The following is a 227,520-nucleotide window of genomic DNA, read 5'->3' as shown; positions in this document are numbered from 1 at the left end:
CGGAAGGTTGATCGCGGACATCACAGGGTTTCCTTGCGCATACTGAAGGACTTCTTCGGACACTTGTGCAGCGACATTCAGCTGGGCTTCTTTTGTTGAGGCGCCCAAGTGAGGAGTCGCGACTACAAGCGGATGATCGATCAGTTTTGAATCGACCGGAGGCTCGACTTCGAATACATCCAAGGCAGCGCCAGCGACATGTCCGCTTTCCAGAGCTTCCAAAAGCGCTGCTTCATCGATGATGCCGCCTCTTGCACAGTTAACGAGACGAACGCCTTTTTTCGTTTTTGCGATGGTTTCTTTGTTCAAAAGTCCCTTCGTTTCTTTCGTGAGCGGGGTATGAACCGTAATGATGTCGGCGCATGCCAGAACTTCTTCAAAGCTGTTCGCGTTAACGCCGAGCTTGCTTGCCCTTTCTTGGGTCAGGAACGGGTCAAATACATGAACGGTCATACCGAATGCTTTTGCGCGGCTCGCGATTTCGCTTCCGATGCGGCCCATTCCGATGATGCCGAGCGTTTTTCCGTAAAGCTCTGAACCGACGTAAGCCGAACGATTCCACTCCCTTGATTTCACGGAGATGTTTGCCTGCGGAATATGTCTCATTAACGCTGAAAACATTGCAAAGGTATGTTCAGCGGTTGAAATTGTATTCCCGTTTGGCGCGTTTACGACGATAACACCGTGTTTTGTCGCCTCGTCAATATCGATATTGTCGACGCCGACACCTGCTCTGGCGACGATTTTCAGCGAAGTCATCTTTTTAAACAGCTCTTCGGTTACCTTCGTGGCGCTCCGCACCAAGAGCGCGTCAAACGTATGAAGCTCGTCTTCCGCTTCCGCAACATTCTTTTCTACAATTTCAATAAAATCTGCTTCCATTAATGGTTTGAGGCCGTCGCTGGACATTTTATCTGAGACCAATACTCGAAACATGTAAGATTTCCTCCTAAATAAGCGTCATAAATATCTGATAATTTACCATATTCCATAAAGAGTGTCAATGAGTTTCACGCGGAAAGACGAAAATTAAAAATGAAATAACTGTGAATGTGCGGTTTTTAGTATGCGGAAAAAGTGAGTTTACCGAAATATCGTGCAGGATGTCCCAAAACAGCGCAATAAGCTTTGCACCTGTACATTTTTTCACAATTAATTTATAATAATATCAGTATTAAAAATAAATAAGATCAATCTTCGGGGCAGGGTGAAATTCCCTACCGGCGGTGATGAGCAAGCGCTCTAAGCCCGCGAGCCTTTTTATGGGCAGGATTCGGTGCGATTCCGAAGCCGACAGTATAGTCTGGATGGGAGAAGATGGAGGTTCCGCGCGTTTTGAAATGAACATTTTCAAACGTTTATTTGACCTGTCTGTAAAACAGCCCCGCTTTTTCAATAAAGCGGGTTTTTTGTTTAGGACAGGGGAAAGAACCATTCCTCTTTTCGTGAGATGTGATCGAAAAGGAGAGAGTGACAAAATGAAACACAACAAGGTGAGACGTCTCGTCTCTATCAGCATGCTGAGCAGCATCGCATTTATTTTAATGATGCTGAGCTTTCCGATCCTGGGGGCATTCCCGTATTTAAAAATCGATTTCAGTGATATCCCGGCATTGCTCGCTGTTATTTTGTACGGTCCGGGAGCCGGGATTGCCGTTGAAGCGATCAAAAACGTGCTGAATTACTTTATTGCAGGAAGCGCCTCGGGCGTTCCGATTGATCAGGCGGCTAACTTCATTGCCGGAACATTGTTTATCCTGCCGGCAGCTGTACTGCTGAAAAAATCAAGTTCTGCCAAAGGGTTTGTCACAGCTCTTTTCGCAGGGACGCTTGTGATGGCCGTTTCGATGAGCATTTTAAATTATCTGCTGTTTCTGCCTGCCTACACTTGGTTTTTAAATGCTCCAGCGCTGACTGGAGAGGCGCTCAAGACAACAGTTCTGGCCGGAATCCTGCCTTTTAATTTCATTAAAGGCATCGCTGTGGCCCTCGTGTCCACGCCGATTTTCCTTTCGCTGAAACCGCGGCTGAAGGAAAACGTCCGCATGGCCAAATAAATAAACATGACAATATCGGGTGCATGTTCCCGGATATTGTCAGCTGCAGAAGAAGCCGGATGTCTTTAGCCGGCTTCTTTTTGCTTGTTGGTAAAGCCGTGCTTATCTCATAAAAAAACATCCGGCACTTTGTGCACCGGATGTTTTTTGGCTTTATTCGTGTTTAAGCGGGTCGCCTTCGAACGGCTCATCCGCAACTTTGATCGAATCTGTAGGACAGCCTTCAAACGCGTCCATCATGTCTTCTTCTAAGACGTCAGGGACTTCGACGACACCCTGATTGTCGTCAAGGGTGACAAATGCGATTCCCTCATCGTCGTAATCATAAATATCAGGAGCCGCAGCACCACAAGCTCCGCATGCGATGCACGTATCTTTGTCTACAATTGTATATTTTGGCATGAATAAAAAACCTCCCAGATTGTTCTTCGTTGGAACAAATGGTTTAACCCTCTATCTATCCGATATGAAACCTATTCCCATTCCTTATTGTAATGGTGTTAATCTTACATTTCAACTCAAAAATATTGAGAATGCTTATCACACAAGGGTTCTACTGCTAACATACCCCTTTTATATGAGTTTAAACGTCGATTTCTCCGCAAAATCTGTTAAAATAAAAGGAAGAAATGATCGAATGTTGCCGGAAGATTGCAGGTGATGATATGCCGGTTCATTTTTTTGACGCGATTGTGCTTGACATTCTGTCATCCATGAAGGGTGAGCGTTCTCCAAGCGCGGTCTATCATTTATTAAAAGGAAAAAGGTCGTCACAGACGATACAGGACGCCGGTTTATTTGCCGTTTCAAAATACTTCGGCTTTTGTTCGGCTCTGTCGAGAGAGCAGGTGGCAGCCAGCGTTCAACGATTGAAGCAGGAGTCTTTGGTCAGAGAAAAAGCGGAAAGCGGCGCTTACACCGTCACCGAAAAAGGAGAAGCGGAACTTGCCGGCTTTTTTGCCCTTTATCCGTGGCCCCGCCATTTTCACGGCGGCTATTATCAGGCGGCAGCCAAAGTGATGTGGGCAAGGATGTCGCTTTTGATCCAAGTGCTCTCCAACAAGCTTTACCGCGAACGCGTGTATTTGCCGATCGTAAAAGATTATCAGATTCAGAACTGGGTTAAACAGTATTTAAGAAACCGGAATGCTGCTGAAACAGCGGCCCAGTTTCACCAAGAGCTGAAAGAGAAGCTGTCTGTTTTAAATCATGATGAACAGGCCGCTATTTTTGTTCACTCCCTGACATCCAGAACAAAAGCGGGCTATACATTCAGACAGCTTTCCGAAAAAATGAACCTTGATGAGTGGTACATATATGCACTGTTTTGGGATGTTCTGCACCATTTTATTCAATCCGCCCAAAATGGTGAAAGTCCGCTTTTTCAAACGCTCATTCATGACATTCCTTTGAATGATGGTCTGACACAATCGACGAGAAAAACGCTCTTTCTTATAAAAGAAGGGTATACAATAGACCGGATCGCAAAAATTAGAAAGCTGAAATTGGCGACGATCGAGGATCACATTGTGGAAATCGCCATTCATGATCCGTCTTTTTCCATCGATCAGTACGTGTCGAAAGAGGAACAGAAAATTATTGCCGATTATGCGATAGCGAACCAAACCAATAAAATCAGACAAATTAAAGAGGGACTCGGCGGCCGATACAGTTATTTTAAAATCCGCCTGGCCCTGTCGAAAACGGTGATCAGGAATGGATAAACTTCATCAGGCGCTCCGCAGGTATTTTGGTTATCATGCTTTTAAAAAAGGCCAGGAAACGATCATCAAAAGCGTGCTGGAGGGACGGGACACGGTGGCGATGCTTCCGACAGGAGGCGGGAAATCGCTGTGCTATCAGCTCCCAGGGCTTTTGTTAGACGGCACCGTCCTGATCGTCTCGCCGCTTTTGTCTTTAATGGAAGACCAGGTGCAGCAATTGAAGATGCGCGGAGAGAAGAGAGCTGCCGCCTTGAACAGCGCTTTGACACACCAAGAAAAAAATGACGTATTAAACCGGCTTCACCGCCTCAAATATCTGTACATTTCACCAGAAGCGCTTCAGTCCGGCCAAATGCTGAAAAAGCTTCAATTGCTCAATGTCAGCCTTTTTGTCGTTGATGAAGCCCACTGCATCTCACAATGGGGGCATGATTTCAGGCCTGATTATTCGAAGCTTGGAGACATCAAGGCGCTCCTCGGTCATCCCGTCACTCTGGCGCTTACAGCAACGGCAACCGAAGCGACATTAAAGGACATTTCGGAAATCCTGGGGCTTAAAGCCGCCAATTATTTGATTCATTCGGTCGACCGTCCGAACATTGCGCTTCATATTGAAAAGCTGAGGGATACTGCTGAGAAGACGGAGCGGCTGACAGGGCTGGTTCAAAAGCTGCAAGGTCCTGGCCTTGTTTATTGCCCGACGAGAAAATGGGCTGAAGAACTGGCTGACAAGCTCCGTAAAGAAGCAAACTTGAGAACGGGATTTTATCATGGCGGGATGGAGGCAAGCGACAGGATGCTGATCCAGCAGCAGTTTATCCGCAATCAGCTTGATGTGGTCTGCTGTACAAACGCCTTCGGTATGGGAGTGGACAAGCCGGATATCAGATATGTGATCCACTTTAGCCTCCCGCAGACGATTGAGGCGTATCTGCAGGAAATCGGACGTGCCGGCAGGGATGGAAAGCGGAGCGTCAGCATTTTGCTGAAGGCTCCGGGAGACGAGGAAATCCAGGAGCAGCTGATTCAAATGGAAGCCCTCTCCCAAAGCGATATCGGCTTTTTATACGAAAAGCTTGCAGGAGTGAAAGATGAACGCTGCCGGCGGGAAGCTCTGCAGCTGGCCGGTTTATCGGAAACGCAAGCCCGCCATTTTCTCCATCTTTATGAGAAGGTGCATCATCTGGGCGGCGATGGCCGGGCGGTCATTCAGAGGGAGATGGACAGCCGCAGGCAGCTCAAATTGAAAAAAGCGGCGGGATTCGCCGCCGTCACCGAAACAGAAGGGTGTTTCAGGGAAAGCTTGCTCGCTTATTTTAATGAACAAAAAAAGCCGCCGAAAACGGATGAAACAGCGTGCTGCACATCCTGCGGTTTAAGTCTTGAAGCATACGAAGTCAAAGGAGACCGTCCGTCTATGAACAAATTGACAGCGTGGGAAGAAGAATTGGATACCATATTTGCCGCCAGCTGTGATCGTGTATGCTGAAAAAACAGTCGGAAATCATACGTCGCCTGTCAGACGGGGAAATGCTGAAACAGCTCTATTTTTCCCAGACGCTGATGCTTTTTACCGCATTATTGATGGGCATCTTTTTATTTGATGATGCAGACGCTTTTCTATCGCTTTGGAATCCATCGGACTTGAGCATCCTGAAGTACGGGGCGCCGCTCGCGGCTCTCGTGATCATCGCCGACCTGATGGTGATGAAATGGGCTCCCAAGCATATGTATGACGATGAAGGGATAAATGAAAAGCTCTTTCGTGAACGCTCGTATCCGCATATCGTGATTCTTACCCTTTTCATTGCATTTGCAGAGGAAATATTGTTCAGGGGCGTTATCCAGACGCATTTCGGTCTCTGGGCGGCGAGCATTATTTTCGCGATATTGCATTTTCGTTATTTAAAAAAATGGCTGCTGTTTGTAATGGTGGTGTCCATCAGCTTTTTGCTCGGATTGAGCTTTGAACGGACAGGGAATTTATTTGTTCCTGTCACGGCACATTTTTTGATCGATGTTGTATTTGCGTGCCAGATTCGTTTTCAACACGTAAGGAGGAGTTCACATGACGGAGATGTCAAGAATAGAGAGGAAGAAGAGGGAACAGGAGAAGGCCAGCGCTGAAATGAACCGGGAGGCGGCCGCGGCTGTTGAACTGGAGACACTTGATGAGGAGATTCCTTCCAGACGGACTTATCATAAAAAAAAGAAGTCCAGCAAAAAAAAGAATAAAGACAGAAATCCACTATTCACGTCTCTTGCAGTCATGTTTGTTTTCATTCCGATCATCGTCTTCGTGGTGTTCATGTACATGCTGAATCAAGGAGGCGATACCGACCCTGATCAATATGATAATGTGTTTTATGAAAACAAAGGTGAAACGGGAATGACGAATGAAAATCAAAACGGTGAACAAGAAGCGGATCAAAAGGCGGCTTCGCAGCATACAGCCGCCGCCCTTCAAGAAGAAAAGCTGAAAGAGAGCAAACAGCCGGAAAATAAAGAGGATGAACCGTCAAAAAAAGACGAGCAAAAGCAAAAAGAGCGGCCTAAAGAGGCAAAAAAAGCAGATGAGCAGCCTGTCGCTGCAAAGAAGCCCGCCGCATCGAAGCAGCCTGCGGAACAAGAGAAGAAAACGGCAAACGCGCCTCAAACGCCGCCAGTTCAGCAAGCACCGCAGCCCAAAAAGGTGCTGAAGCACACGGTTGGCGAAAAAGAGACGCTTTTCCGGATTTCGATGAAATATTATAAGAACCGGTCAGGAGAGGAAAAAATCCGCAACTACAATCAATTATCAGGCAACAATGTCTACGCCGGCCAGGTCCTGGATATCCCGATTTATTAACAGTGGCATGATTTTGCCCGCGAATACATATACATTGTACTAACAAATAGGACAAGGTGTGAGGACTGTGGGAAGCGAGCTTGAAGAGCTGGACCGTTTTACGGACGAACCGACGAAACAAATGCTCCGCGCCTTAATTAAAAGGAAGAAAAAGTACGAAAACTATGCCAGACAGACATTCAGGTGGCAGGCGGTGGCGGCGATATGCGCGGTTTCGTTTTGTGTGTTTGCAGCGTCAAAGGGGATTGGGCAAAACGGCTTCCTTTCCGGCTTGCTGAATGACTCCGTCTATCTGCTGTGGATCTTGTCGGCCGCTTTTGCATACAGCACCGCTTACTATTTTAAAAAGAAGGAAGAAAAAGCAGAAGGGGAATATCATAAGCTGAGATGCGAGATTATTCAGAAAAGCACGGATCTATGGCCCCAGCCTGAAGAGTGGAAATCAAGGGAAACGGTTTTTAAGATCATGAAACAGCAGTATGACATTAATCTTTATTTCGAAAGCAAATAAAAGACGTTTTCTTGTTAAAAGAAACGTCTTTTTGCATCAAGCCGTCTTATCATAAACAAAACAGATTGGAGAATGCACATGATCTATTGGCTCAGTCTGGCTTCGGCCGCTTTCATCGGCCTTGCTGCTTTAGTGTGGAAAATGTCAGCCATCGCGCGCGAAAACCGGGTGTTGAAGGCTGAATTTTCACTCGGGCGCCTGAAAAAGGAATTGAATGTCTTTTTTATTTCAGATATTCATAGGCGGACAGTCAGCGAAGACATTATTTGTGAAGTGAAAGAACGCGGGGTTCAGCTCGTCATCATCGGCGGCGACTTAGCAGAGGGCGGCGTCCCTTATACGAGAATTGAAGAAAATATCAAAAGGCTTTCAAGTTTGGGAAAAACGTATTTTGTATGGGGAAATAACGATTATGAAGTTGATCAGGAAAGGCTGCTGGAAATATTCAAGACATACGGTGTAACGCCTTTGCGCAATGCTTCGGTATTGCATGACCATCAAGGACAAACTGTCAATATTTGCGGAGTGGATGACATCAGACTCGAATTGGATGATTACCCGGCAGCTCTCGGCGGCGTGCAGCCGGGTTTTCCGACTGTCCTTGTGTCACATAATCCGGAGATTCATCATCAAATACAGGAGGCGGACGGTATTGACCTGATATTGAGCGGTCATACCCACGGAGGACAGATTCGCTTCGGCAGATTCGGGCTCTGTGAAATCGGAGGAACCGGCACTGTTTTCAAGGCTCCGTACTTGATCAGCAACGGCTATGGAACGTCGAAGCTTCCTCTGCGGCTCGGAGCGAGGCCGGAAACCCATCTGATCAATCTGGTTCCGGGCCCCCGTATGGAAGGAAACTGATGCTTTTTCACTGAAAAAAAACGAAAAGGCGGCATTGTGCTTGTCTTCCTCTCAAACACAGTGTAAACTGGTATCAAAATTAAGAACCTATGACTCATCATCTCCATATAATAAGATATATGATGTGTGCAAGAAGAGGCAGGAGGGAACGTTATGCGGCTTGAGCGTCTAAATTATAATAAGATCAAAATCTTTCTGACACTTGACGATCTGACAGACCGGGGGCTGACGAAAGAAGACCTTTGGAAAGACTCATTTAAAGTTCAGCAGCTGTTTAAGGACATGATGAACGAAGCGAATACAGAGCTCGGGTTCGAAGCGAATGGCCCAATCGCTGTTGAAGTGTATTCTCTTCAAGCACAAGGAATGGTCATCATTGTCACAAAAAATCAGGAAACAGATGAAGACGATAATGAGTATGATGAGGACTATATTGAAATGCAAGTCAAACTTGGCGAAAGTGTTGACATTATATATGAATTTCAAACGTTTGAGCATCTGATTGAACTTTCCAAAAATCTGGACCGCATCGGTATTCAAGGCGGGACAGTCTACCACTATGAGGGCAGGTATTTCTTAAGTCTCGACGATTTTGACTCCCTTGAGGTTGACGGCGTGATTTCGATTTTAGCCGAATATGGGAATCCGACGACTTTAACGATTTACAGGCTTCAGGAATACGGAAAGAAAATCATGGAGAACAATGCCGTTCAGACCATTCAGACATACTTTAAATAGCCCGCATTCAAAAAAGATATTCTGCTGTGTTAAACAGCAGTTTTTTTCTGCCGAAAATAAGAATATAACAAAAATGATTTTTCTTGAATATTTTCACGAAAAATGGTTGATTGTTCTTTGCATGATTAGTGCAAGGGTGTATACTATTCTCTGAAAGGACAACATGCCAGAAAGACTTTAGGAGGTTAACTTATAATGGTAGCCGATCAAAACACCGGTCATACTGAAGAAAACACACATGACGTTTTGAAATCAACGCAAACGGTGATACATAAGGCGCTTGAAAAATTGGGATATCCTGAAGAGGTGTATGAATTACTAAAAGAACCGATTCGTTTTTTAACGGTGAAAATTCCGGTTCGCATGGACGATGGATCTGTTAAGATTTTCACGGGCTACCGAGCCCAGCACAATGATGCAGTAGGGCCGACAAAAGGCGGCATCCGTTTTCATCCGGGAGTTACAGAAAAAGAAGTTAAAGCGCTTTCTATTTGGATGAGTCTGAAATGCGGCATCATCGACCTTCCATATGGAGGCGGAAAGGGCGGGATCATCTGTGATCCGCGGGATATGTCCTTTCCTGAACTGGAACGTTTAAGCAGAGGGTACGTTCGGGCGATCAGCCAAATTGTCGGACCGACAAAAGACGTACCGGCTCCCGATGTATTTACCAATTCTCAAATCATGGCATGGATGATGGACGAATATTCAAGAATCGACGAATTCAACTCGCCGGGCTTCATTACCGGCAAACCGCTCGTTTTAGGTGGTTCTCACGGCAGAGAATCTGCGACAGCAAAAGGGGTTACAATCTGCATTAAAGAGGCGGCGAAAAAGAAAAACATCGACATTGAGGGAGCTTCTGTCGTCGTGCAGGGGTTCGGAAATGCGGGAAGCTACCTTGCGAAATTCATGTATGACGCAGGTGCAAAGGTTGTCGGCATTTCTGATGCATACGGCGGCCTGTACGATCCTGAAGGGCTTGACATCGATTACCTGCTTGACCGCCGAGACAGCTTCGGAACGGTCACAAAGCTGTTTAATGACACCATTACAAACAAAGAACTGCTGGAGCTGGAGTGCGACATTCTTGTGCCGGCTGCCATAGAAAATCAAATTACCGCGGAAAACGCCCATAACATCAAGGCGAAAATCGTTGTCGAAGCTGCCAACGGCCCGACGACGCTCGAAGCGACGAAAATTCTTTCCGACCGCGACATTCTTCTTGTACCGGACGTGCTGGCAAGCGCCGGCGGTGTAACGGTATCCTATTTTGAGTGGGTGCAAAACAACCAGGGATTCTACTGGACTGAAGAAGAAGTTGAAGAACGTTTGGAAAAAATGATGGTCAAATCGTTCAACAACATTTATGAAATGGCGCACAACCGCAGAATTGACATGAGGCTTGCAGCCTATATGGTGGGCGTCCGCAAGATGGCGGAAGCATCCCGCTTCAGAGGCTGGATATAGGCTCAAACATTTGCAACAACCCAAAAAATCTCCTATCATAAAATAGGAGATTTTTTGATTTGCCGGATATGACAGGAGATGAACGGAACATGAAAGAAGAAAAAGTGATCATTATCGGCGGCGGCCCCTGCGGGCTTTCAGCAGCTATTCACATGCAAGAGATCGGAATAGATGCACTCGTCATTGAGAAAGGAAACATCGTCAACAGCATTTATCAATATCCTACTCACCAAACCTTTTTCAGCTCAAGCGAAAAACTGGAGATTGGCGATGTGGCTTTTATTACTGAAAATCACAAGCCGGTCAGAAATCAGGCGCTTTCTTATTACAGGGAAGTCGCCAAACGAAAAAATCTACGGATCAACGCGTTTGAGAAAGTTCAATCCGTAACAAAAACAGAGAATAACCAATTTATCGTGGAAACATCAAAGGACACGTATTTGTCTTCTTTTTGCATTGTCGCAACGGGATATTATGACAATCCGAACTATATGAATGTACCGGGAGAAGACCTTCCAAAAGTATTTCATTATTTTAAAGAGGCTCATCCGTACTTTGATAAAGATGTTGCAGTTATCGGGGGCAAAAACTCAAGCGTCGACGCGGCAATGGAGCTCGTTAAGGCGGGCGCAAGAGTGACCGTATTGTACAGAGGGAACGAATATTCCTCCAGCATCAAACCGTGGATCCTTCCGGAATTCCTTTCGCTTGTCAAGCACGGAAAAATCAGAATGGAATTCCGGGCGGTCGTCAAAGAAATTACGGAAGACGAGCTGATTTTTTCTGTCGACGGAAAAGAAACCAGGATCAAAAATGATTTTGTATTTGCCATGACCGGCTATCATCCAGATCATAGCTTTCTTCAAAAAATGGGAGTCAAAATCGACGCAGAGTCGGGCCGTCCTTTCTTTAATGAAGAAACGATGGAGACGAACGAAGAAGGCATCTTTATCGCCGGCGTTATTGCGGCCGGGAACAACGCAAATGAAATCTTTATTGAAAACGGCCGTTTTCACGGCGGCTTAATCGCAGCTGAAATTGCTAAACGGATATAAAAACCGGATGTTTTATGATTTGTATCAGGCAAAAGAGAGCATATTCTATATATAGATGTGCTCTCTTTTTTATCGGCACACAGATCAACGCGAAAAGGGGCATCTTGACATGAATAAAAAAGTAGCTCTCATTACAACGGGAGGAACGATCGCCAGCCGGAAAACCGAAAGCGGCCGGCTTGCGGCAGGGGCGATCAGCGGCCCTGAATTAGCCGAAATGTGCAGCCTGCCGGAAGATGTACAGATCGATGTCTACCCGGCGTTTCAGCTTCCAAGTATGCATATAACATTTCAGCATTTATTAGAGCTCAAGCAAACCATCGAACGCGTGTTTCAGGACGGCGGCTATGACGGCGCGGTTGTAACGCATGGTACGGACACGCTTGAAGAAACCGCCTATTTTTTGGATTTAACAATAGAGGATGAGAGGCCGGTCGTTGTCACAGGTTCACAGCGAGCACCGGAACAGCAAGGCACAGATGCATATACAAATATCAGGCATGCCGTATATACAGCTTGCAGTCCGGATATAAAAGGAGCCGGCACGGTTGTTGTTTTTAACGAAAGGATCTTTAACGCGCGCTACGTTAAAAAAGTGCACGCTTCGAATCTGCAGGGTTTTGACGTATTCGGTTTCGGCTACTTAGGGATCATTGATAACGACAAAGTATACGTTTATCAAAAGCCGTTAAAGCGGGATGTTCACCAGCTGCAAAGGCCGCTTCCTGCAGTGGACATCGTCAAATGCTATCTTGATGGAGACGGCAAGTTTATCAGAGCCGCCGTCCGCGAGGGTGTCGAAGGGATCGTCCTTGAGGGAGTCGGAAGGGGGCAGGTGCCGCCGAATATGATGGCTGATATCGAACAAGCTTTAAATCAGGGCGTTTATATCGTCATCACGACGAGCGCAGAGGAAGGCGAAGTTTATACGACCTATGACTATGCAGGCAGCAGCTATGACCTCGCGAAAAAAGGGGTCATTTTAGGCAAGGATTATGACAGCAAAAAAGCGAGAATGAAACTCGCCGTCCTTCTTGCAAGCTATAAAGAAGGCATAAAAGACAAATTCTGCTATTAGGCGGCCTGTTCTTTTTCAATTTCAAAACAATCCGAATCATGGTAGGATAGAATGAGATGAAAAGGAAAGAGGTTTCCTCATGTTCGGAATTATCTCAGCAGGCCTAGCTCCCGGAATCGCACTGTTAATGTATTTTTACTTAAAGGAAAAATATGAATCCGAGCCCATTCATATGGTCATCCGCCTCTTTATACTGGGGGTTTTGCTCGTTTTTCCGACGATGTTCATCCAGTATGTATTGGAAAAAGAACACATTTCTGAGGGCAGTTTTGTCGTTTCGTTTTTAACTTCCGGCTTTTTGGAAGAATTTTTAAAATGGTTTTTGCTGATGGTCAGCACCTTTCAGCATATCGACTTTGATGAACACTATGACGGAATCGTATACGGGACAAGCCTTTCATTGGGGTTTGCGACGCTTGAAAATATATTGTACCTCATCGGAAACGGGGTGGAGTACGCCTTTATGCGCGCTTTGCTTCCGGTTTCCAGCCATGCTTTATTCGGAGTGATCATGGGCTTTTACATCGGCAAAGCCCGTTTTTCGGATAGCAAAACAAAGATGAAATGGCTGCTATGCTCGCTTTTTATTCCGGCTTTGCTTCACGGTCTATACGATTATATTCTGCTCGCCTTAAAAAACTGGATCTATTTTATGCTGCCCTTTATGGCGTTTCTTTGGTGGTTCGGCTTGCGCAAAGCAAAAAAAGCCCGTTCCGTCAAAACCGGCGGGCAGCCTCTTCAGCAATAGCCGCCTTGTAAAAGGGCGGTTTTTTTATTTTTCTTGTCAGGCATATTTGCCTAAAGATGAAACAGAAAGGAAAGCGTGTATAAAATCTGCCTCGCTACAAAAGATATGGTTACAAAAATGCTGGAGGAGGCTTAAAACATGAAGTCGAAAGGTTCTTTTTGTTTGAATGTCATTTTATGTACCATTATGGCAACCAGTCTTTCACTTCCATTCAGTCAAAAAAGCGCTGCCTTTTCTGAACAGGTAATACAGCGGGGGGCGACAGGGGATGATGTGATTGAACTGCAGGCAAGACTTCAATACAATGGCTATTACAATGGCAGAATTGACGGAGTATACGGGTGGGCGACATACTGGGCCGTCCGCAATTTCCAAAATCAGTTCGGCTTAAGGGATACAGACGGCCTGGTCGGGCCGAAAACAAAACGATTATTAATCAATCATACTAAATATTACAGCGACTACGTGCACAGACAGCTTCGAAAAGGAAACCAATTTACACATTACGGCGGGCTGCCGCTGAAGTATCAGACGAAGCCTTCAAAAGAAGTGCAGCAGCAGGCGAGAAAAAAGGCGGAAGCAAGACAGCGGCAGGGCGCACAACAGCGGGGTACCGCCCAAAAACAGCCGCAGCAAAAGCAGCAGGCCGCTCCTGCACAGCCGAAAAAACAAGCACAGCCAAAGGCTGCACCTAAACAAGCCGCGCCTAAAAAACAGGATGCCGTTGCAGCCAATATGCCGGGCGGATTCTCGAACAACGACATTAATCTGTTGGCCCAAGCGGTTTACGGTGAAGCGCGCGGAGAACCGTATGACGGCCAGGTTGCCGTTGCAGCTGTTATATTAAACAGGCTCGATAGCCCTACGTTCCCGAATACGGTGGCGGGCGTTATCTTTGAACCGCTTGCATTTACAGCTGTCGCGGACGGACAGATTTATATGACGCCGGATGAAACGGCGAAAAAAGCCGTTCTTGACGCCATCAACGGCTGGGATCCATCAGAAAATGCCACTTACTATTTTAACCCTGACACGGCCACTAGCTCATGGATTTGGGGCAGACCTCAAATTAAAAGGATCGGTAAACACATTTTCTGTGAATAAAAGCGAGGTGCTATAAATGATCAGAGGAATTTTAATCGCCCTTTTAGGTGTCGCCATCGTCGGAACAAGCTATTGGGGCTATAAAGAACATCAGGAGAAAGACGCCGTTTTGCTTCATGCCGAAAACAACTATCAAAGGGCATTTCACGACTTAACTTATCAGGTGGATCAGCTGCATGATAAAATCGGGAGCACGCTTGCGATGAACAGCAAAAAAACGCTGTCTCCCGCTTTGGCGGAAGTCTGGAAAACGACTTCTGAAGCGCATAACAATGTCAGCCAGCTGCCGCTGACCTTAATGCCGTTTAACAAGACCGAAGAGTTTTTGGCAAAGGTCGGAGATTTCAGCTACAAAGCAGCCGTGCGCGATCTTGACAAAGAGCCGCTCAATAAAAAAGAGTACGCTTCTTTAAATCAGCTATATGAAAATTCAAAGGATATACAAAATGAACTGCGTAATGTCCAGCATTTGATTATTGACAAAAATTTGAGATGGATGGATGTAGAACTTGCGCTCGCGTCCGGCCAAAAACAAAGCGACAATAAGATTATTAATGGCTTTAAAACCGTTGAAAAAAGCGCAAGTGCATTTTCGGATACGGATTTAGGCGCGACAGAGATGACGAACACGAAAAAAGAGCAGCAAGGGTACGACCATTTACAAGGCAAAAGAATAACCGAAAAAGAAGCGCGCAAGATTGCCCAAAAATTCGCCCAGGACAAAAATTACAATATCAAAGTATCGAAAAGCGGCAAGAAAACGAACAGGGATGTATACAGCATCAGTATGCAGGACCCTGATCAAAAAGCGGATATTTATATGGACATTACCGAAAAAGGCGGATATCCGGTTTATCTGATTCAAAACAAAAAAATTAAAGATGAAAAAATCAGCTTAAACGATGCGTCAAACAAAGCCCTTCAATTTTTGAAAAAAAACGGCTATAAAACGGAAGACCTGAAGATGGATGAAAGCTCGCAATACGACGGCGTCGGGGTGTTTTCATTTGTTCCGGTCCAGGACGATGTCTGGCTCTATCCGGACAGCATCCGCATCAAGGTCGCGCTTGACGACGGCGAGATTACCGGGTTTAATGCAAAGGATTTCTTAATCTCCCATAAAAAAAGAGACTTGCCGAAGCCCAAACTAACGCCTGAAAAAGCGAAAGCAAGCCTGAATCCCAACGTAAAAGTTCAGGAGACGCGCCTTGCTTTAGTCACGAACGAGCTTTCGCAAGAAGTGCTCTGCTACGAAATTCTCGGCACGATTGAAAACGATACATTCCGCATGTTCATCAATGCCAATGACGGCACGGAAGAGAAGGTTCAGAAAATGAAAAGCGCAGAACCGATATACAACGACTTGTAAAAACGATAGATCAAAGGGAAAAGGCGATAACATGCCTTTTCCTTTTTAGCATTCGGAATAATTCGCCCTAAACATTTCCATACTGAACATATGGGCGGAACGTCCGCCGGTAAATTGAAAATGCCCGGGGCCATAAATTTTCCGGGCAGCGGAGGAATAATATGAAAACAATCGAACGGTTATTATTTAAGATACTCGTCGTACAGACGGTCATTTTAATCAGCGTGCAGCTTCTTTTTCATTTCTCCAAGGCTGAGCCTTATCTGTCAAAGGTCGTGCAGTATGAAGGCGTGAACAACATGAAAATCGGCGAATGGATCGAGACATTTAAGCCGTAATTCACGCTAAAATCTCCCCTTTTTCGCCTAATACATGATACAATCCTATAAGGAGTACCAGATAGCAAGGAGAGGAATTATGGAAAAGAAATTATGCATTGCAATAGACGGCCCTGCGGCAGCCGGAAAAAGCACCGTGGCGAAAATCGTGGCCAGAAAAAAGTCGTATATTTATATTGATACGGGTGCCATGTACAGGGCGATTACGTATCTAGCGCTGGAAAAGGGCGTTGATTTAAACGACGAAGCGGCGCTGACGGCCTTGTTAAAAGAATCTGCCATCGATCTCACGGTTTCGCCTGAAGGAGAGCAGAAGGTTTATATCGCAGGCGAAGATGTAACAGAGGCGATCCGCACGGATAGCGTGAGCAACCAAGTCTCCATCGTCGCCAAATACGCCGGGATCCGCGAAGAAATGACGAAAAGGCAGCAGCAGCTGGCTGAAAAAGGCGGAGTCGTCATGGACGGCCGCGACATCGGAACCCACGTTCTCCCGAATGCGGAAGTGAAAATATTTCTCTTGGCGTCCGTCGAGGAGCGGGCAAAACGCCGCTTTGAAGAAAACGTCAAAAAAGGGTACAATGTAAATTATGAAACGCTTGCAGAAGAAATCAGGCGCCGTGACAAACTCGATTCAGAGCGCGAGATTTCCCCGTTGAAAAAAGCGGACGATGCGCTTGAAATCGACACGACTTCATTGACGATCGATGAAGTGGCCGAAAAAATTCTGCAGATTGTAGACAAAAAGGCTCAAAAATAAAAAATCCGGGCAAATTACTTATTGTCTGCATGTTTTGACTTGACAAACACAGGCTTTTATTAGAAGTTAGTAATAATAAATCATGTTTTAGAACATTCAAATATCCATTTTTGAATGGTTCTTTAATACATATCGGCTGTCCGGAGCGGATATCATTTCGTCCGGAATAACCGTTTTTACAAAAGCTGTGTAGGTTTGGACCAAGGAGGTTATTGAAATGACAGAGGAAATGAATCAAATTGATGTTCAAGTACCAGAGGTTGGAGATGTGGTGAAAGGTATTGTAACGAAAGTTGAGGACAAGCATGTCGATGTTGACATCCCCAACTGCAAGCAAACCGGAATTATCCCAATCAGTGAATTATCAAGTCTTCATGTTGAAAAAGCATCAGATGTCGTCAATGTTGACGATGAGCTTGAATTAAAAGTGACAAAAGTGGAAGACGATGCATTGATTTTATCAAAACGTGCTGTTGATGCAGACCGCGCTTGGGAAGACCTAGAGAAAAAGTTTGAGTCAAAAGAAGTGTTTGAAGCCGAAGTAAAAGACGTCGTTAAAGGCGGTCTGGTCGTCGATATCGGCGTGCGCGGATTCATTCCCGCATCGCTTGTAGAGGCGCATTTTGTCGAAGATTTTACAGATTATAAAGGAAAGACGCTTACTTTAATCGTCGTTGAACTTGACAGAGATAAAAACCGCGTGATTTTATCACACCGTGCGGTTGTAGAAAAAGAGCAGTCAGAAAGAAAACAAGAATTTCTTCAAACGCTGGAAGCCGGACAGGTGCTTGAAGGAAAAGTACAGCGCCTGACAGACTTCGGTGCTTTCGTTGACATCGGCGGCATTGACGGTCTTGTTCACATCTCCCAGCTCTCGCATTCACACGTTGAAAAACCGTCGGACGTCGTCGAAGAAGGCCAGGATGTCAAAGTCAAAGTGCTGTCCGTCGACCGCGACAATGAACGAATTTCGCTATCGATCAAAGAAACGCTTCCTGGACCTTGGTCCAACATCGGTGAAAAGGTGAAGCCTGGAGACGTATTGGACGGAAAAGTTCAGCGCTTGGTGAGCTTCGGTGCATTTGTCGAAGTGCTTCCTGGAGTTGAAGGCCTCGTCCACATTTCGCAAATCTCCAACAAACACATCGGAACGCCTCATGAAGTGCTTGAGGAAGGCCAGGACGTAAAAGTGAAAGTGCTTGATGTCAATGAAGAGGAAGAGCGCATTTCTTTAAGCATGAAAGAGCTTGAAGAAAACACCGATAAAGCAGAGCAGGAAGATTACCGTCAGTACCAGGCGAAGGAAGAGTCTTCAGGGTTCCAGCTCGGTGAAATGATCGGAGACAAACTGAATAAATTAAAGTAAAATTTGGTGATGATGGTGACGCGAGCAAAAAGAAAAAAAGAACACATTGATCATGCCCTGTCCACCGGACAGAAACGTCAGACCGGGCTTGATGATATCACATTTGTTCACGTCAGCCTTCCGGAAACGGAATTGTCACAAGTTGATACTTCAACCAAAATAGGCGAACTGTTTTTAAGTTCGCCTATTTTTATCAATGCGATGACAGGCGGAGGCGGGAAGGCGACGTTTGAGATCAACAGGGCTTTGGCGAGGGCGGCTGCACAAACAGGCATACCGGTCGCTGTCGGCTCGCAAATGTCCGCTTTGAAAGATCCCGATGAGCGACCTTCATACGAGATCGTCAGAAAAGAAAATATGAAGGGGCTTGTATTCGCCAATTTGGGGAGCGAAGCGACAGTGGAACAGGCCAAGCGGGCGGTCGACATGATTGAAGCCGATATGCTTCAAATTCACCTCAATGTGATTCAGGAAATCGTCATGCCTGAAGGCGACCGCAATTTTACAGGACGCCTGCGCCGGATTGAAGACATCTGCCGGAGTGTCAGCGTACCAGTCGCCGTAAAAGAGGTTGGCTTTGGGATGAGCAGGGATACCGCGGCCCGGCTTTTTAACGTCGGCGTTCAGGCGATCGATGTCGGCGGTTTCGGGGGAACGAATTTTTCGAAAATCGAAAATTTGCGCAGGGATAAAGCAGTTGAGTTTTTCGATCAATGGGGCATATCGACAGCAGCCAGCCTGGCCGAAGTCAGTTCGATATCCGGCGATCGGCCGATTATCGCATCCGGCGGCATACAAGATGCCCTTGATTTGGCCAAATCGATAGCGCTGGGCGCGTCTGCGGCTGGGATGGCAGGCTATTTTCTCAAGGTGCTGACAGCTTCGGGAGAAGAGGCGTTAGCCGCCGAAATCGAGAGCCTGATAGAAGATTTCAAAAGAATTATGACCGTCTTGGGTTGCAGGACGATTGAACAGTTGAAAAAAGCGCCGCTCGTCATCAAGGGCGATACATATCATTGGCTGAAAGCGAGGGGTGTTGACCCCTTTGTTTACAGCATGCGTTAAAAAAACCGGCTTCTCTTGAGCCGGTTTTTTTACGGGTTTCGCTTGCGCGCGTCCTCCGCACTTTCGAGAGAGGCGGCGCCATTGTAGCTGATCGACTGGTCACGGTCCGATTCGGTTCGCTTCTGCTGTTTCAGCTTCTTTTCCTGTCTGTCTTTTCCCAACGCTGTTCCCTCCTTATCGCACGTTTAAAAAATCTTAAGTCGCTCCATACTGAAAATGGAGGACGAAAACATATGGAAGAATTCTATTATTATTGGTCAATGTGGTTTTTATGGGTGCTGACGACTTTTATCCTCGAGAAAAACAGGTTTCGCTTTTATGCGTCAGCATTTATTTTGCTCAACATCATTTTAAGTATGTATCAGGTCAGGCTCTTTATGTATTTTAATGCCGCCTATTTGTCGTTTTATATCGGAGCCTTCATGCTGTGCGGTTTTTTGAGGCTTCATAAAAGTGTCAAGCGGCTGCTGCTTCATCTCTCGATGGTGTCCGCCTACGGTTTTTTGTTTCTGTTTGCATTATATGACCCTGTTTGGTTTATCCTAAAGCCTGAATGGCTGATCATCATCTTGTTTGTCATCATGACAGCAGCTTTTGAAAGAAGCTTCGCCGTCCGTCTCGGGGTGTTTGTGCTCGGGATGTGCCAGGGGGAGCTCTTGTATACATTCGTCATCAGAAAGCTCTATGGAGACATTGCAGCGGGCGGTTATTCATGGCTGTCAATGTGCGCTGCGGGGATCGTTCTCGTTTACGGAATATCCCAGTATGAACAGCTGATGCATCAAGTCTATCATAAATTGAAGCGATTGAATAAAGGAGCAGCAAAAATGTCATGAGCCAATATACTTATCCGATCATCTTGGGAATTGTCGCAGGTATTGTTGTCAGAGTATATATGCTCCGAACCGACTACCGCCAGTACCCCACTTATCTTCATGGGAAAACGATACATATTGCGCTGGCTTTGATCGCTGCCAGCATTGGCGCGATCATTATTCCGTCAATCTTGAAATCGGATTATACAGCGATTACGTTTTTAACGCTGGCTGCAACCCAATTCAGGGATGTCCGGAACATGGAACGGGAAACATTGACGCAGCTTGACGGCTATGAACTCGTTTCAAGAGGCAGCACGTATATCGAAGGAATCGCGATCGCCTTTGAAAGCAGGAATTACATTGTCATTTTTACATCGCTCCTGACGACCCTCGCATACATTCTGTTTTCATCGGTATGGGCAGGCCTTGCTGCTGCTTTGATCTGTTTTATCGCGGGCAGAATCTTAATGTCCGGAAGCTTTATTAAGGATATCGCCGATATAGAGTATAAAAAGCCTCATTTTGAAGGGGCCGGACTTTATGTCGACAATATTTACATTATGAATATCGGGCTTCCCGAAAAGCGGAAGCTGATTTTGGAACACGGCATGGGGTTTATTTTGAAGCCGAAAAATTTTAATTCCGCAGTAACGATTGCCAATCTCGGGCAAAGACAAGCGATTTTATTTGACGTTTCAAATGTGCTCGGCGTGTATCGAGATTCTGGAGAACCCTCTCTTTCGCCGCTTGCGAAAAGGGATTTGAATGACGGGCGGGTCGCGGTTTTTGTCCTTCCGGTCATCAAGGACAAAGAGACGGCGATCAGGGTCATCGGCGATGTTCCGACGCTGGAAAACGCCATCCGCGTACCGATGGAATTCATTAAAGAAAAGCACAGCAAGGTGATAAAATGAGCGAATCAATCGAAAAATTCATTCTCGCCGTCGTCACAACGAGGCGAGACAGAGTGATCGGCGGGACGGCTGCATTTTTCTGCGACACCCCCGAGGAAATGAACACGTACGCCAAAAACCTTGAAGCCATTCTCGACGGAATCGCCCACGGAATAGGAGATGACCTTTATTTGATTGTGAAACATTTTTAATTACAGTTGTGATCTCTTTAGAAATTGATATAATATATGAGTTAAGCCCTTCTGTATGGAATAAGAAGGGTTTCTTTCTTCAAACTGATTTTTTGAAAAGAGAAACAAATGATCATTCATTTAAAGATGGAAAAGCTTTACTGAATTGAAAGGAAGGGTACTATGGGAAAACCTGTCGTAGCCATAGTTGGAAGACCCAATGTGGGGAAGTCCACGATCTTTAACAGGATCGCGGGCGAAAGAATTTCGATTGTGGAAGATACACCTGGCGTGACGCGGGATCGGATATACAGCTCTGCCGAGTGGCTGAATCACGACTTCAACCTGATTGATACAGGCGGAATCGAAGTCGGCGATGAGCCGTTTTTGGCGCAGATTCGCCATCAGGCCGAGATCGCCATGGAAGAAGCAGATGTGATTATTTTCATGACGAACGGCCGCGAAGGCGTCACAGCCGCTGATGAAGAAGTGGCAAAAATTTTATACCGTACAAAAAAACCTGTCGTTCTGGCGGTTAATAAAGTGGATAATCCTGAAATGAGAGCAAACATTTACGATTTTTATGCCCTCGGCTTTGGCGAGCCGTTCCCGATTTCAGGGACGCATGGCCTTGGTCTCGGCGATCTGCTTGACGCGGTCAGCGAACATTTTAAAAACATACCCGAGACGAAGTATGAGGATGAAGTCGTTCAATTTTGCCTCATCGGCCGGCCGAACGTCGGAAAATCCTCCCTTGTAAACGCCATGATTGGAGAAGAGCGCGTTATCGTCAGCAATATTGCGGGAACGACGCGCGACGCCATTGACACGAGGTTTACATACAATCAAAGAGACTTTGTCATCGTGGATACAGCCGGGATGAGAAAAAAGGGGAAAGTGTATGAGGCAACTGAAAAATACAGCGTCCTCCGAGCTTTAAAGGCGATCGACCGTTCAGAAGTCGTCTGCGTCGTCTTGGACGGCGAAGAAGGCATTATTGAGCAGGACAAGCGGATTGCCGGCTATGCGCATGAAGCAGGAAAAGCTGTTGTCATCGTCGTAAACAAATGGGATGCAGTCGAAAAAGACGAGCGGACGATGAAAGAATTTGAAGAAAAGGTTAGAGACCACTTTCAATTTTTGGACTACGCGCCTGTTTTGTTTATGTCCGCTTTGACTAAAAAGCGCATCCATACGCTGATGCCTGCGGTCATGACGGCGAGCGAAAACCATTCGATGAGGGTGCAGACCAATATTCTTAATGATATCATTATGGATGCGGTGGCTATGAACCCGACGCCGACGCATAATGGAAACCGGTTAAAAATTTATTATGCGACACAAGTGGCTGTGAAGCCGCCGACATTTGTCGTATTTGTCAATGACCCTGAGCTGATGCATTTTTCTTACGAACGCTTTTTGGAAAACCGGATACGCGACGCCTTCGGATTTGAAGGAACACCAATCAGGATTTTCGCAAGAGCAAGAAAATAAAGAGGTGTAGTAAAAATGACAAAAGTATCGATTTTGGGAGCCGGAAGCTGGGGAACAGCCTTGGCGCTCGTTTTGGCGGACAACCAGTACGATGTGTGCATATGGGGCCATCGTGAAGAACTGATTCAGCAAATCAATGAACATCATGAAAACAAAGATTATCTGCCGGGTGTCAAACTTTCTGAAAACGTGCGTGCCACAACAGATCTTGAAGCTGCAGTGGCTGATGTCAAGACGATCATTGTCGCCGTTCCGACAAAAGCGATCCGCGAAGTTTTGGCACAGGCTGTTTCCTTCATCAACCAAAAGGCGATTTTTGTACATGTTTCAAAAGGAATTGAGCCTGACACACTGCTTCGAATTTCTGAAATGATGAAAGAAGAAATTCCGGCTGAATTAAGGGAGGACATCGTCGTTCTGTCCGGACCGAGCCATGCGGAAGAAGTCGGTTTAAGGCATCCGACGACAGTAACGGTATCTGCCGACAGCAGCATTGAATCGGCCCAGGTGATCCAGGATATGTTTATGAACCAGAATTTCCGCGTGTATACGAATCCGGATATGATCGGCGTAGAGATCGGCGGCGCGCTGAAAAACGTCATTGCGCTTGCCGCGGGCATTACAGACGGTTTGGGATACGGAGATAATGCGAAAGCCGCGCTGATTACAAGGGGCTTGGCAGAAATCGCCCGGCTCGGCACAAAAATGGGCGGAAATCCGCTGACATTCTCGGGTCTTACTGGAATCGGGGACTTGATCGTCACCTGCACAAGCGTCCATTCACGAAATTGGCGAGCCGGTAATATGCTGGGTAAAGGCTTCAAGCTGGATGAAGTTCTGGAAGAAATGGGGATGGTCGTCGAGGGGGTCCGCACGACAAAAGCCGCTTATCAGCTTTCAAAGAAATTTGATGTAAAAATGCCGATCACCGAAGCACTGCACAAAGTATTGTTTGACGGCGAAAAAGTTGAGACGGCAGTCGAATCATTGATGGCAAGAGTCAAAACACACGAGATGGAAGATCTTGTGAACACATTCGAAAATCAAATGAAATGACCGCCCCATCATCAACTGCTTTTATACTCTCCTCTAAGTTCGTTTTAAAAAAACCAAAACATTTTGGAGACTTAGGCAAGAGAGGATACATTTGTCCGAAGACTTGCATAAAATAGAATCGAAGTCTGGAAGAGCTGTATCTTACAAATTGGGTTATATAGTCACAATCATTATGCCTGAAGCAAAGCCCCCCTCTTTGCTTCAGGCTTTTTTTTGCGGCTTTTTCCGTTTCGAAATATTGGAAAAGCTGTTGAACTTCTGGTTTTTCTTATATAAAATGAAATATAACGCTTACATCACAAGAAAAGGTAGAAGGAGGGCTTCAATGTGAATGTCGGTCTGTTAAAAATGTGGTTTGCCTTGGGATCAATGGGCCTGATGTTCTTAGCGGTGATTGCCATATACATAAGCAGATATAAATTTAAAAACCGTTTTTTAAAAATTATCACGTCGTTTGTCGCCTACACATGTATGCTCATCTCCGGCGTGATCGTCTTTTTTGTCGTCTTCAGCGGCCCCGTCAACGAATAATGCATAAAAAAGGAAGATTCATATGAAAATCGTAAACGTTCTGCTCGCTATTTTATTGACCGCAATCATGTTAAGCGGTTGTTTGTACCCTGAAGAAAGAAAGGCGAAAAACAGCGCACCGCATCAGCACCAGCTCAAAGAAGTGCAGGCGGCCGTTGATGAATTCAGGGAGGCGACGGGAGGGCTTCTGCCGATTAAGACAAGGGATATGGGCGTGCCAATCTATCAAAAATACCCTATCGATTTTAACAGGCTGTCCCCCCGGTATATGGCTGAGCCGCCGGGCACATCCTATGAAAACGGCGGAGAGTACTTGTACGTTCTTGTCGATGTGGAAAAAAAGCCGACGGTCAAGCTCATTGATGTAAAAATGTCGGAAATGATCAGGGAGTTAAAGCTTCGGGTCGAAATGTATAAAGATCAGCACAAGTATCCGCCGTATAAAAAAGTCGTATCCAAGAACTTATTCATGCTTGACCATGAAAAGCTCGGACTGAAAGAGGCGCCTTCTGTCACGAGTCCGCTTTCGGGCACCTCGCTGCCGCTTCTCGTCGATGAAAAAGGCGACATTAAAGTGGATTACCGGATGGATTTGGCCAAGCTGATGAAGAAGTCGAAAAAAACGGTAAAGCCGGGCGAGGAAGTCCAAGATTTGATGTGGGAAGAGACGCCTTTCGTTCCGGCGTTTTCGGTAAAGTACACAGTGAATGACAAACAGGAACCTGTTTTTCTCGAATAGAATATCGGTCAAAATGCAAGTATCAGTCATGAACCTTTCTCCTCGGCATACAATGAGGAGAAAGGTTTTTTCATGTATGCCGAAAAAATTTCCCTAAGCTGTCATATTGAAATAGGACAACGTCATACACTATAGTGTCCTGTTTTTGATTGATGAAGAAGTAAAAAATTGAAAAGGATTGGAAGTCCGGGAGGGGATCACTTGGAAAAGGTCGATATTTTCAAGGATATCGCTGAACGAACAGGAGGCGATATATACTTAGGTGTCGTAGGAGCTGTACGTACAGGAAAATCTACGTTTATCAAAAAATTTATGGAGCTAGTGGTGCTCCCGAATATCAACAATGAAGCAGACCGGGCGCGCGCACAAGATGAGCTCCCCCAAAGTGCCGCTGGCAAAACCATTATGACAACTGAACCGAAGTTTGTTCCGAATCAGGCAATGTCAGTTCATGTCAGTGACGGACTCGATGTGAATATAAGGCTTGTCGACTGCGTCGGCTATACTGTACCCGGGGCAAAGGGATACGAGGATGAAAACGGGCCGAGAATGATCAATACTCCTTGGTATGAAGAGCCGATTCCGTTTCACGAAGCTGCCGAAATCGGCACGAGAAAAGTCATCCAAGAGCACTCCACAATCGGTGTTGTGATTACGACTGACGGCACGATTGGAGAAATCGCCAGACAGGATTATGTCGAGGCTGAAGAACGGGTGATCGACGAGTTGAAAGAGGTTGGAAAACCGTTTATCATGGTCATCAATTCCGTAAGGCCGTATCATCCGGAAACAGAAGCGCTCAGGCAAGAATTGATGGAAAAGTACGACATTCCGGTGCTGGCGATGAGCGTTGAAAGCATGAGGGAAGCGGACGTTCTGAGCGTTCTCAGAGAAGCGCTTTACGAATTCCCTGTGCTCGAAGTCAACGTCAATCTTCCAAGCTGGGTGATGGTATTAAAAGAGAATCATTGGCTCAGGGAAAACTATCAAGATTCCGTTAAAGAAACCGTCAAAGATATTAAAAGACTGAGAGATGTCGACCGCGTCGTCGGACACTTCAGCGAATTTGATTTCATCGAGCGCGCAAGCCTCGCCGGAATTGAAATGGGCCAGGGGATCGCGGAAATCGATTTATACGCGCCGGATTACCTGTACGATGAAATTTTGAGGGAAGTCGTCGGCGTTGAAATCAGAGGAAAAGATCACCTCCTTCAGCTCATGCAGGATTTTGCCCATGCCAAGACCGAATATGATCAAGTCTCAGATGCATTGAAAATGGTGAAACAAACCGGCTATGGAATCGCAGCTCCCGCATTAACCGATATGAGCCTGGATGAACCGGAAATCATCAGGCAGGGTTCAAGATTCGGAGTCCGGCTGAAGGCGGTGGCGCCGTCGATTCATATGATCAAAGTCGATGTGGAAAGCGAGTTTGCGCCGATCATCGGAACAGAGAAGCAGAGCGAAGAGCTTGTCCGCTATTTAATGCAGGACTTTGAGGACGATCCGCTGTCAATCTGGAATTCCGACATATTCGGAAGAAGCTTGAGCTCGATCGTCAGAGAAGGGATTCAGGCGAAGCTGTCACTCATGCCTGAAAATGCGAGATATAAGCTGAAGGAGACGCTGGAGCGCATTATCAATGAAGGCTCAGGCGGCTTGATTGCGATCATCTTATAAAAGGGAAGGCCTCTTATCATACGGGAGGTCTTTTTTTATGCCTGAAAACAGGCTGAACGGGCGCGGTGAAAGGGGGTTGGACGGCAAGGGCTTGCGGCTGGAAATATAGGAAAGATTATGATTAAAAAAGAAAAAACAGGAATATTTGTTCGTTTTATTCTGCTTAAACCTTGACGAATAAGGGATCATCGCTTTAAAATGCTTGATATGGCTATTCAGATGTGTTAATCTACAAACAGAAAATCTTCACTTTACTGGACAAACGTTCCTCTCAAAGTGAAATTTTCGCTGGAAGCCGTGAAATGCCTTTTCTATATTTATTTGAAATTTCTGTTCAAACAGGTATAGAAACAGGTTGAACTGTGAAGAAATGATGATAATCTATTGATTGATACCTTTTGGGAGGAGGTGAAAGGCATGAACAAGACAGAACTAATCAATGCGGTTGCAGAAGCAAGCGAACTATCTAAAAAAGACGCTACTAAAGCAGTTGATTCTGTTTTTGATACAATTTTAGATGCACTTAAAAACGGTGAAAAAATTCAATTGATCGGTTTTGGTAACTTTGAGGTTCGTGAGCGCTCAGCTCGTAAAGGACGCAATCCTCAAACAGGTGAAGAAATCGAAATCCCTGCAAGCAAAGTACCTGCTTTCAAACCAGGTAAAGCGCTTAAAGACGCTGTAGCAGGAAAATAATTGTATGTATATGCCGTTTTCGCGCGTAATACATACCATGTTGTTTCTTCACAGGAAAGCCCCTTTTCAAAGGGGCTTTTCATAATTTAAAGGCCTTTTTTAGACGGATAACATTTTGCCGGCAAAAAACCTTTCATTTTGCTTTTATAAGCTGAAGTGTGCTAGAATCTGAATTAAATGTATGCGTTTCTGGAGGATATAAAACAATGAGAGAAATCAACAAAGACCAAATTGAACAAGCCGTCCGGCAAATATTGGAGGCGATCGGAGAAGATCCGAACCGCGAGGGCCTTCTTGATACACCGAAAAGAGTCGCAAAGATGTACGCTGAAGTATTTGCGGGTTTAAACGAAGATCCGAAAGAGCATTTCAAAACGATTTTCGGCGAGGATCACGAAGAGCTTGTTCTTGTTAAAGATATTCCTTTTTATTCAATGTGTGAGCACCATTTAGTTCCTTTCTACGGGAAAGCCCATGTAGCCTATATCCCTAAAGGCGGAAAAGTGACAGGACTCAGCAAGTTGGCGAGAGCCGTTGAAGCGGTGGCAAAACGTCCGCAGCTTCAGGAGCGGATTACGTCAACAATTGCCGACAGCATTGTTGAAACGCTGACTCCGCACGGTGTAATGGTGGTTGTTGAAGCCGAGCATATGTGCATGACGATGCGCGGCGTGAAAAAGCCGGGTTCAAAAACTGTCACTTCAGCTGTAAGGGGAACGTTTAGACAGGATGTGGCTGCTCGCTCTGAGGTGTTGGAGCTTATCAAAACATCATGATTAAAAATGAGAAGGTGTGCGATGAACATGACCAATAATCAATCGAATGATTTTGTCGTTATCAAAGCCGTTGAAGACGGCGTCAATGTGATCGGACTGACAAGGGGGACGGACACGAGATTTCATCATTCAGAAAAGCTTGATAAAGGAGAAGTGATGATCTGCCAGTTTACCGAGCATACCTCCGCGATCAAGGTCCGGGGCGAGGCCCTTATTCAGACGGCAAACGGCGAGATGAAGAGCGAATCGAAAAAATAGCAGGCTGGCTTTTTATGCCCGTCCGCGTGGCATAAGACAATATCTTTCAACATATTATGGTATAATTAAACTTTCTCCGCTCAAAAAAGATACATAATCAATCAAAAGAAAAACTGCGAATTTTGGGACAAGGGTGATATCTTTGCAAGACATCTACGGACAATTATCTTATTTGAAAATCAAGCTGAATCAAAAGCTTTCACATCCATATTTGGCGAAGCATCTGACTGCGCCGAAAGTTGATGAGGATAAGCTGTTTCTTTTCTACGCTCTGTTTGAGGAAACGGATTTAAAAGAAGCTGACAAGGAAAGTTACATCTTAACGGCGATGCTTGTTCAAACAGCCCTTGATACCCATGATGAAGTCACGACCGCAGCTTCAATTAAACAGGACGATTATAAAAACCGCCAGCTGACCGTATTGGCCGGTGATTACTTCAGCGGCATGTACTACTCGCTGTTATCGGGTATGAAGGATATTTATATGATTCGGACGCTCGCTGCGGCCATCAAAGAAATAAACGAACACAAAATCAGGCTTTACGACCATTCCGCAAAAGATGCAGACAGCCTGAAAAAAAGCGTCAGCATAGTGGAAGCTGCACTTTTTCACCATCTCGCCGACCACTTTTACCTGCCTCACTGGAAAACAGCCGCCAATGACTTTCTTGTCTTTAAAAGGTTTGCGGCCGAAGAAAAAGCTTCAGATTCCCGGCTGCTGGAGACGATCATACAGAAAGAGTTTCCGGAAGGACAGGCTTCATGCGGACAGCTGGCTGCTGCGGCTTATAAAGAAGCCAAGCTTGCGATCAACCAGTCGCTTGCCAAAAAGCCCGCCGTCCAAAAATGGCTTCTGAAACGCCTGCAGGAAATTCGGCCTGAAAAACGAACTTATCATCAGAAAGTGGAAGAAGGGTAATCATGGTGCAGTCAAAAGAACAGCGCGTACATGGCGTGTTTGAAAAGATTTATAAAAATTATGACCAGATGAACTCCGTCATCAGCTTTAAACAGCATAAAAAATGGCGCGACAAAACGATGCAGCTCATGAACGTTCCAAAAGGAGCCACAGCGCTTGACGTCTGCTGCGGGACGGGAGACTGGACGATCGCGCTCGCTGATGCGGCAGGAGAGACAGGGGAAATCAAGGGCCTTGATTTCAGCAAAAACATGCTGAGCATCGCCGAACAAAAAACGGAAAGCTACAGCCAGATCGAATTGATCCACGGCAATGCGATGGAACTGCCCTTCCCGGATAATACATTCGACTATGTCACCATCGGCTTCGGGCTTCGCAATGTTCCCGACTATTTAACCGTATTAAAAGAGATGGCGCGCGTGGTAAAACCCGGCGGCCAGGTTGTATGCCTTGAGACGTCCCAGCCTGAAATGTTCGGGTTCAAACAGCTATACTTCCTGTACTTCCGCTTCATTATGCCTATGTTTGGAAAGCTCTTTGCCAAAAGCTTCAAGGAGTATTCATGGCTTCAGGAATCGGCCAGGGAATTTCCTGGTATGAAAGAGCTTGCCGCGTTGTTTGAAGAGGCTGGATTAAAAAATGTTCAATATCATCCGTTCACAGGCGGCGTAGCGGCAACACATGTCGGCTGGAAGCGATGATGACTACAGAAATACTCGGGTGAATCGATATGAAATTGACAACGTTTTATTCTTTTTTGAATGACGATATTGAATTAATAGAAAAAGAGCTTGAAAAGACCGTGCACTCCGACTATCCATTGCTCAGTGAAGCGAGCCTGCATTTGCTGCAGGCCGGAGGCAAGAGGATTCGTCCCGTGTTTGTCCTGCTTTCCGGCATGTTCGGCGAATACGACATCAGCAAAATTAAAAATGTTGCCGTTTCGTTGGAATTGATACATATGGCTTCGCTCGTACACGACGATGTCATCGATGATGCGGAGCTGAGAAGAGGACAGCCGACAATCAAAGCGAAGTGGGATAACCGGATTGCAATGTATACAGGTGATTATTTGTTCGCTCGCTCACTTGAAGCGATGACAAAAATAAACGAACCGAAAGCCCATGAAATCTTGTCCAAGGCGATTGTCGAAGTCTGTCTTGGAGAAATTGAACAAATTAAAGATAAATATAATATGGAGCAAAATCTCAGAACCTATTTGAGAAGAATCAGGCGCAAGACAGCACTTCTAATCGCGTCGAGCTGCCAGCTTGGAGCCATTGCTGCTGGTGCGGGTGAAAACATTCATAAAACGTTGTACTGGTTTGGCTATTATGTCGGCATGTCCTATCAAATTATTGATGACATCCTCGATTTCACCTCAAGCGAAAAAGAGCTTGGCAAGCCTGTGGGCAGCGATCTGCTTCAGGGGAATGTCACGCTTCCCGTATTATATGCACGGAAATCGCCTGAGCTAAAAGCGCGCCTGATGCTGGTCAACAGTGAAACCACTCCAGAACAGATCAAGCCAGTGATCGAAGAGCTGAAGAAAACGGATGCCATTGAACAATCGTTCAGGGTCAGTGAAATGTATTTAAACAAGGCTTTCGAACTGCTTGAAACGCTCCCGAAAAACCGGGCGCGGACGGCACTGGGCCAAATTGCGAAATACATCGGCAAGCGAAAGTTCTAAAAAACGTCAAATGAGTCGAAAGTATGAATATTCTCCACCCTTTATTGATTAATTGTTTGAAAAATGCTATATTTCTGTTGTAGTGTTGAAAGCCTATACATATTAGCGGGGTGGAGAATCGACTATGGAAAAAACCTTTGTGATGGTAAAACCTGACGGCGTTCAGCGTCAGCTGATCGGCGAAATTTTGTTAAGATTCGAACGTAAGGGCTTACAATTAATCGGAGCCAAGCTGATGAAGGTCTCAGAAGAGACGGCAGGCGAGCATTATAAAGAACATAACGGGAAACCGTTTTTCGGCGAACTTGTCGACTTTATTACTTCAGGCCCGGTATTCGCCATGGTATGGGAAGGCGAGGACGCAATCGCGGTCGCCAGACAGCTGATCGGGAAGACGAACCCTAAGGAAGCGCTTCCAGGTACAATCCGCGGAGACTTCGGCATGTTTGTCGGAAAAAATATCATTCACGGTTCAGATTCTCCTGAAAGTGCAGCACGCGAAATCAACTTGTTTTTTAAAGAGGACGAACTTGTTGAAGACGAGAAATTAATGAATCAATGGATTTACTAAAAATCAGCTGAAAAGCTGATTTTTTTATATGGAATAGAATGGCTGCCGGCGGGCGGGCTTTTTTCTTTTAAAGATACAAATTTAAAAGAAAACAAGCTATAATTGTACTCATATCAGCACGACGATTAGGAGAGAAAACATGGACAATTACAGTTTCTTTGTTGATAAATGGAAAAAAATGACTGGTGTGGATTTGGCATTGTACAAAGAGGCGCAAATGAAAAGAAGACTGACGTCTCTATATGAGAAAAAAGGATACGGCGATTTCCGCGAGTTTGCGCTCGCTTTAGAAAAGAATGAAGCTCTTCTGCAGGAAACATTGGACAGAATGACAATCAATGTTTCAGAATTTTACAGAAACTATAAGAGGTGGGAGGTTCTCGAAAAAACGATCCTGCCGCTTTTAAAGCCTGCGAAAACGCTGAAAGTTTGGAGCGCGGCTTGTTCAACCGGGGAAGAGCCTTATACATTATCAATGATTTTAAGCAGACAGAAAGGCCTCACAGACTATCAGATTATCGCAACAGATATCGATGACAAAGTCCTTCAGAAAGCGAAAGAAGGCGTATATCAGGAAAGGTCCCTGCAGGAAGTGCCGAAAGAGATGAAAGAACTTTATTTTACGCAAGACGGAAACCGCTTTAAAGTCAAAGACGAGATCAGGAAAAACATCCGCTTTCAAAAGCACAATTTACTGGCTGATCCGTATGAGAAAGATTTTGATATCATCGTATGCCGCAATGTGCTCATTTATTTTACGGAGGAAGCAAAAGAGAAGATCTATCATAAGTTCAGCGGCAGCCTGAAGAATAAGGGGATTTTGTTTGTCGGAAGCACGGAACAGATCTTCAATCCGGAAAAATACGGTTTTCAATCGACAGATACGTTTTTCTATCAAAAAAGTTAGCTGACTTTTTATAAAGGGTTATGTTATAGTTTTACTTAAAAGCGTTAATGTGATGAAGGGAGAACGAAAGCATGAGGTATTTAACAGCCGGTGAATCTCACGGTCCGCAGCTTACGACAATTATCGAAGGAGTCCCAGCGGGGCTTTATATCACAAAAGAAGACATCGATTACGAGCTTCAAAGACGTCAAAAAGGCCACGGCCGCGGACGCCGGATGCAAATCGAAAAAGACCAGGCGCGGATCACAAGCGGTGTAAGACACGGGCGTTCTCTTGGATCGCCGATCGCTCTCGTCGTCGAAAACAATGACTGGAAACACTGGACGAAAATCATGGGTTCAGAGCCGATCACGGCTGAAGAAGAAAGCGAAATGAAACGACAGATTTCAAGGCCGAGACCGGGGCACGCCGATTTGAACGGCGCGATCAAATACGGGCACAGAGACATGCGCAACGTGCTTGAACGTTCATCTGCCAGAGAAACGACCGTCCGTGTAGCGGCAGGAGCCGTCGCCAAAAAGATCCTTTCCCAGCTCGGCATTCAAGTGGCCGGCCACGTGCTGGAGATCGGCGGAGTAAAAGCTGAAAAAACAAATTACGAATCTATCGAAAACTTGAAAAAAGTAACCGAAGAGTCCCCTGTCAGATGCTATGACGAAGAAGCGGGCAGGAAAATGATGGACGCGATCGATGAAGCAAAAGCAAATGGGGATTCGATCGGCGGAATCGTCGAGGTGATAGTTGAAGGGGTGCCGGTAGGAGTCGGCAGCTATGTCCATTACGACCGAAAACTCGACAGCAAGCTTGCAGCCGCCGTACTGAGCATCAATGCTTTTAAAGGGGTTGAATTCGGCATCGGCTTTGAAGCCGCACGCAAAAACGGCAGTGAAGTCCATGACGAAATCATCTGGGACGAAGAAAAAGGCTATACGCGGGCAACAAACCGTCTCGGCGGTCTTGAAGGCGGAATGACAACGGGAATGCCGATTGTCGTCAGAGGTGTGATGAAGCCGATTCCAACGTTATACAAACCGCTTAAAAGCGTTGATATCGAGACAAAAGAGCCGTTTACAGCGAGCATCGAGCGTTCCGACTCCTGCGCTGTCCCTGCCGCAAGCGTGGTGGCTGAAGCGGTTGTTGCATGGGAAATCGCAAATGCGATCGTCGAGCAGTTTGGCGTTGACCAAATGGACCGGATCGCTGAAAATGTTGAGAAAATGAGAAAGCTTGCGAGGGAGTTTTAATGAAATCACTTCAAATCGAAACCGCTTCTTTGTCCTACCCGGTATTCATCGGGGGAGGCATTAGAAAAAACGCGGCAGAGCTTTTGTCATCCTTGAACCTTCCGATGACGAAACTGCTTTTGATCACCGACGAAGAAGTTGATAAACGCTATGGAGAAGAGCTGTTCAGTCTTCTCCGCAGCAAATGGCCCGTCAAAAAGGTTGCGGTGCCAAGCGGCGAGCAGGCCAAATCCATCGATATGTTTATGAAGCTCCAGACGGAAGCCATTCAATTTCACCTTGACCGCTCGTCATGCATTGTGGCGCTGGGCGGCGGTGTTGTCGGCGATCTTGCAGGATTCGTCGCTTCAACTTTTATGAGGGGCATCGATTATGTGCAATTCCCAACGACTCTGCTGTCTCATGACAGCGCAGTCGGAGGGAAAGTGGCCATTAATCACCCGCTCGGAAAAAACTTAATCGGCGCTTTTCATCAGCCGAAGGCGGTGGTATATGACACCGAATGCCTGAGCACGCTTCCGGAAAAAGAAATGCGTTCAGGTCTTGCGGAAGTCATTAAGCACGCATTTATCCGTGATGAATCTTTCTTGAACGAATTGCTTAAACTTGATTCAATAGAAGCGATTACGACCGGCCAGCTCAGTGAAATGGTTTACAAAGGCATTTCGATTAAAGCGGAAGTTGTCTCACAAGACGAACGCGAACAGGGAATCAGGGCCTATTTGAACTTCGGGCATACGCTTGGCCACGCCGTTGAAGCCGAATACGGCTACGGAGAGATCACCCATGGCGATGCCGTCGCTTTAGGCATGCAATTTGCTTTGTTTGTCAGCGAGAAGGTGCTGAATTGTCCTGTTGACCGTACGAAAATCGCCGCCTGGCTGAAAAATCTCGGCTATCCGGAAAGCGTGAAACGCGAAGTTTCAACAGAAGCCCTTATCTATCGAATGATGAACGATAAAAAAACACGCGGAGGCATCATTCAGTTTGTCCTTCTGGATAAGATCGGCAGTGTGCGGCTGCACTCCTTTAAAGCCGAAGAAATCGAACGATGGCTGAATATGTGGAGATTGGAGGGAGACAAATGATGATGCGCGGTATTCGGGGAGCGACGACCATTGACCGGGATACAGAAAAAGACATTACGGAGCGGACGAAGCAGCTGATCGGAAAAATGATCGATGAAAATCGACTCAAACCTGAACAAGTCGTACAGATCTTAATTTCTGCTACTTCCGATATACACGCTGCTTTTCCCGCGAAGGTCGTCAGAACGTTTGACGGCTGGCAGCATGTGCCCGTCATGTGCATGCAGGAAATGGATGTTGAACACGGCCTTAAAAAATGCATCAGAGTGATGATGACGGTACAGACGGATATGCGGCAGGATGAAGTCCGCCATGTTTATTTGGAAAATGCAGTAACGCTCAGACCTGATTTATCATTGACAAAAAATACTGAATTGTAATACGATTGTAGAAACCTTGAAATACACAGGAGTGTGTATGGGTTTTAGTTTAGAAAAGCTGAGTATGAGACTAGGGTAGATTGAGAATGAGTTGAGATGAGCTGAGTTGAGACAAAACGTTTATTCATTCTACCCAAAAGACGCTGTTCTTTTGGGTTTGTTTCGTTTTCCCCTCGTCAATTCAATCATTTGTCCTCTAAAGGCCTTCTTCTCATTCTCTCCGCCTGAAAGGGAGTGAGAGATAGTTGAGTCTGCAAACCGATTTTGCCTCTTTTTCAGAGGATTCTTCACACTTTAAAACGATACCGATTATTGAGAGTTTTTCCGTCGATACGCTGACGCCCGTTCAATTGGTCGAGAAGCTGCAGGAAGACATCGTCTATTTGCTGGAAAGCCAGGATGAAACCTCTGCATGGTCAAGATATTCTTTCATCGGCCTTGACCCCTTTTTGACGATCAAAGAAGAACGCGGCCGGTTTCACGCCTGCGATCAAAAGCAGAAGAAGCTTTATTCGGCTTCACAGTTAAAAGACGTTCTCGAATGGATGTCGGAGACGTATTCGATCAAAGCGCCTGAGCTCGACATCCCGTTTACAGGAGGAGCGGTCGGCTATTTAAGCTACGATTTAATGCCGCTCATTGAACCGTCCATCAAAGGGCACAGCAAAGAAACGGAAATGGCAAAATGCCTCCTGTTTGTCTGCCGGACGATGATCGCTTATGATCACGAACTGAAAAAGCTGCATTTCATCCACTATACAAGGCTTGAAGGCAGTGAAAATAGGGAGGAAAAGCGCCGCATTTTCAAAAAGGGGAAAGAAGAGCTCAAGCAGCTTACACAAAGGCTGTCAGACCGGAAAACGCCGAAAGAGCTGTTTCTTCCGCAAGGACGGCACACGGCCCCCAGCTTTGAAGGGATTCAATCAACATATGAGAAATCCCGGTTTTTGGCCGATGTCGATCGCTTGAAAGAATACATTAAAGCGGGAGACATTTTTCAAGGCGTCCTTTCGCAAAGGTTCGACATTCCGGTGAAGGTCGGTTCTTTTGAGTTATACAGAGTGCTGAGAATGATCAACCCGTCCCCGTACATGTACTACATGAGGCTTCCTGACCGCGATCTCGTCGGAAGCTCGCCCGAACGTCTGATCCATGTTCAAAACGGCCATCTTGAAATCCATCCGATCGCCGGCACAAGGAAAAGGGGCGGTGATCAGGCTGAGGATAAGCGGCTTGAAAGAGAACTATTGGCTGATGAGAAAGAAAAAGCGGAGCATTACATGCTTGTCGATTTGGCGAGAAATGATATCGGCAGAGTAGCTGAGTACGGGTCTGTCCAAGTGCCCGAGTTTACGAAAATCGTTTCCTTTTCGCACGTCATGCACATCATTTCGATCGTAACCGGCACTTTAAAAGCGGGTGTCCACCCGGTTGACGCTTTAATGAGCGCATTTCCGGCCGGAACTTTGACCGGCGCTCCGAAAATCCGCGCGATTCAGCTTTTAAATGAGCTTGAGCCCGAACCGAGGGAAACATACGGAGGATGCATTGCTTATATCGGATTTGACGGAAATATCGATTCGTGCATCACGATCCGGACGATGAGCGTGAAAAACGGAGTGGCGTCCATTCAGGCCGGGGCGGGCATCGTAGCCGACTCCGTGCCTGAAAAAGAATGGGAAGAGACCTGCAATAAAGCAGGGGCTCTGTTAAAAACGATTCAAATCGCAGAAGAAACGTTTCTCGAAAAGGGGGAGGACGGCAATGAACGAACTGCTGAAATCATGCGTTAACGGACGGACACTGAATGAAACCGAGGCACACAGCATCATGCGCGACATGATGACCGGCTCGCTGAGCGCTGCGGAAATCGGAGGCCTCCTGTCCGTTCTCGCCTACAGGGGAGAAACGGCTGAAGAGATTACGGGATTTGTCAGAGCCATGCGGGAGCAGGCGCATACAATAGACGGACCGGAACATGTTGTTGATACGTGCGGAACCGGAGGAGACGGAAGCTCCACCTTCAACATTTCCACAGCGGCTGCGATCATCGCTTCATCAGCCGGGGCAAAAATCGCAAAACACGGTAATCGATCCGTTTCTTCAAAAAGCGGGAGCGCTGACGTTCTCGAATATCTCGGCGTTTCTATTCAGACGTCGCCTGAAGAAACGATTAAGAGCATTGAACGCCGAAATATGGGATTCCTGTATGCGCCAAGCTATCACTCTTCCATGAAGCACGTGGCAGGCGCGAGGAAGGATCTGGCTTTTAGAACCGTATTCAATCTGCTCGGCCCGCTCAGCAACCCGATGAAGGCCAAACGCCAGGTGATCGGCGTCTACTCGATCGAAAAAGCAAAGCTTATGGCCCGCGCTCTTGAAGCGTTTGAACCGGAACACGTATTGTTTGTTTCGAGCCGGGACGGTCTTGATGAACTGTCGATCACATCGCCGACAGATGTAATTGAACTGAAAGGCGGCAAAACATACGAATACACCGTCGAGCCGGGCGATGTTGGACTGCCTCTCGGAAGGCTGAGAGACATTCAGGTGGCGACGCCTGAAGAAAGCGGCCGTCTGATCGTCGATATTTTGAAAAACCGCGGTCCGGACTCGGCTGTTCATATCGCAGCGTTTAATGCCGGAGCCGCTTTATACGTCGCAGAACAGGCAGCGGATTTAAAAGAGGGCGTTGCGCTCGCTTTAGAAGCTGTTGCTGGCGGTGAAGCGCTCAATCAGCTGGAGCGATTAAAACAGAAAGAGGAAGAGTTGTATGCTTAATCAAATTATTGATAGAAAACGAGAAGACATCCTAAAGATCAAGCTGCCGGAAGATTTAAAACTGCCAAAGCGGTCATTTAAAAAAGCGCTCCTTTCTCCGAACCGGTTTGTCGCTTTAATTGCGGAGGTGAAAAAAGCTTCTCCGTCAAAAGGCGTGATTCAGGAGGATTTTGAGCCCGTCAAGATCGCAAAACAATACGAACAGGCTAAAGCCGATTGTTTGTCTGTTCTGACAGATACACCTTTTTTTCAAGGGAAGAACAGTTATTTGTCAGATGTGAAACGCTCGGTTTCCCTGCCTGTGCTGCGCAAGGATTTTATCATTGATTCCATTCAGGTTGAAGAAGCGGACCGCATCGGAGCGGATGCGATCCTGCTGATCGGTGAAGCGCTTGAACCGCAAAAGCTGTTTGAACTCTATCAGCAAGCCGTTGAAAAAGGCATGGATGTGCTCGTCGAAGTACATGGCGAAGAGACGCTTGAGGGCATTTTAAATGTCTTTACACCCGAAATCATCGGCGTAAACAATCGAAATCTAAAAAACTTTGAAACGACCGTCGGACAAACGGAGCGAATGGCGAAGCTCGTTCCGCCGGGGACCGTTCTCATCAGCGAAAGCGGCATCGGAAAATCGGAAGACCTGACTTTTGTAAAAACGTGCGGAGCCCAAGCCGTGCTTGTCGGCGAATCGCTGATGAGAGAGACGTCACAGCTGAAGGCTGTCTATGCGTTATTCGGAGAGGACGGCTGATGAAGAAACCGAGTCTAAAATATTGCGGGATTCATTCATTGGAAGATTTAAAGGTGACAGCCCGCTCGAAAGCCGATTATCTCGGATTTATTTTCGCCGAAAGCAAACGGTCGGTAGACCCGGCGGATGTGAAACGGTGGTGCGGCGAAACGGATACGCCAGGTAAAAAGCTTGTCGGCGTTTTTGTTAATGAAAACATGAGCCGAATGGCTGAAATCGTAAAAGATGCAGGCTTGGACGTGATCCAGCTTCACGGAGATGAAACGGCGGCAGACATCAAGCGGCTTAAAAGCATGACAGACTGCGAGATATGGAAGGCGCTCCCTCACGGGAATGATACCGTACAGAGCATGGCTTCTTTCGCACCTTACATCGACGGGTATGTCATCGACTCGTCTGTCAAAGGGATGAGAGGGGGAACGGGTGTTTCGTTTTCGTGGGACAGCGTCCCGCTGTATATAGATGCAGCCCAAAGAGAAGGCAAGCGCCTGTTTATCGCCGGAGGCGTGAACCCGGACACAATCGCAGATCTTTTAAAGCGGCGTCCGCCGGGAATCGACTTGGCAAGCGGAATCGAAGAAAGAGGCAGAAAAAGCGAAAAGCTGATCAGCCTTTTAGAAGAAAGGATGTTCGAACATGTATTCATATCCGAATGAACAAGGCAGGTTTGGTGATTTTGGCGGGAAATTCGTCCCGGAAACACTCATGCAGCCTTTGGAAGAAATCGAAAAAGCGTTTCTTGAACTGAAAGACGACCCTTCATTTCAAAAGGATTATCAAAAGCTTTTAAATGACTACTCAGGCAGGCCGACGGCTTTGACGTTCGCAGACCAGCTCACTAAGCAGCTGGGCGGAGCGAAGATTTACTTAAAAAGAGAAGATTTAAACCATACAGGCGCCCACAAAATCAACAATGCCCTCGGCCAGGCGCTCCTGGCCAAGAAAATGGGAAAAACAAAGCTCATTGCTGAAACCGGTGCAGGCCAGCACGGTGTGGCGGCGGCGACTGTCGCCGCGAAGTTCGGCTTATCATGCATCGTCTTCATGGGGGAGGAAGATGTTGCCAGACAATCGCTGAACGTGTTCCGGATGAAGCTCTTGGGAGCGGAGGTCGTCCCGGTGTCAAGCGGAAACGGGACATTAAAAGATGCTACAAACGAAGCGATCCGCTACTGGGTTCAGCATTGCCAGGACCATTTTTACATGATCGGTTCCGTCGTCGGGCCGCATCCGTATCCTTATATCGTCCGCGAATTTCAACGGATGATCGGCGAAGAGGCGAAAGCGCAGTTTTATCAATTGGAGCAAAGCCTCCCCGATAAAGTTGTCGCCTGTGTCGGAGGCGGAAGCAATGCGATCGGGATGTTCAGCGCGTTCATTGAAGAAACTGTTGAACTGATCGGAGTCGAAGCTGCGGGAAAAGGTGTTGACACACCTCTTCATGCGGCCACGATCACAAAGGGTACAAAAGGCGTCATCCACGGTTCTTTGACCTACTTGATTCAAGACGAGTACGGACAGATCATCGAGCCTTATTCCATCTCAGCCGGACTTGATTATCCGGGAGTCGGCCCCGAGCACGCCCATCTTCATCAAACAGGGCGCGTCACGTATGAATCTGTCACAGATGATGAAGCGGTCTCGGCATTAAGGCTGCTGACAGAGACTGAGGGCATTTTGCCGGCTATTGAATCCGCCCATGCATTGGCAAAAGCATTTGAAATCGCTAAAGAACTGCCGAGAGAGAAAAGCGTTCTCGTCTGCCTTTCAGGCAGGGGAGACAAAGACGTCCATACCTTGATGAAGGTGTTGGAAGAAGAGGTGAATCAAGATGTTCAATCTGAAAAAACAGCCGTCCGATAAGCTATTTGTTCCGTTTATTACAGCGGGAGACCCGCTGCCAGAAATCTCGATCGAGCTGGCAAAATCTCTTCAAGAGGCGGGAGCGTCCGCCCTTGAACTCGGGGTTCCGTATTCTGATCCGCTCGCTGACGGCCCGGTGATTCAGCGCGCATCAAAAAGGGCGCTTGACAACGATATGAACATCGTAAAAGCGATCAGGCTTGGCGGTGAAATGAAAAAAAACGGCGTCCATATTCCGATTATTCTCTTTACGTATTATAATCCTGTGTTACAATTAGATACAGATCACTTTTTCGCTTTACTGCGACAAAATCAGCTAGACGGACTCCTTGTACCGGACCTTCCTTTTGAGGAAAGCGTATATTTGCAGCAGCAGTGTAAAAAACACGGGATTACCTATATTTCGCTGGTCGCGCCGACAAGCGAATCGCGCATTCAAAAAATAACGCAGCAGGCGGAAGGTTTTGTGTATTGCGTTTCTTCGCTCGGTGTCACAGGTGTGCGCAATGAATTCGAAGATTCTGTTTCTTCATTTATCAGGTCTGTTAAAGGAATGAGCTCCGTCCCGGTTGCCGTCGGGTTTGGGATTTCCAGCTCCAAACAAGTGGAGATGATGAATGAACTGGCGGACGGCGTTGTCGTGGGAAGCGCCCTTGTCAGAAAGATCGAGGAGCTGAAAGACGAACTCGTCGCCCCTGAGACAAGGGAACAAGCCTTAAAGGCGTTTGAGGCATACGCTAAGACATTTAGCGGATCGTACATGGTAAAATGAGGTGACAGAATGTTGCAAATTAAAGAACAGTTAAAACAATTAACGCCTTACCAGCCGGGCAAACCGATTGAAGAGGTCAAAAAAGAGTTCAACCTCGACCGGGTCGTCAAGCTCGCTTCAAATGAGAATCCTTACGGCTGTTCAGAAGCGGCAAAGGAAGCCCTCCAGATTGAGGTGCAGCAAATGGCTCTCTATCCTGACGGCTATAGTGCGGCATTGAGAACAAAGCTTGCCTCCCATCTCGGCGTAAATGAAACGAACATCATCCTGGGAAACGGAACGGACGAAGTCATTCAAATTATTTCCCGTTCTTTGTTGGACCCTGCCTCAAACACTGTAATGGCGAATCCGACATTTTCACAATACAAGCACAACGCTGTCATCGAAGGAGCGGAAGTCAGAGAAGTCGGCCTGCTCGAAAACGGCTGCCACGACCTTGATGCAATGCTGAAGGCGATCGATGAACAGACGAAGGTTGTCTGGGTTTGCAGCCCGAACAATCCGACCGGAACGTATGAATCCGGCCGCAACTTGATCCGTTTCCTTGAAAAAGTGCCGGAACATGTCCTTGCTGTCGTTGATGAAGCTTATTACGAATACGTAACGGCTGAAGACTACCCCGAGACCATCCCGCTTCTGGAGCGCTTTCCGAACCTGATGATTCTCAGGACGTTCTCAAAAGCCTACGGTTTGGCGTCTTTAAGGGTGGGCTACGGGATTGCTTCTGAACAGCTGATTCAGGCGATTGAGCCGGCGAGACAGCCGTTTAATACAAACCGGCTCGGCCAGGCGGCCGCGCTTGCCGCCCTCGGCGATCAGGCATTTATCCACGACTGTGTGAGAAAAAACAATGAAGGGCTCAAACAGTACTACGATTTCTGTGATGAGCACGGGCTAAATTACTATCCTTCACAAACGAACTTTGTGCTGATTGATTTTAAACGGGATGCAGACGAACTTTTCTCAGAGCTGCTGAAAAAAGGCTATATCGTCAGATCCGGGAATGCGCTCGGCTTTCCGACGTTCCTTAGAATATCGGTCGGTACGAAGGAACAGAACGAAGGCTTTTTGAAAACGTTAGCCGGCATGTTGTAAGAGGTGATGATTCAGTCACCTCTTTAGTCTATTGATGAACTAGGTGATAAAAAATGACTCAACCGAATGAAACGATTTTGTTGGCCGGTTTGGGCTTAATCGGCGGTTCGATCGCCCTGGCCATCAAAAAGGAACACCCGGGCAAACGGATTATCGGGTTTGACGTGTCAGAAGAGCAGGCAAGGGCTGCACAAAAGCTTGGCGTAATTGATGCTCCGGCCGCTTCTTTTTTAGAAGGGGTGAAAGAAGCGTCGACTGTTTTCTTAGCGGCGCCGGTCGAACAGACGCTTCACATGCTTGATGAGCTTGCCGCTTCAGGCATCAAGAAAAAGCTGCTCATTACAGATGTCGGCAGCACGAAACAAAAGGTCGTCAGCCATGCCGAAAAAGTGCTGCCGGATGACTACAGGTTTATCGGAGGCCATCCGATGGCAGGCTCGCATAAATCGGGCGTCGCTGCCGCCAAAGACTTCCTTTTCGAGAACGCGTTTTATATTTTGACGCCATCCGGCTCCGCCGGCAAAGAAGCGGTTGCTTCTTTAAAAGATCTGCTCAAAGGAACAAATGCAAAGTTTGTGGAAATGTCTCCTGCTGAACATGACGCTGTTACAAGCGTGATCAGCCATTTTCCGCATATCGTGGCGGCGAGTCTCGTCCACCAGACCGTCAAATTCGAAGATCAGTACCCGCTCGTCAAGCGTTTTGCCGCAGGAGGCTTCCGCGATATCACGAGGATTGCCTCAAGCAGCCCGGCGATGTGGCGCGATATTCTCTTGCACAATAAAGATAAAATATTGGAGCGGTTTGACGAATGGAAACAAGAGCTGGACAGAATCCAGTCTTTTGTCGAAAATGAAGATGCAGACGGGCTGTTTGAATTTTTTCGGCAAGCCAAGGAATACCGCGACGGTCTGCCTTTGCGGCAAAAAGGCGCGATTCCTTCCTTTTACGATCTTTATGTCGATGTCCCGGACCATCCGGGGGTCATCTCGGAAATTACGGTGATCCTCGCCGACGAGCAAATCAGCATTACGAACATCCGGATTATCGAAACAAGGGAAGACATAAACGGTGTTCTCAGAATCAGCTTTCAATCCGATGAAGATCGAAAACGCGCCGAAAAATGCATCCAAACCCGCGCAAAATACGAAACATTTTATGCTGATTGAGGTGGAACACATGAAAAGAGGAAAAATCAGTTCACTAAAGGGAGAGCTTCATATTCCGGGAGATAAATCCATCTCCCATCGTTCTGTTATGTTCGGAGCCATGGCAGAAGGGAAAACGGTCATCAAAAACTTTTTGCCAGGAGCCGACTGCTTGAGCACGATCGCCTGCTTTCGGAAAATGGGTGTCGAAATCGAACAGAATGGCAGTGATGTCACCGTCCGCGGCAAAGGGCTCGATCAGCTCGCTGAGCCTGCCGAGCTCCTCGATGTGGGGAATTCCGGAACGACGATCAGGCTGATGCTCGGCATTTTGGCGGGGCGTCCGTTTCACAGTACGGTTGCCGGCGATGAGAGCATCGCCAAAAGGCCGATGAAGCGTGTTACAGAACCGCTTCGAAAAATGGGGGCGAAAATCGACGGCCGCGCCGGAGGGGAATACACACCGCTTTCTGTCCGCGGCGGACATCTGAAGGCGATCGATTTTCAGTCGCCTGTTGCAAGTGCGCAGATCAAATCGGCCGTTCTGCTTGCGGGTCTGCAGGCCGAAGGCACCACAACGGTGACGGAGCCTCATAAATCAAGAGACCATACGGAACGGATGCTGTCTATGTTCGGCGTCAGCCTTCGGGAAGATGAAACGAGCGTGTCCATTGAGGGCGGGCAGCAGCTGAAAGCAGCAGAAGTCTTTGTGCCGGGTGATATTTCATCAGCTGCGTTTTTCCTGGCAGCAGCATCGCTTGTTCCTGGCAGTGAAGTCGTGCTTCGCAATGTCGGACTCAATCCGACCAGGACGGGAATCATCGATGTCTTGAAAGAAATGGGAGCCGATCTTGAAATCGAAGAAAAGGACACAGGAAATACCGAGCCGTACGGCGATCTGAGAATCAAAACGTCCTCTTTGAAGGCAGCCGAAATTTCGGGCGATTTGATCCCGCGCCTCATCGATGAAATACCGATCATCGCGCTTCTAGCAACACAGGCTGAAGGGACGACGGTCATTAAAGATGCGGCTGAACTCAAAGTAAAAGAAACGAACCGGATCGATACCGTCGCCTCAGAGCTGAAAAAAATCGGTGCGAACATCGAACCGACGGAAGACGGGATGAAGATTCACGGCAAGACGCCTCTTACAGGCGGCGCGAAGGTCTCAAGCCATGGGGACCACCGGATCGGAATGATGCTGGGGATCGCCGCCTGCATCTGCGAGCAGCCGATCGACATATTACAGCCCGAAGCTGTGAGCGTCTCATATCCTTCATTTTTTGAACATATCGAAAAGCTTGCAGAAAAAGCCTGAAGCATTGTGCTCAGGCTTTTTCTGCCCGGAAAATCATGAAAGCCGGGCATTTGCTCATAAAACGAATGTTTTCGGCATAGCTTGTCTTAACAGAATCAATCTGCTTCCATACAGCTGTGCGGGCAACATATTTGCCGGAAACCGCCGCGTGAATTATGATAGTAAGTAACTCACCGCGATATGCCGGCTGATACGGCCGGTGATGAATTGACGAAAGAAAGGGACGTTTAGATTTGAATACTTCTATTCAAGAAGCCATAAAATTAGTTGAAGCAGGCCACCCGGAAAGCGGATTGAAAAAACTTGCTGATATCGAGTCTGACCTTCATGATGAAGACAAAGCCATAGCAGCCCAGCTGTATTACGAATGGGGAATTGTCGATAAGGCTATCGCCATCGTGACTGACCTCCATGAACTGTATCCGGATGAAACAGAACTGACATGCTTTTATGCCGAACTCCTCATCGAAACCGATCAGGAAGAAAAAGCGCTCAGCGTGCTCGAAACGATTCCGGAAACAGACGAGGCGTACCCGCAGTGCCTGCTTTTAATGGCTGATCTCTATCAGATGCAGGGTCTGTTTGAAGTCAGCGAGCAAAAGCTGTTAAAGGCGCAAGCCATTTTGCCGGATGAGCCGGTTATCGATTTTGCTTTGGGAGAGCTGTATTTTACTCAGGGAGCTTACGGCAAAGCGGTCCGTCAATTCAAAAAAGCGGCCGAAGAAGAAGCCGTCATCGGCGGCGTCAATGTGTACCAAAGGCTGGCGGAATCATTAAGTTCATCCGGAGCGTTTGAAGAAGCGCTTGAATGGTATGAAAAAGCCGTCAAGGAGAACCCCGAGCCCAACACACTGTTCGGCTTTGGTTTTACGGCACTGAAAGCGGGGTATCCTAAAACTGCGATTAAACAGCTGACAGAGCTGAAGGAAATGGATCCCGCTTATTCTTCGCTTTACAAGCCTCTGGCCAACAGCTTTGAAACAGAAGGGCTTTATGAGGAAGCATTCGAAACGGCAAAAGAAGGAATCCGTGTCGATGAATTCAACAAAGAGCTTTATCTTTCTGCTGCAAAAGCAGCCTTAAAAACGAAAAGGCATTCGGAAGCGAAGGAGCTGCTTCGTGAAGCGCTGGCGCTGGATCCCGGATATCTGGAAGCCGTTCATACACTGCTTGCCCTGTTTCTTGAAGAAGAAGACGATGAGAGCATCATTGAACTCGTTCGGGAAGTGCGCAAATACGGAGAGGATGATCCGAAGTTCAGCTGGCATCTGGCATCGGCGTTCGCCCGGACCGAAGCGTACGACAAAGCCCGCGAGGAATATGAGAACGCATTTTTGCACTATCGGGATGACGCCGATTTCCTTTACGAATATTCCATGTTTCTGCTTGAAGAAGGACGGCGGAAAGAAGCGCTGCCTCTGCTGAAAAAACTGGCAGAGCTCGACCCGGCAAACGAGGAAGTCCAGGAGACGATTTTCAGAATCGAAGATGAAAATTCCTTTGAATAAGCAGGATATGATCGGTTTGTGTGGAATTTATAAAGTAATACACAAGATGCGATAGAGGAGGGAATAACATGCAGACCCCTGTTTCTGTCAATGAAAAAAAAGATTTTATCCGCTGGTTTCTCAACCATTATCAGCTGAAACGAAGAGAGTGTGTATGGATTCTGAATTATTTAATGAGCCATGACTCGCTGATGGAAAAAGTGCATTTTGTCGAGCAGGCCGAATTTTGTCCGAGGGGCATTATCATGTCTACCCACTGCGTTGAGGAAGTGCCTTTTCGTTTTTATAAAGAAAATGTCATGACGACCGATGCAGAAAAATCATTTCATGATATCAGGCTGAATAAGCAGCAGGATCTCTTTATCCAGCTGAACTTCCGCTCAGCCTATAATTCTCCGGAATATGCGGCTGTACTCGAAGCCAATCCGCATATTCCGAAAGACCTATATGAAAATGAAAAAGATAAAATTGTCGCTGAACAGATTTTGGAGCATTCCATTGCCACTTTTCAGAGACAAAAGCTGCTGCGGGAAATCGACGAAGCGCTTGACCGCCAGGATAAAGAAAGCTTCGAAAAACTAGCTAAACAACTGAGCCAGCTGCGATAATCCGCTGCCAATCAAGCCTTGCCGAAAGCAAGGCTTGTTCAGCTCTGAGAAAGCGCTGTCAAAACGGGGAGGACGAAAGCCGTGAAATGGAATACGCACGATGCGGATGTTTACTTGAACGCGAAAGAATACATCGATACAGCTGTCATCCCTTTAATATCGGTTGATCTTGGAGATCAGTTTAAATCGGCCGTATCAAAAGGGGAATTTACGTCTATACTTGCAGAAGAACTCGAAAGGCAGCTGAAGGGCAGAATCTACCTGTTTCCGCCCTGTACATATTTAGAAGCGGATGAAAAATCGGCGCAGCATATCGCCGATTTAAAAGAAATGGCCGAAAAACATTTTCGCCACATCGTTTTTTTAACGACGGATGAACGCTGGAAGCAGATGCTCGACAGCGAGCAAAAGCTGCTGTGGGTTCCGGCGATTCCTCTCGAACATATGAAGGATTCGTTAAAGCAGAAGCTGCTGGAAGATCAAATTGAGCAAATATTGAACATTTTGTTACAATATTGGAACTCTTGATAAAAACACTTACATTTCCTTTGTATAATGATTTTGGGAATGTTGACCTTCCTAAAATATTGATATATTATGAGGGTGTCCTAGTTTCATGAATTTTTTTCTATTTCAGTTATATTGTAGCTGGGGACTTGAGGGGGGATATGAAGATGAGCGAAAAAAGACATCGGGTATCCAGACGTCAGTTTTTAAACTATACGCTGACCGGAGTCGGCGGCTTTATGGCGGCGGGGATGCTCATGCCTATGGTTCGCTTCGCGCTCGATCCGGTTTTAAGGCCGACTGAAGATCAGGACATGGTTCAGGTTGTCAGCGTTGATGAATTGACAAATGAACCGCAGCGCTTCGATTTTAAAATCAAACAAGTGGATGCCTGGTACGAATCGGAAGAATCGAGATCGGCGTGGGTTTTCAAAAGTGGGGACGAAATTGTAGCTTTATCACCGGTTTGTAAACATTTGGGGTGTACGGTCAACTGGAACAGCGATCCTAAAAATCCGAATAAGTTCTTTTGTCCGTGCCATTACGGACTTTATGAAAAGGATGGTACCAACGTGCCCGGAACTCCGCCTCTTGCTCCTTTGGACCGCTATGAGCAAGAGGTTAAAGACGGCTACCTTTACTTAGGGAAAGCCAAGCCGAGGAAGGATGGGTGATCATGCTAAACAAAATTTATGACTGGGTGGATGAAAGACTTGATATTACGCCGCTCTGGCGGGACATCGCCGACCATGAAGTTCCTGAACACGTAAACCCGGCTCACCATTTTTCAGCTTTCGTGTACTGCTTCGGGGGATTGACGTTTTTCGTGACGGTGATTCAGGTGCTGTCCGGCATGTTTTTGACGATGTACTACGTTCCGGATATTAAAAATGCCTGGGAATCTGTTTATTATTTGCAAAATGAAGTGGCGTTCGGACAGATTGTAAGGGGAATGCACCACTGGGGTGCAAGCTTGGTCATCGTGATGATGTTTCTTCATACGCTCAGGGTTTTCTTCCAGGGGGCTTATAAGAAGCCGAGAGAGCTGAACTGGATTGTCGGCGTTTTAATCTTCTTTGTCATGCTTGGTTTAGGTTTTACAGGCTACCTTTTGCCTTGGGATATGAAAGCTCTGTTTGCGACAAAAGTAGGTTTGCAGATTGCTGAGGCGACGCCGCTGATCGGCTCGGAAATTAAAACATTGCTTGCCGGTCATCCGGATATTGTCGGGGCTCAGACGTTGACGCGCTTTTTTGCCATACACGTCTTTTTCCTGCCAGCCGCTCTGTTCGGACTGATGGCTGCACACTTTATCATGATTCGCAAACAAGGAATTTCTGGGCCGCTGTAAACGAGCGACTCAATTGAGAAGGAGGGGATGGCATGAAAAGGGGAAAAGGGATGAAGTTTGTCGGTGATTCACGGATCCCGGCGGAAAGAAAACCGAATATTCCAAAAGATTATTCCGAATTTCCAGGGAAAACGGAAGCGTTCTGGCCGAATTTCCTGCTGAAAGAATGGATGGTCGGAGCGGTTTTCCTTGTCGGTTTTCTCGTGCTGACCATCGTGCATGAGCCTCCGCTCGAGCGGATGGCAGATCCGACCGATACCGGCTACATACCTTTGCCAGACTGGTATTTTCTATTTCTTTACCAATTGCTGAAATACGAATATGCTGCCGGACCGTATACGGTTGTCGGCGCGATTATTATCCCGACAATTGCGTTCGGAGCGCTTTTATTGGCGCCGTTTCTTGACAGAGGCCCTGAAAGAAGGCCGTTTAAACGCCCGGTTGCCGTAGGGTTGATGCTTTTGGCGATTTCAGCGACGGTTTTCTTAACGTGGCAGTCCGTTGTCACTCACGACTGGGCCGCTGCAGAAGAGCAGGGTAAAATCAAGGAAGAGGCCGATATTGATACGAGTGCGGAAGGCTATAAGATTTATCAGGAGCAGGGCTGTATCTCGTGCCACGGAGACAACATGCAGGGAGGAGCGGCAGGCCCGTCTCTCGTTGACAACGGCTTGTCTCCTGAAGAGATTGCGAAAATCGCCAAGGAAGGAAAAGGCGAAATGCCTGCCGGCGTTTTTAAAGGATCTGACAAAGAGCTTAAAGAACTGTCTAAATTCATCTCCGAAACAACGGCGAAATAAAACGGTTGTCAAGTTGATGAAGGCAGGCTATACTCTTGATAGAGCTGAAGCTGACGGCAAGTCAGCCTCTCGGGCTGTCGACAATGTCGATGGCCTTTTCAATTTTGACCGCTGCTGACAGTGAACCGGCACGGAAGCTGGAAAGGCCGCCGCTTCTCGACAGGTGTTCTGCGGTCAATCTGTGAAGCTGACCCGGCGGCGGCTTTTTTTATTTAAAGAGACTGTGAGTTGATTGCTTTGAAACTGATTTCCTACATGCTCGCTCAAAAGCCGATGCTTCTGCTGCTTTTGATCATTAATTTCTTCGGTACGGTTTACGGGTATTATTGGTACCTTCCGCAGCTGACGAATACGCCAGCGAAGTTTCTGATCTTCGTTCCCGACAGCCCGACGGCGACCTTGTTCTTTTTATTCGTTCTCATCGGACTTTTATTGGGAAGGAATGCTCCGCTTTTTGAGGCGCTTGCGCTTGTTACGCTTGTCAAATACGGGCTGTGGGCGGTTGTAATGAATGTTCTCGTGCTTGTGGTGACCGGAAGCCTTCATTGGACGGGGTATATGCTGATCGCGTCGCACTTCGCAATGGCTGTGCAAGGCGTGCTGTACGCCCCGCATTTCCGGTTCAAAGGGTGGCATTTGGCGCTTGCGGCTGTTTGGACGCTGCATAACGATGCCATTGATTACTTGTTTGGAATGATGCCGAATTATTCTATGCTCGATCAATATATGCCGCAGATCGGCTATTTTACATTTTGGCTCAGCATCGCTTCGATCGGTTTGGCCTACTACCTTGTCTTGTCCCGAAAAGCTTTTAAGCTGTAACACTGCTTCACAATCTTGGTCTAACCTTGTCCCTCTCTTCATACGCTTTAATAGAAGGAGTGGGAGGGACCGTAATGATACGAAAGGTGATCCTTTGCATGATGCTTGCGCTTGTTTTTCCTGCGGCCGGTTTGAAAGCGAAAGAATCATCGGCTTTGCAGGAATTGACGGAACTGTCGGATACGGTATTCCAGCTAACAAGGCAGTCTCAATATGAGGAAGCGGTACAAATTCTTCAATACTTTGAAAAAAGGCTGAAAGCTGCGGAGAAAGACGGGACAGAGGATATGATGACAGGCTCGGAAATCCGCCAGGTCAGTCTGGCCTATCATGATACGCTGAAAAGTCTGGAAAGCGAAGAGGTCGCACACCAGGAGAAATTTAAAGCCGCCGCCCAGTTTAGAATGCTGATGGACGCCATTAAATCAGATCATGATCCGCTGTGGAGCAGTTTGAAAAAGCCGATCATGGATTCTTTCAGCGCTTTGAAAGCCGGGATTCAGAAAGAAGACAACTTGACATTCAGGGAAAAGTGGAATCATTTTTTATCCTTGTATGATACGATTTATCCAAGCTTAACGATCGATGTTTCGCCAAAGCAGTTAAAAAGCGTCTCCAACCATATTGCAGTCGTGGAAAACGGAGGCTTCCAGCAAATGACGGAAAGCAGCAAGCTGGAAAGGCTGACGCTTTTGGAAAAAGATTTGGAAGATGTGTTTGATCAAGTAGAAGAAGATGATGCAGACCCTTCCCTGCTATGGGTCATCCTGACGACGGGAAGCATTATCCTCTCGACGCTGACATACGTCGGTTTCAGAAAGTATAAAGCCGAAGAGGACAGGCGCAGAAAAAGAGAAAAAGATTGGCCGAAATAAGAAGCTCCGCTGATCGCGAGCTTCTTTTTTGCTGACCTTCAATCAGCGGGTGATGGGATTTTTGTTCTCATCAAGCGTAAAACCCTCTCCCAGCACGTCGTGTACGTCGCTTACGGCTACAAAAGCGTGCGGGTCGACCGAAGTAATCACATTTTTCAGCTGGAAAACCTCATTTTTCGGAACGACGCAGTATAAAATGTCCCGCTCCGTCTTCGTATAAGACCCTTGACCTTTTAAAACTGTGACGCCTCTTTCCATTTCTTCAATGATTTTGCGCTGAATCTGGTCGTTCTTTTCAGAGATGATGGTGGCGCCTTTTGCGGCATAACCGCCTTCCTGCATAAAGTCGATGACCTTTGAGGCGACAAATACGGCAACAAGCGTGTACATTGCTTCCTTATAGGAAAGGTAAAAAATAAGGGATAATGTAATGACGCAGGCGTCAAACACAAACATGGCTTTGCCCATCGGCACTTGAAAATATTTGTTGATCAGCCGCACGATAATATCAACGCCGCCCGTTGTTCCGCCGTATCTGAAAATAATGCCCAATCCGGTGCCGATAAACACGCCTGCAAAAAGTGCCGCGAGCGCAAGATCGTTTTGAAGCGGCATATGAATCTGGAAGCGCTGAAAAATCCATAAAAACACCGACAGGCTGACTGTGCCGAGAATGGTGTATGAGAAGACCGTTCTGCCGAGGAGTTTCCAGCCGATGAAGAAGACCGGGATGTTCAGCACCAGATTGGATATGGAAGGATCGATATTAAACAGGAAATAAAGCAGCAGGGTAATGCCGGTAAAACCGCCTTCCGACAAGTTGTTCTGCATATTAAAATGAACGAGTCCAAAGGAAAAAACAGCGGCGCCTGCTAAAATAAACAGGACGTTCTTCATTCTGATGTCTCCGAACATAAAAAAACTCCTTTCCTTCCATAAGCTGGCGTTAATATTATAGTGTATCCGTTTTAAAACAGCAAACTCGTCTTAAACATTTGTCAAACTTGTTTGAATTCGCTAACATGTAAGAGATGACAGGAGGTTTTGCCAGCATGACGAAAGAAAAAACGATGAAAGATATACAGCGTGAAGTCGACGAATATATCGGCCAGTTTAAAGAAGGCTATTTCAGTCCGCTTGCCATGATGGCCAGACTGACGGAAGAGCTTGGCGAACTGGCGAGGGAAATCAACCATCATTACGGAGAAAAACCAAAGAAAAAAACCGAATCGGAAAAAAAGATCGAAGAAGAAATCGGCGACGTATTGTTCGTTTTAGTTTGTCTTGCGAATTCGCTTCATATATCATTGGATGAAGCGCATGATATGGTCATGGAGAAGTTCAACACCCGTGATAAAGATCGCTGGACAAGAAAAGAAGAAGGAAAGTAGAGGAGAATCAAGATGCAAAAGGATACCATTAAAATCGCAATAGCAGGACCGCGCGGAAGAATGGGAAGCGAAGCGGTCAAACTTGTTGAAGATACCGCACATTTTGAACTTGTCGGTGCAATCGACCGTACATATAACCGTGAAAAGCTGTCAGATGTGATGACGTCAAGTTCAGATGCTGTCATTTACACCGATATCACGGAATGCTTTTCAGAAACGTCTCCGGATGTTCTGATTGATTTGACAACGCCGGAAATCGGCAAGCTACATACAAAAATCGCGTTGGAGCACGGCGTCCGTCCTGTTGTGGGAACGACAGGATTTTCTGAGAGCGACTTGAACGAGCTTATGGAACTGACCGATGAGAAGGGAATCGGAGCTATCATCGCGCCAAACTTCGCGCTCGGAGCCGTGCTGATGATGAAGTTTTCGCAAATGGCTGCCAACTATTTTACCGATGTTGAAATCATTGAACAGCACCATGATCAAAAACTTGACGCGCCAAGCGGAACGGCCTTGAAAACGGCGGAAATGATTTCGGCTGTTCGCGAAGCGAAAACGCAGGGGCACCCGGATGAAAAGGAAATTCTGCCGGGAGCAAGAGGCGCCGATCAAAACGGAATCCGTCTCCACAGCGTTCGTCTGCCGGGATTGATTGCCCATCAGGAAGTGATGTTCGGCGGAGACGGCCAAACCCTGAAAATCCGTCACGATTCATACAATCGCGCATCTTTTATGTCTGGTGTGAAACTGGCTGTTGAACAAGTGATGAAAATCGATCAGCTTGTCTACGGCCTTGAAAATATCATAGAGTAACAAGAAGGGGGAAATCGCTTTGAAAATCGCCTTAATTGCCCATGACCGAAAAAAACAGGATATGATTCAGCTGACGACCGCTTATAAAGACATTTTAAAAAAGCATGAGCTGTTTGCGACAGGAACGACCGGTTTAAAAATCACTGAAGCGACAGGGCTGCCCGTCGTGCGCTTTCAATCGGGGCCGCTTGGCGGTGACCAGCAGATCGGCGCTTTGATCGCGAAAAATGACATCGATCTTGTGATTTTTCTGAGAGACCCGCTGACGGCCCAGCCGCACGAACCTGACGTGTCAGCGCTTATCCGCTTGTCTGACGTTTATGCCATTCCGCTCGCCACCAACATGGGAACTGCGGAAATCTTGATCCGTTCTGTCGAGGAAGGCGCGTTTGAGTTCAGAAACATTGTCCACGGCAGGGATCGCGATGCTTGATATACTTGCTTTCGGTGCACACAGCGATGATGTAGAAATCGGCATGGGAGGAACCATTGCCAAATATACTAAAAAAGGCTTTCAAATTGGAATCTGCGATTTAACCCAGGCTGAACTGTCTTCAAACGGAACAGTCGAAACGAGAAAAAGCGAAGCGGCGCTGGCGGCCGAAATTCTCGGCGCCAGTCCGCGGATTTCCCTCACGCTGCCGGACAGGGGGCTGTTTCCCAGCCAGGCGGCGATCAGGGACGTTGTTGCCGTCATTCGGAAACATAAACCGAAGCTTGTCTTTGTCCCTTATCCAAAGGACCGGCATCCCGATCACGGGCACGCAGCGGAAATCGTCGAAGAAGCGGTCTTTTCCGCTGGTATACATAAATACGAAGATGCAGAAAAACAGCCGGCCCATAAAGTCCAAAACGTGTACTACTATATGATCAACGGTTTTCACAAACCTGAGTTTGTCATCGACATTTCTGAAACGATCAATCAAAAAAAGGATGGCCTTGCTGCTTATCAGAGCCAGTTCACCCGTTCCCGGCAGTCGGTTGAAACACCGCTGACAAACGGATATATTGAAACGGTCGAAGCCAGGGAAAAGCTTTTGGGAAAAGAGGTCGGCGTCGCATACGCGGAAGGGTTTTTTTCAAAGCGGACTCTTCTGTTAAACAACGATTTATTTGGGGGCGGATGATGAAACAGTTAAAAATCGGAATCACATGTTATCCGAGTGTCGGCGGATCAGGAATTATCGCCACCGAGCTCGGCAAGCTGCTTGCGGAAAAAGGACATGAAATTCATTTTATTACATCAAGTGTTCCGTACAGGCTCAATAAAGTGTATTCCAACATCTATTTTCACGAAGTCGAAGTCAATCAATATGCCGTTTTTAAGTACCCGCCGTATGATTTGGCTTTGGCCAGCAAAATGGCGGAGGTGGCAAAGCGGGAACAGCTTGATGTTCTGCATGCCCACTACGCGGTGCCTCACGCGATTTCCGCTTTTTTAGCGAAGCAAATGCTGAACGGAAACATTAAAACGGTCACAACGCTGCACGGCACAGATATAACCGTGCTCGGCTATGATCCGTCTTTAAAAGACCTGATCAAGTTTGCGATCGAATCGTCTGACCGCGTTACCGCGGTTTCTTCGGCTCTTGCCGCGCAAACGTATGATTTGATCAAACCGAACAAAAAAATTGAAACGATCTATAATTTTGTGGATGAGCGCGTGTATTTAAAAAAACAGGAGCATCATTCGCTGAAAGAGCAGTACGGCATTGCACCTGATGAAAAAGTGATCATCCACGTATCCAATTTCAGACAGGTGAAGCGCGTACAGGATGTCATCCATGTATTCAGCCGCATTGTCAAACAAATGAAATCGAAGCTGATTCTCGTCGGCGACGGGCCGGAAATGACCGTGATCTGCCAGCTTGTCAGACAGCTCGGATTAAAAGACGACGTTCTTTTCCTTGGCAAACAAGACAGCGTAGAAGAGCTTTACGCCATCAGCGATTTAAAGCTGCTTTTGTCCGAGAAGGAAAGCTTCGGTTTAGTGCTGCTTGAAGCGATGGCCTGCGGCGTTCCGTGCATCGGCACAAATATCGGGGGGATTCCCGAGGTGATCAAAAACGGAGTATCCGGTTACTTGGTCGATGTCGGAGATATTGAAGGTGCAGCTAGTAAGGCGCTTCATTTACTGACTGATGAAAGCCTGCAGCGCCAGTTTGCGGAAGCGGCGCTGCAAAGCATCAAGGAACGCTTTTCTTCCAACAAAATCATCGCGCAATATGAAGAAATTTATCAACAATTAACAGACTGGGAGTGTGACAATGGAGGATCTCTTTTTGAAGGCTCTTCCTCTCCTTCGTGAGCTGAAAAAACACGGCTGGCAGGCCTACTTTGTAGGCGGAGCCGTCAGGGATGCCCAAATGAACAGAGATGTCGGCGATATTGATATCGCTACAGATGCATCCCCGGAAGAAATCGAAGCCATTTTTCCGAAAACCGTTGATGTCGGAAAGGAACACGGAACCATCATCGTCCTCTTTGAGGGAGAATCCTACGAGGTGACGACCTTTCGCGCAGAGCTTGAATATGAGGATTACAGAAGGCCGAACGGCGTTCAGTTTATCAAATCGCTGAAGGAAGACCTGAAGAGGCGGGATCTGACGATTAATGCGATGGCGATGGATGAAGAAGGCAGACTGATCGACTATTTCGGCGGGCTCCGCGACATACGGGAAAGATTGATTCAAACGGTCGGCGACCCGGCGGAGCGTTTTCACGAAGATGCGCTTCGCATGCTGCGGGCGCTCCGTTTTATGAGTCAGCTCGAGTTTGAGCTTTCTCCAAATACAAAAAAAGCGATTTGCGAAAACCGTCCGCTCCTGGCCCATATTTCTACAGAGCGGAAAACGGTTGAATTCGAAAAACTTTTAAAAGGAAAAGCAGCAGGCCGGGCTCTGGAAGCAGCGGCTGAAACAGGGCTTTACAAGGAGCTTCCGGGGCTGGACGGCAAAAAGGAGCGCGTTCTGGCTGCCCGAGCTTTTCCTTTTTATCAACTTCAAAAAAGTGCCGATATATGGGCGGCTTTCATTCACATGATATCGATCAATCCCGCTGAAGCGCACCGGTTTTTAAAAGGGTGGAAGCTTCCGGGGAAAGTCATCAGACAGGCGCTCCATACGGCTGAACGGATCGATCAAAAATGGGATGCCGTCTCGATGTATGAGGCGGGGGAAGAGACGCTGCTGGCCGCATCTGCCATTCGCAGCTTGAGGGACAAGCAGGCAATCGATGAAGAGCAGCTGGCTGAAATCAGACAGTCGTACCAGGCGCTTCCGATTAAAAGCCTGAAAGACCTGGCGGTATCTGGAAGCGATCTGCTGAATTTCAGAAAGAAGCCGGCCGGAAAATGGGTGTCCGATGATTTGAAACGGATTGAGCGGGCCGTGTTAAACGGGGAGCTTGCCAATCAAAAAAAAGCCATAGAGGAGTGGCTGGATTCATGCAGTCAAATTTAAGAAAGAAACTCATTCAATTGTTTACCGAGGCAGACGGCGAATTCATTTCTGGCCAGAAAATCAGCGAAGAGCTCGGATGCTCAAGAACCGCCGTTTGGAAGCATATCGAAGATCTGAGAAAATCGGGATATGAACTTGAAGCGGTCCGAAAGCTCGGCTATAAAATGATAAAAAAACCCGACAAGATCACTGAAGATGAAATCAGGCTCGGGTTAAAAACGAAAAAAATGGGACAGACGATCCATTTTCAGGATGTCGTTTCATCAACTCAAAAAATCGCCCACGAACTTGCGAACAACGGTGCGCCCGAAGGAACGATCATCGTTGCCGACAAGCAGACTGAAGGAAGAGGAAGAATGGCGAGAGCATGGCATTCCCCGGAAGGAAACGGCATTTGGATGAGCATCATTTTAAGGCCTGAAATTCCCGTGCAAAAAACGCCGCAGCTGACGCTTTTAGCCGCTGTAGCGATCGTTCAGGCAATCGAAGAGCAAACCGGCATCGCAGCCGAAATTAAATGGCCGAACGATATTTTGATCAACGGCAAAAAAGTGGTCGGGATCTTAACGGAACTGCAGGCGGAAGCTGATCAGGTCCATTCCGTTATTGTCGGAACGGGGATCAACGTCAATCAGCTTGCAGCCGACTTTCCGGAGGAATTACAAGAAACAGCGACAAGCCTTCGTCTCGCAAGCGGTGAAAAAATCGACAGAGCGGCTTTGGTCCAAACAATAATGTCGACGTTTGAAAAAAGGTATGAAGACTATCTCGCCTACGGTTTTGAACCGATCAAGCTTTTGTGGGAAAGCTATGCTTTGACCCTGAACCGCGAATTGACGGCCCGGACGCTGAACGGAACGTTTCACGGCAAAGCGCTCGGAATCGACGAAGAAGGCGTATTGATCCTGGAAACGAGTGACGGCATCAAAAAAATATACTCCGCTGATATCGATATTAATCCGTCATAGTTGGAACGATCCATGCGTTTTTGGTATACTTCGGATGGGCAGTATCCTCTGGGAACTGCACCTGGAAAGCATGCAACTTATAAAAAAACAGTCTGCCTTGATCCAAAAAGGACTGGGACAGAGGGATGATTCTTGCCGAACACGGACGATACGAAATCCTTCTCCTTGCCGGAAGGTTTTTTTGCTGTCCGAAAAGATGCAGATGCAAGCACGGCAGCTCATCTCCTCTGAAAAAGAGGAGGAGAAAACATGAAGACAAAAACTGACTTTCTAAAAATGAAACAAGAGGGAGAGCCGATCGTCATGCTGACTGCCTACGATTATCCGGCGGCAAAGCTTGCCGAACAGGCCGGCGTCGATATGATCCTTGTCGGCGATTCACTCGGCATGGTTGTACTCGGCCTTGACTCGACCGTATCTGTTACGGTTGCTGATATGATCCACCATACAAAAGCTGTCAAACGCGGGGCAAAAGATACGTTTGTTGTGACGGATATGCCTTTTATGTCATATCACTGCTCTTTGGAAAGCGCTCTGAAAAATGCCGCGGCGATCGTTCAAGAAAGCGGGGCAGATGCTTTGAAGCTTGAAGGCGGCGACGGTGTGTTTGAGACGATCACGGCTTTAACACGCGGCGGAATACCTGTTGTCAGCCATTTAGGCTTGACTCCTCAATCCGTCGGTGTTTTGGGAGGCTATAAAGTTCAAGGGAAAGATGAAGAAAGCGCCGGCAAGCTGATTGAAGACAGCAGGCGCTGTGAAGAAGCAGGCGCGATGGCGCTCGTTCTGGAATGCGTCCCGGCAGCGCTCGCTGAACGGATTTCAAAGGAGCTCACAATTCCTGTCATCGGCATTGGAGCAGGTGCTGGCACGGACGGACAGGTTCTCGTTTACCACGATGTTGTCGGACACGGAGTAAGCCGGACGCCTAAATTTGTCAAGCAGTATGCACAAATCGACCAGCCGCTTGAACAAGCGCTTCGGGGATATGTTGAGGATGTCAGAAGCCGCGTGTTTCCTGAAGATGCTCATTCGTTCCGTATAGATCAGCAAGTTCTTGAAGGATTATACGGAGGGAAATAGGCATGATTCAGATCTATACAGCAAAAGATATACAAAACTTAACGAAAAATTACCGCAAGGAAGGCAAAACCATCGGTTTTGTGCCGACAATGGGCTTCCTTCATGAAGGTCATATGTCGCTAGTAGAAAAAGCGCGAAAAGACAACGATATTGTCGTGATGAGCATTTTTGTCAATCCTATGCAGTTCGGTCCGGGAGAAGACTATGAAGCGTATCCGAGAGATATTGAAAGAGACCGTCAGCTTGCGGCCGGCTCAGGAGTGGACGTCTTGTTCACTCCTGAGCCTGAAGAAATGTACGGCCAGGAGCCGACGGTTACCGCAAGCGTGAAAAAGCGGACGGATGTCCTTTGCGGCCGTTCAAGAGAAGGGCATTTCGACGGTGTCGCAACAGTGCTCACAAAGCTGTTCAATCTCACGTCTCCGACAAGGGTTTATTTCGGCATGAAGGATGCCCAGCAGGTTGCCGTCGTCGACGGGCTGATCAACGACTTTTTCATGGATATCGAGCTGATCCCTGTCGAAACAAAACGGGAAGAAGACGGGCTTGCCAAAAGCTCAAGAAATGTCAATCTGCGAGCTGAAGAACGGCAGGAAGCAACCGCTCTTTACCGAGCTCTTCAGCGCGGCGCCGAGCTGATCCGCAATGGAGAGAGAGACCCGGAGGCCGTTAAGCGGGAGATTCGGAGCATTCTGGAAAAAACGAGCGGTGTTATTGATTATGCCGATATTTATTCATATCCCGATCTGGAGATCAGGGATCCATTGACTGGAAAAGTCATCATAGCGGTTGCCGTTCAGTTTTCCAAAGCCCGCTTAATTGACAATATCATCGTCGATATCCCGGCAGATCAAAAGGAGGATTTGTGATGTACCGTACGTTAATGAGCGCAAAACTTCACAGAGCGAGAGTGACGGAAGCCAATTTGAACTACGTCGGCAGCGTGACAATTGATGAAGATTTGCTGGATGCTGTCGGAATGATGGCAAATGAAAAAGTGCAAATTGTGAATAATAATAACGGGGCCCGGCTGGAAACGTACATTATTCCCGGTGAAAGGGGCAGCGGCGTCGTTTGTTTAAACGGAGCTGCCGCCCGCCTTGTCCAGGTTGGAGATGTCGTCATCATCGTGTCTTATGCGATGATGTCTGAAGAGGAAGCAAAGACCCATAAGCCGAAGGTTGCCGTTTTGAACGAGAGAAACGAAATCGAGGAAATGCTGGGTCAGGAGCCAGCCCGTACCATTCTGTAGCCCCCTTGCCTTTAGGGGGCTTTCATATCGTTTGGAAAGAGCGAAAGAGAAGAAGCCGGTTTTGAAGCTTTTCCCCCGCGCCTTTTTAAAACGTGTTACACTTTTGTCGAAGGTATCGAAATTGAGGTGTCCATTGAATGAACAATCAACGATATGTGGTCATTGATGTGGAAACGACAGGGAATTCGCCGAAAAAAGGCGACAGAATCATTCAAATTGCAGCGGTTGTGATTGAAAATGGACAGATAACCGAACGTTTCTCCAAATATGTGAATCCCAATCAGCCGATTCCCGCTTTTATTGAGCAGCTGACGGGAATTTCGAATGAAATGGTTGAAAATGAAGAACCATTTTCGGCGATTGCCGAAGATATTTTTGAGCTGCTTCATGACAGCTGTTTTATCGCTCATAACATTCATTTTGATCTTGCTTTTGTCAAGCATGAGCTGCAGCTGGCCGGCTTTGGTGAGATTGAATGCAGCGTTCTCGATACGGTGGAGCTTTCGAGAATCGTCTTTCCGGGTTTTGACGGCTATAAATTGACAGAGCTGAGCGAAGAGCTTCAGATTCGCCATGAAAACCCGCACAGGGCTGACAGCGATGCGGAAGTGACCGCTTTGATCTTTTTACATATGATGGACAGACTGAAAAGGCTGCCGATTCCCGTTTTGAAATCTATCAGACGTCTATCCTGGCATTTGATCAGCGACGCGCAGGAGCTTTTTGACGGCTTGATTGCTGAAAAAGGCGCCGATGCTGAACTTGAGGCCGGCTTTACGAAGGTCGGTTCTTTTGTGATCAGGACTCCTGAAGTCGAGGATGAAGAGGCCGGCCATAAGAGCCGGGTTCCGCAGACAGAGCCGCTCATTTGGGAAAGAGACGGCGGGCTTTCTTCATTGGACGACCGGTTTGACAAGAGAGAAGGTCAGACAAAAATGATGCGGGAGGTCTGGACCGCTTTTCAAAATCATGAGCATGCGTTAATAGAAGCCGCTACTGGAATCGGAAAATCGCTCGGATATCTCGTGCCGGCTGCAATTCACGCCAAGCAAACAGGCAAACCGGTCGTGATCAGCACATATACGACATTGCTTCAGCAGCAAATGATAAACCGCGATATCCCGCTTTTGGAAAAGATTTTTCCATTTCCGGTAAAAGCCGCGGTTTTAAAGGGCCGCTCCCATTACTTATCCATTCGCAAGTTCAAGCATATTTTACAGGAAGATGATGACAATTATGATAGCGTCCTAGCAAAAGCGCAGATTCTCGTCTGGCTGACAGACACGGAAACGGGCGATTTATCCGAAATTAATCTCCCGTCAGGCGGAAAGCTTTTATGGGACAGACTAGCATATGATTCGCATTCATATGCAGAAAGCAGCAACATGAGGAAATTGTGTTTTTATGAAAGAGCCAAAGCGAGGGCCCAGAAGGCTGATATGATCATTACCAATCATGCGCTTCTGTTGACTGACGAAACCAATCAGCGAATCCATACCGGAGATGCCGATATGTTCATTATTGATGAAGCCCATCATTTTGAGCGCGCGGCGGGCGAGCAGTATGGAGCTAGAGCAGACTATGTCTTTCTCCACAAAAGATTGATGAGGCTCGGCACCCTCAAGCAGAGGGGTATTTTGAAAAAAGCCGAACGGCTCTACCGGTCGGCAGGCATTTCATCAGAATCCTTTTTCCAAATGGACGAATGGCTCGCTCAGCTTCTTGAAGAAAGCGATCTATTCTTTACGGCTGTTCATTCTTTTGTCAAGAGGAGGAAACCAAGAAACGATCTAAACCGTCTCTTATATAAGATCGGCGAAACCGGTGAAAGCAGAGCATGGAGCAGGCTTGAAGAAGGCGCACGAAGACTGTGTTCCATGCTGTATGACATGCATCGGCTGTTTATGGATCAAAAGAAAAGCCTCGCTGAAAAACAGGCTTCTTTCACAAGCCGTCAGGCGTTTTTGTTAGAGGAATACGATTCGTGCATGAACGACCTTGAAGAATATCGAAAGACGCTCTGCCGCTTGATGTTTGACCCTGTTGAAGATGAGGTCGTCTGGATTGAAATTGACGCGAAGGGCGCAAAAAACGCCGCTGCTATTTACGCTCAGCCGCTTGATACAAGCGAAATTCTGGCCGACCGGTTTTTCACCGAGAAAAAAAGCGTTGTCCTCACATCGGGGACGCTTGTCGTCGAGAACTCTTTTGACTATATGATCAAAAAGCTTGGTTTAAGCGATTTCTATCCGAGGACCTTGCAAATCGAGTCGCCTTTTTCTTATGATAAACATATGAATATCATGATTCCGACGGATGTCAGCCCGATTCAAAACGATCCGGGAGACTATATTCAGGATGTCTCGCGTTACGTCAAGGCGCTTGCAAAACAGAAAGATGCCAAAGTGCTCGTCCTGTTTACGTCTCATGATATGCTGCGAGACGTCTACCATACATTGAAAAATGAGGAAGACTTTCCTTGCCAGCTCCTTGCACAGGGGATTTCCGGCGGAAGTCCCGTTAAGGTCATGAAGTTGTTTAAATCGTATCCTCATGCGGTTCTTCTCGGAACGAACCATTTTTGGGAGGGCGTTGACTTTCCGGGTGATGAGCTGACGACGCTGATCATCGCAAGGCTTCCGTTCAGACCGCCTGACCATCCGGTTGAATCAGCAAAGTGCGACCGGGCAAAGAGAAGGGGAGAAAGTCCGTTTCAAGCGGTATCTCTGCCGGAAGCTGTCCTGGCCTTCAGGCAGGGAATCGGCAGGCTGCTCCGCTCAGAGAAAGACAGCGGAACGGTAGTTATTCTTGACCGCCGCATCCGAACCTCTTCCTACGGCACGGTGTTTATGAAGGCTCTGCCCCCTGCAAAAGTCATGGAGCCTACTTTCCTTGAGCTTGAAGCCTACATAGCCGGGAAAAACGGCTAAAAGCCGCATAAAGCGGCTCTTAAATGGTGTGGATTAAGGTTTTATTTTTTAGGCTGTTTATTTAAACGGATATCCCGTTGTAACAACTAGTATGGCTTTTGCTACAAAGAGTATGAATTACAATTATTGTTTCGTTCGGAGGTATTTGAAAAATGGAAAACAAAATCGAAATTCTATCTACTGTAAGCGTCGAGCACTCAGAAGACCTGTATAAAATCGTTGATCTTTTGAACCGTACGCTCAAACGCGATGATCTCATGTTCGGCCTCGCTCTCGATGAAGAAGACCAAAAACAGGCCATTTTTACGATTTATCGTACTTAGGAGCAGAAAATGGGCAAAAAAACATTAATTTTCATACTGATATTTGGTATTATCTTTTTAACAGCACTTCTTGCGGGAGCGAATGTCTACCGTACGGCAATGGATCAGAAAGAAAACGGCCACGAGCAGGCTGCCGAAACAGCCAGGCAGGAAGCCGGCTTAAAACAAGTTGACAGCGTGGAGACGTTTGTCGGTAAAGAAAAGCAGTACATTGTTACAGGGGCAGACAAAAAAGGCGACAAAATGTATGTTTGGGTGCCTGCTGACAAAAAGCAGAAAACGCTTTACAAAAAAGCATCAGCCGGCATTACCGGCCGCCAGGCTGCAAAAGCTGTTCAGGATGAGGGCCTGATGTCTGAGCTTAAAGAGGTGCACCTTGCAAGGGAAGGCAATGTTCTATTGTGGGAAGTTACATACTTAAATAAAGATGGGCAGTACAGTTTAAGCTATGTGGACTTTATAAACGGAAAAATTCACAAAAATATTACGCCTTAGACGAAACAGGGGGAAATCGAGTTGAATCTAGCTAAAAGAGTATCAGCGTTAACACCATCTGCAACATTGGCAATCACTGCAAAAGCAAAAGAATTAAAAGCGGCAGGGCACGACGTCATCGGTCTTGGGGCAGGTGAGCCGGATTTTAATACGCCTGAGCACATCATTGAAGCGGCTGTCCGTTCGATGAACGAAGGACATACCAAATACACGCCTTCCGGCGGTCTTGCGGCGCTGAAAGACAGCATCCGCGATAAATTCAAGCGCGATCAGGGAATTGAATACAGCCAATCGGAAGTTATTGTGTGCACAGGTGCAAAGCATGCTCTTTACACCCTATTTCAAGTGCTCCTCGACGAAGGGGACGAAGTGATTATTCCGACTCCGTACTGGGTCAGCTATCCTGAACAAGTCAAGCTTGCAGGCGGCAAACCTGTGTTTGTGGAAGGCCTTGAGGAAAACAGCTTCAAGATTTCTCCGGAGCAGCTCGAAAAAGCCGTCACAGAAAAAACGAAGGCTGTGATCATCAATTCCCCAAGCAATCCGACAGGGATGATGTATACGGAAGAAGAGCTCAAAGCTCTCGGTGAAGTATGCCTTCGACGCAACGTTTTAATCGTATCTGATGAAATATATGAAAAGCTGATTTACGGCGGAAAAAAACATGTATCCATTGCACAGCTTTCTCCAGAACTTAAAAACCAAACCGTGATCATCAACGGGGTTTCCAAGTCACACAGCATGACCGGCTGGAGAATCGGTTATGCAGCAGGCAGCGAACCGATCATTAAAGCGATGACGAACCTAGCCAGCCACAGCACGTCAAATCCGACATCTGTCGCTCAATATGGAGCCATTGCCGCTTACAATGGGCCAAACGAGCCTGTTGAGGAGATGAGAAAAGCTTTTGAAGAACGGCTGAACAAGGTGTATGAACTGCTTGTTGACATTCCGGGATTAACATGCCTGAAGCCTGAAGGAGCCTTCTACTTGTTCCCGAATGCAAAAAAAGCGGCAGAATCGTGCGGCTTTTCAAGCGTTGATGAATTCGCCGAAGCGCTTTTGGAAGAAGAAAAGGTTGCGATCGTTCCTGGTTCAGGGTTCGGCGCACCGGACAACATCCGTCTGTCGTATGCGACATCCCTGTCACTTTTGGAAGAAGCGGTTGAACGCATCCGCCGCTTTGTCGTGAATCGCAGCCGCTAGAAATTAAAAAGCGTCCGCAGGCGGACGCTTTTTTCATGCACACAACCTGCATTGACCTGATCGATTTAAAAAAGGTATAATATACGTTATGGACGTCAGAAAGAATGAGGGCTTGACCGAATTCTTTCGTGTTTTGGAGGGAAACGATAGTGAAAACAACAATAAACCAAGTGTACAAGCATGTTGGTGAAGAAGTAACAATCGGCGCTTGGATCGCCAACAAACGTTCAAGCGGCAAAATTGCGTTTTTGCAGCTTAGAGACGGGACAGGCTTTATCCAAGGAGTCGTCGTCAAAGCGGAAGTGGACGAAGAAACATTTCAAACCGCTAAGTCTGTAACACAGGAAACATCATTATATGTAAAAGGCGTCGTCAAAGAAGACGAGCGTTCGCCTCTCGGCTACGAGCTTGCTGTGACGTCGCTTGAAGTCATCCATGAAGCGACAGATTATCCGATTACACCTAAAGAACACGGAACAGAATTTTTGATGGATCACAGACATTTGTGGCTCCGTTCAAAACGGCAGCATGCAACGATGAAAATCCGCAACGAGATTATTCGCGCTACATACGAATTTTTCAATAAGGAAGGCTTTGTTAAAGTCGATCCTCCGATTTTGACGGGAAGCGCACCCGAAGGAACGACAGAGCTTTTTGCGACAAAGTATTTTGACGAAGATGCCTACCTTTCGCAAAGCGGCCAGCTTTACATGGAAGCTGCTGCAATGGCTTTAGGAAAAGTCTTTTCATTCGGACCGACTTTCAGAGCTGAGAAATCAAAAACGAAGCGCCATCTGATCGAATTCTGGATGATCGAGCCGGAAATGGCTTTTGTCGAATTCAATGAAAACCTTGAAGTTCAAGAGAACTATGTCTCTTTTATCGTCCAAAGCGTGCTTGAAAACTGCAAAATAGAACTGAATACGCTCGGCAGAGACACTTCCAAGCTGGAGCTTATCAAAGCGCCTTTCCCAAGAATCACGTATGATGAAGCAATTCAGTTCTTAAAAGAGAAAGGCTTTGACGATATTGAATGGGGCGATGACTTCGGCGCTCCTCACGAAACGGCGATTGCTGAAAGCTATGACAAGCCGGTATTTATTACACACTATCCGACATCATTAAAGCCGTTTTATATGCAGCCTGCACCTGACAGGGAAGATGTCGTATTGTGCGCTGACTTGATTGCGCCTGAAGGCTACGGCGAGATTATCGGCGGATCTGAACGGATTCATGATCTCGAGCTTCTCGAAGCGCGCCTGAAAGAGCACGGTTTAGAATCGGACGCTTATCAATGGTATGCAGAGCTGAGAAAATACGGCTCAGTTCCGCATTCAGGGTTCGGACTCGGACTTGAACGGACGGTTGCCTGGATCTGCGGCTCTCCGCACGTCCGCGAAACGATTCCGTTCCCAAGACTGTTAAATCGCTTATATCCTTAAGAAAAAAGTCTCCTGATTGCAGGAGACTTTTTCACAGTCATCCATGATATACTGGAAGGTAAGAGGTGTATCGAATGAAAAAACAGCACTTTATTAAGATGCAGGATATGGGAGCTGTCACCATTCCGAATCTGCTCTTTATGAACTATCGGGAGCTTGGCTTAAACGAGACAGAATTCATGCTGCTCTTAAACATTAAAATGCATGTTGAAAGAGGTTCTTTTTTTCCGACGCCGGAGGAATTAAGCAAGACGATGTCGATTGAAACCGAAGAATGCATGAATATGCTGAGAATGTTCATTCAAAAAGGCTTCATCTATATAGAAGAATGCGAAGACCAGAACGGCATTAAATTTGAAAAATATTCGCTCGAACCTCTCTGGGGCAAGCTGTTTGAGCTTTTAGAAATGGCCGAGCAGAAAAAACTCGCCGAACAGAATGAAGGCGAACAGAAGAGCCTTTATACAATCTTTGAAGAAGAGTTTGCACGACCGCTTTCTCCGCTGGAATGCGAGACGCTCAGCATCTGGCTTGACCAGGATCATCACGATGCACAGCTGATCAAACAAGCTCTCAAAGAAGCCGTCATATCAGGAAAATTAAATTTCCGCTACATTGACCGGATTCTGTTTGAGTGGAAGAAAAACGGCGTTTCAACAGTCGAACAAGCCGTAAACTACAGCCAAAGATTCAGGCGGAAGACTGCTCCGCGGCAAAATGAGCAAAAGGAGTATACAAGACAGGTTCCTTTTTACAATTGGCTTGAACAATAAAGTGAAAGGTGAAGACATGCTAACAAAAAAACAGATCGAGTTTTGTTTAGACACAATCGGTGAAATGTTTCCGGATGCAGAGTGCGAATTAGTCCATGACAATCCGTTTGAACTTGTCATCGCTGTCGCTTTATCGGCCCAGTGCACAGACGCGCTTGTCAATAAAGTGACGAAAACGCTTTTCCAAAAATACAAAAAACCTGAAGATTATCTTGCAGTTCCGCTTGAAGAGCTGCAGCAGGACATCAAATCGATCGGCTTATACCGCAACAAAGCTAAAAATATTCAAAAGCTGTGCAAAATGCTGCTGGAAGACTACGGAGGTGAAGTGCCGAGAGACCGCGATGAGCTGGTGAAACTTCCGGGTGTCGGAAGAAAGACCGCTAATGTCGTCGTTTCCGTGGCATTCGGCGTTCCTGCCATTGCCGTCGACACCCATGTGGAAAGAGTTTCAAAAAGGCTCGGCATTTGCAGATGGAAGGATTCGGTCATGGAAGTTGAAAAGACGCTGATGAAAAAAGTGCCTGAATCAGAGTGGTCCGTCACTCATCACCGCTTGATTTTTTTCGGCCGCTATCACTGTAAGGCGCAAAGACCGAAATGCGAAGAATGCCCGTTGTTTTCTCTGTGCAGGGAAGGGCAAAAACGATATAAAAAAGGGCTGGTGAAGCTGCTGTGACAAGCGTTTCACTGTTGGACGAATACGAAAAAACGCTGCGGAAGAAAAGGCCGGAATCCGGCGAAAGGCTTGCGGTACTTTCTGAAAATCCGCTCTGCTATGATTTTTTTCAAGACGCAGGAGAGGACAAGCCTTGGGAGCATGCGGAAGAATGGGTCCCGCTTCTGTTTGCAGAATGGGAACGCACAAAAGAAAAGCTTCTGCCCGTCTTTAAAACGAGAAAATCAAGGTGCAGCCAGGATGACATGCTCAACGGGGTGTGCTGCTTGATCGCAAGCCTTCACTGGACGATGGGGGAGCCTGTCAAAAGTCTCAACTGGGAGATCATCACCCGGAAGGATTTTGGAGCAAAGCCGATGAACTGGACGGAACGGCTCGAGTTCATCCTGCTGAAACCGACGCAGTACCATTGTTTTATCCAGCTTGACGAATTGTTTACGGAAATGAAAAAGCAATTTTATAAATATGTTGCCATGAATCATAAAAAAGCCACTCACTAAATTGTGAGTGGCTTTTTTGATCAATTGGTGCCGGTTGATTGACCGTTGGAATTTGTTTGTTGATCACCTGTGTTGGCGCCTTGATCCGGGTTTTTGTTTTTGTCTTTATCTTTATCTTTATTTTGATCGTTGTCTTGATCATCGGCGTCATCATCTTTTCTGCCGTTGTTTTGGTCTGAATTTCCCGGATTTTGATTGTTTTGATCGGAATTTCCTGGATTTTGATCATTCGGCTGATTTGAATTGCCGTTATTTTGTTTGTCTTTGTCCTGATCATCATCAGCATCCTGCTTCTTCTCGTCATCGTCTTTCTTTTCATCGTCCGTTTTTGACTCATCCTCATCAGCCGCGTTGACTTTAAGCGTTACAGAAGCAGGGTCGCTTTCACCATCTTCGGTAACGGCAGTGACTTGGAATCTGTAAACGGATCCTTCTTTTGCATTCGGTATGACGGCTTCTTTCGCACTGCTGTTTTGAATTTCGCTGTATCCGCCTCCGTCAACAGACTGTTTGACTTTAAAGGATACATCACCGTCTCCGGAATATGACCATGAAAGCTTAATGCTCTTTGATGCTTCATCATACTCTGCGCTCAAACCTGACGGCTTGTCGGCATTTTCTTTTTCTTCATATTTTTTCGAAACGGTCGTCGGCTGTGTGCCTTTTACAAAGTACTCAGTGACTTTTTTATCGCTAGGCGTGTTGCTGCTGGCGAGCACCGGCGGGTTCGAGCCTTTTAGAACGGTCGCTTCAACGACGCTGTCAGGCTTTTCAAATGAGCCGCTGCCGTTGTCCACCTTGGCAATCAGTTTTTTGAATAGGAGCTTGGCGACTTGCTGTTCGCTCTGGCTCAGCGAATTAAAGCCTTCTTTACCGGTCCAGACCGCTGCGGTATATTGCGGCGTATAGCCGACGAACCATGAATCTCTCGCTCCGTTTCGATTTATGCCGTGTTTTCTAATGTCGTCCTCGGTAAAGTTCGTCGTACCCGTTTTACCTGCTACAGTGACGCCGGGGACTTGAGCCGCTGTTCCTGTTCCTCGCTGAACAGCGCTTTTCAGCATATCCGTTATCATAAATGCGGTATAATCGCTCATGGCAGCCTTTGATTCAGGCGTCAAATCAAGCTTAGTGCCGTCATTGAATTCCACCGCGGTAACAGTATGCGGCTCATTGTAGTAGCCGTTGTTGCCGAAGGCGCTGTACGCTCCGGCCATTTGCAGAGGCGACACACCATTTCCGAAGCCGCCGATTGCATAAGCTTCCACTAAGTCATCTGAATTTATGTTAAGGCCAAGGTTGCCTGCAAATTTTACAATATTGTCTTTGCCGGCTGCCTGGAACGCTTTTAAAGCCGGGATGTTTCGAGAATCGACCAGCGCCTCTCTCATCGATATCCAGCCTCTGTAGCTTCTGTCATAGTTGTTAATCGGATCTCCAGTTGAATACGTGTATGCTTCATCTTTAATCTGTTCATACGTCGACCATTTCTTGTTCTCAATGACAGGGCCGTAGTCAAGGATTGGCTTAATCGTTGAACCGGGTTGACGTTTAGTATCTACTGCATAGTTAAAGTCGCCTGCTTTCCGGTCGCGTCCGCCGCCGAGCGCGCGGATCTCTCCGGTTTTCGTATCGAGCAGGGTGAGGCCGGCCTGCATTTTTTCGGTATACTGAATAGAATCGCCGTCCATCAGCTGATCCACATAATCCTGTGCGTCTGTATCAATCGTCGTGTAAATCTTCAGTCCGTCCGTTCCCGGAGTGACGTTCGCTTTTTCTTTCACTTCGGCGACGGCCTGCTCGATAAACGCGCTGTATTTGTTGGACGTTGTTTTTGCGTACTCTTTCGGAGATACAAGGCCTTTTGTGACGGCTACTTTTTTCGCTTTGTTGTACTCTGCGTCAGAGATAAAGCCGTGTTTATTCATCAGGCTCAGCACGACATTGCGCCGTTTCTCGGCTTTTTCCGGATGTTTGATCGGGTTGTAGTTATTCGGGCTTTGCGGCATGCCGGCAAGCGTTGCGGCCTGCTCGACCGTTAAGTCGTTTAGATCTGTAACCCCGTAGAACTGCTCAGCCGCTTTTCCGACACCGTAGGCCTGCGGCGAGAAGTAAATCCGATTTAAATACATTTCAAGAATTTCGTCTTTTGAGTATTTTCTTTCCAGCTGGAAAGACAGCCAGACTTCCTGGACTTTCCGTTTCAGCGTTTTTTCATGTGACAGAAGGGAGTTTTTGACGACCTGCTGTGTGATCGTACTTCCGCCTTCAGAACCAAATCCGCCTTCGAAGTTTGCCAGAAGCGCTCCTCCGATCCGGATCGGGTCGACGCCGTGGTGGTCATAGAAACGGGCGTCTTCCGTTGCAAGAAATGCGTTTTTGACGGAATCCGGGATGTCTTTAATCGACACGTACGTCCGTTTTTCCGAACCGATTTCGGCGATTTCTTTTCCGTTTTTGTCATAGATGGTAGAAGAGTACGGTGTCTTCAGTTTTGCTTCATCAAGGGACGGCGAGTCCGCTACCATCACCGCAAAAGTGACGCCCCCGGCAATCAAGCCGATAACACCGATGATTAAAATGGATAAAAGAATTTTCTTAAACAATCCTGCTTTTTTCTTTTTCTTGGGTTTAGAATGAGTATTAGACCTGCTTTTGCCCTGCTGGGCTTTTCGCCGTTCCTGGCGGCTGTTAAATTGATCTGACATAACATCTCAACCTTTCGTAGTTAAACCTTTCCGCTCACATGACTTTAAAATCATAATTTATGATGGCGAAAAATACAACTGATCAATAATCTTAATATAATCAATTCTTGGCGAGTATCCAAGTGAAATGGGGTGAGCGGCTTCCTGAAGCTCGTCTTTTCGGATCGATTTTCTGCCGTTTTGCTTTTTCCGCTCCCAGAAATAAAATAATTTTTCTGCTTCCAAAAAATAAATTTCTTCAAAAGCGGATATGATAACAAAACAAATGCCGTCTTGCGCCACAACCTGCTTCATATGCTCGATCTGATGATCGTGGAAATTCTGAAGCGGGAACGAGGTTCGGCTCTTTGTTTCTTTCGCTTCAAAATCGATGTAGCGGCCTTTATAAACCCCATTATAATCAGTAGTTGACGACTGCTTGAAATATGCTTCTTTGATAACCGCAGCGCTTCGCTTCGGATAATCGACCTGGACAATCTGTACAGGTGTCGGTTTTTTATGGATGACCGCAATCGAATGAGATTGATAATACATATTCGTTTCATTCAGGTCATCTTCGAGGGTCATGCCGCGATTGGAATACGACGGCTTCTTTTGCAAGGATGAGGCAGCTGTTTTCGGCTGATAGGATTTGCCGTTCGGGTAACGAATCACTTTCTTCATCCTCCTTTTACAAAAAATCTGGATACTAACGGAAGTGGCTGATCTTGCACAACACTTTTTCCGCGGCGGAGCTGACGAGCCGCATTCAAGAGCTGACCGCAAAACTGAACAAGGACAATATCTCACGGACAAATGCCTACAAACGCTACTTTGACCGCCATCCTGAAATCAAGTGGTCGCTTTTGGCTTCATTTGTTTCCCGGAATGCCGGCTGGTCGATGACCGATTTAAAAGGGCGCTTATTCGAGCTCGGACTTACGGCTTTTCAGCAGAAATGGCTGTTTTTAGCGTATGAGAGAGCGAACTGGCTGATCTTTTCAGACGCCTATCCGCAGCTCCTGCTATACCATTGGTCCAAGCAGCTTGGCCAGCCGCTGTTTCATTTGCTCTCCTCATTTGGCGTGTCTTCATTTATGAAAACGGAGTGGGAGCGGTTCTGGCATGAGCGCGATCAAAAGCGGCTCATGTACGCTCTCATTATAAATGAACAAAACACTATCCAAACTCCTATTATACAAAATCCTTTGTTTAAAAAGAATGTTTTTCAGACGATTCCTTTTCAGCTGTGTGAATGGTTTCACTTCAACACGGTCATTTTCCCGACGGTTGAAGGCGTTTTTTACGGTGTGTCTGTCAAACGCTTCACCAGTTTAAAGGAAAGGATCAAGCTCGGCAAGCAATTAAGCGAGCTGCTGTTTTCGCCTGAGCTTTTCCCCGGTTTTTTTCATTTTACATCATGTGTTCCGCATACCGGGTCGCGCTTTGATATGGAGCGCTGGGCAGGGGTTAAAATCAGAACCTCGCCGTTTTTGAGAACGTGTTATCCCGTTGTTGCCCATTCATTAGACGGATTAAAATGCGATTGGTTTCGCGGAGGAAAGAGGGAGGCGATGTTCAAAGATGAAAAACTGCCGAAAACGATCGAAATCACCGATTGGTATTTTCAAAAAAGAAGGCAGCTGCAGGCATTGTTTTCGCTGGAGCATTGGCTGAATAAGAGGTGAAAACAGAAAAAAGCAAGGGTTCTCCTTGCTTTTTAAGTAGACGGGCGGTTAGGTCCGCCTAATTTCTTATCCAGTGTGTCTGTTTGTTTAGCATCTGGTTTTGTTTTCGCAGGTGATTTCTTTTTATTGTTTTCCACAGCGGGCACCTCCTTACCTTTTTAGATTTTGCAAAAAAGCGCTGATCATACCATTTTTCGCAAGATCACTTGTCGAAAGCGGCGCGTTTGGCTGGAAAATGAGTTTCTTTGGCGGTTTGCTTCTAGTTTTGTCAGCTGTGGAGGAGAGAGTGCGCATAAGGGAGAATGCATAGAAGGCCATCAAAAAGGAGGGAAGCAAATGAACGGATTTGCAAGCAAAGACTCGGTCCTTCAAATGCTTTTGGAAACGGAATCAGACATGTCGTCTGCGGAGAAGGCTTTGACAGAAGCCGTACGCCGGACGGAGCAGGAAAAGCAGTCTGCCTGGAACGAACGGCTCGATCTGATTGAAAAAGAGCTGGCAGAACTCAGCTCATGTTTAAACAGCACGTTAATGGGAGTGGAGCCCGGGGTAGAGACGGCTTAAGCCGGATTCGTTGTAACGGCCGTCTTCCTTTGGTACGATAAACCCGAGGTGAAAAAATTGGATACACAATCTCTTCTTATACAGACACAGGATTTAATCCGCCTTGTAAAAGAAGCGGAAGAACGATATAGAAAGGGAAAAGAGGAAGGGACGGAATACGATTTTTTCGAGGTTGTCAAACCTTCTGTCGAGAGGTTCGAACAAACAGTGAAGAGCTGGCTGGCGGAAAGCCTGTCTTATATCAAGGCCAATCGGCCAAAATACATTTACGAAGAACAGCTCAACTCGGTTGAGGAAAATGCGAATGAAATTTTCATGCAGTCCTATTTCTGCAAAATTCATAAAAAACGCTTTAAAGATCTGACGGAATCCGTCCTCTACACGCTCAAAAACGTAGAAGACGATATATTAAAAGAAGACCGGGCCTAATCCCGGTCTTCTCAGCTTGTCGACAAAGTCACAAAAAAGTGGCTTGATCGACAAGCTTTTTTTGTTAAAATGTGTGTGAATCTAATTTTGGAGGTTTTACCATGTTGACCAAACACTCTAAAGATCAGCGTGAACAGCTTGAAGTCGTTGCCTTAAGTGAGCTTGTACCTGAAGACCATTTGGTCAGGAAGATGGAAGAAGCCATTGATTTTTCATTTATTTATCAAAAAGTTGCCCCTCTTTATTCTTCAAAAGGGCGTCCAAGTATTGATCCTGTTGTACTGATTAAAATGGTGCTCATTCAATACGTGTTTGGTCATCGCTCCATGCGCGAAACCATTAAGCGAATCGAAACTGATGTAGCCTATCGCTGGTTTATTGGATATGGATTCTCTGAAAAAATCCCTCACTTTTCAACCTTCAGTAAAAACTATGAACGTCGCTTTCATGACACAGACCTATTTGAAACAATCTTCTATAGGATTTTACGTCAGGCCATGGATCTCGGCCTCGTCGATCCTTCGGTTGCCTTCATCGACAGCACACATGTCAAAGCGAATGCCAATAAGAAAAAGTTTGTGAAAAAGATCGTAAGAAAAGAAACAAGAGCTTATCAGGAACAGTTAGATCAAGAAATTAATGCCGATCGCGAAGCCAACGGCAAAAAGCCCTTAAAGCCCAGGCAATGCTCAGAAGAACGAGAAATAAAAGAAAGTACAACAGATCCTGAGAGCGGCTATTTTGTAAAGGGTGAACGGGAACGCCTTTTTGCTTATGGTTTTCATACAGCTTGTGACCGGAACGGATTTGTGCTGGGGACGGTTGTTGAGCCTGCCAATATTCATGACAGCCAAGTGTTCACGACCCTGTTTCAACAAGTGAAAGAGCGCGTCGCCAAGCCTCATACGGTCGCAGTTGATGCCGGATACAAAACACCGGTTATCGCAAAATTTCTTCATGAAGAAAACGTTCGCCCTGTTATGCCTTACACGCGTCCGCAAACCAAAAAAGGATTCATGAGAAAACACGAGTATGTTTACGATGAATTTTATGATGTCTATATCTGCCCGCAAGACCATATTCTCTCCTATCGCACAACCAATCGGCAAGGTTATCGAGAGTATGCTTCAGATCCAAATCGATGTAAACAATGTCCATTACTACATACGTGTACAGAAAGTAGAGATCATCGAAAGATGATTCACAGACATATCTGGCAGGATCATTTAGACGAAGCTGATCATCTTCGGCATACGGAAGAGAATAAACAAATCTATGCCAAACGTAAAGAGACGATCGAACGAGTTTTTGCCGATTTAAAACATAAGCATGGCTTGCGCTGGACAACCTTACGGGGAAAGAAAAAATTGTCCATGCAGGCGATGCTTGTTTTCGCTGCCATGAATCTGAAAAAGCTGGCGAATTGGACCTGGAAAGGTCCTAACCGCCAGCCTTCTGATCGAAATAATAGAATAAAATGGACAAAAACAGGTCGGATTTTTAAAATCCGACCTGTTTTGTCAACGGTCTGAGAAGACCGGGCCTAATCCCGGTCTTCTCTTTTTATGAGGGCTGTTTATTTAGCTGGCGTCCGTATTCATATCATAAGCAGGGTGCTGTGCGCCATTCGCTTCAAGAACTTTCATACTTGTGCGAAATTCGTTTAATGTCAGATGTCCCTGGATATACAAAAACTTAGCGAAATCCATCAGTTTGTTCATGCAGTCTGTCTCATACTGTTTCATCTCGGCAAAACAATTTCTTAAGTATGATACGTTCATATGGTGCATCCCCTCTCCTTTTATATTAATAATATAGTACCATAACAATTCGACTTTTTTCTGTTTTTCAAATATTAAAATTTTCGACACTTTTTGACAAACTTGTGACAGAACCTTTGGAACGAGAAATGCCTCTATATCATACACTTATAAAAAAGGGCTATAGGAGGAGAGGAAAGATGGAAGAGAGGAGATCCGCCGTATATCCTTATTCCGGCCCTGGTGCGCATATTCAAGCCTATCAGCAAAACCATCAGGCCTATCATCCCGTTCAGCCGTACTTCAGCCAGGAAACCGTTCCGTACGCCCATCCTGCACAGCGGCCGCAGCCATATCAGCAGCCGATTGAGCAGAATTTGGACCCGTTTTCAGTCTATCATCAGCCTGTTCAGCAGCAAATGCAGCCGCTTCCGCCGTTTCAGGGATTTCCTTATCAGCATCCATACCCTTCGCCGCGGCCTAATCTCCATCAGCCGTCACAGTTTCAAAGCTTTCTGTCGCAATTCAAAAAAAAGAACGGGCAGATTGATTTCAGCAAAATGATGGACACCGCAGGCCAGATGGTGAGCACGGTCAATCAGGTCGGAGCGCTTGCCAAAGGGTTTATGGGATTCTTCAAATAAAAAAAGCATGGATGAAGGTCATTCATGCTTTTTTTGCTCCGAAAATGAGACCGTGAGGACATTTCGGTTCCACGACGTCTTCATTGTTTCTTCACGGACAGGGTATGGGAGCAGAACGGTTCTGGACAGGCTTGTAAATGATGAAGAACCGCCGCTTTCTTGTTTCTCCTTCAAGGCGATATGAAGATACCGTGATTTCGCTTCAATCATAATATCTCCATTTTGAAACGATTCAGGAACGGCGATATCGACGTAAAGCGCCCCATCATCCTCTCTGATATTCATGGAAATCGTGGAATTCTGAAGCTGGTCTGATATGAGTTTTTGGAATGAATTTAAAATATCGTGGAAAGGCGAGTTGTAAAACAACTGTTCAACAGCTTCTTGAATTTCGTCCTTTTTGCTGAGCGAGTGATTGTCGTTTTCCTTAAAATCCATTCTTCATCACCCTCGATTTTTTATTTTCAGCTTATGCAGGGGCTCTTCATATGGTTATTCATTGATGGGAATTTGAAAGTGTGGTTAAATAGTGGGGAATCCAACGATTTGGTATTTAACCTGTTCCTCTTTTAATAGCCATCATAAAGAGGCATTTTGAAAGGAGCCCACTGTATTGCTGAAAAAATTATTCGGTATTGGTCAAAAACAAGATGAAGTGAAAGAAGAAACCGTTTTTTCACCGGTTGACGGACAAGTTTTGGAACTTTCAAAAGTTCCTGACCCCGTTTTCTCTCAAAAGATGATGGGTGACGGAATGGCTGTCGAGCCTTCAGCGGGCGAGATCGTATCGCCTGTCGACGGGGAAGTGATCCAGCTGTTCCACACAAAACACGCCATCGGCATTCGTTCATTGTCCGGCGTGGAGCTCTTGATTCACATCGGTCTGGAAACCGTAGCAATGGAAGGCGAAGGTTTCACAGCCCATGTCAAAGAAGGAGACAAAGTAAAAGTCGGCGATCCTTTAATAACATGCGATTTGGAACTGATCAAGGAAAAAGCGAGCAGCACAATTACGCCGATCGTCATTATGAACGGCGATGTGTTGGAACGCGTTACAAAACATGAAGAGGCAGCAGCGAAAAAAAGCGAGACAAAGCTCATGGAGCTTAAAGTAAAGTAAAAGAAAAAAGCAGAGAGCGCTTCTCTGCTTTTTCATTTTGTCAGGAAATCACCTCTTTCAGAACGAACGGACATTCGCTAAAATAGAAGGGAGAGGTGACAGCGTTGTTTCAAAAACGAAATTTGACAGATATGATTCAGCTTCTGAAAGAAGACCAAGCTTTCAGCAGGCAAATTGTTCATTGGCATACAATCGAGGAAAAAGAAGCGGATTACTGCGATTTTCCTGAAGGTTTAGATAAGAGAATCGTGCATGCTTTACAGCAAAGAGGGATAGAAAAGCTGTATTCCCATCAGGCCGACGCATTTCTGCACAGCGCCGCCGGCAAAAACGTGACGCTTGTGACGCCGACGGCATCTGGGAAGACGCTTTGCTACAATCTGCCCGTTATTCAGAGGATCACAGAAGACCAAGATGCGCGCAGCTTATACCTTTTTCCTACTAAAGCATTGTCGCAGGACCAAAAAAGCGAACTGAATGAATTAATCGATGAAATCGGTGCGTCGATCAACTGTTATACATATGACGGAGATACGTCGCCTTCGATCAGGCAGAAAGTCAGAAAAGCGGGCCATATCGTGATTACAAATCCAGATATGCTGCATTCGGCGATCTTGCCTCACCATACAAAATGGGTGTCATTGTTTGAAAATCTGAAATACATCGTCATCGATGAGCTTCACGTATACAGGGGAGTCTTTGGCAGCCATGTAGCCAATGTCATCAGACGGCTGATGCGGATTGCTGAATTTTATGGAAGCAAGCCGCAGTTTATCTGTACATCCGCGACGATCGCCAATCCATTGGAGCTCGCTGAGACGCTCACGGGGCAGCCGATGCACCTGATTTCAAACAACGGCGCCCCGTCGGGAAGAAAGCACTTCTTATTTTACAACCCGCCGATGGTCAACCGTTCCCTTAACATCAGAAAAAGCGCGACCCTTGAAGTGAGAAAGCTCGCATCCGAATTTCTAAAAAACGGCATTCAGACGATTGTGTTTGCAAGAAGCAGAGTTCGGGTGGAAATTATATTGACATACTTGCAGGAAGTGATGAAGCCGATTGTCGGCCCGCATTCGATTCAGGGGTACAGGGGCGGCTATCTGCCGAACGAGCGGCGCGTCATTGAAAAAGGCCTTCGCAGCGGGGACATCAAAGGCGTTGTCAGCACGAATGCACTCGAACTGGGCGTTGACATCGGACAGCTGCAGACATGCATCATGACCGGTTATCCTGGAACGATCTCAAGCGCCTGGCAGCAGGCCGGCCGCGCCGGAAGAAGGCACAACGAAGCGCTGATTGTCATGGTGGCAAGTTCCGCCCCGCTCGATCAGTACATCGTACAGAATCCGGACTATTTCTTTAAACAAAATCCCGAGACTGCCGTCATTAACCCGGACAACCTGGTCATTCTCTTCGATCATATCAAATGCGCGGCCTTTGAACTGCCATTCAAAAGAACGGACACATTCGGCGGTATCGAAATTGAGGATATTCTTGACTACTTGGCAGAAGAAAGGGTCCTCCACTTAACCGGGAATACGTACCACTGGATGAATGACGCTTTTCCCGCGCACGGCATCAGCTTAAGATCGGCTTCTCAGGAAAATGTTGTGATTATTGATCAGTCAAGACGCGAGAAGGCGAAAGTAATCGGGGAAATGGACAGGTTCAGCGCCATGACGCTTCTTCACGATGAAGCCATTTATTTGCATCAAGGCATCCAATACCAGGTGGAAAAGCTTGACTGGGAGGAGAAAAAGGCGTTTGTCCGCGAGGTTCAAGTTGATTACTATACCGATGCCAATCTTGCCGTCTTGCTGAGAGTTCTCGAGGTTGACAAGGAGAAAAAGACGGAAACCGCAGCGTTCGGTTTTGGGGATGTGACCGTTCAGGCAAAAGCGACGATTTTTAAGAAAATAAAATTTGAGACGCATGAAAATATCGGTTCAGGACCGATTCATCTGCCTGAAGAGGAGCTGCATACCAATGCGGCTTGGGTGCAGGTGAACGATAGTGAGCGGCAAAATTGGAATGACATCAAATTGGAAGAGGCTTTGCTTGGGACTGCAAACGTTCTTGGGCATGTAGCCGCCTTAAAAGTGATGTGCGATCCATCTGATCTGCATGTTTTTCCGCAAATCAAAGCCGTTCATAACGAAAAGCCGACGATCTTTTTGTATGATCGCTATCCCGGCGGAGTGGGTCTTTCACAAAAAGTGTATGAACAAATGCCCGAGATCATCAGTGAAGCGCATCGGCTGATTTCAAGATGTCCGTGTGAGTCAGGATGCCCTTCCTGCATAGGAGTGAGCGGCGGCGATCAGACAAAAAACAATGCTCTGCGCCTTTTAAAAGGCTGGAAAGGTTGAGCGGAATGTCTTTAAAACGAAAACTTAATCGCTATAAGCATCACCTGGGAAATCAAGCGAAAGAAGAAAAAACGGAACCTCCCGCAGATAAGCTGACTTCCTTGTCCGTCAGTTTTGAAAAAGAATGGGCCGAACTCGGTGTTAAACCATATGTGTTTGAGGAATGCTATTGCCTGATCAGGGAAGTCGTTTACCCGTTGACTCATGTTCATGGTCATTACGCGTTTTCTGAGCTGCATGAGACGGTTAGGCGATGGAACAACAGCGCCGTTTCCCATTCGCTTTCAAGCAAAGGGTACACACCGAGCCAGCTCTTCTTCTTTGATACGGAAACGACCGGTCTCGGAGGCGGGGCCGGCAATGCGATCTTTTTGCTCGGCCATGCAAGGGTGTATGACGACCGCGTAGTCGTCAAACAGCATCTGCTGCCAAAGCCGGGGTACGAAGCCGCCCTCTATCACAGCTTTCTGAGTGAAGTCGATATTCAGTCTCTTGTCACCTATAACGGCAAAGCGTTCGACTGGCCCCAGGTGAAAACGAGGCACACGCTGATCCGCGACAGGGTCCCAAAGCTTCCGGATTTCGGCCACTTTGACCTGCTGCACGGATCCCGCCGCCTTTGGAAGCATAAATTTGACCGCGTTTCCTTAGGGACGGTGGAAAAGGAAGAGCTGGGCGTTGTAAGAACTGAAGATACGCCGGGCTATCTGGCGCCGATGATGTATTTTCATTTTTTAAAGGAGGAACGGCCGGAAATCATTGAAGGCGTTTTGCGCCATAATGAGCTTGACGTGCTTTCTTTAATCACTCTTTACATCCATTTATCGAAGAAAATCCTCACTCCGGAGCAGACAGCGGAAGCAAACGAAAAGTACGCGATGGCAAAATGGCTCCTCGCCAACCGGGAGACAGAGCTTGCGACAGCGCAATTGCAAGAGCTTGAAAAAAAACCTTTTGAACAGTCTGAACGCGCATCATTCGATTTATCCATGCAGTATAAAAAACAAGGCATGCTAAAAGAAGCCGCAGCCCTTTGGCTGAAGCTCCAAAATGGAGAAGACGGAAAAACCGCCTGGCGCGCAGGCATCGAACTTGCCAAATACTTTGAACATCGAAAGCGGGATATTCGGGCCGCTCTTGAGGTAGCGGAAAACCTGCTGGAGCAGCACGGTTCACAAAAGTTTGAGCTGACCGAAAAAGAAATGGCCGGCCTCTTGAGAAGGCGCGAGCGGCTGGAAAGGAAATACGGACGAAATATTCCCCGGGCAAGCGCAGAAAACGACGATCTTCGAAAGCCAAACATTTCAAGCACGTTATGAATTGTAGAAACCGATCGCTTCTTGTAAAATAGCGTTAGAATCGTTTGAAGGGAGCGTCGATATGTATAAGGGGCTGTTTTATCTGTTTTTTGTCGTCGTATTGTTTATCGTATTGATCATGACGAATTTCAAGGAAAGCTTTATGGCTTACTTTTAAAATAGGTTTTTATATTAGTACATGTTTACCCCCTGCTTCATAGTTTAATAGTGTATATAGAAGCTTAAAGAAAGGGGAATTTTCATGCACTGTAAACCGCATGTAATGGCGCCGATTGTTCATCCTACTCAATGCTGCTACAACCATACGCACAGCAAAACCGTCGTACCGCACATTCACCCGCAGCACACAACGAATGTCAACCATCAGCATTTTCAGCATGTTCATTACTACCCGCAAACTCAATCAGCTGTCAACAAGGCGTCACATCAGCACTTCGTGAGCCCTGGAGCAGGAATGATGCCTGGGCCTGGAGGGATGCCGGGACCTGGAATGGGCATGGGGCCTTACTAAAAAGGTTTTTCGGAAGTTTTGTCAGGATGAACGAGCGCCGGATTGAACGTGACTAACAGAATATTTTTAAAAAAATGGGGCGGAATACGGCCCCATTTTTTAGCAGGTGATCATAATGAAAGTATTGGCCGTTACAGGGTACAAGCCGTTTGAACTCGGGATTTTCAAACACGATGACAAGGCCCTGTTCTACATAAAAAAAGCGCTTGAAAACCGGATGATCGCTCTCCTTGAGGAAGGCCTGGAATGGGTCCTTATCTCGGGCCAGCTCGGGACTGAACTATGGGCGGCGGAAGTCGCGTTTTCGCTGCAGGAAGAATATCCCGACTTGAAAGTGGCGGTCATCACTCCGTTTTTGGAACAGGAAAAGAAGTGGAGCGAGAAAAATCAAGAGCAGTATGAAGCCGTGCTCGCAGCCAGCGATTTCACTGAAAGCTTGACACACAGGCCGTACGAAAGCCCGGTGCAATTCAAACAAAAAAACCGGTTCTTCATCGAAAAGGCGGATGGCTTATTGATTCTGTACGATGAAGAAATCGAAGGCTCGCCTGTGTATATGCTGAATGAAGCAAAAAAGGCTCAGGAAAAACGCGATTTTCCGATCTACACGATTACGATGGATGACTTGAGAGTCACTGTTGAAGAATGCAGCTTTTACGAAGAGTAAAAAGTGCAAGAGAAAATTTGACATTGCACACGTTTTCTGAAAAAATATAAGATGATGATTCACGATATGAGGTGAAAAAGATGCTTGCTGATAAAGTGAAGCTTTCTGCTAAAGAAATTTTGGAAAAAGAATTCAAAACAGGAGTCAGAGGCTACAAGCAGGAAGACGTTGACAAATTCTTGGACATGGTTATTAAGGACTATGAAGCCTTCCATCAGGAAATCGAAGAATTGCAGCAGGAAAACCTGCAGTTGAAAAAACAGCTTGAAGAAGCCAACAAGCGACAGCCGGCTCAATCAAATACGACCAATTTTGATATTCTAAAACGACTTTCCAATTTGGAAAAACATGTATTTGGAAGCAAATTATACGATTGATGAAAACCGCTTGCCCTTTAGAACAAACTAAGCTATAATAGTGGATGTCTTAACGTTCGGGTAATCGCTGCAGATTTTACATCTGTAGAGGAAAGTCCATGCTCGCACGGTGCTGAGATGCCCGTAGTGTTCGTGCCTAGCGAAGTCATAAGCTAGGGCAGCCTTGCAGAAGGCTGACGGCAGGAAAAAAGCCTACGTCCTTTATGGATATGGCTGAGTATCCTTGAAAGTGCCACAGTGACGAAGTCTCACTAGAAATGGTGAGAGTGGAACGCGGTAAACCCCTCGAGCGAGAAACCCAAATTTTGGTAGGGGAACCTTCTGGACGGAAATGAACGGAAGGAAGGACAGAGTTGACTCTGTAGATAGATGATTACCACCCGAGTACGAGGCTTAGCAGCCGACGGCAGTACGACGGAACAAAACATGGCTTACAGAACGTTACACACTATTATGATGATGACAATGTATAAGCTCTCCGCAGGTAGGAGAGCTTTTATCATGTAAAAAACATACATAAAAACAGGTGATATAATGAAAACCTATACATTAATCGCAACAGCGCCGATGGGAATTGAAGCGATCGTCGCCAAAGAGGTGCGCGACCTTGGATATGATTGTACAGTTGACAACGGTAAAGTCGTGTTTGAAGGCGATGCCCTCGCCATCTGCAGAGCCAATCTGTGGCTGAGAACCGCTGACAGGGTGAAAGTGCAGGCTGCCGAATTTACAGCCAAGACCTTTGACGAGCTATTTGAGAAGACAAAAGCGATCGACTGGAGCGCCTATCTTCCTGAACACGCGTCATTCCCCGTGACGGGAAAGTCTGTTAAATCAGTGCTCGCAAGCGTGCCGGACTGCCAGCGCATCGTCAAAAAAGCGATCGCCGAGAAGCTGAAATCAGAATATCAGACACAGGGCGAGTGGCTTGAGGAAACAGGGCCGGAATACAAAATTGAAGTCTCTCTTTTAAAAGACAAAGCGGTCATAACGCTTGATTCATCCGGAGCCGGGCTTCATAAACGGGGATATCGAACCGGCCAAGGGGAAGCGCCGCTGAAAGAAACCCTTGCTGCAGCTTTGATTCTATTGACAAATTGGACGCCTGACAGGCCTTTCGTCGATCCGTTTTGCGGTTCGGGTACGATACCGATCGAAGCCGCTTTGATCGGCCAAAATATCGCCCCGGGTTTCAACAGGGATTTTGCATCTGAAAGATGGGAATGGATCGGTAAAGAAGTGTGGGATCAAGCGAGGCTGGAAGTCGAAGAAAAAGCGAATTATGATCAGCCGCTTTCAATCTCGGGGTATGACCTGGATCATCGCATGATCGAAATCGCCAAGGCAAACGCCGAGGAAGCTGGACTCGCCGATTTCATCGAATTTAAGCAAATGCAGGTAAAGGATTTTCGGACGAAAGAGGAATACGGCGTAATTGTCGGAAATCCGCCGTACGGGGAACGCCTCGGTGAAAAGAAAGCAGTCGAAGCCATGTATAAGGATATGGGCAAAGCATTTGCCGAGCTTGATACATGGTCTGTCTACATGCTGACATCAAACGAGCGTTTTGAAGAGTGCTACGGGAAAAAAGCAACGAAAAAACGGAAGCTCTTTAACGGTTTTATTAAGACGGACTATTACCAGTATTGGGGGAAAAGGCCGCCAAAACCGAACAAAGAAAAGTGAAGTTTAAAGGCTGCCATGTAAAACGGCAGCCTTTTTTCTTTCCATAGCCGGAACCGCTGAACGGCGTATTGAATTCGCGCCCGCTCGGAGTTAGCCCCTTAAAAGCGCATGGCAAAACATCGACTCACTAATAAATCCATGAATCATTTTTCTTTTTATAAGACGAATCATAGCATTTTTTGCGCGGCTCATAATAGCAGTCTTTTTTGCAAGGCTTGTGGTAATCATAGTCTTTTTTACAAGGCTCATGGTAGTAGAAGTCCTTTTTGCAGTAATCGTAATCCTTTTTGCAAGGCTTGTGGTAATCGTAGTCTTTTTTGTAATCCTCATGGTAGTCATAATCCTTTTTGCAATAATCGTAATCCTTCTTGCAAGGTTCATGGTAATAGAAGTCTTTTTTGCAAGGCTCGTGATAGTAGTAATTCTTCTTGCAAGGCTCATGATAGTAAAAGTCCTTTTTGCAATAGTCGTGATCCTTCTTGTAAGGATCATAATCATAATCCCAATAATCTTTCTTTGCCGGTTCATAATAATACATGTACTCTCCACCTTTAGTCTATAAATTTTAAGTCCCTACAGGATATGATAGAAAAATGGAATAGACTGGGTTTTTATGATGGATAAAGAGCACATTGTCTAACACAGTCCTTGTTATCTGGTGTTAAGCTTTTTGTTTGACTGAAAAAAGGGTGTTTGACCGCTGCGAAAACGGTCCGCCCTAAGAGTATAGAAAGAAAAAACATAAAATCAGCCTGTATAAAAACGATTCATCCTGCATATACTCGGGATTATTCGATTTGAAAAGAGGTGATTTCATGTTGAACAGCGATCATATTCAAATGATTCAAAAAGCGCTGGAGACGTCAGAAAGCCAGCTCGAGGACATTGGCGAAGAGCGCCTTACATATGCAAAGGAAGAATTGAAAAACGCGATCAGCCATATGGAATCGACAGATCATCCGTTTTTGACGCATTCGATTTACCGGAAATAGTTGAGAGAGGCTTCCTGCTCCTTTTTTCAAATCTTTCTTGTTGAATTTCTTGAATCATAGTGATAGGATAGAAGTTCTGAAAACTCGATAGTTGGGGGTTGGAGCAGGGTGACAGCATCTCGTCTGCCTTTTTCATTAACAAAAACAAAAAACTTTTATGAAGAACTGAACAATTGGATCGGTGATGTATTTTACGATATTCTTCCTGAAAAAGGCTTTGATTTGCGCGATGAGCAAATATTCATGGCTTTTCAATTAGAGCGGGCATTTAAGGAAAAGAAGGTCATGTTTGCGGAAGCCGGCGTCGGCACCGGAAAAACGCTCGTCTATCTTCTGTTTGCCTTGAGCTATGCCAGGTATACGGGCAAGCCGGCGGTCATCGCCTGCGCGGATGAGACGCTGATCGAACAGCTCGTCAAAAAAGAAGGCGACATTTATAAAATTTCCGAGCATTTAGGCCTGACGATCGACGCAAGGCTCAGCAAGTCGCATGATCAATATTTATGTTTGAAAAAACTGGAGAAAACGATGCAGCGCTCTGATGATGAAAAATGGCTTGACCTTTACGAAAGTCTGCCGTCTTTCGTTCACGAATCGCAGGGCATGCAGGCTTTTTATCCGTACGGCGACCGAAAAGAGAATTCGTCTTTATCAAACGATGAGTGGTCTGAAATCGGTTACGACTCTTTTCAGGACTGTCTTACATGTGATATGAGGCACCGCTGCGGGCTCACACTGTCAAGAGACCATTATCGAAAATCAACCGATTTCATCATCTGTTCCCATGATTTCTATATGGAGCACGTTTGGACGGAAGAGGCGAGAAAGCGGGAAGGCCAGCTTCCGCTTTTGCCGGAGCACAGCGCAGTGGTTTTTGATGAAGGGCATCTGCTCGAGTTTGCGGCCCAAAAAGCGCTGACATACAGGGTGAAACAATCCACGCTCGAAATGTTCCTTGAGCGCCTGCTCGGCAATGACATCAGAGAAGAATTTGCAGAGCTTGTCGAAGAAGCGCTTCGCGCCAACGACGAATTTTTCGGTTTGCTTACGGAAAATGCCGAAAAAGCAGAAGGCTCTGAGCGCATGCGCATCAAAGACGATACCGATGTGAAAAAAGCGGCCGCCGAGCTGTATGATTTGCTTGAAAAAATCGGAGAGGCGCTCGTTTTTGAGGGCGAGCTGTACACGATCGACCAGTACGCTTTAACTGTTGTCGAAGAGTATTTAGAACAGATGGCTTACTCCCTTTCGCTCTACAGGAAAAATGCGATCAGCTGGCTTGAACAAAAAGAGCTTGAGTCGACATTCGTCGTCATGCCGAGAACCGTCTCTGAAGTTCTCGGAGAAAAGGTGTTCTCCAAGCAGATTCCGTTTATTTTCTCATCGGCGACATTATCGGAAAACGGATCGTTCGATTATTTGGCGACCAGCCTCGGGATCCGCGATTACTTATCATTTACCGTCGATTCGCCGTACGATTATGAAGAGCAGATGAAAGTGTACATCCATCAAATCGAGGAAAAAGAAGCGAAAGAAGAAGCGGCAATCCGTGCAATCAAAGAATCTGGAGGGAAGACGCTGATCCTGTTTCCGTCTTTTGAAGAGCTTCTGTCCTTCAAGCGCCGGACTGCACAGGAATCATTTTCGTTTCCCGTTTACTTTGAAGGGGATGAAGAAATCAGTACAATCGTTGAAAAGTTTCAAACGGTAGAAGAATCCGTCTTGTGCTCTGTCCATCTATGGGAAGGGCTCGATATTCCCGGAGACCCGCTTCAAAATGTCATCATCTGGTCGCTCCCATTTCCGCCGCATGATCCCGTGTTTGAAGCGAAGCGGAGCGGCGTGGAAAACGCCTTTCGCGAAGTAGACATTCCTTACATGCTGCTAAGACTTCGCCAAGGGATCGGACGTCTGATCAGATCAAACAGCGACAGCGGCACGATCAGCATTTTTGCGGGCGATGAAAAAGAATGGAATGTGATAAAAGAAGTCGAATCTGTTCTTCCTGTTCAGCCAGTCTATGTATAAGAAAAGCGGACATCCCGCTTTTCTTTTTTTGGCTGCATAAAAGTTGACTTTCGTAAATATTTCCATTAGTCTGATTACAATTCGCATCATATACGGGAAGAGGAGGATGAATGATGTCGATCAATACATATGAAAAAGAGTTTTTAGAAACATTAAAGAAAATCAGCCGGTATGAGCAGGCGATTAATGTCATGTACTGGGATATGAGAACGGGCGCGCCGAGAAAAGGGGAGGAAAGCCGCGCTGAAGCTATCGGCCAATTGTCGGCAGACGTCTTTCAGATGAGAACGTCCCCGCGGATGAAAGAGCTTTTGGATACCTTAGCCGGGCAAAAACAAGATCTGCCTTTTGATACACAGAAAGCGGTTGAAGAAGCGAAAAAAGAGTACGATTTAAACAGCAAGATTCCGGAAGAGGAGTTCAAAGAATATACGACACTGACTTCCAAAGCGGAATCCGTCTGGGAAAAAGCGAAAAAGGCGTCCGATTTTTCTCTCTTTGCTCCGTATTTAGAAAAAATCATCGACTTTAAAAAACGGTTTATCTCATACTGGGGATATGAAGGCCATCCTTATAACACGCTTCTGGACCAATACGAACCAGGCGTTACAGTCGAAAAGCTCGACGCCCTTTTTTCTGAATTGCGGGAGGCTATCGTTCCGCTTGTGCAAAAGATTGCCGCCAGTGATAAAAAGCCTGATACGGGCTTTGTTCACGATCATTTCCCGAAAGAGCGGCAGCGCGATGTTTGCCACTTCTTCTTACAGGAGCTGGGCTATGATTTTGAGGCGGGGCGCCTGGATGAGACGGTTCATCCTTTCCAGGTGACGATCAGCCAAGGGGATGCCCGGGTGACCACAGCATACAATGAAAACGATTTTCGGTCGGCTGTTTTCGGAACAATTCATGAATGCGGCCATGCCATTTATGAACAGAACATTGATGAAGCGCTGGGCGGAACCAATTTATCAGACGGCGCATCAATGGGCATTCATGAATCTCAATCCCTTTTCTATGAGAACTTTATCGGCAGGCATCAAAGCTTTTGGACGCGGTATTTTGATAAAATAAAGGAAGCAAGCCCTGACCAGTTTGCAGGCGTTACTGCCGAAGGGTTCTACAGAGCCGTTAATGAATCAAAGCCGTCGCTGATTCGGATCGAGGCTGATGAACTGACATATCCGCTGCATATTATGATCCGCTATGAAATTGAAAAAGCGATTTTCAGCGGCGAAGTATCGGTCGGAGACCTTCCAAAACTATGGAATGACAAATATGAAGCATACCTGGGCATTACGCCTCCCGACGATGCTAAAGGAATCCTGCAGGATGTCCATTGGTCCGGCGGAGATTTCGGTTATTTTCCTTCATATGCGCTTGGATATATGTATGCGGCTCAACTGAAGTCAAGCATGCTGAAAGATCTTCCGGAGTTTGACCGTCTGATTGAAAACGGCGATTTTCAACCGATCAGAAAGTGGCTGACAGAGCATGTACACATCCACGGCAAAAGAAAAAAACCGCTGGAAATCATTAAATCTGCGACAGGCGAAGAATTAAACGTCCGTCATTTAATCCGCTATCTGGAAGAAAAATATACAACACTCTATTTGTAAAAGAAAACCCCTCCCGTCTGTATGGGAGGGGTTTTCGGGTCAGAATTTTCTGTTAAATACGAACGTTCAAATGAAAAAATGTGTGCAGGTTCGTCTTTTTTTGTTTTATCCCTTTTCATTCGGAACGAAAGTTGATATAATTTGATACATTATATCACTCATATAATCGCGTGGATATGGCACGCAAGTTTCTACCGGGCACCGTAAATGTCCGACTATGAGTGGGCGATAAGAAAACGAACGTCTTTTAGTCAAACTGACGGAATTCGTCTTTTTAAGCATTGCCCGCTCGCATTTCAAATCCGAGCGGACAATGCTTTTTTTTATGAAGGGCAATTGATGAACGGAGGGGTTTAATGGAAAAGCTAAAACGAAAAATTGCAGAGCAGGGCACGGTGTTGTCTGACGAAGTGCTGAAAGTTGATTCATTTTTAAATCATCAAATCGATCCGGAATTAATGCTTGCTGTGGGTGAAGAGTTTGCTTCGCTTTTCCGGGAGGAAGGCGTCACAAAGATTGTGACGATTGAATCCTCAGGCATCGCACCTGCCGTGATGGCCGGCTTGAAGCTGGGCGTGCCGGTAGTATTTGCAAGAAAGCGTCAATCGCTTACCTTGACGGAAAATCTGTTGACGGCTTCTGTCTATTCATTTACAAAGAAAACGGAAAGTACGGTTGCCGTATCAGCCAGCCACCTTTCAAAGGATGACAAAGTTCTGATCATCGACGATTTTTTGGCAAACGGACAAGCAGCTAAAGGGCTCGTTTCCATCATTGAACAGGCCGGCGCTAAGGTGTGCGGAATCGGAATCGTCATCGAGAAATCATTCCAGACGGGCAGGGAGGAACTTGAAAATCTTGGAATCAGAGTCGAATCCCTTGCGCGTATTGCCTCTCTTGCCGGTGGAAAAGTTACCTTTTTACAGGAGGTTGGGTCATGAAACTTACAGCCGGTAAAACTGTTTCATTAAGCATTCAGCACGTCCTTGCCATGTATGCAGGAGCCGTTGTCGTACCGCTGATCGTCGGCGGCGCTCTCGGTCTGACGCCGGCTCAGCTGACATACCTTGTATCTGCCGACATTTTGATGTGCGGTGTGGCGACGCTGCTGCAAGTTTGGAAAAACCGCTTTTTCGGTATCGGTTTGCCTGTTGTATTGGGGTGTACGTTCACAGCCGTTTCTCCGATGATTTCGATCGCCTCGACATATGGTATTCCAGCGATCTATGGAAGCATCATAGCAGGTGGTGTGATTGTCGTCATCATTTCTTTTTTCTTCGGAAAGCTTGTTAAGTTTTTCCCTCCCGTGGTCACAGGATCTGTCGTCACGGTGATCGGTATCACCTTGATTCCCGTTGCGATGAACAACATGGCCGGCGGTGAAGGCAGCAGCGATTTCGGCGAGCTGTCCAATCTTGCTTTAGCTTTTTCCGTTTTACTAGTCATCGTCCTTTTATATCGTTTTACATCAGGATTTATCAAGTCAATTTCCATTTTAATCGGCTTGATCGCAGGAACAGCCGGCGCCGCTCTAATGGGAAAAGTTGATTTTACAGAAGTCGCAAACGCTGGCTGGGTGCAGATGATTCATCCGTTTTACTTCGGCGCCCCTGTTTTTGAAGTTACCCCGATCTTGACGATGTCCCTCGTGCTGATCGTCAGCCTTGTCGAGTCCACAGGCGTCTACTTTGCATTGGGCGATTTGACGGACCGCCGCCTGACAGAAAAGGATTTAGGAAAAGGATATCGCGCCGAAGGGATTGCCGTGCTGTTGGGCGGGGTTTTCAACGCCTTTCCTTATACGGCGTATTCGCAAAACGTCGGTCTCGTTCAGCTGACAGGAGTTAAGAAAAACAGCGTGATCGCGCTTGCCGGAGCTTTTCTCATTTTGTTGGGGCTGTTTCCGAAAGCCGCTGCTTTAACGACGATCATTCCTAAACCTGTGCTCGGCGGCGCTATGGTAGCGATGTTCGGCATGGTGATCGCCTACGGGATCAAAATGCTGAGCAGGGTTGATTTCGGCAAGCAGGAGAACTTGTTGATCGTAGCGTGTTCAATCGGAATCGGCCTCGGCGTGACGGTTGTACCGCAAATGTTTCAAAACCTTCCTGACGCCGTCAAGCTTTTGACAGAGAACGGAATTGTTGCGGGAAGCTTTACCGCCATTCTCTTGAATGCGATCTTTCACATTCATCCGTTTTCTCGTCATGCTGAACAGCCTGAAGCAGTTTCTGCTGAGAAATCTGCCGTTTAAAACCTCACGGATTGTGAGGTTTTTTTGTTGTGTTTTCTCATTGCGGATAAGCCATACTACCGGTATGAAGAGGAGGCGTAACGAATGGAAACTGTGAATGAGCTTGTCGAACGAATCAGGACGAAAGACGGCGGTGAAGCTGTCATCCGTCCCGTCAAAATGGCGGATGCCCCTGACATCATCGAGGCGGTGAAAGATGTGATTCAAACGGGCGTTTACATCCAAAAAGAACGGCCGCGCACACTTGAGGAAGAGCGTGCATTTATCAGCGATATGATGAAAAAAGACAACATGTATGCGGCGGTTGAAATCGATGGTACGGTGTACGGAATTGCCCGGGTCATACGCGGCGAACTCAAAATGAAGCGGCACACGGGTCTGTTCAGAACTTGGCTCCACAGCAAGGCGCAGGGGCTTGGGATCGGCAGGGAAATCATGTCCTACACCCTGAAATGGTGCAGGCTGCATCGCCTGCATAAGCTCTGCTTGACCGTTTTTTCCGAAAATGAAGCAGCGCTGTCGCTCTATAAGAAAAGCGGCTTTATCGTTGAAGGGGTTCAAAAGGAACAGGTTTTGTCGGACGGGAAATATGAAGATGAAGTGCTGATGGCCTATTTTTTCAACGGGTCCACATAAGGCCGCCAAATTCGGGAGAAGCTGTAAACAGAGGTGGTGTTATGGCCTATGTCATTTCGGCGGGGACAAGCATTCCGCGCTGCCATGTCGACCAGAAGGAAGCAGCCGTTTTTGCGAGGGAGATGTTCAAAGATTCATTTAAAGACATTGATCGTCTGCTGTCAGCTTTTCAAAATGGCGAAATCGCTTCACGGCAATTTGTCATGCCTTTGGATTGGTACAAAGAGGCCAAGAGCTTCAAGGAGAAAAATCAAACGTACATTGATATGGCTGTCAGACACAGTGCTGAAGCCGTTTCGAATTGTCTGTCGGACGACCGTTTTTTGAAAAAAGAAATCCCTTGCGAAAAAATTGACGCGATTTTTTTTATTTCCTCTACAGGCATCTCGACTCCCAGCATTGAAGCGAAGCTTATGAACATTCTGCCTTTTTCAAAACGGGCGAAGCGGATCCCGATCTGGGGGCTAGGCTGTGCAGGAGGGGCTTCAGGTATAGCGCGGGCATTCGAATACTGCAAAGCGTTTCCAAAAGCCCATGTCCTTGTGATTGCGGCGGAGCTGTGCAGTTTAACGTTTCAAAAGGATGATCAATCGAAAAGCAATCTTATCGGCACATCTTTATTTGGCGATGGAATCGCCGCGCTTTTAATGTGCGGCAAGGAAGCGGATTTCTCAGAAGCCAGATTTGAGGTTCTTCCGGAAGTATTGGGCTCACAATCCAGCACCTTGGAAGATTCGGAAGAGGTCATGGGATGGGAAATCAATGACAACGGTTTTCGCGTCGTTTTTTCCAGGGACATTCCGACATTGATCAAAACACACTTAAAGAACGATATCGAAGCATTTCTGAATAAAGAACATATCGCTTTGGAGAACATTCAAGTATTTCTGGCCCACCCTGGCGGAAAAAAAGTTCTCGACGCTTATATGGAAAGCCTTGGCTTTTCCGAAGCGCACATCGACTGTTCACGAAAAATTTTGGCCAGGCACGGCAATATGTCATCGGCCACTGTGATGCATGTTTTAAAGGAATATTGCTTGCATGGCGGCCCCGTGCCGGGAAAATACGGTCTCTTAGGGGCGCTCGGACCGGGCTTTTCATCGGAGCTGCTGCTCTTGAGATGGACAAAAAGAGAGTGACTGACACATGTTTTGGACGATTTTAAGCATTTTTGCCGCCCAGCGCCTGCTTGAGCTGGCAGTCGCGAAGTTCAACGAAAAAAACGCTCTGAAAGAGGGAGCGGTCGAATACGGGAAACGTCATTACCCTTACATCGTCGCGATGCATGTTTCGTTTTTCGTATCTTTGATTTGGGAAACGACCGCTTTTCAACGCGGAACCCTTCCGATGGCGCTTGTCGTATTGACAGGCCTCATCTTCACGCAGGTTCTCCGGTATTGGGCGCTCTTTTCACTGGGGAAATGCTGGAACACGAAAATCCTTGTCATCCCTGGAACGAATCTTGTCCGAAAGGGGCCCTATCAATGGATTAAACATCCGAACTATTTGGCGGTCGCTCTTGAATTTCTGCTTTTGCCCCTGCTTTTTCAGGCATACGCCACCGCACTTTTATTTACGGTGCTCAACGCTGCTGTCATGTACATCCGCATTCGTACGGAAGAACAGGCATTAGAAAAATTACACCATTGAAAATGATTATCATTTCATTTATAATGATGATAAACATTCTCATTATAGGATGGTGAGTCGCGTATGACGATGTTTTTTCTACTGGCGGCCGTCAGTACATACAGTTTATTGATTGGATATGTCTTAAAAGGAATCGCAGGAGCGAATCCGCAAAAATAAATAGATACACGTGCTGAAGCTGCCGAAACCGGCAGCTTTTTCTCGTTTTTCTTTCCGATTGTGAAGAAAAATACAGCAAGGTTGTGTAAAATGGGAGAAAGGGCTAAGATGGCAAACAACAACGCATAAAAGGGGTAGGAAACATGGCACAAATAAACACGAAAGACGATCTGATGAAAAGAGCCGGAGCGGTTTTCGGGGAGCTCACAAAAAACGGGGATGACAAGCGGTCGGCGCAGCTTGCGGGCATCATCCGAAAATGGCTGAGAAAAGAAGTGTACATCGCGTTAACCGGACACTATTCAGCAGGGAAATCATCGCTTTTGAACGCGCTGCTTCAGGAAGACGTCCTGCCGACAAGTCCGATTCCGACGAGCGCCAATCTCGTGCTGGTCCGCCGGGGAGAAATGAAAACAACACTCCATACGGTCGATGGAAGATACGCTCAGATGGACGGCTCTTATGATAAAGAAAAAGTGCAGGCGTACTGCAGGGACGGCCAGATTGAAATGGTGGAAATCGAGGGGCCTTTTTCAGGAATAGCGCCTCAGGCCGTCTTAATCGACACGCCTGGAATTGATTCTACAGACGATGCTCATTTTCTATCGGCGTCTTCGATTCTTCACCAGGCGGATGCCTTGTTTTATGTCGTGCACTACAATCATGTCCATTCCGAAGAAAATGTGAAATTTCTTCGATCAATAAAAGATAAGATACCCAATATTTTTTTCATCGTGAACCAGATTGACCGCCATGACGAAGCTGAAACAGACTTCCACGCCTATAAAAAGCAAGTTCTAGATATGCTGCTGAAAGAAGGGATCAGTGAAGAACACCTCTTTTTTACATCGGTCACCGCAGCCGATCATCCGCTCAACGAATTCAACCGGCTCCGTGCTGAGCTGGAAAGACTGCAGCATCAATCCGAACAGCAGCTGCAGGCATATACGGAGCAAAAAATCAGCAGCTTGATTCATGAACATATCAAAATGCTGATCAGTGACGAAGATACGGCTCTGTCTGAAGAAACCGCTTCCTTAAGAGAAACCGTCGAGACTTTAAAATCACAGCTTGCCGATTTGACAGAACAGGAAAAACGGGCGGAGGAACAAATCAAAAAAGACATCCAAACGATTGCCCAAAACGCAAATATAACGCCGTTTGAGATGAGAGAGCTGGCCAAATCGTATTTGGAATCAATCGAAAAGGGCTTTAAAAAAGGAATTCTTTTCAGTAAGGCCAAAACGCTTGAAGAAAAACAAAAACGAAAAGAAGCTTTTCTTGCCGACGTCCAAAAAAGGGTTCAAGCCGAAATCGATTGGCATGTCATTGAAGCAATCAAGGCATTTATGAAATGCTTTAACGTCCAGAATGATGAAATGCTTCGGGAAGTTCTTCAATTTCGGACCGTGATAGATGAAAACGACCTGCTTCGTTCCCGGAAAAAAGGGGCTGAGCTTACACCGGAATACGTGCTGAACTACACGAAAGAACTGGCTGAAAACATCAGAAGAAAGGCGAAGAGACAAGCGCAGCCGCTCATCGACCAGCTCAAAACCTTTATTAAAGAAAGAAGCGTCCTGCAGGCGGAAGCGATAAAAGCTGAATATGATGCGGAACAAGCGAAGCTCGCCGAGCGCGAAAGACGGTTGATTGAGCAGCAGAAGTCATATGAAAAAGCAAACCGTCTCTGGGATCAATGGGAACACGGCAATCAGAGCGATCTGCCGGCGAATTGGTATGCCGCCGAAAGAAAGCCCCTTGAAAAAACGCTTGATGCGAAGCGAGCGGAACCGGTCCGTGCACAAGGGGAAAACAGCAGCCGTAAAGACGAGGCTCTTCATCCGAAAAAGGGCGTTTCTGAGTACATTGAGCACTTTTTCGAACTTGCCCGGATTTTGGCGGATATCCCGGCTTTAGAAAAGCAGAGAAAAGCATTCCTGCACAAAACGGAGCGCCTTCATACAAGGCAGTTTACCCTGGCGCTCTTCGGCGCATTCAGTTCCGGCAAATCGTCTTTTGCAAATGCGCTTTGCGGGCGGAAAGTGCTGCCGTCATCTCCGACGCCGACAACGGCAACGATTAATAAAATAACAAAACCGTCGGGAACCAAAAGGGACGGGACAGCCGAAGTCGCTTTTAAAACGGAAGGGGAAATCACAGCTGAACTGGATCAGCTTTTAGATGGAAAAATGGCTTCAGCAAAAGGCTCCGCTTTTGGCGAAAAACTTAAAAACCTCTTGAAAAAAGAGGAACTGCACGATGATGAACGGCTGCTGATCAAGAACTTCCTCAAGGCTTATGAGCGTTATGGTTCATATATCAATGATCAGGAAATCCTGACGATTTCCGCTGACGATCTGCATCCGTATGTCGCTGAAGAACAAACGGCCTGTGCCGTCCGCGAAGTCACCGTTTATTTGAGCACACCGGTCACGGAGAAAGGAATAACAATCGTCGATACACCGGGAGCCAGCAGCATGAATAAACGGCATACTGAACTTGCGTTTCAATACATGAAAGATGCTGATGCCCTGCTTTACTTAACATACTACCAGCATTCATTTTCCAAAGCGGACCGGTCGTTTTTGCGCAAGCTGGGGCTCATTAAAGACGCTTTCAGCATGGATAAAATGTTTTTTATTTTAAATGCGGCTGACCTCGCGAAAAGCCCGGTCGAATTACAGACGGTTGAAGACTATGTAAGGGGAGAGCTCTTGAAAGAAGGCATCCAAAATCCGCACCTGTACCATGTATCGAGCAAGCAGGAGCTCAACAAAAAAACTTCGCCGTACAACGACTTCAGCAGGCTAAAGCGGGAGCTCGACGATTTTATCGAAAACGGTTTGGCCAGAACAGCTGTCGAAGAGCTGCTTGATGAAGGCAAAAAACTGTGTGAAACCGTCTTTCAGCTCCGCGGTTCACTGCACCGTTCCGCTGAAGAAAAGGAAGCGGAGCAAAAGCGCGTCGCAAAAGCTTATCAAGAGGCTTTGGCTGCGATTGAAGAAGCAGAGAAGGGGTCATCAATCCTTCAAATGACGGAAAAGGATGTGGAAGAGCAATTTTACCACATGAAGCAGCGTCTGGCCTTTTTTGCACACGATTTATTTAAAGCTGCGATACACCCCGGGCTTCAGAACGGAGATTGGCGCGCCAATCTGCAAACCGCTTTGAAAAGCTGCTTAAAGGAGTATGAATTCGAATTTTTGCAGGAACTAAAAGCGCTTGATATCAGAATGGAAAATTTGATGCTGAAATTTGCGGGCGAACAATGGGCAAATGCCGTAAAAGAGCGGCTTGCCGGCAATCCTTATTTTTCGGTTCATATCCAGGCTGACCGGCCTGAGACCGAAAGCTGGGAAACGACTGAAGCGTCAGCGGATGAAGGGGAGTTTACAGATGAACTGAAAATGTTCAAAACACCTAAAACGTTTTTTCAGCAAAATGGCAAAGCCCGGCTTGTCGAGGCGTTTACTGCAAAGCTTTCGGCGATCACGGACAATTGGATTCAACGTGAAAAGCAGACATTTTTAAACCGCTGCAAAACGAGCGCCGGTCAATTACAGAAAGCGGCTGTTCTATCCGCAAAAGCTCAACTCGAAGAACAAAAAGAAGCATATTTTCATGAGGCGCTGGAGAGCGCAGAGCGCGAAAACATTGAAAAAGCGCATGCCTTGGCAGGCGAATGGCTCCGCTCATGTTGAATCAGATTGATATTGGTATGGATATCTGGCTGGCAGGCATGATAGACTGAATAAAAAAAGAAGGGAATTAGACGATGACAAACGTTCATGAAGCGATTACAGCACATTCAAAAAAACAGCACCAGCACATCAAGCAGTTCGTGCGTCTCGAACAGGAGAGGGAAAAAGCAATCGATGATGTGGTCGATAAGTGCCGGCGTAACGAAGCATTTTCAACCGACCTCATCAACCAAATTACAGTGCAGATGAACGAATTGGCCAAAAAAGGCATCGTTCCCACAAGACGGCTCGTCTCGAAGGAAATGGTTGCCGAATACGTCAGCCGAAAATATCCGCAGGCCTAGCTGGTGGATCCTTCCGCGTGTGGCGTCATGTGTTTTTGCAAAACATAAACCATGACCCGCCCGCTGGAGGTGAAGTGTAATGGGAAGAACAAAGCTTGGCAACGCGAATGCACAGCGAAACAACAACGCTAAAAAGAAGAACGGCTTTAACACTGAATTTGCGACTGAATCCTATTCGCAAATGGAAGCCGCAAAATTAATCTCAAGCAAAAAACAGCACCAAAAATAGAAACAGCGTCGCTAGACGCTGTTTTCATCATTTTTGCTCCTGTGGTACAATAAGTGCATTGTATGATGAAAGGAAGTTTCCATAATGAACAAGAAGCTGCTGCTTGTAGACGGGATGGCTTTATTATTCCGGTCTTTTTTTGCGACTGCGGTGCACCGCAATTTTATGCTGAATGACAAAGGCGTGCCGACAAACGGGGTTCACGGTTTTTTAAAGCATCTGTTAACCGCTGCGTCTGCGTTTGAACCGAGCCATGTCATCTGCTGCTGGGACATGGGAAGCAAAACGTACCGAAACGATTTATTTAAGGACTATAAAGCGAACCGGAGCGAGCCGCCTCTAGAATTGATTCCGCAATTTGACATGGCGAAGGAAGCGGCGGAAGAGCTCGGGATTTTAAATATCGGCCTTGCGGGCTATGAAGCCGATGACTGCATCGGCACCCTGACAGCGATGTTCAGCGAAGAAGCGGACATCACGATCGTCACCGGTGATAAAGATTTACTTCAGCTTTTAACAGTCAATGTTAAAGTTGCCCTGCTTCAAAAAGGAATCGGCAATTATAAGGTATACACAGAAGAATCATTCAGTGAAGAGACAGGTATCGAACCGAAAGCTTTGATTGACATTAAAGCGCTGATGGGCGATACAAGCGATAATTATCCGGGTGTAAAAGGCATCGGCGAAAAAACGGCCTACAAGCTGATCAAGGAATATTCGACTGTTGACCGGCTGCTGGAAAACATCGGTCAGCTGACGAAGGGCCAGCAGACGAAAATAACCGAATGTCTAGAAGATCTGAAGATGTCCAGAATTCTTGCAGAAATTAAATGCGATGTACCGCTTTCCTGCTCATTGGACGATGCGGACTTCACCTTGATGCATGACAGGGCAAAGGAGATGCTGAGACTTCATCAAATACGGGGAATCGAGCCGCTGCTGATGAAATTCGAAAAAAGAGAGATCGGATAAACCGATCTCTCTAATGTTTTGTATTGCTTTTTTTCGCCCGGTTTTCAAGCTCGGTTTTTGGGTCTGTATGACGGTTATCCCGGTTCAATACAATATCACCCTGGGGCGTGACACCGCCTGTCAGACGGCCTCTTCCTGCTGAATGCTGTTTTTCCACATGAACCACCTCACTCGTTATGATGTGCAGCGGGAATGGAATTTACTCGGGTTGGTTCAGCAATATCGCTTTTTTCGCAAGCTTGTCAGCCGCTTGATTTGACTTCGAAGGAATCCACTTGATAAAAAATAAATCAAAATCCTTTTTTAAGCGGATGATAGCATCCAGATAAGGCTTGAAAGCCTGATTTTTGACAAACTCCGAATCCGCCGTGCGCTCGACGATCTGCGAATCGGTCCGAAACGAAACGATCCGGTAGTTTCGTTCGGCGCACAGCTTCATTCCTTCGATCAGCGCCATGAATTCTGCTTCATGGTTGCTCAGTGAGCCGGCGGGAAGGGAGAAGGACTCGGTCTTCTGGCCGTCTTTGATAAAAATGCCAAGTCCGGACGGTCCGGGATCCCCGGCGCTTGCTCCGTCAATATACACCTCAACCGGCATTGTTTTCGCTCCTTTCATCCAAAGGGGTGATCCTTTTAGCGGCATAAGCGTACGGCGCTGCGAATACGGCTACAACGAATTTCAAGACGTATGTCGTGATAAAAATCTGAATCCATACATCCAGCGGATAAGCGCCCATAAACGCGACGCTCGTAAAAATCAACGTATCAAGCAGCTGGCTTAAGGCTGTACTGCCGCTGTTGCGAAGCCACAGTGCCCGGTCGGAAGGAAATAACCTTCTGATTCCCGAATATACATAAACATCAAGCGTTTGGCTGATGATATAGGCGAGCAGGCTGCCGAGGGCCACGCGGGGCAAGAAGCCGAATATCGTCTCCAGCGCAGGCTGTGCGATGTCTTCGGGATGCGGCTTGAATAGGAGCGCTCCCTGCATGACGAGCGTCAAGGTAATCAGAATGAAAAAACCGATTGAAACGGCTTTTTTCGCTTCTTCCTTTCCGTATCTTTCATTGATGACGTCGGTCGCAAAAAACACGCTTCCGTACAGGATGTTGCCGAGCGTCGCAGTCAAACCGAACAGCTCGACCGTTTTGACTACCTCGATATTGGCGGCGGCTGTCGCAAAACCGATCCAGACAAATAAACCGGTCTTGCCAAATCGTTTAAAAAAGAAGAGAACAATGATAAAATTAATGATCGCAAAACTAATCCATAATATTTCGTTAAACAAGAACGGGTACTTCCTTTCTGAATAAACTGTTTTGATTATAGCATAACAAGCCATAATTTGAATAAAGGTGATTTTGTGAAACTGAGAGCAGGAATGAAAATCAAGATTAAAGGGTCTTCACCCATTCAATTTACAGCCGATGAATGGATCGAAGTGAAAGAGGCAGTGGCGGCGGGGCGTCAGCTTTCTCAAAGCCCGTATGTCACTGAACTTGAATTCGAAGATGAGAAGGGCAGCTTTTGGACCCTGAAAGAACTGGAAAAGCTGAAAGAAGAACTTGCGGCTGAACCGGATGAGATCACCGTGTATTTTGACGGCAGCTATGATAAAGAAAGTCAGCTCGCCGGTTTAGGCATTGTGATTTATTACTCCCTTGGCGGGGAAAGGTATCGATTGAGAAAGAATAAGAGCTTTCGGCTGACAACGAATAACGAAGCGGAATATGCGGCTCTCTACGAAGCCGTTAAAGAGCTTAGAGACCTCGGGGCAAGCAGGAACTCCGTCGTCATTAAAGGGGATTCGCTCGTCGTTCTGAATCAGCTTGAAGGCAGCTGGCCATGCTATGATCCCGTTCATTCGAAATGGCTGGACAGAATCGAAAGCCAGCTTCAAAAATTAAAGCTCACGCCCACCTATATTCAAATCAGCCGTAAAGACAATAAGGAAGCGGACCAGCTCGCAAAAAAAATGCTTGAGCATACCATTGTGGAAAGCACAATCAAACTAGATGAATAACGGAGATGAACGTTTTGGATAAGAAAGAGATCTTTAAGGAACTGACACATTTGCAGGACACCTACTGTGAAGGGTGCTTCATCAAAAAACACTTCAGAAAAGAATACGGAAAAACGTATGCCCACGCATTTTGCATTTCAAAATGTACGGTCGGAGAAAAGCTCCGCACCTATGGAGACGTGCTGACAAACAAAAATTGATCCCCGAAAATTCCCCTATAGGCCATAATCCATGCAATCTGGGGTTTTCGGGCCACGCTAAAAAACCGCGTTCAGCGGTTTTTTTAATGCTGTGATTCATCAAGCTGATGCTGGCAATCATTTAGTATGTTGAGCTGTTCGTTTAAAAAATCTTCATCCAGTGCGGCTAATTCCTCAGCCTGTGACAGCTGTCTGGCATCTTCAATGGATTGATACGCCGATTTCAGCAAAGTGGAGCTCTTTTGCCTCGTTGCCATTCCCGTCGTTTTTTGAGCAGTTTCTACGGCAATTTCAAGCTGCTTGCGCTGATTAAATCCGGTTTCGAGATCATCGCGATGGTCTGATTTCATGATCATACACCTCCGACAAGTATTTTTTCTAAAAAAGGCATTTTTATGTGTAAAATAGAAAAAATAAAGTAAAATTAATCCGATATAACTATTGAACCTAAAAAATATAAGTCTTTATTACTAATTTAGGTAATCATAAAAAAAGGAGTCTGAGGAACAGTGGAAAGCAATGAACTGCAAACCGTTCTTCACAAGACATTTGTGGAGGTATATAAAGATCTTGAACAGCTCGTTGATATCGCGAAAAAGGGGCGTCCATCTCTCGAGAAGAACATTGAGGAAATCGAGCAAAGGCTGAAGCAAAATATACTGGCGATCGAAATTCAGCTGAAAATTAAATAGGAGAGGCAGAAATTGCCTCTCCTCTTATTTGAAGTCTCATTTTGTCTTGATTTTGTTAAAGCTTCACAACGTTAGATGCTTGAGGTCCACGATTACCTTCAACAATTTCGAAAGAAACTTCTTGTCCTTCTTCTAGAGATTTGTATCCTTCACCTTCGATTGCAGTGAAATGAACGAATACATCGTCTCCGCCTTCAACTTCGATGAAGCCGAAGCCTTTTTCATTGTTAAACCATTTTACTTTACCGTTTTGCATATTGCTTAATCCTCCTAGTACTGTAGCACAATGTGCTAAAAAAAATTTTCATCATCTAACGGTGTTCTGCTAAATGATGGTTTCACTATACACTATCCATGGATGCTTCGTCAAGCTGTCAAGAGAAAAAAATGAACTTTAATGCTTTTTTTAGGAATTTCTTTGAAATCGTTTTCAATTTATGGTTATTCATCATCATTTTTCGCAAAGCGGGTGAAACATTTTAAGCGTCGGTCCGTATATAATAAAACCAATATCAGGAATGCGAACAGGAGTGTTTAGAGATGAACCGTTATTCAGTTGATGAGTTTGTATCCAAAACCCAGCAGGAAGACAAAGGGGAGGGGCTGTTTGAAATGGAAACGCCCCGTCTCTTGGAAGTCAATCTCGACGGAAAAGTGTGGGCAAAGGCCGGTTCAATGGTTTCCTATAGAGGAAGAGTCAAATTTAAGCGAGAAGGGGTATTTGAACACGGAATTGGACGGATGGTGAAAAAAGTGTTCAGCGGCGAAGGGGCTGCCCTGATGAAAGCGGAAGGAAACGGAAAGGTGTATCTAGCGGATCAGGGAAAGAAGATATCCATCTTAAACTTGAAAGATGACTCCATATTTGTAAATGGACATGATCTGCTCGCATTTGAACCGTCGATCCATTGGGACATTAAACTGATGAAAAGAATTTCCGGCATGCTGGCCGGCGGACTGTTTAACATTAAGCTTGAGGGAACTGGAATGGCTGCCATTACAAGCCACTACGAGCCGCTCACTTTGATCGTAACCCCGGAAAGCCCCGTCTATACCGATCCAAACGCAACGGTTGCCTGGTCTGGAAGCCTTCAGCCTGAATTTGTGACAGATGTTTCTTTTAAGACGTTCATCGGCAGGGGAAGCGGGGAATCCATCCAAATGAAGTTTTCAGGGAATGGGTTTGTCGTTGTACAGCCATTTGAAGAAGTTTATTACTCGGAATCTTAGCATCAAAAAAACACTTGCAGAGCAAGTGTTTTTTTGAATCGGGCGTTTTTTAGGACAGCGCCCGGACAGTCTGTTTTTTGTTCATGATGATTTCAGACTGCTCGATAATGTCCGTCAGGATGACTTCTGATGAATTGGATAAATGCAGGCTTTTAATGTTTTTCTTCATTTCGTTTAATTTTTTCTCATCAGCCAAAAGGGAAGAGACTGACTCAAGAATCTCCTCATGCCTGTTGACGACGATGGCAGCCCCTCTGTCTTCGAAGAACAGGGCATTTTCCTTTTCCTGTCCGGGAACAGGCTTGTAAAGGATGACGGGAACGCCGATTGCCGTGGCCTCCGTCAGGGTGATTCCGCCCGGCTTTGTGATCATGCAGTCTGCCACCCTGAACAGCTCGTCAATTCTTTCGATGTAACCGAGCGTTCTCAGCTTGTTTGGATAAAGGGCTTCAATGTCTTCCAATGAAGATTTCAGCATCGTATTTTTTCCGCACACGACAACGACTTGAACATCCTCTTTCGTCACCAGAGATTCACACAGTTCTTTTACGTTTTTAAGAACCCCGTGGGCGCCTGCCATGATCAGCAATATCTTCTTGTCGGGAGACAGCTGATACTTCTCGTAGATTTTATCTTTGTCCATTTCTTCTTCAAACTGCCTGCGGATCGGAATGCCCGTGATCTTGACGTTGCTAGGGTGAGTGCCGATCTCGAGCAGCTTTTCCTTCACGTAATCAGTTGCTACGTAATATTTATCAATATGTTCGTGGACCCAAATTTTATGAAGACAGAAATCCGTCATGACGTTAAAAGTCGGAATGACTTTTCCCATTCTCCGTCTGTATTCGGGCACGACAATCATTGGAAACGTATTGATGATAATGTCTGGCTGATGTTTTTTAACCAGTTGGTCCAGCCGTTTATTTCCCATTTTGAAATAAATATTAAACTTCCTTTTATTGTAAATTTTATCGACTCCATAGTAGAAAAGGCGATAAAACTGTTTGCCGATTGAGAAGCTTTTCAAGTAGAGATACTGCGTAATCTCTGACACAATCGGATTTGATTCTTGATACAAATTCGAAACAGTTACATTCTTAAAACCGAGCCTTTCGCACTCTTGGTAGAGCGTTTTGGCTACTTGAACATGGCCATTTCCGTAATTTGCAGTCAAAATTAATATATTTTTATTGGTATTCAAGCATATTCACCTCAATTAATTCAAACAGCAAGAGCTAAAATGGTAAAAAAACAGGAGTCAAAGTCCACTCATACCATACCATAAATATTATTTTAATTATAAATGAAGAACAAAAATTAAGGTATTTTTAAAGTATGGATCGGCAGGAAAGCGCTGGGTTCCTTATTATTCCCGCTTTCGCGGCAAAGCCGAATCCCCATTGTGGAAGACTAACCCAACTGTATTTTAACACATTTTGAATGTCTTGCATCAGACCAGGGCATGAGAATTTCATTTCCACTCATACGGCGTTTCCTGGTAAACGTAGTAGTTCAGCCAATTCATGAACAAAAGAGTCGCATGGGCTTTCCAGCGGTTTACAGGTACCGCGCCATCCGGCCCTTCTTTAAAATAATTCACCGGCGGATCAATCTCCATGTTCCTGGCTAAATCCCTTTCATACTCTTCTTTAAGAGTATCTGTATCATACTCAGGATGTCCAGTTAAAAAAACTTGTTTTTCATCCTTTGAAGCAATTAAACAGACGCCCGCTTCATCGGATATGCTGAGCACTTTTAAATGGGAAACGGCTTTAAGGTCATCCATATTGATATCTGTATGCCTGGAGTGCGGGACATAGTAGAACTCTTCAAAGCCTCTGACCAGTCTTTCATTTTTCTCCATTATTCTGTGTTCAAAAACGCCAAATGTCTTTTTCGGCAGTTTGACTTTGCGAATGCCGTAGTGATGATACAGTCCCGCCTGCGCTCCCCAGCAGATGTGAAGCGTTGACGTGACATGCGTTTTGCTCCAGTCTAAAATCTCCCGGAGTTCTTCCCAATAGGATACCTCTTCGTACTCCAAATGCTCGATCGGCGCACCGGTAATAATCATGCCGTCGAATTTTCGGTCCCTGATTGAAGAAAAAGTTGTATAAAACTGTTCCAAATGCTGCCTTGGTGTATGTTTTGGCGTGTGTGTAGACGGTATTAAAAAAGTGAAATATACCTGTAAAGGAGAATTCCCGAGCATCCTGAGCAGCTGTGTCTCGGTCTTGATTTTCTGCGGCATCAGATTAAGAATCACAATATTTAAAGGTCTGATGTCCTGATGAAAAGCCCGTTTTTCATCCATGACAAAAATATTTTCACTTTCAAGAATCTGCTTTGCTGGCAAATTGATAGGTATGTTGATAGGCAACACGCCACCTCCGGTTTTCTCCGCTGATTTTTCTTCATTATAGGAACTTTTTGGCGATATTTCAATGTGTGAATTGTGTTACAATAAAAGAAGTGTGTGAAAAATATGGAAAATCATCGTGTGATGAACCAAAAGGAGGCTCCTCTTGCAAATGAAATCCCATTTATCAGACATAGAAATCGCACAAAGAACGGAATTAAAACCGATTACCGAAATTGCACGGAAACTCAATATAAATGACGAAGAAATAGAGTGTTTTGGTTGCACAAAAGCGAAAATTTCTTTGAAAATTTTTGAGCGTTTGAAAGAAAAACCCGATGGCCAGGTGATTTTGGTAACCTCCATCAACCCGACACCGGCCGGCGAAGGGAAGTCGACTGTCACCGTCGGATTGAGCCAGGCGCTCTGGCAGATTGGCAAAAAATCGATCGTGGCGATGAGGGAGCCTTCACTCGGTCCGACAATGGGCTTGAAAGGCGGGGCTGCCGGAGGAGGGTATTCCCAGGTTCTTCCGATGGAGGACATCAACCTTCACTTTACGGGAGATATGCATGCGATCACAGCTGCAAACAACGCTTTGGCGGCTTTCATAGACAATCATATTCATCAGGGAAACGAATTAAACATCGATATCAGAAAAATCGTCTGGAAAAGGGCGCTTGATCTCAATGACAGGGCGCTGCGTGAAACCGTTGTCGGCCTGGGCGGAAAAGCGAACGGATTTCCCAGGGAAGACGGCTTTGACATTACTGTCGCTTCGGAAATCATGGCCGTTTTATGCCTGGCCAGAGACTTGGCCGATTTAAAAAAGCGCCTGGCTTCGATGATCGTCGCCTACACAGTCGACGGACAGCCGGTAACGGCCGGCATGCTCGGTGTGCAGGGAGCGCTTGCCCTCCTGTTAAAAGATGCTATCAAACCAAACCTTGTTCAGACTGTTGAAGGAACACCGGCGCTCGTCCACGGAGGACCGTTTGCAAACATCGCCCACGGGGCAAACAGTCTGATCGCGACAAAAACGGCTGCGAAGCTGGCTGACTATGTCGTGACTGAAGCGGGATTTGGCGCTGATTTGGGGGCGGAAAAATTCATGCACATCAAAACGAGAGCCGGCGGGTTCACACCGGGGGCGGTCGTGATCGTCGCCACCGTCAGAGCGCTGAAAATGCATGGCGGAACGCCTCTCGCCGATTTGAAGCAAAAAGACCTGGAAGCATTAAAAAGGGGAATTGCCAACCTTGCGAAGCATATCGAAACGATAGATGCCTTCGGTCTTCCATACGTTGTGGCTGTCAACAGATTCGTACAGGACACGGAGGACGAGCTTGAGGCCGTTCTTGGCTGGTGCAGAGACAACGGACATCCGGCTGCACTTTGCAATGTTTGGGAAGAGGGCGGAAAAGGCGGGACTGATCTCGCAAGGGAAGTCATTCATGTCATGGAGCAAAAAGACAACAGGTTTTCCTATTTATACGAATTAACCGACTCGATCGAAGACAAATTAGCCAAGATCTCCCGCACCGTTTATGGCGCCGAAGGGGTAGAGTTTACCGAAAAGGCGAAAAAACAGCTGCTTGAATTGAAAAAGAACGGGTTGGACGGACTGCCTGTCTGCGTGGCGAAAACTCAGTATTCTTTATCAGATGACCCGGGTAAAATCGGCAGGCCGCAAGATTTTAGCATCACCGTCCGCGAATTAAAACCATCGAGGGGCGCGGGATTTATCGTCGCTTTGACAGGCAGTATTTTAACAATGCCGGGGCTGCCGAAACACCCTGCCGCGCTTAAGATGGATGTCGACGAAAGCGGCAGAGCCAAAGGTTTATTCTAAAAAGGAGGGACCGTCATGTCCATTTACGATATCAGCGTCAAGACGATTAAAGGCGAGGACACGACACTGCGGCCGTATAAAGGCAAAGTGCTGCTCATCGTCAACACCGCCTCGAAGTGCGGATTTACACCTCAATATCAGCAGCTTCAAGACTTGTATGAAACATATAAAGACCGGGGGCTTGAGATTCTCGGCTTTCCCAGCAACCAATTCATGAATCAGGAGCCGGGCGATGAAAAAAGCATTGAAGAATTTTGCAGCGTCAATTACGGTGTCACGTTTCCGATGTTTTCGAAGGTGAATGTAAAAGGGGATCAAATCCACCCGCTGTTCCGCCACTTGACGAACAAGGCGAAGGGCATGCTTGGAACAAAAGCGGTCAAATGGAATTTCACAAAATTTCTCGTCGATCAAACCGGAGAAAACGTTGTGCGCTTTTCACCGCAAACCAATCCAAAGGAGATGGAGGAGACCATTCAGAAATGGCTGGGCTGAATCAGGAACAAACAGAACAGATCCGCTTGATGTCCGAATGGGTAAAAGAGAAGCTTTCTGCCGAAGGCACAGGTCATGACTGGCTGCATACCGAAAGGGTGAGGAACGTAAGCCTTCAGATCGCAAAAGAAGAGGGTGCAGACCTGTTTATGACCGAAGCTTGCGCACTTCTCCATGATGTGATTGATGAAAAGCTGTCCGATGAGCACCGGGTTCCGCTGCAGGAGCTGAAAAGGCGCCTGTCCGAAGAATGGAAGGTCGATCCGGAAACGGTTGACGGGATTTTTGCTATCATCACAAGAATTTCATTCAGAGACAGAGAGAAATATAAAGACGAACTTCTTTCAAAAGAAGGAATGGCTGTCCAGGATGCCGATCGGCTTGATGCGATCGGCGCCGTCGGGATCGCCAGGGCTTTGATGTATGCGGGTGCAAAGGGCCATCTCCTCTATGGGGGCGGCAATGCACCTACTGCAGTCGGCCACTTTTACGAGAAGCTTCTCCTTTTAAAAGATTTGATGAATACAAAGACGGGACGGATGCTCGCAGAAAAAAGGCATAAGCTGATGCTCGAATTCCTCGGCGAACTGGAAAATGAATGCGCCTTCTCTAGAGAAAGCCGCCTTGATAGATCAGGGCTGGGGGTTATGGTAGAATAAGACCGGATCTTTAAACAGAGGGGGACAATGATGAAAATTAAATCGATAGAACCGACACCGAGTCCGAATACAATGAAGGTGATTTTGACCGAGGAACTGCCGGGTGGAAAAAGCAATAATTATAAAAAGGATCATGCGGAAGGCGCACCTCCCGTCATCCAGGAAGTTTTAAACATAGACGGAGTAAAAGGCGTCTATCATGTGGCCGATTTTATCGCTGTCGAGCGCAATGCGAGATTTGATTGGAAAGACATCCTTCCTAAGGTGCGCGCTGCATTCGGAATGGATGAAGCCGAAGAGGCGGAGGGCCGTTCCGAAGAAAAAGAATCGTTCGGCGAGGTTAAAGTTTTCGTGCAAATGTTCAGCGGAATACCGATGCAGGTGAAATTGACCGACGGCGAGCGCGAGGAGCGCTTCGGCCTTCCAGAACGTTTCCAGGAAGCGATCTTGAAGCTTAAAACCGCGTCTTCCAACGTCGTGCTCGAACGGTCTTGGAAAGAGCAAGGCGTCAGATTCGGCGATTTTTCAGAAATCGGCCGCGAAGTAACGGAAGAGCTGGAGGCGGCTTACGATGAAGAGCGCCTGCGGAAGCTGACGGAATCAGCTGCATCAAGCGATGCTGAGGCTAAACGTACGGCTGTGCAGCGAAAGTCTTACCGGGTAACGCTTGAAATGATGGATGAGGAAGATTGGCAAAAACGCTATGCGCATCTTGAACAAATGGATCCTACTGAAGAGGATATTCCAGTACTCGAAAAAGCGCTCAATGACCCGAAAACATCGATCAGAAGGCTTGCTGTCGTTTATTTGGGCATGATCGAAACGCCTGCGGTGCTTCCCCTTTTATATAAAGCGCTCGAAGACAAAACCATCACGGTCAGAAGAACGGCCGGCGATTGTCTGTCAGACATCGGCAACCCGGAAGCGATTCCGGCGATGATCAAAGCGCTGAAGGATCCGAGCAAGCTTGTGCGCTGGAGAGCCGCCATGTTTCTGTACGAAGTCGGCGATGAAAGCGCGCTTCCCGCTTTAAAAGAAGCTGAAAACGATCCGGAATTTGAAGTCAGCCTTCAGATCAAAATGGCGATCGAACGGATCGAATACGGTGAAGAAGCAAAAGGCTCCGTATGGAAGCAAATGACGGAAAGCCGCAAAAAAGACAGCTGACAAAGACGCTGGAAACAGCGTCTTTTTTTATGCTTCAAAAGCGGCGATCGATCCGGGAATTCTGAAAAAAGTCACGCGTCTTGTAATAAAATATCACTTTTTCTATAAAAATATTTCGAATATTGTTGAAAAACAAGCTGAAAATATATATAGTAGTTAGCAATCATATGGAATGTGGAGGTTCTGATTCATGGGGAATGATTTACAGATGAAGATCAAAACAGCCGTCATCTTGCGGATCAGTCCGGCAAGCGGTTAACAGACAATTTTTAAAACTGAATATTCAGAATATATAGAATGTAAATACGAAGATGTTTAGGAGGATCACGATGACAGGTTTACGCAGTGACATGATTACAAAAGGGATCGACAGAGCGCCGCACCGCAGTTTGCTGCGCGCGGCTGGGGTAAAAGAAGAGGACTTCGGCAAACCGTTTATTGCCGTTTGCAACTCATACATCGATATCGTACCGGGTCATGTCCATTTGCAGGAGTTTGGAAAAATCGTCAAAGAGGCGATCAGAGAGGCCGGCGGTGTTCCGTTTGAATTTAATACAATCGGGGTCGACGACGGAATTGCGATGGGGCACATTGGAATGAGGTATTCTCTCCCGAGCCGCGAAATCATCGCAGATTCAGTGGAAACGGTTGTATCGGCGCACTGGTTTGACGGAATGGTATGTATTCCAAACTGTGATAAAATCACACCGGGCATGATCATGGCGGCAATGCGGATCAACATTCCGACCGTGTTTGTCAGCGGGGGGCCGATGGAAGCGGGAAGAACGAGCGACGGACGAAAAATCTCGCTTTCCTCTGTATTTGAAGGCGTTGGCGCTTATCAATCAGGCAAAATCGATGAGAAAGGACTCGAGGAGCTTGAACAGTTCGGCTGTCCGACTTGCGGATCATGCTCGGGCATGTTTACGGCGAACTCGATGAACTGTCTTTCTGAAGCTCTTGGCATCGCCATGCCGGGCAACGGCACCATTTTGGCGACATCGCCCGACCGCAGGGAATTTGCCAAACAGTCGGCCCGCCAGCTGATGGAGCTGATCAAGTCGGATATCAAACCGCGCGACATCGTGACCGAAAAAGCGATCGACAACGCGTTCGCTTTAGACATGGCGCTCGGCGGATCAACGAATACGATCCTTCATACGCTTGCGATCGCCAATGAAGCGGGTGTAGACTATTCGCTTGAACGGATCAATGAGGTAGCGGCAAGGGTTCCGCATTTATCGAAGCTTGCACCGGCTTCCGATGTGTTTATTGAAGATTTGCATGAAGCAGGAGGCGTATCGGCAGTCTTAAACGAGCTGTCGAAAAAAGAAGGCGCGCTTCACTTGGATACGCTGACTGTAACGGGGAAAACGCTTGGCGAAAATATTGCCGGACGCGAAGTGAAAGATTACGAGGTCATTCATCCGATCGATCAGCCGTTTTCAGAGCAAGGCGGACTCGCCGTCCTGTTCGGCAACCTGGCTCCTGACGGTGCGATCATTAAAACGGGCGGCGTCCAAGACGGGATTACCCGCCATGAAGGACCTGCGGTTGTCTTTGATTCACAGGAAGAAGCGCTTGACGGCATCATCAACCGTAAAGTAAAAGCGGGAGATGTCGTCATCATCCGCTATGAAGGCCCTAAAGGCGGACCGGGAATGCCTGAAATGCTTGCGCCGACTTCACAGATCGTCGGAATGGGCCTCGGCCCGAAAGTCGCCTTGATTACCGACGGCCGCTTTTCAGGAGCCTCCCGCGGTCTTTCGATCGGCCACGTTTCACCGGAAGCAGCCGAAGGCGGCCCGCTTGCTTTCGTAGAAAACGGCGACCATATCGTTGTCGATATCGAAAAGCGGATTTTAAACATCGAAATCTCCGATGAGGAATGGGAAAAAAGAAAAGCAAACTGGCCCGGCTTTGAACCGAAAGTGAAAACGGGCTATCTCGCCAGGTATTCAAAGCTTGTGACATCTGCCAATACCGGCGGCATTATGAAAATCTAGCGGTTTTTTCGCCCGGCGTTTGAAATTCAGCCCCCTCTGTAGTATCCTTGAAAACATCAGTAGTCAAGGTTTATAGAGGGGGCTTTTTAATATGTCAACAGCTTATGAAGAATACATGCGCCAGCTTGTTCTTCCGATGCGTCAGGAATTGGTGCAGGCCGGCTTTAAAGAGTTAACGACCGCGGAAGAAGTGGAGACATTCATGGAAGACGCAGAAGGCACGACTTTCGTCGTCGTCAACTCAGTCTGCGGATGTGCCGCAGGGCTGGCGCGACCGGCAGCCGTTCAGGCCGTCTCCGGAAGCGAAAAAGGGCCTGACGAGACCGTTACAGTTTTTGCCGGACAGGATCGTGAAGCAACGGCAAAAATGAGGGAATACTTCGAAGGATATGAACCGTCTTCACCTTCAATGGCACTGCTGAAAGGCAAAGAAGTCGTTCATTTCATTCCGCGTGAACAGATTGAAGGCCGTGAAATGACGGAGATTATGAAAAACATTACGGACGCTTTTGAAAAACATTGCTAAAATGCCCTTTGAAGGGCATTTTTTACGGAGAAAAACATGATTGTCACAACAAGCTACAGACCGACTGAAAGCACGATTTTAACAGCAGAAAAAATCAGCCGGACGCTCGGCGCCCGCTTTTCCGAGCGGAGAAAACGGCCGATTCGCCAAATTCGGCAAACAGAGCAGGATGATGTTCTCGTGGTTGGAAAAGAGCGCTTTGAGCTGTATCATTCAGAAGGTGAAAAGTTCTTTTTCCATCCGAACTCTGCGATGTTCCGGGCCAAGCGTATGTTAAGAGGCGAACCGGACCCTTTTGTCGAAGCTGCACAAGTTGAACCGGGGGACAAGGTGCTCGATTGCACGCTCGGTCTTGGATCAGACGCGATCATTGCGAGCCTTGCCGCAGGCGAACAAGGCGAAGTGCGCGGAATTGAAAAAAGCCCGCTTCTCGCTTTTCTTGTCGAGGCGGGGCTTCAATCGTGGGAGACCGGCCTTGACGTTTTGGATCAGGCGATGAAAAGGATTCGGGTTCATTCAGGCGACAGCATTGATTACCTGCTGGAACTTGATGATGCTTCAGCAGATATCGTCTACTTCGACCCGATGTTTGATGATGGAATCAAAGAATCAGACGGCATCGCCCCTTTAAGAAAGTGGGCGCATTCCGAGTTTACGCTTGACGGCGCTTTACATGAAGCCCTTCGGGTCGCCAGAAAAAGAGTGGTTCTGAAAGACCACTGGAAGAGTCCGCGCTTTGAAAAATACGGATTTTCCGTAAAAAAACGCAAAACGGCCCTGTTTCATTACGGTGTCCTCGAAAAATGAAAACCCAAGGTATATACCTTGGGTTTTTTTAATCTGCGATTTCCATGACGATAAAATAAGCGAGGGTAATTAATGAAGCGGCTATAAAAAGACCTTCAACCATGAACGATCACTCCCAAATTTGGAATTTTCATCTTTGATTGTAAACGTTTTATCGCTAAAAGAAAAGGCGTTTTGTAGATCAGCATCTCCACTTTATGAATGACTGAAAATTCAACCTATGATAGAATAAGAGAAAACGAAAAAGCGATCAGAAGGGAACTAATCAGTCATGAAGATGTGGATGAGAAAAGCGCTTGTCGCATTATTTACAATTGCAACGTTCGGCCTTGTATCTCCTCCTGCGGCATTGATGGCGGACAAGCCGCAGGAGCATCAGAGCGTGAAAGAATCCGGATATACGGCTGTTTATCAAAAGCAAGAAGAGCCCGAGCTTGATGAAGACGGCGAATCCAAATCTTCATTTGACACCTACAGGGATGAACTGCTCAATGAAGCTGAAGATCTATCATTCGTAAAATTCGGCAGCAGGATATCGCCGGTCATTGAAGACGAGTACAGGGAAGAAGTGCTTCCAAAGATCGAGGAGATCATCGTCAGCCATCTCATGACAATGCAGGACAATGACGCTTACCAGGATCTTGTCATTTCCAAAACGCCGACGGCGGGGAAGTCGGAGAGAATCTTCCACGTTTACAATCGGAAAACGGGGGAAGATGTGCTAAGGTTCCATGTGCGCAGGGACAAGCCGCCGCATAAAGGGTACTGGTTTAACTTTCATTACCATACTGCCGAAGACGGCTTTCAAAAACATCACGATCTCGGAAGCATTTACTGGGACCGCAATACACCGCCTAACTGGATGAGTCACTAAAGGAGATTGATGCAGATGAAGAAGTATACGATGAATGAAATGGTGCACTTAACGAAAAATATGCTGAATGAGCGCGGGGTTGCGATTGAGGATATCGCGCTGATCGTACAAAAGCTGCAGGAAAAATACCATCCTGATCTCCCGCTTGATGTATGCATTGAAAATGTCGAAAAGGTCTTAAATAAGAGGGAAATCGTTCATGCCGTTTTAACGGGGATAGCGCTTGACCAGCTGGCCGAGAAAAAGCTGTTGCCTGAACCGCTTCAATATTTGGTCGAAACGGACGAACCCCTTTACGGGATCGACGAGATTATCCCGCTATCGATCGTAAACGTCTACGGTTCGATCGGCTTGACGAACTTCGGCTATCTGGATAAAGAAAAATTCGGCATCATTAAAGAACTGGACGACTGTCCGGACGATGAGGTTCATACGTTCCTTGATGATATCGTCGCAGCTTTGGCGGCAGCGGCGGCAAGCCGAATTGCCCATTCGCATCAGGATCTTGAGGATGAAGTGCAGGAAGAGAGAACAGACGGACAGAGCGTTGCGAAAAGCCGCTGAAAGACTCGCCCGTCCCCGCCATCAGGCGGGTTTTTTTATGCGGCATATTTTACGCCTTTTCTCGAAAAATGTCTTGTTTTCGAAAGGTTAAACAAGATACACTACAAAAGGATGAAAAAAATGAAACATCATGCGGATATGTGCCGTCATATGTAAGAAAACCGGAATTGAACAAAACGGGGAATGAGACAAATGCATTCGGGCGGCCTGATCAGAATGAAAACCTCGAAGAAAGGTTCCTCTCATCACAGCTTTAACCTCCATCTTCATGCATCATGTTCACAGATGATCACACAAAAAGATGAGCATCATCCGGCATTATTTCGCTACAAACATCATAAGGAGGCATTAAACAATGATCTCATTGATTGCTGCAATGGACAGAAACCGCCTGATCGGCAAAGACAATGATTTGCCATGGCATCTGCCGCAAGATTTGAAGTATTTTAAAGAGGTGACGAAAGGGCACGCCGTAATCATGGGGAGAAAGACGTTCGAGTCCATCGGCAGACCTTTGCCCCACCGCGAGAACATCATCGTCACATCCAATAAAGAACTGGATATCCCGAATTGTCAGGTGATGCACTCGGCAGAGGAAGCGGTGCGGTTTGCGAAAAACAGAAACGAAGAATGTTTTGTCATCGGCGGTTCAACACTATACACGGAGATTCTGCCTTTTGCGGACAAGCTGTATGTGACAAAAATTGATGAAACCTTTGAAGGGGACCGGTACTTTCCTGAATTCAGCGAAGCTGAGTGGGAAATCGTTTCGAGGCGGAAAGGCCTGAAAGATGACAAAAATCCTTATGACTACGAATTCCTCGTTTATCAAAGAAAAGGATAGAGGAGAGGATTTTCATGTTGCGCTATTGTTTTTTATGGATTTATTCGGCCTATATGCTCATCAAGCATATCAAGCTTCTGCAGGCGCTGCAGACACTTGATCCGCGCCTTTCGTATGCCAATCAGATGGAAGCTGTCTTTGATAAGCCGAAAGCTTTTTTGCGAGGGTGCATCGGCTTAACCGGTTCAACCGTTTCCATCCATCAGAACGGAAGATCGCCGGCTGGCCCCGTGCTTTATGTGCACCCAAAGCTCGGCCTGTCAGAGCTTGCCGTGCTGCTTGGACACCTTGACAAAACCGCTTCGTTTTTTGCTGATCCGCGCGCCTTTCGTTATCCGCTGATCAGCGGCTGGCTCAATAAAATGGCCGCGGTCAGAAAAAGCGCCGACAAGGAAGCATCGCTAGAAGAAGTGGAAGAGATTCTCCGGAAAGGCCAAAGCTTTATTATGTCTGAAGATGACGGACTCGATTACAAATCTTTATCCAAAAGGCTCGGCATTCCGATCGTTGCAGTCGAAACAGCCGGTACGGAAGACATGAAAAAAGGCACGTTGTTCAAGAGGCTGAGACCTGTTGATATCGATTTGACGATCCACCCGGCATACGTCATGACTGAAAACAAACAGCTTCGGGCATAAAAAAACCAGGCTCCCATAATGGAAGCCTGGTTTTCGCCGTTTACGATACAAACGGCACTTTTGCCACGTAGAAAAGCACGCAGAAAAACATTGAGGCGCTGCCGCCGAGCACGAAAGTGTGCCATATCGCATGATGATATGGAATCTTTCTCCATAAATAAAAGATGGTTCCGACAGAATACAAGATTCCCCCTAAAAGCAGCAGGGCGAACCCTTCTCCGGTCAAGGCCGTATAAAGCGGCTTGATCGCAATGATCGCCATCCAGCCCATCACAAGATATACCAGTGTGCTGACAACGATAAACCGTTTCACAAAAAAGATTTTAAACACAACCCCGCCAATCGCAAGCCCCCAAACGACAGCAAGCATCGTATAGCCTAGCGCGCCTTTCAAAGGTCCGAGGAGCAGCGGTGTGTATGTCCCTGCAATCAGTACGTAGATGGCTGAGTGATCGATGATCTCCAGAATATCTTTTGTTTTTTGGTGCTGAATGCTGTGCAGAAGGGTCGAACTTAAATACAGGAACAGCATGGAAGCGCCGAAAATTGAAAAGCTGACAACATCAACCGGACTTCCGTAGCGGATCGCAAATATCACCAAAAATACGATGGCAGGTATTGACAGGAGGACGCCGAGTCCATGGGTTATTGCATTAGCAATTTCTTCTTTAATCGTGTACATACCAAGACACCCTTTCTAATCTTGAATAATGTGATGCTTTAAAGAGCTTAAAAAGCGGAGGCCTTCAAGCGTGATTTTTGTCCCGGCTCTTCCGCGGCCCTTTGTAATAAACTCTCTTTTTTCCAAATAATCCAATCTGCTTCTCACTTGCTGGGGTGTAAGCTCCGACTTGCCGCTTTTGCTCAGCTCGGACAGAACCCTGCGGCTGGCAGGCTCTCCTTTTTCATTTAATTGCTTGATTGCATCGAGCAAAAACGCAAACTCCTCTTTTTCCATTAAGGTAAGTGATGCCGAAGCCGTTTTTTTGTCCTTAGGCTTCTTTTTTTTGATTTGTTCTCTTAACGAGGGCGGTGTGTCGTAAAGCTGAATCGTTTTTCCGTCTGAGACGGTTATCATATAATCCGTCATGTTTTTGAGTTCTCTGACGTTCCCCTCAAACTCATGCTGCTCTAAAGCTTTCCAAACGACCGGTTCGACATATATGTCATGATCCCCGCTTTTTAAAAAATGATGCACGAGAAGGGGGATGTCGCTTCGCCGTTCACTAAGAGAGGGAAGCGGAAGGTCGAGCACATTGAGCCTGTAGTACAGGTCCTTGCGGAATTCGCTGCTATCAATCCGTTCAATGAGAGGCATGCTTGAAGAGGTGATCAATCTTTTTTGCATCCCTTTTTCAATGGCTGCCAAAAGCCTGCCCTGGAGATGCAAGGATAGACCCCACACTTCGTCGAGAAACAAGGTTCCGGGCTCATTCAGCTCTGAAAGAAAAAAATCTTCAGCCGTTTCATCTTCATCCAGCGTGCTGCAGCTTACATGTGTGAAGGGATCATCCTTGAAAGATGATCCGGAATGAATGGCTTTGGCGAACAGCTCTTTGCCTGTGCCTGTTTCCCCATGAATCAGAATCGGATGGGAAGATGCTGCAAATTGTATCGCTCTGTTTTTCGTTTGCAAAAAGGAATCGCATTCCCCGATCAGCTCGGAGAAACCTACGGACGGATATGTGTGTTTAATCATGGCGGCTCTCCTTTTGGTTCTAATTGGTTCTATTATAACACCCAATTAGAACAAATAAAGAGTTTTTTGAAAAAAAGTGCATGTGGCCTGCACATTAAGAATCGAAAAGAACCCCGTATATATTGAGAAAGTGTATAATATTCTGTAAATAACAAAGAATTGCCCTTTAAATTTTGAATATTCATGATATAATGGCGTATTAAATAAAGCTTTATACAGAAAGGATCTTATACATGAAACCGTTGCTTAAAGAAAACTCTCTCATCCAAGTCAAAGACATTTTAAAAGCCCACCAAAATGTAAAAGATGTTGTTATTCATACCCCTCTCCAAAAAAATGAGAGGCTGTCCGAGAGGTACGATTGCAACGTATATTTAAAAAGAGAAGACCTGCAGGTTGTCCGCTCTTTTAAACTGAGAGGCGCCTATTATAAAATGAAGCAGCTTTCAAAAGAAACGACGAAAAACGGGGTGGTCTGCGCCAGTGCAGGAAACCATGCGCAGGGAGTCGCTTTTTCCTGCAAACATCTCGGTATTCACGGAAAGATTTTTATGCCGTCGACGACCCCGAGGCAAAAAATTTCCCAAGTCGAATTGTTCGGCAAGGAATACGTCGAGATCATCCTGACAGGCGACACGTTTGATGATGCTTATCAAAGCGCAGTCGCCTGCTGCGAGGAAGAAAAGCGCGCATTTATCCACCCGTTTGACGATCCTGCCGTCATGGCTGGCCAGGGTACGGTCGCGGTCGAAATCTTAAACGATATCGAAACGGAACCCCATTATTTATTCGCAAGCGTAGGCGGAGGGGGTCTGCTTTCAGGAGTGGGAACCTATATGAAAAACGTGTCCCCGGATACAAAGCTGATCGCGGTTGAGCCTAAAGGCGCGCCGGCTCTTTTTGAATCAAACAAAAAAGGCGAAGTCGTCATCCTTGAGAAAATCGATAAATTTGTCGATGGAGCCGCTGTGCAGAAAATCGGCGAAGAGACATTTAAAACGCTTGAAACCGTTGTCGATGATATTTTGCTCGTTCCTGAAGGAAAGGTGTGCACCGCGATTCTTGAGCTGTACAACCAATGCGCGATTGTCGCCGAACCTGCGGGAGCGCTGCCGATCGCCGCTTTAGATCTTTACAGGGATGAAATTAAAGGGAAAAATGTCGTATGCATTGTGAGCGGAGGAAACAACGATATCGGCAGAATGCAGGAAATCAAAGACAGATCGATGATGTATGAAGGACTCCAGCATTATTTCATCGTGAACTTCCCGCAAAGGGCGGGAGCTTTGCGCGAATTTTTAGATGAAGTGCTCGGGCCGACCGACGATATCACCCGGTTTGAATATACGAAGAAAAATAATAAAAGCAGCGGCCCTGCGCTCGTCGGCATCGAATTGAAGCAGCGCGAAGATTACGAGCCGCTGATCGTAAGAATGGACAGGAAAGGCTTCCGCTATGTCGAAGTCAATAAAGATGAAGGGCTCTTTCATTTGCTGATTTAAGAAATTTTTTTGAAAACAAACCTAAATCACAGACAACGGCTTCAGAGATTATGTATAATAAAGAAAATATCTCATAAATGAGGATTGATAGCTTGTTACTTAAAAGCCTGGAGTTCAAACGTTCGGATGGACAGAAGGTGAAGGTGACGGAAATACCTCTGCTGAAGGAGGACGACCCGCATTTTTTTATGGCCAATCTGAGGCTTGAAATCTTTTTAAAGACGCTCTATTGCTCAAAGCGGAAAAAAAACGTCTACTCCTTTAGGGACTACTTAAAGAGAGCATTGAAATGGCAAGATTACCTGGCCATTTATCAACATGATGAATTGAAGCATAATGCATAAATATTTATGGCATTCTTTGCCGGCCCATGAAGAGAGCCTAATCCGCTTTAAAAGAGCGGAAGACGGCATCCGCCGGCAAAGAATTTTTCATGCGGATTTGGCCTCACTAGAAAATACACCATTTGAACCGACAGGATGTGAAGGGAATTGACAAGCATTAAAATTGTAACGGACTCGACCGCTGACTTGAGCGAAGAACTGCTCAGAAAATATCATATTTCCGTTCTTCCGCTCTCGATATCGATCGACGGCACTGTATACAGAGACAGATTCGATATTCAGCCGGACGAATTTATTGAGAAAATGGAGAGCGCCGCAGAACTCCCGAAAAGTTCACAGCCGCCTCTAGGCGCTTTTATCGAACTGTATGAAGAGCTGACCGCTGACGGAAGCGAAGTGATCAGCATCCATCTCTCAAGCGAATTGAGCGGGACATACCAGACTGCTGTAAGCGCTTCAAATATGGTCGGCGGGAACATTACGGTGATTGATTCCATGTATATTTCAAAAGGCCTCGGTTTTCAGGTCGTGCGGGCCGCCTTGCTGGCCGAAGAGGGCATGACGGCCGAAGCGATTGTAAAAGACTTGGAGAACTTGCGCGACCGGACTTCCCTCTATGTGACAATTGATCATTTTGACAACTTGATCAAAGGCGGCCGCATCGGGAGGGGAAAAGCGCTGCTCGGCTCATTGCTCAAGGTTAAGCCGATCGCGAGGCTTGAGGACGGAATCTATACGCCTGAAAAAAATGTCCGGAGCAGCAGTCAGCTTATCCGTTATTTAACTGGTCAATTTGTTTCAGCGGTTAAGGGAAGGACGGTGCAGGCGATCGGAATCGCCCATGCCGATGCGCTCGATCTCGCCCATCGGCTGAAAGACTCCTTGCTTGAACATATCCCGGGAATCGATATTGATATTGACTACACCACACCGATTATCTCGGTTCATACCGGAAAAGGAGCGATCGGTTTTACCTTTTACACCGATTGAAAAAGGGGATGGAAGGATTGAAAAACGTTTTTGGCATTTTCCTTGCAGGTATTCTCACAGTGTTTCTTTCGTCCTGCGGAACTAGCAAGATTGATAATCCTTTGAACTATGATGTACAGTCTTTTTCTTTTCAAAATCAAGACGGGAAAGCGGTGACTCTTGAAAGTTTAAAAGGCCAGGTGTGGGTGGCTGACTTTATATTTACGAACTGTGAAACGATCTGTCCGCCGATGACTTCACATATGGCTGAACTGCAAAAACAAATGGAAGAGGAAAACCTGCAGGCCCGCATCGTCTCATTCAGCGTTGATCCCGAAAATGATACGCCTGAAAAATTGAAGAAATTTGCGGCCAACTACCCGCTCAGTTTTCAAAATTGGGACTTTTTAACCGGATACTCGCAGGAAGAAATCGAAAAGTTTGCGCTGAAAAGCTTTAAATCAATCGTGAAAAAACCTGAAGATGAGGATCAGGTGATTCACCAATCGTCATTTTATCTAGTCGATCAAAACGGCAAAGTCGTCAAGGATTATGACGGTGCAAGAAATACGCCGTACGATGAAATCATCGCCGATATTAAGACGCTGGAAAACCGTTGATAAAAACGGGCGACCTGCCGCTAAAGCCTGTTTCCTGAACACCGGAAAACAGGCTTTTTTTTACATCGGCCAAATGATTTTCAAAAGAATCAAAACATGGTACACTTTTTTTTAGGTTATCAAGAAGGAAGGGGCATCATTATTGAACATACGTTTTATTACAGTCATGATGGCCCTCGTCTGTCTGCTTTCAGCCTGTACGGAGTGGAATGCGGGCGTTGAAAAAACATCGGTCTCCCCTAAGCGCGATATCGTGATTGCAGCGGTGGGCGATTCTCTGACAGAGGGGGTAGGCGATCAAGAAAAGAAAGGCTATGTCGGCATGGTGGCCGATGAGCTTGAAAGCCGGAGCGATGTGAAGTCCGTAACGGTCAAAAATTATGCCGTTAAAGGCTCCCGGACTGATCAGCTGCTTGAAAGATTAAAAGACAAAGAAGTACAAGAGGGCCTGAAAGATGCAGACTACATTTTGTTTACAATCGGGGGCAACGACCTGATGAAAGTCGTCCGCCAAAACTTCGCGCACTTAACGCTCACACCTTTCCGTGCTGAACAAAAACTGTTTGAAAAGCGGTTTTCGAATATTTTAGCGGAAATCAGAGAGCAAAACGCCAGCGCTGAATTGATTTATGTCAGCATGTATAATCCGTTTAAGTTTACGCTGTCTGAACTGCGGGAAGTTGACCAAGTCGTAGACGAATGGAATGAAGGCGCGGAAAAAAGGCTGAAGAAGGTCTCCAACACGAAAATGGCGGATATCGCTGATATTTTTGAGGAATACAGCGATGAAAAGAAGATTGCAGAAGACGAGTTTCATCCTAATCAATACGGGTATTCTTTAATAGCGAAACGCGTTTACGAACAAATTAAAAACGAAGACCTCCCAGCAGAATAAGGTGAAAAAAATGAAGAAATGGAAGAGCTTATTTTTAATTTTAGCAGCAGTCAACGTCATGATACTTGCCGGGATTTTCATTCTCATTTCCCTGCCCGGCGGACAAAAGGAGCCGCCGCGTCCGACTCCGAGCGAATATCAATTGAACGTGACGAGCACGAAAGATTCATTGGCCGCATTCATCAACACGTACTTGGAAAAGGAGTCTTCGCCTGATCTTGACTATCAAATCGAAATCGATGATGAATTCCATATCGTCGGTGCGATCCGCGCCTTTTCCTCGACAGTCGATGCGAGGGTGTCCTTTCGGCCGACGGTGGAAAAAAACGGAGACGTGGTCCTTGACGTGACGAGATTTTCGATCGGCAAGTTGAATGTTCCGATATCGATGGTGCTCAACTACATGGATCAATTTTATGACCTTCCTGATTTTGTACACGTTCGTTCAGACGCTAAAGAAATTCAAGTTCGTCTGTCAGAGATGCCGCTTAAAAACGGAATGTATGTGAAAGCAAAAGACATTGATTTAGAAAAAGATCAAATCGAATTTGTTTATTACAAGCCTGCACAAACAGATTCATAAATCGTGCAGCGGGGTTTACAGGGGTGAACATATGGAACGTATCTACACATATTTCAGCTTGTTGTCTATGTTGTTTTCACTGTACTTCGGCGGTCTCGCCGCCTTCAGTTTCGTTGATGAAAACATGGACAAGATGTATTTGAACATCGGGTATTGTGCGTTGTTTTTAAGCATTATGATTTTTACTCTTGATGCAAAAAAACACAAAAAAACTGACCATCACAATCAATAATTGCCGGCAAAATCCTAAAACATGAGATCGTTTTAGGATTTTGTTGTCCCTGCATTCAGCAGACTGTAAAAGAGACATCGGGTCTCTTTTTTTTCGCTATGAAGGCGGAGCTTTGACGGGAAACGGCGCCGCTTTTATTTCGAGAGAAGGAGAGCCGTTGACGAAACCGAGGCCATACAACGTTGTGGATTCGCCGGCATGAAGCGTGATCCTCGGGGCCTTCAGCAGGACTGCTGTTGAACCGGCCCCCCTCAGCTCGACGTCCATTTTCTGTGAACGCACCGGGATGTACCGGGTAACAGATTGAAAGGGGACGCCGGAAAACAGGACAGGTCCGTTTTGCACTGCAAAGTCAAGAGCGGGAGAGTCCGGCGAGAGATGGACGCATCGAATGCTGCGGCTTTCCGGATCAGCCGCAGGCTGGTCATACATTCCGACGGGAACGAGCTTTGCGGCTGTGCCTGTGACAGCAACCGTGCAGTACCGGCCGTGGATCAGGTGATACTGTACCGTAAGCAGGGGACCGTTCGCCCAGCCTCTTCGAAAAACGTCGATTTGAATACGGCCGGCAGGAAACCGGACATAAGAAGATAAATCTGTATAGGAGACGTTTCGAAAAACGGATATCCCGTTTACGAAAACGTCGAGATTGTCGGTATGAGGAGCCGCGTGGAGCAGTCTGATCATCACTGCTTTTCCGCTGTTTCGAAAATAAAAGGGCGCCTCGGCAGGCAGAACATCATAGCGGCTCACCTGGAAGCCTTCCGCCATATAACGGGCATTATGAACTGCAGAGAACATCTTGTCACGCCCCTTTGCATGCTTTCTGACATCATATGAGGCTGCGAAGCCATCGGTCACATGTGATCAAGACGACAGATGAAAAGGAGAAAACAATGAAAACGGACTTTACATACGGAAATGTATTTAAACAGCTGGTCTATTTTTCCGGACCGATCATTTTAGCCAATCTTTTGCAGATTTCATTCCAATTCGTCGACAGCTTGTGGGTCGGAAATCTGCTCGGAGCAAAAGCTCTTGGTGCTGCGGCCGTCTCAGGAACGGTTTTCTTTACGGTGCTGTCGTTCGTATTGGGCGTCAACAATGCGGCGCTGACGATTCTTGCGCAGCAAAAAGGAAAAGGGGATAAAAAGGGACTGGCATCATATGTAAACGCGTTTGTCGTTCTGATGACGGCGATGAGCGTATTGCTCGGGATCGGCTATTTTTTCACAGAGCCTTTGCTCTCGCTACTTCAAACGCCTGGCAATATGATGGATTTGGCCGTAAGCTATTTGAGGATTCATTTTATCGGGATTATATTTTTATTCGGCTATAATTTCATCAGTACAGTATTAAGAGCGGTCGGCGACAGTCAAACACCTTTGCGTTTCGTCCTGTTGGCCGTCATCCTGAACCTGTTCATGGATCCGCTGTTTATCTCGGTATTCAACCTCGGAATTGCCGGAGCGGCCTATGCAACCGTCGTGTCCCAAGGGATTGCTTTTATTTACGGAGTGGTCTATACGGTGAGAAAGCAGCTTGTTCCATTTTCAAAGCCGGCGCTTCCATCGCTGGCAGAGACGTCCGTCATTTTGAAGCTCGGAGTGCCTGCCGGCTTGCAAATGATGGTGATTTCAGGCGGCTCGATGGCGATTATGAGCGTTGTCAATTCATTTGGAGAAAGCGTCGTGTCAGGGTTTGGCGCGGTACAGCGGCTTGACAGCCTGCTGATTCTCCCAGCGATGGCCATCGGCACGGCTGTCAACAGTATGGCTGGCCAAACCTTCGGAAGCGGCGACATGGAGCGTACGAAAAAAATCGCCAACTACGGCGTCATTTATGTCCTGCTGTTTATGGCTGCCGTCAGCACCGCGATATTTCTGACAGGCTATCACGCGGTCAGGCTGTTTATATCGGAAGCCGATTCAGCCGCATTCGGGGAAGAGTATTTAAAAACGATTGCTTTTTTCTATCCGTTTATCGGAATTAACTTTGTGTTGAACGGTGTTGTAAGGGCAGCCGGAGCGATGTTTCAAATTTTGGTGCTGAACGTGATTTCTTTTTGGGCTTTGCGCTATCCGTTTACATATCTATTTTCAAAGTGGCTTGGCGAGAACGGCATAGCGCTGGGCATCGGAATGAGCTTTATGCTGAGCAGCCTGACCGCCTTTTTATATTACCGCTACGGGAAGTGGAAGCACCTCGTTCTATTTGAAAAATGAAAGCAAGCTCCTCCGGCAAGCCTCGGAAACCAGATCCCGCCGGGCGTCTGAAGAAAGGAACAAAAATGCTTTTAACGTCTTAATAATTGACGATATATACAATATAAAATGAGTTTGGCGCTGGGGGCTTGTCATGTTTTTAATCGATTTATTTTTGAATTTGTGCATTTTAATTACTTCGCTCTTTATTTACACTCAGCTAAAGTGGAATATTTTTTCCCGAAAAGCTACAAACAAACAACTTGATTGGATTGACGGCATTCTTGGCGGGGTGCTCGGAAATGTGCTTATGTTCTTTTCGATCCAGGCAACCGATGAGATGATCGTCGACTTGCGTTATGTCCCCGTCATGATTTTGTTTTTATTTACGGGCGCCTTTCCGGCCTTTATCTGTTCTCTGCTGATTATAGGAGGAAGGTTTGTTTACGGGACGAATACATCCTCGATTGCAGCGCTTATAGGTATGATCGTGATATTCGCAGGATATTATCTCATTCTTCGGATCATGGATAAAGACGCCGGCACTTATCGAAAGACATTTGCATTAGTTATTTTTGCCAATGTGGCGATTTCAATTGTGATCTTGATGATCCTTCATGATTTCTTCTTAATGAAAATGTTATTGACGTGGTTCTGGATTTTATCTACTATCGGCGGCTTTACGTCAGTATACATCGTCTCATATTTAAGAAAATCTCATTTTCTGTTAAAAAAGTATGAAGAGGAATCGTCGATTGATTATTTAACGGGATTGAATAATGTCCGGCAATTTGATGCGATATGGAATGCTCATATTTCAAACGCAAAAGAGAAGAACGAGAAACTGTCTTTGCTTTTGATCGATATCGATTATTTCAAAACGATTAATGATACGTACGGACATTCAAATGGAGATGCGATTTTAAAAGAATTAGGAACGATTTTAAAAAAGTCTGCCCGATCGGAAGATATCGTATCAAGAAACGGCGGAGAAGAGTTTTCGGTCATATTGCCGAACTGTTCCCATTCGCAGGCTGCAGAGATTGCTGAGAGGGTGCGCAAGGAAGTGGAGACACACACTTTTTTCATTTCTCATTCAAAAAAGATTCATATTACGGTTTCGATTGGAGTTGCGGCATTTCCGGAGGTGATTCACAGTACGGGAGAGCTGATTGAAAAAGCCGATCAATGTTTGTACAGGGCTAAACACCTTGGGAGAAACAGAGTGTGCACCTCCGTTTGAACTCGCATTCAGCTGAATGAAAAAGGATAGATGAAACGAGGTTCATCTATCCTGTCTTTTTTATGTTCGTTTATCGAATTCAGCAAGTTTGATAAAAGTCTTCTCATCCTCAATTAATCCGCACGCGCCGCACTGCACTTTTATGGCAGGGCCGCTGTACGGCAGGTGAAAAGGCGAAAGCTCGTCATCTGAATACGTTTCCACTATTTCCCCTGTTGCCGGATCAATCTTAACGGATGTCGGGGACTGTTCGATTAAGTTGAACCGTGTTCGGTTTGTTTTGCAGTTTGGACAAAGGTAAGGAGCAGTCATAGGTCAGTACACCTCTTTTTTATTTTAAGGTGCACGGATTCAGGCCAATTTATGTAAAGTCCGGGTTAGCGCTGTTCCCGTTTTTTGTCCAATTTGCTGAACAGTTCAATCAGCGTTTTCAGCTCTTCATCACTGTAGCTGCTGAACCGCTTGAAATAATATTCCGTTTTCTTTTCTTCGAAATATCTGATAATTTCTTTTCCTGCGTCTGTCAGATGGATTTTGATGATCCGTCTGTCTTCTTTTGACCGGACTCTCGTGATCCAGCCTTTTTCAACCAATGCATCGGTTACAGCTGTGATATGGCTTGCTGAAACGCCTAAAATCGTTGCAAACTCCGTGACTTTCTTTGGACCTTGCTCGCTCAGCAGGCGGAGAATCATGAATTCATTGCGGGACATCTCTTTTTCGAGCAGCTCATTTATCTCATCACGTATCTGTTTAAATACTGTGCGAAGCAGTGCTTCCATATCATACATCATTTGTTCTCTAACTTTCAAAATTTCGCCCCTCCATATAATTAGCAAATTTCAGCTTTGTTTAAAAAGGAATGACCGAATCAGCATGATTATCATTTTTCATGAACATGATATCACTATGATACCATAATTTTTGCTTTTCAAGTGTATGTTTCAGAAGATTTTTAGTTCATTTGACCATCAATTGAACAACGGTCTATGGCAATTATATATGAATACAGCTGTTTCTTAGAATATGCCGATGGCAATGACATATTATTGTCATAATTTTCTTTTTAGCCAGCGGCTGATGAATGTGTTAAAAGTTGTTTCCTGTGAGCGGGAGCGGGCTTAAAAATGAGCATGCTGTGATATAATGGTTCCCAACAAGTGTTGAAGAGAAGGAGGCAGAACAGATGGCTGAAAAACGCGAACTCGCCACATTTGCCGGAGGCTGCTTTTGGTGTATGGTCAAGCCTTTTGACGAACAGCCGGGCATTCTAAAAGTCGAATCCGGCTATACCGGCGGCCATACGGAAAATCCGACCTATGAAGAGGTGTGCAGCAATACAACGGGACATAGGGAAGCGGTGCAAATCACATTTGATCCCGATGTCTTTCCATACGAAAAACTGCTGGAACTCTACTGGCAGCAAATCGATCCCACTGACAGCGGAGGACAATTCGCAGACCGCGGAGAGTCTTACCGGACAGCGATTTTTTACCATAATGACAAGCAGCGGAAACTCGCTGAAGAATCGAAGAAAAAGCTCGGAGAAAGCGGCATCTTTAAAGATCCAATCGCGACCGACATTCTGGAGGCCGGGCCATTTTATCCGGCTGAGGAGTATCACCAGGACTATCATAAAAAGCACCCTGAACGCTACACACAGTATCGGATCGGAAGCGGAAGGGAAGGATTTTTACAACAGCATTGGGGGCGAAAGCATGACGAACAATAAAGAAGAACGGCTGAAACAGCTGACCCGGATGCAATATGAAGTAACGCAGAAAAACGGGACGGAGCCTCCATTCCAAAACGAGTACTGGGACCTGCATGAAGACGGGATCTATGTCGATATCGTTTCAGGGAAGCCGCTGTTTTCATCGCTTGACAAATTTGACGCACACTGCGGCTGGCCAAGCTTCACAAAACCGGTCGATGCCGGAGAAATCGAAGAAAAGCTGGACACTTCACACGGCATGATTCGGACTGAGGTGAGAAGCAAGTCTGCCGATTCCCATCTTGGACACGTGTTTCCGGACGGACCCGGACCGGACGGCCTGCGCTATTGCATCAATTCAGCCGCCCTCCGGTTTGTGCCGAAGGACGACCTTGAGAAAGAAGGATACGGCGAATATGTCAAACTGTTTGAACGCAAGAAATCCGGAGAGGAAAGCTGAGGAGAGCAGCATGCAAGATGATCCTTTTTTCAAAGGGTCATCTTTTTTTAGAGGATTTTCTGCTCTGAAAGCGAAAAAACATTACAATAGATCATCTTGAGAAAAGAGGCAGCCGTTGTGACATCCATTTCAAACACAGAAGACCGTTATTTAATGCTGACATGCAGCAAAAAAATTGAATCCCATTATCATATATACACAGATGAGGAGATCCCGCAGATGTTTTCCTCTCATTTTCTGCAGCTGCAGGACGATTTTCCGCTGACAGAGCTGTACTCCCTGCTCGTTCGGACACCCGAAATTTTAAAACGAAATTATGTTCATGTGAAAAGCTCTTATAAGCGGGATCTGCCTTTTACGATGAAAAAGTCGCTCTTTGATCTTGGCTATATTCTTGATGAAGAATTGTTTTATTCCATCAGGCTTGCAGATTGGAAAGGAGATTCCCCTGGTGTACGGGCAGAGTGGGGGACGGAGAAATCGCTCATTGACGGCTGCCGCATGATGCAGGCTTATGATACATTGTCTATCAATGAAGCGTTTGCGAAGGAAAAGCTGCTGCGCAAGTATCCTTTTTATGAGGAAGGCATCATTCAGCTGTGTGTCTGCTACTCGGAAGAAGGCGAACCGATTGGATGTGCTGAGCTTTATCTCGATCACGACGAAAACGTTGCTAAAATCGAAGAAGTCGCCATTTTGGAGCCATACCAGCGGAAAGGCTATGGATCGGGCCTTATCAAGCAGATGCTCACCGCCGCCAAACAATCGGGCATGGAATCGTGCTATCTTGTAACTTCGGGAAGCGATCAGGTGAAAACGTTTTATGAAAAGCTGGGCTTTCAGCAGAAGGAAAAGCTCACGACAATATTTAAATATTTGTTCGTATAAAGTAGGCAGGTGCACATACCAATTGGGACTTGGCCTGCATAGGCTGGGGTGTAGACTTTATACGAAAGGATGATAAGCCTGTGCATTACTCCCATTATTGCTGTCCTACTGGAGGATACGGCTACGGGTTTCACGGAAGAAACACATTTGTACTCATCGTTGTCCTCTTTATTTTGCTCATCATTGTCGGTGCGGCTTTCATTTGCTAGCTAAAAGCCCGACGCCCGGCGCTTGACATGCTCACAAAGCCTTCCATCCGGAAGGTTTTTTTTGTTTTTGTTGTAAAATTTTGCATTCGTATGTAATATGGTCATGAGGTGAAAATATCGGACAAACGGGGGAGAAACTTTGAAATATGCTTGGGTCATAAAAGGGGACTTTTTCAGACTGTGGTCTGGAACTTTTTTATCGCTCTTTAGTTCGATTCTTTTCTATTATTCATTGGTATGGTGGTCCTTATCTGAAACCGGGAGCGCCCTTTCGGGAAGCGTCGTGATCGGCATCGGGCTGACTGTCTCGATTTTGGTATCGCCGTTTACAGGCTGGCTGTCCGACAGGTTTCACAGGGGAAAGCTCATTGCGGCTTCGGATATGATCATTTCAGCTGTATTTTTAATGATCGGATTTTTGGCGCTGTCAGGCATGAATTCGGTTTTTTTGCTGGCCGCTTCAAGGGTGATCGTATCGGCATGTTTGACCGCAATCGAACCCGCTGCAAGATCGCTCTTGCCAGATACATTGAGAAAAGAACAAATTGAAAAAGGAATCGCATTTCAAGAAGTGCTCACACAGCTCATCCAAGTGATTGTTCCGCTTGTCACAGGGGTTCTGTTTTCCTTTTTGCATTTTGGCTGGTTATGGGTGCTGTGCGGAAGCCTTTCCTTCTTGTCGATCTTTTTGGAGTGGAGAATCAAAGATGAAAGGGGCAGCCAAAAGCGTATTCCTTTTACCAATAAACAATTGTTCAGCGGTTTTACAAGCTTGTATCAAAATAAGCCGCTCAAGTATTTGTTGTATGGGACGAGCATACAGCAGCTTGTATTCAGCGGTTTTCCGATATATATCGTCATTTGGACTTCGCTGCTTTTAAAAGATCAGGCCTGGCTGGGCGGCGCTTTCCAATCATTTTGGGCGTGCGGGACGCTGTGTGCGGCGCTTTTCTTGTCCTTTATCGCAAAACCGGAGCACGCAAAAGCAGCTGTGCCTGCTTTAATGCTGATTTTCGGCCTGCTTTTGTCTCCTCTCGGCTGGATTGATCATGTCGTGCTGGGCGCTGTGAATTTGATCGTCATCGGAATGATCAGCGGCGTCGTCAACATCTATATTGAAGGTTACTTGCAAAGGGTAACGGAAGGTGAAAATAGAGGCAGATCGCTGGGCGCTTTCTTTGCGGTCAACAGCTCTTTTATGCCGCTCGGCTATGCTGCCGCAGGGATGTTGTCGGAGGCCGTCAGTCCGGAATATTTATTCCTCATCGTCGCACTGCCCGCGCCGTTCGCTGCGTTTTCAATGATGAGATCATTTTATTTATGGGAAAAACAGACGAAGGAAACGGTCGCTTTGCAGGATGAAACGTCAATATAAACCAGCGCGCCCTGAAAAAAAGGAAGGACATGTCCTTCCTTTTTTTGTTTGCGAAAACGGCGTTTGCTCCGAAATCAACCATTTCCGCGTGAAAAGAGAATGCCGCCTTTTCCCGACTCATATAATGTAAAGAAAAACCTCTCATTGGGGAAGGGGGGATGTTTTCATGTCGTTTTTGATTAAGCCGGATCTGCACGCAAGCTATCCGGTCGTTCAGTATGCAAAAGGAAGCTGGATTGTCGACCATTCCGGAAAGCGTTACCTTGACGGTTGTTCGGGGGCTGTTACCTGCAATCTCGGGCACGGTGTCCAAGAAGTGATTGAGCCTCTCAAAGAGCAGCTTGATGCTGTTTCATTCGTCTACCGTTCGCAGTTTACAAGTGAGCCGGCCGAACAGCTTGCCGAACTCCTGGCTGAATGGCTGCCGGGTGATCTGAATTGGTCTTTCTTTGTCAACAGCGGATCGGAAGCAGTTGAAACCGCCATGAAAATCGCCGTTCAATACTGGCAGGAAAAAGGACAAAACGACAAAACGATTTTCCTTTCAAGATGGAACAGCTATCACGGAATTACAAATGGAGCCCTGTCGCTGTCGGGATTTTATGAGCGCCGCTACAGGTTTACGCACATGCTGCACAAGTATCCCGCCGCTTCAGCGCCAAACTGCTACAGATGCCGGCTTTCTCATCCTGAATGCCAGGAAGCGTGCGTGAAAGAAATCGAGCTCGCCGTTAAAAGGATCGGAAAGCAATTCATCGCGGGCTTCGTTGCCGAACCCGTTATTGGGGCTGCTGGAGCAGCTATTACGGCACCTGCTGGCTATTATAAAAAAGTAAAAGAAATATGCGAAGATAATGAAATTCTCTTTATCGCGGATGAAGTCATGAGCGGGATCGGCCGAACCGGCCGGATGCTGGCGATTGAACATTGGGGTGTGACTCCGGATATTGCCGTACTCGGCAAGGGGCTGAGCGCAGGCTATTCACCGATTGCCGCAGCGGTCATGTCCGACGGCATGATGGAAACGGTCAAAAACGGCTCAGGGGCCATCATGAGCGGGCATACGTACAGCGCAAACCCCTTTTCAGCCCGTGCTGCGCTCGCCGTTCTCCGCTACATCCTGAAGCACGATCTTGTCAAACAAGCCGAGATAAAAGGGGAAAAGCTGAAAAGAATGCTGAAAGAAGTTATGAAACAGTCGAGCATTATTGGCGACGTTAGGGGCAAGGGACTTCTTCTCGGGATTGAATTTGTCGCCGATCAAAAAAGCAAAAAGACATTTCCTTCTTCAATGCCGGTGTCGGCTCTCGTCATTTCCGAAGCGAAAAAAAGAGGACTGCTTCTTTATCCGTCCCAGGCGGGTATTGACGGCGGCGGGGGAGATGCGGTCATCATTGCGCCGCCTCTTACGATATCGGACAAAGAAATGGAAGAGCTCATTGAAATATTTAAACATGCCGTATATGAGATTGAAAAACAAGCGGAAAAGGTGATGCGCGAAAGATGACGATGCCGAACAAACGTATTGCTGTTGAAGATGCCATTGCCGATTTGAAAGACGAAGCGACCGTCATGTTTGGCGGATTTGGGGGAGTCGGTTCACCGCCTTCTTTCATCCGGGCGATTTTGAAAAAAGGCGTAAAAAATTTAACGGTCATATGCAATGATGCAGGATTTCCCGGCATCGGGATCGGCCCATTAATCGTCAATAACCGCGTAAGGCGGCTGATCGCTTCTCATATCGGTTCAAATCCCGTTGCGGGAAAACAAATGACCGACGGTTTTCTCGCCGTTGAATTTTCTCCGCAAGGTACGCTGGCCGAACGAATTCGTGCGGGCGGCACAGGTCTTGGCGGCATTTTGACCGATATCGGGATCGATAATGACATGGTGCGCCAAGGAAAGAATATCGTTTCATTAAACGGACGCGCATACCTTGCCGAGGAAGCCTTGAGTGCGGAATACGCTTTCATTTATGGAAAAACCGCCGATGAATTCGGCAATATCATCTACGACAAAACGGCTCGCAACATGAACCCGCTTATGGCGATGGCTGCTGATCGGACATTTGCCGAGGTCGAGCGGATCGTTCCCATTGGAGAGCTCGATGAAGAAGAAATTGTAACACCCGGTGTTTTTGTCGAAGGTGTAGCTGAAACGGAAGGGGTGAACTGGAAATGGGTTTGGGAGTCATAGAGCGGGAGAGAATCGCGAAACGGGCGGCCCGCGAAATCAAAAGCGGAATGATTGTCAATCTGGGCATTGGCATTCCGTCTTTAGTTCCCAACTTTTTAGACCCGGGCACTTCCGTAATGATCCAATCTGAAAACGGGCTTCTCGGCATCGGCGGATCGCCTGAAAAAGGAAAGGAAGATGAGAATCTTTGCAATGCGGCAGGCTGGCCTGTCACCGTAGTAAAAGGCGCTTCTTATTTTGATTCAGCTCTGTCGTTCGGCATGATCAGAAAGGGTGCGATTGATGTCACCATTCTTGGTTCTCTGCAGGTCAGCCAGTCAGGAGATCTGGCCAACTGGATCGTCCCAGGCAAAAAGGTTCCTGGAATGGGAGGGGCGATGGAGCTTGCCCAAAAGGCGAAAAAAGTCATTGTCGTGATGAGCCATACCGATAAAAACGGTGCACCCAAACTTGTCGCTGACTGTACTCTGCCGCTGACAGCAAAAGGCTGCGTCGACATGGTAATTACAGAAAAAGCCGTGATCACCATTGACAGCGGCGGTTTTGTATTACAAGAGCTGATGAATGAAGAGGATCTTGATGATGTGCTGCGGCTGACGGAGGGAAAGATCCGGATCGACGGGCCGCTTTCGTAAGAGGAGGAATTGGATGGAGAACATAGAGAGAAAAGTGTGCGATTGGATCGATTCGCATGAGCAAAAAGCGATTCGCCTTTTGAAAAAACTCGTCGGAGAAAAAAGCACGATGGGCCGAGAATTTAACGCCCAGGCCGTCGTCCTGGAGAAATTGAGGCAATTCGAAGCTGAAATCGATGTCTGGGAGCCAAGCATAAAGCAGTTGGAACAGCATCCGCTGTTTAAATCAGACAGAACAAGCTTTAAAGAAAGCCCGAATATTGCGGCTGTTAAAAAAGGAAAGGGCGGCGGGAAATCGCTGATCTTAAACGGACACATCGATGTCGTGCCTGAAGGAAACAGAAAAGACTGGGAGACGGAGCCTTTTCAGCCGGTTGTGAAGCAGGGGCGGATATACGGCCGAGGCACAACTGACATGAAAGGCGGCAATACCGCTCTTTTAATCGCGATGGAAGCGCTGGAGCAATGCGGGGTTCAACTAAAAGGAGACCTTATTTTTCAAAGTGTCGTAGACGAGGAGTGTGGCGGAGCCGGGACGCTTGCGGCCGTAATGAGGGGCTACAAAGCGGACGGCGCTTTGATTCCCGAGCCGACAAATATGAAAATGTTTATTAAACAGCAGGGCTCAATGTGGTTCAGAATCACGGTCAAAGGGCTTTCTGCGCACGGCGGCACAAGATATGAAGGCGTCAGCGCCATCGAAAAAAGCATGCTTGTCATTCAATCGCTCCGCCAGCTTGAACAGGTCAGGAATAAGAGAATAACAGATTCTTTGTATGACAATATCCCGATTCCGGTCCCGATCAACATCGGCACGATCAACGGAGGCGCCTGGCCTTCGTCGGTTGCCGACACGGTGACACTGGAAGGAAGGTGCGGAATCGCTCCGAACGAATCCCCTGAAGCCGTCCAGTCCGAGCTTGAAAACTGGCTCAACGATCTTCAGTACCATGATGAATGGTTTAAGCACTATCCTGTTGATATAGAATGGTTCGGCGCCATGTGGCTTCCTAACGATTTGGCTGAAGACCATGAACTGACGAAAGTGCTGAAATCCGCCTATCAAACCATCACGGCAGAGGCTCCGCTCATCGAAGCTTCCCCGTGGGCGACAGACGGCGGAATATTGTCGCACGCCGGAGGCACCCCTGTCATCGTCTTCGGGCCGGGAGAAACGAAAATGGCCCACCAGGCAAACGAATACATTGAAAAAGACGCCCTGATCCAGTCAGCCAAGATCATCAGCCTGTTTATTATGAATTGGTGTGATTATGAAAGGTGAAAAGATCAGCCGTTTCGGAGGTTAAATCATGGTGAAAAAATGGAGCAATGACAGCTGCACGCTTGAAGCGGATGTCGACTTGTTCAGCAAAAGGATCAGAATTGTCAATTATGAAGGCAATGTGTGTTCATTTTTTCCCGACATACTGAAAGAAGCAAAAAAACATGATATAGGGAAAATTATCATTTTCACCAAAACGACTGACAGAGACGCATTGCTTGAGCGGACGTTTGAACCGGAAGGGAAAATCGACGGATACTTTAACGGGCATGATGCTGACGTGTTCGTAAAATATGTAAAAGAAGACAGGCGAAAAACCGCTGACTGGCTTATGCAGGATCAAATGCTGGCAGAGCTGTTCAGCACACCCCGCATCGCCGAGATCCAAAACGCTTCCTTTAAAATCAGGCGGGCCGTCTCTGTTGATGCGCCTGTTCTCGCCGACCTCTACAACAGCGTCTTTCCTGTATATCCCGCACCTGTTTCAGATTCGGCATATCTCAAGGAAGCGATGGGAAAGGGGGCTGTTTACTACCTCGCTTTTGACGGCGAAAAAGTCATTGCATCAGCAGGCGCAGACGTTAATCCCGCTTTGGGGAATGCGGAAATAACCGACTGCGCCGTCCTGCCGGAATACAGGGGCTTTTCATTGACGAGGCGGTTGATTGCCGAGCTTGAAACCGACTTGAAGCAATCGGGCATCTTTTGCGTTTTTTCAATCGCAAGAGCGGCTTCTTTCGGAATGAACGCCAGTCTTTATCATTTATCATACTCATACAGGGGCCGGCTTTTGAACAACTGCCTCATTTATAGAAGCATTGAGAATATGAACATCTGGTGCAAAAATTTAAGCCGGTCTTAAAAAGTGGTCTTCCGCGGGTTTTACATTTGAAGAGACACTTTTCATGCCGGTCACATAACCTGAAAAGTATAGGGAAAATGCTGATAGGGGGATGGAAGATGGAAAACGGTCTGTTTAAGCCGAAAAGGCACTGGAAGGATATTGAGCTTTGGAAAGATGTTCCCGAGGAAAAATGGAACGACTGGATATGGCAGCTGACCAACACCGTCAGAACGCTTGAAGATTTGAAAAAAGTCGTCAATCTTACGAAAGAGGAAGAAGAAGGGGTGCGAATCTCCACAAAGACGATCCCTTTAAATATCACGCCGTATTACGCCTCACTGATGAATCCGGATGATCCGCGCTGTCCGATCAGAATGCAGTCGGTGCCGCTCGCAGAAGAAATGCACAAAACAAAATACGACCTTGAAGATCCCCTTCATGAGGATGAAGATTCGCCTGTCCCCGGCTTAACCCACCGCTATCCGGACCGGGTTTTGTTTCTCGTCACTAATCAATGCTCGATGTATTGCAGATACTGTACAAGGCGGCGTTTTTCCGGGCAAATCGGCATGGGCGTGCCGAAAAAGCAGCTCGATCAGGCGATCGGCTATATTCGGGATACGCCTGATGTCAGGGATGTGCTGATATCAGGCGGGGACGGCCTCCTCATTAACGACCAGATCCTTGAATATATTTTGAAAAACCTCCGCGCCATTCCGCACGTGGAAATCATTCGGATCGGCACAAGGGCCCCAGTCGTCTTCCCGCAGCGGATTACCGACAAGCTATGCAGCATTTTGAAAAAGTATCATCCCGTCTGGCTGAATACGCATTTCAACACGAGCATTGAAATCACGAAGGAAGCGAAGGAAGCCTGTGAGAAGCTGGTCAATGCCGGGGTGCCGGTCGGCAATCAAGCCGTTATTTTGGCAGGCATTAATGACAGCGTTTCCATTATGAAAAAGCTGATGCATGATTTGGTGAAAATCAGAGTCCGTCCGTATTATATTTATCAATGCGACTTGTCTGAAGGAATCGGCCATTTCCGAGCGCCTGTATCAAAGGGGCTTGAAATCATTGAAGGCTTGCGCGGCCACACGAGCGGCTATGCAGTGCCGACCTTTGTCGTTGACGCGCCGGGCGGAGGCGGGAAAATCGCCATCCAGCCGAATTACTTGATTTCGCAAAGCCCCGATAAAGTCGTGCTCCGCAATTTTGAAGGCGTCATTACGTCGTATCCTGAGCCTGAAAACTATGTTCCGGGGAGAGCGGACGACTATTTTGCCGAAATCTTCCCTGATGTGATGAAGGAAAAAGAGGAGATCGGCATATCGGCAATCTATGCGGATCAAGCTCTTTCATACACACCGGACGGCTTAAAACGGCTCGAGAGAAGAGAAAGCTATTCCAAGAGGCCTGATCATGAAACATTGAAAAGCCGCCGGGCAAAGCGCGATGAATTGAAAGAAAAGAAATTCCTTGCCCAGCAAAAGAAAGAAGGCGAAGCTGAGGGGCATGCGCAATGAAGAAGTGTGAATGGTGCAATGAAGAAAAAGCCGCGGCAGCCCGCACGGCGGTATATTGGGAGCTTCCCGACGGGACGAAAGCGATTGAAATCACCGACACACCTGCGGTGGAATGCGAAGGGTGCGGGATGGTCTATCAGGAGGACAGTGTCACCTGGGAAATTGAAAATCAGCTGCTCTTGATTGATACAAAAAAACTGCCATCGTCCGTTTCATATGATGCGCTGATGAAAACAGAGCGCATACTGAAGCGGAATTACTTTGACTTTTCCTCATGAAGCCGGCTTTTGCCGGTTTTTTTGCGTGTTTCAACGGGTTTTTTGTTTGTATTTTTTCAGACGGCCTGTATAATAGAACATCAAAAGAGGACAGGAGGGGAGACCGTGAAGTCTTTTTACCATTATTTAATGAAATACCGCCATCCGAAACCGAAGGACGCGATCAGCGAATTCGCGAACCATGCTTACCTTGATCACGGATTTCCCAAGGCATCAACTCATTACGATGAAATCAGCTCTTACCTTGAGCTTAATGGGGATTATTTATCGTCAATGACGACATTTGATGAGGCTTGGGAACGATATATTTCGGAAACAAAGCGATAAAAAAACCGCAGTTGTTCAGAACTGCGGTTTTTTTGCGTTCGTTCGAGCCGACTGGGCTTTTCGGAAAACTCATCGGGCCTTGTAGCCTTAGCCCATGCGAATTGACAGCACTCAGCATACGATAAGCGTAACACGGAAGCTTCAAGGCAAGGGGGAATCCAAATGAAGTCAAACGCGCCTAAATTCAAAGTCGGGGATGTGGTCGTCGTCGTGATGTACGGGACGGTCGGAACGATTACAAAAGTTCATAAAATCGATAAGCATTTTTTGTATGAAGTCAATCATAATGAAGTGCTTTATTTCGAGACTTCTCTTCAACTTTACAAAGATTATGACGGGGTCATTGTCGATACGGAAAAGCTTGACATCGAATATGAATTTTTAATCGGAGATGTCGTCTATGTAAAAGATTACGGCAAAGAATTGTTTAAAATCACCGGGCACAGAACGGAAATTTGGAGATATGTGGAGGATGGCTGGGAAGATATCATTTACGAGCTGACCCGTTTGAAAGACGGAGAATGGCTTGAAACTGAAGAAGAAGATTTAACGCTCGTGCTTAGAACCTACGAAATGGACCAGTTCGTCCATCAGCTTCTGTTTGTTCATTATGTCGGCGAAGCCGGACAAGAGCTTGATGAACCGATATCTGAAAAAGTGTTTTTGCCATTTTCTGGTGATTCCGAGGAGCAGGATCATGAGCGCAATATGGCAGTTACTGTCGTGGATGAACTGCTTGATATCTACAATGACTATAAAGTATTGTATGAAATGTTTCAGGATGCGGAATATAAAGATATGATGGAGTTTGTGTTAAGCAGCCTGAAAGAATATTTCAAATGATAAACAACAAATATAAGAAATAAGGAAAACAGCCGAACACAATAAGAGCGAACATGGCTTTCAAGACCTTCCCCAATACCAGGTCAAACCCTTCTCCGTCAAGTGCTTCAAGCGTTTTTTGGATCATTTTCTTTTCCCCTTCCGGCTTTTGTCTTGTTACGACATGTATATGAAAGAGGACAAACATTATGACAAACCGGTTATAAAACCGAATGCCAGCTCATACATCAGAATAAGGAGGCGATCACAATGAAAGAAATTGAACTGATGATAGATACAGAAGAAATCGCTGATTTTTTTTATCTAGAGCTGACAAGAAGAGGCTACATACCGAACGAGGACGAACTGTTCGAAATTGCCGATATCACCTTTGATTATCTGATTGCAAAATGTATGATAGATGAGCATATAGAGGATTGAAAATGGAGACCGGGGCGGACCTGCTCCGGTTTTTCCTATATTATTTGCCCGGCAGGGGAGCCGGGTGTAAAATGTTTAAAAACAATGTCAAGGAGGCACTGACTTTTCTAATGTATAAAGCACTATTTTCAGCAGCTGTCTTTGTCATCATGGCCATTCTTATCCGCATCCCGGCGGTTCAATCATTTGATGTGAGCGTGATACAGGCTCTCGAGTCTGTCAGACATCCGGTTCTCACAGCGGTTTTTAAAGCGCTGACAGAGCTGGGGTCAAGCGGCTTCATGCTGCCGCTGATGCTTGCTTTAACCCTGGTTCTCGCCGTCTATAAAAAAGCAGCGGCATCACTGTATCTTTATTTGCTGTTTTTTGTTGAAAGAACGGCCAATGAAGCCTTAAAAGGCTGGATTGCCAGAGAGCGGCCCGCGATAAACCCGCTCGTGCACGAACCGTCATACAGCTTTCCGAGCGGCCATTCGATGAATGCGGCGAGCATGTATCCGTTTATCGCATTTCTCCTTTTGCTCTGCATTCCTTTTTTTCAAAAACACAGTCGCGCGGTTTACGTGTGGACGGGCCTTCTCGTCGGACTCATCGGAATCAGCCGCATGTATCTCGGCGTTCATTACATGACTGATGTTATCTCAGGTTTTTCGCTCGGTCTCGCGCTGTTTTTCATCTTCAAAAAAATTGGCGAAAAGTACCCGCTTGTTCGACAAAAGTAGTCAAAGGGATTGAGCCCCGAAGCGCCAATTTTATAAAAAAAGGAGGGATCTGTATTGCCGTTAATGTTTCAACTGTTTAAAAAAAAGCTGATACCTTATGATGTGACGATTTTTCAAACGCCTTGCTTTGGTGAAGATAAGGGATACGAGATGGTTTACAGAACGGAAATAAACGGCAGAACCCATGAAGATGTGCTGGAACGGACGTTTTCCACTTTCAATGTTTATGACACGGTGCCGAATGATTATAAGGCGAGATTTCTTGCAACTGGCGACATCGTTTTAATCGATGAAGGAAGAAAGGGAAAAACCTATTATAAACTGCTGTCTACGGGGTGGAGCAAAATCAACCGCATTTTGCTGCAGTCTTCGTAAGAAGTGAAAAACTGCGGAAGCGCTGTCCGCAGTTTTTTTATGTTGTATTTTTTCTTTTTCTGGCGCTGTATTCCTTTTCATGCGCATCCTCTGCCGCGATGACGTCCTTTGTCGGGATGTGGTTGTTTTTTTTCAATCCGGTGACTCTGTTTCGCTGTTTTTTGCCCATCATTTATGACCTCCTTCCTAAAAAATAGGATGACTAAACGCCCCGTTATTTATCCAGGAGAAAGCTGTCTTTAATCTGTCATACTAATCGCGGCCGGATAGACATACGGCTGCTCCGGCTCGCTGATCTCCTTCCATCGCTTCGTGCGGATGATCGGGATGACAGAGCCGTTATAAGACGCTTTGCCAAGCGTTCCTTCCAATTCAATCCATGTGTCAGGCTGCAATTGCTCAGCACCGTTCCATTCGGCGAGAAATCCGATCAGGCTGGCGTCTGCGATGCAGTGCGTGATCATAAATCGGGACAGCACGAGCTGGCGTGCGCTCAGCCCCGCTTCCTTATGGACGAAGCCTTTGACCGTGATCTCCTTTCCAATATAGTGATCAAGATTGCTTGTCACTTCATCATAATAGTCTGCAAACATGTCGTCATTCATGACAATCCGCTTTTCCTGTTTAAACTGATCCATCTTCCTGTCATACGCCGACTTCGTCATCGCTGAATCGGCGAGTCCTTGCTGAATCTCCGGTGTCATGACATGTTCCTTTTCGCCTTCAGTTTGAGGGGCGATCTCCGTTTTGGTGAGCATCGTCCCTTTATTGGCGGCGACAGACGAATTCAGTACAGCCGGGGAAAGGGTGAATCCGGTGATGAGGGGAAGAGCGATGACGGCATAATGCATCAGCCTGATGAAAAAGGGCTTTGACTCGCCATGATCATGCCCGCAGCCGCAATCCCCAGCGCGGTCATCCTTCACCGTCCAGATCCTGGTCAGCTGAATGATGAACAGAAACGCGAACACACCTGCGGCGATGAGGCTGGTGTAATCGTATTTAGGATTAATCAGCTTATCAATTTCCCCTGTGTAATGGAGCTTGAAAATAAAGACGGAAAAGGCAGCCAGCACAAGTGCGCGCAAAAATTGCCGAAGCTGAAAAACCATTGGTAAAACCTCCTTTCTACAGCAAACTGACAACTTTGATACAAACAAAGACAACAACGGTGATCAGGACAGACAAACAAATGACGAACTTCGGCTTAAACGCATGCAGCATCATGACCGTATTTTTTAAGTCGAGCATCGGCCCGTAAACGAGAAAAGCAAGGATGGATGAGGAAGGAAACAAATTGGTGAAGGAAGCGCCGATAAATGCATCCGCTTCAGAGCACAGCGATAAAAAGTAAGCCAGCCCCATCATGACCAATGCCGAGTCAAGCATGCCCCCTCCGAACACAAACAGCGATTTTAACGGGAGGTATGTTTGCACAAGCGCTGCAACTAAAGCGCCGATAATCAGAAACCTCCCCATATCAAAGAATTCGTCAACAGCATGTTTCAGCATATCAAAGAGCTTTTCCGAAAAAGGGGATGGTCTGCCGGAATGGGCGCAGTGTGCAGCTGTCTGCCGGCTTTCCGTTTTCAGCTGGCTCGAGCGGAACATCATGCTGATCGCAAAAGCGATGATGACCGCTGCGGCAAAACCGACGGCAACCCTTAAAACGGCCATTCGCAAGTCATTGCCAAAAGCCATATAAGTGGATAAGACGACAATCGGATTGATCAGCGGACCTGTCAACAGAAAGCCGACGCCTGCATAGATGGGAACGCCTTTTGACACGAGTCTTCTCACGATCGGGACAATCCCGCATTCGCAAGCCGGAAAACAAGCGCCGAGTAAACAGCTGACAATCACTCCTGAAAACCTGTTTTTCGGAAAAAGGGAGCGAATATGCTCTTCAGTCACAAAGATCTGGATGAAACCGGCGATTAATACTCCGATTAACACAAAGGGAAGGGCTTCGATTAAAATGCTGATGAAAATCGTATTCAGCTGCAGAACGGAAGCCGGAATCTGGAAGGGGAGGCCTGAGGCGAGCGACCCGCCGGCTGACACAAGGCATATCAGAACACCGATGACAACAAGCCCGGTAAAGTCGATTAAATAACTGTTAAGTGAACGAAACATCGCTTTTCCTCCATCCTGAAATAGCTAATCGTAATGATTCTTTTTTAAAGGTATGCCTGTCCTTTTTTAAACATGACAAGAAAAAGAATGATGCCGAATCGGAGCAGGGCTTTATTTTCTTTTTCCGCGATGTTGGTTTATAATACATATGCGAGTGGATGTTGCAATCATCATCACCAATCAGCTTTAAAAAGGCAGGAGGAATAATCATGAGCGTACATATTGGCGCAGAAAAAGGACAAATTGCAGAAACGGTGCTGCTTCCAGGAGACCCGCTGCGCGCAAAATATATCGCTGATACATATTTGGAAAACGTTGAATGTTATAACGAAGTACGGGGAATGTACGGGTTTACCGGCACTTATAAAGGAAAGCGCGTTTCCGTTCAGGGGACGGGCATGGGTGTGCCGTCTATTTCAATTTATGTCAATGAACTGATCAGAAGCTATGATGTGAAAAACCTGATCCGCGTCGGATCGTGCGGTGCGATCAGAAAAGACGTCAATGTAAGAGATGTCATTCTTGCGATGACTTCATCAACTGATTCACAAATCAACAGAGTGGCATTCGGCTCGATCGACTTTGCGCCCTGCGCGGACTTCGGCCTGCTAAAAGCTGCTTATGACGCTGCAAGTGAGCGGAACATCCCGGTTACGGCAGGGAATGTGTTTACGGCGGATCAATTCTATAACGACGACAGCCAAATTGAGAAGCTTGCCAAACACGGAGTGCTTGCGGTCGAGATGGAAACGACGGCGCTTTATACATTGGCTGCGAAATTCGGCCGAAAAGCCCTCTCCATTTTAACGGTCAGCGATCACGTCATTACCGGCGAGGAAACAACGGCAGAAGAAAGACAGACGACCTTTAATGATATGATTCTGCTGGCTCTGGATACTGCTTTGTAAAAGCATACATGCACTGAAAAAGGATGGATTCGAATGAACGGAAAGTACAAATACGTGACGATTGCTTCATTGCTGAGTGCAGCGGTCCTGCTTGGCACAGGATGTACCATGACCGAACAGAAGCAAAATGACACGGCTAAAACACAGAATACTGCAAATGCAAGCAAGGATGCAAAAGACCAAAAGTCAGACAGCAGCCTGGAAGATCAGGACTTCATACTCGAGAGCAAGTACTTTAATCAAATAAAAGATGTAGACGGGCTGCCGACGATTCAAAATCCGGAAAACATAATGGCGCTTGTAAATAAAGAATACGCGCTTCCCGGCAACTATGCACCGAGCGACCTGACAGTGCCTGATGTCGCGTTTTCTTTTACCGAGGATATCGACAAGCGTTATATCAGAAAAGAAGCCGCCAAAGCGCTTGAAGAGATGTTCAGCGCCGCTAAGAAAGAAGGCTATGAACTCGTTGCAGTGTCCGGCTACAGATCCTATGACAGACAAAAAGCGATCTATAACAACGAAGTCAGCCAAAAGGGAGAAGAAAAGGCGAAAGAAGCTGTGGCATATCCGGGCCAAAGCGAGCATCAGACAGGACTTGCGATGGATATTTCCAGCAAAAGCAACGGCTTCGCCTTATCAGAGGAATTCGGCAATACGAAAGACGGACAATGGGTCGAGAAGAACGCCTACAAATACGGCTATATCATCCGCTATCCGAAAAATAAAGAAGACATCACGAAATATAAGTATGAACCTTGGCACCTGCGCTATGTAGGAAAAAAAGCGGCTAAAGCCATCCAAGAACACGACTTGACGCTTGAAGAGTATTTTAAACAGGTGAAAAAGATATAAAAATGAAAGGGCCGATATCAATCGGCCTTTTCATATTACCAAAAAAACAAGCCTGCAAGAGCCACACCGGCAATTAGACCGAGGCCAAGTCCGTATACAGGGCCCCAACCCCACCAGCCGCCGTAATATCCGTAGGCGAACCCGCGGCCTCCCCGTCTGATCATCGGGGCAATATATACTTTGCTTGGTGAAACACGGACGATTCTTCCGACATGGACGCGGCCTCCTTTGTCGGTGATTCTCGCAACTCTGCCAATATTTTGGTGGCAAAACCTATAATATCGGTCCACTTGAATGCTCCTTCCATCATCTAATCTATTCCTAGTCAGCTTATGACGGATTTAATAGAAAAGGTTGGACGAAAGAAGGAGGACAAATGATGATTTATAGATGTGATATAAAAATAATATGATCGAGAGAGTCCCGGTATTTTTCCAGGTAATGCAGGTGTTTTTCCATCGTTTCATAGTCTTTGTCGGAAATTGCAGGCGACAGATCCATTTCAACGGCGTCATCCGGGTCTCCTGCATCTTCCAATACGACAGGAATGATGTCAATCTTTGAAAATCCTTCTTCTCGAAGGACATTGACCCACTCATCCTCGTCATATAATGCGGTGAATCCGTAAAATTCCGTGATTTCTTTTTTTGCTTCGTCTGTCAGTGCGTTTCCTTCCTTAAGGCAGACTTCGATCGCGACCAGCATCCCTCCGGGTTTTAAAATCCGCCGGATTTCCTGTAAAGCAGACCGGATATTTGTGAAGCTCAGCACAGATTCAGTTAATACACAGGCAAAGCTTTCAGACTGAAACGGCATTTCCTCAAGTGGAGAGCGGACAGCCGGAATGGAAAGCTGTTCTTTTTTAAAACGCTGTCGGGCTTTATCGATCATGACCGGGTCGGCATCAAGGGCAGTGACAGGAAACAGAAGCTGACCCAAATAAGCGGCGGTCTGGCCGGTTCCGCAGCCTGCATCAAGAATCGGCTGCTCAGGGTCGATGCCGGCTTTGGCGAGCACTGCCTTTGACAGGGACATCCCGCCGGGATGAGCGGATGAGACGCCGAAGCTGGCGAGCATGTCTAAATAATCGCTCAAATTGAGATCCCTCCTTTTTTGTATGCATATGCAAAAGCGGAATAATGGTTGAAAACGATCGAATGCCAGCATCCCGGAAAAATCGGTATTTAAGTGATTCGAGTTGACGAATAAAGATTCGTCCATGATAATATGGTAAGAAGAAAAGGTGGTGTTCGTTTGAAACAGCAGTTGAAACTCTTTTTGGCTGTATTGATTACGGCCGTCGCCGCCTCCGCACTGACGCTTTATCTGGTGGGCAAAGGCAGCGGCGGTTCAGTATATTCCGCTTCAGATTCCGAGAAATTCGAAAAGCTGATGGCGGCGTACGACAAAATCAAGAGCGACTATTATCAAAATGCAGACGATGAAAACCTGACTGACGGCGCGATTAAAGGGATGCTTGGAGCTTTGGATGATCCATATTCTACATACATGGATAAGAAAGAAGCTAAAAGCTTTGAAGAAAGCATTACATCTTCTTTTGAAGGAATCGGCGCCCAAGTAGAAGAAAAAAATGGACAAATTCTAATCGTCGCGCCTATTAAAGGATCTCCCGCAGAAAAAGCCGGCTTAAAGCCGCATGATGAAATTCAGAAAGTGGACGGCAAAAGCGTAAAAGGCAAGACCGTCAACGAAGCGACAGCGATGATCCGCGGCAAAAAAGGCACGAATGTCAAACTTGTTCTCAACAGGGAAGGCGTCGGCCAAATCGATGTTACGATTAAGCGCGATACGATTCCGATCGAAACGGTTTATTCCAAAATGATCGACGGCAATATCGGTGAAATCCAAATTACGTCTTTCTCTGAAAATACCGCAAAAGAACTGACAAAAGCCATTGATGACTTGTCTGAAAAAGGTGCGGAACGATTCGTGCTGGATCTTAGAGGAAATCCAGGCGGGCTGATGGACCAAGCGATTATGATGAGCAACATGTTTGTCGATAAAGGCAAAACCATCATGCAGGTTGAATCCAAAAACGGAAAAAAAGAAGTGTACAAAGCTGAGAAGGAGCGAAAAGTGAACAAGCCGACCGTTGTTCTCGTCAACGGAGGAACGGCAAGCGCCGCTGAGATCATGGCCGCAGCACTTCACCAGTCTTCAGGCATCCCGATCGTCGGTGAAAATACGTTTGGGAAAGGGACGGTTCAAAATGCGGAGAGCTTCTCCGACGGATCGACCGTCAAGCTGACGATTGCCAAGTGGCTGACGCCGAATGGGGACTGGATTCACGAAAAAGGAATCAAACCTCAATATAAAGCGGAGCTCCCAAGCTATGCCAAACTGCCGTACCTGGATTCCAAAAAAGAGTATAAGGCAGGCAGCACCGGAGACGAAGTGAAAGCCGCCCAGCAAATGCTTCAAGCGCTCGGCTATAAGCTGAATGCGACTGGAGCTTTCGACGCACAGACGGAAGCTGCCGTTAAGGCTTTTCAAAAAGACCAAAAGCTGAAAACGACAGGCATCCTAACGGGCGAGACGACAATCAGCCTGACAAGCAAGCTGCAGGATAAGCTTTCCGACAATGATACGCAGTTGGATAAAGCGATTGAGATCTTAAAAAAAGAGAAATAAAAGAAACCCTTGCGCTCACACTGAACTGACCCGTTAAAATGAGACTTAGAAAAAACACCTATGCTGCCTGTCCCCTGTATTCCAGTGGGGACAGGTAGTTTAATTTTGCCTGAATTCGTACATGATTATATCGATACATGTATTGATTTACAATTTGTACTACTTTAGAATTGGATATAGATGCTCTACTTTGAGCGTTAAATCCTTCCGACTTTAGCGAGGAGTGAAAGGATTCAATGACGGCATTATCATGGCAGTTTCCTTTTCGAGACATGCTTGTGGTAATGCCTTTTTCTTTGGCCAAATTCTGATATGCATGTGAAGTATAGACAGATCCCTGGTCGCTATGAAGAAGTAACCCTACTGGTTTACGTAATTCTACAGCTTCCCTCAATGTGTCTAATACTAGGTTAATATCTTGGCTCGTACCTATTTTGTAAGCCACTATTTCGTTGTTATATAAGTCCATAATCGTTGATAAATATAACATAGTCGAGCCATAAGGTAAGTAGGTAATGTCGGTTACCCATTTTTCATTTAATCGGCTTGCTTTAAAATTACGATTGAGAGTGTTCGGCACAATAATATTACTCTCACCACAAATGTACTTTTGTCGCTTCTTCTTAACTTGACACTGAATCTCAAACTTTTGCATAATTTTTTGTACAGTTTTGCGGTTTACATTTATCCCATACTTTCTGTTTAAGATGGATTTAATTTTACGATGACCATAGTGATAGAAGTTTTTCTTACACAGCTTGATTACTAGCTCTTCTAATGAAGTTAGCTCAACTTTTTTATACTTCTTTTTCCAACGGTAATATGTTGACTTAGGTATGCCTAATACTCCAAGAATATCAATTATTTTAAAAGTGGCTGAGAGTTCTTCTACAACTTGGACAATGACTCGTGGCTCCAACTCCTTTCGATCTCCTGGTACTTTTTTATAATTGCCAATTGAGCCTCTAGCTGTTTATTCTTTAGTTTTAATTCTTCTAGCTCACTCATTTCCTCCGATTCTTTACCGTAGGAATATTGTTTTCCAACTTGTTGCGAAAATCGATAGGTTTGGCCTGTTTTGTACCATCGCATCCATGTTTTAATTTGAGTCTTATTTTTTATCCCCAGTTGTTCCATTATTTCTTTGTTTGTCATTCCAGCTTGTTTCATTTTAATTACTTCCCATTTTACTTCTTCTGCGTAATGTACTCTTGTGCCCATAGAAAAACACCCTCCTAAGAATCATATTGTATTAATACGATTCAGGGGGTGTTTTTTCCTTGTCTCATTTATTTGGGTCTCTCCACACGGAGCACAAGGGTTTTTTGGTGATCAGGCGCTTTTTTGCACATTCTTCTTAGTATGAAACAAATAGTTGATCACAGAATTGTGTTTTACATTTTTCACAAAAAACGGATTCAACAAGACAACAGTCAAAAGGTTGGCTGCAAGGCCCCAGAATCCTTCGTAAATGCCGAAAGTGGCCCCTGTCAAATAAACGGTAAATGTAACGGCAAGGCCGATGAGAAGACCGATGATCGTCGCTTCCTTCGTCTGGTTTTTCCAGAACAGGCTGATGACGATGGCCGGGAATATCTGCACCATGCCTGAAACGCCGAGAAGCTGAAGCGTGACAAGCGCTGCGGGGAACAGCATTCCAAATAAAAGGGCCAGGCCGATGACGACAAATACCATTGAGCGCGTAATGATCGTCAGTTTTTGCCCCGAAACGCGGGGATTGATCAAATCGCGGTATAAATTGTTGGCGAATAGATTAGACGCCCCGATCGCCATGATCGAACACGGGATCAGACTTGCCAGGGCAATTGTTGAATAGGCGAATCCTTGCGTGACGCCGCCGTAGGAACTTTGGATTAAATACAGCAAGGCAAATCTCGGATTAATGTCATCGGGAAGTACGAGAAATGCGATAAAGCCTAAGAAAATGACTAAGATCAATACGATATTGTACAGCGGCAGAAACATGCTGTTTTTTCTGAGCGCATCCGCGCTGTTCGCCGTGAAGACGCCTGTCGCCGCATGGGCCCACATGAACAGGGCAAACGCGGAAACGATCGATGCCGTGATGAACCAGGCGATCCCGCGCGGTCCGTCAGAAGGGATCGTCAGCATATGCGGCGCTTCATTTGCAAGCTTGTCAATCATCGGCGTCCAGCCGTTAAAATGGATGAGCGGCAACGAAACGACCATAAACAGCATCATCACCCAAACTAAAATATCTTTAATAATGGCGGTATATGTAGGACCTTTGATGCCGCTGAAAAACGTATAGAGCGCGACAAGGATGAATGATATGATCACGACGGCATTGACGTTAATAAACCCTGTACCCGCGACTTGAAGCGTATCCTGGATTCCGCTGAGCTGCAGGCAGATATACGGGATCAGCATCAAGACGCCGACAATGGCAACAAGCGAAGACAGCAGCTTGCTGCTGAAACGTTCCCTTGCGTAATCGGCCAGCGTCGTCAGCTGATGTACTTTCGCCACCTTCCAAATCTTCGGCAGAAAAAAGTACGCGATAAAATAGGCCAAAACCGAATAAGGGATCGCGAAAAAAGCAACGCTTCCGCTTGTAAAAGCGGTGCTTGTCAATCCTAAAAACGTGTAGGCTGTATACAAGTCGGCGCCGACGAGAAACCAGACGAGCAGCCCGCCGAACCGCCTTCCGCCGACCGACCATTCTTCAACCGATTTCCGCGACTGTTTATTGCTGCCGGCGATAAATCCGATACAAACTACGGCCAAAATGATGCCGGCGGTAATGAGGAGCGCTGTTAGATTTCCCTGCATCACTCATAACCTCCGTTTCTTTTCTCAAATCTGTAAATCGCAAATGTGATCAGCGGTGTCAGCACAATCCACAGCACCAGCCAAAAATGAAAAAACGGAAGTCCGAAAACGATCGGATCGATCCGGTTTACAAACGGCAGCAAGGCAAGCTGTCCGATAAAAGGGATGATGAACAGAACCCATTTGAAAAGCTGTTGATTCACCTTTTTTCCTCCTTAAGCCATTTTGATGTTCATAATCATAGCAGTTGTCAGATTTAATCACAAGATAATTATTAGAAAAAAGTGATTTTTTAAATTATTTAAACAATAGTTCTGTCTTGCATATTCGAAAACATAACTTTACAATAATTAATATCTCGAATTCAAGATAAAAAGATGATGATGGAAACAGAAGGGGTGCACCATATTGCAGGAGGCTCCAAAGTAATGTATGGGAAAGAGACAGTGAACAGGGCTCTTTGATTGATGAACAGTTGGAGAGTCTCTTTCGGTGAATTGAAGCTTTCCGAAATGATTGCAGGCCAATTGAAGGCATACTTCCAAAATGGAAAAGGAGTGAAAGGAAATGAATTATATATATGAAAAAGGGGACTCTGATCTCACCCTGTTGTTATTGCATGGAACAGGGGGAAACGAACACGATCTTCTGCCGATCGGCAAGATGATTGATCCCGATGCAAATTTGCTCGGGGTCAGGGGAAATGTGCTGGAAAACGGAATGCCCCGTTTTTTCAGGCGGCTGAGAGAAGGGGTGTTTGACGAAAAAGATTTGATCGAACGGACGGATGAATTAAAAACGTTTCTAGATGAAGCAGCCAAGGAACTTCACTTTGACAGAAGCCGGGTGGTCGCAATCGGCTATTCAAACGGCGCCAATATCGCGGGAAGTCTGCTGTTCCGTCATGAACATGTACTGAAAGGGGCGATTTTGCATCATCCGATGGTTCCGTTTAGAAATCGCAAGCTCCCTGATATGACAGGTCTGCCCGTGTTTATCGGGGCCGGCAAAACAGATCCGCTCTGTCCGCCGCAGGAATCAAGCGAGCTTGCCGGCTATTTCACAAACGCCGGCGCCAAAGTGCTCCTTCACTGGGAAGGCGGAGGCCATCAGCTGACACACGGCGAAATTGAAAAGGCGAAAATCTGGTATGAAAAGCATATAAAAGCATAAAAATAAACCTTAGTCCTTTTTTGGGACTAAGGTTTTTAACATGTTTACAGCCATGTAGATACGTCAGACACATCGAAACGATTGCTTTTGTGCGCAGGTTTGACCGGCTTTCCGACCGAAATCAGCATAACCGGTACATAGCGTTCATCGATGTTGAATTCTTTCACAAATGCTTCCTTGTCAAAGCCGCCCATTGCGCATGTGTCATAGCCCATTGCTTTGGCTGCGATCATCAGCTGCATGGCTGCTAGAGATGCGTTTGTAAACGCGGCGTCTCTTGCAAATCCGCTGTTTTGATAAGCGCCGTTGATTTGTCCGAGCAGCGTGTTTTTGATTTCTTTAGTCATATAGCCTGCTTCTGCCAGAGGGCCGTATACGGCTTCACCGTTCAGATTCGCTTGTAAGTCCCCGAGCACCGCTACGACCGCAGAGGCCTGACTGACTTGCTTTTGGTTGAACGCGATCGGAAGGAGCCTATCTTTTGATTCCTGGCTGTGAAAGACTGTAAAATGCCAGTGCTGCAGATTCCAGGCTGACGGAGCCTTTGTGGTGATGCTCAGCAGCTTTGTCAGCTCCTCTTTGGAAATCGAAACGCTTGTGTCATATTCTTTAATCGAAGTACGCTCTTCCAGAATGTTGAGAGCGGTGTTTTCTTGTGAAGACATGTGACTTCCTCCTTTGGGCTAAACGTGTTATGATAGAGTTAGATAAAAAGTTAGAAACTTACTTTTTGTAACTTTAATGAGTATTTTAATGGCACACATTATATTTGTCAACTGGATATGGAGGGGTGAGAGAATTGGGGTTTACAATGTGTCCTAGAATGGAAGCCGCCTTTTCTTTACTCGGCAAACGATGGAATGGACTGATCATCCATGTATTATTGGATGGACCTAAACGATTTAAAGACTTGACTGAAATGATACCGATGATCAGCCAGAAAATGCTGGCTGAACGTTTAAAAGAGCTCGAACACTGCAAAATAGTCGAGCGTCAAGTGCTCCCGGAAACGCCGGTAAAAGTGATCTATCAATTGACAGACAAGGGAACGGCGCTGGAGCCTGTCCTCAAGGAGATACAAACCTGGGCCGAAAGCCATTGTGATCCGGAAGGGAGCTGACCGGATTGAACAGTAAAGAAACTGTCGTCATTACAGGCGGGGCAAAAGGCATTGGAAGAGACCTCGTGGCCGCCTATGCTCAAAAAGGTTTTATCGTCGTATTCGCCGACGTATTGAAGGAAGAGGGTGAACAGCTTGAAAAAGAGCTGACCGCTTCCGGTGCGCGGGTCCAATTTGCACCTTGTGATGTAGCTTCTGAAGAAGACGTGAAACGGCTGATGCAGGAAGCTTCCCGAAACGGCCGTTCGATATCGGCGCTCATCAATAATGCGGGCCGATCAGTTTGGAAGTCCCCTTACGACTTGACGGCTGAAGAATGGGACGGCGTCCTGAATACGAATTTGAAAGGCGCGTTTCTTTGCGCAAGAGAAGCGGCCAAAAGAATGAAAGAGGCGAAAACAGGCGGTGCCATCGTCAATATCGCTTCGACAAGGGCATTTATGTCCGAACCGGACTCAGAAGCCTATGCCGCGTCAAAAGGGGGCTTAATAGCTTTGACTCACGCATTGGCCGCGTCTTTAAGCAAAGATTCAATCGTGGTCAACAGCATTTCCCCGGGCTGGATTGAAACCGGTGATTATACTGCCCTGCGGCCTATTGACCACGCGCAGCATTTGTCAAACAGGGTCGGCCGCCCACAGGATATCGTCAAAGCATGCTTTTATTTGACCGATCCGGACAATCGCTTCGTCACCGGTACAAACATAACGGTGGACGGCGGAATGACAAAAAAAAATGATTTATGAAGAATAGCCCAAACGTTTCCCGACTTTATGAATACCTTTACTATAGGCAGACATAAAGGAGGATAAAAGCCAATGAACCCTCATATGCTTTATTCGAGATCAGGTCCTGCCGGATACCCGGCCAGATTCCCGTTATTCTGGGGTTTTGGAGCGCCGCTTGTCGGCGGATTGCTGGGCGGATTTCTCGGAAGCGCGATTTTTAACTACCCAAGACCTTACGCTTACCCGCCGCCATACCCGGGACCTTACGGCGGCGCGCCTTATTACGGCTACGGGGCAGCTCCTGGGGCTTTTCCGTACGGAGGTGTTCCGGGCGCAGCTCCATACAGAGGAGCAGGACCGGGCTATTGATCAATAAGCCAATTGTTGCTGGCGTCTAAATGCCGGATGTCAATATGAAGCGGCGGCCAAAGCCTGCGAATCTTTTCGCCTTTGGCCGCCGTCTCATTCTTTCCGGATCGATCAGTCAGGGAACTGTACTTTTCCCGGTACGGTATATGCGCTTGACGTCCCGTTTTCCGGAAGCTTTTTTATCGTGTCTTTGACGACTTTTCCTCGGATATCTGTGATCCTGACTTTAAGCGGACTTGTCCCGAGATTGGTGCTGACGAAATGGTTGTAATCCGTTTTCTCCATGTTGATCCACTTTCCGTCTTTGTAATATTCCATTTTCATGACGGGATATTTGTGGTTTCTGACTTGGATCGCCGCCCACCATTGGCTGCTGCCTTCTTTGATCCGGTAAGTGAAATTGCCGGTAATCGGCGCTTTGACTATACGCCATTTAATGTCGATTTTGCCGTCTTTCATATCGCCGATCTCGCGAAAAGCGTTCGGTGAAAGGTCAAGGGCTCCCGGCGCTCCTTCAGGATACAGATCGGTAACATAGACGGTCGTTTTTCCTTTCGGCCCTTCAACCCGCAGATAGGCGCCGGCAAGAGCAGCTTTCACACCGCGGTAATTCATATCTGTCGGATTTAAAGCGGTGATCTTCATATTGGACGGAATAGGGTCCAAAAGCAATGCGCCGCCGGAGTAGCCCGACCCCGTATAAGTGGCATAGCCCGTATGCAGTGAGTTGTACGCAGCGGAAGCTTGAGGCGAAAAACAAAGGATTGTCAAAAACATTGCTGTGATCAATATGCTGATTTTCTTTTTCATATACATCCTCCTGTTTTATAAATTGAGAACCATTATCATTATAAGGACAAATCGACAACAGCCGAAAGAGGAAATAGTTACAGAGACTTTTTAAGGAATAATGACTAACACTGTCAAAATTTAAAGGCGCGGCCGAATGTCAGGCAAATGAGATGATCATCCTTGAGGAGTAGTGTTAAGATGATACAGGAAGAAAAAAAACAGCCTGCTTTTTCAAGCTGGCCGTTTTCAAAACGTGATGTCGATTTCAGACAGGTTAAAGTCCTCATTTTTTAAGAACATCACTTCCAAAATGCCGTCTTTAAATATTGCTTTCGTACCCTTTCTGCGCACTAGAGAGGGGAGAACGACTTTTTCCTGCCGCCCTTTTTCAGGGTAGTTTTCTATGATCAGGGTTTGTGAAGTATGTTTAATTTTCAGAAGGTTAAGCTGTTCTTTGGTGAGCGGTATTTTAACAAATACATGGCTTGTCGTTTCAAAAATATCAATCGGATCAGATTCATCTGCCGCCGATGTTTCTTTTGAGAGAGGGTCACGAAAAGGAAATTGAACTGCATACCCCGGTCCGAAAACGCTTTTCATCATGTGGTGGATATATTGCTCCACATCTTTCGGGTCAGCGTTTTTTAATCCGTCCTTGGAAAACTGCTGAAATGGAAAAAAGCGTTGCCAATCAAACACGATCACACTTCCTTTCACATAGACGGTACAGTATATGCAAAAAAGTGCGGAAAGTGATGAAGAAGAAAGGAAAGAAACAGACATGAATCATTCATCTCAAACGAAAGGAATCATTTACACAGCGCTTTCTTATTTGCTGTGGGGGCTCCTTCCTTTATATTGGAAAGTGCTCGATCAGACGGCCGCGCTCGATATTCTGGCGCACCGGATTATCTGGTCATTTGTTTTTATGTGCGGGGTGCTTCTCGTTTTGCGGCAGTGGAAAAACGGAGTCAAAGCATTTCGCTCGCTTTCGGGAAACCGAAAGGAATTTGTTCCGCTCATTTTGTCGTCCGTTCTGATTTCGATCAATTGGTATGTCTACATATGGGCCGTCAGCAACGGCTATATTCTTGAAGCGAGCCTGGGCTACTACATCAATCCGCTCGTATCGATCGTTCTCGGAATTGTCTTTTTAAAGGAAAAGCTAACGCGGATGCAGGGAGCGGCAGTTCTTCTCGCTGCCCTCGGCGTGCTTATTTCAGCTTTTCAGTACGGGTCCGTGCCGTACATCGCCCTGATGCTCGCATTCAGCTTCGGGCTCTACGGACTGGCGAAAAAGCGCACATCGCTCTCAAGTGCCATAGGACTTACTTTGGAAACGATGATGATCGCTCCGGTTGCAGCGATCTACCTGCTGTTCTTCAGCCATCCGGAGAAGGCTCAGGCAGCCTCAGGGAGCATCGGCATGATGGTGCTGCTGTTTCTGGCGGGGGTGCTGACCGCGATTCCGCTGCTTTTATTTGCGGAAGGTGCAAAGAAACTGCCGCTCTATCAAGTCGGCATTTTGCAATATATCGCTCCGACCATTACATTATGTTTAGGCGTTTTCGTCTACCATGAACCGTTCAACAGCAGCAAGGTCTTTACGTTTTCCTGCATATGGGCGGCGCTGATATTGTTTACACTTTCGCAATTTCAATGGAAGAGACCGGAGAAGGTATTTTTAAAAAGAAAAAAATCCTTTCATCCGTAAGCCCTCTTTCTTTTCAAGAAACACCGATTATGTATAATTAAACATTATTGAAGCAATTCGGAGGTTGTTCCGTCATGGCAGATGAACTGGAGCTTTTCCAGGCATATAAAACCCTTTGGAAAAACCGGACGATGGAGGGGGAAGGCAGGGAGGCGCTTCATCAGGCGGTTGATGATGAGCTGAACGACCTCGGCACCCATCCAAGGCTCAGAAAGACGAAGCACGAAAAATACTATCAATCAATCCGGCGCATCGTGAATTCACAATTGGAATCAGAAATGAAGCTCAAGCTGATTGAATGTCATACGGAACGATTGGAGTTATTAACAAACGAAGAAAGCAGGGAGTAACATGAAAGCAATAAAAAAAGAAGATGTGCAGGCTTCTTTGGAAACATTTTTAAATCAGCCTGTTTACATTCATTTGGAAACGACAACCGGATCGTATTCCGCGCATAAAGATGAGCAGAACATGACCGTGGTGGCATATATCAGAAACGCGAAGGTAGCCTGCTCCCGGGCCAAAATCACGGGCGAGGGACCATTTCGCGCCGGTTTGAAAACCGAAGACGGCTGGATCTACGCCGAAGGCCTGACGGATTATACGGTTGACGATGAAGGAAGGTTGCTTCTTGCCGGCTATTTGCCGGGCGGCAAACTCGCCATTTCGCTTCAAATCAGCAAAAAGCCATTTGCAGTCTAAAAAGAAGGTGTTATAAGATGAAAAAACATTTACTCGTGATCCTGCCCCATCCTGATGATGAATCTTTCGGAGTCGCCGGCTTGATCGCCTTAAACCGAAAAGAAGACATTCCTGTAACATACGCTTGCCTGACGCTGGGCGAGATGGGAAGAAATATGGGAGACCCGCTTTTTGCCAACAGGGAAACCCTTCCGCTGCTCAGAAAGCAAGAGCTGATCGACGCCTGCAGGGAAATGGATGTACAGGATTTGCGCATGCTCGGATACCGCGACAAAACGCTCGAATTCGAGGATGAAGAAAAACTGGCCGATCAAATTGAGGCTGTCATCGATGATGTAAACCCGAGCCTTGTTGTGACGTTTTACCCCGGACACGGCGTTCATCCTGACCATGATGCATGCGGTGCCGCGGTCATCAGGGCATTATCGCGGAAAAAGAAAGAGGACCGGCCGCGCGTCTTATGCATGGCTATCACTCACCACAGGGAAGAGGTTCTTGGCAAGCCTGACGTCGTTCTTGATATCAAAGAAGTCGCGGATATTAAAATGAACGCTTTAAAAGCGCATAAATCCCAAACAGGCGGCCTTTTGAAAGAAATAGAGAAAAAACTCGCCAATGGCGAGCCGGTTGTTGAGACATGGTTTGAAAAAGAAGCATTTTGGACCTATCAATGGAATGATTAACATGATCAAAAAAGGTGTCGGGCATTTGAGCCCGGCACCTTTTTTACATGCTTTGAGTGTGAATATAGCGGTTTTGAATGCGTTTGAGCCTGAAGAACAGCCCGACTGCACCGGCCGCTAGCCCCGTGATCAGCCCGATCCAGTATCCGAAAGCTCCGAATGAAGTATACGTTCCGATTACAAAACCGACCGGAAGCCCGATAGTCCAATATGAGACGAGAGCTGTGACAAGCGTGTAGTTGACATCTTTATATCCTCTGAGCGCTCCTTGAATCGGCGCGGCAATGGCATCTGACAGCTGAAAAAACAACGCATACAGCAAGAAGTCCTTGGTCAGAAGCAGGACATCCCGGTCAGCCGCGTACAAACCGGCGATCTGCTCTCTGAACAGTAGTATGATGAGTGCGGTGAATAATGAAAAACCGACCGCTATTGAAATGCCGAGATAGCTGTAGGCCCTCGAGTCTTTAAACCGTTTGGCCCCGGCTTCAAAGCCGACGACAATCGTCAGCGTCATCGATACGCTCAATGGAAGCATGTAAAGAAGCGAAGCAAAATTCATTGCCGCCTGATGGGAAGCGATCGTGACCGTGTCAAAGTGGCTCATCAGCAAGGTGACAGCTGCGAATATACTCGTCTCAAAGAAGATGGCGAAACCGATCGGGATGCCGATCTTCAGAAGTTTCATACTTTCAGCAAAAGAAAATGAATAGAATGTTCCAAAAATCCTAAACTGGTGAAACGGCGTCTTTTTATGAACGATGTATAAAGAGATCAGACAAATGCACCAATATGTGATAGCGGAAGCCAAACCGGCTCCTGCTCCTCCAAGCTTTGGAAACCCGAAGTTCCCGAAAATAAACAAATAGTTCAAGACAAAATTAATGGGCAAAGAACAAAGCGTAATCAGCATCGTCACCCGCGTTTTCCCGAGTGAATCAATAAAGCAGCGCATCACATTGTAAACAAACAGCGGCAATATGCCTAGCCCGATGCAGATTAAATATTGCTTTGCGATGACAGCTACCTTCCGTTCAAGATCGAGATTCTCCAGCACCGGATCAATCAGAAAATATCCGGAAACGATGACGGCAAGGCTGATGATTCCGGCCACATAGATCGATTGAATAACAGTATAAGGGACATCCTTTTGCCGCTTGGCACCCATCAGCTGGGCGACCATAGGTGTTACAGCCGTCAAAATGCCGGCAAGCCCAGTATAAACGGGGGTCCATAAACTCGAGCCGATTGCGACGCCGGCGAGGTCGGCGGCGCTGACTTTGCCTGACATCACCGTGTCGAGAACCGTAATGAGCGACAGTCCCGCTTGCGTAATCAAAATCGGAATTAAAATCGTTAAAAACTGTCTTGCTTTCTCCCGCAAATCCTTTGTTTCCCTCATATCAGTTCCCCGTTTCTTTTGGATAACGAGAGAAATTATAACACGTTATGTATAAAATGCAATAAATGTCTGTTCAATCTTTTTTCGTCTGTTTTGTTTTTTTAAACATTTGCACATAAATAAAGGAAAGAGAAAGGATCCCTAAACACGTACATAAATATTGACATATTTTTTGAATGGCCAAGAAGATTCACCTCCATATCTTAAAATGCGCCATAAAAGGAGGAAACATGCATGAAAGCTGCGGTGATAAAACAGAACCCTTTTTTACATGTTTTGATAGTATATTAGATCTATTAATATATATAAATGAGTGAGCATTAAGTTTTATGTTTCTGTATATCGTTATATTAAGATAGGAAATAAGAATCTATAGGTGAAATAGTAAAACGCCGTTCGATCTAAAAAAAAGATACTCCCAATTCCGGATGTTGGCAAAAAAAATGTATGATATAGTCAATTTATGGTTTCGTGGAGGAATTTGTGCTGAAATGTAGAATTGTATAAATGATCCTGATCTTTGCTTTTCGATTAGGCAATAGATGAGGATAGATCGGCGATTTCCGGAAAAATAAAGAATATGAACACGCAGTTTTCACACCCTCAACATGAACGCTGGCTTGCCTACCTGTTTCCGTTTGATCCGAGAGAAAGAGAAATCGGCAGTAAAACGGCACGGAAATCCGCATGTTATGGCGTCTATTCTGGCTGTTTCGGCACATGCAGCATATCTGGTCAACTCCCTTCTCGCTGTTTTCACCATGAACCTCTGATTTTAAAACAACTGATCATCGTATTTCCGAAAACTTGAAACTCAAAACCTTTGCAAAAAAGCATCCGGCACCTCGAGTACACAGAAAAAAGTGTTGATTTTTGTCAATATGTCTATCAGTCTGTATTTTTAATGAGAAATTTGTAAAAAAACAAAAAAGCTATTAAAAAAATATAAAATAGACCGATACAAATCGTGAATTGCATTTTTTGCTTAAGAGTATAAAAGGGGGATTTCGGCCAAAGGCATACATATGGTGATCAGATCACCCGCCTGATCGGCTGGATAAAGTCTTAAGCAATGGCAAATGTAATGGCATACATAGAGAGAACGAAAATGAAACGGGAGGTTAAGAGGTTATGAAGAAGAAGATAGCAGCAGGTTTGGCGGCCTCTGCGGTAGTTGGAACTTCATTGGCGGCGTCACCGGTCGAAGCCCAAACCATCAAGGTGAAAAGCGGAGACTCACTGTGGAAGCTTTCAGCTGAGTACAATACGAGTGTTTCGGCACTTCAATCAGCCAACAATCTTTCATCGACGGTTATTTATGTCGGACAAACTTTAAAAGTTCCGGACGGCAAGTCGAAAAGCAGCTCACAGACAAAATCCGCAAGTTCCAGCTCAAGTTCAAGCGCTGCCAAGTCCACTTACACGGTGAAATTGGGAGATTCCTTGTGGCTGATTGCCAGAGACTACAAAACGACCGTACAAGAGATTAAAAACTTAAACGGGCTGAGCAGCGATATGATTTATCCGGGACAAAAGCTGGTTATTAAAGGAAGCGCAAAAAGCGCCGGTTCCAGCTCTGGATCAAGCTCCAAATCATCCGGCTCATCATCTGGCTCACAAAGTGCAAGCAGTTCAAGCAGCACATACAAAGTCAAATTGGGCGACTCTTTATGGAAAATTGCCAATAGTTTGAATATGACAGTCGCCGAAATTAAAACGCTGAACAACTTGAAGTCGGACACGATCTACCCGAACCAGGTCCTTAAAGTGAAAGGAACAGTTTCCAGCGGAAGCAAACCATCTTCTGGTTCGTCTTCAAGCTCTTCATCAAGTAAAACGAACACAGGCAGCAGTTCAAAAACGACCACTTACACGGTTAAACCGGGCGATTCTCTGTGGAAAATCGCGAATTCGATGAAGGTAACGGTACAGAGCATCAGAGAGGCTAATCAATTAAAAACAGATGTATTGCAAGTCGGCCAGAAGCTTAAAATTTCTGGTGCATCGTCTTCAGGGTCATCTGGCAGCCCATCTTCCAGCTCGCCGAACTCTTCAGTTTCAACCGGCACTTCGACAAGCGCAAAAGTCGAGCGGATGATTGCAGAGGCAGAAAAGCATATCGGCGTGCCTTACAGATGGGGAGGCAACAATCCTTCCGGTTTTGACTGCAGCGGATTCATCTATTACACGTTGAACAAAGTTACATCTGTCTCAAGGCTGAGCGCAGCAGGATACTGGAACATCATGTCGCCAGTCAGCCAGCCTTCAAGAGGTGATTTTGTTTTCTTCTCAACATATAAAGCGGGCCCTTCACACGTCGGCATTTATTTAGGAAACAACAAGTTTATCAATGCCAACGATTCCGGCGTCACCGTGAGCGACATGAACAATTCCTACTGGAAGCAGCGCTATCTCGGCGCAAAACGGTATTCATTTTAAAAAAGCCATTTTATATGGCTTTTTTTTGCGTGGTTTCAGGATGGGAAGGACAGGTTTAATGCCCCTCTTCATTGTCTAAACTGAAAAGAAAAGCGAAGGGGGAAGCTGTTTGAGAACATTACATTACATATTGCTCGCATGTATGTCCGTTTGTTTGGCAGCTGCATGCACACAGCAAAAAGAAATCGAGCAAAAAAATGCCGAACAGGAACATAAAGAAACTTTTGAAACGATGACACAGCCATTAAAAGTACCGCTGATCAAACGCGACGGGACGGAGACCGGTTTTATAGAAGTGTATGAATCTGCTGCAGAAGGCCTTGATATTAGAGTGAGCGCCCATGATCTGCCGCCGGGCATGCTTGCTTTTCATATTCATGAAACGGGCGTTTGCAAAAAGCCTGATTTTGAAAGTGCGGGTGCTCATTTCAATCCTGATCAAAAGGAGCACGGCTTTAACAATCCAAAAGGGCCGCATGCCGGTGATTTGCCGAATATTGAAGTCGGAGCAGACGGCAAAGTCGACGTCATCGTCAATGCGCCGGCAGTCACCCTCGATCAGAAAAGCAGGTTCAGTCTGCTGGATCATGACGGAAGTGCTTTTATTATTCACGAGCATCAGGATGACGATTTGACAAATCCATCAGGTAACTCCGGAGCCCGGATGGTTTGCGGAGCGCTGACGAACAGCGGAAAAAAGTGAATCGGCGCCTGGAAGCCGTTTATATTGAGGGCAGCGCGTCTTTTCTAGTATACTTAAATATAGAAGACGCTTTTAGAAAGGAATTTTACAACACATGAAATATGATCTGCACGAACTAGAGCTGCCTGAAAAGATAAAAGAGCGGCTGATTCAGTCTGCCGCTAAACCTGTTGACGCGGAATACCAATCATTGATTGGGACGCCCGGCTATGAAGCGGAAGACAGCGCCATTCTCTATGACGCGATGATCGCGTTGTCACTCGGAAAAAACGTTTTGTTAAAAGGTCCGACAGGTTCCGGAAAAACAAAACTTGCCGAAACGCTCTCCGCTTATTTTCAAAAACCTATGCACAGTGTCAACTGTTCTGTGGACCTTGATGCAGAGGCGCTTGTCGGTTACAAAACGATTGAAAACACCGGCGGGAACGCCTCTATTGAATTTGTCGAAGGTCCCGTGACAAAAGCAATGAACAACGGCCATTTCCTATATATTGACGAAATCAACATGGCGAAACCGGAAACGCTGCCGATCTTAAACGGGGTGCTGGATTACCGGAAAATGATGACCAATCCGTTTACAGGGGAAGTCGTCAAAGCGAAAGAGGGATTCGGCGTAATTGCAGCAATAAACGAAGGGTATGTCGGAACAGTCCCATTGAACGAAGCGCTGAAAAACCGGTTTGTGATCATCGACGTGCCATACATTAAAGGCGACCTGCTGAAACGGGTGCTTGAAACACAATCCGAACTAAAAAATCAGAAGCTGCTGGACCGGTTTGTCACCCTGTCATCGGATTTAATGACGCAAGCCCACAACGGACAGGTATCTGAAGAGGCTGCTTCCATCAGAGCGCTTCTCGATACTTGCGATCTGTCGACGTATATTCCGCCGCTGCGAGCGATCGAACGGGGCATCGTTGAAAAGCTTGATGATGAACGCGAAAAAGCGGCGGTCCGAAATATTGCCCAAACTTTGTTCGAATGAGGGTTTTTTATGAAGTTTATTAAATTCAATGACAGCAAGATTGACTCTTTGCTATTTATGGAGCTGACAGATCTGGCGAAAACGCTCGCGAAAAGCGATCAGGTTGAAGTGGAGTACGGGGTTCAGTCTTATTACAATCCTTTTGAGAAAAAGATCTACATGAGCCACTTTTGGAAAGACAGGAACCACCGCGATATGGTAGACGGCTTGAAGAGCGATGTATACTTGCGGTCAATCGGCTCCCGCTACAGCTCGATGAAAGACTTTTCCCGCATGCTGGACTCGGCTCGGAAATATCAGTTTAAGAGTTTGGCAAAACAGTTGTTTATGCTTTTTGAGGATATCAGAATTGAAGAGTCCATCAAGAGGGAGCGCCCCGGTACAAAGCAGGTATTTTCAAACCGGAAATCGATGTACCGCAAACACTTTGCGACACAGCTGACGCTGAATCTGGAGCGGAGCATTTTTACAGATGCTTTGTTTTGCGCTGTATATCTTAAGCTGACCGCGGAGTCGCCGCTTGAAGAGATACCGGCTATCCATGAATCGGTCGATCCGATGAAGGGGTTTATAGAAGCCGAGCTCGCCCGCGTATTCGAAGCGCGTTCAACTGCTGACATCGTTTCGTTTGTAAACGGGTTAATGGAAGGTTTTGAAGAAGTGCTCGAAAAAGATATGCTGAATACGTACTTCTTTTTTCCGGAACTTGACTACGAACAAGTTGACGAAGAAGCGCTCTTTCAAGATTTAAAAGCAAAACCGAAGCTGAGCGAGGATCTGACGCTGGAAGAGAAAAGTGCGGGTGACGAGGAAGTTCATGAAGAAGAAATGCCGACTTGGCACAGAGAAACGGAAGCTCCGGCCAAAAGCTTTCTCCAGTTTGATTTGGAGCACGGCGCAAAATCCGATATTTCCGGCGGCGCTTTAAGAGAAGGAGAAGACGGCGACCAAGCGCTCGGGTCTGTTCAAGGAACGGCGAAGCAGACGAAAAGGAAAGACTACTCAAAACTTGAATCGCTTGAATCTGTTCAAGATGAACCGAACGCCGGAACAGCCCAAGCCGGTAAAGAAAACCGCTATGCCTTTTCGGTGATGAAGCCGCCGGAAAAACCTTCGAATGAAGATATATTAGACTACCAGGCTCAAGCCAAAACAATCGAATCATATCAAAAACGGCTCAAACAGATGATTCAAAAAACGCTTGAGCATAAAAAAACACTCCCGAGAACCGATTTGCATGCAGGCAGATTGAACAATAAACTGCTCCGTTACTTTACAGAGCGCAATCCGCGCCTGTTCTATAAAAAGCAGGAGCCGTCAACAGAAATCGACGCCGTTTTCACATTGCTCGTCGACTGTTCGGCAAGCATGCATGACAAAATGGCGGAGACGAAACGGGGCATTGTGCTGTTTCATGAAGCGCTTAAATCAGTTGCTGTCCCTCATCAAATCGTCGGTTTTTGGGAAGATACAAACGATGCGACAGAGACGAGCCAGCCCAACTACTTTCATACGGTCGTTTCTTTTGCGGATTCCTTAAAAGCAGGAGCCGGACCGCACATTATGCAGCTTGAACCGGAGGAAGACAACCGGGACGGATATGCGATCAGACAGATGACGAAGATGCTTGTTCAAAGAAGCGAAGCTCAGAAGTTCCTGATCGTCTTTTCAGATGGAGAGCCGGCCGCATTCGATTATGAGCAAAACGGGATCGTCGATACACATGAAGCGGTGATGGAAGCGCGGAAACGAAATATCGAAGTCATCAATGTATTTTTATCAAACAGCGAAATTGAAGAATCGCAAATGAAGACGATACAGGACATGTACGGAAAGTACAGCCTTTTTGTCCCAGACGTCGATCAGCTTCCCGATGTTCTGTACCCGCTTTTAAAAAAGCTGTTGAACAAAAGTATAGGATAGATATGACAGATGGCAGCAATACTCGCGGCCATCTGTTTTTTATCGTGAAAACACAGTGAAATAACGAAATTTTTATTATTTTTATCAACTTAATTTTTTAAGGAGCACATCCGGATGTTAAAAAATAGACGGCCAGGGGAAATATGTGAATAAATAAAGATCAGGTCCTGAAAGAAAGGGATCTGAAAGTTCGAAATTATAAATTTTTTTATTTTTCAAGACGATTTTTTAATTTTATTTGAACAATCTGTGTAGAAACAAATGAGAAACAGTGGTAAAATGTACGTGGAAGCGTTTTTATTACATATTTCTGGGCGCAAGGTTCAGAAGATATATTAAGATAGTGAATCATTCACTTGATTATTAGGTTGGGGGTAATGTTCAAATGTTTCAAAATAGTATGAAACAAAGAATGACTTGGGAAGAATTTCACGGTCCGAACCTCGGCTATGTGCTGGAGCTTTACGATCAGTACGTCAAGGATCCAGAAAGCTTGGATGCTGATTTAAAAGAGATGTTTGACGAACTTGGAGCTCCCCCGGGCGATATTAGGGCCGCCTCTCAAAAAAACGAAGAGGCAGATTTCACGGCTGGATCTATTCAAAAAATCGCATCAGCGGTAAAACTTGCAGAAGATATTAGAACCTATGGCCATTTAAACGCTTCCGTCAATCCACTGAGAAAAACACAAGAGAAACAGGAGCTTTTTCCTCTTGCTGAGTACGGGTTAACTGAGCAGGATGTGAAAAAAATCCCGGCGTCTGTCATATGCAAAGATGCCCCTAAAGAAGTAACGAACGGTTTAGAAGCCATCCAGTACTTAAGAAACACATACAAAAAATCGATTTCTTTTGAATTTGACCATGTGCACATTTTTGAAGAGCGCAACTGGCTGATGAAAAAGATCGAATCCGGGGAATTATTCACCCCGAAATCGAAAGAAAAACTGGTAGAAGTTTTAAGAAGGCTTACAGAAGTGGAAAGCCTTGAACAGTTTCTCCACAAAACCTTTGTCGGGCAAAAACGCTTTTCAATAGAAGGACTTGATGCGCTTGTGCCCATGCTGGATGATATTATCGCCAAGTCCGTTTCGGCAGGTACGACAAACGTCAATATCGGAATGGCGCACAGGGGCCGCCTGAATGTTCTTGCGCATGTGCTCGGAAAACCTTATGAAATCATTTTTTCTGAATTCCAGCATGCGCCGAACAAAGATCTCGTTCCGTCGGAAGGTTCGACCGGGATCAATTACGGCTGGACGGGCGACGTAAAATACCACCTCGGCGCCAACCGCCAGATTCAGGATGAGCATACGAAAACGGCGCGCATTGCGCTCGCGAACAATCCGAGCCACCTTGAGTTCATCGATCCGATCGTTGAGGGATCGACAAGAGCCGCCCAGGAAACGAGAACGGAGAGCGGCTATCCGGTTCAAGACGTCAAAAAATCGATGGCGATTCTGATTCACGGCGATGCGGCATTCCCAGGGGAAGGCATTGTCGCGGAAACGCTGAATTTAAGCCAGCTTAAAGGGTATCAAGTGGGCGGAGCGATTCACATTATCGCCAATAACATGATCGGCTTTACGACGGAAAGCAATGAGTCAAGATCGACGAAATATGCAAGCGACCTTGCGAAAGGTTTTGAAATTCCGATCGTCCACGTCAATGCTGATGATCCCGAAGCATGTCTTTCAGCGGTTCAGCTCGCTGTTGAATACCGCATGACTTTCAACAAAGACTTTTTGATCGATCTGATCGGCTACCGCCGTTTTGGCCACAATGAAATGGATGAGCCGTCCGCAACGCAGCCGATGCTGTATGATGCGGTCAGAAAGCATCCGACCGTCAAAAACATCTTTGCTGAAAAGCTGATTCATAAAGGGATCGTCGATAAAGAAACCGTCGGCAAAATCAAGGACGCTGTCCAGAAGCGTTTAGAAGAAGCCTATCGCAAAGTGCCGGCCAAAAAGGAAGACATGACGCATGAAATCGTACTTCCAGAGCCGGTCTCCAACGGTTTTCCTGATGTTGACACATCGGTTGATTTTGAAACTTTGCGCAAAATCAATCAGGAGCTTGTTTCATGGCCGGAAAACTTCAACGTTTTCGATAAGCTAAAACGAATCCTTGAAAGGCGCGCCAAAGCTTTCGAAGATGACCGAAAAGTCGACTGGTCGCTTGCAGAGGCGATGGCGTTTGCGTCGATTTTGAAAGACGGTACGCCGCTAAGGCTGACCGGGCAGGATTCAGAACGCGGCACATTCGCACACCGCAACCTTGTCCTTCACGACAGCAAGACAGGGGACGAATTCATCGCGCTGCATCACCTTGCCGATACGAAAGCGTCATTTGCGGTTCACAACAGCCCGCTTTCTGAAGGGTCCGTCCTCGGCTTCGAATACGGCTATAACGTGTCTTCGCCGGAAACGATGGTGATCTGGGAAGCGCAGTTTGGAGATTTTGCAAATGCGGCGCAAGTTTACTTTGACCAGTTCATTTCTGCAGGAAGAGCGAAGTGGGGTCAAAAATCAGGGCTGGTTGTTCTCTTGCCGCACGGCTATGAAGGGCAGGGGCCTGAGCATTCAAGCGGAAGAACAGAGCGATTCCTTCAATTGGCGGCGGAAAACAACTGGACTGTCGCCAACCTGACGAGCGCTGCCCAATACTTTCATATTTTAAGAAGGCAGGCGAAGATGCTCCTTCGCGAGGAGATCCGCCCGCTGATCATCATGACGCCGAAAAGCCTGCTGAGAAATCCGAATACCGTGTCAGAAGTGCAGGAGCTCAGTAACAGCAGCTTTAAGCCGGTCTATGAAATGTCAGGACTTTCCCATCAATATGACAAAGTGACGCGCCTCGTCCTTTCAAGCGGCAAAGTTTCGATTGACATCAGCGACCATTTCAATAAAATGGAAGGTGAAAAGGATTGGCTGCACATTGCACGGGTTGAAGAGCTGTATCCTTTCCCTGCAAAGCATATTAAAGCGATCTTCAGCAAACTTCCGAATTTGGAGGAGATCGTCTGGGTACAGGAAGAACCGCAAAATATGGGCGCATGGAACTATATCGAGCCTTATTTAAGAGAGGTAGCTCCAAAGGACGTGAAGGTCCGCTATATTGGCAGAAGAAGACGTTCAAGTCCGGCAGAAGGGGATCCGACGGTTCATAAAAAGGAACAGGAACGCATTGTATCTGATAGCTTGACTCGCAAAAATTAAGGGGGAACTATAAAATGGCGGAAATTAAAGTACCTGAATTAGCGGAATCAATTTCAGAAGGAACGATAGCCCAATGGCTGAAACAACCGGGAGATTATGTAGAGCAAGGGGAATTCCTGCTTGAGCTGGAGACTGATAAAGTCAACGTGGAATTGACGGCAGAGCAGTCCGGCGTTCTTCAGGAAGTGCTGAAAGATTCCGGTGACACGGTTCAGGTCGGCGAAATAATCGGAACGATTTCAGAAGGCGAAGGAGAAGGAGGCAAATCAACGGCTCCGCAAGCTGACGCTCAAGAAAGCGCCGGCGCTTCGGAAGAGAAAGCAGCCTCGTCTGAAAAGACAGCCGAACCTCGCGAAGGTGCGAGCGATGAGGCGGATACAGCCAAAACAAGAACTATCGCTTCTCCGGCTGCCCGAAAGCTCGCCCGGGAAAAAGGCATCGATTTATCGGAAATCCCTACCGGTGATCCGCTCGGAAGGGTCAGAAAACAGGATGTTGAATCTTATCAAAAGAACGAGCAGCCGCCAAAAGCTCAGCCTGAACCAAAACGCGCAACACAGGCGCCGGCCGCTAAACAAACCGAAGATGCTGGTAAACCTGTAGAGCGTCAAAGAATGTCCCGCCGGAGACAGACGATCGCCAAACGCCTCGTTGAAGTTCAGCACACCGCCGCTATGCTGACGACATTCAACGAAGTGGACATGACGGCGGTCATGAACTTAAGGAAGCGCCGAAAAGATCAATTCCTGGAGCAGCATGACGTGAAGCTCGGATTCATGTCATTCTTTACAAAAGCTGTTGTCGCCGCGCTGAAAAAATATCCGCTCCTCAACGCGGAAATTCAAGGCGACGAGCTTGTGATCAAAAAATTCTATGACATCGGAATCGCTGTTGCTGCGCCGGATGGCCTCGTCGTACCGGTCGTGCGCGATGCGGACCGCAAAACCTTTGCCGATATTGAAAGGGATATCGGAGAGCTTGCGAAGAAAGCGAGAAACAACAAATTGTCGCTCAACGAGCTTCAAGGCGGGTCCTTTACGATCACAAACGGAGGAACGTTCGGTTCATTGTTATCGACTCCGATTTTGAACAGCCCGCAAGTTGGTATTTTGGGCATGCACAAAATCCAGCTGCGTCCTGTAGCAATTGATGAAGAGCGCTTTGAAAACCGCCCGATGATGTACATTGCATTATCGTATGACCACCGGATCGTCGACGGAAAAGAAGCGGTCGGCTTCCTGGTTACGATTAAAAATCTGCTTGAAGATCCTGAACAGCTTCTGTTGGAAGGTTAATCATAAAAAAGCTTTGGCCGTAAGTACGGTCAAAGCTTTTTATTTATCATTTGCGGGGCAGGAGAATGATTGTCATTCTTCTGTTTATTTGTTTTTTTGGCCCAGTATGTCGCAAGCCATGAACCTGAAAGATTATGCCAGACGCTGAACACAGCGCTCGGAACAGCTGAAAGCGGGGAGAAGTGCGCCGTCGCCAATGCCGCGCCGAGACCCGAATTCTGCATGCCGACCTCAATGGACACGGCTTTTTGCGACGCATAATCCATTTTAAAGCACTTTGCCAAAACAAAGCCGAGGAAAAGTCCGAGGCCATTATGAAGAACAACTACCGCAAAAATCAGCAGCCCTGATTGAATAATGTTTTCCCGATTGCCTCCGACGACTGCGGAGACGATGGCGACGATGCCGAGAACGGAGACAAGCGGGAGCACCTGTACAGCTTTTTTCACTTGTTTTTTAAAGAAAAATTGAACGATCAGCCCGGCGATAATCGGGAGCAGCACCGCCTGTAAAATCGACACGAACAGAGAGCCCGGAGATACCGGAAGCCATTCCTTCGCGAAAAATAAAATGAGAAACGGCGTTAAAAAAGGGGCAAGCAGTGTGGAAAGCGTTGTGATCGCCACAGACAGGGCGATATTCCCCTTTGCCAGAAATGTCATGACGTTTGATGCTGTTCCCCCGGGGCAGCATCCCACTAATATAACCCCCACTGCTATTTCGGGGGGGAGAGCGAGTCCATAGGCCAGTCCAAAAGCGAGCAACGGCATCACCGTATATTGAATCAGCACACCGATCAGCACATGCAGGGGACGTCTCAGCAGCTCTTTAAAATCGTCCGCTGACAATGTCAATCCCATGCCAAACATAATCACGCCAAGCAGAATCGTAATATAAGGGACGATCCAAGTGAACTGCGACGGAAAGGCAAAGCCGAGAATCGCAAATAGAATCACCCAAATGGCGAACGTTTTTCCTGCAAATTGACTGATTTTGATCAAATAACTCATAAGTCCAGCTCCTCACATCTGTAGAAAATGTAACATTCTCTTATTATAATTAATATTCTGAATAATTCAATACTAGTAAAATAAAGAATTATTTAACATAATATTATTATGTAAACTGAAAGAAATGTTTGAAAACCTTGACGAATTCGTTTATGCTTTTTAAAATGATAGTTTGTAGCCATGTGCAATTAGACCGAGAAGAAGAGGTGCTTAAGTGGAAAATAAACAAAATATATGGTCATCAAAGCTTGGATTTATCTTAGCTTCGGCCGGTTCGGCAATCGGGCTCGGCGCGATATGGAAGTTTCCTTATGTTGCCGGAACAAGCGGCGGCGGAGCATTTTTACTTATGTTTATTCTTTTTACTTTATTGATTGGGCTTCCTTTATTAATGGCGGAGTTCATTATCGGCAGAAAGACTCAAAAAGATGCGGTTGAATCCTATAAGGAGCTTGCTCCCGGCTCGCTCTGGCACTGGGTTGGGCGCCTCGGCATTATCACGTGTTTCATTCTGCTGTCTTTCTATAGTGTTGTCGGCGGCTGGATCATCATTTATATTGTCAAAGGGCTGACCGGTGAACTGTCAAGAAGTACGGATTATGCCGGTCTTTTCGGGGAGACGATTGCAAATCCGTATCTCGTTCTAGGGAGCCAGTTTGCATTTATCATCATAACGATCCTTGTTGTTGCAAAAGGAGTCAGAAGCGGAATAGAAAAGGCGAGCAAGTTTATGATGCCTGCTCTGTTCATTATTTTTCTGCTTTTGATCGTTCGTTCGCTCACACTTCCCGGTTCAATGGAGGGCTTGGAGTTTTTCTTAAAACCTGATCTTTCACATATCAAAGCCGAAACGGTGCTGTTTGCGCTTGGACAATCCTTTTTCTCGCTAAGCGTCGGTGTTTCCGTGATGGTAACGTACAGCTCTTATTTATCGAAAAAAGAAAACCTTGTACAGTCAGCCGTTTCAGTGACATTGCTCAATGTATCTGTAGCGATTCTTGCCGGGTTTGCGATTTTTCCGGCCGTTTTTTCATTCGGATTATCTCCTGATGCCGGCCCGATGCTGTTATTTAATGTGCTGCCGTCAGTCTTTCATAAGATGCCTTTAGGAATCATCTTTTTATTGGCGTTTCTGCTCTTATTTTTATTTGCTACACTGACGTCTGCATTTTCAATGCTTGAAATCCTTGTTTCTTCCTTGTCAAAAGGGGATCCTAAGAAAAGACAGGCTTTCGCTTGGGCGGGAGGAATTGCGATTTTCCTATTCGGTATTCCTTCAGCATTGTCATACGGCGTGCTTCAGGATGTGTCGATTTTTAATCTATCCATTTTTGATGCGGCGGATTATCTTGTCAGCAATATATTAATGCCGCTCGGCGCTTTGCTAATTGCCGTTTTCGTGCCGCTCAAAATTCCGAAAGACGAGCTTTTTGCCGAATTGAAAGAAGGCTCTAAAATCAGCAGAAAATGGTTTGCAGCCTGGCTTCTGCTGATCCGCTACGCAGCTCCAATCGTCATTATTGTCGTCTTTTTGGATGCTATCGGGGTATTTTAAGAATAAATTGTTTTTAAAAGGCCGGACCATCCGGCCTTTTTTCATGCAGACAGTTGCGTGTCGCTTAGGTCAGCCGCACTTTCATTTCTCGGCGGTATAACCGGCAAGAAGTGTGTGATGAAAGGGGGGAGAGGAAGGGAAAAAGCGGTTGTTTTTCTGGTCAGAAATTTAAAAAAGCTTGCCGGTTTACCGGCAAGCAGAAGAGGGGGATACATGGACTTTGATTAAGGTTTACGGAATGTTACTGTTTGGCCGTTTCGATCAAACCAGCCTTTAAAGGCCCAGTTAATCCAGCCGCCGTCTCCTTGGTTTGTAAATTGTCCGCTTTCAAATACCCAAATGCCGTAAATCACGCCATGATAGTTGGCAGATCCATAAAATTTAACTCCTCTTAAACCATTGTGATAGCCTTGGCTTAAGTTGAACACCATGACATTGTATCTTTGCCCTGCAGAATAAAAAGCGGTTTCCATGCAGTTTTTGACGAAACCGCTGCGGTTATTGCTTTGAACGATAGCGTCTCTAATCGAGTTTCCGATTCCTAAGAGGTCGAGGCTGATGCTGAGATCAATAGCGGAAGTTTTAAACTGCTGTTTTTCCTCGTTCAATGACTGATTGAGAGATGTAGGTATAGACATAGAAGGCAAGCTTGTAACAGAACTGTCCGTATGTTTTGATTCTTTCGCTTCCGATAAGTATGGCAGACAAGTCAAACCGAGCATTAAAGCTGTAAAGAAAGCAAACATTTTTTTCATGATTAACCCTCCTAATATAAATTGCCATTTTTCAAAAAACTGACCAGCTGAATCAGACAAACATCGACAGTTTGTTTCATCTATTACCTCCCTTCTCATAGAATAGCTTAACGATTTTTGGAATTAGAAGAATGAGGAAAATAGACTATTTTCCAAATAAATCAAAAAATGTTCACATTTCATACTTAAGGCTCGATTTTGGGATATATTGATAGAATTTGCAGTCGGTATTTTATTTGCGGCCCTTTTCAAACAGCATGTCCGAGAGGGCGAATGGCAAGGGATTTCTCTGCCGACTATTTGAAAATCCTCAAGATAAACTGGGATATATAAACATTTATTGGTTATCTTCTTATATACAATAGAGGGTTGAAGAGAAAGCATAGATGCGCACGACCTATGTCGACGGCTGCCAGGCGTTTTAGAAGCATTCATGTAAGGAAAAGCGCGAGAGGATTTTAAGGCACGGCTTATTCATCTCTGATGACGGGGAATCCGGAGGAGAAATTTCGGCGACATCAGGCCAATGTCCGGCGCAGCAAATGGGCATGATCTGCCGAAACGCAAACAGGACTTCAACTATTGAAGTCCCGCCAGCGAATTTGAATCAGAACGGCTCCCATAAAACGCGCTTTGCTGACGCAAATCGCCTTTCAGGCTCTCTCCAGTCAACGACATTCCACCAATTATCGACGTATTTTGCCTTTTCATTTTTATATTGAAGGTAATATGCGTGCTCCCATACATCGAGCGGGAGCAGGGGGATCACATCCCATTGGCTCATCAGCTGATGTTTTTCTGCGATCAGAATTTCCAAGCGGTGCGAACGCGGCGCCCAGACGAGGATCGCCCAGCCGACGCCTTCCACTTTTTTCGCCGCTTCGGAAAAGTGTTCTTTAAAGGCCGAATAGCTGCCGAATGAACGGTTGATCATCTCCAGCAATTCGCCTGTCGGCCGTCTTTTTCCTTTTGGGTGCATCGCGTACCAAAATATCGTATGCAAATAGTCCCCGGCTCCGTGGAAGGCGAGCTCTCTTTCCCAATGGTTAACGAGGTCAAACTGTTTGGTTTGCCTCGCTTTCTGCAGTTCTTTTTCAGCTCTGTTCAAACCGTCGACATAGCTTTGGTGATGTTTTGTATGATGAAGAAACATAATTTCTTTTGAAATATAGGGCTCAAGGGCTGAATACGAGTAGGGCAGGCTTGGCAGGCGATGGCCTCCGATCGGCACTGTTCTGAATGGCTGCCGGCCTGCTTGAGACGCATCACTGCGGGAGATGGCTTGATACACGGCTTCTGCCTGCTCATACCATTCCTGTTCGGTCGCACGAGGATCATCCAATGATTGAAAAAGTTTTTCTAAATGGCTTTCTAAAGAAGGATCATCTTTCATCTGGTCTTTCAGGTCTTTGGCCCATGACGATATTTTTTCTTTGTAAGCATCTCTGTTCAATATGTCTCCCTCATTTCCGCTTTTTTAATAAATGCGCTTGAAGCGAGCAATGAAAACACAAAAGGATAACTGTGATAGCGGATGTAGAATTGGTTCGGCAGCCCGATTCCCGTCGGGTATTCGAGTCGCTCACGCGAGCTTTCGTGTTCATCGATGAGAAAACGGATCCCTTTTATGATCTGTGGGTCATCCGGACGCTCATATTGCAAAAGCGCCTCCAGCGCCCATGAAGATTGAACAACTGTTCCAAAGTGAAGAGGGACAAAACGCTTCGCTTCACAGCTTTTGCAAGATTCTCCCCAGCTTCCGTCTTCACGCTGGATCGATTTTAGCCAGGAGATCGCTTTTTTGACAGACGTCTGGTTGGCGGAAACCCCGACAGCTTTCATACCGGTGAGTGCGGCCCATGTACCGTAAATAAAGCAGACGCCCCATCTGCCATACCAAGAGCCGTCCGCTTTCTGATGATGATCAAGCCACCTGAGGGCGCGCCGGACCGCAGGATGGTTATCTGTGAACCGCCCTTTAAGCCCGAGCAGATGAAGAACGCGTCCGGTCAAGTCTGCCGTTGACGGATCGACTGCTGCCTCAGCGGCAGATTCGAGCGGCAGATTTCGAATAAGCGGATGGTCAACATCTTTTTCAAATGCCGCAAACCCTCCGTCCTTGTTTTGCATGGATAAAAGCCAGGCGAGCCCCCGGTTCCATGCATCCGGACGCCGTTGAAACGGAATAGCTTTTAATGCCGCAGCGGTATCGTCCAAATCGGGATTGTTTGTATTGATGTGTGAAAAACCCCACCCGCCAGGGACCGCTTGAGGATTTGAGACAGCCCAGTCCGCTTTTTTCACATGCTGTCTTTTGAGAAGGTAGTCGGCTGCCGATGAGGTGGAAGAATGTTGTTCAGGCACTCCGGATTCCTGCATGGCATAGCTGATGAGGGCCGTATCCCAGACGGTGGAAGTTGAGTTTTCCAAATGGGCCCCTTCCTTTCCGCATGATGAAATAAGACTTTTGATTCCGCTGACTGCTTTTTTGACAACGGGGGCGTTTTTAGATATTCCCATCGCAAGCAGGCTGTAAATCATGAACATGGTCGCGCTCGCATAGCTGTATAGCGTTCCGTCTTCTTCGATTCTGTCCAGCATATATTTTTTGCCGGCCTCAAATCCGAGCTGATGGACGTAAGCCGGCCATTGAAAGAGCTGTTTCCATTGCAGATTGAAAGAATAGAAGGTTCTTTCGTCAAAGGCGCGGATGTTCAGCCATTCGAGAGGGTTTTTTGACATGGCTTCATCCAGGTGCCGAAGCGAGCCGATTTGGTTGTTTTTTAAAGAGAATCGCCGATTAAACGTAATGGCCATGGGGACAAAATGAATTCTTGCGTATGTGCTGAAATGGTAAAAATGCAGCGGGAAATAGGACGGGATCAGCAAAAACGAGAGCGGAATATAGGCTCTCGGCCATGGATACAGACCGTTGGCGGCGAGCATCCACTTCGTCATAAAGTGGACGCCCTTCAATCCGCCTGCGTCCTTAATAAAAGCTTCGGCTTTCTGCATATGCGGAGCTTTCCGGTCATAGAGCCCCGAAGCCAGCATTCCGGTATAGCCCTGGACTGTCGCGGTCAGATTGCCTGCTCTTTCATCCGGGTGATTGCGAAACGCGCCGTCTTCGCTCTGCCTTGAACGGATTCGTTCAGCAAGACTTGCGATGAGAGAAGAGTCCTGATCGCCGAGTGATGTCAGCATCAGAATGAAAAAACTGTCCGTCATCACGGGCCCTTCAAAACAAAACCGCCACGAACCATCAGATCTTTGTCTGTTTTGAAGCTCTGCGAGCGTCTTTTGCCTGAAAGCTTTCACGTCTTCTAGTATAGATCGCAATCTTCTCATCTCCTTCATCTTACTGTATTCATTTGGGAAATGTGTCATGCCAATCGGGTGAAAACAGAAGAACATAGATTTTAAATAAGTGATGAGGATACAGTCGTCAAGTCAGCATGGGCACGCCGCGCTTTTATTAGGCGGTGGGCATCATCAGGGAATCGTGAGTGTAGTGATTTGTCTTTAATAACTTCATTTACCCCCGTTCCAACATCAGGTATTGTATAAAGAGAGACTTTAGATTAAACAATGGTTGGGAGATGTTGATGAATGAATATTGAACAGATGCTGTATGACACCGCAGTCGAATTGATCAAAAAGAGGTATCCGACCGGATGGGGCGGGGCAGCCGCCATGTATACCGAGGACGGAAGAATCTTAACGAGCGTAGCCCCGGAAGTAATCAACGCTTCAACAGAATTATGCATTGAAACGGGCGCCATTCTCGAAGCCCATAAGTATCAGGCGAAAATAACGCACTCTGTTTGTGTTGCAAGAGACGACGAACATTCCGAATGCAAGGTATTAACGCCGTGCGGGGTATGCCAGGAAAGACTTTTTTATTGGGGTCCTGATCTTAAAGCAGCTGTAACTGTACCGGATGGGCGCCTGGTTTATAAAACTTTAAAGGAAATACAGCCATACCATTGGTTTGCCGCGTATCAAAAGTAGCAGGGGAGGGGCGTTCGATGTTCAAGAGCCGCAAGGTTTATCTCAGACCTGTTGAAAAAGGCGATATGGAGAGCTTTTACAAAGCCGTTCAAAATGAAGACATCAGGTATATGACGGGCACGACGCGCGAATATACGATGGAAGACCTTTATGAGCACTATGAGAGAATCACGAGTGATGAGACGCGCTATGATTTTGCCGTCTGCTTAAAGGAGGACGATCGTTTGATAGGCGATCTGTCCATTATGGACATTGACCGGAGGAATCGAAAAGCGGGGTTTAGAATTGCTTTGCACAGCCCCGCTTATTTGAACAAAGGCTATGGGATTGAAGCGGTGCGGCTGGCCATGCAGCTTGCTTTCGAAAGGCTCGATCTTAACCCCCTCCAGCTCGAAGTCTTTTCACACAATATCCGCGCGCTGAAAGCATATGAAAAAGCGGGATTTAAAATGGAAGGAAGGATCAGGGAGGCTCTTTATATGAATGAGCAGTACTCGGATGAAATCATTATGGGGATATTGAAGCGGGAATACGAAGAGCTGATGTCCCGCTGAATCGGAGGACGCGGGAGCATTTGATTTTTTGATCGCCGCTTTGTTTGTTCTTATTATTCAATCTTTGCTGAACAGCTGCAAATGCCGCCGAAGACAGGCCGCCGCCGATCAGCGCCGCTGTGCTTCTTTTATTTCAAAAACGATCACTCCAAATATCCCGTTAATGAGAAAAAACCGCAGCAGCTTCATCCTTCTATTTTCCCTTTCGTCTGCTGCCTTGCAGATTGGCTGTACGTTCTTAAATCCCGGACGAAAAATGTGGCAGCGGCTGTTCCGGCATATAATACAGCGGCAGCGATAAATACGCTTCGTACCCCGATCAAGTCTGCCAAAGCCCCCATGATGGCGATTGTTATGATAGACCATGCAGTCAAAATGGTATTTTTGGCGGCGGTAACCGGTGCACGCTCTTCATCTGTCAACGTATCTTGAAGGATAACCGTCTGGCTGACGTCTCTTACTTGATAAAGCGGACCCATCATGATACAGAGGATGACCGAAAGGAGGGGATTTGACGAATAGGCGAATAAAAGCGTTGTGATTCCCATTGAAACAGAACCCAAGACAATCATGAGGCCAAGCCTTTTTTTGAGCTGGTTGGAAAAGAGCACAGCGAGAATGCCGCCCAAAATCGCTCCCAAAAAATAACCGGCATTGATGAATCCCCACCAAGCCTCTCCTTTATTTAGCGCCTCTTTAGTAAAAGCCAGCAAAACGGCGGAAGTCCAGACTGCATTTGCTAAACCTTCCGACATGTCCATCATCGTAAGCAGCAAAACGGTTTTCTTCCTGTAAACAGTGCGCCAGACCGATTGTGCGCGGGCTTTTTGACGAGGGATAATCGCTTTTTTGAAATCCGGCAATCTGATTAAAAGCCCTGATATGAAAAAGAGTGCTGCTGTAAACACTGTCAACGTATAAGTCTGGGCCAAAACGGTTAAAAAGCCGCCGAGACCCCAGCCTGCCGCCTGGACAAACTGGTTGACCGTTACGATGCTTCCCGATGCAGCCACGTAATCGCGCTTTTTAATGGCTTGGTACAGTAAACCTAACTGTGCGGGAGTATACCAGGAGCCGACAAAGCTTTGCAAAAATAGCAGCAGATAAATGATATAAGAGGGTAAGCCAAGCGATTGGCATAAGCCGATGCATAATGCACAGACCGCTCTGAACCATGTTGACCAGGCCGCTGTTTGCAGCAGATCGAGACGCTGAATAGCAAAAGCAGCGATCGCTCCGAATACACTGCCGAACGAGGATAAAGCCAAAACCAGACCGGATCCGAATACAGAGTTCGTTTCCTTAAATACATCGACCATGACAATGATCGTCATCAAGATTGATCCGACAGCCTGCGCTGTTTGCGACGCCCATATGTATCTAAAGTTTTTTTGTTTCCAGACGGTTATGCCAAGAGAGGAAGAATACACGATTCTATCATTCCAGTCGACTTGAATTGTCATCTATTTTACCATATGTATCTATAAATGTTTATTTCTATAAAAAAGAAAACCGCCCTGATCGACAGGGCGGCTGCAGAAGCTCATGTCGAGTTATTCGCCTGTATGAATCCAGACGCTCTTAACCTCTGTATAGTTATCCAGAGCGTATGAGCCCATTTCACGTCCGAGTCCAGACTGTTTGTAGCCGCCGAATGGGGATGCGGCGTCAAAAGCGTTATAGCAGTTGACCCAAACGGTACCCGCTTGCAGACGGTCGGCGATATAGTGAGCGTTTTTCAAATTTTCCGTCCATACGCCCGCAGCGAGGCCGTATTCACTGCGATTGGCCCGTTCGATGACTTCATCAACCGTTTCATAAGGAATCGCCGCCAAAACAGGACCGAAGATTTCTTCTTTTGCTATTGTCATCTCATCCTCGACATTTGTGAATACAGTCGGAGAAACAAAGTATCCCTGTTCATAAGGGCATGTTCCGCCGGCCGCGATTTTCGCACCCTCCTGGCGTCCTTTTTCAATATACGAGAGGACGCGTTCGTGCTGTTCTTTGCTGACAAGCGGTCCCATTTGCGTGTCTTCATGAAGGCCCGCACCTTGGCGGAGCGATTTGGAATAAGCGGCCATTTCATCAACGACTTTGTCATATTGGTCTTTATGGATGAAAACGCGCGATCCCGCACAGCAAACTTGGCCCTGGTTGAACATAACGCCGGTTAGTGCGCCCGGAATCGCTTTCTTCAGGTCGGCGTCAGGGAGGATGATATTCGGCGACTTTCCGCCGAGCTCAAGGGTAACACGTTTGACCGATTTGGCCGCTTTCTCCATTATCTTTTTGCCGATTTCAGTTGACCCTGTGAATGCCAGTTTGTCGACAAGGGCATGGTCGGTCAGAGCTTCTCCGGCCGTCTCCCCAAAGCCAGGGATGATGTTGATGACGCCTTTCGGGAAGCCTGCCTCATCGATCAGCTCAGCTAAATACAGAGCGGAAAGCGGCGTTTGTTCAGCCGGTTTTAAGACAACCGTACATCCGGCTGCAAGGGCGGCTCCCATTTTCCACATAGCCATCAGAAGCGGGAAGTTCCAAGGGATAATTTGCCCGACAACTCCGACAGGCTCATGCCGTGTATAGTTAAAATAAGGTCCGTTAACAGGAATTGTCTGTCCGGTTATTTTCGTCGCCCAGCCCGCATAATAGCGCATATGTTCAATTGACAGCGGAATATCGCCTGCGGTCGTTTCGCTGATCGGCTTTCCGTTATCCAGCGTTTCAAGCTGAGCCAGTTCCGTTTTATGTTCCTCCATCAGATCGGCGAGTTTGTACATCAGCCGGCTTCTTTCGGCAGGGTTCATCGTCCGCCACTCACCGCGGTCAAAGGCTTCCCGCGCAGCTTTTACAGCTTTGTCCACATCCTCGGGACCTGCTTCATATAACGTGGCGAGCGTTTCACCAGTCGCCGGGTTTGGGGTCTCAAACGTTTTGTTTGAGGCGCTGGCTACAAATTCCCCGTTAATATAGAGCTTCTTTGTTCCCTGCAAAAATGACTCCAGCTTCTTACTGACCTGCATCGTTAATGAACTCATGTTTGTCAAACAAACCTCCTTTAAAATTTTGGTCTGTCTTCAGGTGAGTTGTCTTGGTGCTGGTTTGTCTTTTAGTTCGGTCATTACGCGGATGAAAGAGGGATATATTTCTGATTTTGGAACTATACACCACCATTCTATAACAGGGAATGAAACCAAATCAATATTCATGTTTGGCAAAAACCACATTCGCCGACAGAGCGCATTGCATTTCGGCGAAAAAACGCTACAATGGAAACTATATACGTATGAAAAAGGAGACATCCACATGATTCATGAAAAATGGCAGAACAATAAAACCATTAAAAAAGTAAAGTGCATACATACCGATGCCAAAAAGTATATCGTCAACAGAGCGCTGACCGTCGGTAACATATACGAGGTCAAAAACGAAACGGGAGAATTTTTGTTTATCATCGATAATACAAACAAAGTCGGCGGCTATTACAAAGAATACTTTGAAGAAGTAAAAGCCTGAATTCATTCGCATAAAGTTTCAACAAAACCGAACACTTTCATAAAAAATCGGCTGGCTGAATCGGAAGTGTGACCAAGTGCCGACGTACATAAAAGGCATAATAACGTCAGAGGAGAACCGCAGAAGCAGAACATCTTGCTGCGGTTTTTTGCTGTATCCGCTATGCACCTTTTGATTCATAGCAAACGAAAAATAAGCTGAAAAAACTGATGAAAAGTTGAAACCTCACGCGTCCGCCGGGCGTATTAATTGATAGTAAAAACAAACATATAGAGTTAAAGAAATGTAATCTGCTCGTAATTGTTTATAAATCAGGGTTATCGTATCCTTATTATTAACTGACAGCATACTTTGCCTTGTGCATAAACATAAATTGGACACATAGAAAGAGGGGTTTTGATTGGGCGTTTTTTCAGCAAGCAAAACAGCAGACGGCAAAAAATTTGAACCGCTGCTTATAGAAGGAGAAAAAATTGAATCGGTTTGCAGACTAAGAATGGATCAAATATGTTTTACGAACAAGCGGATTATTTTTTTTGATAATAAACTGTTTTCTAAAAAGAAAGTCCGCGTCTTCCTGCCTTACAGATCGATTGAAGGCTTTGCGATTAGAGAAGTCAGCATGTTCAATCCAGACAGTTCTCTTTCTCTGATGACCAGCAGCAAAATCTTTGATCTGGAATTTACGAAGGATACCGACATGCTTGAAATTCAAGCGCTGTTATCAAAATACTTATGTGCATAATCTCAACAGGCTGTTCAAACGCTCCTTTGCGAATGAACGGTCTTTTTTTGCGGAGAAATGCACGTTTTCCCTTTTGGCAATCGGGTAATGAAAAAGAAAGGAGGATGATCAACATGCCATTGACAGAGGAACAAAAACAGCACCTTTACGATAAATTAATCAGCTTAAAAAACGAAATCACAGGTACAAAGTCTGAGGTGCAGCCGATGAATGAAGAAACAGGCGAATTGTCAAACGGTATTGACAATCATCTTGCCGACCATGCCGGCGTGTATACCGAACGAATGAGGGACCAGGCTTTCCGGCAATCGGACGATGCTTTGCTGAAAGAGATCGAAGACGCTTTAAATAGGATGAAAGACGGCACATACGGCACGTGTGAAACAACGGGAAAAGAAATCCCCTATGAACGCCTTGAAGCGATTCCATATGCGCGAAGAACCGCCGAAGCTCAAGCGGAAGCAGAAGCAAGACAAGAAGACCGCACAGAGAATGATCGGCAATTTACACGGCAAATGAAGGATTTGACGAATAAAGAAACGATGGACCAAAAACATTCATACGTCTATGAACGGCTTGACCAGGAACAGGACTCCAAATAAAGCGCCCAATGGGTGCTTTTTTTGGTTAGAAAAATAAATGAGTTGACTTTCTATTTAAATGAAAGTAACATACTATTTGTAAGTAAATATTAAAACGTTAGCAACGGGAGGAAAATAGAATGTCTAAAGTATTGTTTGTTAAAGCTAATGACCGTACAGCTGAAGAAGCTGTATCTGTAAAACTTTATGAAGCGTTTCTTAACAGCTATAAAGAAAATCATCCAAACGATGAAATTGTAGAGCTTGACCTTTACAGAGAAAACCCGCCGTACCTAGGCAGAAATGCCATTAACGGGACATTTAAAGCAGGAAAAGGCATGGAATTGAACGAGGATGAAAAAGCTGCCGCCGCTGTAGCGGATCGTTACTTAGACGAATTCGTCAAAGCCGATAAGGTTGTTTTTGCTTTCCCATTGTGGAACTTCGCCGTTCCAGCTGTACTTCACACTTATGTGGACTACTTGTCCCGCGCAGGAGTGACGTTTACATACACTCCTGAAGGACCTAAAGGCCTGATGGGAGATAAGAAGGTTGCTCTGTTAAATGCAAGAGGAGGCTTCTATTCTGAAGGACCGATGGCTGCAATGGAAATGTCGTTGAACTACATGAAAACCGTCATGGGCTTCTTCGGTGTTCAAGACTTGCATACCGTTGTCATCGAAGGACACAACGCTGTTCCTGACGACGCTCAAAAAATTATTGAAAACGGCTTAGCAGAAGCTAAAAAGCTTGCAGCATCATTTTAATTGTGAAACCCTTGTTCCAAAGACGGAACAAGGGTTTTTTTATTTATGTCGTTTGCTTCAGGCTTAATAAATAATAAATATAGTCCGTTGGCACACCCGCTTCACCCATTTGTCTCAGCATCGCTGAAATATTGCCTCTGTGATAAGTGCCGTGGTTGACTACGTGATGAAGGATTTCGCTAATAGGCGTTTTGATTTCGCCTAATATTGGATGGGCAATCGTGATTTCACCATCGGGGTCTTCAAGATTTTCAAAAAACGCTTCATATTGAAGCGCCGTGTCATGAAAGATGGAAATGAAGTCATCGATCTTTTTCCTCTTTAATCCTTCTTTCAGACGCATGCCTGTTTCCTTTGCTTCCTCGTAAGCGGCTCCGGATATGATCTTCAGCCATAAGGCGTCAGCCACGCACATATGGGTAACAACCTCAGATACAGTTTGAAAAACGCTTTTGATTTCCCGGGTGAACAGCTCTTCAGGCAGGCTTTTCAGGTGGGTGAGCACCCTTTGATTCGCCCAATTGTGATAATCTAAATGCTTTAATGCGCTATGTGTCATTTTTTGTCCTCCTCACTTTTTTATATCAATTCGTGAAAAAGACGGATATTCCTTTAATCAATGAAAAATGCCTCTGGTCATAAACGTAAAAAAACCTGCCGGGTCGGCAGGCTTTCATGCTTATTCTTCGTTCTGTTTTTTAGAGGGGGTAACCGGATAAAGCTCCTCTGATGATTCGCTTTGATACTGCAATGAACCAGGCTTTTCTCTGTTTTCCCGTTTTCCGTTTTCTGTTTCGTTCAAGACGTTGGCTTCCATATAGCGGTGGAAAAAATATTCGAACACTGTGACGCCGATCGCTGACACGATTGAAGCTGCAGCAAGCGTACCATACGGGGGATTATTTTGCATGGCGAGAATCACCCAAATCAATACGAGTGAAAGGCCAAAATCTCCCATTGTCGCGGTTGTATTGTTTGTTCTCGGCAGCAGCAGAAGATCTCCGACCAGATAGGATATCACACCCAGAAACAATGTCAAAACAAACATTTCACCGAATGGAACGCCAAAAAACAGAGTTAGGACCACATATAAAAGGACAAGGCTCACAATGAATTTTAAACACAATGCTCTTACATGCTTCATTTCGTTTCCTCACCTTTCAGCTTATTTTAAAGCATTCCTGTTTTGTTGCTGTTTATTGTTTTTGTCATCCTGCTGGAATGCGCTTTCTGTTTCGTGATCGTTTTTCAGCTGCTCAAGGCTGCTGTTTTGAATACCTTTCTTCTGCATGGTCTCACCACCTTTTTCACTATATTTTGGATTGTTTTTGATTTCTTATACATAACACGAAAAAAGCAAAAAAGAGGGTTATCCCTCTTCCTGAAAGCCGGTCATTTTTTTCTCAGCCCTGCCGCATATGCAGGGCCCATTCCGGTTATTTTTGATAAAATCAGCGCCATATCATGCGGCGTCTCTTTCATCCCGTTCTCAAGCCATTGCTGCATAACGCTGATATGAGCGCCGGTTATGTAGGAAATCAAGTAGTCTTCCGGTACAATCGGATCCGTTCTGATCGCTGTTTTCAGCCGTTTTAAATTGCTGATCAAAACCGATTTGAATTTTAAACGGAAAGAACCCGGGCCTTTAGGGCCTAAAACTGCCTTCATAAAAACTTCGTTTTCTTTTATATATTGAAAAATGTCGACGACGAATGTCAGCGGATGGTCAATCACATCCTGATTTAATACATCCATTGAGTGAATCGAGCGTTTAGCAATTTTATTGATCTCTTGGATGATTTCCTCCTCGCTTTGGTCCAGCAAATCGTATTTATCTTCGTAGTGCAAGTAAAACGTGCCGCGGTTAATATCGGCTTTCTTCGTAATGTCCGTAACGGATATCTCTTCAAACGCTTTATTTTTCATCAGTTCAGAGAGTGCGTCTCTAATCATTTTTTTCGTGCGTTTTACCCTGCGGTCTTTTTTCTGCTCAGTCATTCAAATCCTCCTGACGGTTCATGAAAATCAACAATTTCCATCTTTGTGTTGAGAACTTAACATTTGCCGATTGATTGTTCATTGCGTTCTCCTTTTGCGCAATTATAATAAACATGATGAATATTAATCAACATAGTGTTTATTTTATTCGTATAAAGAAGGTATGCCGCGTTAGGCATCTGTTCATGGTTTGAGCTGAATATTGATGCATGTCACGCTGGAAAATGCGGTGTAAAGTTGCTGCAAAAAGCGGATTTTAAGGAGAGGATAGAATGGAGAAATACGTGCTGTATTTCAATGAAATCGATCAATTTGACTTGCCCTCTGTCGGCGGGAAAGGGGCGAACCTTGGGGAAATGACAAAAGCGGGCTTTCCCGTTCCTCAGGGATTTTGCATATCAACTGAAGCCTACCGTGCGTTCATACAAACAAGCGGCATCATCGACAGTCTGTTCGATCAGCTTGAACAGCTCAAACATGATGATCTTGAACAGATTCGGACTGTGGGGAAACAAATTCGTGAGCATCTTGCTCAGATCTCCATGCCTGACGAGATCAAATCGGCGATATTGGAGGGCATAGATACGACCGGCAAAGATAAAGCCTATGCCGTCCGCTCCAGCGCAACGGCTGAAGACCTGCCAGATGCTTCATTCGCGGGACAGCAGGACACCTTTTTGAACGTCTGCGGGAAAGATCAGCTTCTTGAAGCGGTGAAACAATGCTGGTCCTCGCTGTTTACAGACAGGGCGATTTCCTACCGAGCGAAAAACGGTTTCGACAACCGCTCTGTCTTTCTTGCGGTTGTCGTTCAAGAGATGGTTTTTCCCGAGGTTTCCGGAATTATGTTCACGGCGGATCCGATCACGGGGCACCGCAAAACGGTATCCATCGATGCCAGCTTCGGCTTGGGTGAAGCGTTGGTGTCCGGCGTCGTCAGCGCTGATCTGTATCAGATTCGGTCTGGTGAAATCGTTAAAAAACAACTCTCTAAGAAAGAATCGGCCATTTACTCCGTACCAGAGGGAGGAACCGTCCAGAAAACCCTCTCTCCGGAAAAACAACAAACACAGGCTTTGCCGGATCCAAGAATCATTGAATTAGCAGAACTGGGGCGCAAAATCGAGGCTCACTATGGCAAGGAACAGGATATCGAGTGGGCTTTTGCCGGCGGCAGGTTTTACATTCTTCAAAGCCGGCCGATCACATCCCTTTACCCGGTCGTACGCTTTTTTGATGATAGGCCGCACGTATTGATTAATTTTGGCTACATCCAAATGATGACCGATCCGCTGAAACCATTGGGTGTATCGGTTATCAGCCAAGTCCTCCGATTTTTAAAAAAAGATCCTTCGGCACAGCCGATTCTTCGCGAAGCGGGAGGAAGAGTCTTTGCCGATATTACGGGTGCTCTCTCCCTCAAATTCGTCCGAAGCCGGCTGCTTAAAGTATTGAGCGGCATGGATCAGTTGATGGCATCAGCTGTATCGGAGGTAGTCAAGCGCAAAGAACATCAGCTATATTCCACATCCAGAAAAGGCATTTTTCATATTGCCGGGAATTTGGCGCCGATTTTGATTCCGGCAGCATTAAAAGTTGCCGGAATCCTGCTCATGAGAAATCCGGATAAAGCCGAGAAAAAAGCGGAATTGATCATTGAAGCGATCGTGACGGACACCGAAGAGCAGCTTAGCCGGACTTCCGGTGCTGAGACGATCCGCGTCATCCAAAAAGGAATGGGAAACATGTTGCAAGACGTGCTTTCAAAAGTCGCTGTGTATGTCTTGAGCGGAATGATTGCAGCCGGATTGCTCGAAAAAAAGCTGAAAAAGAAGCTGGGGGACGAGAAAAGCGCTATTTTGCTGGGGAAATTGTATAAATCCCTGCCCCATAATGTCACAACGGAAATGGGTCTAGAGTTAGGAGATCTTTCCGATCAGGCGAGAAAGTATCCTGCTGTCATTGACTATTTCAAGCGTGCAAACAGCGAAAATTTTATGGAAGAACTGCTCAAAATCCCCGGCGGCGCCGAAATGAAACGCAGTTTAGACGATTTTCTCAAAAAGTACGGGATGCGGTGCGTGGGAGAAATCGATTTGACAAGGCCGAGATGGGCCGAGGCCCCGGTTCAGCTCGTTCCGTCCATACTCAGCCATATTCGGACGATTGCCGCCGGGGAACACAGAAGGAAATTTAAACAAGGTGAAACCGAAGCGGAAGAGGCAAAAAAGGAGATCATCTCTCAATTTCGTTTTCCAGAAAAAAAGAGAGTCTCCCGGCTCGTTCATATGTACCGAAGCTTGATGGGAATGCGGGAGCATCATAAATTTACACTTGTAAAACTGATGTTTTTATACAAAAAAGCGATTCTTAAAGAAGCCCGCACCCTCGTTGGAAAAGGGATTTTGAATTGTGAAGAAGATGTCTTTTACTTTACGCTTGAGGAGCTTATCGCCCTATTGGAGAATCGCGGCATCGGGGATATTCCGGAATTGTTAGCAGACAGAAAACGGCAGCATACGTCCAATCAAAAGCTCACATCTCCACGCGTGATGACGAGTAAAGGGGAGATCATCACAGGAAAGCTGCGAAATGAAAAAAGTCCTGAAGGCGCTCTCACAGGTACCCCTGTTTCCGCGGGAATCATCGAAGGGACCGCCAGAGTTGCAAAGAGTCCTGAAGACGCGAAGCTGAATCAAGGGGACATATTAGTGGCGCCGTATACTGATCCGGGCTGGACTCCGCTCTTTACTTCAGCGGTCGGACTGATTACGGAAGTAGGCGGCATGATGACCCATGGTTCAGTAGTGGCAAGGGAATACGGCATTCCTGCTGTCGTCGGGATCGACAAAGCGACAGAAATCATAGAAGACGGCGCTTACATCCGAGTCGACGGAACAAACGGGTTTGTTCAAATATTGGACGGCAACGGCTCCTGAGTTATTTTAAATAAAGGCTTTATATAGGAAAATTGATATTTGATACCTATACGAATCCTTGATATAACCAGAATGGGAACGTGCGTTCGATATCGTTGTCAAGGCGAGCAAAAACAAGGCGGTTATTGATAGAAGAAGCGAATCAGATATTATAGAGATAATATCATTTCCAAAGAAATTGAGGAGAAATGGATGTCGCAAAATGGAATTGTTTTAGTAGCCAGTGTATCTATCTTTAGTGATGATAAAGTCTTGATGATAAAAGAGAATAAACCTACTTCTGTTAATAAGTGGAATTTTCTGGGCGGACGTATCGAATATGGAGAGGACATTCTCTATTCAGCCCGAAGGGAAGTTAAAGAGGAAACTGGATTCGACGTAAATCTGATTGCCACTACAGGTGTTTATAATTTTATCAGTAGTACGAACAATCAAGTTATTTTATTTCATTTTATCGGCGAAGTTACTGGAGGTTCTTTAAATCTCGAAGAAGATGAAATTTCAGACAGCAAGTGGATAACAGTAAATGACCTTGTAACATTTGAAAACGAAGGCTTACGAGAACCGAATGTAATAAAGCAAATCACTGATAGCTTATTAAAAGAGAATTTACACTCAATTAGTGTGTATAATGAGCAACTGATTAAATCGTTCTTATTGAGCTGAAGGGATGTTGAACAAAAGTATTAATATTAAAATTTAACAGAGCTAAATAAAAAAAGCCAGCCTCTTGGGCTGGCGAAATCGTTTTACCAGCTTGCTTTTTTAACGCCGGGTATATGCCCTTTGTAAGCAAGCTCGCGGAAGCAGATGCGGCACAATTTAAACTTCCGAATCACGGAATGCGGTCTGCCGCAGCGTTCACAGCGGGTGTACTCTCTGACTTTGAACTTTTGTTCCCGTTTTTGCTTGACAATCATTGAAGTCTTGGCCATCTCTTTTACCTCCTTTTACATTTATCGATTTATATAAATAAAAATAGATTTTATTTTTGTAAACAATTTATTATAACATTTAAAATATCATTTGTAAATAAATTGAAAAGACTCGCTGTTCGAGTCTTTTTTGCTGATAAAAAGCGAAGACTTTATAGCAGATATGCCAATCAACGATCCCGTTTTACCTCAGGCAAACGGCATTTTCTATCAAAAAAGACCCAGACCTATCGTTTGACTGATCTGCCGTCCCTAGATCAATGAGTCCGCTTTATTCGATCTGATCATTTAGATTGAGCGGAAAATAACCGATTTGCATCATTACGCAGCGGCTGTAAATTTGTATACTGGCATCAAAGAAAGGGGGGAGTATAGAGAAAAACGGTATTTAAATTTTTGTCTCATTGTCTGGCACTCCACTATGCAATGAAACGAAGAAGGAATCAAACATAGTAAGAAAGCGCTGTAGAATTTGACAGCCTTGTGATCTACTCCAGCTGAAGAACAAATCAATTCGTTTCCGCAACACCATTTCCCGCCCAAACGATCAAACTTGAAAACGAAAACGGAATGCAGGGCTGTTCATTTTCACTGAACCTCGATGTTTTAAGGATGAGATGCCGCCGTGTCATTGAGACCGTTTACTAACGAAGACGACGGCGGAAATGGTAAACGCGTCACATTTATAAGCAATAAAATCGGGAAAAGGTGTGCAGGCTGCATACCTTTTTTCAGCGGTTCTACCTTTGGCTGACCGCTATTTTAAGCCCGATCAAAGCGAACAAAGACCCTTCCAGCAAATGAACTTTTTTGGCGGCTTGCGGATTTCTGCGCAGCCGGTCTCCGACTTTTTCCGCAAACAGGCTGATCATCACAAAGATAGCGAACGCTTGAATCAAAAATAACATGCCGTAAACAAGCATTTGCGTTGTCACATTGAAGGTGCCGGGGTGGATAAATTGCGGAAGAAAGGCAAGGAAGAACAATGAGACCTTCGGGTTTAATAGGTTCATCACCACGCCTTTTTGATATAAAGCCCTGCGGTTCAATGAATCTTTGGCTTCAACGTTGAAACCGGCGCTTTTTTGCCGAAAAGACTGGTAAGCTAAAAACAGCAGATAGGCTGCACCTGCATATTTTACAATCGAGAAGGCGACAGCTGATTGATAGATCGCAGCAGAAATGCCTGCTGCAGCCGCGGTGATGTGGACGATTAGCCCTGTGCATAGTCCGGATGCGGTTGCTATACCGGCCGATTTTCCCTTTGATATGCTCTGTGCCAAAACGAACAGGTTGTCAGGGCCCGGCATAAGTGTTAGCAGTACGGCCGCACCCAAAAAAGAAACGATCGATATCGCGTCCATCTGTCCAGCTCCATTTTCAATAGTATTTTTATTATTATAGCATCTGAGAAACACTTTTTAGCAAAAAGGCGGGGAAAATGGACGGATTTTTAGTTTCTTGTATTAGTACAAGTTTGTGCTAATCAACATAATCTGATAGTGAAGAATGAAACCTAAGGAAGGGAGAAGTGCTTATGTCTTACTGCAAACCGCGCGTTCTGCCGCCAGTTGTGCATCCTACTAGATACTGTGAGGATCACAGATTCTCTAAAACGATCGTTCCTCACATCCATCCGCAGCATATTAAAAAAGTGGATCATCATAAATACGAACATGTTCACTATTATCCGCACTCTTATTCAAGCTATAAGCCGGTTTATCATGACCACTCTTACTGCGGTAAACCTTGCGATCGCTACGAAAAATACTAACCTTTCCGGAAGAAAAAATTCTTCACATGAAAAAAGGCCGTAGAAGCGTCCCCATGGAGCTTTTACGGCCTTTTTGGTTAGCTCCTGCATCCTTGCAAATTCCCACGCAAAACAGCTTCGCCGGCCTTTTTCGTCTTCGAATTGAAAGGGCGCACTTCGACTTGGGTATTCACAGTCAGCTCTGATGATATTTCGTCAAATTTGCCCGCCCAAGGACTTCCGCCAAACCAGCTCGGCGCGTCTTCTTGGACTTGATGCATGGTGAAACGCCAGCTGATCTGGTCAGGTATCCGGGCAATTCCTTCAAATTGATCATAATCTCCAAATGAAGCAGGGTCCGGAAGCCAATCAGCGTAGATGCCGACACTCTGCCTTTCCCTGACAGGACTCCCGGGGGCTTCGGTATACGGTTTCTTCACTTTCGCAATTAAAGCCGTTCCGCGGGCATTGGGAATATCTCGGACTGGATCAAGAACGACGCTGCATGGATAAGGTACTTGTGCGTAGGCCGCTGCCGCAGGCAGAATGAGGACAAACGATATCGCCAGACTTCTCAGAAGTGCCATCATTGAACAACCCTCCGTTTCTTGAAATAGTTTAACCAGTCACGCCTTTTCAAATTCTTCATGTTCAGCCCTCGGAGACATTCACCTATTTACATCTTGGGAGTATCTTATGGTAAAGACATGATCGGGGGCGACGGCATGGGATATTTTATCGAGGCAGAACCAAGCGTTAATCTGTACGTTGAAGACATCAATCCTCAAAGCGGCAAAGCCATTGTATTTTTGCACGGCTGGCCATTAAGCCATCTCCAGTTTGAATATCAATTTGACGATCTTTCGCGAAAGGGATACCGCTGTATCGGCATTGACTGGCGTGGATTCGGGCGTTCGGATAAGCCGGCGACGGGCTATAATTACAACCGTTTGGCTGATGATATCCGCGCTGTCGTTGAGGCGCTTCAATTAAACAACTTCACGCTTGCCGGTCATTCAACCGGCGGCGCCATAGCACTCCGCTATATGTCCCGATATAGGGGCGCTGGGGTCTCAAAGCTGGTTTTGATCGATGCGGCGGCGCCTGTGGGATTTACTGAAGAAACGGCAGCCAAATTGCTTCAGCAAGCGTCTAACGATCGTCCCAAGATGATGCGCGAAGTGACCGACACGTTTTTCTTTCAATATATTACACAACCGTTCTCAGACTGGTTTTTTCAATTGGGATTGCAGGCGGCAGGCTGGTCGACAAAAGCGGTCATCGAAATGCTGAGAGATGAGAAACTGTATGATGATCCGGAAAAAGTCGCTGCTCCAGCCTTAATCATTCACGGTATTCAAGACAAGGCGATTCCGTTTGCACAAGCAAAGGAGCTCAGCCGCAAAATCAGAAATTCATATCTTGTTCCGTTTCAATACAGCGGACACGGTCCATTCTGGGAGGAACGCAAAATGTTCAATCGGATTTTAACGCAATTTATCGGTTGATTTTATATTGAGGAGCTGCCACATAATGTTCAAAAAGCAGAGAGGAATATTTTGGATAATCATGTTATGATGATAATCACCGAGACTGCTTCTGCACCCTGAAACGTGAAAAATACCCGAAGTGCAAGTATTTTTATCGGGGTGTATCTCCGTTTGGCACAGAAGCAGAGGGGAGCATGACGTTTCTGAGGGGGAATGGAATTTAATGAAGTCAATCCAATCAATCACCGTTCATTCAAAGCAATATATCGTCGGTGAGCGATGCCATCCGCCAGGATTTAGAGACGAAGCGACCGTAATGAAAATTACAGAAAAAAACAAGTTCTATGGATTAATCAGAGGCTTTGTTGTTCATTTTGATACAAAAACAGAGCTGCATATTCATACAGAGCCCGTCAATGTTCATTGGAGGTGAAGGACTTTAAGCGAACATTTAAAATATTCGTTTAGTGTCTTTTTTTTAACTCTGGAAGCAATGGGATTCAACCGCAGATGCTTCATAGTCATAAAACAGATTTTCCAAAAACGATATTTAGAAAATGAACGGGCGAAATTAGGGACAAAGCATAGGTGCTTATGCAGTCGGGCTTTAGCTTTTCAGCATAATGTACTAGTGAATCTATAAAACAAAGGGAAAGGAGAATGTACGAATGTATTGCAAACATCATGAGCCGCATGTTTACCCTACGAAATATTGTGAGGATCATCATTACTCAAAATCTGTCGTTCCTCATATTCATCCACAGCATACAAAAAAAATAGACCACCACAAGTATGAACATGTTCATTACTATCCGCACACTTACTCACATCATAAAGATGTTTCACATGAACACTATCATTGCGGAAAACCTTGCAAAAGCTATGAAAAAAAATCGGATTACGGCCATTGTTATTAATTAAGGCTTAATTGTACTTTCACAGACCATATAAATACCCGGCAGGGGTCTTTTATGGTCTGTTCCTATTTTATAAGGGAGCTACCATGTATATCAACGTTTAACATAGGTTATAGCGAACAGCAGAAAAATAGTATATGGCAAAATGAAAAATGCAGACGAAGTTCGAAGTCGCGGAATGCTTATTAATATCATTTATACCTTTTTTATATTAATATGGTACATATAGGATGTTATTTTCTCTAATCGGTTGGGAAGAAAGGAGAGCCGTTATGCAAAAAACGCTTTTTCAAAACGCTACGATTGTGACGCTTGATCCGCAGCTTCATACGCTCGAAAAAGGGGACATGCTGATTGAAGGCTCCGTCATTCTGGACGTTGCCGAGTCGATTGAAGCCGGAGACGCTGAGATTGTGGATGCCTCCAATATGCTGATCATGCCTGGATTTGTTGATACGCACCGCCACGTATGGGAATCTGTGATCCGCGGAATCGGAGCCGACTGGTCCCTGCAAACCTATTTAAACCGGATTTATTATGGGAATTATGGGTCGATGAGAAGACCTGAGGATGATTGGGCCGCGAACTATTTAGGAGCGCTTGAGGCGCTCGATGCAGGCGTCACGACTTTGCTGGACTGGACGATGATTGAGTCGCCTGATCATACGGACCAGCTGATTGCCGGACTGAAAGACGCCGGCATTCGCGCAGTATTCGCCTTTGGAACATCTGGTGACGCCGAATATTGGGACAGAGACAGCGATCTTTCGAATATGGACGAAGCGAAACGGGTAAAAAAAGCATATTTTCAATCGAAGGATCAGCTTCTGACGATGGGGCTTGCAATTCGAGGTCCGGAGTTTTCTTCATGGAAGACATCTGTCTTTGAAATCGAAACGGCCCGGGAACTGGATGCCTTATGCAGCATGCATATTGCTTTTGGCAACTGGGGAGCGAAAGATCGTTCGATTGAAAAGCTGAATCAAGCCGGGCTGCTTGGTCCCGATTTAAACATGGTGCATGCCAATGCGATGAGTGAAGAAGAAATGAAAATGCTTGCGGCTCACGGAAGCTCGATATCTGTGACACCAGAAATTGAGATGATGATGGGGCACGGCTATCCTGTTACAGGGCTCTCTCTAAAAAACGGGGTTCTTACTGCGCTTGGGGTTGATGTTGTCACATCGACCGGGGGAGACCTTTTCGCACAGATGAAATTTGCTCTTCAAGCAGAACGCGCAAAGCACAATGATGAACTGCTGAGAGAAGGAATTATGCCGGGGCCCGAATTGAGCATATCGGCCGAACAAATCCTGAAAGCGGCTACCATTGACGGGGCGCGCGCCCTAAAGCTCGATCATAAAATCGGCTCGCTTTCCCCAGGCAAAGAAGCTGACTTTATCATGGTGAAAACGGACAGCGTCAATTTGCTCCCTTTCACTGATGCGGCGGGGGCCATCGTCCAATGCACGCACACCGGAAATGTAGATTCCGTATATGTCGCAGGAAAAGCGGTGAAACGAAACGGCCGGCTGGTTGATGCAGATCTTGAAAAGGTGAGACAAAAAGCGCTGGAAGCAAGAGATCATATTTTATTCCGATCCCCTGAGGGCGCCTTTTAAGAAAAACAGTTTCATGATGCGCCTTTGCAAATAAGACCCCAGATTGGTTATGCGAAAAAACGGATATCTGACCAATGAAGTAAAGGCCTCATAGACAGCCGCGTATCATCTGGAAACTAAAACGTTAGGAAACAGATGCTCAAATGCTAAAAAGACCAGCCCTTGATATAAAGGGGCTGGCTCTTTTTAAAATAAGTCGTCAATTTGGGATAAGTATATGTCTACAGTAGAGTCATTCAACTTCTCTAATATCACCAAGATATCGCGGACTGACCTTCTTGTTTGTTCATCCTCAAACGTTAAATTTTTATAGTAAGAAATGACGGCTTCCAAAGCGCCGGCAAGTGCCAAACCAGTGTCACGGTCTGCTTTTAAAGCGGATTTTTTCATTTTTGTCAAAAGCCATTTTAAATCATCAATACTTTCAATAGGGTAGTAATTAAGCTGATGCAGCTCGGCTGCCGAATTTTTAGTCAGAATTTGTTCAGCTTCTTCTTTTGTAATGGCATCTTCCGGATAGACATAGGGAATGTCAGGATGCACGCCTTCGATAAGCTGGCAGTCGTCATCATCCATGGGATTATCTGTATAAAGTTTAGAGAGAAATTCTCCAAATGAATCCGCTAATTTATAATTCTCTTCAAATTCTGAATCGAAATAGTGCACGGGCGGATTTTCTTTCGTTTCTCTGTAGTCAAGCGCTATCCATGTATGGCCGTCACCGTGAATAAGGATCAGGTTGTCGGGCAGTTCCCATTCTTTAATGATGTATTTGCTCTCGAGAATCCCTGCCTTTTTCCCTAAGCCTAATAAGTAGTCAAACTGGACATGATATTTAGCCCAGGAGGTAGGCCGTTCAGAAGGGAAGGCGTTAAAATTGATATACCCGCCGTTTTGTTCAAGAATAAGCGCTTCTTGGTGAAGTTAGATTAGAAGTTGATTTACAGTTGCACGTTTTCATCATCTGGAAACGTGCTTTTTTAATAGCGGAAAATAACTTGAAGGGATAAAAAGGAATTCGATTTGTTTTTTTCTCTGGACTCTTCAAAAAAAGGTTTATTTGTAATAAAATGTAGAATCATATTCTGTCTAGGAGGAGACCGGTGTCTACATTAGCTATTATTGTTCTTCTTGGCTTTTCTGGTTATATGATCTGGAAATTAAAAGAGACAAAAAAAATTCATCAAAACAATTTAGAACGTGAATTAAAAAATCTAGAGCAAACATATCAAGATCACCTGGTGCAAGCTCATAAAGAGGCTTCCGCTGCTTTACAACAAGCTGAAGTCATGAATATTAATCAAAAAAATGAATTCTTAAATGAAAACGATTTTCTGAAGAACAAGATTGTAAAGATGGATGAATATATAAACAATCTTAAAAAGTATTCAAGAAATAGCGGTGAAGTTATTACCCACACTATTTTAACGGAATTAAAAGAAAAGCTTATTTCTGAGGGGAAAATAAATGAAAACGAGATGGTTATAATGGGAAACGTATTTGTACCCTATGAAGAAAATGGGGAGACAAAAACCAGGCAAATTGATCATTTAGTTATTTTGCCATCAGATATCTATATTATAGAAACCAAGTATTGGCGTGGAACAGTTATCCATGGGATTAATCGTAAAAATGCGGAATCAATTGCAAATGATTTTTCATTTGTCTTTGAACAATTATTTCCGAAAGCGAATAGTGATACAGAGAAGACAATCATTTTTATGAAAAATAGCAATATAGATAAGGATTCTGAGCAAAAAAATTCTATAAATATTTCTTATTATGATAACCCGAGAAATCAAGTCATGGACACAATGTATAAACTCAGGAATTTTCTCATAACCTATAATAATAAATTCAACTATGTTGAGCCTATAGTCTATTTTGGTTATCCGGAGGACAAAGAAAATCGTGTAATAGATTATTCTACAAAAGATAAGAATAGATTTACCTCAAAAGCAAGTTTGTGCGAGTATTTTAAGAATGAGGTTTTAAAGCCTGCTAAATATACAGTCGATGAGATACAACAAATAAAAAGGATCATGCAAAAAGTTAACTATCTATCATAAATAAATATCAATTTATAAAGTATCTCAATGGATGCTTTTTTTCTTGGAGGTCATGAACATTCGTGAAATTCCATAGAAAAATTAACCCGGCTCCATACAATCCACACTTGCAGCCGGGTGCTTCAGAATATGAAACACTGAAACAGTCTATGAAACGCTTTTGAACAGTTGAACCGTTAGTCTGGAATGAAAGGATTGGCAACCTTGCAGGCGGCAACCAACGCTTTAAAATCCTCATGGAAAAAGGACCAAAGACTCTCCTGGTTTCAGTTGTAAATCTGGATGAGGCTGAGGAAAAATAAGATCTGCGGCGACTGGGATGAGGAAAAGCTCCAGCTGCATCTTGCTGAATTAAATAACACTTTTAATGACAGGATTTTCGGGAGAAGAATTAGTGGAGCTCCTTTTAGATTTCTCGGGAGATTCAGAGGTTCTTCATGTTGAGGAAGACGATTCTGAATGATGAAATGGCAGCTGATCAATTTGATGAATTTTTAAGAGACGTCTTTCAGAATTACTCAAGAAATGGAAGATAAAGCCGCGATTTATGTGTTTCATCCTTCTGCCTATCAGATAGCATTTGAAAATGAGATGAGGAGTGCCGGTTTAGACATTCGCACTCAATGTATTAGGGTGAAAAATTCGCCTATGTTTGGATAGAATATGTCAAAAGGGTTTCTTATTGTAAAAGAAGTATATACGGCAAAGGGCCAAATTGTTTAATATAAAAGAAAAATGAAGTTGGATTCCAAAGGAAATAACAACAGATCAAATTAAAAGCCTTAATATTGACGGTTAGTAAAACATGTCCACCTTCACATCATGACTGCAAAAAATTCACCATTGTTCCCTCTGGATCGGCAAATGCCGAAAATCTATTTGAGTTGTTGGAGGAATGATTCAGTATGTTAACAAGAGAAGATATCTTTAAGCACGTCAAAGAAAAATTCGGGACATCGCCAGATTACCCATTTCAAAAATTTCCAAACTATGCCGCTTTAAGACATGAAACTACCGAAAAATGGTATGGTCTTGTAATGAATGTTCTTCCGGAAAAGTTAGGCTTAGATGGAAATGACGAAATAGATATTCTGAATTTAAAATGCCCTCCAGAAATAAGTGGCAGTTTAAGAAATGGAAAGAGTATTTTACCTGGTTATCATATGGATAAGGAAAATTGGATATCAATTGTTTTAGAACGAATAGATTCAGAAGAAGTTTATAACTTAATTGAGCAAAGCTTTAATTTAACCAAGTAAATCGTGAAATTATCTTTTGCAAAAGCAACCAGAAAATGTTTTATGCAACCGAAACTTAAATTCGTTGGATAAGAATCCGTTTTGATCAACTTTATTTTAAAGCACCAACAACACGGCCATTAACAAAAGAGGCAAACCCTTGGCATACAAGGGCTTGCCTCTTTACATTTGAAACGTCCCAGGAGAGATTCGAACTCCCGACACACAGCTTAGGAGGCTGTTGCTCTATCCACCTGAGCTACTGGGACACAGAACAATATTATAGTACAAAAACCTGAAAAAATAAAGAGGTTGCAGCGGTTTTTTTCACAAATTTCTTCGGGAAAACATACATCCGGCAGACTTCGCAGCCTGCTGAATGTATGTTTCGGCCTTAGCCTTTCAAGTCAATATGATGTCCTGAAACGGGATGTGGCGCCTGCACCATGTCTACGAGCTGCTGTGCGCTTTGTTCGGCGGTATCCAAAGCCGTCTTTGTCAGCGACATTTGCACGTTTTGATAAAGAGCCGCCTGACTCATGGCCATTGATAAAACAGCAATATCCAACATAACCACCTCCTTAACATGTGTATCGGTTAGAGAGGTGAGGACTTTACTCATATTTACTAATCTGAATATTCAATTTAATATAGTTGTAAACCGATCCATCGCCATCTTAGGCATCATAAAAAAGAATCCGCCTCTCAATACGGAAAATGATCGGTTCCTTATTTGTCCCGAATTAGGGAGAGTGGCTGTTTTCAGTTCGTTTGTATCTTCTGCGATTTCTCCATTTCCTGGGCATTTGTCTAATGGTTTTTGTTGATTTCATTCTCAAAGAGGCTGATGATTCTATCATTCTGCATTACAATCGTTCGCAACATGGCAACGATGTTTCCTGCAAATCCAATCAAAATGATCATCAGTATGATGATGAACCACATGGTATAACGACACCCCTTAATGTGCAAAATTTTCCTTTCGATTCAACATTACCACCTGGTCTTTCACAAAACAACTTTCCTTTTGAAACGGAGGCTGATTTTATGGATTGGCTTGAATTTGTTTCTGCGATGGTTCAATCATTGGCATGGCCAGCTGCCTTGATGATTTGCGTTTTGCTGCTAAAGGAGCCTTTGTCCGATCGAATGAAGGAATTGATCAAACTGAAATATAAGGATTTTGAATTGGAGTTTGACAAAAGGCTTCAGGAGCTCGTCTCCGTACGGGAAAAAAGATTGTCGGGACTGATTTCTGTACGGTCAGCGCAGCGAGGGGATAACTTGATCGAAAGCGCTTGGTCAGATGTTCACAATGTTCTGCGGGAAACAGCCTCAACATTTGATCAAGATGCGATCCGCCTCGAAGGCGATGAATTGATTCAAATGCTGCATGACCGCGGAATTTTACAGGACGACGCGGCATCTGTGCTGTCAGAGCTATCCGCTCTGCGCCGCGATGCATCAGACGGAGCGAGTATTGCCGGAGCTTTGGCATACAAAACGCTTTGCCGGGAGGAAGCGGAGCGGTTGCGATTATCAGCTGAACAACAGACCGGAATTTAATGATGGCGAGTCCCACTTCATTTGATTTTCTGACGCTTTACATCTAAAAATGAATTTTCTTTATCGATTAGACGATTTTACGGGGAGAGGCTGATTGCCGGTTTAAATATGATATCATGGGGGACAGGAAGAAGTTTAATGATAAGAGAGGGTTTCATTTATATGCTAGAGAAAGCCGAAGCACTATTGCAGCACTATTTTGGCTATCCTTCACTGCGCCCGGGGCAGAAGAAAGCCATTCAATCTGTCGTTTCTGAAAGGCGAGATACAGCATGCATTATGCCGACGGGCGGAGGCAAATCAATCTGCTACCAAATTCCCGCGCTCCTTATGGAAGGGACAACCATTGTGATCTCTCCTTTAATTTCCTTGATGAAGGACCAGGTGGATGCTTTAAATCAGCTTGGAATTCAAGCTGCGTACGTGAACAGTTCTTTAGGCCATAACGAAATCGCTGAGCGGCTCTCCGTATTTAAGGAAGGCGGCTACAAGCTCTTTTATGTAACACCTGAGCGGCTGACGTCTCCCGAATTCATTCGCGCGATTTCCCACATTCATATTCCGCTGGTAGCCATTGATGAAGCTCATTGCATTTCACAGTGGGGACATGATTTCAGGCCGAGCTACAGACATATTGAAGGCTTTTTAAATAGCCTCGGCACCCGCCCGGTTGTATTGGCGTTGACGGCTACCGCAACGCCCGAGGTTCATGAGGATATTTGTACACAGCTCGGGATCGAAAAAGAGAACACGGTTTTTACCGGTTTTTCACGGGATAATTTGACGTTTAAAATTTTAAAAGGCGAAAACAGGGACCGTTTTATCGAATCATATGTGGAGAAAAACCGCTCAGAGGCGGGAATTATCTATACAGCGACAAGAAAGGAAGCCGAAAGAATATCAAGCCGCCTCTCTCAAAAAGGAATTGCGGCCGGGTGCTATCACGGCGGGATGGATGATGAAGAAAGAGACCGGCAGCAGGATCTCTTTTTAAATGATGAGATCAGTGTAATGACAGCGACCTCGGCGTTTGGAATGGGCATCGATAAATCCAATATCCGCTATGTGATTCATGCCCAAATTCCAAAAAATATGGAGAGCTACTACCAGGAGGCGGGACGAGCCGGACGCGACGGCCTTGACAGCGAGTGCATCCTGCTGTTTTCCCCTCAGGACATTCGGCTTCAGCGGTTTTTAATCGAACAGTCGACAGAAGATGAAGACATTCGGGCGCAAGACGTGAAAAAACTGAGGCAAATGGTTGATTTTTGCCATACGGAAGGCTGTCTCGAACGGTTTATTCTTTCTTATTTTGGCGAAGTTCCAACCGAAGACTGCGGCAGGTGCGGCAGCTGTCTCGACACCCGAAGCATCACCGATGTGACGAAGGAGGCACAGATGGTGCTGTCCTGCATCATCCGCATGGGAGAAAGGTTCGGAAAAACCATGGTGGCGCAAGTTCTGGCAGGTTCGAAAAATAAGAAAGTGACCGAAAACGGCTTCCAGCAATTATCGACTTACGGAATTTTAAAGAAACGGTCTATTGCCGACATAAGCGATTTTATAGAGTTTTTAATCGCAGATGAGTACATCAAAATGTCCGACGGGGCATATCCTGTTCTCTTTGTCGCCAACAAGGGGCGAAACGTTTTGCTCGGCCGGGAAGCGGTGATGCGCAAAGAAAAAATGCAAACAAATCAAATCGTTAAAGATGACGAATTGTTTGAACGGTTAAGGGCGCTGCGCAGAAAGCTTGCTCAGGAACAAGGCGTGCCTCCTTTTGTTGTATTCTCTGACGAAACGCTGCGGGAAATGAGCGGGAAAGTCCCTCTGACAGACGAAGAGCTTTTGTCAGTCAAAGGAGTGGGAGAACAAAAAAGAGTAAAATACGGAGCTGTATTTCTACAGGAGCTTCAAGCCTATAAAACTGAGAAAGAAGCATAAAAACCCAAAATTTATATATGTAAAATTTTTTTTAGTAAATCTCCTATTTCAGTTGAAAAACGATTGGAACCCTTGATACATCTGAATTTCGGCCGATTTTAGGGCGGCTGAAATTCCTCCTCGTAAAACAACTGTAATCAAAAACAAATTGTTTTGTTATTGATTTGACATTTTCATATGTTACGATTGCTCCTGTTAGCCGGACAATAAAAAGCTAACAAGGGAGGATTTACTTATGAAGAAGACGTTTATGTCCTTTGTTGCAGTTGCAGCATTATCTTCAACTGCATTCGGAGCGAGTGCCTCTGCAAAAGAAGTAACAGTCCAAAAAGGTGACACCCTTTGGGGAATCTCGCAAAAACAAGGGGTAAATCTGCAGGACTTAAAAGAATGGAATCAGCTTTCCTCTGACTTGATTATTCCGGGACAAAAGCTGAACGTTTCTGAAAAACAGACAGAAGAAAAGAAACAATATACCATTAAAAAGGGAGACACTCTCTGGAAAATCGCCCAAAAATTCGGCGTTTCAGTGAATGACCTTAAAAATTGGAACAACATAAAATCAGATATCATTTACCCGAATACATCCATAACTGTTGACGGACAGGCGACGGTCCAGGCTGCTGCGGCGCAACCTGCGGAAACAAAGCCTGCCGTACAAAAAGAAGCGAAAGTCGAGAAGGCTGCGCCTGCCCCTGCACCTAAGCAGGAAAAAGAACCGGCTTCCCGTTCAAACGTATCTCAAAGCACTGCCAAAGAACTGACGGTTACAGCAACGGCATACACTGCCAATGACGGCGGTATGACAGGCGTGACAGCCACGGGTATCGATCTGAAGGCCAATAAAAACGCCAAGGTTATTGCGGTGGATCCAAACGTAATCCCGCTTGGATCCAAGGTGTATGTGGAAGGCTACGGAGAAGCGACCGCTGCCGATACCGGCGGTGCGATCAAGGGGAACAAAATCGACGTATTTGTTCCAAGCAAATCCGCAGCAAAAAACTGGGGCGTTAAAACGGTTAAAGTTAAAGTTTTAAAATAATAGGTTTACCATTGATGGACACTGACCATGAAGATGATCAGTGTCTTTTTTCTGTTTTCTGCATCTTTTTTTCTATTTTGATGTTTTTTTAGATTGGCAAATGGGTAGTTCAATAGATAAATACATATCAGCTGATCTAAAAAGGAGTTGCAGAAGTATTGGTGTGGATTATCATGACATTTTTATTGATTAATGCAGGAATTTTTATTTTTTCTTATTTGAGGACAAAAGATATTGATTTAAAAACGTCAGACGGCTATTTTCTCGGCGGGCGCAGTCTCACTGCCCTCTATATCGGAAGTTCGCTGCTTTTAACCAATTTGTCAACGGAACAAATGGTTGGATTAAACGGGCAAAGCTATTCGGGAACCATGAGTGCGATGGCGTGGGAGGTTACAGCACCGCTTGCGCTCATTATGCTGGCATTTGTCTTTTTACCGAGGTATCTCAGTTCCGGAGTCACGACGATACCCGACTTTCTTGAAAAGCGCTATGATCAAAGAACGCGGCAAATCGTCTCGATCCTGCTGCTTCTGGGATATGCGACCTCGTTTCTGCCAACCGTTTTGTACTCCGGGGCGCTCGTTCTCGATCAAGTATTCAACATTTCATCCGCGCTTGGGATCAATACGTTAGTGACTGTTTTTTTAATCTCGCTTGTGATCGGCGCCGCAAGCTGCTGCTACATATTTTTCGGGGGACTCAAAGCCGCGGCCTCGGCTGATGCCATTTATGGCGTCGGTTTAATTCTTGGCGGTCTGTTCATCTTTGTGCTCGGAATTATGGCAATAGGAGACGGCAGCCTCTTGAGCGGCTATACAGAGCTGACGAGTGTACATAAGGAAAAGCTGAATGCCATTACAGCGGACAACTCTGCAGAAGTGCCGTGGCCGACGATTTTTACAGGACTGCTTGTGAACAACTTATTTTATTGGGCTGTTAATCAGTCGATCGTTCAGCGGGCGCTCGGAGCCAAAAACTTGGCTGAAGGGCAGAAAGGCGCATTGCTGGCCGGTGTATTTAAAACGATCGGTGTGTTTTATCTCGTTCTACCCGGCGTTATTGCTTATCACCTTTACGGAGGCCATATTCAAAACGCTGACACCGTTTATCCGAGGCTGATCGTTGATTTGCTGCCGACTGCACTGATTGGCGTCTTTGCCGCGATCTTATTCGGAGCGATTCTCAGCTCGTTTAACGGTTCGCTGAACAGTACGATCACGTTGTTTACATTGGATTTATACAAACCGCTCTTCAAGCCAGAGGCAAAAGAGGAAGAGCTCGTGAAAACCGGAAGGATCTTTGTGGTGATCCTGGCCGCGGTATCGATTATCATCGCACCTTTTATTTTGTTTGCGCCGTCTGGCCTTTACAATTATCTGCAGGAAATGTTCGGTTTTTTCAATGTTCCTGTATTGGCTGCCGTCGTCGTTGGATTTTTTTCGAAAAAAGTGCCGGCGCTTGCAGTGAAATGGGCGATATTTGCACACATTGTATTGTATACCATCTCAAAAATCTATTTCGGCCATATTCATTTTCTATATATATTGGCTGTTCTGTTTCCGTTTTCCGTCCTCTTGATGCTTTTCATCGGAAGATTGAAGCCAAGGCCGTCGGAATTCAAGCTTGAGAAAAATGCCAAGGTAGATTTGCAGCCATGGAAGCATGCCAAACTTGCTTCTGTTCTTGTGATTTGCCTGATGGCCTGCATTTACCTGTTATTTTCGCCTTGGGGGCTTGCCAAATAAAAAAGGCAGGGGATGTGCGTTCATCCTCTGCCTTAATGTTTTGTCCTTTGCGTTATTTGCCTTTATTTCACCTTAAAGATCCTGCCACTGAATTTCGCCGGATTTTGAATCAGGATCGATCGTTACTTCAAAATGATGCTTTTCGTAAAAATGGATCAGCCGGTCCACATGGTCCCAATCCCTTTTAGCAATGTCCCCGGTGATGACGGGGATGTTATGCTCGCGGGCTTTTTCCTTTAAATACTTCATACAGATTGAACCATATCCAAAGCCTGCCGGTCCTTTAATATCCCCGATATGGATCGCGCGTTTTTCTTCTGTGTAGGAAGCGACGAGAGAAAAATCACACCTCCCGCGGTACGGCGACTGGCAATCGCTTAACATGATCTTGCATGTCCGGCCATCATCAATCGAATGGACAATCATCCATTCATCGTCTTTCGATTGATCAATACCGAGCACTCGCGAATCTTTGGAGATATCCTTCATATTTTCACGCATCCGAAACAGTTGAAATTGCAGGTCGTTCAATTCCTTCTGCAAGCCGGAGCTGTCTTTTTGCAGTTCTTCATCCGTTATCATAGAACTTGCTCCTTTCCATTTAAACATACAGTTTTCGATTATAGTAAAAAGAACGGCAATTTGCAAATGGGTTGCTAGAATTAAATTTTAATGTAATTTTAAACAAATATTTCACATTCTACGATTTTTTTGTGATAGAATTCATATGACTTCTGGTATATTTACCTAGGATACGAGACAATGGATCCTCCTAATCCCAGAAAAATCATGACAAAAGGAGCGTACGATTTTGAAGAAAAGAATTTTTTCTCTATTGATGCTGATGTCAGCTTTTGTTCTTGTATTAGCTGCATGTCAGCAGGCTGATCCAAAAGGATCTTACGCAGCGGCTTATAAAAAGCTGATTTCTGCGAAATCATACGAATTTTCAAGTGATATCGGCTTGAAAGTTGACGCATCCAACCTTGGTGCGGAAGATAAGCAATTCGCTGACATGCTGAATGATGCAACATTGACGATCAGCGGTAAAACAAATGCTGAAACGAAACAGTCTGAGGCCGTTATTAAAGCGAAGCTGAAAGTCCAAAACATGTCTCTTGATTTCGATATTCCGGTTTATATGGATGAAAAGAAACAAGTCGGCTACATCAAAATTGACAGCGTTCTTGACAGCTTCGGCATCTTCCTTGGAACAGCCGGCATGAATTTTGACAGCGTCAAAGGCAAATACCTTGAATTCCCGCTTGAAGATGACAAATCTTCATCTAAAGACACGGATGAACTTCAAAAACAATTGATGGAATCCATCAAAGAAGCAGCGGACAATCTGCCTGCAGATAAGTTTGAAAAAGCTGATCTGACGGATAAAGAAAAAGAGCAGGGTGCTTCTCAAAAAGTCGCTTTCAGCTTTAGTGACAAAGAAATTAAAGCTGCGGTCGTCAAGTTCATCGAAATCGCCGGAAAAGCGAGCGGAGAAGCTGTTCCGAAGAGCGAGCTGAACAAGATTAAAGACGGACTGAAAGACGTCACATTTAAAAAATTCGATGTGACATCGACAATCGATGACAAAGAAAACCTTCTGACAGAAAATGCGGATATCTCTTTCTCGGTTGACAGCAAAAAAGCGCCTCAATCTTTCGGCATCACAGCATCAACGACTTACAAAAATATCGATGGTGACGTAAAGTTTGAGCATAAACCGAATAAAGAAGATATCGTAACTGAAGAAGAATTCGAAAAATTAATGGCTCAAGATGCTATGAATTTCTAAGGCACCCGCCTGTGTTCCCTTCCTCGTTCAAGAGGAGGGGAATTTTTGTATATTCTGTGACTAAATTCTGACGAAAAGCCGAAAACGTTGACATTCCTCCTGAATTTGAATACGATTTTGATAGCTTGCACAAATAGGAGAGATTGCCCGATATGACCCATACAAAAAAAAATAAAAACTACACAGGAATTGTTGTTGCTCTGACGATTATCATAAACGGCGTCATTGCCCTCTTGTTTTTTATGCCGAAAAGCGACAAATTCGCTCATTTGGATTTGACTTTTCTGCCGCTTTTGAACGCAGTCTGCAACAGCTTCACATTCATTTTCTTAGTGGCTGCACTGATCATGATTAAACAGAAAAACATTAAAGCGCACAAACGGTTTATTTTTGCCGCTTTTACGACAACGTTCATCTTTCTCGTCTCATATTTGACCTACCATTCATTGATGCCTGACACTCATTTTGGCGGGGAAGGGATTATAAGACCGATCTACTATTTTATTTTGATCACACACATTGTCTTGTCCGCTTTAATCGTTCCCTTGGCATTGTTCACGCTGTTCAGAGGCCTGAGCATGCAGGTGGAACGCCACCGCAAAATCGCCCGCTGGACGATGCCGCTTTGGCTGTATGTCAGCCTGACAGGCGTTCTCGTCTATATGATGATTTCCCCATATTATTAAAAGAAAAAAATCCGTTCCCTTATACAAGGGGAGCGGATTTTTTCTTTTAGCAGCTTCTTCAAAAATAATCTTTCTTAATTGGATATCCGTCCTACACAAGATATAGCAATCACCAATATAAATAATTAGAGCATTGGATAGAAATGAAAAGGGAGATGCTTATGAAAATTCTTCTTGCCACTTATTGGAGTATTCCGCACGTAGGTGGTGTGTGGACATATATGGTCCAGCTGAAAGAATCGCTTGAATCTATGGGACATGAAGTCGATCTGCTTGGATATGGAGAAGAGAACGAGATTGTTCATATTGTAAACGAAGATCGCAAGGTGAAAAAAGAACAGCTTTTGCCTATGATTGAGCAATCAGTCGATCAACAGTCTTTTCCGCAATTATATGACAATCAATTGGTCCACTTTACTGAGATCCAGCGCTATGTATACGAACTTGCAGCTATTTATTTAGGGCTGGAAAAATACGACCTGATCCATGCCCAAGATGTCATCTCAAGCGGCTGCCTGAAAAGAGTGAAGCAAAAAGACACGCCGCTTGTTGCCACGCTTCACGGGAGTGTAGCCCATGAAATCAGACATCAGCTTACAACGATCCACAGGAAGTCTAATTCTGACATCGCAAGGGCGTACTTTGACCATCTTGAACGGGTCGGCGCTGTTTCGGCTGACGCTACAATTGTTGCCAACAATTGGTTGAAGAATCTGTTGACAAAGGAATTCGATACACCGGAGGAACAAATCAGCGTTCTCCATTATGGCTATGATATTGACAGCTTTCTAAAACGAAAGGATACAAAGTCAGCGGAAATACCGCAAACAGATAAGAAAATTATCCTTTTCACAGGAAGGCTCGTTGAAAACAAAGGTGTTCAGCATCTGCTTGCCGCACTTTCGCATTTAAAAGAGGTTCGGGATGATTGGGTATGCTGGATTGCCGGCGACGGGGAGAGAATGGCGGGACTGAGAATTTTATGCGGGCAGCTCGGTTTGGAAAACGATGTCGTGTTTATGAAAAAGCGCGATGATGTCCCATATCTTCTGTCAATCGCTGATGTGTATGTTTTGCCGAGTCTTCTCGAAAATCAGCCGCTGTCTGTTATTGAAGCGCAATTAGCCGGACTTCCTATTATCGTCAGCGATGCAGGGGGACTTCCCGAAATCGTTGAACATAATGTGACCGGTATGGTGACGCCTAAAGGAGATGCACAGGCAATTTGCAACTCTATCAATCAGTTGTTGGAAGATGAGACGCTTAGAAAAACTTTAGGGTCCAATGCACACAAATTTGCAATGGAGTATTGGAATATGGATGAAGCTGTCAACAAGGTTTTGGACATTTATCAACAAACTTTAAAATAAAGGAGACATGTCGTATGAAGTCTGAAATTAAAAAGCATTTGTTTGAACTTCTGACAAAAGAGGAAATCGATGTCGGTTGGTGGGATAAATATTTGGAATTGCTTTTCGAGTTCCGAAAAGAAAGAGTTGAAGCACTGGCAGAAAAGGCAGCTCAGACGAATTCAGCAGCAGGCTCAGAAGCTGTATCAAATGAACAGCCGGCTGAATCCGGAGAGGCCTTAAAGAACGAAAGCTCAACCAATGTAAACAGCAAAAATGAAGTCTTAGACGAATTAACAGCCAGCTTTGAAGAAATGAACAATAAAATTATAGAAAGCAATAATAAAGTGCTTGAAGCGATCAAAGAGTCACTTCCTGAAAATTACACACTTCCAAATGATACTACATTAAAATTCTTTCAAACACAAAATGAAACCAAAACAGAATAGTTATTTCTCAATCAACCTTCGGTGCTCCGAAGGTTTTTATTAAGTCTTTCAATCTATCAATATTGGATTGAATTTTAGGAGCCGATCTTAGGTTGTTGTCTTTTACCTTTTTATTACACCGACATACTATGTTATAAAGACCAGATGCTCTACTTATAGCGAGAATGTTCCGTCAGTAAGCACAAGGAGTGAGTATATGAATTTAAAAGAGATACAAGGCGAATATGATGCGGTTTTCAGCCTAGGGCATTTGTGCCTGACAGCTCTTCAGCTGAGAAAAATGAATAAAAGACCTTATGCAGGACCTTTTGATTGGGTCGGCACCTCGTCGCTGCCTGATCTGTGCCGCTTGATACGAAACCGGTTTGAAGGGTTTATGAATCCTATAAATTTGAGAGTGACGGGCTATTCTACAGGAGTTGCCACTAAAGACCCTTTTATCTCGGTTACGGATGATTATTACTGCATTGACTCGGCACACGATTTTAAAGCGGATCGAAATACACTCGACAACCTGGCTACTTATCATGAAGTAATAGAGAAGTTTAATAGGAGATTTAACAGATTTTTAGAAAAGACCTCGACTGCAAAGCGCGTGCTGTTTGTCAGAACGAGCGGCACGATGCAGGAAGCCAAAGAGCTTGAAGAGGTGCTCTCTGATTTGGTTACAAACGATTTCAGCGTTCTTTTGATCAATCATACAAATGTATCCGGTATTGTTGAAAATCACTGGCCGCTGAAGAACGTATGCGCTGTTGAACTTCCTGATCAAGAAATTTGGCAATCAAACGACCCGTATTGGAGAGAAATGTTCCAAGGCATAACAATTCGTTAGTTTTTCGCCGATGAGAATGATTGACTAAGGCACAAAGGGAGAGAAAAAGCGGATGTTTGAAAATAAAACGATATTCATTACTGGGGGAACAGGCTCATGGGGTCAGGAACTCATACTTCAGCTGCTAGCCTCAAGCCCTAAAAAGATCATTGTATTTTCCAGAAATGAAGAAAGACAAGTTCAAATGAGAAGGCAGATTGAAGATCCGAGGCTGACGTTTTTCATCGGGGATATTAGAGATCGGAAAGCGCTCAATACAGGATTAAAAGGTGTCGACTATGTCTTCCATTTAGCAGCGCTGAAGCATGTCCCGGTTTGTGAAGAACAGCCGCTTGAAGCATTAAAAACAAATGTCACAGGGACCGAAAACGTCATTGAAGCAGCGATCGAAAACGGCGTTAAAAAAGTCATCAACGTCTCGACTGACAAAGCGGCCGACCCTGCCAACTTCTACGGAATGACGAAAGCGATCGGCGAGAAGCTGATCGTATACGCGAACCATCTGTATTCAGACACGGGTTTTATTTGTGTAAGGGGAGGAAATGTGCTTGGAAGCAGCGGAAGCGTTCTTCAGCTTTTTAAAGACCAGATCAGGGAAAAGAACCAAGTCGCCATCACAGACAAAAGAATGACCCGTTTCTTCCTTACGAAGGAAAAAACGATTCAGCTTTTATTAAAAGCGGCTGAAAGCGGCCAAGGCGGGGAAATTTTCATTATGAATTCGCCGGCCTGCAAAATTTTAGACATGGCTGAGGTGCTGATCGAAGCTTATGGAAACGAAATAACGTCCATCGCAGAAACGGGGGCAAGGCCGGGGGAAAAGCTTCATGAACTGCTGATTTCACCTCATGAACGGCAGCATGCTGTCTCATTTACAGATGACCTCGCGGTGGTGCTTCCTGCAATCAAAATGCCCGAGCTTCATAAAAAGTATGCGGATTGCCAGCCTTTAGAAACAGATAACTTGAGCTCAAAAGACTTTTTAATCTCAAAAGAGGAAGTAAAAGAAATGCTGAAAAAAGGCGGTTTTTTGGATTAGACGGATGGATCGAAGCGTTCACGGGGAATATGCGAACTGATGACAAGCATGGCATGCGTCTGCAGGCGATGCTTTCGTTCGCTCCTCCAAAACAGGACAAGCCGGGCGAAAAATCACCCAGCCAGCCGCTTTGTCAATGTTCAAGTGTTAATCCTTCGATATGTTCTTCGACTTTTTTTGTGCGTTCCATTACTTTTTCCGTGTAAGAGTAATCCCCGTAGCAATAAGGATAGCGGAAATTGTTTGTATCCCCGCCGCAATTGTACAGGTCGGGGTTCTTTTTGACTTGTTCTTCGGAAAATGCCTTTGCCAGCTTCTCAGAGTGCTTTCCGCCGTGTTTTGAGACATAGTCGATATAACCGGCCCCCATATTATAGCTTTGGATAATCGTTTCAATATCGACGCCTTTTTTCTGTCCCTTTTGATACATTACTGTAAAATGGCGCACACCCTGCTTAATGCTTGCTTTTGGATCGTCAATCTCATTTCGCTTCATGCCGAGAGATTCCGACGACTGCATCGGATCACCGCCTCTGCCTTTTGACTCTTGATACATCATGCCCAATAAAAGACCGGTGTATTGTGAAAGACCCTGTTTATCGAGTTCTTCTTCAACAAGAGGCTTGTAATCTTTTAATCTCTCAAGAATATTAGATTCAGTGTCAAGAGGAAGCCATTTTAATTGTTCCAGACCGGAGATGGCAAAGAAAATGATCAATGGAACAAACACAAAAAATGACAAACAGCCAGCTCCGGCTAAACATCCTGATTTCTTTTTCTTCAATGGTTTCACCTCTGTAGCGCCCTGATGCAAAACAGTATACAGTCTCATTTATTATGACATATCTCTACAAGAAGACCAAGCGATATACCATTCTAGCGCGGATCGCGATCAAAGCCGAATGTGACGTCCGGAAGAGAACGGATCCTGAACAAAAAGTATATAAAACCGGCAATCAGCCAGCCGGCTCCAATTATTAGCGCATTTTTGCTGATGCTAAGCAGCAGCCAGCCGCAGAAAGAGGCCCCTAAAAAGGGCATAACCAAATAACGAAGCGTTTTTAAAAAGCCTTTTTCCTGCCTCCGAATGTAGTAATGGCCGATGACAGACAAATGGACAAAAATAAATCCGATCAGCGCGCCGAAACTGATGAATGAATAGATGACCTCTAATTCCCCGATCATGGCCGTCAAAGAAATCAGCCCGATGAACAAAATATTAAATACCGGCGTCTTTAAAGTCGGATGCACGTAGCCGAAAAAGCGTTTCGGAAGAGAGCTGTCACGCCCCATTGCATACAAAAGCCGCGAAGCGCTCGCATGCGAAGAGAGCGAGGATGAAATGACTGCGACCATCGTTCCCGCCAGAAAGAAGGACTTTAAAAAAGCGCCTCCCGTATATAGGGCTATTTCCAGCGATGCCGAATCGGCATGCCGGAAGTTATCATAGGACGGATAGATTTGCTGCATCAAATAAGAAATCGCCGTGAACAGCGTTCCGCCGATCGCTACTGTTAGAAAGATGGCTAACGGAATGTTTTTCTTCGGGTTGACCGTTTCTTCAGACATTGTAGAGATCGCATCAAAACCGAGAAACGAAAAACACAAAATCGTCGCCCCTGACACAATCAGGGAAGGTTCGATATCAGAATGGAAAAACGGATCGGCAGAAATCAGCTCGCCCGTCCCGAGGCCGCCTGCCAGCCCGGCGATCATAAATCCGGCAAAAGTCAGGGCGACGATCACTTGAAAAGCGACGAACAGCCCTGTAATATTTGCCGTTAGTCTGATGCCTAAAACATTGACGACAGTGATGGATAGAGCGAGCAGAACGACCCAAAAACCATGCGGCACTTCTGGAAAAGCCGCCGTTAAATAAGCGCTGCCGATCGCAAAGTTGACCATCGGCAAAAACAAATAGTCCAGCATGATCGTCCAGCCGGCTAAAAATCCCGCATGCGGATGAATGCTTTCATATGCATAAGTATAAACCGATCCCGCTTTAGGGTAAGCTTTGACCATGCTGCCGTAGCTCAAAGCGGTCAAAAGGAGGGCGGCAACAGTGAATACGTATGCCGCCGGAACGTGTCCCTTTGTCAGCTGTGCGACAACTCCGTAGGAATCAAATACGACGAGCGGGTCCATATAAGCAAGGCCGATCACAACGAGCGGGCCGAGTGTAAGGCTTCGTTTAAGCGCAGTTTCGTTTTTCAATGACTTCTAAATCCCCTTATGTAAAAAATACAGAAATTAAGACATATTTTATCTGTTTTTTTGTGCTTGAGCAAGCGTATGAAAACCTCTTTTTTCGCATAAAAATAACAAATGTTGCAAACCCTTTGAAAAAAGGCAAGGAGTATGAAGATATGGATATATTGAGAGGCTATGTTGAAGCCGTCAAAAGAAATATGGAAACGATGAATGCATCTGATTATGATGGAAAAGAAGAGGATTTAAGAAGACAGCAGGAAGAGCTCGAACGCTATGAACAACAGTTAAAAGAGAAAAGCGCTTCGGCCGAAAGCTTTGATCAGGTAGTCAATGCCGCTGTAGATTGCGCGGCCGGCGACATTTCCTATTCACAGCTTGAACAAATGTTTCAACCATAGGCAACTGGCGTCCAGGATCATCGGACGCTTTTTTTCGCTTTCAGAAAATTGCCGGACTCTTCGAATGACAGGTCATTCTGAATCTTTAGAGCATACCGACACATAAAAATATTTGTATACATGAAGAGGATGGTAAAATATAGTTTAAAAGGGGAGGGGCAACTTTGAAAAACCATATTTGCACGACGTGCGGCGTTCAATATAACGCTGCTTCGAAAGAGCCGGCAGAATGCATTATTTGCAATGAAGAAAGACAGTATGTCAGTTTATCAGGGCAAACCTGGACAACACTGGAAGAAATGAAGCAAAGCGGGAGGTTTCAAAACGAGATCACCTTTGTAGAGGAGCGCCTATACAGTTTGACGACAACACCCGAATTCGGCATCGGTCAATCGGCGTACCTGATTCAGGAGCCCGGCTTTAACTTGCTGTGGGATTGTATTACATACCTGGATCAGCGTACGACTGAGAACATCGAGCAGATGGGCGGAATCCAGGCGATTGCTTTATCACATCCGCATTATTATTCTGCACAGGCGGAATGGGCTGAAATGTTTGATGCTCCGATCTATATTCATGAAGATGACAAACAATGGGTGCAGCGGCCGAGCAGCCGGATTGTTTTTTGGTCCGGCGAAACTCTCAAGCTATCAAGCGGGTTGACCTTGCACAGGCTTGGCGGCCATTTTAAAGGGGGAGCGGTCTGCCATTGGGCAAACGGGAACGCAGGCAAGGGAATCCTCCTTTCAGGAGACATTATCCAAGTTGTTCAAGATCGCAGGTGGGTGAGTTTTATGTACAGCTATCCGAATTTGATTCCTCTTCCCGCCGGCAAAGTGCAGCAAATGGCTGATCAAATAAAGGATGTTCCATTCAACAGGCTGTACAACGCTTTTCGCCGCTCAGTTGAAAAAAACGCCGGAGAATGTGTGCAGAGGTCTGCTGCAAGATATGTAGAAGCGCTTCAAGGAACGCTGTTTTCGACTTGATCCGTTAAAACTTTTCAACCGGTATGTTTTGGTATATGATATGGAGGTAAAAGTCGCGCGGAAAAGGTGAAAAGCATGAGTGAGCACAATCAAGAAACAACAGAAAAACAGGTGCGGGCCGAGTTAGATGAAGAAACTTTATTTCTCGTTTCACAGACGTTTAAAGCGCTCTCTGACCCAACGAGAATCAAAATTCTTCACCTGCTCTCACAAGGCGAGCATTCGGTTAATGAAATAGCAGAGAAGCTGAGTCTCCTGCAGTCAACCGTTTCTCACCAGCTCAGGTTTTTAAAAAACCTTCGTCTCGTCAAATCAAGAAGGGCAGGGACTTCCATTTTTTATTCTCCGGAAGACCAGCATGTCCTCGATGTACTTCAGCAGATGATCGATCATACACAACATGACTAAAGTTTAAAAGGCAAACTCAATTTCCCGAGTTTGCCTTTTTAAGCTGAGCGCTTTTCTTCGGTTCTGCCTTTTTTTAAAACAAAAAAAGAGAAACCGACATAATAAACGGCCAGTACAAAAAAACCGATCATCGTCGCCGGGTCCTGCGCAAAAAGGGCGCCGTAAGCTGCCGAACCCCCGTCTGAAACCGCAGTCTGCAGCTGGCCGATCTCGGCGATCCGGTACAGAAACCGGTATAAAAATAAAAAGAGTACGATCAATTCAACCCATAAATGCGTTCTGAAATAAAGGACTCCGCCCCGATTTTCGATCGACACATGCTTCAGCGCATAGACGGTCAAGATGAGTCCGAGCGCGATCCCAATCAGATCATAAAAGTATGATAAAGGGTGAAGTGCGCTCATCGTCAGCAGAAAAACGAAAATTCCCGAAAAAAGGATGATCCGGAACAACATGCGTGCCGGCTTTAAAGGCTGATAACCGACCGACCGTTTGAACTTGATATAGACGATGGACACAATGATGAAAAACTGCAAAAAATAAAATATGATGTTTTTAAAACCTCCTTTTTTAAGGAGTATATGTCCAAACTGTACAAATCGTAACCTGAAAAGTGGTTTTCTAGATAAATGGGTGATGAGATCCTCTTTTTTGTCATGATATCCCAGAATGGTGTGTGCTATGGAATGAAAATAGCAGAAAAAAAGAGGCTGCACAAGATGAATGTGAGGGATCTGCAGTGAAAATTGACCGGCTTTTGGCCATTGTGATTTTATTGATTAATAAACGCCAAGTGCAGGCAAAGGAGCTTGCCGGCATGTTCGAAGTCTCTGTCAGAACGATTTATCGGGATATTGAGGCGATCAACCAGGCGGGCATTCCGATTGTCACCTCACAGGGAGCAGGAGGCGGGATCAGCATCATGGAGCGGTTTCGGCTCGAAAATAAGCTGCTGTCAGCAGACGAACTGGCGGCCATTACGACGGCTTTGGAAAGCGTTTCCTCGACGTACGAAGTGCTCCATCACGGGTCTGCACTTGAAAAAATCCGGTTTCTCGTTTCGGAAGAAGAAATGCCGGAATTCCGCAAGAAAACGGAAAAATGGTTTGTTGACATCTCTTCCTGGGGAGAAAGTCCTGTCATCAAAGAAAAGATCCGCTTGCTGGATGAAGCGTCAGACAGCACGCGGGCGGTCTCCTTTAATTATGTGGACAGAGAGGGGCAGACCGGAAAAAGGAAAGCGGAGCCGCATACCCTCGTCCTAAAGGGAAGGCACTGGTATTTGTATGCTTTCTGCCTGAAGAGACAGGCGTTTCGCTTCTTTAAACTGTTGCGGATGAAAGACGTGCGGATGCTTGAAGAAAAGTTTGAAAGAAAGGAAGTCGATCTGTCTTCACTTCCTTGGGAGACATCGTGGTACAAACCGGACAATATGACCGAGGTGACCCTTCTCATTAAGCCGTCGGGAGAGTCTTTGGCAAGAGAATGGTTCGGCTCAGAAGCTCTCACTTATGAAAACGGACAATGCGTGGCAACCATTTCTTATCCGGAAGATCAATGGCTGTACGGATTTCTGCTCCAATTTGGAACCCATATCGAAGTTCTCGATCCTCCTCGCATCCGTCAAAAAATAAAAGACTTGGCAAAACAAATTGTACATTTATACGAAACCTGACACGATGCTGTCAGGTTTCTTTTTGTATGATGAAGAAAAAGGAGGAATGAAACATGGAACATTATTTTTGCCAAAGCTGCGGCATGCCGATGACAAGCGAACTTTTCGGCACAGAAAAAGACGGGGGGAACAGTCGTGACTACTGCATTTACTGCTATGAAAACGGAGCTTATACTCATCCAGATGCGACATTGAAAGATATGATCGAAATCTGTGTGCCTTATATAAAAGAAGAGGGAAAAACCGAGGCCGAAGCGAGAGCGCTTTTGTCGCGGACACTCCCTTATTTAAAACGATGGGCGGCGGCGCAAACGGAAGGCGGGCAGGGAAGATGAGCTTTTCTCATTTCGAAAAACAGAAGGCAAAGTTATTCAGCGGGGTATCCACCGTAACAAGCAACCAAAATGAAGCAACCGAAAAAGGTAAAATTCCTTCCATGTGGAGTTTATACCGTGAAAGATTTCCGCATAAGGAACGCCAGGACATGAAGAGAGATACGATTGCGCTTTATTCAGATTATGAGTCGGAAGAATATGGGGCGTATACATTTTCAATCGGTACGTTCGCTGATCAGCATGAAAAAGCGGCCAATGTGATTTCGCTCCCTGCATCCGAATATGCCGTTTTTGTTTCAAGGCGGGGGAGGATCGAAGAGGTCGTGTTTGAGACTTGGCAGGAGATTTGGACATGGGCTGAGAAAAATCTCCGTACATATACCGGAGATTATGAAGTTTATGGTGAACAAGCAGTGAATCCCGAAAATGCTCAAGTTGCCATTTATATTGCTGTCGATCGAAAAAAATAAAGCTTGTAAAACTAATGCTGTTAGTTTTAAAATGGAAACTAACGGTATTAGTTTTTTATTTTGATGGAAGAGGTGGAAGTTATGAGGATGACCCGATTTGAATCTGTTTACCAGCTGACTTTTTTTCCGCACATATTTCCTGTCAACTGTTATTTAGCCGATGAAGAAGACGGTCTAACATTAATTGATACAGGGATTCCGATCAGCAAAACCGGGATTTTAAAGGCTGCGGATCACCTCCGCAAGCCGATTAAGCGGATTTTGCTGACCCATGCCCACAGCGACCATGTCGGTTCGCTTGACGCGCTGTACCACAGCCTTCCGGGTGTGAAGGTGTCAATATCTGAACGGGATGCACGTCTGTTAAAAGGCGATACAAAGATGCTGGAAGGGGAGCGCGGAATAATCAAAGGAGGCGTTCCGAAAAACATCAAGACAAATCCTGATATCTTTTTAAAGGAAGGAGACAGAATCGGTTCATTGCTGACTGTTTCATCACCCGGGCATACGCCTGGCAGCATTTCGTTTTTTGATGAAAGAAGCGGCCTTCTCATAGTCGGTGATGCGTACCATACGCGAAGCGGCATGACGGTATCGGGGCATTTAAAGCTTTCATTTCCTTTTCCGGCTTTGGCCACATGGGACAAAGAAATCGCTTTAGAAAGCGCACAAAAGCTGTTAGATTTAAAACCAAAGGCGCTTGCCGCCGGCCACGGCGATCTTGTCCATGATCCGGCTCAAGCGATGAAAAAAGCGGTAAACGAAGCATACATCAAATTAAACAGGAAAGGATGAAGGAATCTTGTCTCCGCGAATCGGTTTGAATAAAGACGCAGTATTGGAAGCTGCTGCAGCTCTGGCTGATGAGGAAGGCATTCATGAAGTGACGCTTGCTTCACTTTCCAAAAGGCTGAATGTCAAATCTCCGTCTCTGTACAATCATATAAAAGGATTGAACGACTTACGGAAGGAACTCGCACTTTACGGCTTGACGATTCTTTATGAAAACATGGCTTCGGCTATCCAGAGAGCCGAAGAGGATCAGGCTGTCAGCCAAATGGCTCATGCCTATCTCGCTTTTGCCAAAAACAGACCGGGGCTTTATGAAGCAACTTTTATTGCAATGCCCGATGAAGATGGACGGCTTGACGAGGCTGGAGACAGAGTCCTCGCCTTGGTGCTTTCCGTTCTGAAAGACTATCATTTAGATGATGAAGCCGCGATTCATGCGGTCAGAGGCTTGAGAAGCATCCTGCATGGATTTGCCGCACTCAGGCAACACGATGCGTTCGGTCTTCCTTATGATGTAGAAGAAAGTCTTGATCTGACAATCCGCGTCTTCTTAAAAGGCATTGCTGTCTATCAGACCGAATAAACAAGAGGATTTTTCTTAATTGTTTACATTTTTTCGAAAATTTAGTATGATTGTCGTATGGCTCTTCCATTTTTTGAGTCATAGGTATGAGAAGGCTTAACCAGCCACTAATTGCCTTGGCCTAACAGCCGAGGATTTTTTTATGTCGGCAAAGAGAGACTTGATATGCAAAAATTGGTTCACACATCGTGTGTTCCATGTTATGCTATCATTGTGAATATATTCACAAAAGGGTGTGCACAATGAAAAAAACTCCAATTTATGTAGAAATATCCATCCAGGCAGAAATGGAGCGGCTATGGCGCTATACCCAAGACCCAACCCTCCATCGGCAATGGGACTTGCGATTTACGGACATTACCTATTTAAAGCGCAGACCGGGTGAACCTCAGAGGTTCTTATACGAAACGAGAATCGGCTTCGGCTTAAAAATCTCCGGCACCGGGGAGTCTGCCGGAAACGTATTTCAAGATACTGGAGACAGAGTCTCGTCACTCAAGTTCGCTACAAACCACCCGCTTTCTGTCATTCGCGAAGGAAGAGGATATTGGAAATACAGCGAGAGCGAAACCGGAATCACGTTTATGACACAATACGATTATGACACCCGTTACGGTAGGCTGGGCCGGCTTGCAGATATGGCATTCAGGCCGCTCCTCGGCTGGGCGACGGCCTGGAGTTTTGATGCACTGAAGATTTGGCTTGAAAAAGGGCTCCATCCAAGGCTGCTTTTTCAAAAAACATTGGTCTATTGGCTCGTTTGTCTGCTGTTTTCTTTCGTCTGGATTTACCAAGGGCTTGTTCCAAAGCTCATCATGGCTCACCCTGGGGAAATCAGCATGCTTTCGGCTTTTACGGGCGGCCGTTTCCATCCCGAAACGCTCCTGAGGCTTATCGGTTTAGCCGAGGTGATGGTCGGCGTGTTATGGCTTTATCCTGTTCGGAAAAGGAAGTGGTTTCTTCTGCATATCGTCCTGCTTGTGCTGCTTTCTGCCTCCGCGGGAATGGCTGATATCGCATCTTTTGCCGAACCTTTTAACCCGGTCGTGCTCAATGCCGCACTTATCATCTTGTCCGTTATCGGCTATGTGAGCGCTTGCGGCATTCCAAACGCGGGAAATACGATCAGAAAGAGGCGTTGATTTGATTTCGATGTATGAACGGGTGATCGAGGATTTTCACCTTCTCCACCCAAAACTCAAGGAGCGGTATCAGCTCACTCAAGAAAACGTGTTCAAAGGAAAAGGAGTGATGACGGAAATTTCCGGCGGTTCATACTGGGTCAGACTGTTGTTCAAAGCGGGAACGGTCTTCCGCTGTTTTTTTCCCGAAAGGGGGAGGAACGTTCCGTTCACGATTGAAAATCACATTCGGCTGACGAAAAATGATACACCGGCAGCCGTTTGGAACAGGACTTTCTTTTTTCAGGATAAACAAAGGCATTTCGATGCTGTCATGATCTATGATAAAAGCCGTGTTGAAATCATCGACTATTTCGGGCATCCGCCAATCTTAATCTCAAGCCTGCGGTTTAAGGCGGAGGCCGACGGCTCATTATCGATTACTTCTGTCAGACAATGGCTGCCTTTATTCAGAAAAAAGCTGCCCCTTCCAAAGTGCTTATACGGTATTTCCAGCGTGAATGAATCGTATGACGAAGAAAAAGGCTGTTTTACAATTGACGTTCATGTGAAAAACCCGCTGTTCGGAACGCTGTTTGCCTACAGAGGAACGTTTAACAGGGAGGAGGAGACGGCATGAAAGCCCGCCGTTTTTTTGTAAGCGTTCTTTGCTACGCGGTTTTTTTCATCGGCAAAGCGCCGGATATCCCGGCGGCAGAGGCGCTTCTTTTATTATCAATGCTGTTTTTTGTTCCGGCTGCGCTCGATCTCATTCAGCATGAAAATGGGATGTTTCGGCTGATCAGCGTCTGTTTTCCTTATGCGGCTTGTTCGGCATCGCTATCACTGCTGTTCCATTCCCCGCTTTTTTCATTGGTTTGGCTATGCTATACGGGGATGATCGCCTTATACGGGGCACTTCGCCTCTGGGAGAGAGAAGGAAGGAGCCTTGAAGAGGCATCGATTGACAGCGGCCTGCTTTACCTTCCTTTTGGAGGGGGGTGGCTTTTTGCTTATACGCTGAATCTCCAGGTCATGGATTTCAGCCCGCTGATTGTGCTGCTGACAGCGGTACATTTTCATTATTCTGCATTTCTCATTCCGATTTTTAATGGAATGCTCGGAAGGAAGCTGAAAAAGAAAGGCCTCCTTTATGCGGCGGTGACATGGCTCATCATGCTGTCTCCGCTGTTCATTGCCATCGGCATATCGTTTTCGAAAACCATTGATGTCATCGCTGTTGCGCTGTATTTGTCGGCCCTATACGGAAGCGGCTTTCTCGCCTCGATTACGGCCTTCAAAAACAGCGCGGCTCGCCGCTTTGTTATCTTTTCGTCTTTTACATTAATGATCACCATTGCTTTTTCACTCATTTACTCTTACGGCGTTTTTCGCGGCCGGACGACTTTTACAATCCAGGAAATGATTTGGATTCACGGGCTTGTCAACGCCTTTGGCGTCATCATTCCAGCGCTGACCGGCTGGCGCCTTGAATCCCCTGGGCCGGGCTGTGAAAGGAGGCAAGGCGAAACGATGAGCAACATTTACGGCACTTGGAAGATCGGAGCCGATTTTTTACACAGACACCGATTACAAACCGATTCGTCTTACCAAGGTCTTGCCGATGATATGAGCGCATTTCAGAGCAAAGGATTTCAGCCTGAGAAGGTTTCTCCTCTTATTCTCGATTTCTATGAGCATACTGCCGATTATTCGTTAACAGCGGAGATCTCCTGGCGTCCATGGTTTAAACCGCTCGCGCACATGTACCAGCTGATTTCAAGAAAGACAGGACAAATTCATTTGGGGACTAAGACCGGACGGCAAACGATGGACGGAGAGATTATCGGTGTTGATTCAGCCAGAGACGGAAGGAAGAATGTGCGCGCCTGGATCAGAACGAACGAGGTAGGCGAGACTGTGTTTGTGGCGCTTTATTCTGCTCATACCCACGATCACATCACATATATGAATATCGCGCTGCCATTGCCGTTTTCCAATATGACAGGCATTTTAAAGCCGAAAGCAGAGGACGGCTGCCTGATTTTGACGAGCAGTGATAAACGATCTGACCGTGGGGATGAAGGCATCTTCCTTTCGACCGGAACAGGAACGTTTAAACTGCCGCTCGCCGAACGCTTTATCATTAAAGAGCAGGGACGAAAGAGGCTCTGCGCCCATCACCGCATGTGGCTGTTCGGCATACGGTTTCTCGACATTCAATATCATATTGAAAAAAAGGATTCTGCCGTGAAAAGGGCGAAAATAGCAAATGAAAGCTAGGCAAAAATCGAATCGAACTGGAGGGTCTTTATGCTAAAAAACGTTTTGCTTGAACAGTTTAAAGCATGCTATAACGAAACGACTTGGTTTGTTTGTTTTCAAACGGCTGCCGCTGATCTCACGGAAAGCCAGGCAAGGCAAAAAGGGGAAGGTTCGGAAAATTCGATTTTAGAAATTGCCAACCATTTGATTTTTTACAACGAGCGCTATTTAAAGCGGTTTAAAGGAATTCCCGTTCCGGCTTTTGATTATACGATCGATGATACGTTTGTAAACAAAAGCGGACTTGGCTGGAAAGAAAGCCGGCAGGAACTGAATACGATCTATGCCGAATGGATCGATGCGCTTTCGGAATGCGAAGAGGAGATGCTGAAACAACCGGCTCAGCACGATCCGCATTCTACCTGGGCGGAGATTTTGTCCTGCCTCATTCTTCATAATGTTTATCATTTGGGGCAAATCGTCCATATGAGAAAGCAGCTGAAAATCTGGGATGCTTCAAAAGGCGTGAATTAACGGAGTTACAAGTAAGATTGCGGCTTAAGGCGGTCACCTCTTCAAGCCGTAATCTTGCCTGAGGTCAAGCTTCGATTTTTGCTTTTAGGTGGTAATAGGCATCTTTCAGCCAGGGATGGACAACTTTCAGTTTATCTTTTTGTTTCCACAAATGCTGAATATAAACAAACGCCCCGTGCTCCAGAGAAATTTCAAGCGCTTCATGAAGCTCCTGGATGTAAGGCGGAGTCCCCGTCTGATCCCATTCTATTTTGTCCGCTGAAAACAGGACAAGGTCGAGCTGGGAAGGATTTTTTTAAGCGTCGTATGGCATTCTATTGCATTTAAAATATCTTCATCCGCCACCTGAAACAGGTCCCGCGCCATCACTTTCGACAGCTTTTGATGGATGATCATCGGGAATATCCGTTCTTCGGGCAGAATATCAATACCGAGCGCTTCAGCAGCCGCAATTCTTTTTTCATTAGGGATGACACCCCTGATGTCGTGCATCATACCGGCTATACCAGCTTTTTGTGCAGGAACATGAAAACGATTTGCCAATCTTTCTGCCGCTTGTTTCACCCTTATCGAATGTTCGGCTGTTTTTTCGTGGTTATGGCGTCTCAAAAATTCAAGGGCATCTGAACATACATCGCCTGTGCAGCGAACTTCCATCTCTATTCCTTCAATATTCATCAGCGATTCTCCTTTTTGGTGTTGTTTCATGATAAACAAAACACATTTGTTATCTGATTTCACCTTATCATAATATTGACAAATCCTGAAATAAACTATTAAAATATTTTGTTAACCGGAAAATAAAAAGAAGGGACTGTCCATTGACTATGTCTGAACTGACAAAACAGCTGATCTATGATATGTATGTTAAACTCCTGCACCTGAACGAACAAAAAGCGGATACAGATCTCAAGGCATTTTTAAAGCAGGCGGCAGAATCTGATGTTAAACGGCTCCCGGGGAATATGACTACCATCCATGTCATCAGCTGTATCGGTCATGATGAACCGATCAACAACACCGGCATCGCAAAAAAAATGAATTTATCAAAAGCAAATATTACAAAAATCAGTTCAAAGCTGTTAAAAGAAGGCCTCATCAAACGGTTTCAATTGACGGACAACAAAAAAGAGATATACTTCAGGCTGACGCCCAGCGGAAAACAAGTGTTTGAGCTTCATGAAAAGCTCCATCAGCAAAAAGCGGATCAGTTTAGCAGATTTCTCGATTCGTTTTCAACAGCAGAACAGGGAGCGATTTTGAAATTCCTTCAAGGGCTGACGTTTATGACAGAAACGGATAAGAAGCATTAATTCAATCTAACAATAATATTATTATGTAAACTTAAAAATCTATGGCTGAGAGAAGAAAATCGATTGACAAGAAATACTTTCCATATTATAGTTAAACCATCAAGTTAGTTATTTGAATAACTAAGAGGTGAACCGAATGGCAAGGCCAAATGTGACATCAAAAGAAACGTTGATTGAGGCGGCTAAGCGCCGCATTGCCGAACATGGCCTGGACAAACTGACGCTAAAGGCGGTCGCTGAAGAAGCAAAGGTCACACAGGGAACTGTTTACTATCATTTTCGGACAAAAGAGCAGCTTGTTTTTGAAGTGGTCCGCGACCTATGCCGCGCGTCGTGGGAGCGATTGAAAGCAAATGAAAAGCCCGCTGCCGAAAGGATAAAAGACGGATTGTCTTCCGCGAAATCAAGAACACTGAAGGATGCGTATTATCATCAGCTTTTTTTAGAATTGGCCGTTTTAGGGTTTCGAAATGAAAAGATAAAAGAACAGCTCGGCGAACTTCTCGAAGAGGAAAATGCGGTGTTGGCAGAACAGCTTTCCGACCTGTGGAAGCGTTCTCCTGTTGACGGGGTTTCTTTCAGCACGTGGGGCATTCTTTTAAACGCACTAATCGACGGTCTTGCACTTCAGTCGCTTATGTCTCCGGGATTTTCCCCTGAAAAAATCTACAGGGAATTAGAAGCTGTGCTGCAGATGCTGACGGAAACCGCTGTTAAACAGCATGGAGGGGAGTAAAAAGGGATGGGTAAGTTGACTGAAAAGCTGGGTTTGGCTCTTGTTTTTTCAATCGTTGTCTGGCTTGGCGCCACCGTATTTTTTATGCTGTTCGGCAGTGCGGTTCTTACAGAACCCGGCCAAGATGGTTTTATGCTCCGCTTTTTGCTTCTTGAAGCCGGAACTTTTGCCCTTTTATATGCCGTGATGCTCGTTTATCGGCGGGTTGACAAAACGAGGTTTGCGGCGGTTAAGCTTGGCATTGTGGGGTCGGCTGTCGGTTTGTTTCTCGACGCTTTTTCTTTATGGAATCATTCGCTGATCTTCCCGGCGCTTTCAGATGGCCAGATGATTGGGTTTGCGGTTTGGATGGTCTTCGCGTATGCCATGTATTTGACGATACCGCTCATCCTTGAAAAAAGAAGGTCTGCAGTTTAAATATTTTTATGTAAGATTCGCCCGCTTATTGCAAAAACGGGCGAACGGTCTTTAGTCTTGCGGCACCGATTGTTCTGCGTTGATGTACCCTGCACCGTAAACATTTGGATCGCGATCTTTCCATAAATCGGTACCGTCCATTAGCAGCTGTTTGACTTCATCAGGTTCTGTGCCCGGGGCTTGCTGAAGGATAAGTGCGGCAATTCCTGCGCAGATCGGCGTAGCCATCGAGGTTCCGGACAATGTCATATATTTTGTGCCGACTCTGTTTGTTTTTTGCAGCTTATCGAGAAAAGATCCGGGTGAACGAAGCGACGTAATATTTGTGCCCGGTACCAGCAAGTCCGGTTTGACTTGACCATAGATTGTCGGCCCTCTGCTTGAATAAGAGGCGACATCGTCATCCTCCCGGCTGACTGTATCCCTGTCATCCAAGGCTCCGACTGTAATAATCTTGCTGCTGACACCCGGGCTGGCAATCGTTTGCGCATCAGGACCGGAGTTGCCGGCTGCCGCACATACAACAATGCCTGCGTCCCATGCTGCATGAACAGCTTTAACGACTGGATCTTCTTCTTCATTCTCGTAGCGCAAGGCTTCTGCACCCAATGACATTGAAATAATGTCGATCGGATCATCAGGATTTTCCTTATTGAATTGAATGCACCAATCTACGCCTTGAATGACGGTTTCGAGCGATCCGGATCCCATTTTGTCCAATACTTTTACACCGACAAGTTCTGCTTCAGGAGCAGGTCCGCGGTACTGACCCGATGAGGCCGCTCCGTTTCCGCAAGCATCACCGGCGCAGTGTGTGCCGTGCCCATTGTCATCATAGGGTTCTGTTCTCTGGTTGATAAAGTCTTGAAAAGCCCTGATCCTGCCTTCAAGATCTTCGTGAGGGTATACGCCCGTATCAATGACAGCGACTGTCACTCCTTTGCCTGTCAGCGTCTGATTGTTTCTGACCACTTCTTTGGCATGGCTTGATTCAACCGCTACGTCGAGGAGCGCTTTTACTTTGCGATTTAAATAAATTTTGCGAATGTCGCCGCACTCAGATAGAAGCGATTGCAAAGAAGAAGGGGTGACTTCAGCGCTGCAGCAGCTAACGTTGGAGAAGCGATGCTTGATTTTGTTTCTTCTTTTGCTGCCGATCATTTCATTGACTAATTGATAGCCTTTATGCTGACAGTCTTTTTCAAATTCAATAATGACTGGTATTTTTTTGTTTCTCATTAATATTTTTTCGAAAAAACCGTGTAAAAAGCAAGGCGTCCATTTAAAAGGTTTATAGAGTTTCAGCACGCTTTCTCTCAGCGGCCGGTCCAGCTTATGGGCGTTGGACCTTACCATTTGAACCATGTAGGAACCGAACATTCTAGCTCCACCTCATCTCTTATAGTTTATTCTTCCTCTTAATCTATGAATGAGAGGCGGTTCCCGTAAAGTTGGCTGTCCTAAAACGGCGGCAAAAAAGGCCTGTTTACTACTCGATTCTATAAAATGCAGCGGAAGTCCAGGGTTTAAACGAATCAAAATACATGATATTCTAGTCATGTCAATATCACCCTTTAGAAAGCGGCCAAAGGAGCTGAGTTCATGGCAACAATCGAAGATTTTTTAAAGCTTGATATTCGGGTTGGAACAGTTTTAAAAGCAGAAGAGTTTCCGGAAGCGAAGGTACCGGCCATTAAGCTTGAAATCGATTTTGGCGGAGAGATTGGCGTCAAGTGTTCGAGCGCTCAAATCACAAAGCGTTATACGCCTGAAAAGCTTGTAGGCCGGCAGGTGACGGCAGTCGTCAATTTTCCGCCGCGGCGGATTGCCGGGTTTAAATCGGAAGTTCTCGTTCTTGGAGGCGTACCGGAAAAAGGCGATGTTATATTGCTGGCCCCTGATCAAGAAGCGCCCAATGGAACGAAGATCAGCTGATACATAAAAGAGAGGCTCCCTCTAAATGAAGGAAGCCTCTCTTTTTTATTTCACCTTGAATTTTTTCGTCAATTCTCGCAGATCTTCCGCCATCTGCTCAAGCGTGGCAGAGGATGTACTGATTTCTTCCATTGAAGCCAGCTGTTCTTCCGCTGATGCAGCAATGTCCTGGATTCCAGCTGTACTTTCCCTTGATACATCGGCGATTTCCTGAACGGCACCGGAGACTTCCTGCGAGCCATTCGACAACTGTTCGACCGCCGCATTGAGCGTTTGCAGCTTGCCTGCGATCTCATTCGTCATGCCGCTGATTTCGTGAAAGCTCGACTCTGTTTTCTCGGTAATTTTAAGTCCGGACTGCACTTCATGGTTGACCGATTGAAACATGCTGAGAGAATGTTCGATTTCTTTGACGATTTCCTGAATCAACGCTTCGATTTCTTTTGCCGAGTCCGCTGACTGCGCGGCAAGCTTTCGAACTTCTTCGGCGACGACGGAAAATCCTCTGCCTGACTCGCCGGCGCGGGCTGCTTCAATCGCGGCGTTCAATGCCAATAGATTCGTTTGATCGGCAATTCCGTTAATGACCCTGAGAATTGATGTGATATCCTTCGATTTGCCTTCGAGGCCTTTGACGACGCTCTCAGCTTGTTTGACAGATTGGTCGATTGAACTCATCTGGCCGACCGTTTTCTGAACGAGTTCTCCTCCGGTTTCGGCGATTTCTGTCGATTTGATCGATGCTTCGGTGATTGATTCCGACACTTCGGTCATTTCGCTCAGATGATCATTCATCTGGCTGAGCTGCTGCGAGCTCGTTTCGACTTTTTCATTCTGGCTTTCAGCCCCGTTAGAGAACTGTTCGATCGCAGATGTAATATGTTCTGTCGCTTGGCTCGTCTGTTCTGCGCTTGCTGTCAGCTGCTCAGAAGAGGAGGCGACATTCTCAACCGATTCCTGAATGGTGCCGATCAGTGTGCGGAGCGATTCCGCCATGTCATTGAAGCTTTTGCCGAGCTGCCCGAATTCGTCATTTGAACGCACTTCGATTTGCTGTGTCAAATCGCCGCTGCTGATGTTCTTTGCAGATAGAACGAGCTGATTCAATGGTTTGCTAATCGCGCGGACAATAAAGAAAATGAGAACTCCGCCAAGCACCAAAGCCCCTGAAAAGACGATGAGAGCCATATAAAGGACGGGCTTTGTTGCGTTTGTTATCTCATCGGAAAACATCGTCCCGGCGATTTTCCAGCCTGTCAGTTTGTTTGTCGTAAAAGCCATTTGCTTGGCTTTTCCTTCAAAAGTATACTTGAATTCGCCTTTTCCTTTGCCGTAAACTTGATCAACCCAGCCGCCTTCACCTTCAGTTCCGGCTTTAATCGTCGGGTGGGCGATATATTTTTTGGACGCACTTGAGATAAAAGCAAAGCCGTCTTTTCCGACTTTGATATCGTTTGTCGCTTTAATCAGCTCGTCGATATTCAAGCTGAGCGCAGCGACGCCCGACCCGTCTTTATTTTGTTTGGCGATGGTAATGACC

General features: G+C 46.0%; 253 protein-coding genes, 1 tRNA gene, 1 other RNA gene, 3 pseudogenes and 2 riboswitches (2 of these 260 cut by a window edge). Of the genes and pseudogenes, 199 read left to right on the top strand and 59 right to left on the bottom strand.

Going from position 1 to position 227,520, the window contains the following annotated elements; all coding sequences use genetic code 11:
* On the bottom strand, nt 1–936 hold the 5' portion of the coding sequence (gene serA / locus H7F26_RS18490; RefSeq protein WP_017473935.1) for a phosphoglycerate dehydrogenase. Its footprint begins 642 nt before the window's first position; the window shows 936 of its 1,578 coding nt (coding positions 1–936); its start codon is at nt 934–936; its stop codon lies off the left edge, out of view.
* A 253-nt stretch (nt 937–1,189) separates the two neighbouring features.
* A riboswitch (FMN riboswitch) is annotated at nt 1,190–1,323 on the top strand.
* Between the two features lie 155 nt (nt 1,324–1,478).
* On the opposite strand from serA, the gene H7F26_RS18485 reads away from it, so the two are divergent.
* Nucleotides 1,479–2,057, top strand: a complete 579-nt coding sequence (locus H7F26_RS18485) for an ECF transporter S component (protein WP_003183066.1) — start codon at nt 1,479–1,481, stop codon at nt 2,055–2,057.
* A gap of 153 nt (nt 2,058–2,210) precedes the next feature.
* Here H7F26_RS18485 and H7F26_RS18480 read toward each other — a convergent pair whose 3' ends face one another.
* A complete protein-coding gene (locus H7F26_RS18480) occupies nt 2,211–2,459 on the bottom strand; it encodes a ferredoxin (RefSeq protein ID WP_003183064.1) in 249 nt (82 codons plus the stop codon).
* A gap of 263 nt (nt 2,460–2,722) precedes the next feature.
* Here H7F26_RS18480 and H7F26_RS18475 point away from each other — a divergent pair, with 263 nt between their 5' ends.
* The 17 genes from H7F26_RS18475 to fni all read left to right on the top strand — a co-directional run bounded on the left by H7F26_RS18475 (nt 2,723) and on the right by fni (nt 19,095).
* Nucleotides 2,723–3,781, top strand: coding sequence for a YpbB family protein (locus tag H7F26_RS18475; RefSeq protein WP_003183062.1), 1,059 nt, complete (start codon nt 2,723–2,725; stop codon nt 3,779–3,781).
* Nucleotides 3,774–5,270, top strand: a complete 1,497-nt coding sequence (locus H7F26_RS18470) for a RecQ family ATP-dependent DNA helicase (protein WP_003183060.1) — start codon at nt 3,774–3,776, stop codon at nt 5,268–5,270. Before H7F26_RS18475 ends, H7F26_RS18470 begins: the two co-directional genes overlap by 8 nt.
* Nucleotides 5,264–5,908: a CPBP family intramembrane glutamic endopeptidase gene (locus tag H7F26_RS18465; protein WP_003183057.1), complete on the top strand. Its 645-nt coding sequence runs from the start codon at nt 5,264–5,266 to the stop codon at nt 5,906–5,908. The genes H7F26_RS18470 and H7F26_RS18465 overlap by 7 nt, the downstream gene beginning before the upstream one ends.
* A gap of 1 nt (nt 5,909) precedes the next feature.
* Nucleotides 5,910–6,629, top strand: a complete 720-nt coding sequence (locus H7F26_RS18460; RefSeq protein WP_003183055.1) for a LysM peptidoglycan-binding domain-containing protein — start codon at nt 5,910–5,912, stop codon at nt 6,627–6,629.
* Between the two features lie 121 nt (nt 6,630–6,750).
* Nucleotides 6,751–7,140: a YpbF family protein gene (locus H7F26_RS18455; protein ID WP_229098737.1), complete on the top strand. Its 390-nt coding sequence runs from the start codon at nt 6,751–6,753 to the stop codon at nt 7,138–7,140.
* Between the two features lie 78 nt (nt 7,141–7,218).
* The gene (locus tag H7F26_RS18450; protein WP_009327990.1) at nt 7,219–8,004 is read left to right on the top strand and encodes a metallophosphoesterase; all 786 of its coding nucleotides are present in this window, start codon (nt 7,219–7,221) and stop codon (nt 8,002–8,004) included.
* A 153-nt stretch (nt 8,005–8,157) separates the two neighbouring features.
* Complete coding sequence (locus tag H7F26_RS18445; protein WP_003183050.1) at nt 8,158–8,742, top strand: genetic competence negative regulator; 585 nt, start codon at nt 8,158–8,160, stop codon at nt 8,740–8,742.
* 195 nt (nt 8,743–8,937) lie between these two features.
* Nucleotides 8,938–10,212, top strand: a complete 1,275-nt coding sequence (locus H7F26_RS18440; protein WP_003183047.1) for a Glu/Leu/Phe/Val family dehydrogenase — start codon at nt 8,938–8,940, stop codon at nt 10,210–10,212.
* Nucleotides 10,213–10,301: 89 nt separating this feature from the next.
* On the top strand, nt 10,302–11,267 hold the full coding sequence (locus tag H7F26_RS18435) for a YpdA family putative bacillithiol disulfide reductase (protein WP_011198076.1): 966 nt from the start codon (nt 10,302–10,304) through the stop codon (nt 11,265–11,267).
* Nucleotides 11,268–11,376: 109 nt separating this feature from the next.
* Entirely contained in the window at nt 11,377–12,345 is a 969-nt protein-coding gene (locus H7F26_RS18430; protein ID WP_003183042.1) for an asparaginase, read from the top strand.
* 79 nt (nt 12,346–12,424) lie between these two features.
* Complete coding sequence (gene prsW / locus H7F26_RS18425; RefSeq protein WP_003183040.1) at nt 12,425–13,093, top strand: glutamic-type intramembrane protease PrsW; 669 nt, start codon at nt 12,425–12,427, stop codon at nt 13,091–13,093.
* A gap of 138 nt (nt 13,094–13,231) precedes the next feature.
* A complete protein-coding gene (sleB, locus tag H7F26_RS18420) occupies nt 13,232–14,197 on the top strand; it encodes a spore cortex-lytic enzyme (protein WP_003183038.1) in 966 nt (321 codons plus the stop codon).
* 16 nt (nt 14,198–14,213) lie between these two features.
* The gene (gene ypeB, locus H7F26_RS18415) at nt 14,214–15,566 is read left to right on the top strand and encodes a germination protein YpeB (RefSeq protein ID WP_009327993.1); all 1,353 of its coding nucleotides are present in this window, start codon (nt 14,214–14,216) and stop codon (nt 15,564–15,566) included.
* 161 nt (nt 15,567–15,727) lie between these two features.
* Nucleotides 15,728–15,904 (top strand): YpfB family protein, encoded by a 177-nt coding sequence (locus H7F26_RS18410; RefSeq protein ID WP_003183034.1) that lies wholly within the window; start codon nt 15,728–15,730, stop codon nt 15,902–15,904.
* Between the two features lie 79 nt (nt 15,905–15,983).
* Complete coding sequence (gene cmk, locus H7F26_RS18405) at nt 15,984–16,664, top strand: (d)CMP kinase (RefSeq protein WP_003183032.1); 681 nt, start codon at nt 15,984–15,986, stop codon at nt 16,662–16,664.
* A 217-nt stretch (nt 16,665–16,881) separates the two neighbouring features.
* Nucleotides 16,882–18,030 carry a 30S ribosomal protein S1 gene (gene rpsA, locus H7F26_RS18400; RefSeq protein ID WP_003183030.1) on the top strand — a complete coding sequence of 383 codons (1,149 nt, stop codon included), beginning with the start codon at nt 16,882–16,884 and terminating at the stop codon, nt 18,028–18,030.
* A 15-nt stretch (nt 18,031–18,045) separates the two neighbouring features.
* Nucleotides 18,046–19,095, top strand: coding sequence for a type 2 isopentenyl-diphosphate Delta-isomerase (gene fni / locus H7F26_RS18395; RefSeq protein WP_011198074.1), 1,050 nt, complete (start codon nt 18,046–18,048; stop codon nt 19,093–19,095).
* Nucleotides 19,096–19,124: 29 nt separating this feature from the next.
* Here fni and H7F26_RS18390 read toward each other — a convergent pair whose 3' ends face one another.
* Nucleotides 19,125–19,256 carry a YpzI family protein gene (locus tag H7F26_RS18390; protein ID WP_003183025.1) on the bottom strand — a complete coding sequence of 44 codons (132 nt, stop codon included), beginning with the start codon at nt 19,254–19,256 and terminating at the stop codon, nt 19,125–19,127.
* 72 nt (nt 19,257–19,328) lie between these two features.
* Here H7F26_RS18390 and H7F26_RS18385 point away from each other — a divergent pair, with 72 nt between their 5' ends.
* The 37 genes from H7F26_RS18385 to ypjB all read left to right on the top strand — a co-directional run bounded on the left by H7F26_RS18385 (nt 19,329) and on the right by ypjB (nt 51,228).
* Nucleotides 19,329–19,931, top strand: a complete 603-nt coding sequence (locus H7F26_RS18385; protein WP_003183023.1) for a YphA family membrane protein — start codon at nt 19,329–19,331, stop codon at nt 19,929–19,931.
* Nucleotides 19,928–20,827: a YIEGIA family protein gene (locus H7F26_RS18380; RefSeq protein WP_003183021.1), complete on the top strand. Its 900-nt coding sequence runs from the start codon at nt 19,928–19,930 to the stop codon at nt 20,825–20,827. Before H7F26_RS18385 ends, H7F26_RS18380 begins: the two co-directional genes overlap by 4 nt.
* Nucleotides 20,824–21,018 (top strand): capping complex subunit for YIEGIA, encoded by a 195-nt coding sequence (locus tag H7F26_RS18375; RefSeq protein WP_003183019.1) that lies wholly within the window; start codon nt 20,824–20,826, stop codon nt 21,016–21,018. The genes H7F26_RS18380 and H7F26_RS18375 overlap by 4 nt, the downstream gene beginning before the upstream one ends.
* 162 nt (nt 21,019–21,180) lie before the next feature.
* Nucleotides 21,181–22,491, top strand: coding sequence for a ribosome biogenesis GTPase Der (der, locus tag H7F26_RS18370; protein WP_003183017.1), 1,311 nt, complete (start codon nt 21,181–21,183; stop codon nt 22,489–22,491).
* A 15-nt stretch (nt 22,492–22,506) separates the two neighbouring features.
* Nucleotides 22,507–23,547 (top strand): NAD(P)H-dependent glycerol-3-phosphate dehydrogenase, encoded by a 1,041-nt coding sequence (locus H7F26_RS18365; protein WP_185855199.1) that lies wholly within the window; start codon nt 22,507–22,509, stop codon nt 23,545–23,547.
* Nucleotides 23,548–23,874: 327 nt separating this feature from the next.
* Complete coding sequence (locus H7F26_RS18360) at nt 23,875–24,078, top strand: DUF2768 domain-containing protein (protein ID WP_003183013.1); 204 nt, start codon at nt 23,875–23,877, stop codon at nt 24,076–24,078.
* Between the two features lie 22 nt (nt 24,079–24,100).
* Entirely contained in the window at nt 24,101–24,817 is a 717-nt protein-coding gene (locus H7F26_RS18355; RefSeq protein WP_003183010.1) for a hypothetical protein, read from the top strand.
* A gap of 201 nt (nt 24,818–25,018) precedes the next feature.
* A complete protein-coding gene (gene spoIVA / locus H7F26_RS18350; RefSeq protein WP_003183009.1) occupies nt 25,019–26,497 on the top strand; it encodes a stage IV sporulation protein A in 1,479 nt (492 codons plus the stop codon).
* A 417-nt stretch (nt 26,498–26,914) separates the two neighbouring features.
* Complete coding sequence (gene hbs / locus H7F26_RS18345) at nt 26,915–27,193, top strand: non-specific DNA-binding protein Hbs (RefSeq protein ID WP_003183006.1); 279 nt, start codon at nt 26,915–26,917, stop codon at nt 27,191–27,193.
* 206 nt (nt 27,194–27,399) lie between these two features.
* Entirely contained in the window at nt 27,400–27,969 is a 570-nt protein-coding gene (gene folE, locus H7F26_RS18340) for a GTP cyclohydrolase I FolE (protein WP_003183004.1), read from the top strand.
* A gap of 27 nt (nt 27,970–27,996) precedes the next feature.
* On the top strand, nt 27,997–28,227 hold the full coding sequence (mtrB, locus tag H7F26_RS18335) for a trp RNA-binding attenuation protein MtrB (RefSeq protein ID WP_011198073.1): 231 nt from the start codon (nt 27,997–27,999) through the stop codon (nt 28,225–28,227).
* 142 nt (nt 28,228–28,369) lie between these two features.
* Nucleotides 28,370–29,146 (top strand): heptaprenyl diphosphate synthase component 1, encoded by a 777-nt coding sequence (locus H7F26_RS18330; RefSeq protein WP_003183000.1) that lies wholly within the window; start codon nt 28,370–28,372, stop codon nt 29,144–29,146.
* 2 nt (nt 29,147–29,148) lie between these two features.
* A complete protein-coding gene (locus tag H7F26_RS18325; protein WP_003182998.1) occupies nt 29,149–29,847 on the top strand; it encodes a demethylmenaquinone methyltransferase in 699 nt (232 codons plus the stop codon).
* Nucleotides 29,848–29,876: 29 nt separating this feature from the next.
* Nucleotides 29,877–30,839: a heptaprenyl diphosphate synthase component II gene (gene hepT, locus H7F26_RS18320; RefSeq protein WP_003182996.1), complete on the top strand. Its 963-nt coding sequence runs from the start codon at nt 29,877–29,879 to the stop codon at nt 30,837–30,839.
* 124 nt (nt 30,840–30,963) lie between these two features.
* Nucleotides 30,964–31,410 (top strand): nucleoside-diphosphate kinase, encoded by a 447-nt coding sequence (gene ndk, locus H7F26_RS18315; RefSeq protein ID WP_003182994.1) that lies wholly within the window; start codon nt 30,964–30,966, stop codon nt 31,408–31,410.
* A gap of 139 nt (nt 31,411–31,549) precedes the next feature.
* Nucleotides 31,550–32,317 carry a CheR family methyltransferase gene (locus tag H7F26_RS18310; RefSeq protein ID WP_011198072.1) on the top strand — a complete coding sequence of 256 codons (768 nt, stop codon included), beginning with the start codon at nt 31,550–31,552 and terminating at the stop codon, nt 32,315–32,317.
* 71 nt (nt 32,318–32,388) lie between these two features.
* Nucleotides 32,389–33,561 carry a chorismate synthase gene (aroC, locus tag H7F26_RS18305; RefSeq protein ID WP_003182989.1) on the top strand — a complete coding sequence of 391 codons (1,173 nt, stop codon included), beginning with the start codon at nt 32,389–32,391 and terminating at the stop codon, nt 33,559–33,561.
* The gene (aroB, locus tag H7F26_RS18300; protein ID WP_011198071.1) at nt 33,561–34,649 is read left to right on the top strand and encodes a 3-dehydroquinate synthase; all 1,089 of its coding nucleotides are present in this window, start codon (nt 33,561–33,563) and stop codon (nt 34,647–34,649) included. The genes aroC and aroB overlap by 1 nt, the downstream gene beginning before the upstream one ends.
* On the top strand, nt 34,646–35,029 hold the full coding sequence (gene aroH / locus H7F26_RS18295) for a chorismate mutase (RefSeq protein WP_003182984.1): 384 nt from the start codon (nt 34,646–34,648) through the stop codon (nt 35,027–35,029). Before aroB ends, aroH begins: the two co-directional genes overlap by 4 nt.
* A 245-nt stretch (nt 35,030–35,274) precedes the next feature.
* Nucleotides 35,275–36,822: an anthranilate synthase component I gene (gene trpE / locus H7F26_RS18290; RefSeq protein ID WP_044789888.1), complete on the top strand. Its 1,548-nt coding sequence runs from the start codon at nt 35,275–35,277 to the stop codon at nt 36,820–36,822.
* Nucleotides 36,794–37,810 (top strand): anthranilate phosphoribosyltransferase, encoded by a 1,017-nt coding sequence (trpD, locus tag H7F26_RS18285; protein WP_009327998.1) that lies wholly within the window; start codon nt 36,794–36,796, stop codon nt 37,808–37,810. Before trpE ends, trpD begins: the two co-directional genes overlap by 29 nt.
* Nucleotides 37,803–38,561, top strand: a complete 759-nt coding sequence (gene trpC, locus H7F26_RS18280; protein ID WP_044789889.1) for an indole-3-glycerol phosphate synthase TrpC — start codon at nt 37,803–37,805, stop codon at nt 38,559–38,561. Before trpD ends, trpC begins: the two co-directional genes overlap by 8 nt.
* A complete protein-coding gene (locus tag H7F26_RS18275; RefSeq protein ID WP_003182976.1) occupies nt 38,561–39,217 on the top strand; it encodes a phosphoribosylanthranilate isomerase in 657 nt (218 codons plus the stop codon). The genes trpC and H7F26_RS18275 overlap by 1 nt, the downstream gene beginning before the upstream one ends.
* On the top strand, nt 39,198–40,424 hold the full coding sequence (trpB, locus tag H7F26_RS18270; protein WP_003182974.1) for a tryptophan synthase subunit beta: 1,227 nt from the start codon (nt 39,198–39,200) through the stop codon (nt 40,422–40,424). The genes H7F26_RS18275 and trpB overlap by 20 nt, the downstream gene beginning before the upstream one ends.
* Nucleotides 40,393–41,196 carry a tryptophan synthase subunit alpha gene (gene trpA, locus H7F26_RS18265; protein WP_003182972.1) on the top strand — a complete coding sequence of 268 codons (804 nt, stop codon included), beginning with the start codon at nt 40,393–40,395 and terminating at the stop codon, nt 41,194–41,196. Before trpB ends, trpA begins: the two co-directional genes overlap by 32 nt.
* 12 nt (nt 41,197–41,208) lie before the next feature.
* Nucleotides 41,209–42,291 carry a histidinol-phosphate transaminase gene (gene hisC, locus H7F26_RS18260; RefSeq protein ID WP_011198069.1) on the top strand — a complete coding sequence of 361 codons (1,083 nt, stop codon included), beginning with the start codon at nt 41,209–41,211 and terminating at the stop codon, nt 42,289–42,291.
* A gap of 53 nt (nt 42,292–42,344) precedes the next feature.
* On the top strand, nt 42,345–43,460 hold the full coding sequence (locus H7F26_RS18255; RefSeq protein WP_044789891.1) for a prephenate dehydrogenase: 1,116 nt from the start codon (nt 42,345–42,347) through the stop codon (nt 43,458–43,460).
* 10 nt (nt 43,461–43,470) lie between these two features.
* Nucleotides 43,471–44,757, top strand: a complete 1,287-nt coding sequence (gene aroA / locus H7F26_RS18250) for a 3-phosphoshikimate 1-carboxyvinyltransferase (protein ID WP_003182964.1) — start codon at nt 43,471–43,473, stop codon at nt 44,755–44,757.
* Between the two features lie 233 nt (nt 44,758–44,990).
* Nucleotides 44,991–46,265 carry a tetratricopeptide repeat protein gene (locus H7F26_RS18245; protein ID WP_061565947.1) on the top strand — a complete coding sequence of 425 codons (1,275 nt, stop codon included), beginning with the start codon at nt 44,991–44,993 and terminating at the stop codon, nt 46,263–46,265.
* A gap of 68 nt (nt 46,266–46,333) precedes the next feature.
* A complete protein-coding gene (locus tag H7F26_RS18240; RefSeq protein ID WP_003182958.1) occupies nt 46,334–46,873 on the top strand; it encodes a ReoY family proteolytic degradation factor in 540 nt (179 codons plus the stop codon).
* A gap of 81 nt (nt 46,874–46,954) precedes the next feature.
* Nucleotides 46,955–47,401: a YpiF family protein gene (locus H7F26_RS18235; protein WP_003182956.1), complete on the top strand. Its 447-nt coding sequence runs from the start codon at nt 46,955–46,957 to the stop codon at nt 47,399–47,401.
* 146 nt (nt 47,402–47,547) lie between these two features.
* A complete protein-coding gene (locus H7F26_RS18230; RefSeq protein WP_003182954.1) occupies nt 47,548–48,054 on the top strand; it encodes a QcrA and Rieske domain-containing protein in 507 nt (168 codons plus the stop codon).
* A 2-nt stretch (nt 48,055–48,056) separates the two neighbouring features.
* On the top strand, nt 48,057–48,731 hold the full coding sequence (gene qcrB, locus H7F26_RS18225; protein WP_003182952.1) for a menaquinol-cytochrome c reductase cytochrome b subunit: 675 nt from the start codon (nt 48,057–48,059) through the stop codon (nt 48,729–48,731).
* Nucleotides 48,732–48,763: 32 nt separating this feature from the next.
* Nucleotides 48,764–49,531: a menaquinol-cytochrome c reductase cytochrome b/c subunit gene (locus H7F26_RS18220; RefSeq protein WP_003182950.1), complete on the top strand. Its 768-nt coding sequence runs from the start codon at nt 48,764–48,766 to the stop codon at nt 49,529–49,531.
* Nucleotides 49,532–49,566: 35 nt separating this feature from the next.
* On the top strand, nt 49,567–49,716 hold the full coding sequence (locus H7F26_RS18215; RefSeq protein WP_016885970.1) for a hypothetical protein: 150 nt from the start codon (nt 49,567–49,569) through the stop codon (nt 49,714–49,716).
* Nucleotides 49,717–49,786: 70 nt separating this feature from the next.
* On the top strand, nt 49,787–50,353 hold the full coding sequence (locus H7F26_RS18210) for a lipoprotein heptaprenylglyceryl N-acetyltransferase LhaT (protein ID WP_370510510.1): 567 nt from the start codon (nt 49,787–49,789) through the stop codon (nt 50,351–50,353).
* A gap of 74 nt (nt 50,354–50,427) precedes the next feature.
* Nucleotides 50,428–51,228: a sporulation protein YpjB gene (gene ypjB / locus H7F26_RS18205; protein WP_017473941.1), complete on the top strand. Its 801-nt coding sequence runs from the start codon at nt 50,428–50,430 to the stop codon at nt 51,226–51,228.
* Nucleotides 51,229–51,270: 42 nt separating this feature from the next.
* On the opposite strand, the gene H7F26_RS18200 is transcribed toward ypjB, so the two are convergent.
* The gene (locus tag H7F26_RS18200) at nt 51,271–52,143 is read right to left on the bottom strand and encodes a YitT family protein (RefSeq protein ID WP_003182943.1); all 873 of its coding nucleotides are present in this window, start codon (nt 52,141–52,143) and stop codon (nt 51,271–51,273) included.
* Between the two features lie 137 nt (nt 52,144–52,280).
* Between H7F26_RS18200 and H7F26_RS18195 the strand changes: the two genes are divergently transcribed.
* From H7F26_RS18195 to H7F26_RS18110, 18 genes are all read left to right on the top strand, one after another.
* Nucleotides 52,281–52,619 (top strand): nucleotide pyrophosphohydrolase, encoded by a 339-nt coding sequence (locus H7F26_RS18195; protein ID WP_003182941.1) that lies wholly within the window; start codon nt 52,281–52,283, stop codon nt 52,617–52,619.
* Nucleotides 52,620–52,631: 12 nt separating this feature from the next.
* Complete coding sequence (gene dapB / locus H7F26_RS18190) at nt 52,632–53,435, top strand: 4-hydroxy-tetrahydrodipicolinate reductase (RefSeq protein ID WP_003182939.1); 804 nt, start codon at nt 52,632–52,634, stop codon at nt 53,433–53,435.
* Nucleotides 53,436–53,454: 19 nt separating this feature from the next.
* Nucleotides 53,455–53,868, top strand: a complete 414-nt coding sequence (gene mgsA, locus H7F26_RS18185) for a methylglyoxal synthase (protein WP_003182935.1) — start codon at nt 53,455–53,457, stop codon at nt 53,866–53,868.
* On the top strand, nt 53,861–54,562 hold the full coding sequence (gene bshB1, locus H7F26_RS18180) for a bacillithiol biosynthesis deacetylase BshB1 (protein ID WP_003182933.1): 702 nt from the start codon (nt 53,861–53,863) through the stop codon (nt 54,560–54,562). The genes mgsA and bshB1 overlap by 8 nt, the downstream gene beginning before the upstream one ends.
* On the top strand, nt 54,562–55,743 hold the full coding sequence (gene bshA, locus H7F26_RS18175; RefSeq protein ID WP_009328002.1) for an N-acetyl-alpha-D-glucosaminyl L-malate synthase BshA: 1,182 nt from the start codon (nt 54,562–54,564) through the stop codon (nt 55,741–55,743). The genes bshB1 and bshA overlap by 1 nt, the downstream gene beginning before the upstream one ends.
* Nucleotides 55,703–56,896 carry a CCA tRNA nucleotidyltransferase gene (locus H7F26_RS18170; RefSeq protein ID WP_017473943.1) on the top strand — a complete coding sequence of 398 codons (1,194 nt, stop codon included), beginning with the start codon at nt 55,703–55,705 and terminating at the stop codon, nt 56,894–56,896. Before bshA ends, H7F26_RS18170 begins: the two co-directional genes overlap by 41 nt.
* A complete protein-coding gene (locus H7F26_RS18165) occupies nt 56,881–57,864 on the top strand; it encodes a bifunctional biotin--[acetyl-CoA-carboxylase] synthetase/biotin operon repressor (protein WP_009328004.1) in 984 nt (327 codons plus the stop codon). Before H7F26_RS18170 ends, H7F26_RS18165 begins: the two co-directional genes overlap by 16 nt.
* A gap of 249 nt (nt 57,865–58,113) precedes the next feature.
* A complete protein-coding gene (panB, locus tag H7F26_RS18160; RefSeq protein WP_003182922.1) occupies nt 58,114–58,947 on the top strand; it encodes a 3-methyl-2-oxobutanoate hydroxymethyltransferase in 834 nt (277 codons plus the stop codon).
* Nucleotides 58,948–58,949: 2 nt separating this feature from the next.
* Nucleotides 58,950–59,816, top strand: coding sequence for a pantoate--beta-alanine ligase (panC, locus tag H7F26_RS18155; protein ID WP_003182920.1), 867 nt, complete (start codon nt 58,950–58,952; stop codon nt 59,814–59,816).
* Nucleotides 59,816–60,199 (top strand): aspartate 1-decarboxylase, encoded by a 384-nt coding sequence (gene panD, locus H7F26_RS18150; protein WP_003182918.1) that lies wholly within the window; start codon nt 59,816–59,818, stop codon nt 60,197–60,199. The genes panC and panD overlap by 1 nt, the downstream gene beginning before the upstream one ends.
* Before the next feature lie 137 nt (nt 60,200–60,336).
* The gene (gene dinG, locus H7F26_RS18145; protein WP_017473944.1) at nt 60,337–63,129 is read left to right on the top strand and encodes an ATP-dependent DNA helicase DinG; all 2,793 of its coding nucleotides are present in this window, start codon (nt 60,337–60,339) and stop codon (nt 63,127–63,129) included.
* A gap of 152 nt (nt 63,130–63,281) precedes the next feature.
* Nucleotides 63,282–63,452 (top strand): YpmA family protein, encoded by a 171-nt coding sequence (locus H7F26_RS18140; RefSeq protein ID WP_003182913.1) that lies wholly within the window; start codon nt 63,282–63,284, stop codon nt 63,450–63,452.
* A 9-nt stretch (nt 63,453–63,461) separates the two neighbouring features.
* Nucleotides 63,462–63,947, top strand: a complete 486-nt coding sequence (tseB, locus tag H7F26_RS18135; RefSeq protein WP_003182911.1) for a cell wall elongation/penicillin-binding protein regulator TseB — start codon at nt 63,462–63,464, stop codon at nt 63,945–63,947.
* Between the two features lie 21 nt (nt 63,948–63,968).
* Nucleotides 63,969–65,153, top strand: a complete 1,185-nt coding sequence (locus tag H7F26_RS18130) for a pyridoxal phosphate-dependent aminotransferase (RefSeq protein ID WP_003182909.1) — start codon at nt 63,969–63,971, stop codon at nt 65,151–65,153.
* Between the two features lie 149 nt (nt 65,154–65,302).
* On the top strand, nt 65,303–66,595 hold the full coding sequence (asnS, locus tag H7F26_RS18125; RefSeq protein ID WP_003182907.1) for an asparagine--tRNA ligase: 1,293 nt from the start codon (nt 65,303–65,305) through the stop codon (nt 66,593–66,595).
* 74 nt (nt 66,596–66,669) lie between these two features.
* Entirely contained in the window at nt 66,670–67,368 is a 699-nt protein-coding gene (locus tag H7F26_RS18120) for a DnaD domain-containing protein (protein WP_003182905.1), read from the top strand.
* Nucleotides 67,369–67,384: 16 nt separating this feature from the next.
* Nucleotides 67,385–68,047 (top strand): endonuclease III, encoded by a 663-nt coding sequence (gene nth / locus H7F26_RS18115; protein WP_003182903.1) that lies wholly within the window; start codon nt 67,385–67,387, stop codon nt 68,045–68,047.
* Entirely contained in the window at nt 68,044–68,547 is a 504-nt protein-coding gene (locus H7F26_RS18110; RefSeq protein WP_003182901.1) for a YpoC family protein, read from the top strand. The genes nth and H7F26_RS18110 overlap by 4 nt, the downstream gene beginning before the upstream one ends.
* 20 nt (nt 68,548–68,567) lie before the next feature.
* On the opposite strand, the gene H7F26_RS18105 is transcribed toward H7F26_RS18110, so the two are convergent.
* Together H7F26_RS18105 and recU are read right to left on the bottom strand one after the other, a co-directional pair.
* Nucleotides 68,568–71,255, bottom strand: coding sequence for a penicillin-binding protein 1A (locus tag H7F26_RS18105; RefSeq protein WP_017473945.1), 2,688 nt, complete (start codon nt 71,253–71,255; stop codon nt 68,568–68,570).
* A 57-nt stretch (nt 71,256–71,312) separates the two neighbouring features.
* Nucleotides 71,313–71,909, bottom strand: coding sequence for a Holliday junction resolvase RecU (gene recU / locus H7F26_RS18100; RefSeq protein ID WP_003182896.1), 597 nt, complete (start codon nt 71,907–71,909; stop codon nt 71,313–71,315).
* A gap of 53 nt (nt 71,910–71,962) precedes the next feature.
* Between recU and H7F26_RS18095 the strand changes: the two genes are divergently transcribed.
* Nucleotides 71,963–72,922: a DUF2515 domain-containing protein gene (locus tag H7F26_RS18095; RefSeq protein WP_003182894.1), complete on the top strand. Its 960-nt coding sequence runs from the start codon at nt 71,963–71,965 to the stop codon at nt 72,920–72,922.
* Nucleotides 72,923–72,954: 32 nt separating this feature from the next.
* Here H7F26_RS18095 and sspM read toward each other — a convergent pair whose 3' ends face one another.
* Nucleotides 72,955–73,059, bottom strand: coding sequence for an acid-soluble spore protein SspM (sspM, locus tag H7F26_RS18090; RefSeq protein ID WP_009328007.1), 105 nt, complete (start codon nt 73,057–73,059; stop codon nt 72,955–72,957).
* A 199-nt stretch (nt 73,060–73,258) separates the two neighbouring features.
* Here sspM and H7F26_RS18085 point away from each other — a divergent pair, with 199 nt between their 5' ends.
* The 3 genes from H7F26_RS18085 (at nt 73,259) to H7F26_RS18075 (ending at nt 75,447) form a co-directional block, all read left to right on the top strand.
* A complete protein-coding gene (locus H7F26_RS18085) occupies nt 73,259–73,486 on the top strand; it encodes a YppD family protein (RefSeq protein ID WP_003182890.1) in 228 nt (75 codons plus the stop codon).
* Nucleotides 73,487–73,543: 57 nt separating this feature from the next.
* Complete coding sequence (locus H7F26_RS18080) at nt 73,544–73,915, top strand: YppE family protein (RefSeq protein WP_003182887.1); 372 nt, start codon at nt 73,544–73,546, stop codon at nt 73,913–73,915.
* Nucleotides 73,916–74,016: 101 nt separating this feature from the next.
* Nucleotides 74,017–75,447: an IS1182 family transposase gene (locus tag H7F26_RS18075; RefSeq protein ID WP_016886315.1), complete on the top strand. Its 1,431-nt coding sequence runs from the start codon at nt 74,017–74,019 to the stop codon at nt 75,445–75,447.
* A gap of 48 nt (nt 75,448–75,495) precedes the next feature.
* Here the strand turns inward: H7F26_RS18075 and H7F26_RS18070 are convergent, their stop codons facing one another.
* Nucleotides 75,496–75,696: a YppF family protein gene (locus H7F26_RS18070; RefSeq protein WP_011198064.1), complete on the bottom strand. Its 201-nt coding sequence runs from the start codon at nt 75,694–75,696 to the stop codon at nt 75,496–75,498.
* A 179-nt stretch (nt 75,697–75,875) separates the two neighbouring features.
* Between H7F26_RS18070 and H7F26_RS18065 the strand changes: the two genes are divergently transcribed.
* Nucleotides 75,876–76,319, top strand: coding sequence for a YppG family protein (locus tag H7F26_RS18065; RefSeq protein WP_017473947.1), 444 nt, complete (start codon nt 75,876–75,878; stop codon nt 76,317–76,319).
* 18 nt (nt 76,320–76,337) lie between these two features.
* Here the strand turns inward: H7F26_RS18065 and H7F26_RS18060 are convergent, their stop codons facing one another.
* Entirely contained in the window at nt 76,338–76,757 is a 420-nt protein-coding gene (locus H7F26_RS18060; protein ID WP_003182880.1) for an Hsp20/alpha crystallin family protein, read from the bottom strand.
* A gap of 175 nt (nt 76,758–76,932) precedes the next feature.
* Between H7F26_RS18060 and H7F26_RS18055 the strand changes: the two genes are divergently transcribed.
* The 8 genes from H7F26_RS18055 (at nt 76,933) to H7F26_RS18020 (ending at nt 84,371) form a co-directional block, all read left to right on the top strand.
* The gene (locus H7F26_RS18055; protein WP_003182879.1) at nt 76,933–77,439 is read left to right on the top strand and encodes a PTS sugar transporter subunit IIA; all 507 of its coding nucleotides are present in this window, start codon (nt 76,933–76,935) and stop codon (nt 77,437–77,439) included.
* Between the two features lie 95 nt (nt 77,440–77,534).
* Nucleotides 77,535–79,811, top strand: a complete 2,277-nt coding sequence (locus tag H7F26_RS18050) for a DEAD/DEAH box helicase (RefSeq protein ID WP_017473948.1) — start codon at nt 77,535–77,537, stop codon at nt 79,809–79,811.
* Between the two features lie 5 nt (nt 79,812–79,816).
* On the top strand, nt 79,817–81,130 hold the full coding sequence (locus tag H7F26_RS18045) for a ribonuclease H-like domain-containing protein (protein WP_026080762.1): 1,314 nt from the start codon (nt 79,817–79,819) through the stop codon (nt 81,128–81,130).
* A gap of 241 nt (nt 81,131–81,371) precedes the next feature.
* Nucleotides 81,372–81,641 carry a CotD family spore coat protein gene (locus tag H7F26_RS18040; protein WP_003182875.1) on the top strand — a complete coding sequence of 90 codons (270 nt, stop codon included), beginning with the start codon at nt 81,372–81,374 and terminating at the stop codon, nt 81,639–81,641.
* Nucleotides 81,642–81,756: 115 nt separating this feature from the next.
* The gene (locus tag H7F26_RS18035) at nt 81,757–82,308 is read left to right on the top strand and encodes an SLOG family protein (protein ID WP_003182874.1); all 552 of its coding nucleotides are present in this window, start codon (nt 81,757–81,759) and stop codon (nt 82,306–82,308) included.
* Nucleotides 82,309–82,388: 80 nt separating this feature from the next.
* Entirely contained in the window at nt 82,389–82,685 is a 297-nt protein-coding gene (gene gpsB, locus H7F26_RS18030) for a cell division regulator GpsB (RefSeq protein WP_003182873.1), read from the top strand.
* A gap of 52 nt (nt 82,686–82,737) precedes the next feature.
* An RNA gene (gene rnpB, locus H7F26_RS18025) (RNase P RNA component class B) lies at nt 82,738–83,124 on the top strand.
* Nucleotides 83,125–83,219: 95 nt separating this feature from the next.
* A complete protein-coding gene (locus H7F26_RS18020) occupies nt 83,220–84,371 on the top strand; it encodes a THUMP domain-containing class I SAM-dependent RNA methyltransferase (RefSeq protein WP_003182872.1) in 1,152 nt (383 codons plus the stop codon).
* 127 nt (nt 84,372–84,498) lie between these two features.
* On the opposite strand, the gene H7F26_RS18015 is transcribed toward H7F26_RS18020, so the two are convergent.
* Nucleotides 84,499–84,909 (bottom strand): hypothetical protein, encoded by a 411-nt coding sequence (locus H7F26_RS18015; protein ID WP_009328014.1) that lies wholly within the window; start codon nt 84,907–84,909, stop codon nt 84,499–84,501.
* A gap of 277 nt (nt 84,910–85,186) precedes the next feature.
* Here H7F26_RS18015 and H7F26_RS18010 point away from each other — a divergent pair, with 277 nt between their 5' ends.
* The 13 genes from H7F26_RS18010 (at nt 85,187) to H7F26_RS17950 (ending at nt 98,955) form a co-directional block, all read left to right on the top strand.
* Nucleotides 85,187–85,363 (top strand): hypothetical protein, encoded by a 177-nt coding sequence (locus H7F26_RS18010; RefSeq protein ID WP_003182870.1) that lies wholly within the window; start codon nt 85,187–85,189, stop codon nt 85,361–85,363.
* A gap of 108 nt (nt 85,364–85,471) precedes the next feature.
* Complete coding sequence (locus H7F26_RS18005; RefSeq protein ID WP_016886704.1) at nt 85,472–87,391, top strand: ATP-dependent DNA helicase; 1,920 nt, start codon at nt 85,472–85,474, stop codon at nt 87,389–87,391.
* A gap of 113 nt (nt 87,392–87,504) precedes the next feature.
* Nucleotides 87,505–89,007, top strand: coding sequence for a carboxypeptidase M32 (locus H7F26_RS18000; RefSeq protein WP_011198061.1), 1,503 nt, complete (start codon nt 87,505–87,507; stop codon nt 89,005–89,007).
* 138 nt (nt 89,008–89,145) lie between these two features.
* Nucleotides 89,146–89,245, top strand: a riboswitch (purine riboswitch).
* A gap of 118 nt (nt 89,246–89,363) precedes the next feature.
* On the top strand, nt 89,364–89,948 hold the full coding sequence (gene xpt, locus H7F26_RS17995) for a xanthine phosphoribosyltransferase (RefSeq protein WP_003182865.1): 585 nt from the start codon (nt 89,364–89,366) through the stop codon (nt 89,946–89,948).
* Nucleotides 89,945–91,261 (top strand): xanthine permease PbuX, encoded by a 1,317-nt coding sequence (pbuX, locus tag H7F26_RS17990; protein WP_009328016.1) that lies wholly within the window; start codon nt 89,945–89,947, stop codon nt 91,259–91,261. The genes xpt and pbuX overlap by 4 nt, the downstream gene beginning before the upstream one ends.
* Nucleotides 91,262–91,345: 84 nt before the next feature.
* The gene (locus H7F26_RS17985) at nt 91,346–91,897 is read left to right on the top strand and encodes a GNAT family N-acetyltransferase (RefSeq protein ID WP_003182862.1); all 552 of its coding nucleotides are present in this window, start codon (nt 91,346–91,348) and stop codon (nt 91,895–91,897) included.
* A gap of 41 nt (nt 91,898–91,938) precedes the next feature.
* Nucleotides 91,939–93,036, top strand: a complete 1,098-nt coding sequence (locus H7F26_RS17980; protein WP_017473950.1) for a type III polyketide synthase — start codon at nt 91,939–91,941, stop codon at nt 93,034–93,036.
* A gap of 7 nt (nt 93,037–93,043) precedes the next feature.
* Entirely contained in the window at nt 93,044–93,547 is a 504-nt protein-coding gene (locus H7F26_RS17975) for an isoprenylcysteine carboxyl methyltransferase family protein (RefSeq protein WP_003182859.1), read from the top strand.
* 63 nt (nt 93,548–93,610) lie between these two features.
* Entirely contained in the window at nt 93,611–93,706 is a 96-nt protein-coding gene (gene fbpC, locus H7F26_RS17970) for a Fur-regulated basic protein FbpC (protein ID WP_003182857.1), read from the top strand.
* Nucleotides 93,707–93,849: 143 nt separating this feature from the next.
* Nucleotides 93,850–97,410, top strand: a complete 3,561-nt coding sequence (locus tag H7F26_RS17965; protein ID WP_017473951.1) for a dynamin GTPase — start codon at nt 93,850–93,852, stop codon at nt 97,408–97,410.
* A gap of 74 nt (nt 97,411–97,484) precedes the next feature.
* Nucleotides 97,485–97,754 (top strand): YpbS family protein, encoded by a 270-nt coding sequence (locus tag H7F26_RS17960; protein ID WP_003182854.1) that lies wholly within the window; start codon nt 97,485–97,487, stop codon nt 97,752–97,754.
* 79 nt (nt 97,755–97,833) lie between these two features.
* Entirely contained in the window at nt 97,834–97,983 is a 150-nt protein-coding gene (locus tag H7F26_RS17955; protein ID WP_003182852.1) for a hypothetical protein, read from the top strand.
* 84 nt (nt 97,984–98,067) lie between these two features.
* A complete protein-coding gene (locus H7F26_RS17950) occupies nt 98,068–98,955 on the top strand; it encodes a 5'-3' exonuclease (RefSeq protein WP_003182849.1) in 888 nt (295 codons plus the stop codon).
* 10 nt (nt 98,956–98,965) lie between these two features.
* Here H7F26_RS17950 and sspL read toward each other — a convergent pair whose 3' ends face one another.
* From sspL to H7F26_RS17935, 3 genes are read right to left on the bottom strand one after another with little or no spacing between them, the layout of a single operon-like run.
* The gene (gene sspL / locus H7F26_RS17945) at nt 98,966–99,112 is read right to left on the bottom strand and encodes a small, acid-soluble spore protein L (protein ID WP_003182847.1); all 147 of its coding nucleotides are present in this window, start codon (nt 99,110–99,112) and stop codon (nt 98,966–98,968) included.
* Between the two features lie 42 nt (nt 99,113–99,154).
* A complete protein-coding gene (locus H7F26_RS17940) occupies nt 99,155–99,553 on the bottom strand; it encodes a reverse transcriptase-like protein (RefSeq protein ID WP_003182846.1) in 399 nt (132 codons plus the stop codon).
* The gene (locus H7F26_RS17935; RefSeq protein ID WP_003182844.1) at nt 99,543–100,244 is read right to left on the bottom strand and encodes a queuosine precursor transporter; all 702 of its coding nucleotides are present in this window, start codon (nt 100,242–100,244) and stop codon (nt 99,543–99,545) included. Before H7F26_RS17935 ends, H7F26_RS17940 begins: the two co-directional genes overlap by 11 nt.
* Nucleotides 100,245–100,319: 75 nt before the next feature.
* Here H7F26_RS17935 and H7F26_RS17930 point away from each other — a divergent pair.
* Nucleotides 100,320–101,001: pseudogene (locus H7F26_RS17930) on the top strand (ribonuclease H family protein).
* Nucleotides 100,994–101,179, top strand: coding sequence for a zinc-finger domain-containing protein (locus H7F26_RS17925; RefSeq protein ID WP_003182841.1), 186 nt, complete (start codon nt 100,994–100,996; stop codon nt 101,177–101,179). Before H7F26_RS17930 ends, H7F26_RS17925 begins: the two are co-directional and overlap by 8 nt.
* A gap of 83 nt (nt 101,180–101,262) precedes the next feature.
* On the opposite strand, the gene H7F26_RS17920 is transcribed toward H7F26_RS17925, so the two are convergent.
* The gene (locus H7F26_RS17920; RefSeq protein WP_009328020.1) at nt 101,263–101,529 is read right to left on the bottom strand and encodes a DUF2564 family protein; all 267 of its coding nucleotides are present in this window, start codon (nt 101,527–101,529) and stop codon (nt 101,263–101,265) included.
* Nucleotides 101,530–101,688: 159 nt separating this feature from the next.
* Between H7F26_RS17920 and H7F26_RS17915 the strand changes: the two genes are divergently transcribed.
* Nucleotides 101,689–101,871 (top strand): hypothetical protein, encoded by a 183-nt coding sequence (locus H7F26_RS17915; protein WP_003182837.1) that lies wholly within the window; start codon nt 101,689–101,691, stop codon nt 101,869–101,871.
* 55 nt (nt 101,872–101,926) lie between these two features.
* Here H7F26_RS17915 and cspD read toward each other — a convergent pair whose 3' ends face one another.
* On the bottom strand, nt 101,927–102,127 hold the full coding sequence (gene cspD, locus H7F26_RS17910) for a cold-shock protein CspD (RefSeq protein WP_003153604.1): 201 nt from the start codon (nt 102,125–102,127) through the stop codon (nt 101,927–101,929).
* A gap of 284 nt (nt 102,128–102,411) precedes the next feature.
* Between cspD and H7F26_RS17905 the strand changes: the two genes are divergently transcribed.
* Nucleotides 102,412–103,101, top strand: a complete 690-nt coding sequence (locus H7F26_RS17905) for an AIM24 family protein (protein WP_009328042.1) — start codon at nt 102,412–102,414, stop codon at nt 103,099–103,101.
* A 49-nt stretch (nt 103,102–103,150) separates the two neighbouring features.
* Here H7F26_RS17905 and H7F26_RS17900 read toward each other — a convergent pair whose 3' ends face one another.
* Complete coding sequence (locus H7F26_RS17900; RefSeq protein WP_003182832.1) at nt 103,151–104,302, bottom strand: diglucosyl diacylglycerol synthase; 1,152 nt, start codon at nt 104,300–104,302, stop codon at nt 103,151–103,153.
* Between the two features lie 270 nt (nt 104,303–104,572).
* Entirely contained in the window at nt 104,573–105,481 is a 909-nt protein-coding gene (gene metA / locus H7F26_RS17895; RefSeq protein WP_011198058.1) for a homoserine O-acetyltransferase MetA, read from the bottom strand.
* 151 nt (nt 105,482–105,632) lie between these two features.
* Here metA and H7F26_RS17890 point away from each other — a divergent pair, with 151 nt between their 5' ends.
* The 11 genes from H7F26_RS17890 to H7F26_RS17840 all read left to right on the top strand — a co-directional run bounded on the left by H7F26_RS17890 (nt 105,633) and on the right by H7F26_RS17840 (nt 115,892).
* Nucleotides 105,633–107,312, top strand: a complete 1,680-nt coding sequence (locus tag H7F26_RS17890) for a formate--tetrahydrofolate ligase (RefSeq protein WP_011201679.1) — start codon at nt 105,633–105,635, stop codon at nt 107,310–107,312.
* A gap of 15 nt (nt 107,313–107,327) precedes the next feature.
* Complete coding sequence (locus H7F26_RS17885) at nt 107,328–107,807, top strand: glutathione peroxidase (RefSeq protein WP_003182827.1); 480 nt, start codon at nt 107,328–107,330, stop codon at nt 107,805–107,807.
* On the top strand, nt 107,795–108,466 hold the full coding sequence (locus H7F26_RS17880) for an HD domain-containing protein (RefSeq protein WP_003182825.1): 672 nt from the start codon (nt 107,795–107,797) through the stop codon (nt 108,464–108,466). The genes H7F26_RS17885 and H7F26_RS17880 overlap by 13 nt, the downstream gene beginning before the upstream one ends.
* 30 nt (nt 108,467–108,496) lie before the next feature.
* Complete coding sequence (locus H7F26_RS17875) at nt 108,497–109,633, top strand: conserved virulence factor C family protein (RefSeq protein ID WP_003182823.1); 1,137 nt, start codon at nt 108,497–108,499, stop codon at nt 109,631–109,633.
* 329 nt (nt 109,634–109,962) lie between these two features.
* Complete coding sequence (ilvD, locus tag H7F26_RS17870; protein WP_003182821.1) at nt 109,963–111,639, top strand: dihydroxy-acid dehydratase; 1,677 nt, start codon at nt 109,963–109,965, stop codon at nt 111,637–111,639.
* A 91-nt stretch (nt 111,640–111,730) separates the two neighbouring features.
* A complete protein-coding gene (locus H7F26_RS17865; RefSeq protein ID WP_003182820.1) occupies nt 111,731–112,165 on the top strand; it encodes a BrxA/BrxB family bacilliredoxin in 435 nt (144 codons plus the stop codon).
* A 36-nt stretch (nt 112,166–112,201) separates the two neighbouring features.
* Nucleotides 112,202–112,972 (top strand): class I SAM-dependent methyltransferase, encoded by a 771-nt coding sequence (locus H7F26_RS17860; protein ID WP_003182817.1) that lies wholly within the window; start codon nt 112,202–112,204, stop codon nt 112,970–112,972.
* Nucleotides 112,973–113,243: 271 nt separating this feature from the next.
* Nucleotides 113,244–113,846: a YpjP family protein gene (locus tag H7F26_RS17855; RefSeq protein ID WP_003182812.1), complete on the top strand. Its 603-nt coding sequence runs from the start codon at nt 113,244–113,246 to the stop codon at nt 113,844–113,846.
* Nucleotides 113,847–113,861: 15 nt separating this feature from the next.
* A complete protein-coding gene (locus H7F26_RS17850; protein WP_003182809.1) occupies nt 113,862–114,410 on the top strand; it encodes a phosphatidylglycerophosphatase A family protein in 549 nt (182 codons plus the stop codon).
* Between the two features lie 355 nt (nt 114,411–114,765).
* Nucleotides 114,766–115,254 carry a dihydrofolate reductase gene (locus H7F26_RS17845; protein ID WP_003182807.1) on the top strand — a complete coding sequence of 163 codons (489 nt, stop codon included), beginning with the start codon at nt 114,766–114,768 and terminating at the stop codon, nt 115,252–115,254.
* 14 nt (nt 115,255–115,268) lie between these two features.
* Nucleotides 115,269–115,892, top strand: coding sequence for a hypothetical protein (locus H7F26_RS17840; RefSeq protein ID WP_003182806.1), 624 nt, complete (start codon nt 115,269–115,271; stop codon nt 115,890–115,892).
* A gap of 40 nt (nt 115,893–115,932) precedes the next feature.
* Here the strand turns inward: H7F26_RS17840 and H7F26_RS17835 are convergent, their stop codons facing one another.
* Nucleotides 115,933–116,574, bottom strand: a complete 642-nt coding sequence (locus H7F26_RS17835; RefSeq protein WP_003182805.1) for a PAQR family membrane homeostasis protein TrhA — start codon at nt 116,572–116,574, stop codon at nt 115,933–115,935.
* Between the two features lie 15 nt (nt 116,575–116,589).
* Nucleotides 116,590–117,591, bottom strand: coding sequence for a sigma 54-interacting transcriptional regulator (locus tag H7F26_RS17830; protein ID WP_003182804.1), 1,002 nt, complete (start codon nt 117,589–117,591; stop codon nt 116,590–116,592).
* 233 nt (nt 117,592–117,824) lie between these two features.
* On the opposite strand from H7F26_RS17830, the gene ilvA reads away from it, so the two are divergent.
* The 7 genes from ilvA to ypmT all read left to right on the top strand — a co-directional run bounded on the left by ilvA (nt 117,825) and on the right by ypmT (nt 122,736).
* Nucleotides 117,825–119,093, top strand: a complete 1,269-nt coding sequence (gene ilvA, locus H7F26_RS17825; protein WP_017474533.1) for a threonine ammonia-lyase IlvA — start codon at nt 117,825–117,827, stop codon at nt 119,091–119,093.
* 92 nt (nt 119,094–119,185) lie between these two features.
* Entirely contained in the window at nt 119,186–119,437 is a 252-nt protein-coding gene (locus H7F26_RS17820; protein ID WP_003182800.1) for a YpmP family protein, read from the top strand.
* Between the two features lie 147 nt (nt 119,438–119,584).
* Nucleotides 119,585–120,427, top strand: a complete 843-nt coding sequence (locus tag H7F26_RS17815) for a DegV family protein (RefSeq protein ID WP_003182798.1) — start codon at nt 119,585–119,587, stop codon at nt 120,425–120,427.
* An 8-nt stretch (nt 120,428–120,435) separates the two neighbouring features.
* Nucleotides 120,436–121,026: an SCO family protein gene (locus tag H7F26_RS17810; RefSeq protein WP_009328047.1), complete on the top strand. Its 591-nt coding sequence runs from the start codon at nt 120,436–120,438 to the stop codon at nt 121,024–121,026.
* Nucleotides 121,027–121,168: 142 nt separating this feature from the next.
* A complete protein-coding gene (locus tag H7F26_RS17805) occupies nt 121,169–121,921 on the top strand; it encodes an SGNH/GDSL hydrolase family protein (RefSeq protein WP_003182794.1) in 753 nt (250 codons plus the stop codon).
* Nucleotides 121,922–121,931: 10 nt separating this feature from the next.
* Nucleotides 121,932–122,504 (top strand): YpmS family protein, encoded by a 573-nt coding sequence (locus H7F26_RS17800; protein WP_003182793.1) that lies wholly within the window; start codon nt 121,932–121,934, stop codon nt 122,502–122,504.
* Between the two features lie 31 nt (nt 122,505–122,535).
* Nucleotides 122,536–122,736 (top strand): protein YpmT, encoded by a 201-nt coding sequence (ypmT, locus tag H7F26_RS17795; protein WP_003182792.1) that lies wholly within the window; start codon nt 122,536–122,538, stop codon nt 122,734–122,736.
* Between the two features lie 96 nt (nt 122,737–122,832).
* On the opposite strand, the gene H7F26_RS17790 is transcribed toward ypmT, so the two are convergent.
* Nucleotides 122,833–123,537: a DUF4397 domain-containing protein gene (locus H7F26_RS17790; RefSeq protein ID WP_017474532.1), complete on the bottom strand. Its 705-nt coding sequence runs from the start codon at nt 123,535–123,537 to the stop codon at nt 122,833–122,835.
* Between the two features lie 95 nt (nt 123,538–123,632).
* Between H7F26_RS17790 and H7F26_RS17785 the strand changes: the two genes are divergently transcribed.
* The gene (locus H7F26_RS17785) at nt 123,633–124,961 is read left to right on the top strand and encodes an MATE family efflux transporter (protein ID WP_061575973.1); all 1,329 of its coding nucleotides are present in this window, start codon (nt 123,633–123,635) and stop codon (nt 124,959–124,961) included.
* 133 nt (nt 124,962–125,094) lie between these two features.
* Complete coding sequence (locus H7F26_RS17780) at nt 125,095–126,183, top strand: diguanylate cyclase (protein ID WP_017474530.1); 1,089 nt, start codon at nt 125,095–125,097, stop codon at nt 126,181–126,183.
* 60 nt (nt 126,184–126,243) lie between these two features.
* On the opposite strand, the gene H7F26_RS17775 is transcribed toward H7F26_RS17780, so the two are convergent.
* A complete protein-coding gene (locus H7F26_RS17775) occupies nt 126,244–126,495 on the bottom strand; it encodes a hypothetical protein (protein ID WP_003182784.1) in 252 nt (83 codons plus the stop codon).
* Between the two features lie 65 nt (nt 126,496–126,560).
* Nucleotides 126,561–126,995: a MarR family transcriptional regulator gene (locus H7F26_RS17770; protein ID WP_003182782.1), complete on the bottom strand. Its 435-nt coding sequence runs from the start codon at nt 126,993–126,995 to the stop codon at nt 126,561–126,563.
* 374 nt (nt 126,996–127,369) lie between these two features.
* Between H7F26_RS17770 and msrA the strand changes: the two genes are divergently transcribed.
* The 14 genes from msrA to H7F26_RS17700 all read left to right on the top strand — a co-directional run bounded on the left by msrA (nt 127,370) and on the right by H7F26_RS17700 (nt 138,760).
* Nucleotides 127,370–127,915, top strand: a complete 546-nt coding sequence (gene msrA / locus H7F26_RS17765; protein WP_003182781.1) for a peptide-methionine (S)-S-oxide reductase MsrA — start codon at nt 127,370–127,372, stop codon at nt 127,913–127,915.
* Entirely contained in the window at nt 127,902–128,357 is a 456-nt protein-coding gene (msrB, locus tag H7F26_RS17760) for a peptide-methionine (R)-S-oxide reductase MsrB (protein ID WP_003182780.1), read from the top strand. Before msrA ends, msrB begins: the two co-directional genes overlap by 14 nt.
* Nucleotides 128,358–128,474: 117 nt before the next feature.
* A complete protein-coding gene (locus tag H7F26_RS17755) occupies nt 128,475–129,245 on the top strand; it encodes a GNAT family N-acetyltransferase (RefSeq protein ID WP_009328051.1) in 771 nt (256 codons plus the stop codon).
* Between the two features lie 80 nt (nt 129,246–129,325).
* Nucleotides 129,326–129,454 (top strand): YjcZ family sporulation protein, encoded by a 129-nt coding sequence (locus H7F26_RS17750; RefSeq protein WP_003182774.1) that lies wholly within the window; start codon nt 129,326–129,328, stop codon nt 129,452–129,454.
* A 139-nt stretch (nt 129,455–129,593) separates the two neighbouring features.
* Nucleotides 129,594–130,829 carry an MFS transporter gene (locus H7F26_RS17745; RefSeq protein ID WP_017474529.1) on the top strand — a complete coding sequence of 412 codons (1,236 nt, stop codon included), beginning with the start codon at nt 129,594–129,596 and terminating at the stop codon, nt 130,827–130,829.
* A gap of 166 nt (nt 130,830–130,995) precedes the next feature.
* Nucleotides 130,996–132,336, top strand: a complete 1,341-nt coding sequence (locus H7F26_RS17740; RefSeq protein WP_003182770.1) for an aspartate aminotransferase family protein — start codon at nt 130,996–130,998, stop codon at nt 132,334–132,336.
* Nucleotides 132,333–133,025 (top strand): CoA transferase subunit A, encoded by a 693-nt coding sequence (locus H7F26_RS17735; protein WP_003182769.1) that lies wholly within the window; start codon nt 132,333–132,335, stop codon nt 133,023–133,025. The genes H7F26_RS17740 and H7F26_RS17735 overlap by 4 nt, the downstream gene beginning before the upstream one ends.
* Nucleotides 133,007–133,660, top strand: coding sequence for a 3-oxoacid CoA-transferase subunit B (locus tag H7F26_RS17730; protein ID WP_003182767.1), 654 nt, complete (start codon nt 133,007–133,009; stop codon nt 133,658–133,660). The genes H7F26_RS17735 and H7F26_RS17730 overlap by 19 nt, the downstream gene beginning before the upstream one ends.
* A gap of 13 nt (nt 133,661–133,673) precedes the next feature.
* On the top strand, nt 133,674–134,942 hold the full coding sequence (locus H7F26_RS17725) for a peptidase (RefSeq protein ID WP_003182765.1): 1,269 nt from the start codon (nt 133,674–133,676) through the stop codon (nt 134,940–134,942).
* A gap of 28 nt (nt 134,943–134,970) precedes the next feature.
* Complete coding sequence (ablB, locus tag H7F26_RS17720) at nt 134,971–135,804, top strand: putative beta-lysine N-acetyltransferase (RefSeq protein ID WP_003182763.1); 834 nt, start codon at nt 134,971–134,973, stop codon at nt 135,802–135,804.
* 98 nt (nt 135,805–135,902) lie between these two features.
* On the top strand, nt 135,903–137,312 hold the full coding sequence (gene ablA, locus H7F26_RS17715) for a lysine 2,3-aminomutase (RefSeq protein ID WP_003182762.1): 1,410 nt from the start codon (nt 135,903–135,905) through the stop codon (nt 137,310–137,312).
* Nucleotides 137,309–137,590, top strand: a complete 282-nt coding sequence (locus H7F26_RS17710) for a YokU family protein (protein ID WP_003182761.1) — start codon at nt 137,309–137,311, stop codon at nt 137,588–137,590. Before ablA ends, H7F26_RS17710 begins: the two co-directional genes overlap by 4 nt.
* Nucleotides 137,591–137,695: 105 nt before the next feature.
* The gene (locus H7F26_RS17705) at nt 137,696–137,917 is read left to right on the top strand and encodes a YozE family protein (RefSeq protein ID WP_003182759.1); all 222 of its coding nucleotides are present in this window, start codon (nt 137,696–137,698) and stop codon (nt 137,915–137,917) included.
* Nucleotides 137,918–138,079: 162 nt separating this feature from the next.
* Nucleotides 138,080–138,760: a hypothetical protein gene (locus tag H7F26_RS17700; RefSeq protein WP_003182758.1), complete on the top strand. Its 681-nt coding sequence runs from the start codon at nt 138,080–138,082 to the stop codon at nt 138,758–138,760.
* On the opposite strand, the gene H7F26_RS22080 is transcribed toward H7F26_RS17700, so the two are convergent.
* Nucleotides 138,753–138,887: a hypothetical protein gene (locus tag H7F26_RS22080; protein WP_003182756.1), complete on the bottom strand. Its 135-nt coding sequence runs from the start codon at nt 138,885–138,887 to the stop codon at nt 138,753–138,755. The genes H7F26_RS17700 and H7F26_RS22080 overlap by 8 nt on opposite strands.
* Before the next feature lie 122 nt (nt 138,888–139,009).
* On the opposite strand from H7F26_RS22080, the gene H7F26_RS17695 reads away from it, so the two are divergent.
* The 3 genes from H7F26_RS17695 (at nt 139,010) to H7F26_RS17685 (ending at nt 140,277) form a co-directional block, all read left to right on the top strand.
* Complete coding sequence (locus H7F26_RS17695; protein ID WP_003182754.1) at nt 139,010–139,180, top strand: YozD family protein; 171 nt, start codon at nt 139,010–139,012, stop codon at nt 139,178–139,180.
* 110 nt (nt 139,181–139,290) lie between these two features.
* The gene (locus tag H7F26_RS17690) at nt 139,291–139,902 is read left to right on the top strand and encodes a phosphatase PAP2 family protein (RefSeq protein ID WP_025804732.1); all 612 of its coding nucleotides are present in this window, start codon (nt 139,291–139,293) and stop codon (nt 139,900–139,902) included.
* A gap of 63 nt (nt 139,903–139,965) precedes the next feature.
* Nucleotides 139,966–140,277: a YodL domain-containing protein gene (locus H7F26_RS17685; protein WP_031314648.1), complete on the top strand. Its 312-nt coding sequence runs from the start codon at nt 139,966–139,968 to the stop codon at nt 140,275–140,277.
* Between the two features lie 37 nt (nt 140,278–140,314).
* Here H7F26_RS17685 and H7F26_RS17680 read toward each other — a convergent pair whose 3' ends face one another.
* From H7F26_RS17680 to H7F26_RS17670, 3 genes are all read right to left on the bottom strand, one after another.
* Nucleotides 140,315–140,446 (bottom strand): hypothetical protein, encoded by a 132-nt coding sequence (locus tag H7F26_RS17680; RefSeq protein ID WP_011198055.1) that lies wholly within the window; start codon nt 140,444–140,446, stop codon nt 140,315–140,317.
* Between the two features lie 70 nt (nt 140,447–140,516).
* A complete protein-coding gene (locus H7F26_RS17675) occupies nt 140,517–141,389 on the bottom strand; it encodes a TIGR03943 family putative permease subunit (protein ID WP_003182745.1) in 873 nt (290 codons plus the stop codon).
* A 16-nt stretch (nt 141,390–141,405) separates the two neighbouring features.
* On the bottom strand, nt 141,406–142,413 hold the full coding sequence (locus H7F26_RS17670; RefSeq protein WP_003182744.1) for a permease: 1,008 nt from the start codon (nt 142,411–142,413) through the stop codon (nt 141,406–141,408).
* Nucleotides 142,414–142,622: 209 nt separating this feature from the next.
* Between H7F26_RS17670 and deoD the strand changes: the two genes are divergently transcribed.
* Nucleotides 142,623–143,321, top strand: coding sequence for a purine-nucleoside phosphorylase (deoD, locus tag H7F26_RS17665; RefSeq protein WP_003182742.1), 699 nt, complete (start codon nt 142,623–142,625; stop codon nt 143,319–143,321).
* A gap of 33 nt (nt 143,322–143,354) precedes the next feature.
* The gene (locus H7F26_RS17660; protein ID WP_003182740.1) at nt 143,355–144,176 is read left to right on the top strand and encodes a M15 family metallopeptidase; all 822 of its coding nucleotides are present in this window, start codon (nt 143,355–143,357) and stop codon (nt 144,174–144,176) included.
* A 35-nt stretch (nt 144,177–144,211) separates the two neighbouring features.
* Here H7F26_RS17660 and H7F26_RS17655 read toward each other — a convergent pair whose 3' ends face one another.
* Together H7F26_RS17655 and H7F26_RS17650 are read right to left on the bottom strand one after the other, a co-directional pair.
* Nucleotides 144,212–144,466: a hypothetical protein gene (locus tag H7F26_RS17655; protein WP_003182737.1), complete on the bottom strand. Its 255-nt coding sequence runs from the start codon at nt 144,464–144,466 to the stop codon at nt 144,212–144,214.
* A 94-nt stretch (nt 144,467–144,560) separates the two neighbouring features.
* Nucleotides 144,561–145,271 carry a class I SAM-dependent methyltransferase gene (locus H7F26_RS17650; protein WP_003182736.1) on the bottom strand — a complete coding sequence of 237 codons (711 nt, stop codon included), beginning with the start codon at nt 145,269–145,271 and terminating at the stop codon, nt 144,561–144,563.
* 159 nt (nt 145,272–145,430) lie between these two features.
* Here H7F26_RS17650 and H7F26_RS17645 point away from each other — a divergent pair, with 159 nt between their 5' ends.
* On the top strand, nt 145,431–146,828 hold the full coding sequence (locus H7F26_RS17645) for a S41 family peptidase (RefSeq protein WP_003182733.1): 1,398 nt from the start codon (nt 145,431–145,433) through the stop codon (nt 146,826–146,828).
* Nucleotides 146,829–146,886: 58 nt separating this feature from the next.
* Here the strand turns inward: H7F26_RS17645 and H7F26_RS17640 are convergent.
* The 3 genes from H7F26_RS17640 to H7F26_RS17630 form a co-directional block, all read right to left on the bottom strand.
* Nucleotides 146,887–148,049, bottom strand: a protein-coding gene (locus H7F26_RS17640; RefSeq protein WP_085959889.1) for an IS3 family transposase whose coding sequence is annotated in 2 segments (ribosomal slippage) — nt 146,887–147,773 and nt 147,773–148,049 — 1,164 coding nt in all. Because the reading frame shifts where the segments join, the coding sequence is not laid out codon by codon here.
* A gap of 111 nt (nt 148,050–148,160) precedes the next feature.
* On the bottom strand, nt 148,161–149,642 hold the full coding sequence (locus H7F26_RS17635) for a sodium:solute symporter family protein (protein WP_003182732.1): 1,482 nt from the start codon (nt 149,640–149,642) through the stop codon (nt 148,161–148,163).
* Complete coding sequence (locus tag H7F26_RS17630) at nt 149,642–149,845, bottom strand: DUF3311 domain-containing protein (RefSeq protein WP_003182729.1); 204 nt, start codon at nt 149,843–149,845, stop codon at nt 149,642–149,644. The genes H7F26_RS17635 and H7F26_RS17630 overlap by 1 nt, the downstream gene beginning before the upstream one ends.
* 364 nt (nt 149,846–150,209) lie before the next feature.
* On the opposite strand from H7F26_RS17630, the gene H7F26_RS17625 reads away from it, so the two are divergent.
* Nucleotides 150,210–150,815: an alpha/beta hydrolase gene (locus H7F26_RS17625; RefSeq protein ID WP_009328057.1), complete on the top strand. Its 606-nt coding sequence runs from the start codon at nt 150,210–150,212 to the stop codon at nt 150,813–150,815.
* Nucleotides 150,816–150,859: 44 nt separating this feature from the next.
* Here H7F26_RS17625 and H7F26_RS17620 read toward each other — a convergent pair whose 3' ends face one another.
* On the bottom strand, nt 150,860–151,480 hold the full coding sequence (locus tag H7F26_RS17620; RefSeq protein ID WP_017474777.1) for a nitroreductase family protein: 621 nt from the start codon (nt 151,478–151,480) through the stop codon (nt 150,860–150,862).
* A 134-nt stretch (nt 151,481–151,614) separates the two neighbouring features.
* Here H7F26_RS17620 and H7F26_RS17615 point away from each other — a divergent pair, with 134 nt between their 5' ends.
* The 3 genes from H7F26_RS17615 to H7F26_RS17605 all read left to right on the top strand — a co-directional run bounded on the left by H7F26_RS17615 (nt 151,615) and on the right by H7F26_RS17605 (nt 153,032).
* On the top strand, nt 151,615–151,935 hold the full coding sequence (locus H7F26_RS17615; protein ID WP_003182724.1) for a transcriptional regulator YodB: 321 nt from the start codon (nt 151,615–151,617) through the stop codon (nt 151,933–151,935).
* Between the two features lie 5 nt (nt 151,936–151,940).
* On the top strand, nt 151,941–152,681 hold the full coding sequence (locus tag H7F26_RS17610) for an SDR family oxidoreductase (protein ID WP_100225866.1): 741 nt from the start codon (nt 151,941–151,943) through the stop codon (nt 152,679–152,681).
* Nucleotides 152,682–152,753: 72 nt separating this feature from the next.
* Nucleotides 152,754–153,032, top strand: a complete 279-nt coding sequence (locus H7F26_RS17605; protein ID WP_003182720.1) for a hypothetical protein — start codon at nt 152,754–152,756, stop codon at nt 153,030–153,032.
* Between the two features lie 111 nt (nt 153,033–153,143).
* Here the strand turns inward: H7F26_RS17605 and H7F26_RS17600 are convergent, their stop codons facing one another.
* Entirely contained in the window at nt 153,144–153,842 is a 699-nt protein-coding gene (locus tag H7F26_RS17600; protein ID WP_003182719.1) for an expansin ExlX, read from the bottom strand.
* A 228-nt stretch (nt 153,843–154,070) separates the two neighbouring features.
* Complete coding sequence (locus H7F26_RS17595) at nt 154,071–154,523, bottom strand: germination protein GerT (protein WP_003182718.1); 453 nt, start codon at nt 154,521–154,523, stop codon at nt 154,071–154,073.
* A gap of 82 nt (nt 154,524–154,605) precedes the next feature.
* Between H7F26_RS17595 and rarD the strand changes: the two genes are divergently transcribed.
* From rarD to bshB2, 4 genes are all read left to right on the top strand, one after another.
* Nucleotides 154,606–155,538: an EamA family transporter RarD gene (gene rarD / locus H7F26_RS17590; RefSeq protein ID WP_011198052.1), complete on the top strand. Its 933-nt coding sequence runs from the start codon at nt 154,606–154,608 to the stop codon at nt 155,536–155,538.
* A gap of 74 nt (nt 155,539–155,612) precedes the next feature.
* Complete coding sequence (locus H7F26_RS17585) at nt 155,613–155,888, top strand: hypothetical protein (RefSeq protein ID WP_003182714.1); 276 nt, start codon at nt 155,613–155,615, stop codon at nt 155,886–155,888.
* Between the two features lies 1 nt (nt 155,889).
* Nucleotides 155,890–156,240 carry a YojF family protein gene (locus H7F26_RS17580; protein ID WP_003182712.1) on the top strand — a complete coding sequence of 117 codons (351 nt, stop codon included), beginning with the start codon at nt 155,890–155,892 and terminating at the stop codon, nt 156,238–156,240.
* Nucleotides 156,241–156,257: 17 nt separating this feature from the next.
* Nucleotides 156,258–156,923, top strand: coding sequence for a bacillithiol biosynthesis deacetylase BshB2 (gene bshB2, locus H7F26_RS17575; RefSeq protein WP_003182711.1), 666 nt, complete (start codon nt 156,258–156,260; stop codon nt 156,921–156,923).
* 43 nt (nt 156,924–156,966) lie between these two features.
* On the opposite strand, the gene H7F26_RS17570 is transcribed toward bshB2, so the two are convergent.
* Nucleotides 156,967–158,325, bottom strand: coding sequence for an MATE family efflux transporter (locus H7F26_RS17570; RefSeq protein WP_017474778.1), 1,359 nt, complete (start codon nt 158,323–158,325; stop codon nt 156,967–156,969).
* 1,131 nt (nt 158,326–159,456) lie between these two features.
* On the opposite strand from H7F26_RS17570, the gene H7F26_RS17565 reads away from it, so the two are divergent.
* From H7F26_RS17565 to odhB, 6 genes are all read left to right on the top strand, one after another.
* Nucleotides 159,457–160,764: a C40 family peptidase gene (locus tag H7F26_RS17565; protein ID WP_003182704.1), complete on the top strand. Its 1,308-nt coding sequence runs from the start codon at nt 159,457–159,459 to the stop codon at nt 160,762–160,764.
* A 142-nt stretch (nt 160,765–160,906) separates the two neighbouring features.
* Nucleotides 160,907–161,467: a superoxide dismutase family protein gene (locus H7F26_RS17560; RefSeq protein WP_369878887.1), complete on the top strand. Its 561-nt coding sequence runs from the start codon at nt 160,907–160,909 to the stop codon at nt 161,465–161,467.
* A gap of 94 nt (nt 161,468–161,561) precedes the next feature.
* Nucleotides 161,562–162,452: an ATP-binding protein gene (locus H7F26_RS17555; RefSeq protein ID WP_003182700.1), complete on the top strand. Its 891-nt coding sequence runs from the start codon at nt 161,562–161,564 to the stop codon at nt 162,450–162,452.
* 9 nt (nt 162,453–162,461) lie between these two features.
* Nucleotides 162,462–164,375, top strand: coding sequence for a nitric oxide reductase activation protein NorD (locus H7F26_RS17550; RefSeq protein WP_003182698.1), 1,914 nt, complete (start codon nt 162,462–162,464; stop codon nt 164,373–164,375).
* A 385-nt stretch (nt 164,376–164,760) separates the two neighbouring features.
* Nucleotides 164,761–167,595, top strand: a complete 2,835-nt coding sequence (gene sucA, locus H7F26_RS17545; RefSeq protein WP_003182695.1) for a 2-oxoglutarate dehydrogenase E1 component — start codon at nt 164,761–164,763, stop codon at nt 167,593–167,595.
* Nucleotides 167,596–167,609: 14 nt separating this feature from the next.
* Nucleotides 167,610–168,890, top strand: coding sequence for a 2-oxoglutarate dehydrogenase complex dihydrolipoyllysine-residue succinyltransferase (gene odhB / locus H7F26_RS17540; RefSeq protein WP_003182692.1), 1,281 nt, complete (start codon nt 167,610–167,612; stop codon nt 168,888–168,890).
* A gap of 29 nt (nt 168,891–168,919) precedes the next feature.
* Here odhB and H7F26_RS17535 read toward each other — a convergent pair whose 3' ends face one another.
* Nucleotides 168,920–169,900, bottom strand: a complete 981-nt coding sequence (locus tag H7F26_RS17535) for a bile acid:sodium symporter family protein (protein WP_003182690.1) — start codon at nt 169,898–169,900, stop codon at nt 168,920–168,922.
* A gap of 214 nt (nt 169,901–170,114) precedes the next feature.
* Between H7F26_RS17535 and H7F26_RS17530 the strand changes: the two genes are divergently transcribed.
* Nucleotides 170,115–171,455 (top strand): sodium-dependent transporter, encoded by a 1,341-nt coding sequence (locus tag H7F26_RS17530; RefSeq protein ID WP_003182687.1) that lies wholly within the window; start codon nt 170,115–170,117, stop codon nt 171,453–171,455.
* Between the two features lie 224 nt (nt 171,456–171,679).
* Here H7F26_RS17530 and H7F26_RS17525 read toward each other — a convergent pair whose 3' ends face one another.
* From H7F26_RS17525 to H7F26_RS17515, 3 genes are all read right to left on the bottom strand, one after another.
* Complete coding sequence (locus H7F26_RS17525; protein ID WP_003182685.1) at nt 171,680–172,210, bottom strand: hypothetical protein; 531 nt, start codon at nt 172,208–172,210, stop codon at nt 171,680–171,682.
* Nucleotides 172,211–172,817: 607 nt separating this feature from the next.
* Entirely contained in the window at nt 172,818–173,663 is an 846-nt protein-coding gene (locus H7F26_RS17520) for a superoxide dismutase (protein WP_003182683.1), read from the bottom strand.
* Nucleotides 173,660–175,558, bottom strand: coding sequence for a terpene cyclase/mutase family protein (locus H7F26_RS17515; RefSeq protein ID WP_369878879.1), 1,899 nt, complete (start codon nt 175,556–175,558; stop codon nt 173,660–173,662). The genes H7F26_RS17520 and H7F26_RS17515 overlap by 4 nt, the downstream gene beginning before the upstream one ends.
* A 261-nt stretch (nt 175,559–175,819) precedes the next feature.
* On the opposite strand from H7F26_RS17515, the gene H7F26_RS17510 reads away from it, so the two are divergent.
* Nucleotides 175,820–176,221 carry a cytidine deaminase gene (locus tag H7F26_RS17510; RefSeq protein ID WP_003182679.1) on the top strand — a complete coding sequence of 134 codons (402 nt, stop codon included), beginning with the start codon at nt 175,820–175,822 and terminating at the stop codon, nt 176,219–176,221.
* Nucleotides 176,222–176,238: 17 nt separating this feature from the next.
* The gene (locus H7F26_RS17505; protein WP_003182677.1) at nt 176,239–176,775 is read left to right on the top strand and encodes a GNAT family N-acetyltransferase; all 537 of its coding nucleotides are present in this window, start codon (nt 176,239–176,241) and stop codon (nt 176,773–176,775) included.
* A 185-nt stretch (nt 176,776–176,960) separates the two neighbouring features.
* Here H7F26_RS17505 and H7F26_RS17500 read toward each other — a convergent pair whose 3' ends face one another.
* Nucleotides 176,961–178,238 (bottom strand): MFS transporter, encoded by a 1,278-nt coding sequence (locus H7F26_RS17500; RefSeq protein WP_016885393.1) that lies wholly within the window; start codon nt 178,236–178,238, stop codon nt 176,961–176,963.
* Between the two features lie 90 nt (nt 178,239–178,328).
* Nucleotides 178,329–179,816 carry an aldehyde dehydrogenase family protein gene (locus tag H7F26_RS17495; protein WP_009328061.1) on the bottom strand — a complete coding sequence of 496 codons (1,488 nt, stop codon included), beginning with the start codon at nt 179,814–179,816 and terminating at the stop codon, nt 178,329–178,331.
* Nucleotides 179,817–180,084: 268 nt separating this feature from the next.
* On the opposite strand from H7F26_RS17495, the gene H7F26_RS17490 reads away from it, so the two are divergent.
* The 4 genes from H7F26_RS17490 (at nt 180,085) to H7F26_RS17475 (ending at nt 182,387) form a co-directional block, all read left to right on the top strand.
* On the top strand, nt 180,085–180,294 hold the full coding sequence (locus H7F26_RS17490) for a DUF6501 family protein (protein ID WP_003182671.1): 210 nt from the start codon (nt 180,085–180,087) through the stop codon (nt 180,292–180,294).
* 400 nt (nt 180,295–180,694) lie between these two features.
* Nucleotides 180,695–181,039 carry a PH domain-containing protein gene (locus H7F26_RS17485; RefSeq protein ID WP_003182669.1) on the top strand — a complete coding sequence of 115 codons (345 nt, stop codon included), beginning with the start codon at nt 180,695–180,697 and terminating at the stop codon, nt 181,037–181,039.
* 113 nt (nt 181,040–181,152) lie between these two features.
* On the top strand, nt 181,153–181,641 hold the full coding sequence (locus H7F26_RS17480) for a TraR/DksA C4-type zinc finger protein (protein ID WP_003182667.1): 489 nt from the start codon (nt 181,153–181,155) through the stop codon (nt 181,639–181,641).
* A gap of 119 nt (nt 181,642–181,760) precedes the next feature.
* Nucleotides 181,761–182,387, top strand: a complete 627-nt coding sequence (locus tag H7F26_RS17475) for an FMN-dependent NADH-azoreductase (RefSeq protein WP_009328062.1) — start codon at nt 181,761–181,763, stop codon at nt 182,385–182,387.
* A gap of 43 nt (nt 182,388–182,430) precedes the next feature.
* Here the strand turns inward: H7F26_RS17475 and H7F26_RS17470 are convergent, their stop codons facing one another.
* The 4 genes from H7F26_RS17470 to H7F26_RS17455 all read right to left on the bottom strand — a co-directional run bounded on the left by H7F26_RS17470 (nt 182,431) and on the right by H7F26_RS17455 (nt 184,385).
* A complete protein-coding gene (locus tag H7F26_RS17470; RefSeq protein WP_003182663.1) occupies nt 182,431–182,946 on the bottom strand; it encodes a DinB family protein in 516 nt (171 codons plus the stop codon).
* A gap of 120 nt (nt 182,947–183,066) precedes the next feature.
* Complete coding sequence (locus H7F26_RS17465) at nt 183,067–183,531, bottom strand: YndM family protein (RefSeq protein ID WP_009328063.1); 465 nt, start codon at nt 183,529–183,531, stop codon at nt 183,067–183,069.
* A gap of 21 nt (nt 183,532–183,552) precedes the next feature.
* Complete coding sequence (locus tag H7F26_RS17460; RefSeq protein ID WP_003182659.1) at nt 183,553–183,678, bottom strand: hypothetical protein; 126 nt, start codon at nt 183,676–183,678, stop codon at nt 183,553–183,555.
* Nucleotides 183,679–183,779: 101 nt separating this feature from the next.
* Nucleotides 183,780–184,385, bottom strand: coding sequence for a TetR/AcrR family transcriptional regulator (locus tag H7F26_RS17455; protein ID WP_003182658.1), 606 nt, complete (start codon nt 184,383–184,385; stop codon nt 183,780–183,782).
* Between the two features lie 272 nt (nt 184,386–184,657).
* Here H7F26_RS17455 and H7F26_RS17450 point away from each other — a divergent pair, with 272 nt between their 5' ends.
* Nucleotides 184,658–187,324: a phosphoenolpyruvate synthase gene (locus H7F26_RS17450; RefSeq protein WP_080624007.1), complete on the top strand. Its 2,667-nt coding sequence runs from the start codon at nt 184,658–184,660 to the stop codon at nt 187,322–187,324.
* A 192-nt stretch (nt 187,325–187,516) separates the two neighbouring features.
* The gene (locus tag H7F26_RS17445; RefSeq protein WP_009328064.1) at nt 187,517–187,990 is read left to right on the top strand and encodes an NUDIX hydrolase; all 474 of its coding nucleotides are present in this window, start codon (nt 187,517–187,519) and stop codon (nt 187,988–187,990) included.
* An 83-nt stretch (nt 187,991–188,073) separates the two neighbouring features.
* Here the strand turns inward: H7F26_RS17445 and H7F26_RS17440 are convergent, their stop codons facing one another.
* Both H7F26_RS17440 and H7F26_RS17435 read right to left on the bottom strand, forming a co-directional pair.
* Entirely contained in the window at nt 188,074–188,259 is a 186-nt protein-coding gene (locus H7F26_RS17440) for a type Z 30S ribosomal protein S14 (protein ID WP_003182651.1), read from the bottom strand.
* A 740-nt stretch (nt 188,260–188,999) separates the two neighbouring features.
* Nucleotides 189,000–189,623, bottom strand: coding sequence for a LysE family translocator (locus H7F26_RS17435; protein WP_003182649.1), 624 nt, complete (start codon nt 189,621–189,623; stop codon nt 189,000–189,002).
* Between the two features lie 173 nt (nt 189,624–189,796).
* On the opposite strand from H7F26_RS17435, the gene H7F26_RS17430 reads away from it, so the two are divergent.
* On the top strand, nt 189,797–190,033 hold the full coding sequence (locus H7F26_RS17430; protein ID WP_003182648.1) for a CotD family spore coat protein: 237 nt from the start codon (nt 189,797–189,799) through the stop codon (nt 190,031–190,033).
* A 77-nt stretch (nt 190,034–190,110) separates the two neighbouring features.
* Here the strand turns inward: H7F26_RS17430 and H7F26_RS17425 are convergent, their stop codons facing one another.
* On the bottom strand, nt 190,111–190,602 hold the full coding sequence (locus tag H7F26_RS17425) for a YoqH family protein (RefSeq protein ID WP_003182646.1): 492 nt from the start codon (nt 190,600–190,602) through the stop codon (nt 190,111–190,113).
* Between the two features lie 135 nt (nt 190,603–190,737).
* Between H7F26_RS17425 and H7F26_RS17420 the strand changes: the two genes are divergently transcribed.
* From H7F26_RS17420 to H7F26_RS17405, 4 genes are all read left to right on the top strand, one after another.
* The gene (locus H7F26_RS17420) at nt 190,738–191,520 is read left to right on the top strand and encodes an alpha/beta fold hydrolase (RefSeq protein ID WP_026699196.1); all 783 of its coding nucleotides are present in this window, start codon (nt 190,738–190,740) and stop codon (nt 191,518–191,520) included.
* A gap of 205 nt (nt 191,521–191,725) precedes the next feature.
* On the top strand, nt 191,726–191,935 hold the full coding sequence (locus tag H7F26_RS17415; RefSeq protein WP_021837542.1) for a hypothetical protein: 210 nt from the start codon (nt 191,726–191,728) through the stop codon (nt 191,933–191,935).
* Nucleotides 191,936–192,170: 235 nt separating this feature from the next.
* Nucleotides 192,171–192,419: a CotD family spore coat protein gene (locus tag H7F26_RS17410; RefSeq protein WP_003182640.1), complete on the top strand. Its 249-nt coding sequence runs from the start codon at nt 192,171–192,173 to the stop codon at nt 192,417–192,419.
* Nucleotides 192,420–192,691: 272 nt separating this feature from the next.
* On the top strand, nt 192,692–194,041 hold the full coding sequence (locus H7F26_RS17405) for an amidohydrolase family protein (RefSeq protein ID WP_003182638.1): 1,350 nt from the start codon (nt 192,692–192,694) through the stop codon (nt 194,039–194,041).
* A 186-nt stretch (nt 194,042–194,227) separates the two neighbouring features.
* Here the strand turns inward: H7F26_RS17405 and H7F26_RS17400 are convergent, their stop codons facing one another.
* A complete protein-coding gene (locus H7F26_RS17400; protein WP_260627248.1) occupies nt 194,228–194,923 on the bottom strand; it encodes an SMI1/KNR4 family protein in 696 nt (231 codons plus the stop codon).
* 221 nt (nt 194,924–195,144) lie between these two features.
* Here H7F26_RS17400 and H7F26_RS17395 point away from each other — a divergent pair, with 221 nt between their 5' ends.
* Nucleotides 195,145–196,110, top strand: a complete 966-nt coding sequence (locus tag H7F26_RS17395; protein ID WP_003182600.1) for a nuclease-related domain-containing protein — start codon at nt 195,145–195,147, stop codon at nt 196,108–196,110.
* A gap of 905 nt (nt 196,111–197,015) precedes the next feature.
* Nucleotides 197,016–197,369 carry an MmcQ/YjbR family DNA-binding protein gene (locus H7F26_RS17390; RefSeq protein ID WP_003182597.1) on the top strand — a complete coding sequence of 118 codons (354 nt, stop codon included), beginning with the start codon at nt 197,016–197,018 and terminating at the stop codon, nt 197,367–197,369.
* A 174-nt stretch (nt 197,370–197,543) separates the two neighbouring features.
* On the opposite strand, the gene H7F26_RS17385 is transcribed toward H7F26_RS17390, so the two are convergent.
* Together H7F26_RS17385 and H7F26_RS17380 are read right to left on the bottom strand one after the other, a co-directional pair.
* A tRNA-Arg gene (locus H7F26_RS17385) sits at nt 197,544–197,617 on the bottom strand.
* A gap of 125 nt (nt 197,618–197,742) precedes the next feature.
* Nucleotides 197,743–197,919, bottom strand: coding sequence for a YjfB family protein (locus H7F26_RS17380; protein WP_003182594.1), 177 nt, complete (start codon nt 197,917–197,919; stop codon nt 197,743–197,745).
* 476 nt (nt 197,920–198,395) lie between these two features.
* Between H7F26_RS17380 and H7F26_RS17375 the strand changes: the two genes are divergently transcribed.
* The 4 genes from H7F26_RS17375 (at nt 198,396) to H7F26_RS17360 (ending at nt 203,648) form a co-directional block, all read left to right on the top strand.
* Nucleotides 198,396–198,914 carry a hypothetical protein gene (locus H7F26_RS17375; RefSeq protein WP_003182590.1) on the top strand — a complete coding sequence of 173 codons (519 nt, stop codon included), beginning with the start codon at nt 198,396–198,398 and terminating at the stop codon, nt 198,912–198,914.
* 162 nt (nt 198,915–199,076) lie between these two features.
* A complete protein-coding gene (gene recQ / locus H7F26_RS17370) occupies nt 199,077–200,858 on the top strand; it encodes a DNA helicase RecQ (protein WP_025807866.1) in 1,782 nt (593 codons plus the stop codon).
* Nucleotides 200,859–201,093: 235 nt separating this feature from the next.
* The gene (locus tag H7F26_RS17365; RefSeq protein ID WP_009328091.1) at nt 201,094–201,900 is read left to right on the top strand and encodes a 3D domain-containing protein; all 807 of its coding nucleotides are present in this window, start codon (nt 201,094–201,096) and stop codon (nt 201,898–201,900) included.
* Nucleotides 201,901–202,058: 158 nt separating this feature from the next.
* Nucleotides 202,059–203,648: a solute:sodium symporter family transporter gene (locus H7F26_RS17360; RefSeq protein WP_009328092.1), complete on the top strand. Its 1,590-nt coding sequence runs from the start codon at nt 202,059–202,061 to the stop codon at nt 203,646–203,648.
* Nucleotides 203,649–203,720: 72 nt separating this feature from the next.
* Here H7F26_RS17360 and H7F26_RS17355 read toward each other — a convergent pair whose 3' ends face one another.
* Nucleotides 203,721–204,230, bottom strand: coding sequence for a GNAT family protein (locus H7F26_RS17355; RefSeq protein ID WP_003182581.1), 510 nt, complete (start codon nt 204,228–204,230; stop codon nt 203,721–203,723).
* 229 nt (nt 204,231–204,459) lie between these two features.
* Between H7F26_RS17355 and H7F26_RS17350 the strand changes: the two genes are divergently transcribed.
* The 6 genes from H7F26_RS17350 (at nt 204,460) to H7F26_RS17325 (ending at nt 209,798) form a co-directional block, all read left to right on the top strand.
* Nucleotides 204,460–205,440: a hypothetical protein gene (locus H7F26_RS17350; protein WP_003182579.1), complete on the top strand. Its 981-nt coding sequence runs from the start codon at nt 204,460–204,462 to the stop codon at nt 205,438–205,440.
* A 152-nt stretch (nt 205,441–205,592) separates the two neighbouring features.
* Nucleotides 205,593–206,126 (top strand): DUF420 domain-containing protein, encoded by a 534-nt coding sequence (locus H7F26_RS17345; protein ID WP_003182577.1) that lies wholly within the window; start codon nt 205,593–205,595, stop codon nt 206,124–206,126.
* 161 nt (nt 206,127–206,287) lie between these two features.
* The gene (locus H7F26_RS17340) at nt 206,288–207,496 is read left to right on the top strand and encodes a glycosyltransferase family 4 protein (RefSeq protein ID WP_003182574.1); all 1,209 of its coding nucleotides are present in this window, start codon (nt 206,288–206,290) and stop codon (nt 207,494–207,496) included.
* A 14-nt stretch (nt 207,497–207,510) separates the two neighbouring features.
* Nucleotides 207,511–207,924, top strand: coding sequence for a hypothetical protein (locus tag H7F26_RS17335; protein ID WP_003182572.1), 414 nt, complete (start codon nt 207,511–207,513; stop codon nt 207,922–207,924).
* Between the two features lie 196 nt (nt 207,925–208,120).
* Nucleotides 208,121–208,759 carry a papain-like cysteine peptidase gene (locus tag H7F26_RS17330; protein WP_003182570.1) on the top strand — a complete coding sequence of 213 codons (639 nt, stop codon included), beginning with the start codon at nt 208,121–208,123 and terminating at the stop codon, nt 208,757–208,759.
* A gap of 52 nt (nt 208,760–208,811) precedes the next feature.
* A complete protein-coding gene (locus tag H7F26_RS17325) occupies nt 208,812–209,798 on the top strand; it encodes a polysaccharide biosynthesis protein (RefSeq protein ID WP_003182568.1) in 987 nt (328 codons plus the stop codon).
* A gap of 133 nt (nt 209,799–209,931) precedes the next feature.
* On the opposite strand, the gene H7F26_RS17320 is transcribed toward H7F26_RS17325, so the two are convergent.
* Together H7F26_RS17320 and H7F26_RS17315 are read right to left on the bottom strand one after the other, a co-directional pair.
* A complete protein-coding gene (locus H7F26_RS17320) occupies nt 209,932–210,582 on the bottom strand; it encodes a lysozyme family protein (RefSeq protein ID WP_009328096.1) in 651 nt (216 codons plus the stop codon).
* Nucleotides 210,583–210,674: 92 nt separating this feature from the next.
* Nucleotides 210,675–212,012, bottom strand: a complete 1,338-nt coding sequence (locus H7F26_RS17315) for an APC family permease (protein WP_003182564.1) — start codon at nt 212,010–212,012, stop codon at nt 210,675–210,677.
* 152 nt (nt 212,013–212,164) lie between these two features.
* Here H7F26_RS17315 and H7F26_RS22075 point away from each other — a divergent pair, with 152 nt between their 5' ends.
* From H7F26_RS22075 to czrA, 3 genes are all read left to right on the top strand, one after another.
* Nucleotides 212,165–212,407: a YnfE family protein gene (locus H7F26_RS22075; protein WP_011198035.1), complete on the top strand. Its 243-nt coding sequence runs from the start codon at nt 212,165–212,167 to the stop codon at nt 212,405–212,407.
* 164 nt (nt 212,408–212,571) lie between these two features.
* Nucleotides 212,572–213,396 (top strand): MBL fold metallo-hydrolase, encoded by an 825-nt coding sequence (locus tag H7F26_RS17305; RefSeq protein WP_003182559.1) that lies wholly within the window; start codon nt 212,572–212,574, stop codon nt 213,394–213,396.
* Nucleotides 213,397–213,471: 75 nt separating this feature from the next.
* Nucleotides 213,472–213,804, top strand: coding sequence for a Zn(II)-responsive metalloregulatory transcriptional repressor CzrA (gene czrA, locus H7F26_RS17300; RefSeq protein WP_003182557.1), 333 nt, complete (start codon nt 213,472–213,474; stop codon nt 213,802–213,804).
* 38 nt (nt 213,805–213,842) lie between these two features.
* Here the strand turns inward: czrA and H7F26_RS17295 are convergent, their stop codons facing one another.
* Nucleotides 213,843–214,322: a CcdC protein domain-containing protein gene (locus H7F26_RS17295; protein ID WP_223307049.1), complete on the bottom strand. Its 480-nt coding sequence runs from the start codon at nt 214,320–214,322 to the stop codon at nt 213,843–213,845.
* A gap of 221 nt (nt 214,323–214,543) precedes the next feature.
* Here H7F26_RS17295 and H7F26_RS17290 point away from each other — a divergent pair, with 221 nt between their 5' ends.
* The 9 genes from H7F26_RS17290 to H7F26_RS17250 all read left to right on the top strand — a co-directional run bounded on the left by H7F26_RS17290 (nt 214,544) and on the right by H7F26_RS17250 (nt 221,579).
* Nucleotides 214,544–215,479 carry a helix-turn-helix transcriptional regulator gene (locus tag H7F26_RS17290; protein ID WP_003182553.1) on the top strand — a complete coding sequence of 312 codons (936 nt, stop codon included), beginning with the start codon at nt 214,544–214,546 and terminating at the stop codon, nt 215,477–215,479.
* Nucleotides 215,480–215,532: 53 nt separating this feature from the next.
* Entirely contained in the window at nt 215,533–215,814 is a 282-nt protein-coding gene (locus H7F26_RS17285) for a zinc ribbon domain-containing protein (RefSeq protein WP_003182551.1), read from the top strand.
* The gene (locus tag H7F26_RS17280) at nt 215,811–216,284 is read left to right on the top strand and encodes a GyrI-like domain-containing protein (protein WP_003182549.1); all 474 of its coding nucleotides are present in this window, start codon (nt 215,811–215,813) and stop codon (nt 216,282–216,284) included. The genes H7F26_RS17285 and H7F26_RS17280 overlap by 4 nt, the downstream gene beginning before the upstream one ends.
* Nucleotides 216,285–216,365: 81 nt before the next feature.
* Entirely contained in the window at nt 216,366–217,079 is a 714-nt protein-coding gene (locus tag H7F26_RS17275) for an MBL fold metallo-hydrolase (RefSeq protein ID WP_003182547.1), read from the top strand.
* A 7-nt stretch (nt 217,080–217,086) separates the two neighbouring features.
* Nucleotides 217,087–217,659: a TetR/AcrR family transcriptional regulator gene (locus tag H7F26_RS17270; protein ID WP_003182544.1), complete on the top strand. Its 573-nt coding sequence runs from the start codon at nt 217,087–217,089 to the stop codon at nt 217,657–217,659.
* 242 nt (nt 217,660–217,901) lie between these two features.
* The gene (locus H7F26_RS17265; protein WP_003182543.1) at nt 217,902–218,801 is read left to right on the top strand and encodes a DoxX-like family protein; all 900 of its coding nucleotides are present in this window, start codon (nt 217,902–217,904) and stop codon (nt 218,799–218,801) included.
* 1 nt (nt 218,802) lies between these two features.
* The gene (locus tag H7F26_RS17260) at nt 218,803–219,420 is read left to right on the top strand and encodes a DUF4166 domain-containing protein (protein ID WP_003182541.1); all 618 of its coding nucleotides are present in this window, start codon (nt 218,803–218,805) and stop codon (nt 219,418–219,420) included.
* Complete coding sequence (locus tag H7F26_RS17255; protein ID WP_003182539.1) at nt 219,417–221,063, top strand: YndJ family protein; 1,647 nt, start codon at nt 219,417–219,419, stop codon at nt 221,061–221,063. The genes H7F26_RS17260 and H7F26_RS17255 overlap by 4 nt, the downstream gene beginning before the upstream one ends.
* A gap of 30 nt (nt 221,064–221,093) precedes the next feature.
* Entirely contained in the window at nt 221,094–221,579 is a 486-nt protein-coding gene (locus H7F26_RS17250) for a DinB family protein (RefSeq protein WP_003182537.1), read from the top strand.
* Nucleotides 221,580–221,643: 64 nt separating this feature from the next.
* Here H7F26_RS17250 and yqeK read toward each other — a convergent pair.
* A pseudogene (yqeK, locus tag H7F26_RS17245) lies at nt 221,644–222,236 on the bottom strand (bis(5'-nucleosyl)-tetraphosphatase (symmetrical) YqeK).
* Nucleotides 222,237–222,406: 170 nt separating this feature from the next.
* Here yqeK and H7F26_RS17240 point away from each other — a divergent pair.
* The 3 genes from H7F26_RS17240 (at nt 222,407) to H7F26_RS17230 (ending at nt 224,045) form a co-directional block, all read left to right on the top strand.
* Entirely contained in the window at nt 222,407–222,892 is a 486-nt protein-coding gene (locus tag H7F26_RS17240; RefSeq protein ID WP_011198034.1) for a MarR family transcriptional regulator, read from the top strand.
* Nucleotides 222,893–223,028: 136 nt separating this feature from the next.
* On the top strand, nt 223,029–223,628 hold the full coding sequence (locus tag H7F26_RS17235) for a TetR/AcrR family transcriptional regulator (protein ID WP_003182530.1): 600 nt from the start codon (nt 223,029–223,031) through the stop codon (nt 223,626–223,628).
* A gap of 6 nt (nt 223,629–223,634) precedes the next feature.
* Entirely contained in the window at nt 223,635–224,045 is a 411-nt protein-coding gene (locus H7F26_RS17230; protein ID WP_003182528.1) for a DUF5367 family protein, read from the top strand.
* 51 nt (nt 224,046–224,096) lie between these two features.
* Here the strand turns inward: H7F26_RS17230 and H7F26_RS17225 are convergent, their stop codons facing one another.
* Complete coding sequence (locus tag H7F26_RS17225) at nt 224,097–225,425, bottom strand: serine protease AprX (protein ID WP_003182527.1); 1,329 nt, start codon at nt 225,423–225,425, stop codon at nt 224,097–224,099.
* Nucleotides 225,426–225,647: 222 nt separating this feature from the next.
* Here H7F26_RS17225 and csaA point away from each other — a divergent pair, with 222 nt between their 5' ends.
* Complete coding sequence (csaA, locus tag H7F26_RS17220) at nt 225,648–225,980, top strand: chaperone CsaA (RefSeq protein WP_003182526.1); 333 nt, start codon at nt 225,648–225,650, stop codon at nt 225,978–225,980.
* Between the two features lie 45 nt (nt 225,981–226,025).
* Here the strand turns inward: csaA and H7F26_RS22300 are convergent, their stop codons facing one another.
* Nucleotides 226,026–226,976, bottom strand: a complete 951-nt coding sequence (locus H7F26_RS22300) for a methyl-accepting chemotaxis protein (RefSeq protein ID WP_369878886.1) — start codon at nt 226,974–226,976, stop codon at nt 226,026–226,028.
* 42 nt (nt 226,977–227,018) lie between these two features.
* Nucleotides 227,019–227,520 (bottom strand): annotated as a pseudogene (locus H7F26_RS22295) (cache domain-containing protein); its annotated part runs 308 nt beyond the window's last position; the annotation flags it as partial.

It is taken from the genome of Bacillus sp. PAMC28748 (assembly GCF_014250415.1).
In the GTDB taxonomy this organism is placed as follows: domain Bacteria; phylum Bacillota; class Bacilli; order Bacillales; family Bacillaceae; genus Bacillus; species Bacillus licheniformis.
The sequence above is the reverse complement of the archived record's forward strand: the minus strand, read 5'-3'. Positions and strand labels throughout refer to the sequence as shown.

Excerpts from the sequence above, each read along its gene's own strand:
- H7F26_RS18485 (WP_003183066.1), top strand. The coding sequence starts at position 1,479 with ATGAAACACAACAAGGTGAGACGTCTCGTCTCTATCAGCATGCTGAGC.
- H7F26_RS18480 (WP_003183064.1), bottom strand. The coding sequence starts at position 2,459 with ATGCCAAAATATACAATTGTAGACAAAGATACGTGCATCGCATGCGGA.
- H7F26_RS18475 (WP_003183062.1), top strand. The coding sequence starts at position 2,723 with ATGCCGGTTCATTTTTTTGACGCGATTGTGCTTGACATTCTGTCATCC.
- H7F26_RS18470 (WP_003183060.1), top strand. The coding sequence starts at position 3,774 with ATGGATAAACTTCATCAGGCGCTCCGCAGGTATTTTGGTTATCATGCT.
- H7F26_RS18465 (WP_003183057.1), top strand. The coding sequence starts at position 5,264 with ATGCTGAAAAAACAGTCGGAAATCATACGTCGCCTGTCAGACGGGGAA.
- H7F26_RS18460 (WP_003183055.1), top strand. The coding sequence starts at position 5,910 with ATGAACCGGGAGGCGGCCGCGGCTGTTGAACTGGAGACACTTGATGAG.
- H7F26_RS18455 (WP_229098737.1), top strand. The coding sequence starts at position 6,751 with ATGCTCCGCGCCTTAATTAAAAGGAAGAAAAAGTACGAAAACTATGCC.
- H7F26_RS18450 (WP_009327990.1), top strand. The coding sequence starts at position 7,219 with ATGATCTATTGGCTCAGTCTGGCTTCGGCCGCTTTCATCGGCCTTGCT.
- H7F26_RS18445 (WP_003183050.1), top strand. The coding sequence starts at position 8,158 with ATGCGGCTTGAGCGTCTAAATTATAATAAGATCAAAATCTTTCTGACA.
- H7F26_RS18440 (WP_003183047.1), top strand. The coding sequence starts at position 8,938 with ATGGTAGCCGATCAAAACACCGGTCATACTGAAGAAAACACACATGAC.
- H7F26_RS18435 (WP_011198076.1), top strand. The coding sequence starts at position 10,302 with ATGAAAGAAGAAAAAGTGATCATTATCGGCGGCGGCCCCTGCGGGCTT.
- H7F26_RS18430 (WP_003183042.1), top strand. The coding sequence starts at position 11,377 with ATGAATAAAAAAGTAGCTCTCATTACAACGGGAGGAACGATCGCCAGC.
- prsW (WP_003183040.1), top strand. The coding sequence starts at position 12,425 with ATGTTCGGAATTATCTCAGCAGGCCTAGCTCCCGGAATCGCACTGTTA.
- sleB (WP_003183038.1), top strand. The coding sequence starts at position 13,232 with ATGAAGTCGAAAGGTTCTTTTTGTTTGAATGTCATTTTATGTACCATT.
- ypeB (WP_009327993.1), top strand. The coding sequence starts at position 14,214 with ATGATCAGAGGAATTTTAATCGCCCTTTTAGGTGTCGCCATCGTCGGA.
- H7F26_RS18410 (WP_003183034.1), top strand. The coding sequence starts at position 15,728 with ATGAAAACAATCGAACGGTTATTATTTAAGATACTCGTCGTACAGACG.
- cmk (WP_003183032.1), top strand. The coding sequence starts at position 15,984 with ATGGAAAAGAAATTATGCATTGCAATAGACGGCCCTGCGGCAGCCGGA.
- rpsA (WP_003183030.1), top strand. The coding sequence starts at position 16,882 with ATGACAGAGGAAATGAATCAAATTGATGTTCAAGTACCAGAGGTTGGA.
- H7F26_RS18385 (WP_003183023.1), top strand. The coding sequence starts at position 19,329 with ATGGAAGAATTCTATTATTATTGGTCAATGTGGTTTTTATGGGTGCTG.
- H7F26_RS18380 (WP_003183021.1), top strand. The coding sequence starts at position 19,928 with ATGAGCCAATATACTTATCCGATCATCTTGGGAATTGTCGCAGGTATT.
- H7F26_RS18375 (WP_003183019.1), top strand. The coding sequence starts at position 20,824 with ATGAGCGAATCAATCGAAAAATTCATTCTCGCCGTCGTCACAACGAGG.
- der (WP_003183017.1), top strand. The coding sequence starts at position 21,181 with ATGGGAAAACCTGTCGTAGCCATAGTTGGAAGACCCAATGTGGGGAAG.
- H7F26_RS18365 (WP_185855199.1), top strand. The coding sequence starts at position 22,507 with ATGACAAAAGTATCGATTTTGGGAGCCGGAAGCTGGGGAACAGCCTTG.
- H7F26_RS18355 (WP_003183010.1), top strand. The coding sequence starts at position 24,101 with ATGAAAATCGTAAACGTTCTGCTCGCTATTTTATTGACCGCAATCATG.
- hbs (WP_003183006.1), top strand. The coding sequence starts at position 26,915 with ATGAACAAGACAGAACTAATCAATGCGGTTGCAGAAGCAAGCGAACTA.
- folE (WP_003183004.1), top strand. The coding sequence starts at position 27,400 with ATGAGAGAAATCAACAAAGACCAAATTGAACAAGCCGTCCGGCAAATA.
- mtrB (WP_011198073.1), top strand. The coding sequence starts at position 27,997 with ATGACCAATAATCAATCGAATGATTTTGTCGTTATCAAAGCCGTTGAA.
- H7F26_RS18325 (WP_003182998.1), top strand. The coding sequence starts at position 29,149 with ATGGTGCAGTCAAAAGAACAGCGCGTACATGGCGTGTTTGAAAAGATT.
- hepT (WP_003182996.1), top strand. The coding sequence starts at position 29,877 with ATGAAATTGACAACGTTTTATTCTTTTTTGAATGACGATATTGAATTA.
- ndk (WP_003182994.1), top strand. The coding sequence starts at position 30,964 with ATGGAAAAAACCTTTGTGATGGTAAAACCTGACGGCGTTCAGCGTCAG.
- H7F26_RS18310 (WP_011198072.1), top strand. The coding sequence starts at position 31,550 with ATGGACAATTACAGTTTCTTTGTTGATAAATGGAAAAAAATGACTGGT.
- aroC (WP_003182989.1), top strand. The coding sequence starts at position 32,389 with ATGAGGTATTTAACAGCCGGTGAATCTCACGGTCCGCAGCTTACGACA.
- aroB (WP_011198071.1), top strand. The coding sequence starts at position 33,561 with ATGAAATCACTTCAAATCGAAACCGCTTCTTTGTCCTACCCGGTATTC.
- aroH (WP_003182984.1), top strand. The coding sequence starts at position 34,646 with ATGATGATGCGCGGTATTCGGGGAGCGACGACCATTGACCGGGATACA.
- trpD (WP_009327998.1), top strand. The coding sequence starts at position 36,794 with ATGAACGAACTGCTGAAATCATGCGTTAACGGACGGACACTGAATGAA.
- trpC (WP_044789889.1), top strand. The coding sequence starts at position 37,803 with ATGCTTAATCAAATTATTGATAGAAAACGAGAAGACATCCTAAAGATC.
- H7F26_RS18275 (WP_003182976.1), top strand. The coding sequence starts at position 38,561 with ATGAAGAAACCGAGTCTAAAATATTGCGGGATTCATTCATTGGAAGAT.
- trpB (WP_003182974.1), top strand. The coding sequence starts at position 39,198 with ATGTATTCATATCCGAATGAACAAGGCAGGTTTGGTGATTTTGGCGGG.
- trpA (WP_003182972.1), top strand. The coding sequence starts at position 40,393 with ATGTTCAATCTGAAAAAACAGCCGTCCGATAAGCTATTTGTTCCGTTT.
- H7F26_RS18255 (WP_044789891.1), top strand. The coding sequence starts at position 42,345 with ATGACTCAACCGAATGAAACGATTTTGTTGGCCGGTTTGGGCTTAATC.
- aroA (WP_003182964.1), top strand. The coding sequence starts at position 43,471 with ATGAAAAGAGGAAAAATCAGTTCACTAAAGGGAGAGCTTCATATTCCG.
- H7F26_RS18240 (WP_003182958.1), top strand. The coding sequence starts at position 46,334 with ATGCAGACCCCTGTTTCTGTCAATGAAAAAAAAGATTTTATCCGCTGG.
- H7F26_RS18230 (WP_003182954.1), top strand. The coding sequence starts at position 47,548 with ATGAGCGAAAAAAGACATCGGGTATCCAGACGTCAGTTTTTAAACTAT.
- qcrB (WP_003182952.1), top strand. The coding sequence starts at position 48,057 with ATGCTAAACAAAATTTATGACTGGGTGGATGAAAGACTTGATATTACG.
- H7F26_RS18220 (WP_003182950.1), top strand. The coding sequence starts at position 48,764 with ATGAAAAGGGGAAAAGGGATGAAGTTTGTCGGTGATTCACGGATCCCG.
- H7F26_RS18210 (WP_370510510.1), top strand. The coding sequence starts at position 49,787 with ATGCTCGCTCAAAAGCCGATGCTTCTGCTGCTTTTGATCATTAATTTC.
- ypjB (WP_017473941.1), top strand. The coding sequence starts at position 50,428 with ATGATACGAAAGGTGATCCTTTGCATGATGCTTGCGCTTGTTTTTCCT.
- H7F26_RS18200 (WP_003182943.1), bottom strand. The coding sequence starts at position 52,143 with ATGTTCGGAGACATCAGAATGAAGAACGTCCTGTTTATTTTAGCAGGC.
- H7F26_RS18195 (WP_003182941.1), top strand. The coding sequence starts at position 52,281 with ATGACGAAAGAAAAAACGATGAAAGATATACAGCGTGAAGTCGACGAA.
- dapB (WP_003182939.1), top strand. The coding sequence starts at position 52,632 with ATGCAAAAGGATACCATTAAAATCGCAATAGCAGGACCGCGCGGAAGA.
- bshB1 (WP_003182933.1), top strand. The coding sequence starts at position 53,861 with ATGCTTGATATACTTGCTTTCGGTGCACACAGCGATGATGTAGAAATC.
- bshA (WP_009328002.1), top strand. The coding sequence starts at position 54,562 with ATGAAACAGTTAAAAATCGGAATCACATGTTATCCGAGTGTCGGCGGA.
- H7F26_RS18170 (WP_017473943.1), top strand. The coding sequence starts at position 55,703 with ATGGAGGATCTCTTTTTGAAGGCTCTTCCTCTCCTTCGTGAGCTGAAA.
- H7F26_RS18165 (WP_009328004.1), top strand. The coding sequence starts at position 56,881 with ATGCAGTCAAATTTAAGAAAGAAACTCATTCAATTGTTTACCGAGGCA.
- panB (WP_003182922.1), top strand. The coding sequence starts at position 58,114 with ATGAAGACAAAAACTGACTTTCTAAAAATGAAACAAGAGGGAGAGCCG.
- panC (WP_003182920.1), top strand. The coding sequence starts at position 58,950 with ATGATTCAGATCTATACAGCAAAAGATATACAAAACTTAACGAAAAAT.
- panD (WP_003182918.1), top strand. The coding sequence starts at position 59,816 with ATGTACCGTACGTTAATGAGCGCAAAACTTCACAGAGCGAGAGTGACG.
- dinG (WP_017473944.1), top strand. The coding sequence starts at position 60,337 with ATGAACAATCAACGATATGTGGTCATTGATGTGGAAACGACAGGGAAT.
- H7F26_RS18140 (WP_003182913.1), top strand. The coding sequence starts at position 63,282 with ATGGAAAACAAAATCGAAATTCTATCTACTGTAAGCGTCGAGCACTCA.
- tseB (WP_003182911.1), top strand. The coding sequence starts at position 63,462 with ATGGGCAAAAAAACATTAATTTTCATACTGATATTTGGTATTATCTTT.
- H7F26_RS18120 (WP_003182905.1), top strand. The coding sequence starts at position 66,670 with ATGAAAAAACAGCACTTTATTAAGATGCAGGATATGGGAGCTGTCACC.
- nth (WP_003182903.1), top strand. The coding sequence starts at position 67,385 with ATGCTAACAAAAAAACAGATCGAGTTTTGTTTAGACACAATCGGTGAA.
- H7F26_RS18105 (WP_017473945.1), bottom strand. The coding sequence starts at position 71,255 with ATGTCAGATCAATTTAACAGCCGCCAGGAACGGCGAAAAGCCCAGCAG.
- H7F26_RS18085 (WP_003182890.1), top strand. The coding sequence starts at position 73,259 with ATGAACGGATTTGCAAGCAAAGACTCGGTCCTTCAAATGCTTTTGGAA.
- H7F26_RS18075 (WP_016886315.1), top strand. The coding sequence starts at position 74,017 with ATGTTGACCAAACACTCTAAAGATCAGCGTGAACAGCTTGAAGTCGTT.
- H7F26_RS18070 (WP_011198064.1), bottom strand. The coding sequence starts at position 75,696 with ATGAACGTATCATACTTAAGAAATTGTTTTGCCGAGATGAAACAGTAT.
- H7F26_RS18065 (WP_017473947.1), top strand. The coding sequence starts at position 75,876 with ATGGAAGAGAGGAGATCCGCCGTATATCCTTATTCCGGCCCTGGTGCG.
- H7F26_RS18060 (WP_003182880.1), bottom strand. The coding sequence starts at position 76,757 with ATGGATTTTAAGGAAAACGACAATCACTCGCTCAGCAAAAAGGACGAA.
- H7F26_RS18045 (WP_026080762.1), top strand. The coding sequence starts at position 79,817 with ATGTCTTTAAAACGAAAACTTAATCGCTATAAGCATCACCTGGGAAAT.
- H7F26_RS18040 (WP_003182875.1), top strand. The coding sequence starts at position 81,372 with ATGCACTGTAAACCGCATGTAATGGCGCCGATTGTTCATCCTACTCAA.
- H7F26_RS18035 (WP_003182874.1), top strand. The coding sequence starts at position 81,757 with ATGAAAGTATTGGCCGTTACAGGGTACAAGCCGTTTGAACTCGGGATT.
- gpsB (WP_003182873.1), top strand. The coding sequence starts at position 82,389 with ATGCTTGCTGATAAAGTGAAGCTTTCTGCTAAAGAAATTTTGGAAAAA.
- H7F26_RS18020 (WP_003182872.1), top strand. The coding sequence starts at position 83,220 with ATGAAAACCTATACATTAATCGCAACAGCGCCGATGGGAATTGAAGCG.
- H7F26_RS18015 (WP_009328014.1), bottom strand. The coding sequence starts at position 84,909 with ATGTATTATTATGAACCGGCAAAGAAAGATTATTGGGATTATGATTAT.
- H7F26_RS18010 (WP_003182870.1), top strand. The coding sequence starts at position 85,187 with ATGTTGAACAGCGATCATATTCAAATGATTCAAAAAGCGCTGGAGACG.
- H7F26_RS18000 (WP_011198061.1), top strand. The coding sequence starts at position 87,505 with ATGTCGATCAATACATATGAAAAAGAGTTTTTAGAAACATTAAAGAAA.
- xpt (WP_003182865.1), top strand. The coding sequence starts at position 89,364 with ATGGAAAAGCTAAAACGAAAAATTGCAGAGCAGGGCACGGTGTTGTCT.
- pbuX (WP_009328016.1), top strand. The coding sequence starts at position 89,945 with ATGAAACTTACAGCCGGTAAAACTGTTTCATTAAGCATTCAGCACGTC.
- H7F26_RS17985 (WP_003182862.1), top strand. The coding sequence starts at position 91,346 with ATGGAAACTGTGAATGAGCTTGTCGAACGAATCAGGACGAAAGACGGC.
- H7F26_RS17980 (WP_017473950.1), top strand. The coding sequence starts at position 91,939 with ATGGCCTATGTCATTTCGGCGGGGACAAGCATTCCGCGCTGCCATGTC.
- H7F26_RS17975 (WP_003182859.1), top strand. The coding sequence starts at position 93,044 with ATGTTTTGGACGATTTTAAGCATTTTTGCCGCCCAGCGCCTGCTTGAG.
- fbpC (WP_003182857.1), top strand. The coding sequence starts at position 93,611 with ATGACGATGTTTTTTCTACTGGCGGCCGTCAGTACATACAGTTTATTG.
- H7F26_RS17965 (WP_017473951.1), top strand. The coding sequence starts at position 93,850 with ATGGCACAAATAAACACGAAAGACGATCTGATGAAAAGAGCCGGAGCG.
- H7F26_RS17960 (WP_003182854.1), top strand. The coding sequence starts at position 97,485 with ATGACAAACGTTCATGAAGCGATTACAGCACATTCAAAAAAACAGCAC.
- H7F26_RS17955 (WP_003182852.1), top strand. The coding sequence starts at position 97,834 with ATGGGAAGAACAAAGCTTGGCAACGCGAATGCACAGCGAAACAACAAC.
- H7F26_RS17950 (WP_003182849.1), top strand. The coding sequence starts at position 98,068 with ATGAACAAGAAGCTGCTGCTTGTAGACGGGATGGCTTTATTATTCCGG.
- H7F26_RS17940 (WP_003182846.1), bottom strand. The coding sequence starts at position 99,553 with ATGCCGGTTGAGGTGTATATTGACGGAGCAAGCGCCGGGGATCCCGGA.
- H7F26_RS17920 (WP_009328020.1), bottom strand. The coding sequence starts at position 101,529 with ATGAAATCAGACCATCGCGATGATCTCGAAACCGGATTTAATCAGCGC.
- cspD (WP_003153604.1), bottom strand. The coding sequence starts at position 102,127 with ATGCAAAACGGTAAAGTAAAATGGTTTAACAATGAAAAAGGCTTCGGC.
- H7F26_RS17905 (WP_009328042.1), top strand. The coding sequence starts at position 102,412 with ATGAACCGTTATTCAGTTGATGAGTTTGTATCCAAAACCCAGCAGGAA.
- H7F26_RS17890 (WP_011201679.1), top strand. The coding sequence starts at position 105,633 with ATGAAATCCCATTTATCAGACATAGAAATCGCACAAAGAACGGAATTA.
- H7F26_RS17885 (WP_003182827.1), top strand. The coding sequence starts at position 107,328 with ATGTCCATTTACGATATCAGCGTCAAGACGATTAAAGGCGAGGACACG.
- H7F26_RS17880 (WP_003182825.1), top strand. The coding sequence starts at position 107,795 with ATGGCTGGGCTGAATCAGGAACAAACAGAACAGATCCGCTTGATGTCC.
- H7F26_RS17875 (WP_003182823.1), top strand. The coding sequence starts at position 108,497 with ATGAAAATTAAATCGATAGAACCGACACCGAGTCCGAATACAATGAAG.
- ilvD (WP_003182821.1), top strand. The coding sequence starts at position 109,963 with ATGACAGGTTTACGCAGTGACATGATTACAAAAGGGATCGACAGAGCG.
- H7F26_RS17865 (WP_003182820.1), top strand. The coding sequence starts at position 111,731 with ATGTCAACAGCTTATGAAGAATACATGCGCCAGCTTGTTCTTCCGATG.
- H7F26_RS17860 (WP_003182817.1), top strand. The coding sequence starts at position 112,202 with ATGATTGTCACAACAAGCTACAGACCGACTGAAAGCACGATTTTAACA.
- H7F26_RS17855 (WP_003182812.1), top strand. The coding sequence starts at position 113,244 with ATGAAGATGTGGATGAGAAAAGCGCTTGTCGCATTATTTACAATTGCA.
- H7F26_RS17850 (WP_003182809.1), top strand. The coding sequence starts at position 113,862 with ATGAAGAAGTATACGATGAATGAAATGGTGCACTTAACGAAAAATATG.
- H7F26_RS17845 (WP_003182807.1), top strand. The coding sequence starts at position 114,766 with ATGATCTCATTGATTGCTGCAATGGACAGAAACCGCCTGATCGGCAAA.
- H7F26_RS17840 (WP_003182806.1), top strand. The coding sequence starts at position 115,269 with ATGTTGCGCTATTGTTTTTTATGGATTTATTCGGCCTATATGCTCATC.
- H7F26_RS17835 (WP_003182805.1), bottom strand. The coding sequence starts at position 116,574 with ATGTACACGATTAAAGAAGAAATTGCTAATGCAATAACCCATGGACTC.
- H7F26_RS17830 (WP_003182804.1), bottom strand. The coding sequence starts at position 117,591 with ATGATTAAACACACATATCCGTCCGTAGGTTTCTCCGAGCTGATCGGG.
- ilvA (WP_017474533.1), top strand. The coding sequence starts at position 117,825 with ATGAAACCGTTGCTTAAAGAAAACTCTCTCATCCAAGTCAAAGACATT.
- H7F26_RS17810 (WP_009328047.1), top strand. The coding sequence starts at position 120,436 with ATGGAAGGATTGAAAAACGTTTTTGGCATTTTCCTTGCAGGTATTCTC.
- H7F26_RS17800 (WP_003182793.1), top strand. The coding sequence starts at position 121,932 with ATGAAGAAATGGAAGAGCTTATTTTTAATTTTAGCAGCAGTCAACGTC.
- ypmT (WP_003182792.1), top strand. The coding sequence starts at position 122,536 with ATGGAACGTATCTACACATATTTCAGCTTGTTGTCTATGTTGTTTTCA.
- H7F26_RS17790 (WP_017474532.1), bottom strand. The coding sequence starts at position 123,537 with ATGTTCTCTGCAGTTCATAATGCCCGTTATATGGCGGAAGGCTTCCAG.
- H7F26_RS17785 (WP_061575973.1), top strand. The coding sequence starts at position 123,633 with ATGAAAACGGACTTTACATACGGAAATGTATTTAAACAGCTGGTCTAT.
- H7F26_RS17780 (WP_017474530.1), top strand. The coding sequence starts at position 125,095 with ATGTTTTTAATCGATTTATTTTTGAATTTGTGCATTTTAATTACTTCG.
- H7F26_RS17775 (WP_003182784.1), bottom strand. The coding sequence starts at position 126,495 with ATGACTGCTCCTTACCTTTGTCCAAACTGCAAAACAAACCGAACACGG.
- msrA (WP_003182781.1), top strand. The coding sequence starts at position 127,370 with ATGGCTGAAAAACGCGAACTCGCCACATTTGCCGGAGGCTGCTTTTGG.
- msrB (WP_003182780.1), top strand. The coding sequence starts at position 127,902 with ATGACGAACAATAAAGAAGAACGGCTGAAACAGCTGACCCGGATGCAA.
- H7F26_RS17740 (WP_003182770.1), top strand. The coding sequence starts at position 130,996 with ATGTCGTTTTTGATTAAGCCGGATCTGCACGCAAGCTATCCGGTCGTT.
- H7F26_RS17735 (WP_003182769.1), top strand. The coding sequence starts at position 132,333 with ATGACGATGCCGAACAAACGTATTGCTGTTGAAGATGCCATTGCCGAT.
- H7F26_RS17730 (WP_003182767.1), top strand. The coding sequence starts at position 133,007 with ATGGGTTTGGGAGTCATAGAGCGGGAGAGAATCGCGAAACGGGCGGCC.
- H7F26_RS17725 (WP_003182765.1), top strand. The coding sequence starts at position 133,674 with ATGGAGAACATAGAGAGAAAAGTGTGCGATTGGATCGATTCGCATGAG.
- ablB (WP_003182763.1), top strand. The coding sequence starts at position 134,971 with ATGGTGAAAAAATGGAGCAATGACAGCTGCACGCTTGAAGCGGATGTC.
- ablA (WP_003182762.1), top strand. The coding sequence starts at position 135,903 with ATGGAAAACGGTCTGTTTAAGCCGAAAAGGCACTGGAAGGATATTGAG.
- H7F26_RS17710 (WP_003182761.1), top strand. The coding sequence starts at position 137,309 with ATGAAGAAGTGTGAATGGTGCAATGAAGAAAAAGCCGCGGCAGCCCGC.
- H7F26_RS17700 (WP_003182758.1), top strand. The coding sequence starts at position 138,080 with ATGAAGTCAAACGCGCCTAAATTCAAAGTCGGGGATGTGGTCGTCGTC.
- H7F26_RS22080 (WP_003182756.1), bottom strand. The coding sequence starts at position 138,887 with ATGATCCAAAAAACGCTTGAAGCACTTGACGGAGAAGGGTTTGACCTG.
- H7F26_RS17695 (WP_003182754.1), top strand. The coding sequence starts at position 139,010 with ATGAAAGAAATTGAACTGATGATAGATACAGAAGAAATCGCTGATTTT.
- H7F26_RS17690 (WP_025804732.1), top strand. The coding sequence starts at position 139,291 with ATGTATAAAGCACTATTTTCAGCAGCTGTCTTTGTCATCATGGCCATT.
- H7F26_RS17685 (WP_031314648.1), top strand. The coding sequence starts at position 139,966 with ATGTTTCAACTGTTTAAAAAAAAGCTGATACCTTATGATGTGACGATT.
- H7F26_RS17680 (WP_011198055.1), bottom strand. The coding sequence starts at position 140,446 with ATGGGCAAAAAACAGCGAAACAGAGTCACCGGATTGAAAAAAAACAAC.
- H7F26_RS17675 (WP_003182745.1), bottom strand. The coding sequence starts at position 141,389 with ATGGTTTTTCAGCTTCGGCAATTTTTGCGCGCACTTGTGCTGGCTGCC.
- H7F26_RS17670 (WP_003182744.1), bottom strand. The coding sequence starts at position 142,413 with ATGTTTCGTTCACTTAACAGTTATTTAATCGACTTTACCGGGCTTGTT.
- deoD (WP_003182742.1), top strand. The coding sequence starts at position 142,623 with ATGAGCGTACATATTGGCGCAGAAAAAGGACAAATTGCAGAAACGGTG.
- H7F26_RS17660 (WP_003182740.1), top strand. The coding sequence starts at position 143,355 with ATGAACGGAAAGTACAAATACGTGACGATTGCTTCATTGCTGAGTGCA.
- H7F26_RS17635 (WP_003182732.1), bottom strand. The coding sequence starts at position 149,642 with ATGCAGGGAAATCTAACAGCGCTCCTCATTACCGCCGGCATCATTTTG.
- H7F26_RS17625 (WP_009328057.1), top strand. The coding sequence starts at position 150,210 with ATGAATTATATATATGAAAAAGGGGACTCTGATCTCACCCTGTTGTTA.
- H7F26_RS17620 (WP_017474777.1), bottom strand. The coding sequence starts at position 151,480 with ATGTCTTCACAAGAAAACACCGCTCTCAACATTCTGGAAGAGCGTACT.
- H7F26_RS17605 (WP_003182720.1), top strand. The coding sequence starts at position 152,754 with ATGAACCCTCATATGCTTTATTCGAGATCAGGTCCTGCCGGATACCCG.
- H7F26_RS17600 (WP_003182719.1), bottom strand. The coding sequence starts at position 153,842 with ATGAAAAAGAAAATCAGCATATTGATCACAGCAATGTTTTTGACAATC.
- rarD (WP_011198052.1), top strand. The coding sequence starts at position 154,606 with ATGAATCATTCATCTCAAACGAAAGGAATCATTTACACAGCGCTTTCT.
- H7F26_RS17585 (WP_003182714.1), top strand. The coding sequence starts at position 155,613 with ATGGCAGATGAACTGGAGCTTTTCCAGGCATATAAAACCCTTTGGAAA.
- H7F26_RS17580 (WP_003182712.1), top strand. The coding sequence starts at position 155,890 with ATGAAAGCAATAAAAAAAGAAGATGTGCAGGCTTCTTTGGAAACATTT.
- bshB2 (WP_003182711.1), top strand. The coding sequence starts at position 156,258 with ATGAAAAAACATTTACTCGTGATCCTGCCCCATCCTGATGATGAATCT.
- H7F26_RS17570 (WP_017474778.1), bottom strand. The coding sequence starts at position 158,325 with ATGAGGGAAACAAAGGATTTGCGGGAGAAAGCAAGACAGTTTTTAACG.
- H7F26_RS17565 (WP_003182704.1), top strand. The coding sequence starts at position 159,457 with ATGAAGAAGAAGATAGCAGCAGGTTTGGCGGCCTCTGCGGTAGTTGGA.
- H7F26_RS17560 (WP_369878887.1), top strand. The coding sequence starts at position 160,907 with ATGTCCGTTTGTTTGGCAGCTGCATGCACACAGCAAAAAGAAATCGAG.
- H7F26_RS17555 (WP_003182700.1), top strand. The coding sequence starts at position 161,562 with ATGAAATATGATCTGCACGAACTAGAGCTGCCTGAAAAGATAAAAGAG.
- H7F26_RS17550 (WP_003182698.1), top strand. The coding sequence starts at position 162,462 with ATGAAGTTTATTAAATTCAATGACAGCAAGATTGACTCTTTGCTATTT.
- sucA (WP_003182695.1), top strand. The coding sequence starts at position 164,761 with ATGTTTCAAAATAGTATGAAACAAAGAATGACTTGGGAAGAATTTCAC.
- odhB (WP_003182692.1), top strand. The coding sequence starts at position 167,610 with ATGGCGGAAATTAAAGTACCTGAATTAGCGGAATCAATTTCAGAAGGA.
- H7F26_RS17535 (WP_003182690.1), bottom strand. The coding sequence starts at position 169,900 with ATGAGTTATTTGATCAAAATCAGTCAATTTGCAGGAAAAACGTTCGCC.
- H7F26_RS17525 (WP_003182685.1), bottom strand. The coding sequence starts at position 172,210 with ATGAAAAAAATGTTTGCTTTCTTTACAGCTTTAATGCTCGGTTTGACT.
- H7F26_RS17515 (WP_369878879.1), bottom strand. The coding sequence starts at position 175,558 with ATGAGAAGATTGCGATCTATACTAGAAGACGTGAAAGCTTTCAGGCAA.
- H7F26_RS17510 (WP_003182679.1), top strand. The coding sequence starts at position 175,820 with ATGAATATTGAACAGATGCTGTATGACACCGCAGTCGAATTGATCAAA.
- H7F26_RS17505 (WP_003182677.1), top strand. The coding sequence starts at position 176,239 with ATGTTCAAGAGCCGCAAGGTTTATCTCAGACCTGTTGAAAAAGGCGAT.
- H7F26_RS17500 (WP_016885393.1), bottom strand. The coding sequence starts at position 178,238 with ATGACAATTCAAGTCGACTGGAATGATAGAATCGTGTATTCTTCCTCT.
- H7F26_RS17495 (WP_009328061.1), bottom strand. The coding sequence starts at position 179,816 with ATGAGTTCATTAACGATGCAGGTCAGTAAGAAGCTGGAGTCATTTTTG.
- H7F26_RS17490 (WP_003182671.1), top strand. The coding sequence starts at position 180,085 with ATGATTCATGAAAAATGGCAGAACAATAAAACCATTAAAAAAGTAAAG.
- H7F26_RS17480 (WP_003182667.1), top strand. The coding sequence starts at position 181,153 with ATGCCATTGACAGAGGAACAAAAACAGCACCTTTACGATAAATTAATC.
- H7F26_RS17475 (WP_009328062.1), top strand. The coding sequence starts at position 181,761 with ATGTCTAAAGTATTGTTTGTTAAAGCTAATGACCGTACAGCTGAAGAA.
- H7F26_RS17470 (WP_003182663.1), bottom strand. The coding sequence starts at position 182,946 with ATGACACATAGCGCATTAAAGCATTTAGATTATCACAATTGGGCGAAT.
- H7F26_RS17465 (WP_009328063.1), bottom strand. The coding sequence starts at position 183,531 with ATGAAGCATGTAAGAGCATTGTGTTTAAAATTCATTGTGAGCCTTGTC.
- H7F26_RS17460 (WP_003182659.1), bottom strand. The coding sequence starts at position 183,678 with ATGCAGAAGAAAGGTATTCAAAACAGCAGCCTTGAGCAGCTGAAAAAC.
- H7F26_RS17455 (WP_003182658.1), bottom strand. The coding sequence starts at position 184,385 with ATGACTGAGCAGAAAAAAGACCGCAGGGTAAAACGCACGAAAAAAATG.
- H7F26_RS17450 (WP_080624007.1), top strand. The coding sequence starts at position 184,658 with ATGGAGAAATACGTGCTGTATTTCAATGAAATCGATCAATTTGACTTG.
- H7F26_RS17445 (WP_009328064.1), top strand. The coding sequence starts at position 187,517 with ATGTCGCAAAATGGAATTGTTTTAGTAGCCAGTGTATCTATCTTTAGT.
- H7F26_RS17440 (WP_003182651.1), bottom strand. The coding sequence starts at position 188,259 with ATGGCCAAGACTTCAATGATTGTCAAGCAAAAACGGGAACAAAAGTTC.
- H7F26_RS17435 (WP_003182649.1), bottom strand. The coding sequence starts at position 189,623 with ATGGACGCGATATCGATCGTTTCTTTTTTGGGTGCGGCCGTACTGCTA.
- H7F26_RS17430 (WP_003182648.1), top strand. The coding sequence starts at position 189,797 with ATGTCTTACTGCAAACCGCGCGTTCTGCCGCCAGTTGTGCATCCTACT.
- H7F26_RS17425 (WP_003182646.1), bottom strand. The coding sequence starts at position 190,602 with ATGATGGCACTTCTGAGAAGTCTGGCGATATCGTTTGTCCTCATTCTG.
- H7F26_RS17420 (WP_026699196.1), top strand. The coding sequence starts at position 190,738 with ATGGGATATTTTATCGAGGCAGAACCAAGCGTTAATCTGTACGTTGAA.
- H7F26_RS17415 (WP_021837542.1), top strand. The coding sequence starts at position 191,726 with ATGAAGTCAATCCAATCAATCACCGTTCATTCAAAGCAATATATCGTC.
- H7F26_RS17410 (WP_003182640.1), top strand. The coding sequence starts at position 192,171 with ATGTATTGCAAACATCATGAGCCGCATGTTTACCCTACGAAATATTGT.
- H7F26_RS17405 (WP_003182638.1), top strand. The coding sequence starts at position 192,692 with ATGCAAAAAACGCTTTTTCAAAACGCTACGATTGTGACGCTTGATCCG.
- H7F26_RS17390 (WP_003182597.1), top strand. The coding sequence starts at position 197,016 with ATGTTAACAAGAGAAGATATCTTTAAGCACGTCAAAGAAAAATTCGGG.
- H7F26_RS17380 (WP_003182594.1), bottom strand. The coding sequence starts at position 197,919 with ATGTTGGATATTGCTGTTTTATCAATGGCCATGAGTCAGGCGGCTCTT.
- H7F26_RS17375 (WP_003182590.1), top strand. The coding sequence starts at position 198,396 with ATGGATTGGCTTGAATTTGTTTCTGCGATGGTTCAATCATTGGCATGG.
- recQ (WP_025807866.1), top strand. The coding sequence starts at position 199,077 with ATGCTAGAGAAAGCCGAAGCACTATTGCAGCACTATTTTGGCTATCCT.
- H7F26_RS17365 (WP_009328091.1), top strand. The coding sequence starts at position 201,094 with ATGAAGAAGACGTTTATGTCCTTTGTTGCAGTTGCAGCATTATCTTCA.
- H7F26_RS17355 (WP_003182581.1), bottom strand. The coding sequence starts at position 204,230 with ATGATAACGGATGAAGAACTGCAAAAAGACAGCTCCGGCTTGCAGAAG.
- H7F26_RS17345 (WP_003182577.1), top strand. The coding sequence starts at position 205,593 with ATGACCCATACAAAAAAAAATAAAAACTACACAGGAATTGTTGTTGCT.
- H7F26_RS17340 (WP_003182574.1), top strand. The coding sequence starts at position 206,288 with ATGAAAATTCTTCTTGCCACTTATTGGAGTATTCCGCACGTAGGTGGT.
- H7F26_RS17335 (WP_003182572.1), top strand. The coding sequence starts at position 207,511 with ATGAAGTCTGAAATTAAAAAGCATTTGTTTGAACTTCTGACAAAAGAG.
- H7F26_RS17330 (WP_003182570.1), top strand. The coding sequence starts at position 208,121 with ATGAATTTAAAAGAGATACAAGGCGAATATGATGCGGTTTTCAGCCTA.
- H7F26_RS17325 (WP_003182568.1), top strand. The coding sequence starts at position 208,812 with ATGTTTGAAAATAAAACGATATTCATTACTGGGGGAACAGGCTCATGG.
- H7F26_RS22075 (WP_011198035.1), top strand. The coding sequence starts at position 212,165 with ATGGATATATTGAGAGGCTATGTTGAAGCCGTCAAAAGAAATATGGAA.
- czrA (WP_003182557.1), top strand. The coding sequence starts at position 213,472 with ATGAGTGAGCACAATCAAGAAACAACAGAAAAACAGGTGCGGGCCGAG.
- H7F26_RS17285 (WP_003182551.1), top strand. The coding sequence starts at position 215,533 with ATGGAACATTATTTTTGCCAAAGCTGCGGCATGCCGATGACAAGCGAA.
- H7F26_RS17280 (WP_003182549.1), top strand. The coding sequence starts at position 215,811 with ATGAGCTTTTCTCATTTCGAAAAACAGAAGGCAAAGTTATTCAGCGGG.
- H7F26_RS17275 (WP_003182547.1), top strand. The coding sequence starts at position 216,366 with ATGAGGATGACCCGATTTGAATCTGTTTACCAGCTGACTTTTTTTCCG.
- H7F26_RS17265 (WP_003182543.1), top strand. The coding sequence starts at position 217,902 with ATGAAAAAAACTCCAATTTATGTAGAAATATCCATCCAGGCAGAAATG.
- H7F26_RS17255 (WP_003182539.1), top strand. The coding sequence starts at position 219,417 with ATGAAAGCCCGCCGTTTTTTTGTAAGCGTTCTTTGCTACGCGGTTTTT.
- H7F26_RS17250 (WP_003182537.1), top strand. The coding sequence starts at position 221,094 with ATGCTAAAAAACGTTTTGCTTGAACAGTTTAAAGCATGCTATAACGAA.
- H7F26_RS17240 (WP_011198034.1), top strand. The coding sequence starts at position 222,407 with ATGTCTGAACTGACAAAACAGCTGATCTATGATATGTATGTTAAACTC.
- H7F26_RS17235 (WP_003182530.1), top strand. The coding sequence starts at position 223,029 with ATGGCAAGGCCAAATGTGACATCAAAAGAAACGTTGATTGAGGCGGCT.
- H7F26_RS17230 (WP_003182528.1), top strand. The coding sequence starts at position 223,635 with ATGGGTAAGTTGACTGAAAAGCTGGGTTTGGCTCTTGTTTTTTCAATC.
- H7F26_RS17225 (WP_003182527.1), bottom strand. The coding sequence starts at position 225,425 with ATGTTCGGTTCCTACATGGTTCAAATGGTAAGGTCCAACGCCCATAAG.
- csaA (WP_003182526.1), top strand. The coding sequence starts at position 225,648 with ATGGCAACAATCGAAGATTTTTTAAAGCTTGATATTCGGGTTGGAACA.
- H7F26_RS22300 (WP_369878886.1), bottom strand. The coding sequence starts at position 226,976 with ATGGCGGAATCGCTCCGCACACTGATCGGCACCATTCAGGAATCGGTT.